Raw genomic sequence first — 165,519 nt, 5'->3', positions numbered from 1 at the left:
CGCGTGGGCGAGGGGTCGCTCATCAACCGCGGCGTGTACCTCGACAACCGCGGCGGCATCGAGATCGGCCGGCACGTGTCGATCGCGCACGATGCCAAGCTCTACACGATGGGGCACGACCCGACGTTCGCCACCAAATCGGCGCCGATCCGCCTCGATGATCACGCGGTGGTCTTTGCCGGCGCGATGCTGATGCCCGGTGTGCATGTGGGGCAGGGCGCCGTGGTGATGGCCGGCGCGGTCGTGACGAAAGATGTGCCGCCCGGCCGCATGGTCGGCGGCAACCCGGCGGTCGACCTCGGCGAGCGGGGCTGCGTCCCGGCCTACACGCTCAAGCGCCGTTTCTGGTTCGCGCATTGAGCCGGCGCATCGCCATCGTCGACCCGGGCTCCTTCGTGCTGCCCTACGACTTTCATTTGGTGAAGGGACTGGCGGCGAACGGGCGGCCGGTCGACTTCTACGGCTCGACCACCCGCTACAACGGCGAATTCCTGGTGGCGATGCGTGCACTGCCTGGCGTGCAGGTCGTGGCGCGGGCGATCTCCGGCTCGGTCGCGTCCCGCCTCGGGGGCGCGTGGGCCTATGCGCTGCAGCTTGCCAGCGTGCTGCTGCGCGCCGGCCGGTACGGCACGGTGAACCTGCAGTTCAGCGGCTTCTGGCCGCTGGAATGGCTGGTGTTCGCGCTGCTGCGCGGCAAGTTCGTGTTCACCGTGCACAACGCGGTGCCGCATGGTTTCAGCAGCCCGCAGCACGCGCCGACGCGGCGCCTCGCGGACCTGGCGCGCGAGCTGGTCTTCGTCAGCGATGCGACGCGCGACGACTTCCTGCAGCGCTATGGCGAGCGTTACCGCGCCAAGTCGACGGTGCTGCCGCACGGGTTGCTGCCGGTCACGCCGCAGGCCGAGGCCGCGCCTTACGACCGCCCACTCCATGCGGAGGCGCTGGTGTTCTGGGGGCGGGTGCAGCCCTACAAGGGCGTGGAGCTGTTCCGTGCTCTAGCGCAGTCGGCCGAGATCCAGCGCCGCGGCCTGTCGCTGGTGGTCTACGGGGCCTGGTCACCGGGGTTGCATGAACTGCAGGCCGAGTTGCGCAGCAAGGGCGTGGCCCTGCACGACGGCTACCTCGACGACGCACAGCTTCTCTCGCTGCTGGCGCAGAACGCCGTCTTCCTCCTCCCCTACCAGCGCGCCTCGCAGTCCGGCGTGCTGTACGCGCTGCTCAACCACGGCCGGGTCTTCTTCTGCACCGACACCGGCGACCTCGGTGCCTTCATGCGCCGACACGGCCTGGAAGGCCTGCTGCTGCGCGACCGCACGCCCGACGCCGTGCTCGCCTGCCTTGATTTCCTCGCAGCGCACGGGGACGAAGTGCGCCAGAAACTGGCCGCCGCCCAGGACGCCTTGCGCTGGGAGCGGCTGGTGGCCGAGGCCGGCCAGGCCTACCGCGTCTAGCGCCAGCCGGGTGCGACAATCCGCCGCTTCGATCCGCGGCCTTTGCCGCCCTGATCGACCCGCTCACACCCCATGAAAAGACTCCTCAAAGCCGCCCTGGCGCGCGCCGGTTGGGAACTGGCCCGCACCAGCGACCGTGACGCCCAGGCGCTGGCCGACCTGACGCCGGCCGACCGCCAGATCATCCAGCGCGTGTCCCCCTTCACGATGACGAGCCTGGAGCGCCGCGCCAGCCTCATCGGCGCCGTCGACCACATCGTCAAGCACCGCATCGCGGGCGACATCGTCGAGTGCGGCGTCTGGCGCGGCGGCAGCATGATGGCCATCGCGTTCGCGCTGATGGCGCGCGGTGACACCTCGCGCCACCTCTACCTCTACGACACCTTCGAGGGCATGAGCGAGCCCACCGAACACGACAAGGCCTTGAGCGGCGAGCTGGCGCAAACCCAGCTGCAGCGCACCGACCGCGAGCACCCGCTGTGGGCCGTGGCCGGGCTGGACGACGTGAAGGCCAACCTGGCTTCGACCGGCTACCCGGCCGACCGCATCCACTACGTGCAAGGCAAGGTCGAAGACACCATTCCCGCGACGCTGCCGAAGCAGATTGCCCTGCTGCGCCTCGACACCGACTGGTACGAGTCCACCCGCCACGAGCTGCAGCACCTCTACCCGCTGCTCGCCAAACACGGCCCGCTCATCATCGACGACTACGGCCACTGGCAAGGCGCGCGACAGGCGGTGGACGAGTACTTCGCCAACGCCGCCGAGCCGGTGTTCCTGCACCGCGTGGACTACACCGCGCGCCTGCACATCAAGGCATGACGGCGGCTGCAGCACCGAAGCTCTCGCGCACCTTGCCGGCGGTGTATGCCGCGGCGGCGGTGCGCCTGCTGCTGCCGGTGCTGGTGCTGCCCCTGATGGCCACGCGCATGGGGGCCGAGGAGTTCGGCCGCCTCAGCTTCGTGCTGGTGTGGAGTGCGCTGCTGGCGATGGTGGTCGAGGGTGGGTTTCTCGCCGCGGCCACGCGTCTGGCGGTAAACGCCGATGCGCCGCGCCGCTGGGAGCTGGCGCAGCAGGTGTTCAGCGCACGCTGCGTGCTGTGCGTGCCGGCGGTGGCGCTCTCCATCATCGCGGTGCAACTGGCCGGGCAGGGCGGCGAGCCCTGGGCCGACACGCTCACCATTGCCGCACTGGCCTGTGCGCTCGGCTGGCCGGCGACGTGGTACCTGCAAGCGACGCAACAGCTGGCACGCTGGGCGCAGGTGGAGCTGGTGGTCTACGCGCTGCTGATCGCGGCCAGCTGGGCGTTCGCCTACAGCGCGATCGTCTACCTGACGCTGCAACTGATCGCCTCGACGCTGCTGGCCATGCTCGGCTGGTGGTGGCTGCGGCGTGACCTGCCGGGTCAGCAGGGCCTGTGGAGTGCGCCCGCCGTGCGCCCCGGGCTGCGCCTGGGGTGGACGATGATGCCCGTCTCCATCGCCGGGGCCGCGTATTCCTACGCCTTGCCGGCCGCCGCGTCGCTGCAGATGAGCAAGCCCGACCTCGGCACCTACTTCATGGCCGATCGGCTCGTGCGCGCGGTGATCAACGCCGCCGAGCCGGTGTTCGCGGTGGTGTACCCGCGCATCGTCACGCTCTTCCAGCAGGGTGCACGCACGGCGCTGCGCTATGCCGCACGCTGGAGCCTGGGCGGCGCAGCGGTGGGCCTCGCGCTCTATGCACTCGGCGTGGCGGGTTGGCAGCTGATCGAGCCCCTGGTGCTCGACCGTGCGGGTGGCATCGACCTCGCGACCTTGCGCGCCACGATGCTGGTGCTGGGTGCGTTGCTCCCGTTGCTGCTGGGCTGGAAGTTCATCGGCTACTGGATGCTCGGCAGCGGCCGCTTCGACACCGCCTACCGCAGCTGCGTGGTGATCGGCGGCATCGCCGGCACGCTCGGCGCCGCGACCTGGGGCGGTGCGGCCGGCGCCGTCGGCCTCGCCTGGGTCGCGATCGGTGTCGAGCTGCTGGTGATGACGGTCGCGGTGGTGGGCATGTGGCTCACGGCACGCCGCTGAAAAGAAGAGACGAACGATCGTGGGCATCGACATCCACAACCTCAATTTCCTCGCGCACGCGCAAGACCTCGGGGTGCGCTACGAGCGCACGCTGGCCATCGGCCGGCAGGCGCTCTTCATCGAGCCCTTCGAGCTGGAAGACCACCGCCGCCTTCGCGGCCTGCCGCCCCTGGCCGAGCCGGCGCGCGCGGCCGGCGCGCCGCGCTACTTCGAGCCGCTGATGCAGCAGTGGCTCGGCGCACGCGACACCGAGTCGGTGGATGCATCCGCCTACGAGAACGCCACCCACCTCCACGACATGAACCTGCCGTGGCCCGAGCCGAGCGCGCAGCGCGGCGCGTACGACGCCGTGCTCGACTTCGGCTGCCTCGAACACGTCTTCAACTTCCCGGTGGCGTGGCGCAACGTCGTCGACCTGTGCAAGGTCGGCGGCCACGTCTTCCATTCGTTGCCGGCCAACAACCTGTCAGGCCACGGCTTCTACCAGTTCTCGCCCGAGCTCTTCTTCAACCTCTACCGGCGGGAGAACGGCTTCGAGCTGCTCGGCGTGTGGTTCACGGTCAGGGGCGACAGGCGCCACTGGTGGAAGGTGGCGAACCCGATGGACGTGAAGCGGCGCGTGAACCTGTGCAACAGCCATGAGGTCTACATGCTCGTGCTCGCACGCAAGCTGCAAGACATCGGGCCGCTGCCGGCGCCGCAGCAGTCGGACTACGCCCAGGACGAATGGGTCAAGGGCCCGTCGGCGGCCGGTGCCGCCGCGGCGCCGACCGCCCGGCAACGCCTGATCCGGCAATTCGCCGAATGGGGCCTGATCGACGCCCTGCGTGCCGGCCGCGAGCGCCTGCGTGCGATGCGGCGCGCCGGCCTCGACCTGCCGGCACCCGACTACCAGCGTGTGGACGTGCACGCGCTGATCCGCAAACCGAGATGAGCCGACCGCTGCGCGTGCTGCTGCTGTGCGACCGCCTGGACATTGCCGGCGGCGTGGAGCGCTTCGTCTGCACGCTGGCGAACCACCTGGCAGGCGAGGGGCTGGACGTGGCGGTGGGCAGCGTCGCGACGCCGCGCGCCGCGGTGCGTTACCCGCTGGGGTCGGCGGTGCGCGTGCTGGCCGGCAACGATGCCTTGCCTCAGCACGAGGCGCATTCGCGACTCGGGCGGGCATGGCAGCTGCTGCGCACGCAATGGCGCATTGGCCGAACCCTGTCGCGACTGATTCGCAACGACCGGCCCGACGTCGTGCTGCTCAATGGCCTGACGACGGCGTGCTCGGTGCTGCTCTTCAGCGGCCGCTTTGCGTCGCGCATCGTCTGCTGTGACCACAACCACTTCGCGGCGCGCTCGCGGCTGTGGCAGCGCCTGCGCGCATGGCTGTACCCCCGGGTCGCGGCAGTGGTGAGCCTGACCCAGGCCGATGCGCCGCGCTTCCGTGCCATCAACCCACGCACCGAGGTCATCTACAACTGCTCGGCCCTGCAGGCCGACTCGCCAGCGGCTCCGGCACAGCCGATCGTGCTGGCGGTGGGCCGGCATGTGGTGCAGAAGGGATTCGACCTTTTGCTGCGCGCCTGGGCCGAGGTCGCGCGGCAAATGCCCGAGGCACGGCTGCGCATCGTTGGGGACGGGCCTCTGCGTTCCGAACATGAAGCCTTGGCGGTGCACCTCGGCGTGGTGGGCAGCATCGAGTGGCAGGCCCCTACGCCACAGATCGAGCAGCGCTATCGCGAGGCCGCCGTGTTCGTGCTGCCCTCCCGCTACGAAGGCATGCCGCTGGCGCTGCTGGAAGCGCAGGCGCTCGGTGTGCCCGCCGTCGCCTTCGACTGCCCGACCGGCCCGTCCGAGATCCTGACGGCCGAGACCGGCCGGCTGATACCCGCAGGGGACACCTCGGCCCTCGCCGCCGGGCTGGTCGAGCTGCTGTCGTCCGTGTCGCTGCGTGCCGACATGGGCCGCGCCGCCATCGCGCGCAGCCGCGCCGTCTTCAGCCCACAGGAGCACGAGCGCCGCTGGACGGCGCTGCTGCGCGAGGTGGGTGTCAAGCAGGCCTACAGCCAGGCGGTCGCGACATGAGCGAGCGTGTGGTCTCGGTGATCGTGCCCTGCCGCAACGAGCGGCGCTACATCGAGCGCTTCTGCGCCGGGGTGCTGAACCAGCAAGTGCCGCCCGGCTGGCGCCTGCAGCTCGTGATCGCCGACGGCGACAGCGACGATGGCACCCGCGAGCTGCTGCAGCAGCTGAGCGCCCGCGACCCGCGCATCATCTGGATCGCGAACCCGGCACGCATCGTCTCACCCGGCCTCAACGCGGCGCTGAAGGTCGCCGAGGGCGAGATCATCGTGCGCATGGACGTGCACACCGACTACGCCCCGGACTACATCGCGCAGTGCCTTGCGTTGCACGCCGAGACTGGCGCCGACAACGTCGGCGGCCCCTGGCACGCCGTGCCCGACGCCGGTTCCGGCGCCATGCAGCACGCCGTGGCGGCAGCGTTTCAGTCGCGCTGGGTGGCCGGGGGCGCGTCGTCGCGCCGGCTCGATTTCGATGGCTGGGTCGACACGGTCTACCTCGGCAGCTGGCCGCGCCGAACCTTCGAGCGCTTCGGCGGTTTCGACGAGTCGCTCGTGCGCAACCAGGACGACGAGCACAACCTGCGCATCGTCAAGGGCGGCGGCAAGGTCTGGCAGTCGTCGCGCATCCGCAGCACTTACCGGCCGCGTGCGACGCTGTCGCAGGTGTTCCGGCAGTACCTGCAGTACGGTTACTGGAAGCCCTTCGTGATGAAGAAGCATGGGCAGGCGGCCTCCTTGCGCCATCTGGTGCCGAGCCTCTTCGTGGCGGCGCTCGCCGTGCTGGCGCTGCCGGCCTTGTTCGGGATCGTGTGGCCGTTGTTGGCCTTGCTTGCGCTGTATGGCGCTGCCGTGCTGGCGATGACCTTCGCCGTCTGGCAACAGCAGGCCAGCCCGGTGCCCGTGGTGCTGCGCATCCCGGCGGTGATCGCGGCGTATCACCTGGGCTATGGCATCGGCTCGCTGGCCGGTTGGTGGGATGTGTTGCGTGGCGTCACCGGCCGTGCGCGTTTTGCCACCTTGACGAGGTGAACATGGACGACACCTCCGAGGAATCGGCCGAAGCCCAGGCGGTGCGCGAACGCTACGCGCGGCGCACGGCGCAGGACCCGCGCTACAGCCTGCTCAACCCGGCCGCGCTGTGGCCGATGCAGGAGCGGCAGCGTGCGATGCTGGCGCTGTTTCGCCGGCTCGGGTGGCACGACCTGTCGGCCTTGCGCCTGCATGAAGTCGGCTGCGGCAGTGGCAGCAACCTGGTCGAGCTGATCCAGATGGGCTTTGACCCCGCGAAGCTGTCTGGCGTGGAGCTGCTGCCCGAGCGCTATGCGCAGGCGCGCGAGCGTCTGCCGCGGGCCGTGTCTTTGTCGCAAGGGGACGCGCTCGTGCTGAGCCCGGCAGCGTCGAGCGTGGACATCGTGCTGCAGTCCACCGTGTTCTCGTCGCTGCTGGACGATGCCTTCCAGCAGCGCCTGGCCGACGCCATGTGGGGCGCTGTCAAGCCGGGCGGCGGCGTGCTCTGGTACGACTTCACCGTTGACAACCCCCGCAACAAGGATGTGCGCGGCGTGCCGCTCTCACGCGTGCGGCAGCTCTTCCCGCAGGCCCGAGTGACGGCGCAGAAAGTGACGCTCGCGCCGCCCATCGCCCGCGCGGTCGTGCGGGTGCACCCCGCGCTCTACACTCTGTTCAACGCCGTGCCGCTGCTGCGCACCCACGTGCTGTGCTGGCTCGCCAAGCCCTAACCATGACATCCGAGAAGCTGCCCTTCCTGCCGTTCGCCTTGCCTGACATCGGCGAAGAAGAGATCGCCGAGGTGGTGGACACGCTGCGCTCCGGTTGGGTCACCACGGGCCCGAAGACCAAGCGCTTCGAAGAAGATTTCACCGCCTTCCTTGGCAACCCGTCGTTGCAGTCGCTGGCCGTGAACTCGGCCACCGCCGGCCTGCACCTCGCGCTCGAAGCGCTGGGCATCGGCCCGGGCGACGAGGTGATCACGACCACCCACACCTTCACGGCGACCGCGGAGGTGGTGCGCTACCTCGGCGCCGACGTGGTGCTCGTGGACATCGACCCCGCCACCCTGTGCATCGACCCGAAGGCCGTCGAGGCCGCGATCACACCGCGCACCAAGGCCATCCTGCCCGTGCACTACGGCGGCTTGTCCTGCGACATGCCGGCCTTGCTGGCGATCGCGAAGAAGCACGGTCTCAAGGTCGTGGAAGACGCCGCACACGCGCTGCCCACCACCTGTGGCGGCAAGCTCATCGGCACGCTCGAGTCGGACGTGACGGTCTTCAGCTTCTACGCCAACAAGACGATCACCACCGGCGAGGGCGGCATGGTCGTCACCCGCCACGCCGAGCTGGCGAACCGCATGAAGGTGATGCGCCTGCACGGCATGAGCCGCGATGCGTTCGACCGCTTCACCGCCAAGGTGCCGAGCTGGTACTACGAGATCGTGGCGCCGGGGTTCAAGTACAACCTGACCGACATTGCGGCGGCACTCGGCCTGCAGCAGTTGAAGCGGGCTCGCGCGTTCCAGCAGAAGCGCGAAACGCTGGCGCAGCAGTTCAACGCGGCCTTGGCCGACCTGCCGCTCATCACACCGCCGCTGCCGGCACAGGGCGACCTGCACGCCTGGCACCTGTACGTGGTGCGCTTGGCCGACGATGTGGCGCTGCACCGCGACCGGTTCATCGAGTTGCTGTACGAGGCTGGCATCGGCTGCAGCGTGCACTACATTCCGCTGCACCTGCAGCCCTACTGGCGCGACCGCTACGGCCTGACGCCAAACGCTTTCCCGCATTCGCAGAAGGCATTCGAGCGCATGGTGAGCCTGCCGCTGTACACGCGCATGACCGAAGCCGATGTGGACCGGGTCGTGCAGGCGGTGCGCCGCGCGCTGGGTTGAAGACGGGCACGATGGCCAAGCGTCTCTTCGACATCGTGCTGTCGGCCGCCGGCCTGGTGGTGTTGTCGCCGCTCCTGCTGGCCGTCGCGGTGTGGATCAAACTTGATTCGCGTGGGCCGGTGTTCTTCCGCCAGGAGCGCATCGGCCGCCACGGCGTGCCGTTCCGCATCCACAAGTTCCGGACCATGGCGCATGGCGGGCAAGGGGCGCTGATCACCGTCGGCGCCGATCGAAGGATCACGCGTGCGGGCGCCTTCCTGCGGCGGGCCAAGCTCGATGAGCTTCCGCAGCTGATCGACGTGCTGCGGGGTGACATGAGCCTCGTCGGCCCTCGCCCCGAGGTGCCGCGTTATGTGGCGATGTACCCGGCGGTCCTGCGCGACAAAGTGCTCAGCGTGCGCCCCGGCATCACCGATGTGGCCTCGCTGGAGTACCGGGATGAGAGCGAGCGACTGGCGCGGGCCGCTGACCCTGAGCAGGAGTACGTGAACGTCGTGATGCCGGCGAAGCTGCAACTGGCGGCCCAATACGTGGACCGGGCGTCGCTCGCGTTCGACCTGCAGCTGATCCTGCGCACGATGAAGCTGGTGTGGTGGCGATGAGGCAGGACCACGCTGATCCCGGCCTTACCGTATGGCACAAGCTCGACCGTGTGCTGGCGCGATTGCGCCCGCGGCGCCAGCCACTGTCGCTGGTGATCGACGGGCTCGTCATCGCGCTGTGCTGGAACATCACCTACCTCTTCCGCCTGGGCTTCGAGCGCTGGATCAGCGCGCGGCCTTCTTACGATCCGTATGTGATGGTGGGCGTGGTGGCGGTCTACCTGTTGGCCTTCCTGGTGGGCGGCATTCCGCGCGGCATGTGGCGCTTCTCCGGCTTCGACGAGGTGAAGCGGCTCACCATCGCCTGCCTCGGCGCCGGCGCCGCCTGCGCGGTGATGGTCTCGATGGCACGCTTGGCCGAAGTGCCGCGCGCGGTGCTGGCTTTGCACCCGTTCATTGCCTTGATGGGCGTGTGCGTGGTGCGCATCGCGTATCGCATGCTCTATGAACATGCGCGCTCGCGCATCACCGGCAGCGACGTCGAGGTGCGCCGGGCGATCGTGATGGGCGCCGGCGAAGCGGCCAAGCGATTGCTGGCCACCATCCACCAGCAGGGCTGGATCGTGCTCGGGCTGCTGGACGACGACAAGGCCAAGCAGGGCGGCCGCATCGGTGGTGTGCAGGTCATGGGCTCGCTCGCCGATGTGGCGCGCGAGGATGTGCGCGCTGGGGCCACGCACGTGATCGTAGCGCTTCCCGGTGCCACGGCGCCGCAGCGCCGGCGTGCGGTTGATCTTGCGGCGACCACCGGCCTGCCGGTGCTCACCGTGCCGTCGGCAAGCGAACTCCAGGATGGCCGGGCTCACATTGAGCGCGTGCGGAGCATCGAACCGGAAGACCTGCTCGGCCGAGAGCCCGTCGAGCTGGACGAGCGTGGTGTAGCCGAACTGATCTCGGGCAAGACGGTGTTGATCACCGGAGCGGGCGGCTCCATTGGCTCCGAACTGTGCCGGCAGGTGGCGCGTTACGGTCCGTCGCGGCTGGTGCTCTTCGAGCTGAGCGAGCTCGCGCTGTACCAAATCGAACAGCAGCTGTCCGAGCTGCACCCGCATCTGCCGCTGGTGCGGCTGATCGGGGATGTGAAGAGCCTCCAGCAGATCACTCATGCGTGCATGACCTACCGGCCTCAACTCGTGTTCCATGCCGCGGCGTACAAGCACGTGCCGCTGATGGAAGACGAAAACGCGTGGATGGCGCTGCACAACAACACACTCGGGACCTGGCATGCTGCGAACGCTGCGGCGCAATGCGGCGCGGAGCGTTTTGTGCTGATTAGCACCGACAAGGCCGTGAATCCCACCAACGTGATGGGTGCCAGCAAACGCGCTGCAGAAATGTTGCTGTCGCACCTGGCCACTCAGGGACATCGAACGAAGTTCGTTGCGGTGCGTTTTGGCAACGTGCTCGGTTCCAGTGGCAGCGTCATCCCGAAGTTCAAGGAGCAGATCGCCAGAGGCGGGCCGATCACTGTGACCCACCCGGAAATCACACGCTACTTCATGACCATTCCGGAGGCTGCTCGTCTGGTGGTGCAAGCCGCAGCGCTGGCTGAGTCCGGCGAGGTCTATGTCCTCGAAATGGGGGACCCTGTGAAGATCGTGGACCTTGCGCGTGACCTCATCCGCCTGTCGGGACACGGCCCCGGCGAGATCGGCATTGTCTTCAGCGGCTTGCGCCCAGGCGAGAAGTTGTATGAGGAACTGCTTGCTGATGCGGACGACACGCTCGCCTCAGCACACCCGAGACTTCGTATCGCCAAGCTCAAGGCTGATGTGGACGCCCGTTGGGCCAGTTCCCTGCTGGAGTGGCTCACCGCGCTCGACCAAGGAAGACCCGCTGACCATCATCGTGCGCGGCTGCAGGCCTTCATCCCGGAATATCGGCAGTCTCACGGCATGCCATCCTGATAACACTATGAATCGCATCCTGCTCACCGGGGCCGCCGGGTACATCGCGTCCCATACTTGGCTAGCCCTGCAGGCCGCGGGCTTCGAGGTGTTGGGGGTCGACAACTTCGCCAACAGTTCGCCGAATGTGCTTGAACGGCTGCAGCGGCTAGCAGGTCGCTCACTGGCCTTCGTGCGAGCCGATGTGTGCGACCCGGTGGCCATGCGGCGCATCTTCGATGGCGCCGGCATTGACGCGGTAGTTCATTTCGCCGCGCACAAGGCCGTGGGCGAGTCGACGCAGAAGCCGATCGAGTACTACCGCAATAACCTCGGCGGGCTGGTCAACGTGCTTGAGGCGATGCAGGCCCATGGCGTCCAACGCCTCGTCTTCAGCTCGTCGGCAACTGTTTACGGTCAGCCCGAGCGCTTGCCATTGACTGAGGATGCCAAGCTGTCTGCGACCAATCCCTACGGGACGACGAAACTGTTAGGCGAACAGCTGCTGCGAGAGTTCGAGCACTTCACGCCTGGCTGGGGGATCGCCTACCTTCGCTACTTCAATCCCGTGGGGGCGCACGAGAGTGGCGAGATAGGCGAAGACCCGAGGGGCGTCCCGAACAACCTGGTGCCCTACGTATCGCAGGTGGCGCTGGGCACGCGCCCCTTCCTGCAGGTGTATGGAAATGACTACGACACGCCGGACGGGACTGGCGTGCGCGACTACATCCACGTGATGGATCTCGCCGAGGGGCATGTGGCCGCGTTGCGCCACCTGCTAGGCCACGGCAGTTCCATGACGGTCAACCTTGGCACTGGCCGTGGACACAGTGTGATGGAAGTGATCCGCGCCTTCGAACGGGCGAGCGGCCGCTCGGTGCCCTATCGTGTGACGACGCGGCGCAGCGGCGATGTAGCTGCATGCTATGCGGATGTCAGTCTGGCTCGCTCGCTATTAGGATGGACCGCGTCCCGCGAGCTAGACCAGATGTGCGCAGATGCGTGGCGTTGGCAGAGCCGCAACCCTTTTGGCTTCGGCGACCTGCCTAGCGCCTGAAGACGAGCCACTTTGGCGTCTTGAACCTTACGATGCTCCAGTAGAGCAGCACGTAGCAGACGATGAAAAGCAGGAGGAAGCAGGCCAGTACCCCTGGCTTGTTCCACCAGAGTACGGCCGGGACCACCGAGGCCAAGCAGAGCAGCCAGAGGTAGGGAGACGTCATAGAGTTGCGGACAGCCTTCCGGCGATCTGCAGGCGCTTCTACCATGAGGCGCATAAGCCGCTTGTAGATGAGCATGTGTAGGTGGATGCCGTCAGGAACACCTGGGGAGATGCCCCGAAGCCACTTCTTACGGTAGATCGAGAACAGCGTCTCGAAAACCGGATAGGCGCACAGCAGCAGGATGAAGAGTGGTGACACCTGCGGGTTGCGGTGTAGGAGTAGTACGCCTAGTTCCGCGAGCATGAAGCCCAGGAAGTAGGCGCCGCCGTCACCGAGAAAGATGAGGCCGGCCGGAAAGTTCCAGACGAAGAAGCCTGCCACGGCGCCGATGAGGGTTAGTGCGCCCCAAAGGACCAGCATGTCGCCAACCTGGAACGCCACGTAGGCGATGGCCGTTAACATCATGAGCACGCACATGGCGGCCAGGCCGTTGAAGCCGTCGATGATGTTTACGGCGTTGGCGACGCCCGTCACCACGAAGATCGTGATGGCGATGGCAAAGGGCGCCCATGGCATTGCGAGGTCCATGCCCGGAATGTCGGTGCGCGTCAGCGCTGCATCGAGCCACCAGATCGCTAGGGCGGCCGACGTCGCCGTGAAGAAGAGGCGGCGGCGCGGCGATACGTTCTTCGTGAGGTCTTCGGCCACGCCCGACATGAAGGCGGGCAGGCCGGCTGCGAGCAGCAGCCACAGCTTTACGTGATCAGGCCGGTTGCCCAACTGGGCCACGATCGCACCAACAAGCACGCCCGCAAGGATGGCCACGCCACCGATGCGAGGCACAGGCTTGGTGTGAAACTTCTGAGGGCCCGAGAGCTGGTGATCACCCCACTTTCCGGAGTGGCGTGCTGCGGAACGCACTAGCACCGTGGCCACAAACAGAGAAGCAAGAAAGCTGAAGACAAGTAGCGACATGTCGGACGTCACGCTCGGGCGTGATCTTGACGGGAGGGCCCCCCGGGAAGGAAGCGATCTTACGCGCAGGGTATGTCAGCCGGCACATGCCTCGTCGATTCGCAGACAATGTGTGCCACCATGGAGAGCGGGTTCGCACAGCAGGTACGGGACGGGCTCGCGCACAGCGAGTCCTTGGTCGAGCGCGAGCTCGCTGGATGGCTTCGCTCCGGGGCTATCGGCGCCGGAGACGGCTGGCGATTGCTCCGCTACCAGCGCAAGATCGACGTGGCTCACGAGGTCTTCGTCTCCTACGACGAGCGCATTGAGAAGGCGGTAGACGCTCGGCCGATCACGCAGGACGGATACCTCGGCCTCGCGCTGGTCTTCCTGTCTGCGGCCACCCGTGAAGCCGGGATCGAGGAAGCCTCCCGGGCTCGACTCCTCGCCTGGGTGAATTCGGCCTGCAACGCGCTCGACCACTTGGCGCGTCCTCCGCAGGTCCTGGTGGACGAGCTGGAACGGGAGTGCCGCAGGGGACTGCCGACGTGAAGACCTTGCCGCTGACCGTGCTCTTCCATGAAGGGCCGATGGCACGCGCCTACCTCGGGATGCTTGCGGCGGAGGGCCTGCGCGTCGAACGAATCGTGCGAATGGTGGGCCGTCGCGATCCTGCCCGTCGCCGCCCGATCGCCCCGTGGCTGCCCTCGGGCTTCCGGCGAGGCCTGGCAGCGCTCGTCCAGGATCGGCAGATGAACCACTGGCCCCGTGAACTGCGTCGTCGCCACCGTGACCTGTGCGAGGGCTGGTGGCGAGAGCTCGCCGCAGCCTGGTCGTATCCGCCCGGGATCTTCGAGCACCTTGTGGGTCCTTCCGGCGATGTCGACCGGGCCGACTCGGTAGATGAACTCTTCATCGACGGCCTTGGGGACCCAGTCCTGGAGCAGCATCTCCGACGTCTGCCGGGGCGCAATGCGGTGCTCTTCACCGGTGGCGGCATGGTGCCGGCGTCCTTGCTGTCTATCCCGTCGTGCCGTTTTATTCACGTGCATCCGGGCCACCTTCCGCACGTCCGGGGAGCCGACGGGCTGCTGTGGTCGATCTTGCTGCGCGGGCGGCCCGGTGCGACCGCCTTCTACATGGACGCAGGCCTGGACACCGGTGACGTGATCCTGGCCCGTGACCTCGAGGTGCTCCCCGTTCCGCGAGCCTTCGCCGAACTCGACGTGCTCACCGGATACAGAATGCTCTATGCCTACGTCGATCCGCTGCTGCGTGCGGTCCTCCTGCGCGAGATCGTGCGTCGACATCCGACCGGCCTGGCCGACCTGCCGACGAAGGCCCAAGCCGCGGGCGAGGGCACGACCTTCCACTTCATGAACGAGCGCCTGCGCCGTGTCGCGTTCCAGCGCCTCGTCGACCTGTCCCATGAACGTGCCGATCCAGTCGTCTGACCGGGTCCCGCCTGCGATTGCACAGGCGGTAATACTCGGCGCCGGTCCTCCGGCGCGTGGGCAGCGGCCGGCCGCCCTGAACAGCCTTGGCGCGAACGGTCGTGTGCTGGACTGGCTGGTGGGGGCGTTGCGTGCGGCCGTCGATGACGTGCTGTTCGTGGGCGGATACGGCCTGCAGGAGATCTTGGGCGACTATCCCGCCTTGCCTGTCGCGCTCAACCCGGCCTGGGCTACGACCGGACCGGTGGGCTCACTCCTTCGCGCGGATGTGGGCCGCAAGGCTGGTGCCTGCCTCGTCAGCTATGCCGACATCCTGTACCGCGACACGCTCGTGCATGAGCTGCGAGTTCACCCGGCCGACACTGTGATCGCCATCGACACACGCTGGCGTGAGCGCTACGAGGGCCGTTCGGCTGCCGACATCGCCTTGGCCGAGGTTGTCGCGCTGGAAGGAGGGCGCGTCGCGGGGGCGCGTGGGCGCTTCGTGCCTGGCCGCACCTTGTCCCCCGATGCAGAGTTCGTGGGCTTGGCCAAGCTGGGCCCGGCAGCGCTTGCGTGGCTTGCCACTCGTGCCTCCGACCCAGACCTTGCCCGTTGGGACATGCCACGGTTGTTCGAGGCGCTGCTGGCCGACGGCGTGCCGATCTCGGTGGTGGACTGTCGTGGCGACTGGGCCGAGCTCAATGCCGCGCAGGATGTAGCCCACTTCGTGCTGGGCACGAAGGCCCAGACGCTGGAGCGCTTGAGGCCAATGGTCACGCGCAGCCGCATCGGTCAGCAGGTCAGCTTCACCGTCGGCGAGTGGCGCGAGCACTCTTCCCGTTGTCTGGACTGGCTGCTCGAAGCCTTTCCGTCCGGTCAGGTCGCCGTGCGCAGCAGCGCACTCGACGAAGACGGCTTCAGGGCCTCGTCCGCCGGTCGCTACGAGAGCGTGCTGTCGGTCCCGTGCGATGACGAAATCGCGCTGCGCGGAGCCGTTGAGCGGGTGATCCTGTCCTATGGCGAACCGAATCCCGCACACCAAGTGCTGGTGCAGCGAATGCTGACCGACGTCGCGCTGAGCGGGGTGGTTATGACACGTACCCTGGCGCACGGGGCGCCCTATCGGGTGGTCAATTACGACGCTACCAGCGGCACTTCGGACTCGGTCACCTCGGGGCGTAGCGGCGAGCTGCGGACGCTCTACCTGCACCGCGACACGACCGAACTCCCGCGGGAGTGCCCAGCCGGGCTGGGGGCACTGTTGCCGGCGGTCCTGGAACTCGAGCAGCTTGTCGGGCACGATTGCCTCGACATCGAGTTCATCGTGTCCTCCGACGGCACGGTGCACGTACTGCAGATCCGCCCGATCGTGGTGAACCGTGGCCACTGGCGGGGCAGTGACGAGCTGGTGCGTTCGGCGATCGACGAGGCGCGCGAGGCCTTCCTGCGTCTCCAGGCGCCGGGCGCCGGCGTGCTTGGCACGCGCACGATCTTCAGCGTGATGAGCGACTGGAACCCCGCCGAGATGATCGGCACCCGTCCTGATCGCCTCGCGTACTCGCTTTATGCCGAACTCGTGACCCGTGACGTCTGGGCCACCCAGCGGGCCGAGTACGGCTACCGAGATCTGCGCTCGACGCCGCTCATGCATAGCTTTGGCGGGCATCCGTACATCGACGTGCGAGCCTCCTTCAATAGCTTCGTGCCAGCGGTGCTCGACGACTCTCTGGCAGCCCGCCTGGTCGAGCACTACCTGGACCTGCTGTCGGCTCGGCCCGCTCTGCACGACAAGGTCGAGTTCGAGATCGTACTGAGCTGCCTCGATCTGGCTTTCGATGCACGGGCGAAGGAGCTCGCCACAGCAGGCTTCCGATCCGACGAGATCGCATCCCTGCGCGATGCGTTGCGACGGCTCACGCGCGATGCGATCGACCGTGTGGACGGCGATCTGCGAGCCGTCGACCGCCTGGTCGGCATGCAACGGGTCGTGCATGACGACGGCGCGCCTTCACTGCGGCGTGCGCTTGCGCTGGTCGACGATTGCCGCAGGTACGGCACCTTGCCCTTCGCCCATCTGGCCCGCTCGGCTTTCGTTGCCACCGCTTGGCTGCGATCGGCTGTCGAAGTCGGGGTGATCTCCGACGACGACCGCTCGGCTTACCTCCGGAGCGTCGATACTGTGGCCTCCACCTTTCGCGACGCCAGCGCACAGCTGAGGGCGGGGCGTCTGTCGCAGGCGGCGTTCCTCGAACGTTATGGCCACCTGCGCCCGGGTACCTATGACGTCACGGTGCCCAGCTATGCCGAGGCGCCGGAGCGCTACCTGCTCTCGGGTGCCGCGGGCTCCGAACCCGTTCTGACGACGAACGGGCAGGGCCTGTCGTGGTCTGCCGCAACGCGGCGCCGCTTTGCGGGCGCACTCGGTGCGCTCGGTCTGCCGGACGATTTCGAGACGCTCGACCGATTTATGCGTACTGCCATCGCGGGCCGCGAGCGGGCCAAGCACGTCTTCACCCGCAGTCTCAGCCAGGCCTTGGACCTTCTCGCGGCCGTCGGCGAGCGGGCAGGGATGTCGCGCGCGCAGATCTCCCGGCTGACCGTCGGGGACTTGCGCGCCTGGGCGGAAGGACTGTGGGTTGGACGCGCCGGCGAGCACTTACGCGTACGCTGCGAGGAAGGTGAACTGGCCGCCGAACTTGCACTCGGCATCGAATTGCCACCGCTGATCGTGTCGGTGCAGGACTTCGGCGGGTTTCTCCATCCCCAGTCGGCAGGCAACTTCATCGGCGGCCTTGCCGTGACCGCACCGGTGGTTCGCCTTGATGCGGGCGATGGCACGACGCCAGATCTGAACGGTCGTGTGGTCGTCATCCGGCAGGCCGATCCCGGGCATGACTGGCTCTTCGCGCAGGGCATCGCCGGCTTGGTGACCGCCTACGGAGGGGCGAACTCGCACATGGCGGTTCGCGCGGCTGAGTTCGGCCTGCCCGCTGCAGTGGGTGTGGGCGAGGAGTGGTTCGACCGCCTGACCACGGGCACCCGGCTGGTGCTCGACTGCCGGCAGCGCACGCTCGCCGTTCTGCCATGAAGAAAATCGCCCTGAGCCAGCGTGTCGCCGAGGAGAGCCGCTACTCGGAGCGGCGCGACGCCCTCGATCAGCGCTGGCCTGTGCTGCTCGAAAGACTGGGCCTGGTCGCGGTGCCGGTACCGAACGGCTTGCTCGATCCGGTGGCCTGGGCCCGCTCCCTGGGCATCGAGGGCCTGCTGCTCACGGGCGGCAACGACCTCGGCATGGCGCTGGCATCGCGCGGCACCGCCTCGGAACGAGATCGGACCGAGGCGCTGTTGCTGGATGAGGCAGAGGACGCTCGGTGGCCGGTCCTGGGCGTGTGCCGGGGCATGCAGATGATGAATGTCCACCTGGGCGGCGCAGTCGCCCCAGTGCAAGGCCATGTCGCCGTTCGCCACACCCTGCTGCGGAGCGCGCACACAGCGCAGATCCTCGGCCATGTCGCACCGGCGGTGCTGGAGGTAAACAGTTACCACGGGTTCGCGATCGCCCGAGAAGGCCTGGGTGCTGCCTGCCGGCCGCTCTACCACGACCAGGACGGCCACGTCGAGGCAATGGCCCATGCAAGCCTTCCTTGGCTCGGCGTGATGTGGCACCCCGAGCGCGAACCCTCCCCGACCCCGTTCGACCACATGCTTCTTTCACGACTCTTCGCAACCCCATGACCCGAGTCGTAATCCTGGCTGCCGGCGAAGGCACCCGCCTGCGGCCGCACACCGACCACCTGCCCAAGACGCTCGTGCCCTTGCTGGGGCAGTCGCTGCTCGCGCGCCAGATGTCGGTCCTGGCGCGTGCAGGTGTCAGCGACCTCAGCCTCGTCGTGGGATACCACGCCGAGTGCCTTTCCGGCCTCGGCCCGCGTGTCTTCCTGAACGAACGTTACGGACAGACCAACATGGTGGCCAGCCTGTACTGCGCCAAGGCCCTCTTCGATGGCAGCGACGACGTGTTGGTCGCCTATGGCGATATCGTCTACGAACCGCGTGTGCTCGCTGCCATGCTGGCCTCGCGCGCACCGGTGTCCGTGATGGTGGACCTGGGGTGGTGGGACCTGTGGAGCCTGCGCATGGACGACCCGCTCGCGGATGCCGAGACCCTGAAGCTCGCACCCTCCGGTGCCGTCGTCGAGCTCGGCCGCAAGCCACGCACCCTGGAGGACGTCGAGGGCCAGTACACGGGCCTGTTCAGGGTCGACCGTGCGTTCGCGGGCGACTTCCTATCGCGCTACGAATCGCTGATGCAGGCGCCTTCGTTCGAAGGACAGCCGACAGAGAAGATGTTCATGACCTCGTATCTGCAGCACCTGATCGACGATGGGGTGACGGTACAGGCGGTGCCCTTGCAACACGGCTGGCTGGAGGTCGACACGGTGTCCGACCTGGCCCGCTACGAGGCGGCCGCTGCGCAGGGCACGCTCGTGCGCCTATACGACGGGGCCGCCTGAAGATGTTCGGCCTGCAGTACCTGCGGGACCACCTTCGTTTCCAGGGAACGGCGGCCGAGCGACGCCAGCTGGTGGTGTACAGCGAGGGCGGCGCCTCGTGGCCCCACCTGGGCCCGGTGGTCGAGGGCCTGCTGGCCCGGGCAGACCTCCCGTTCGCCTACGTGTCGTCGATGCGCGACGACCCCGGCGTGACGCTGCGGCACCCATCGCTTACCAGCTACGTGATCGGCGACCGCAAGGTCCGCACTCTGTTTTTCCAGTCGCTGCAGGCGGAGGTGGTGCTCATGACGATGCCAGACCTGCAGACCTTTCACATCAAGCGCTCGCCAAGGGTGCGACGCTACGTGTACCTGCACCACTCCCTGGTGAGCAGCCACATGGCTTACCGAGACGGCGCGTTCGACCATTTCGACGCCGTGCTGTGCGCCGGCCCCCACCATGTGGCGGAGCTGCGCGCGATCGAAGCCCTGAAGGGCGTGCCCGCCAAGGAACTGGTGCCGCACGGCTACGGTCGGCTCGACACGATCCGCGCCGCAGCGGGCACCGACCTGCGCAGCCCCGAACGGCCTCTAGTGGTGGTGGCGCCATCGTGGGGTCCGCAGGGACTGCTCGAGCAGCATGCCGACAGGCTGATGGAGGTCCTGTCGATCCTGGACTGGGACGTCGTCGTCCGGCCGCATCCGCAGACGATGGCGCTTGCACCTGCGGCGATCGACTGCGTCCGTCGCTGGTGCGCTAGTCATCCACACCTGTCGCTCGAGGCCAACGTGGTAGGGAACGAGTCGCTGCGACGCGCCCACGTGATGGTCAGCGACTGGTCCGGCGCGGCCTTCGACTTCGCGCTCGGGCTGGACCGGCCGGTGCTTTTCGTGGACGTGCCCCGCAAGGTGAACAACCCGGGCTACGCGGCGGTCGGCATCGAGCCCATCGAGGTCTTCGGGCGCGCGTCACTCGGCGAGGTGCTGGCAGCCGCCAACCTGGCTGAATTGCCCCGTCGGCTTGCCGCACTCGTGGAAAAACGCGAGGCGTACGAAGAAGCAATCCGGCGTTTTCGCGAGCGATGGCTGTTCAATGTCGGGACGAGCGCCGACGCGGCGGTGCGCTACCTCGTCGCGTCCCTCGAGGCGGCCGGAAGCTGAGCCCGCGTCAGGGCAGGGCCGTCGCCCGAATGAAGGTGCGACCCGTGTCCCACGGTGATCCTCGCGATAGCACCCGACTGCCGTCGATGCGGAAGCGGCGTTCCATCACCGAGGTGGTCCCCGCTAGCGCGGCAGCATCTTCGAGGGTCGGGTGGTGCGATTCGAAGAACAGCGTGCCTCCGGGGGCAAGCAGCCCCTGCAGGCGCGCGAAGTAGGCGTCTAGCGAGAGGCTCATGTTGCCGTCCCATGTCGAGTGGTTGGCGAAGGACAGCGCCACGTCGAATCGCTCTTCCGTCTGCAGGTCCTCGAGGGAGTTTGTGCGGAACTCCACCGTGCCGTCCCCCAGCTCCTTCTGCGCGAGGCGGGCGATGTCCATCAGGAAGGGGTTGTTGTCGAATGCCAGGTAGCGGCGTGTGCCTGGCGACAGCGACAGCGAAAGAAACCCGGTGTTGCAACCGATCTCGATCACGCTGCGGCCGGCCAGGCTCGCGCCGAGGTCCATCTGCGCGACGCGTGTGTCGGTCTGCCGGAAACCGCGCAGGCCCAGCCGGGGGAAGGACTGGTAAAGGTAGCCAGAGCCATAGTCGGCCGAAGGCCACTCGCGTGCAGCCCGGTCGAGGATGCGAAGCAGCTCGCGGCGGAAGGCGCGGCGCCCCGGGTGCCACAGCCCCTGTAGTCCGTCCAGCCATCGGTAGGTCCTGGCGAAGCGCGTCGGGTCGGTCATGGTGCGGGTTGGACGGGGCCGGCCGGATCAACGTCTCCCGAACCACTCGCGACGCCGGTTCTCGGCGCTGGCGAGCCGGGCGTCGAGCAGGGCGCGCAAGCGGGAGGTGGTGGCGGGGTCGGTCGACGAGAGGTCGCGCAGCTCGCCTGGGTCGGCGACGAGGTCGTTGAGTTCGCAGCGATCCGTGGCACGGTGGCAGGTGAGTTTGAATCGATCGTCGATTACCGCGTAGTGACCACCTCGGATCTCCCGGAATCGGCCCTCGCGTGGCATGGCCATCGAAAACACCGGGGCCGGGGTAAAGACGCCGGTGGCCAGCCCGTCTGCGAGCGATCGTCCTTCGGTGAAGGGGTGAGTCTGGCCGCCGGCGAGTTCGAGAACGGTCGGGGCGATGTCGGCCTGGCTCGTCGGTACGGTGACGACCCTGCCTTCTCGTTGCCTCGGGAGCTTCACGATCAGCGGGATGCGGATGACGGGGTCGTGCAGCGCGTCCCCACCGTGGCCGAGTAGGCCACGCTCGAACGACTCGCCGTGGTCCGCGGTGACGATGACCACGGCGTCGTCGAGACGCCCGGTTCGTGCCAGCTCATCTAGAAATCGACCGAGACTCTCGTCGGCACCCATGATGGTCTCGCGGTAGCGCAGCCGCTGCTTGTCGACGGCATGTTGCCGTGATGGGGGGTAGGCGCCGACGTCGGCGAGGAAATCCTTGAACACCTCGAGTTCGCCCGGGGGCAGCAGGCGGTGGCGAGTGCTCGGGGGCGGCAGGTAGGGCGAATGCGGCGGCCAGCTGTGCAACCACATGAAGAGCGGGCGACCGTCACCACGGTCCCTTGGGAGGAAGCGTGTGGCTGGTCCGTAGACGTTCTCGGGCGGATAGGGACTCTGCGTGCCAAGCCGTGTGATATCGACGACATAGAGCAGGCTCAGCACCCCCGACAGCAGGGCCGGCAGGCCACGCGATTCCGGAAAGGCCTGCAGCGCATTGATCAGCGTCATCTGGAACGAGGGAGACGCCGCCATGTGCACCGTGTCGTAGCCCCGGAACGTGCCATGCTGTCTCGGCGAGGCTCCCTGGGCCGCGATGAAGGCATGGGTGCCGTAGCCCAGTTCCTGCAGCTTCGCGCCCATGGCGGCGTCGCGGACCGTCGCAGGTGCACGGCCGCCATGCACGACCCAGTGGGTCCAGGGCAAGGTACCCGTCTCGATGGTGGCCGTAGACGGGAAGGTGATGTTCGAGGCTGCGTAGTGGCGTGTGAAGCACGTAGACCGCGCCGCCAGTTCACGCAGCCTTGGCATCGTCGCCGCAACGTCGTCGCCACAGAGACCTGCATCGGCCGCGGCCAGCGTGTCCAGGGAGAACACGAAGATGTCCGGGCTGCCGGGCTGCGCTCTCGGCCGGGCCGTGTCCGGGCCTCGTTCCCCCAGCATCACTGCCGGACGGGTCCACGCGACGACACCGATCGACAGCGCGACCAGCGCCATCGCCGGCGCACGCAGTCGCCACAGCGGGTCGGTCATGGCGTGGATCAGGCGGACCTGACCGACGAATCGCCACAGGAGCCCGATCACGAGCACGGGGAGCAGGCTCCAAAGCTCTCGATAGGGCAGATGGGCGGTGGTCAGCCGGATGCCGAGCACCTGCGCCAACCAGAGCTTGGTCGCGAACGCGGCCTGCCATGCGCACAGGAAGACAACGGGAATGCCGACGAGGGCCCAGGCGAGTGTGGCTCCCGCGTCCGCGCTCGCGCCCAGGCGACCGGCCAGCGCACCGAGCGCCGAGCCCACGAGTGCAATGAGAGCTGAGACGACGAGCAGCATGACGGCCAGCAGGGCGGTGTCGGCGAGCACCTCCGTCGGAGTGGCGAAGTTCAGCAGTGCATCGATCTGCTGCAGCAGCGAGATGGGCAGCCACACCACGCATAGCGCTGCCAGGCTGAAACAGAAGAGGCGCCAGAGGCTGGCGGGCGGGATGTCGGAGCGGGAAAGGGGCCGTGCGGTGCCGGTCGCCACGTCCGCAAACGTCACCGGTCCGCCTTGCCCGTGATGCGCCGCCATAGGGATCGCAGCGCATTGCCGATCACCCTGCGCATGAACAGCCATCCCCCGATCAGAGCCGCGAAGATGGGTGCGAGCAGCTGGAACAGGACGCCGCCGGCGTTCGGGTCGATGTAGGCGAAGGCGAAGCGCGGGTGCAGGACGATCGTCAGGAGCAAGAGCTTGGCGAGTTGCGGGGCAATCTGGCGGGTCATCGCTGCGTCATGTGGGGCGGTGGGGGGTCGGGCCGGGGGGGTGCGTTGGACGCGCCGCAGCTTCGTGTTTGAATGGTGGCTTTGCGGCGGAACGACCGGGTCGGAATTATGGCAGTTTCTCCTACGGGAGAACGGCAAGACCATCGCCGCAGATGAGGAGTCAAGTTGTTCCGGACAGGAGCCGGCCGCAGGATGGTCGTCACATGAACCGAAAGTTGATCAGCGACTGGCTCTTTGTCGCATCTGTTGCTGCGGGACTGTTCCAGTCCCTTGCGTTGGCGGGACTGGTGCTGGCCCTTCTCGTTCGGGGCAACTTCGGCAGCATGAAGTGGCGGACCGCCCATACGTTCCTGGCCCTCGCGGCGGCGTGGGCGATGGGCGTCGTTGCGCTGCGGGGAGGTGATACCAATGGCATGCTCCCCTACTTCTCGTATCTCTGGTTCCTGCCCTTGTTGCTGGCCTGGTACAAGCCCTCCGACGACACACTTCGTGCTTTCTCGTGGCTGATCGTCGGACTGTTCTTCGCGGACCTGCTTTTCAATGTCTATTCCTCGGCGGTCGGCCGCGACCTCTTCGGCAGGATCGTTGATGCTCGTGAAGGTGTGGTTGGGGGCCGCAACGGCGGGCTTTTTGCGCACAGCTTTTACTCGGGTGCCATCAGCATCACCGCCGCGATCACGCTCCTGGCGAGCCGCACGGGACGGTGGGTCGCGGCGCTCGCGCTGGTCAATCTGATGCTGGCCGGATCATGGCGCCTGGCCGTGGCAATCCCCATCATCTTCATGTTTACCCTGCGCTGGCGGACGCGGTCCCGGCGTATGGAGTTGGCCTTGGTGCTGCTTTTGTCGGTATTGATCGTGCTGGGGGTTATCGCGACTTCGGGTTTCGTTGACAACGAGCTCGAGGTCAACGATTCCAACAAATTCCGTGTGTATGCGTGGCTCTTGGCGCTCGCCAAGGTGGCGACATCTCCGTTGATTGGCGTAGGGTTCCCCTCCATCGGCCTCATAGAAGGCATTTCCTTCTCATCAATCGACGAGAACCTGGTCACCGAGAGCTGGTACTTGGGGGCTGCTGCGACGTTTGGCATTCCTTACGTCGTGCTGTTCCTAGGAGCCTTTCTCACTGGCTTCTACGGACCAGACTACGGACAGCGCGACCTCCGGCGTGCCATCGTGTTCCCGTTCGTGATCATCGATCTCACCTACGGTGAGTTCTTCGGTGCAGTGCTGGTCTACACCTGGCTGTGGCTTCTCATTTGCGCGCCATGGCGCGTAGCGCCGCCGTTGCGACGTCCCCGCCGGCACCGTCCGATCGTGCGTGTCGAAGCGAACGGCGGTCCTGCCGGTTTCTCGCCGCCGTTCGCGCCTCCAGGATCGGTGCTCGGTGCTCGGTGCTAGGTCCGGCGCGTGTGGGCGAATGCACTCTTCCGTAGCAGCCGTTCGTAGAACGCGCCGCGCATCGTTTGCGGGAGCAGGAACACGATGGCCCGGAGCAGGCCATGCGCGGTGCCGGAGAATGCCGATTTGATGCCGAGCCGCACCAAGTGGCGCTGCAGGCTGAGCTCGCCTCGGGCATAGCGCCATCCGCCACGCCGGCGATACATGTCCCGGCCGGCGGTCGCGTGCACCAATACATCCGGCAGGTTGGCCGCGACGCAACCGTGAGCCAGGAGGCTTGCCCACAGTCCGTAGTCCTCGCGCAGGTAGATGTCGGGGTAGCCGCCGACTGCCAGGACGGGCGAAAGTCGATAGGCCACCGTCATGTGGTTGAACGGCGAGCGAAGCCGGAGGTAAGCGCGGATCTCGTCGTGCGTCGTGGGGACGGTGCGCATGCCGATCACGGCGCCCTGCTTGTCGATCTCGACTATGGCACCGCCTAGCACGTCGATGTGCGGTTCCGCCTCAATGGCCCGAGCCTGGAACGCGAAGCGCTCCGGCAGGTTGAGGTCGTCGGCATCAGCACGTACAACCCACTCCGTGCGGATGGCCGAAAGGCCGGCGTTCAGGGCCAGCGCCAGACCCATGTTCTGCGGAAGTTGCTGGACGACCAGCCCTTCGCGATGTTCGAATTCAGCGATTAGTTGGCGAGTCGTCGCGGGGATCGGGCCATCCAGCACCAGGCGCACCTCGTCGGGCCTGAGGGTATTGGCATAGACGCTGTCGAGCGCCTTGCGCAGGTAGCCGGGGTCGTCGCCACGGTAGGTGGCCATCAGTACGGTCATGCCACCCGGGAACCGAAGGGAGCTCTGTTCGCTCACAGGCGGACCCATGACGACGGGATAAGGTCCGCCGGTTGCATATCGCCCCCGTACCAGCGGCGCGGGGCGATCACAAGCTTGTCGGGTCGCGCATCCAACCAGGCGCCCCACCAGCTGAAGGTACTGTTCGCGATGACGTGGTGCCGGCACAGGCTCATCAGGCGCATGTCGTTGTGGCTGTCCTCGCCGGTGTTGTGCGACACGATCTGAACATGAGCGCCCATCGAACCAAACAGTTCGTGGGCGTAGGTGGCATCGTCTGAGAAGACGAAGAAGCTTGCCTCTGGATGCTTAGTGAGCAGGAGTGCCATTGCGGCACGGTAGTAGTCTGGGTCGCAGACTGCGAACAAGCCGGCGTTGCGTTTGTCGCTCACGTAGTCGCCGCGGCGCAGGTGCATGCTCACCGAGTTAGAAGTCACGATGCGCTCGGCGACCGCGGCGTTTCGTCCGGCAAGCGCGGTCGAGAAGGTGAAGTCACTTCTGATCTGCGTCGTGGCATCTGCGAAGTAGCGTTCGCTCTGGAAGTAGCCATGTAGATAGGCGTCGGGACCGTGGGCAGCCAAGCCCGGCCAGTAATCGAGGTGAGGCTCGAAGCAGAACGCTCGCGATGCGAGGGCCTTCCAGCGCAGCTTGGCGACGACACGGCGAACCCCGCGGCTGTGCTGCCAGCCGAGCAGCAAGCGGAGGTCGTCCCGTGAAGCCAGGGGCGGCGTCAGATTAAAAACCCGTGGCAACTCGTAGCCGTGATGCAGCGTATATCCGGCGAACATATCGATGGCGACCTTGAACTCCGTGTGCTGCCGCAGCGACATGGCGCGGCCGCAGGCGTACTGGAACATCTGATTGCCCAAGCCGCCGAGCAGATTGGAGATGATCATGTCCGGGCCTGGCCTTGCGAGGTCGCCGTTCCTCTCGTGCGCTGGATGATGACGATCATCGCGCTGCCCGCGGCTAGGCCCAGCGCTTGAATGACCGCGATCGATAGGGCACCCGGCGTGGTGAGGTGCGGTATGACCAGGAAGGCGACCAGTAAGGTGCCGAGTACCACCAGCAGCCCAGGCACCAGCTGACGGCCCGGCAGCAGCGCGCCGTGAAACCTCGCGAACGAGGCGTATGTGCAGTACGCCGTGACCAGACCGCCGAATGCCACGAACTGCGAAATTGACATGGTTCTGTGAGAGAACAGGACAAAGAAGGTGGCGAACCCAATTCCAGTGACCAGCGAGGCGACGAGCTGGAACACGAGGTAGGTCCGCAAGGGTTGCCAATGGAGGCGGTTCGCGAAACGTCCGATCGCACCCGAATTGAGCCAGTGCATACCCAGCGGAAAGAAGAGCAGCGAAGCTGAGAAGATCCTGATGACGACTGCAATGTCCAGGCCGACCTCTGCCGGAAGCCCCTTGCCAAACAGGAATGGCAGGTTCAGAACCAAGCCGTCAAAGAGCGCGACACACAGGATCGTGGCGAGGTATGCCGCGCTGCGCGATCCGGGTGCGCCGATCTGCATCCGCAGAGGGCATAGACGGCGCATCGCGACCCAGCCGTTGACGACACACACGGGCAGCCACTGCAGGAGGACCGCGATGAAGGCCGCATCGCGGGGCCAGCCGTTCTGGCTGTGCAACCACGTCACCGAGATCAGGTTGCCCGCGGCAAAGAGCGTCGAAAACAGGGGAGGTCTTGCGACGAGCGCTCGCACCAGATCCCCATCGAGGGCGCAAGTGAAGATCAGCAAGGCCGCGGCGGCGAGGACAAGCGCCGGGGGATGGCTGCGTCCCAGGACGAACATGATCACAGGCATCAGGAGCGCGGAGCCAATGGCTGTCGTCTGTGCCGAGTGCGCAACGCGCCGCAGCTTGTCGGACGTGCGCGTGTGCCGGTCGAGTGCTGCGGCCATGGCTGAGAGCGAGCGAAGGGCCGCTGCGAAGAAGCCCAGGACGAAGAGGAAGAACAGAATGTCCTTGGCGTCGCCGGCCGCGTAGTGTTTGGCGATCAGGCTGAACAGGTAGATGGACAGGAGGCCAGAGACGATCCGCACCGCGGCATGCTGCAGCATGTCCTTCAGCAGTCTGGAGCGGCTCACCATTGTTCAGCGCTTCGTGAGTGAGGCATCGTCGCCGAAAGGCACAGCGCCGATCTTCTTCGAGCCAAACGAACCCAGTAGGCTTGCTACTCCGCGCGCGACCATCCAGACGCCCTGCTCGGCGGCTCGGGCTAGTCGGCCCGTCCAGTCCGGACGGGTGATCCAGTCGCTGCGGTCGGTCGGACCAAGCTTGTTCCGCAAATAGTCCTTCTCCGCGGATCGCAGGGCTGCGATCTCTGGCCGCACTTCCGCGGTGATGGAGTCCTGGCGAATGAGTGACAGTACGAAACGGTCGTGCAGCACCACCAGCTTCGGCTGCTGTCTGAACATCCTGTAGTACAACTCGACATCGACATACCAACGCAGCCGGGCGTCGAAGCTGCCGTAGAGCGATCGATTCGCGACCACCATCGAAGGCGCGCCAATGACGTTGCGCCGCAGGAGGTAGTGGGGGTAGTCCTTGACGACGCGCCCGACCCAGGACATTGGGAAGTGAAGCTTGAATGCCTTGTGGACGTCGCGGGTTGCGCGGCACCCAAGCACGATCACGTCAGGGGGAGCTTCGCCCTCAAGTGTTCGAACGAGGTCCTCGGCCAGATGGCGGTCGCCCGGCCATTCGTCATGGTGAATCAGCCAGAGGTGGCGGCCACGTGCGTCGGCCAGCAGCCGGTTCCAGTTGCCTGGTGCGCCAAGCGGTGGCGTATTTCTCCGATAGGACGCGCGAGGAAAGGCGCGCGCTGCATGCACGCGGATCGCTTCCGCGGCCTGCGTGTTGGAGGAGTCGTCGTAGATAAGGACTTCGACATCCTTACGATCGCGCAGGGTGCTCAAAGTGGTCAGCGTCCGCGCGATACCTTCGGGGTAGTTGTATGCGGGTAGCAGAATGCTAAGAACGACGGCGTTGGGCATGGCGACTCACGCCCAGAGAGGGCGAAGCCTCACCACCATCTGGTCACCTTGTCCTTGCTCGTTCAACCAAGCCGACAAGCGTCTGTAAAAGCGTGTCGAGTAGCGCGCAGCGTATGCTTTGGCTTGCGGCGACACCAGGGAGTGGCCGTCTGCGTACAGCTGGCTGGCCCAAAACTGCATGGGTTGAGAATCGCGGCTGAAACTCACCGCCTCCAGCCCCGCGGCGTTGGCGACGATCTCAAGCGACTTCTGTGAGTGAAGGTAAAGATGGCGTGGCGCATCAATCTGGAACCAGTGCTCTCCGAAGAGGGTGAAGGCCAGGCACTCCGACGTGGGCACGCGCACCAGCACTGAACCGTCCGGCGCGAGTTTGGAGGCCGCCTGCTGCAGCACGCCTACCTGATCGGCGATGTGCTCGAGGGAATGGTGAAAGCAGACGAGATCGAACTGCCCGGGTACATCTGCGATCTCGCCGCCATGGAGTTGGACGCCGTCTGAGAGAGTGCTGCCCTGCAGGAGCGGATCGACACCCACGAGGTTCACGTAGCCCAGTCTTGCCATCGATTTAAGCAAATCGCCCGAGCCGCACCCGACGTCGAGGATGCGGCTCTTGCGGCCCTTCGCGAGAGCCACAGTGGACGCAATGGCGCTGTTTGGAAACCGTTTGGCGAGCAAGCGTCCGAGCAGGCTCTCGCCGACATACGACTTGTCGCGGGCCTCCATGGCCCAGCGCCGTAGCGCACCCCGCATGCCCCTGACCGAATAGTAGGAATCGGCCGGGTAGAACCGGGCCATGTCTGCGGGAGGAGATGCGAGGTAGAGGACGCCGCACCCAAGGCACTGGACGTAGCGGAATGACTCACTCGTGCCGTACATGTGCTCGCGCGCTTCGACGGTCCTGGACGCACCGTTGCTGCCGCAGATGCGGCACGCTTCTGAGGTGGACCTTGAGGCGTGCGGGCCGGATGGCGTGTGGATTTCGAACGGCTTCAAGTCTTTACTGCCCGGAATGAACGCGCTCATCTCTCAACTCTTGCCTGATGGCCGTAGTTTGTCGAGCATGACACGGTCGACCGGGCCTTTGAAGAAGACGAAGTTGTGGGTGCCTAGGGTGTCGACGCCGCTCTGCACGATGGCGTCGATCATCTCTGGAGTGACCGCCGTGGCCTTTCCGTCCGCTGTGTGTGCCGTGAATCCGCGCGACCAGAACATGTCGAAGGTCTGACGGAGGTGCGGGTTCGTCTTCTGCCCGGCAGGCAGGTGCTCGGATATGCAGATCTCGACCATCCAGGCAGATCCAGCCATCTGGTCGAGGTGGCGTGCGGCGCCGCGCAGCACGCCAAGTTCGGCTCCCTCTACGTCGATGACGAAGAAGTTGCGGCGTTCCAGGAGCCGGTCTCCCAGTACGCGATCGAGCGTTGAGACTGGCACGCGTGAAACGTATTGGGAAGGCACGCCTGCCCACCCCGGCAGCAGCGAAGCGCCGGTGCCTTCACCGAAGAAGTTGAGGATGCCAGGGCGTTCTGACAGCGCGAGCGGAAAGACCTCCACGCGGTCGTCCCATCCGTTCTCAACCAGGTTGCGCAATAGAGAGGAAAGGTTGCTTTGCGATGGTTCGAATGCGATGGTCGGCAGCCCGAGTTGCAGGCTGTGGCAGCAGTAGTAGCCGATATTCGCGCCGATGTTGACGAAGTTGTCATAGCCGGGCGCGAGACTACGGATGATCGACGTCTCAATCGGCTCGAAACTGCCGTCCTCCATGGCCGGGTTACCCGCGAACCTGAACCCGTGGCGGGTGACGACGGCGGGGCGTTTCCTCGCGCGTTCCTCTTTCTGCTTGCGCAGGAAGGTGGACAGAGAAGGCGAAAGATTGATCAGCGACTTGAGGTGCTGGCGCAATGACATAAGATGAAGTCCCTCAGGGACGATGTGGCGAGCGATCTTTCGCGGAATGCCGAACACCCAATGGGCCGGACTCAGGGCGTGAGCTGGGCCAGGGTAGGGGCAGCTGCGTCCTTGGTCGAGAGTGTCGGTGCGATGCCGACATCGGGCCAGCGGATTCCAATAGCTGGGTCGTCCCAACGCAAGGAACGCTCGGCCTGCGGCGCATAGAAGGCTGTCGTCTTGTAGAGAAAGTCCGCGGAGTCACTGAGTACCAGGAAGCCGTGCGCAAGGCCCGGCGGGATCCACAGCTGCCGGTGGCTCTCGCCGCTCAATTCCACCCCGACCCAGGCGCCGAATGTCAGGCTGTCGCGGCGGATGTCGACCGCAACGTCGAAGACAGTGCCCTGGGTGACGCGCACGAGCTTGCCTTGCGCATGTGGAGCCACCTGGAAGTGCAGGCCGCGCAACACGCCCTTGCCCGAACGTGAGTGGTTGTCCTGGACGAAGGACCACTTCTGGCCCGTGGCGTTGTCGAACGCTTCCTGGTTGAAGCTCTCCATGAAGAACCCGCGCGCGTCCCCGAACACCTTCGGCTCGAGGATCAACACCCCCTCGATGGCAGTCTTGGTCACCTTCATCAAAACACCTGGCTCTTCACGATCTGCATGAGGTACTGCCCGTACCCATTCTTCAGCATGGGCTGAGCCATGGCAACCACCTGCTCGGCAGTGATCCACCCCGCGCGGAAGGCGATTTCTTCGGGGCATGCCACCTTCAGTCCTTGCCGCTTCTCGAGGACGGCAATGAACTGACCTGCTTCCATCAGGCTGTCATGCGTCCCGGTATCGAGCCACGCATAACCGCGCCCCATGATCTCGACGTTGAGCTGACCCTGTTGCAAATAGCGGGCGTTGACGTCGGTGATTTCGAGTTCTCCGCGGGCTGATGGCTTGATGCTGGAGGCGATGTCGCACACCTGCTCGTCATAGAAGTACAGGCCGGTGACCGCGTAATTGCTCTTCGGCACCTTTGGCTTTTCCTCGATGCTGAGCGCTCGTTTTTGGTCGTCGAAGTCCACCACGCCGTAGCGCTCCGGGTCGTGCACGTGATAGGCAAACACAGATGCACCGCTTTCGCGCCCTGCAGCTGAGTGCAAAAGCCTCTGCAAGTCATGCCCGTAGAAGATGTTGTCTCCAAGCACCAGGGCACTCGGATGACCGCCCACGAATTGCTTGCCAAGGATGAAAGCCTGGGCCAGGCCATCAGGGCTTGGCTGCACGCAGTAGCTGATGTTGATGCCCCACTTGGCGCCATCTCCGAGCAACGCCTCGAAGCGCGGCGTATCCTGCGGTGTGCTGATGAGCAGGATGTCGCGGATGCCAGCCAGCATGAGCGTCGCCAACGGGTAATACACCATCGGCTTGTCATACACCGGCAGCAGCTGCTTGCTGATCGCCAGCGTGGCCGGGTGCAGGCGGGTCCCGGAGCCGCCCGCGAGGATGATGCCTTTGCGATTCGAAGCTGTGCTCATGTGTGCGCGTTTGAGAAGGTCAGATCAACACTTCGGTCAGCATGCGTTCCACTCCTGTGTGCCAGTGCGGCAGTGTCAGTCCGAATGCCTGCTGGAGCTTGGAGGTGTTCATGCGCGAGTTGCTGGGGCGCTTGGCCGGCGTTGGAAAGGCACTGGTCGGAACGGGCTCGATCCCCTGGGGTGCAACCCTGATCGGTTGACCATGACGGCGTGCGAACTCGATCACGTGGCGCGCATAGTGGTACCAGCTGGTTTCGCCCGACGCGACCGCGTGGTAGGTGCCCGAGAGGACCGGTTCCTGCAAGGCCGCGCGCAGGGCGAGGGCCGTGATGTCGGCCAACAGGTCGGCGCCAGTCGGAGCGCCGATCTGGTCGTCGATCACGGTGAGCTTGTCGCGCTCCTTCGCCAAGCGAAGCATGGTCTTGGCGAAGTTGCCGCCGCGCGCGCCATACACCCAGCTTGTGCGGAAGATGAGGTGCTTGGCGCCGCTCGCACGGATGGCGTCTTCGCCTTCCAGCTTCGTCTTGCCGTACACGCTCAGGGGCCCGGTGGGCGAGTCTTCGATCCACGGGGTGCTGCCGCTGCCGTCGAAGACGTAGTCGGTGCTGTAGTGCACGAGCCAGGCGCCGATGGCCGCGGCCTCGCGGGCGATCACGCCGACGGCCGACGCGTTGACGGTGCGGGCGAGGTCGGGTTCGCTTTCGGCCTTGTCGACGGCGGTGTGCGCCGCGGCGTTGACGATCAACTGCGGCGCGACCGCGCGCACGGTGGCGGCCAGCGATTCGGGCCTCGAGAAGTCGGCCGCCAGCGGGCCTGGACTGTCGAAATCGAGTGCCACCACCTCGCCCAACGGCGCCAGCGAACGTTGCAGCTCCCAACCGACCTGCCCGTTCTTGCCCAGCAGCAGGATCTTCATGCGGCCGACCGGGCGGCGTAGTTGCGCGACACCCACTCGCGGTAAGCACCGCTTTGCACCTGCGCCACCCAATCGGCGTTGTCGAGGTACCACCTCACCGTCTTTCGGATGCCGGTCTCGAAGGTCTCGGCCGGTTTCCAGCCGAGCTCGCGCTCGAGCTTGCGGGCGTCGATGGCATAGCGGCGGTCGTGGCCAGGTCGGTCGGTGACGTAGGTGATGTGGCGGGCATAGCTGCCGGCTGGGTCGGGGCGCAGCTCGTCGAGCAACGCGCAGATCGTCTTCACGATCTCGATGTTCGGCTTCTCGTTCCAGCCGCCGACGTTGTAGGTCTCGCCGACCTTGCCGCGCGCCAGCACTTCGCGAATCGCCGAGCAATGGTCTTTGACGTAGAGCCAGTCGCGGACCTGCATGCCGTCGCCGTACACCGGCAGCGGCTTGCCAGCCAGCGCGTTGACGATCATCAGTGGGATCAGCTTCTCGGGAAAGTGATAGGGCCCGTAGTTGTTGCTGCAGTTGGTGGTGATGACAGGCAGGCCGTAGGTGTGATGCCATGCGCGCACCATGTGGTCGCTGGCGGCCTTGCTTGCGGAATACGGGCTGTTGGGCTCGTAGGGGTGGGTCTCGGTGAAAGGTGGGTCGTTCGGTTTGAGCGAACCGTAGACCTCGTCTGTCGAGACGTGATGGAAGCGAAAGGCGTCTTTCGCGGCGCCCTGAAGCTGCATCCAATGGCCGCGCGCCGCCTCAAGCAGCGTGAAGGTGCCGTTGACGTTGGTCTGCACGAAGGCACCGGGGCCGTGAATGCTGCGGTCCACGTGGCTTTCGGCCGCAAAGTGCACGATGGCGCGCGGCTGGTGGTCCTTGAGCAACTTGTCGACCAGGGCCCGGTCGCCGATGTCGCCCTGGACGAAGATGTGTCGCTTGTCTTGAGCCAGCGACTTGAGGTTGGCCAGATTCCCGGCGTAGGTGAGGGCGTCGAGGTTCACGACCGGCTCGCCGGTGGCCTCGATCCAGTCGAGCACAAAGTTTGCGCCGATGAAGCCGGCGCCGCCGGTGACAAGAATCATGAGCTTCCTGTGGATCTGTGTGTGGGGTGCGAAGCAGCACCGGCTGGGACGCGGCGATTCTAGAGGGCCGCCGAGGTCCCGAAATGGGCATCGGTGGCCCGGGAGATAATCCTAGGATGACTCAGACAGACGTTGAACCCCTCGGTCTCGTGCCTTCACAAGAGGCGCCTGCCACTGCGCCGCCTGCGGAGGCCATGCAGTTCTCATCCTTGGGGCTCGCCCCTGTGCTCGAGAAGGCGGTGGCCGAATCCGGCTACACGACCATGACGCCCATCCAGGCGAAGGCAATCCCGATCGTGCTTGCCGGCCGCGACGTCATGGGCGCCGCCCAGACCGGCACGGGCAAGACAGCCGCGTTTTCGTTGCCCCTCCTGCAGAAGATGCTCAAGCACGAGAACAGCAGCGCCTCGCCCGCGCGCCACCCCGTGCGCGCCCTCGTGCTGGCACCGACGCGCGAGCTCGCCGACCAGGTGGCGAAAAACATCAAGGCCTATTCCAAGCACACGAAGCTGCGGGCGATGGTGGTCTTCGGTGGCATCGACATGAAGCCGCAGACACTGGAGCTCAAGACGGGTGTCGAGGTGCTGATCGCCACGCCCGGCCGGCTGCTGGACCACATCGAAGCCAAGAACTGCGTGCTCAACCAGGTCGAGTACGTGGTGCTCGACGAAGCCGACCGTATGCTCGACATCGGCTTCCTGCCCGACCTGCAACGCATCCTCAGCTACCTGCCCAAGCAGCGGCAGACGCTGCTGTTCTCGGCCACGTTCTCGCCCGAGATCAAACGCTTGGCAGAAAGCTATCTGCAGGACCCGATCCTCGTCGAGGTGGCGCGGCCAAACGCCACGGCCTCGACGGTGGAGCAGCGCTTCTACAGCGTGGCCGCCGATGACAAGCGGGCGGCGGTGCGAAAGCTGCTGAAGGACCGCGAAATCTCGCAGGCGATCGTCTTCGTCAACTCCAAGCTGGGCTGCGCGCGGCTGGCGCGCTCGCTGGAGCGCGATGGCCTGCGCACCAACGCGTTGCACGGCGACAAATCGCAGGACGAGCGCCTGAAGGCGCTGGACGCGTTCAAGCGCGCGGAGGTCGACGTGCTGGTCTGCACCGACGTGGCGGCTCGCGGCTTGGACATTGCCGACCTGCCGGCGGTGTTCAATTTCGACGTGCCGTTCAATGCGGAAGACTATGTGCACCGGATCGGCCGCACTGGCCGCGCTGGTGCCTCGGGCTTGGCAATGACGCTGGTCACGCGGGACGACACCCGGCTGGTGTCCGACATCGAAAAGCTCATCAAGAAGAAGATCGAACTGGAACCCCTCGAGCTGGACGAAGGCCGGCCCTTGCGCGATCGCGAGGATCGCCGGCGCGGACGCGAGGCTACGTCGGACGAAGCGCCGCCGCGTGCCACCCGCAGCTACGCTGCCCCCAAGGCCGCGCCGCGTGACCCGTTCTTCGACAAGCCCTACGAGCCGAGCACGTCCGAAGAGGCGCCGGCCTGGGAACGAAGCAAGGCGGCCCCGGTGAGCACCGGCCGCGGGCTGTCACCCAACATCAAGCCGAAAAAGAAGGTTGCCGCACTGTTCGGCGCCAAGCCGCCGGCCACGCCCAACAGCTAACCGCGGCGCTTCAGCTGGCCAGAAACAGGAACACGGCCGGCACGTCGGCGGGCATCCGGGCTGGCGACGATTTCCATGTGGCGACGGTATCGGTGCGCGTCCAGGCCTGCGCCAAGGTCAGGCCGCAGCTCACCGAGAGCCAGGTGTCGCCCTTCAAATGCGACAGCAGCGCGCCGAGCAGCGCCTCGTTGCGGTAGGGCGTCTCGATGACGAGCTGGGTTTGGGAGGCGCGCCGGGAGGCGGCTTCCAACTCGCGGATCCGCGCGCCGCGCTCGCCGGCTTCCACTGGCAAATAACCCACGAATGCAAAGCTCTGGCCGTTGAGGCCGCTGCCGGCCAGCGCCAGCATGAGTGAGCTGGGGCCGCTCAAGACGCGAACAGGAATTTTGTGCGCGTGAGCGGCCTGGACCAGTCCTGCGCCGGGGTCGGCCACGGCGGGCAGGCCCGCTTCCGAAATGAGGCCCAGGTCGTGTCCCTGTAGCGCAGGCTCCAGCAGTTGTGTCCAGTTGATCGGCGCCGCCGCCTTGGCGCCTTTGATGGGCCGGGGCAGTTCGACGATGGACACGGCCTGGAGCGGCTGAGCCAATGGAATCACCGAATTCACGCGCTTGAGAAATGCCCGCGTCGTCTTGGCGTTCTCCGCCACCCAGTGGGTCAGGCGAGCTCCTGCCTCGAGGGCTGCGAGAGGAAGAACCGCGCGCAGGTCGGTGTCGACGCTGCTTCCCAGGTCAAGTGTGTTGGGCACGAGGATCAGGTGCCCTGGCCGGCCGCTCATCGGACCAGCGGGTCGATGCCCGCTCCGCGAAGCAGCTCACAGGTCTTGATCAGCGGCAGCCCGACCAGTGCCGTTGGATCGTCGGATTGAATCGCGCTCAACAGGGCGATACCCAGAGCTTCGGACTTCGCGCTGCCGGCACAGTCGTAGGGTTGTTCGGCTTGCAGGTAGTGCTCGATCTCAGCATCGCTCAAGTCCCGGAAACGCACGGTGACCAGGACCAGGGCGCTGGCCTCGTAGCGCCCCGACAGGCAGACCACCGACACCGCTGTCTGGAACACCACGGAACGGCCGCTCATGGCCCTGAGCTGGTCGGTGGCGTGCGCGTGGTCGCCTGGTTTGCCGATCGGTTGCCCGGCAAGGTCGGCCACTTGGTCCGAACCGATCACCACTGCATGGGGATGGCGGGCCGCCACCTCTCGGGCTTTGGCCAATGCCAAGCGCAAGGCCAGCGCCGGCGGGGCCTCACCGGCAAGCGGGGTCTCGTCCACCCGGGGTGCGTCGACATCAAATGGCAGACGCAAGCGTTGCAGCATTTCGCGGCGATAGCGCGAGGTTGAACCCAGGATCAGGGGAGGGCGTTCGGTCATGGAGCGGCATTGTCGTCGCAGGCAGGCGCATAAACTGCCGGCATGAAAGCGCGCGATTGGGATCCCTTGAAGCTCGACGTTGAGGCCTTGGCCAAGGCCTCTGCCTCGGTCGCTGGAGAGTGGCCACTGACTGAACTGGAGCGACTCACGGCTTCGGCTGTCACGGGCACGGCTGTGGGGGATGTGTCGTGGCAGGCGCAAGGTGAGCACCGCCCCGTCAAGGGCGGGCCGCCGCAGGTCTGGCTGCACCTCAGGGCGAGTACCGGCGTCATGCTCGAGTGTCAACGCTGCCTGAGGCCGGTTCCGGTCGACGTGCATGCCGAGCGCTCATTCCTGTTCGTGCAGGGCGAAAACCTCGCGGCCGAGTTGGATGCCGACAGCGAAGACGACGTACTTGCGCTTACCCGGGCGCTGGACCTGAGGGAGTTGGTCGAAGATGAACTCCTGCTCGAATTGCCGCTGGTGCCCCGGCACGACGAGTGCCCGGAGCCCCTGGGAACGGCGAACGAGGGCGAACCAGAACTCGAGGAGAAGTCCAACCCGTTCGCGGTGCTGGCCTCGCTGAAGCGGGGCAGCCTGCCCAATTAGCCATCCGCCGCGCCCCATGCTAGAATTGCGGGCTTTCCGTTCGGGTGTCCACCCACGGCACCAAACCCTGGCTCCTGTGCTCTTTTCGAGCATGAGCGACAGGAGATCTAAGGAGCAATTCCATGGCTGTTCAGCAAAACAAGAAGTCGCCTTCCAAGCGCGGCATGCATCGTTCGCACAATGCCCTCACGACCCCGGGCACCGCGATCGAGCCGACCACCGGCGAGACGCATCTGCGTCACCACATCAGCCCCAACGGTTTCTACCGTGGGCGCAAGGTGCTCAAGACCAAGGCAGACGCCTGATTCTCGGCGGCTCGTGGCGCCTTGCAGCGCCTGTTCGCGACCCCTCGCGTTCACCGCTGATGCTTGAAGCCACATCCCCACCCGGCCTGCGCGACGCTGCAGTGTCGGGTGTTTGCTTTTCTGTGTGACGTTTCCATGAATCCTCCTGTGGCGCATCCTGTCAATGACACGGTTCGTCTCTCCGTCGATTGCATGGGTGGCGACCACGGTCCCTCGGTCACCTTGCCGGCTTGTCGTGCCTTCCTGAGCGCGCATCCGAAGGCGCAGCTCATCCTCGTTGGCAAGGCCGATGTCCTCGCCGAAGCTGCGAAGTGGGAGCGCTGCACGGTGGTGGCTGCGAGCGAAGTGGTGGAGATGGACGACCCGATCGAGGTGGCCTTGCGCAAGAAGAAGGACTCTTCCCTGCGCGTCGCCCTCAGCCAGCTCAAGGCCGGGCCGGAAGGCCAGCTGCCGAAGGCTCATGTGTGCGTCTCGGCCGGCAATACCGGCGCCTTGATGGCGGTCGCCCGCTACCTGCTCAAGACGATGGAGGGCATCGACCGCCCCGCGATCGCCACCGTGATGCCCAATGAACGCGATGGCTTCACCACCGTGCTCGACCTTGGCGCGAACGTCGACTGCTCGCCCGAGCACCTGCTGCAGTTCGCCGTGATGGGCAGTGCCCTGGTGTCGGCCGTCGAAGGCAAGGAAAACCCGACGGTCGGGCTGCTCAACATCGGCGAAGAAGTCATCAAGGGCAGCGAAACCATCAAGAAGGCCGGCGAGCTGCTGCGCGCGGCGGCCGAGGGCAAGCACATCAACTTCTATGGCAACGTGGAAGGCAACGACATCTTCAAGGGCACGACCGACATCGTCGTCTGCGACGGTTTCGTCGGCAACGTGGCGCTGAAGACGGCCGAAGGTCTGATCTCCACGTTGGTCGGCTTCATCAAGCAAGAGTTCAGCCGCAACATCTTCACCAAGATGGCGGCGGTCGCGGCGCTGCCTGTGCTCAACAGCCTGAAGCGGCGCATCGACCCCCGGCGCTTCAACGGCGCGGCGCTGCTGGGCTTGCGCGGGCTCGTGTTCAAGAGCCACGGGTCGGCGGATGCCTTCGCCTTCGAGGGGGCCCTCAATCGGGCTTATGATGCGGCCCGCAATTGTTTGCTTGACCGGGTGCACGACCAGATTCAAGAGACCCTCCAGGCGATGCCCCCAGGCCTCACTGCTGAGGAGTCTGCGAATTCGGGTGACGCCGCCCTCGCTGCATGACCTCACCTTCTTCTGCCGGCTATTCACGCATCGCGGGCACAGGCAGCTTCCTGCCGCCCAAGCGTGTGAGCAACGCCGATCTGGCCGCCCAACTGGCTGGCCAGGGCATTGAAACTTCTGACGACTGGATCATTGCCCGCACGGGCATCCACGCACGCCACTTCGCCGAAGCGGACGTCGCTTGCAGCGACCTCGCCGTCGAAGCGGCGCGCAAGGCGCTGGCCGCCGCGAACATCGAAGCTTCGCAGATCGACCTCATCATCCTCGCCACGTCGACGCCCGACATGGTGTTTCCCTCGACCGCCTGCATCGTGCAGCGCAAGCTCGGAATCCAGGGCTGCGCGGCCTTCGACGTGCAAGCCGTCTGCTCGGGTTTCGTCTACGCACTGACGGTGGCCGATTCGATGATCCGCACCGGCGCCGCACGCAAGGCGCTGGTCATCGGCTCCGAGGTGTTTTCTCGCCTGCTCGACTTCTCCGACCGTACAACCTGCGTGCTGTTCGGCGATGGTGCTGGCGCGGTGGTGCTCGAAGCGAGCGACACGCCAGGAGTCCTTGCGAGCGAACTGCATGCGGATGGTCGCCATGTCGACATCCTTTGCACACCCGGCTCGGTATCGAACGGCCAGGTAATGGGTGTGCCCTTCCTCAAGATGGACGGTCAGGCCGTGTTCAAGCTGGCGGTGGGCGTGCTGGAAGACGTGGCCCGTTCGGTGCTGCAGAAGGCCGGGCGCGAGGCGTCCGACATCGACTGGCTGATCCCGCACCAGGCCAACATCCGCATCATGCACGGCACCGCCAAGAAGCTGAAGCTGCCTTTGGAAAAGGTCATCGTCACCGTTGACGAACACGGCAACACGTCAGCGGCCTCGATCCCGCTGGCCCTGGATGCGGGCGTGCGCTCGGGCTCCATCAAGCGCGGCGAAACGCTGATGCTGGAAGGTGTGGGCGGCGGCTTCACCTGGGGCGCCGTGCTGCTGGATTTCTGAGCCGCGGCTCAAGGGCGAGCCGCTCGATGCGGCCGCGACAACCGACAAAGAGGCGTTGTGATGACACCGTTTGCTTTTGTATTTCCGGGGCAAGGCTCGCAGTCCGTGGGCATGCTCAATGCCTGGGGTGACCATGCCGCCGTGCGTGACACCCTGGCAGAAGCCTCCGAGGTGCTCGGAGAAGACGTCGCTGGCATCATTCAGACCGGCCCGAAGGAAACGCTGGACCTGACCACCAACACCCAGCCCTACATGCTGACGGCAGGCGTGGCCTGCTACCGGGCCTGGCTGGCTGAGACCGGCGCGCAGCCCGCCGTCGTGGCAGGGCACTCGCTGGGTGAATACAGCGCACTCGTGGCTGCCGGAAGCCTGAGCCTCGCCGAGGCGTTGCCGCTGGTTCGCTTTCGCGCCCAGGCCATGCAGCAAGCCGTGCCGGTGGGGCAGGGCGGCATGGCCGCCATCCTCGGGCTCGACGCGACGCAGGTGATCGAAGGCTGCGCTGAAGCGGCTGCCGAAGTGGGCCAGCCGGTGGAGGCCGCCAACTTCAATGACCCGAAGCAGACCGTGATCGCCGGCACCAAGGCGGCGGTCGATCGCGCTTGCGAGGTGCTGAAGGCCAAGGGCGCCAAGCGTGCCTTGCCGCTTGCCGTGTCGGCACCGTTCCACTCGAGCCTCATGAAGCCGGCTGGCGAACAGCTCAAGGGGCGCCTCGCCGATACTGCGCTGGCAGCACCTCAAATCCCGCTCATCAACAACATCGACGTCGCCGTGCAAGACGAGCCGGCCGCGATCCGTGAAGCGCTGTACCGGCAGTCGTTTGGTGCTGTGCGCTGGGTCGAGACGATCCAGGCCATCCGGGCCCGCGGCATCTCGCACATTGTCGAGTGCGGCCCCGGCAAGGTGTTGGCCGGCATGGTCAAGCGCATCGATGCCGACGCCACGGGCCTGGCGATGTACGACCCGTCCACCTTGGCCGAGGTGAAAGGAGCACTGGCATGAGCGAAGTCCAATTCGCAGGGCAGGTCGCGCTGGTCACCGGCGCATCGCGCGGCATCGGCCGTGCCATTGCACTGCAGCTGGCGTCGCAGGGCCTCAAGGTGATCGGCTCAGCCACCACCGATGCTGGCGCCCAGGCCATCACTGAAGGCCTCTCGAGCCATGCCGGCAGCCGCGGCATTTGCCTCAACGTGAACGACGGCCAGGCCCTCGAAGCTGCCATCGAAACCATCGTCAAAGAGCATGGAGCCTTGCATGTGCTGGTCAACAACGCCGGCATCACGCGCGACATGCTGTCGATGCGCATGAAAGACGAAGACTGGGACGCGGTGATCGACACCAACCTCAAGGCTGTCTTCCGCGCCAGCCGCGCCGTCACCAAGCCCATGATGAAGCAGCGCTATGGCCGCATCATCAACATCACGAGCGTCGTCGGTGCGAGCGGCAACCCGGGCCAAGCCAACTACGCCGCCGCCAAGGCCGGCGTCGCAGGCATGACCCGATCCCTCGCGCGGGAATTGGGCAGCCGCGGCATCACGGTCAACTGTGTAGCGCCGGGCTTCATCGAGACCGACATGACCAAGAAGCTCTCGGAGCAGCAGACCAGCGCGCTGATGGCCCAGATCCCGCTTGGCCGCCTGGGCCAGGCCTCGGACATCGCCAACGCCGTGACGTTTCTCGCCTCGCCGCAGGCCGGCTACATCACCGGCACCGAACTGCACGTCAATGGCGGCATGTTCATGAATTGAGCCTGCCGAACCAATCGAACACCACCGGTTTCTTGCCCGCCGGGAGTGCCTCGGGAGTGTCTTAGAGCACCCACCCTACAGGCCGTAGAATCTCGGGCTGTTTACGTAAACCCTCCTGGAGGAGTCATGAGCGATATCGAAGCACGTGTGAAGAAGATCATTGCCGAGCAACTCGGCGTGCCTGAGGCCGATGTGTCCAATGAGAAGGCTTTCGTGGCCGACCTGGGCGCGGACTCGCTTGACACGGTGGAACTGGTGATGGCGCTGGAAGACGAATTCGGCATCGAGATCCCCGACGAAGAAGCCGAGAAGATCACCACTGTCCAGCTGGCGATCGATTACGCGCTGAAGCACCAGAAGGCCTGATTCTTCCCGGAGCTGTATCCATGTCACGTCGCCGCGTCGTCATCACCGGCCTGGGGCTCATCAGCCCCGTGGGCAACACGGTGGAAGAAGGCTGGGCCAATCTCGTGGCCGGCAAGTCCGGCATTGACACGATCACGAGGTTCGATGCCTCAGGCTTCAGCTGCCAGTTCGCCGGCGAGGTGAAGGGCTTCAAGGTCGAGGACTACATCCCCGGCAAGGAAGCGCGTCACATGGACACCTTCATCCATTACGGCATTGCGGCCTCGGCCCAGGCGATCCAGGATGCAGGTCTGCCCACGGGCGATCAGCTGAGCGAGGAGCAGGCCGAGCGTATCGGCTGCCTCGTGGGGTCGGGCATCGGCGGCTTGCCGATGATCGAAGAGACACACGGCGAGTACACCTCGCGTGGGCCGCGTCGCATTTCGCCGTTTTTCGTGCCGGCCTCGATCATCAACATGATCTCGGGCCACGTGTCGATCCGCTTCGGCTTCACTGGGCCGAACCTCGCGATCGTCACCGCCTGCACGACCGGCTTGCACTCCATCGGCCAGGCGGCTCGCCTGATCGAATACGGCGATGCCGACGTGATGATCGCCGGTGGTGCCGAGTCGACGATCTCGCCGCTGGGCATCGGCGGCTTCACCGCGCCGCGTGCCTTGTCGTCGCGCAATGACGACCCGAAGACCGCCTCGCGGCCCTGGGACAAGGACCGCGACGGCTTCGTCCTCGGCGAAGGCGCCGGCGTGCTGGTGCTCGAAGAATACGAACACGCCAAGAAGCGCGGTGCCAAGATCTATGCGGAACTCGCTGGCTTCGGCATGGGTGCTGACGCGTACCACATGACCGCACCCAACGTCGATGGCCCCAAGCGTTCGATCCGCGCCGCGCTGCGCAACGCCGGCATCGATGGCAGCCAGGTGCAATACCTCAATGCGCACGGCACCTCGACACCGCTCGGCGACGTGAACGAGACCAACGCGATCAAGCTTGCGTTCGGTGATCACGCGAAGAAGCTGGTCGTGAACTCGACCAAGTCCATGACCGGCCACCTGCTGGGTGGGGCGGGGGGCATCGAGTCGGTGTTCACCACGCTGGCGGTGCAGCGCCAGGTTTCGCCGCCGACCATCAACATCTTCAACCAGGATCCGGAGTGCGACCTGGACTACTGCGCCAACACGGCGCGGGACATGAAGATCGACTACGCCGTGAAGAACAACTTCGGCTTCGGCGGCACCAACGGCACCCTGGTGTTCAAGCGCATCTGAGCACGCCGTCGCGTCTCCGCCCCGGCGGCTGCCATGCACGCGCCTCCTCCTTTCCAGATCACCGCGCGCCACTTCGGCATGTGGCGCTGGGCATGTGCCGGGCTGGTCTCGATCTCGGGGCTGGTGTTGGCAGGCTGGGCGTTGAGCGCAGGACAACTGCATCCCGCATGGTTGGCGTTGTCGCTTCTCTTGTGGGCCGTCGCGTCGATCAGCCTGCTGCTACAGGCTTGGCGCCTCGAGCCGGTGAGCCTCCGTTGGGATGGGCAGCTTTGGCATGTCGGGCCGGAGGCCACGGCGGGGCAGGAGCCGCAAGCGGGCGGTATGTCTGTCACCGTGGATCTCGGCTCCTGGGTCCTGCTGCGCTTCGTGCGCCAGGATTCCCGGCGCGGTTTGTGGCTGCCCCTGCAGCGCTCCGGGCACGAGCTGTCGTGGCACGGTTTGCGGGCTACGGTATATTGCGCGCGGCCTGTTTCCCTGCCCACTGCCGCACCGTTCTGACGCCTCCTGATGACCGCCACTGACGCCGATGCACCGCTGATCGAACGCGTCAAGCAAGGCGACGTGAAGGCGTTCGAAATGCTGGTGGTGAAGTACCAGCGGCGCATCGAGCGTCTGATCGGTCGCATGGTGCGCGACGTCGACCTCGTGCCCGACATCGCGCAAGAGACCTTCATCCGCGCCTACCGGGCGATTCCGCAGTTCCGCGGCGAGAGCGCGTTCTACACCTGGCTGTACCGGATTGCGGTCAACACGGCCAAGAAGGCCCTGGTGGACCTCAAACGCGACCCGATCGTGACGGAATCCGCACGATCCGCTCGCGACGAGGAGGACGAAACTTCCCGAGTTGAATCCGAACTAAGCCACGGCGAAACCCCCGATGCGATGCTGGCGAGCAAGGAAATTGCCGCTGCCGTCAATGCCTCCATAGAAGCCTTGTCCGAGGACTTGCGGCAGGCCATTACGCTGCGCGAAATCGAAGGGCTCAGCTATGAAGAAATTGCTGAAGTCATGAATTGCCCCATCGGCACGGTTCGGTCTCGGATCTTTCGCGCACGCGAGGCGATCGCGCAGCGTTTGCGGCCCTTGCTGGACACGCGTGAGGGCGAGCGCTGGTAGCGCCGTGGCATGACGATGGTTTTGAGAGTTGGAGGTTGTGATGTCTCAACGGTCTGAAGCCGAAAGGCGGCCCGCGGCAGAGGATCTGTCGGCGTTGATGGATGGCGAGCTGGATGCATCTGCCGTTGCCGGCGCGTGCAGGGTGTGGCGCGACGATGCGCAGATGCGCGCTCAGTGGCATGCCTATCACCTGATCGGCGATGTGATGCGGTCCGAGGATCTGACCTCGGACGCGAAGCGCGATGCCCGGTTCCTGGCCAGCCTGCGCGAACGTTTGGCCCAGGAGCCGGTGGTGCTGGCGCCTTCTGGCGCGGCTGCCACGGCCGTCGTGGCACCGGTTCGGGCTCGTCGTCGCTCCTGGATGGGATCGGCAGCCGTTGCTGCGGGGTTTGCCGTGGTGGCCGGTACCCTGGTCGTCACGCAACTGGCCGGCGGGTTGTCTACCGAGGCTGGTGGCGATCTGTCCATCGCTCAGGTGCCGTCTCCCTTGCAGACCGTTGCCTTGAGCGAGAAGCCAGCATCGGCGGCCGGCGAAGTGCCGAGCGTCGTGCTCAACGGTCAGTTGGTGCGCGATGCTCGCCTCGACGAATATCTGGCAGCCCACAAGAAATTTGGGGGCAGTTCACTGCCGGGTGGCCCTTCAGGGTTCCTGCGCAACGCTTCGGTTGAAGTGCCGGGGCGCTGATACGCCATGCTGTTGCGCCTTCCTGCTTTCGTCGTCGCCTGCGCTGCTCTTGTTTCTGCCCCGCTGACTGCCCACGCGCAAGCTGCGCTCGCCAGTGGCGACCCGCTGGTGGAAGCGCGCGAGACTCGTGCCTGGTTGACGCGCATCCAGGAGGCCGCGAACAAGAAGAACTTCGTCGGCACGGTCGTCGTGAGCGCGGGAGGGACGGTGGCCAGCACCCGCATTGCCCACTACGGCGACGGACGAGACCAGTTCGAGCGCATCGATTCACTGGACGGTCAGGTTCGCAGCGTCTTCCGGCACAACGACCTGGTGCATACCGTGTGGCCGCAGCGTCGGGTAGCGGTGGTGGAACAGCGTGATCAGATGAGTTCGTTCCCCGCATTGCTGCAGGCAGGCCATGATCGCGTGCAGGAGTTCTACGAACTGAAGCCGGTTGCAGTCGAGCGGGTGGCCGGGCACGAGGCCAACGTCCTCGTGCTGAAGCCGCGCGACAAGCTTCGTTTTGGCTACCGGCTGTGGGCTGAAAAAGGGACTGGCCTCTTGTTGCGCACGGAGGTTTTGGGCGAGCGCGGGGAGATCCTCGAGTCGTCGGCGTTTTCCGAAGTGTCGATCGGCGTGCGCGCCCAGCCTGACCATGTCGTGCAGGCGGTGAAGAAGCTTGATGGCTACAAGGTCATCAAGCAGCAGCACCTTTCGACCCGACCCGAAGGCGAAGGCTGGACGCTCAAGGTCTCGGTGCCGGGATTCAAGTTGGTCAGTTGCGTGAAGCGCCAAATGGACGATCCGGCGAAAGTCGGCGGCTCGGCGAGCACCGGGCAGACCTTGCAGACGATCTACTCCGACGGGTTGACCTACGTCTCCATCTTCATCGAGCCCTACAACGCCGAGCGCCATACGCGCCCCATGGTGACGGCCATCGGTGCCACCCAGACCATGATGCGGCGCGAAGGCGATTGGTGGATCACGGCGATGGGCGATGTGCCGGCAGGTACGTTGCGCCAGTTCGCCAACGGCATCGAGCGCAAGAAATAGCAGTTGGACGGGACAGTGCGTCGCCGATCGCTTGCAGTGGTGCTGGTGGCAGGTGCGACGCTGCTGAGCCTCTGCATGGTGCCGCAGGTGAGCCTCGCGCAGGCGCGCGAGTTCCCAGACTTTGCAGATCTCGCGGAGCGAGTCGGCCCTGCGGTTGTCAACATCCGGATCTCCGAACGCGGCTCCGACGGCGCGCGACCTGTGCCCCGTCGTCGCGCTCCGGTGTTGCAGGGGAGCGATGAGTCGTCTCGTGGAGAAGGCTCCGGCTTCATCATCAGTGGCGATGGCTATCTGCTGACCAGCGCGCATGTCGTGGAAGGTGCATCCGAGGTCTATGTGACCTTGACCGACAAGCGAGAGTTCCGGGCCAGGGTCATTGGCGCTGACGAGCGCTCCGATGTGGCCGTGCTCAAGTTTGAAGCTGTGGGTCTGCCGGCGTTGCGGATCGGGGACGCCAGCCGGCTGCGCGTAGGCGAATGGGTCATGGCCATCGGCTCCCCTTTTGGGCTGGAGAATACCGTGACGATCGGGATCGTCAGCGCCAAGCAGCGAGATACCGGCGCAGAGGTGCCGTTCATCCAGGCGGATGTCGCGGTGAATCCAGGCAATGCGGGTGGTCCGCTCATCAACATCCGTGGCGAAGCGGTGGGGATCAACTCCCAGATCCTGAGTCCCGCGGGCACTTCCGTCGGCATCTCGTTGGCAATTCCGATCGACGAGGCGATGCGCATTGCCGACCAGCTCAGGGCCAACGGGCGCGTCGTGAGAGGCTATATCGGCCTGCTGCCCGCCGATGCGCCGCGCGACGCTGCCGACGAGCATGGCAAGGGCAGGGCCAAGGGAGCCTTGGTGCGTCAGATTGTGCCGGCGGGGCCCGCCGAGAAAGTGGGCATCCAGCCTGGTGATCTCGTTCTCGCTGTGAATGGCAAGTCGATTGAGTGTGCGATGGACCTGCGCCGTTACGTGAGCACGCTCAGGCCCGGCTCGACGGCGACTGCGCAGGTGAGCCGTCGCGGCAAGCTGTTGGAGTTCAAGCCTATCCTGACTGAGTTGAATGCCCCGCAGTCTGCTTCACCTGATCGGCAAGAGTCCGAGGGCTCAGTCGCCTCCGTGGCCGCGAAGACCTGGGGATTCACGGTCGCCAACTTGGCGGATGTAGATCGGATTGCGTCCCGCGCGTCCGGTGTGAGAGTGGCGACGGTGACGGCGGGGGCCGAGGCAGCGGGCCTTCGGCAAGGCGATGTGATCCTGGCCGTGGGCTCGACGGACGTGGCGGATCTCAAGCAGTTTGAAGCCAGTATCGCGAAGCTTGATCGAACCCGTCCGCTTCCCATCACGGTGTTAAGAGGGGCGTGGGCTCAATTTGTTCGGCTTCCGGTTGTGAGGTGAACGGGACCCGAAAACCGACCATGCTCGAGGGGCATCCTTCAGAAAAAAATACTTGGAATCCGGACTATGAAATTCAGTTTGCGTGCGCACACTTCTTATCACCGAATTCCTCCATTCTCGGCATAGAATCTGGCATATTTGAGGCGATTTATCGCCACGCCTGACAAGGACTCGGGGAGGCGAAATCTATCCCCAAGCTGCCCACAACACTTTGTGGATAAATTGTGCATAGATTTTCGTGTTGGTACCCTGCAACGAGAACAAATCCAGCAACGGCGCGGTTTCCCGCGGGGTGCTTTTGGCTACAATGAAGGCCCAACAAGCAGTTGCCATACGTTTTGTTGGAAGGCGCGTCACTCATTCGACGTGCCTTTTTTTTAGCCTCTTCTCGTGCAGCACGCGACGCTTTCGCGGCACCTTCCCACTCACGATCGAGCGCTCTCCGCGGCCGGCAGGCTGTTGATCAAGAGCGGTTCGAGCACTGAGCGCTTCGCATGGATCACATCCGTAATTTCTCCATCATTGCCCACATCGACCACGGCAAGTCGACACTCGCCGACCGCCTCATCCAACGCTGCGGTGGCCTGAGCGACCGGGAGATGGAGGCCCAAGTGCTCGACTCGATGGACATCGAGCGCGAGCGCGGCATCACCATCAAGGCGCAGACGGCGGCCCTTTCGTACAAGGCGCGCGACGGCAAGACCTACCAGCTCAATTTGATCGACACCCCGGGGCACGTTGACTTCTCGTATGAAGTGAGCCGGTCACTGTCCGCCTGCGAAGGTGCGCTGCTGGTGGTGGACGCGAGCCAGGGGGTGGAGGCTCAGACGGTGGCCAATTGCTACACCGCGCTCGACCTCGGTGTCGAAGTGGTCCCCGTGCTCAACAAGATGGATCTGCCCCAGGCCGACCCGGAGCGCGCCAAGGCCGAGGTCGAAGACGTGATCGGCATCGATGCGGAGCACGCCATTCCCTGTAGCGCCAAGACAGGCGAGGGCATCGACGACATCCTGGAGGCGGTGATCGCCCGCATGCCGGCGCCGCGAGGCAAGGCCGATGCGCCGTTGCGCGCCATGATCATCGATTCGTGGTTCGACAACTACGTGGGCGTCGTGATGCTGGTTCGCGTGGTCGATGGCGAGCTCAAGAAGGGTGAACGCTTCAAGATGATGGCGACCAACGCCGCCTATGCGGCCGAGCAGCTGGGCGTGTTCACCCCGAAGTCTGTTTCGAGGGACATCCTCAAAGCCGGCGAAGTGGGCTTCGTGATCGCCGGCATCAAGGAGCTGCAGCATGCCAAGGTGGGCGACACGCTCACGCTGGAAAAGAAGCTGCCGAACAACCTCGGTCCGGCCGATGAGGCGCTGCCGGGCTTCAAGGAAATCCAGCCACAGGTCTTCGCTGGCCTGTACCCGACCGAAGCGAGCGAATACGACCAGCTGCGCGACGCACTGGAAAAGTTGAAGCTCAACGACTCCTCCCTGCGCTACGAACCCGAGGTGTCGCAGGCGCTGGGCTTCGGTTTCCGGTGTGGATTCCTAGGTCTCCTGCACATGGAGATCGTGCAGGAGCGACTGGAGCGCGAGTTCGACCAGGACCTGATCACCACCGCGCCTTCGGTCGTCTATGAGGTCGAGCTCAACAATGGCGAGGTGCTCAAGGTCGAGAACCCGTCCAAGATGCCCGACCTTGGCCGCATCCGGGAGATCCGCGAGCCCATCGTCACCGTGCACCTGTACATGCCGCAGGACTATGTCGGCCCGGTGATGACGCTTGCCAACCTCAAGCGTGGCACGCAGATCAACATGGCCTACCACGGCCGCCAGGTGATGCTCACCTATGAGATGCCGCTCGCCGAGATCGTGCTCGACTTCTTCGACAAGCTCAAGAGCGTGTCGCGCGGTTACGCCTCGATGGACTACGAGTTCAAGGAATACCGCGGCTCCGACGTCGTGAAGGTCGACATCCTGCTGAACGGCGACAAGGTCGATGCGCTGTCGATCATCGTGCACCGCGCCCAGAGCCAGTTCCGCAGCCGAGCGGTCGTGGCCAAGATGCGCGAGTTGATTTCGCGCCAGCAATACGACGTCGCGGTGCAGGCCGCCATCGGGGCCAACATCATTGCGCGTGAGACAATCAAGGCCCTGCGCAAGAACGTCATTGCCAAGTGTTATGGCGGCGACATCACCCGCAAGCGCAAGCTGCTCGAAAAACAAAAAGCCGGCAAGAAACGCATGAAGCAGATCGGCTCTGTCGAAGTGCCGCAGGAAGCGTTCCTCGCCATCCTCCAAGTGGACGATTGATGGGTTCTCTGACCGGTTTGCTGTATGCGTGCCTCGCGGTGTATCTGGGAGGCTGGTATCTGGGCAAGTGGACGGGCAATTTCTCGCTGCTGCTCTTCATCCTCACCCTGGTGACGCTGGCGTACTGGCTGGCCGAGCGCTTCCATTTCGCGCCGGCGCGCGCCAAGGCAGCGCAGAGCCTCGAGCAGCAAGACGCCGCGCGTCGTGAAGAGCTGGCAAGCAAAGGCATTGCCAAGGTCGATGGAGACATCGCACCGGCGCGCGAAGCGCTGTTGATGCAACCCTGGTGGCTCGATTGGACCGCGGGGCTCTTCCCGGTGATCCTGATCGTGTTCCTCCTGCGCTCGTTCCTTTTCGAGCCGTTCAAGATTCCGTCGGGCTCGATGGTTCCGACCTTGCTGGTCGGTGACCTCATCCTGGTCAACAAGTACCACTACGGCGTGCGGCTGCCCGTCATCAACAAGAAGATCATCGACTTGAACACCCCACAGCGCGGCGACGTGATGGTGTTCCGTTATCCCGCCAACCCGAGCATCGACTACATCAAGCGCGTGGTCGGTGTGCCGGGGGACGTGGTGTCCTACAAGAACCAGCGGCTGTACCTCAACGACCAACTGGTCGAGACGCAGGCCTTGCCAGAGTTCTACGATGACGAGAGCACCCGCTATTTCAAGCAGTACAACGAGAAGCTGGGGCCGGTGGAGCATCGCATCCTGGTCGATGTGCAACGCCCTTCTTACATCCGGCCGACCGACCCGTTCCCCTACAAGGAAAACTGCAGCTACAGTGCAGAAGGCGTCACGTGCAAGGTGCCTGCGGGCCACTATTTCATGATGGGCGACAACCGCGACAACTCCGAAGACTCGCGCTTCTGGGGCTTCGTGCCCGATGAGAACATCGTCGGCAAGGCCTTTTTTGTGTGGATGAATTTCGGTAACCTCCGCCGCATCGGCTCGTTCCATTGACCACGCCAACACGAGGAGCAAGAAGCCATGACCGTTGAACATCGCACGCTGCGTTCTGAACGCGGCATCACGTTGTTCGGTTTGCTTTTCTGGGCCATCGTGATCGGCTTTGTGGCGCTGCTGGGGCTGCGCGTGTTGCCGACCGTCAACGAATACTTCACCATCAAGCGCGCGGTGGAGCAAATTGCTGCCAGTGGCGCAACAACAGTGCCCGAGATCCGCGCGGCTTTCGACAAGCAGGTGCAGATCGAGTACTCGATCCAATCCATCACCAGCAAGGACCTTGAAATCACCAAGGTCAACGAGAAGGTGGTGATCGCCTTCGCCTACGGCAAGGAGATCGAGATCATGAGCCCGGTCTACCTGCTCATCAAATACGAAGGACGGTCGAAGTAGGCCCTTGGCCGCTTGGTCCGAAGTACCGTGGACGCCCGCCTCAACGCCCTGCAGCAACGCCTCGGCCACCGGTTCGCCCAGCCCGAACTGCTGAGCCGGGCGGTGACCCATCGCAGCTTCGGCGCCGATCACAACGAGCGGCTCGAGTTTCTCGGCGATGCCGTGCTGAGCCTGGCCGTCAGTGCACTGTTGTTCGAGCGTTTCGGTGTCTCGGACGAAGGCGACCTGACCCGCGTGCGGGCTCACCTGGTCCGCGAAGACACCCTCCATCGCGTGGCCCTCTCCCTGGGACTGCCGGAAGTGCTGCGCCTGAGCGAAGGCGAAGCGCGCGGTGGCGGCGCTCAGCGTCCTTCCATCTTGGCCGATGCGCTGGAGGCCATCATCGGCGCCACCTTCCTCGACGGCGCCTTCGAGCCCGCCCGGGCGCTCGTCCGGCGTCTCTTCGGCGATGTCATCCTCAACACCGACATCGACAGCTGGACCAAGGACGCCAAGACCGAGTTGCAGGAATGGCTGCAGGCCCGCCGCCTGCCGGTGCCGACCTATCGCATCCTGAACACCCGCGGCCAGGCGCATGCGCAGACCTTCGAAGTCGAGTGCGCCGTGCCGGCCCTGAGCCTCACCGAAACCGGTGAAGGCCGCTCGCGCCGCATGGCCGAGCAGGAAGCTGCCCGCCGTATGCTGGTGTCGCTGAAGGCCAGCGATGACAAGCCCGGCAGCGCACTCCGCTCCTGACACCATGACCGACGAAGCTGAAGACAGCCAGCAGCGCTGCGGACTGGTCGCCATCGTCGGCCGCCCCAACGTGGGCAAGTCGACCTTGCTCAATGCGCTCGTCGGCCAGAAGGTCAGCATCACCTCGGCGAAAGCGCAGACCACGCGGCACCGCATCACCGGCATCCGCACGGTGGGTGAGAGCCAGTTCGTGTTCGTCGACACGCCGGGTTTCCAGACGCGCCACAGCGCCGCGCTCAACCGCACGCTCAACCGCACCGTGCAAGGGGTGCTGTTCGACGTCGACGTCGTCCTCTTCGTCGTCGAAGCCGGGCGTTTCGGCCTCGACGATGCCAAGGTGCTCGCCCTTTTGCCGCCGGGCAAGCCCGCCATCCTCGTGGCCAACAAGCTCGACGCCGTGCACCGCCGCGCGGAGCTCGTGCCCTGGCTCAAGGGCATGCAGGACCGCCATGCCTTCGCCGAGTTCGTGCCGCTGTCGGCCAAGAAAGAGGCTGACACGCAGCGCCTGCTCGACATCGTGCAGCCCTACCTGCCCGAGCAGCCCTGGTTCTACGAGGAAGACGCGCTCACCGACCGCAGCGACCGTTTCCTCGCGAGCGAGCTGATCCGCGAAAAGCTCTTTCGCCTGACGGGCGACGAGCTGCCCTACGCCTCCACCGTCGTCATTGACAAGTTCGAGGAAGAGGGCAACCTGCGCCGCATCGCCGCCACCATCGTCGTCGAGCGTGATGCGCACAAAGGCATGGTGATTGGCCACGAGGGCGAGCGCCTGAAGCGCATCGGCTCCGAAGCGCGCCAGGAGCTCGAGCATCTGATGGGCGCCAAGGTCTTCCTCGAACTGTGGGTGAAGGTGCGCTCCGGCTGGGCCGACAACGAAGAGCACCTGCGCAGCTACGGCTACGAGTAGCCGGGATGGCCACGCGCACCACGCGCCCCCCACGTCTTGCGGCGCAGCAGGTCGCCTTCGTCCTGCACCACTACGACTGGAGCGAAACCAGTCTGATCCTCGACCTCTTCACCCGCGAGCAAGGGCGGCAGGCCGTCGTGGCCAAGGGCGCCAAGCGGCCGTACTCGCAGATGCGCGCCGTGTTGCTGCCGTTCCAGCGCCTGCAGGTGACGCTGGGCAAGCCGCCCAAGGTGGATGCAGGCGAGAGCGCTGGCGAGGTGCAGACCCTGCGTGCCGCCGAATGGGCCGGTGGACAAGCCATGCTCACGGGGGCAGCGCTCTTCAGCGGCTTCTACCTCAACGAACTGCTGATGAAGCTCCTGGCACGGGGCGACCCGGTTCCGACGCTGTTCGACCTCTATGCCCAGACCTTGACGGCGCTGGCCACCGCCGACGAGAACGACACGCAGGCCGCCTTGCGTGCCTTCGAGGTCCTGCTGCTGAAAGCCATCGGCCTTCTGCCCGACTTGGCGGTGGTGACGCTCACGCAGGAAGACATCCGCCTCGATGCGCGCTATGCCGTGCGCTCAGAAGCCGGTGTGACACTGCCGCGCACGGGCGAGGCCTCGCTCTCCGCCCAGCAACTGATCGGCCTGCAGGCTGCGCTCGAGCACGGCAGCCTGGCCGCCTTGCAGCAGGCCTGTGCCCCTGTGCTGCCAGAGCTCAAAGCAATCTTGCGAGGTCTGCTTCACTATCATCTTGGCTCGCCCGTCTTGCGCACCCGCCAGGTGATGCTCGACGTTCAAGCCCTTGATCGATAGCCCATGAACCCTCTGCTCACCAGCGGTCTCGACGCGCATCGCGGCCTCACCGCCTTGTCGGTCAACGTGAACCTGGTGGCGCAGATCCGCAACCGCCGCCCGCTCCCGTTCCCGAGCGTGACGGGGCTGTCGAGCACTGCGCTTGAAGCCGGCGCCCACGGCATCACCATCCACCCGCGGCCCGACCAGCGCCACATCCGCACGCACGACGTGTTCGACCTCGCCGAGCTGATGACGAAGTGGCCGCAGGCCGAGTTCAACATCGAAGGCAACCCGCTGCACAACCTGATGGACCTGCTGCGGCAACTCGCCGCGCAGCAGCGAGCGCCGCAGCAATGCACCTTCGTGCCCGACAGCGAGAGCCAGCCCACCTCCGACCACGGCTGGCGTTTCCCCGAAGACGCCGCGACGCTGAAGCCGCTCATCGCCGAAGCCAAGTCGCTCGGCATCCGCGTCAGCCTCTTCATGGACCCATTGCCCGAGATGATGGCCGCCGCGCGGGACGTGGGCGCCGACCGTGTCGAGCTCTACACCGAGTCCTACGCACGCGCCCATGGCACCCCCGAGCAGGCGGCGGTGCTCGCGCGCTTCACTGCCACCGCCGAAGCCGCTCTCCGTGCCGGCCTCGGCCTCAACGCGGGCCACGACCTCAACTGTGCCAACCTCACCGACTTCCTGCGCGCCGTGCCCGGCGTGCAAGAGGTGTCGATCGGCCACGCGCTGATCGCCGACACCCTCGAACTCGGCATGACCGAAACCGTGCGCGCCTACCTGCGCTGCCTCCACGCTGCTGCTGCCCCATGAACACACACGCTCCCGTCGTGCTCGACGTCGCCGGCACGACCCTCAACGGCGACGACCGCCGCCGCCTCAAGCACCCGCTGACCGGCGGCCTGATCTTCTTCGCCCGGAACTGGCAGAACCGCCAGCAGATCACCGAGCTCGCCGCCGAGATCAAGTCCATCCGGCCCGACGTGCTGATCAGCGTCGACCACGAAGGCGGGCGCGTGCAGCGCTTCCGCACCGATGGCTTCACCCACCTGCCGCCGATGCGCGCGCTCGGCGAGCTGTGGATGAGCGACGCGCTCACCGCCACCGATGCCGCCACCGCCGCCGGCTACGTGCTCGGCGCCGAGCTGCGCAGCTGCGGCATCGACCTCAGCTTCACCCCGGTGCTCGACCTCGACCATGGCGGCTCCAGCGTCATCGGCGACCGAGCCTTCCACCGCGATGCACGCGTGGCGACGATGCTGGCCAAGAGCCTGATGCACGGCCTGCTGCAATCGGGCATGGCCAACTGCGGCAAGCACTTTCCCGGGCACGGCTTCGTCAAGGGCGATAGCCACACCGAGGTGCCGGTCGACAAGCGTTCGCTCAAGGCCATCCTCGCCGACGACGCCAAGCCGTACGAATGGCTCAGCACCAGCCTCACCAGCGTGATGCCGGCGCACGTGATCTACCCCAAGGTCGATGACCAACCCGCGGGCTTCTCACCACGCTGGTTGAAAGAAATCCTGCGCCAGCAGCTCGGTTTCACCGGCGCCATCTTCAGCGACGACCTCAGCATGGAAGGCGCCAAGGTGGCCGGCTCTGCTGTCGACGGCGCGGTGGCCGCGCTGCAGGCGGGCTGCGACATGGTCCTGCTGTGCAACCAGTCCCTCAACGGCGGCCGGGCCGTCGACGAGTTGCTCGATGGCCTGCTGGCCGCCGCCGAGCAGGGCCAGTGGACACCTGACGGCGACAGCGAGATGCGTCGCCGGAGGCTCCTGCCGCAATCGGCCCCGCTGACCTGGGACGAGCTGATGCACGACCCCGTGTACCAGCGCGCGCTGGAGCGCCTGCCCTGAGTCTGTGCCGCTGACCCAAGAAAAAGGGCGCACCGCGGTGCGCCCTTTTCTTTGCAGTCAGGCCGATCAGGCCGACGGCTGAGACGGGGTCTGCGTCTCGAACGGCAGGCGGATCTGCGAGAGGTCCTTGCGCGTCTCCACCAGCACCAGCGGGCCTTCGTCGATCAGCTCCACCGGCTTGATCTCGCGTGGCACGTGCACCGGTTTCGGCTCGCGGGCCATGGCTTCCTGCACCGCGCGGATCTTGTCGGCGTCGGAGTTCACCCACTGCAGGCCGGCGGATTCGGCGACGGCTTGCAGCTGATCGGTGTTGAGCACATAGGGCTCAACCACGGCCGCGGCGGCGCTCGACGTCACCACCGGTTCCGGCTCGTTGGCGAGTGCTTCGACGACCGGCGCGATGGCTTCGGCTGCCGCGGCGGCCGTGATCGGCTGCGACTCGGCCGACGGCGCCGCCTCGGCTTCCGCGGACACCGAGGGCGGCAGTTCCGCATCGGCATCCGCGCTGATCGGCTCAGCGATACCGTCTGCCGCTGCGGCGCCTTCACCCGACTCCTCGCGGCGCTGGCGATCACGCCCACCGCGGCCGCGGCGACGGCGGCCACCTTCGCGTTCGCCACGCTCCTGGCCTTCACCTTGCGGCGCGCCTTCGGCATCGGCGCTCACGGCTTCGCCGGAGGCCTCGGCCGCCGACTCCAGCGGCAGCGCGCTCTGCGACTCGTCGCCGGCGACGGCATCCGTCACTTCGGTGTTGCGAGCCTCGTCGCGGTCACGACCACGGCCGCCACGGCGACGGCGGCGGCCCTGACGTTCCCCCTGGGCCTCGCCAGCCTGGCCTTCGGCTGCTTCACCGGGCACGGTGTCGACGAAAGCGCGCGCTTGGGCTTCCTCACTGCCCGCTGCCGCTTCCACGGGGGCCGGACGGGGCTGGCCGCCACGGCGCTGGTCGCGGCGGTTGTCGCCGCGGGCCTCGGCGCCTTCCTCACCACCACCTTCGGGGCGACGGGTGCGCTCTTCCTGGCGACCACCATCGGCCTGGGCTTCTTCCGGACGCTCGCCGCGCTCGTTGCGGCGGCCGCGGTTGCCACGGTCACCGCGCTCGTTGCGCTCGCCGCGTTGTTCGGAGCGTTCGCCACGCTCACCCCGTTGTTGTTCACCGCGTTCGGCGCTGCGTTCACCACGCTCTCCGCGCTCTCCGCGTTCACCACGACGGCCGTCACGACCGCCGCGGCCCCCACGGTTGTTGCGGTCACCACGGCCTTCACGGCGCTGCTCGGTGCTGGCTTCTGCAGAGGCGGGTGCCGAGGCTGGTGCTGCGGCCGGCGTGGCCTCGGCAGTGCCGAAGAGTTTTTTCACCCACGCAAAAAAGCCACCGCCGGAGACGGGTGCCACAGGGGGAGCTGCGACAGGTGCCGGGGCGGGCACGGGGGCCGCCACCACCGGCTCGGGCTTGGGCGGCGCGATGGGCGCGGCGGTGTCGGGCAGGATGCCCTTGATCACCGGCTCCTGCTTGGCCTTGGCCTTCTCGCGGCGGGTGATGGCCACTTCGTCGTCCGGCTCCTCGATCATCGAGTAGCTGACCTGCAGGTTCTCCAGGCGCGGGTCGTCGTGGCGCAGGCGCTCGAGCTTGTAGTTGGGCGTCTCGAGGTGCTTGTTGGGCACGAGCAGCACGGTCACGCGCTGCTTGAGTTCGATCTTGGTGATCTCGGGGCGCTTCTCGTTCAGCAGGAACGAGGTCACCTCCACCGGCACCTGCACGTGCACGGCAGCGGTGTTGTCCTTCATCGCTTCTTCCTGGACCATGCGCAGGATCTGCAGCGCCGACGATTCGGTGTCGCGGATGTGGCCGGTGCCGTTGCAGCGCGGGCAGGTGATGTGGCTGCCTTCGCTGAGCGCCGGGCGCAGGCGCTGGCGGCTCAGCTCCAGGAGGCCGAACTTGCTGATCGACGAGAACTGCACACGCGCGCGATCCTGGCGCAGCGCGTCGCGCAGGCGGCTCTCGACCTCGCGGCGGTTCTTCGACTCTTCCATGTCGATGAAGTCGACGACGATCAGGCCGCCCAGGTCGCGCAGGCGCATCTGGCGGGCGATTTCATCGGCCGCTTCGAGGTTGGTGCGGGTCGCGGTCTCTTCGATGTCGGAGCCGCGCGTGGAGCGGGCCGAGTTCACGTCGACCGACACCAGCGCTTCGGTGTGGTCGATCACGATGGCGCCGCCCGAGGGCAGGTTTACCGTGCGCGAGAACGCCGTCTCGATCTGGTGCTCGATCTGGAAGCGGCTGAACAGCGGCGCGTCGTCGCGGTAGCGCTTCACCTTCGGCGCGGCCTCCGGCATGACGTGCGTCATGAACTGGTGGGCCTGCTCGTAGATGTCGTCGGTGTCGATCAGGATCTCGCCAATGTCGGCGGTGAAGTAGTCGCGGATCGCGCGGATCACGAGCGACGACTCCTGGTAGATCAGGAAAGCGCCCTTGCCCTCTTTGGACGCAGCGTCGATCGCGGTCCAGAGCTTGAGCATGTAGTTCAGGTCCCACTGCAGCTCGGGCGCGCTGCGGCCGATGCCGGCGGTGCGGGCGATCAGGCTCATGCCCTTCGGGTACTCGAGCTGGTCGAGGTTTTCCTTCAGCTCTTCACGGTCTTCGCCCTCGATGCGGCGTGACACGCCACCACCACGCGGGTTGTTGGGCATCAGCACCAGGTAGCGGCCGGCCAGCGAGATGAAGGTGGTCAGCGCCGCGCCTTTGTTGCCGCGCTCTTCCTTCTCGACCTGCACCAGGAGCGAGTCGCCTTCCTTGATGGCGTCCTGGATGCGGGCATTGCGCACGTCGGTGCCGTCGCGGAAGTAGTTCTTCGAGATTTCCTTGAAGGGCAGGAAGCCGTGGCGCTCTTCGCCGTAGTCGACGAAACAGGCTTCGAGCGAGGGCTCGACGCGGGTCACGACTGCCTTGTAGATGTTGCCCTTGCGTTGCTCGCGGCCTTCGATCTCGGTCTCGAAGTCCATGAGCTTCTGACCATCGACGATGGCCAGGCGACGTTCTTCTTGCTGCGTCGCGTTGATCAGCATGCGTTTCATGTGCGCTCCTTCGCTGCACTGCTGCGATCTTTCGCAGTCAGGGACAGCTCATCCAACACGTCACCGCCGGCAGGACCGGCAGGCGACTCATCGATGCACGAGGAACGTGAAAGAACCGGAAGGAATCGCCCTGGACTGCGGTGACGTTGGCCGATCAGCGAAGGATCGGAGGCCCGTCAGGCAGCGTTGGCGCGTGCGTGGCAGCGGGCAAAGGGCGGGGCCGTGAGGCATGGGGCGCGCGACATCCGGCCACGGCGCTGCCGGCGCGACATTCGCGCAGGGGCAGCGTGGGGTGGGAGATGGGGCACGTCATCCGCTTTGATCACTGGACGCGGGCCAGAGCCTTGCACGTGTGGCCGGCGCACATCGCGCGTCGGCTAGTTGCTTGTCTCTGGCTTGGAAACCTTTTGGCGAGGGTTCGTTCTTGTTTCTCTGCCGCACCGGGCTGACTGCCGCTGTGTCACTTGGGGACTCGGCCTGCTGCATGCCGGGGTGCGTTGCATCACCTTTTGGCCACAACTTCTTCGCGTGGCCGGCCTCGTTGTGCTGGGTGATCGGCTGAGTAGGGCGCCGCTCGCGGCGTAAACTCAGAAAAATCAATCACTTACAGCGGAAACGTGGTGCGGCGCATTATAAGGGGCAAAGCGGAAACAACGGCAAGCCCGAGGCCTTCTGCCGCCCCTCCCGCCGTGCAGACGGTCGAGATCGACGAAGGCTCGGAGGGCCAGCGGCTCGACAACTTCCTGGTCAAGCTGCTGAAGGGCGTGCCCAAGACCCACGTGTACCGGGTCATCCGCTCCGGTGAGGTGCGCGTCAACAAGGGCCGGGCTTCGGCCGACACCCGGCTGGCACTGGGCGACATCATCCGGGTGCCGCCGGTGCGCATGGCCGACCCGGCCGCAGCACCGGCCGCCCCGGCGCGCGAATTTCCCATCGTCCATGAAGACGAGCACCTGATCGCCGTCAACAAGCCCGCCGGCGTGGCGGTGCACGGCGGCAGTGGCGTCAGCTCTGGCGTGATCGAGCAGCTGCGCCAGGCGCGGCCGACGGCGAAGTTCCTTGAGCTCGTGCACAGGCTCGACAAGGAAACCTCGGGCCTGCTGCTGATCGCCAAAAAGCGCTCGGCGCTGGTCGCCCTCCAGGACCAGTTTCGTGGGCGCGAAACGGGCAAGACCTACGCCGCGCTCGTGATCGGCGCCTGGCCGGCGAAGAAGAAGGTCATCGACGTGGCGCTGCACAAGTTCCTCACCGCCGAAGGCGAGCGGCGCGTGCGCACCGTCGACGACGACCACGACGAAGGCCGCCGTTCCATCACGCTCGTGAGCGTGGCCCAGGCCTATGCCGGCTTCACCCTGCTCGACGTGACCATCAAGACCGGCCGCACCCACCAGATCCGCGTGCACCTGGCCAGCGAAGGCCACCCGATCGCAGGCGACGAGAAATATGGCGACTTCACGCTCAACAAGGCCCTGGCCAAGGGCGAGGCGGTGAAGGGCCAGCGCTTCGAGCGCATGTTCCTGCACGCACGCCGGCTCCGCTTCCAGCACCCTGCCAGTGGCGAGGCGATCGAACTCCTCGCGCCCTTGCCCGCAGAATGCGAGGCATTCCTCCAAGCCTTGCCGCCCACCGCATGACCCGACCGCGCCGCTTCGACCTCATCGCCTTCGACTGGGACGGCACCCTGTTCGATTCGACGGCACTCATCACCCGCTGCATCCAGGCCGCCTGCGCCGACCTCGGCGTGGCCGTGCCGAGCGACAAGGACGCGAGCTATGTGATCGGCATGGGCCTGATCGACGCCTTGCAGCATGCCGCGCCCGGCCTGCCTCGCGAGCGCTACCCCGAGCTTGGCCAGCGCTACCGCCACCACTACTTCGCCAAGCAGCACGAGATCGTGCTCTTCAAGGGCACGATCGAGATGCTGAAGGCACTGAAGGCGCGCAACCACTGGCTGGCGGTGGCCACCGGCAAGTCGCGCACGGGGCTCAACGAAGCGCTGACCACGGTCGAGCTGCACGGCGTCTTCGACGGCACCCGCACCGCCGACGAAACCGCCTCCAAGCCCAACCCGCTGATGCTGCAGGAGCTGATGCGCGAATTCGGCGTCGACCCCGAGCGCACGCTGATGATCGGCGACACCACGCACGACCTGCAGCTGGCGCAGAACGCCGGGGCCGCGAGCGTGGGCGTGAGCTACGGCGCCCACACGCCGGAGAGCTTCGCGCAGTACAAGCCGCTGCACATCGCCCACTCTGTCGCCGACCTCGACGACTGGCTGGCCCGCCATGCCTGATGTCCAGCCCGAAGCGCCGGCCGTGCGCCTGTGCGCTTCGAGCGAGCTGACCGAGCGCGGCAAGGCCCACGTCTTCGAGGTGCAGCATTTCCACGAGAAGCTGCGCGCCTTCGTCCTGCGCTTCGATGGCCAGCTCGTCGCCTACCTCAACCGTTGCCTGCACGTGCCCACCGAGCTGGACTGGCAGCCCGGCGAGTTTCTCGACGCCGATCGCGAGTTCATCATCTGCTCCATCCACGGCGCCAGCTACGCGCCGAAAGACGGCCGCTGCGCCGGCGGCCCGTGCGGGCGCGGCAAGCTCACCGCGCTCAAGGTGATCGAGCGCGAGGGTGAGGTGTATTGGTATCCTTCCCGCGAGACCCGACCCGTCCCGCCTCCGCAGTTCTCCGCATGAATCCCGAAGACAACACCTCGCCGGCCGCCACGCCGGCTGAAGCCGCTGCTGCCGTTCCCCCTGCGCCGCCAGCAGCGCCCGCCACTGCCGTGCCCACGCCGCTCGAGCAGACGCTCGCCGTCTTTGCCCGCGACTACCTGGCCGACCGCCGCGCCGAGCGGCGCTGGCGGGTGTTTTTCCGCCTGTCCTGGCTCGTCTTCTTCCTGCTCGTGGTGTGGATGGCGCTGAGTTCGCGCACCAGCTCGACCGCGCCCAGCAGCCCGCACACCGCGCTGGTGGAGGTGCGCGGCGAGATCGCCGCCGACACCGAGGCCAGCGCCGAGTTGCTGGTGGCCGCGCTGAAAAACGCCTTCCAGGACGAAGGCGCGCAAGCCGTCGTGCTGCGTTTCAATTCCCCCGGCGGCAGCCCGGTGCAGGCCGGCATCATCAACGACGAGATCAAACGCCTGAAGGCGCTCTACAAGAAGAAGGTCTACGCGGTGATCGAGGAAGAGTGCGCCTCGGGTGCGTACTACATCGCCGTGGCGGCCGACGAGATCTATGCTGACAAGGCCAGCATCGTCGGCTCGATCGGCGTGCTGATGGACGGCTTCGGCTTCACCGGCACGATGGAAAAGCTCGGCGTCGAGCGCCGCCTCATCACCGCCGGCGAAAACAAAGGCATCGGCGATCCGTTCACGCCCTTGTCCGAGAAGCACCGTGCCTACACGCAGGCCATGATCGACCAGATCCACCGCCAGTTCATCCAGGTGGTGAAAGACGGCCGCGGCAAGCGCCTCAAGATGAACGGCGAGACCTTCTCGGGCCTGTTCTGGAACGGCGAAGAGGCTGTGAAGCTGGGCCTCGCTGACCACCTGGGCAACCTCGACTACGTGGCCCGCGAGGTGGTGAAGGCCGAGGAGATCATCGACTACACGCCGAAGGAAAACGTGGCCGAGCGGCTGGCCAAGCGCTTCGGCGCGTCGGTCGGCGAAGGCGCGGTGAAGGCGATGCGCGGGTTGCCCTCACTTCGATGATCAGTTCGACGGGTGCTCGCTGTTGCCCGTCGAAGTGCCCGGCGTCAGCTCGGTGAGCCCCGTGCCATCTGGCCGGATGCTGAACACGCGGAAGCGCAGGCCCTCGGCCGGCACCATCCGGTGGAAGTAGATCGTCTGGCTGTCGAGGCTCCACGCCGGCTTGCTGTTGATGTTGCCGTCGTCGATCAGGTAGGTCGCCGATTGGCCGACGATGGCGATGCGGATCGCCCAGCGGCCGATGCCGCCGTTCGCGGCCGGGTTCACGTTGACGAGCCACGCGATCTTGGTGCCGTCGGGTGAGTAGTAGGCGTCGTAGTCGGCCAGCGAGTCGTTGGTGATCTGCACCGCGGCGGCGAGGGGCGTCGCGTTCAACGCGAAGAGCTCATAGTTCGCGGGCGCGCACACGGCCGGATTGGCGCAGCCGTTGAAGAGCAGGGTGGCACCGTTTGGCGACCACGACACGTCGGTGTTCCACCCGTTGCGGTTGGTGTACTGCACCGGGTTCTGCCCGTTCGCATCGGTGACGAAGATTTCGGCGCGCGTGGTGCTGAGCGCCCCGAACATCGCGATCCTGGTGCCGTCGGGTGACCACTCGCCGTGGCCGTGCGCGGCCCAGCCGTTGCCGCCATCGGCGATGAGTTGCGTCTGACCGCTGCCGTCGGCGTTCATCACCCACAGGCTGGCGTTGAAGTAGTTTTCGGGGTCGCCTGCCGGTGATCGGTAGAAGAGGATCCTGGTGCGGTCGGGCGAGGCACGCGGCCACCAGTTCTCGTACAGCGCGTTGTTCGTGAGACGGCTGACGCAGCTGCCGTCGGTGCGCATCACGTAGATCTCATGCCGGCTGTCGTTGCGGTCAGAGTCGAACAGCAACTGGTTCATCTGCAGCGTCGGCACGGTGCCCGAACTGAAGCCCGAGCATTGCGGTGCGGCGGGCGAGCTCTCCGACTTGCCCCCACATCCCACGAGCGCTGCGATCAAGGTGAGGGCGGTGATCGACAAACGCATCGTGGGCTCCCTCTGTGATCAGCTGCCGGTGTCTTCGAGTGCCAGCAGCTCGGCCACCGTCTGTCGGCGGCGAATGAGGCGGATCTTGCCCGCATCGACCAGCACTTCGGGGATGAACGGGCGCGTGTTGTAGTTGGATGACATCGATGCCCCGTAGGCACCTGCATCGTGGAACACGAGCAGGTCGCCCACGTTTGCCTGTGGCAAGTCGCGGGTCTGCACCACGCCCCCTTCGCCTTGGGTGAACACGTCGCCCGATTCGCACAGCGGGCCGGCCACCACGGTGGGTTGCACGGCGCGCGCGGTGTCGTCGGCGGGCAGCACGTCGATGCGGTGGAAGCTGCCGTACATCGAAGGGCGCATCAGCTCGTTGAAGCCGGCATCGACCAGCACGAAATGGTTGCGCCCCATCTGCTTGGTGGCGCGCACTTCGGCCACCAGCACGCCCGCCTCGGCGACGAGGTAGCGGCCGGGTTCCAGCTCGAGGTGGATGGCGTGGCCTTGCTGCTTCGCGATCTCGCGGCGCGCGGCGTCCCACACGCTGAAGTAGTGCGCGGTGTCGATCTGCGGGTCGCCATCGCGGTAGGGGATCGAGAGGCCACCACCTGCCGAGATGGCCTCGATGGGCAGGTCGACCCTGGCCACCAGCTCGACCATCGCGTGGCACACCTGCTCCAGGTGCGAGTAGTCGACGCCCGAGCCGATGTGCATGTGCAGGCCGACGAGCTTCAGCCCATGCTGGCGGATGGCCGCGAGCGCGGCGGGCAGGTCGGTGTGCCAGATGCCGTGCTTGCTGTGCTCGCCGCCGGTGTTGGTCTTGTTGCTGTGGCCGTGGCCGAAGCCCGGGTTGATGCGCAGCCACACCCGGTGGCCGGGCGAGCGCTCGCCGAGCTGGTGGAGCATGTCGATGGAGCCGGCATTCACCGGCACCTTCAGCTCGGCGATGCGCGTGAGCGTGGCGTGGTCGAACAGGTCGGCGGTGAACACGATCTCGTCTCCGCCGGCCACGTAGCCCGCGGCCAGCGCCCGTTCGATCTCGCCCAGCGACACTGCGTCGACCTTCACGCCCTCTGCGCGCATCAGCCGCAGCAGATGGGTGTTGGAGTTGGCCTTCTGCGCGAAGCGGATGGTGTCGAACGCCTTGAGCGCGGCGATGCGCTGGCGGATGGTGGCGGCGTCATAGGCCCAGCAGGGCGTGCCGTGGGTGCGCGCGATGTCACGCAGGGTGGGGGCGGAAAACGGGTTCATGCCCCGCATCGTGCGCCGGATCGTGCATTCTGAAAAGTAATTGTTTGTCGATCATCCATTCAGAATGGATATGCTCCGCGCATGAAGCTGACGCACCGCCAGATCGAGGTCTTCCGAGCCGTGATGAACACCGGCAACGTGACCCAGGCCGCGCAGGCGTTGCACACCTCTCAGCCCACCGTCAGCCGCGAGCTGGCGCGCCTGGAGCAGGTGCTGCAGATGAACCTCTTCGACCGTGTGCGCGGCCGGCTGAGGCCCACCGCGCGCGCACTCGCCCTGCTCGAAGAGGTGCAGCGCTCCTACCTTGGCCTGGAGCGCATCGCCGCGGCTGCACGGTCTCTGCGCGAGTTCGCGCAGGGCCGTCTCAGCATCGCCTGCCTGCCCGCGCTGGCGCATGGGCTGCTGCCGTTGGCCGTGCAGCGCTTCGCCGCCGAGCACCCGCAGGTCGGCGTCTCCATCACGCCGCAGGAATCACCGCTGCTCGAAGAGTGGCTCACCGAGCAGCGCTTCGACCTCGGCCTCTGCGAACGCATCCATGCCCCCGCGGCGACGTCGACCTCGACGCTGCTGCAGGCCGACGAGGTGGGCGTGCTGCCCGATGGCCACCCCTTGCTGGCCAAGCGTGTGCTCAAGCCGAAGGACTTCGCCGGCCAGCCCTTTGTGAGCTTCGCCCCGGCCGACCCCTACCGCGAGCTGGTCGATGCGCTCTTCGAGCGCGAGGGCGTGCAGCGCCGCCTCGCCGTCGAGACGGCCAGTGCCGCATCGGTCTGTGCGCTGGTGCGGCAGGGCCTGGGCGTGGCCATCGTCAACCCGCTCACGGCGATGGAGCTGGCCGGTGCCGGGGTGCAGGTGCGGCCGCTGTCCTTCTCGATTCCGTTTGCGGTGACGCTGGTGCTGCCGCAGCTGCGGCCTGCCAGCCCCTTGCGTGAGGCCTTCGTCGCAGCCTTGCAACAGGCCGCGGGCAGCCTGCAAGCGCGCCTGCGGCAGTTGTCGAAGCGGTGAGGGCCCGCGGTTCAGCGGGCGGGGTGCCTCAGGCTTCGGCGGCCAGCACCTTCTGCACCGCCGGCAGCGACGCCATGCGGCGGCGGTGTTCGGCCACCTTGGGGAAGCGGGCCGGGTCCACACTGTCGCCTTCCATCCAGGTGGCGAGGGTGTAGAGGTACGGATCGGCAATGGTGTAGCGCTCACCCATGACCCAGGGGCCCTTGAAGAACTCGGTCTCGATCATCGCGAAGCCGTCGCCCACGGTCTGCGGCACCTTGGCCTTCATCGCCTCGATGGCTGCCGGGTCGTCGGCCCAGCGCGCGCCGCGCCGGCCGTGGGCGTGCGCCACGTGCACCGTCGAGCAGAGGTAGCTGCAGAAGGCATTGAGCTGCGCGAGCGCCCACGGGTCGTTGAACGGGACGAGCTTCGCCTCGGGGTAGCGCTGCGCGATGTAGAGCAGGATCGCCGGCGTCTCGGTCAGCACGCCGTGTTCGGTCACGAGCGCCGGCACGCGGCCGCGCGGGTTGAGCTTCAGGTATTCGGGCGAGCGCTGCTGCGAACTCTTGAAGTCGACCCGCTCCAGGCGGTAGTCGGCGCCGGCCTGCTCGAGGGCGATGTGCGCGGCGAGGGCGCAGGTGGCGGGGGCGTAGTAGAGGGTCAGCATCGGCTCAGGCCTTCAGCATGCCCTTGGTCTCGATGAAGGCGATCACGTCCTTCAAGCCGGCCTGGGTCTTGAGGTTGCTCATCACGAAAGGCCGGTTCGGCCGCATGCGTTTCGTGTCGGCTTCCATCACGTCGAGGTTGGCGCCGACGTAGGGCGCGAGGTCGGTCTTGTTGATGACGAAGAGGTCGCTCTTGGTGATGCCCGGGCCGCCCTTGCGCGGGATCTTCTCGCCAGCGGCGACATCGATCACATAGATGGTGAGGTCGGAAAGCTCCGGGCTGAAGGTGGCCGCGAGGTTGTCGCCGCCCGACTCGATGAACACGACGTCGGCGTTCGGGTACTTTTCCAGCATGCGGTCGACAGCTTCGAGGTTGATCGACGCGTCTTCGCGGATGGCGGTGTGCGGGCAGCCGCCCGTCTCCACGCCCATGATGCGGTCGGCCTCCAGCGCGCCGGCGACGGTCAGCAGGCGCTGGTCTTCCTTGGTGTAGATGTCGTTGGTGACGACGACCAGGTCGTACTGCTCGCGCATGGTCTTGCAGAGCATCTCGACCAGCGTCGTCTTGCCCGAACCCACCGGCCCGCCGACGCCCACGCGCAGCGGGGGCAGTTTCTTGGTGCGGTTGGGGATGGCGTGCAGGGTGCTCATGGTGTGTGGAAGCGGATGAGGGAGGGAAGGAGGGCGTTTACGAGCGGAAGAGCCGCGAGTACTGCGTCTCGTGCTGTGCCGACAGGATCGCCAGCATCGGCGTGTGCGCGCGGCGCTCGCTGTCGCCGAGCCGCATGGCGTGGGCCACGGCACCGGGGATCTCGTCGCCCAGCGCCGACAACACGCGCTGCCCGGCGCTTTGACCCAGCGGCACCGCCTTGAGCGCGGCCTGCATCATGTTCTCGGCCCAGCCGAACGCGAAGCTCAGCAAGGCCTCGCGCGCCGGCGCGCCGGTCTGCGCGGCGGCCAGCGCAAAGGCGACAGGCCACGTCGGTGCGGGCTTCAGCTGCGCGAGCGTGGCGACGCGTGCGTCTTCGACGCCACGGTTCTTGAGCCACTCGACCAGCGAGCGGCCCATCTGCTCGGTCTGCAAGCGCATCTCGCTCGACTCGCGGGTGGCGATCATCCAGTCGTTCAGTTCGGCGATGGTGGGCGTGTCGTCACGCTGCCAGGCGAGGAACGCGCGGTGCACCACCGACAGCTCGCTGCGCGCGAGGCCCACCCGAAGCTGGTCGAGCAGCCAGGCGCGTGTCTGCGCTTCGGTGGTAACCAGGCCGGCCTCGACAGCGGCTTCGAGGCCTTCCGAGTAGCTGAAGCCGCCCACCGGCAGCGCGGGCGACGCGAGCCACATCAGCTGCAGCAGGGCGCCCGGGGCGAGCGGCGGGGTCTGGCGCGAGAGGGGCCGTGAGCGCATGCGGCGGGTGACCCTCAGTGATCGTGGTTGCAGCCGGGGCCATGCTCGTGGTGAGCGTGGGCGTGGCCGTGGCTGTGATCGTGGTCGTGGTCGTGGTCGTGGTCGTGGTTGTGGTTGTGGTTGTGATGGTGGCCCTGATGGTCATGCCCGTGGTCGTGGCCGTGCCCGTGCGTCTCGTGGCCATGCGCGTGCCCATGACCCCCCGCCGCATATGCGCCGCCTTCCGGCTCGAAAGGCGCCAGCTCCTCGGTCACGATCAGGTGCATGTGGCGCAGCATGTCGGCCAGCACGTGGTCGGGCTCGAGGTGCAGGTGGTCGGGCTGCACTTCCAGTTGCACGTGGCGGTTGCCCAGGTGATAGGCCGCACGCAGCAGGTCGACCGGCGCGCCATGCTCGGGACACGTGCGCACCACCAGCACCGGCTGCGGCGTGGCGACCACCTTGATCAGCGAGCCGTCTTCGGCCACCAGCACGTCGCCCCCGCGCACCACGGTGCCCCGCGGCAGGAAGACACCGAGCGTGCGGCCTTGCGAGTCTTCGCTGTCGAAGCGGCTTTTCTGGCGGGTGTCCCAGTCGAGCACCACGGTGGCGGCGCGCTTGAGCAGCACGGGGGCAAGGCCGCGGCCTTGGGCGACGAGTTTGTTGACGGTCAGCATGGCGGGCAGTTTCGCAGCAAACACTGGGCCTGCGTCGGGCAGGGCAACGGAACCAAACCGCGCCGAGCCACTCATCGGAAATGCGAATCGTTCCTGATACGATTCCGCCGCGCCGGGGTCGCCCCGGTCTGCCGCCACTTGAGGACCTCCCATGAAGACCACTCTCCTTCCCCGTCTCGCGGCCGCCTTGCTGGCCACCGCCGCCGTCACCGCCCATGCCCAGGTGATCAACCTGTACACCGCGCGCCACTACCAGACCGACGAGGCGCTGTACGCCAACTTCACCAAGGAAACCGGCATCAAGATCAACCGCATCGAGGGCAAGGAAGACGAGCTGCTCGAGCGCATCAAGAACGAAGGCGCCAGCTCGCCGGCCGACGTGTTCATCACCGTTGACGCCTCGCGCCTGGAGATCGCCGACAAGGCCGGCGTCTTCGCGCCCGCCAACTCCAAGGTCCTCGACGCCCGCGTGCCCGCGCACCTGCGCACTGCCAACTGGCTGGCCTTCTCGACCCGCGCGCGCGTGATCGTCTACAACGCCAAGACGATCAACCCCGAGTGGGTGCAGACCTACGAAGACTTGGCCCACCCCCGCCTCAAGGGCCAGATCTGCGTGCGCTCCGGCTCGCACCCCTACAACCTCTCGCTGGGTGCGGCGCTCATCACCCACCACGGCGAAGCCAAGACCGAAGATTGGGCCAAGGGCGTGGTCGCCAACTTCGCCCGTGCCCCCAAGGGCGGCGACACCGATCAGCTGCGTGCCGTGGCCGCCGGCGAGTGCGGCGTGGCCATCTCCAACAGCTACTACGTTGCCCGCCTGATGCGCTCGACCAAGCCCGAGGATGTGAAGGACGTGGCGGCCCTCACCGTGGTCTGGCCCAACCAGAAGACCTGGGGCACGCACGTCAACGTGTCGGGGGGCGGCCTGATCAAGACCGCGCCCAACAAGGCCAATGCCATCAAGTTCCTGGAATACCTGGCGAGCGATTCGGCGCAGAACTACTTCGCCGACGGCAACAACGAATGGCCGGTGGTGAAGACTTCGTCGTTCAAGAACCCGGCGCTGGACAAGCTGGGCGCGTTCAAGGCGGATGAGACGCCGCTGTCGAAGTGGGCTCCTGCTACGGCTGCTGCACAGAAGGTGTTTGATCGGGCTGGGTGGCGCTGATTTCTTGAGGGGCGCGCGGCGGCGGGGTATCGCACTCCGCTCATGTCCCCCGAAAGAGATCGCTCCCGCGATCTCTTTCTCCTCCTTTACTTCGCTCCGTGCGACACCCCACCACCGCGCGCCAGCACGGCCGCGGCAGGGCGCCTCTTTCGTCGGGCAGTGTGTCTCGCAACGTGGGCACAGGGAGAGGGGCGCAGTGAAGTATTAGGCGGAATTCGCCAACCCGGGAGGGTTGGCGAAGGGGGACATGAACGGAGCCCCTCCCCCTGTGTCCACGTTGCCGCCGAAGCCGAGCCGATCACTCAGCCCCGATCCTTCGCAATCTGCCGGCACAGCACCACGAGCGGCAGTAACCCCACCACCACGATCGCGAGCGAGGCCGTCGAGGCCTCCGCCAAGCGCTCGTCCGACGCCAGCCGATAGGCCTGCGTCGCCAGCGTGTCGAAGTTGAACGGCCGCATCACCAGCGTGGCCGGCAGCTCCTTCATCACGTCGATGAACACGAGCAGCCCCGCCGTGAGCAACCCGCGCCGCAGCAGCGGCACATGCACCCGCATCAGCGTGCGCGCCGGCGTGAGGCCCAGGCTGCGCGCGGCATCGTCCATGTGCGGGGTGACGCGGTGCAGGGCCGAGTCGACGGTCTGCAGTGCCGCGGTGAGAAAGCGCACCACACACGCGAACACCAGCGCGGCAATCGTGCCGGTGAAGAGCAGCCCCACGTTCCAGCCGAAGCTCTCGCGCAGCCAGAGGGCCAGCGCGTTGTCCAGCCGCGCGACCGGGATCAGCACGCCCACGGCGATCACCGAGCCCGGCAGCGCGTAGCCCATGCCGGCAGCCCAGTGGGCGCTGCGGGCGACCGGGCCGGGGTCGAGCCGACGGGCGTAGGCGACCAGCAGGGCCAGCGCCACGGCGAGCAAGGCGGTGAGGCCCGAGACGACGAGGCTGTTGCGCGCCAGCTCGAAGAAGCGGGCACCGAACTGTGCATCCCCCTCGGTGATCGCCATGTGCAGCAGCACGCCGTTCGGCAGCAGGAAGCCCGCCGCGAGCGGCAGGCAGCAGGCCGCGAAGGCCAGCGCCGCACGCCAGCCGCGCAGGCGCGGCCCGCGGGGTGGCTGCCGGCGCAGGCCCGGCCCGTGGTAGCGGGCACGGCCGCGCGAGCTGCGCTCCAGCGCCAGCACCAGCAGCACGAAGCCCAGCAGGCACATCGACAGCTGGGCCGCCGCCGCACGGTCGCCGAGCGAGAACCACGCGCGGTAGATGCCGGTGGTGAAGGTCTGCACCGCGAAGTACGACACCGTGCCGTAGTCGGCCAGCGTCTCCATCAGCGCGAGCGCCACGCCGGCCGCGATGGCCGGCCGTGCCATCGGGACCGACAGCCGCAGGAAGCTCCGCCACGGGCTGAGCCCCAGCGAACGGCCGGCCTCCATCACGCCGCCGCCGCGCTCCAGGAACGCCGTGCGCGCCAGCATGTAGACATAGGGGTAGAGCACGCAGATGAACATTGCGATGGCGCCGCCGGTGCTGCGCACGTCGGGGAACCAGTAGTCGGCGCGGCTCCAGCCGAAGGTGTCGCGCAGCGCTCGCTGCACGGGCCCGGTGAACTGCAGCAGGTCGGTGTAGGTGTAGGCCATCACGTAGGCCGGCATCGCGAGTGGGAGGACCAGCAGCCATTCGAACTGGCGTCGGCCCGTGAAGTCGAGATGCGTCACGAGCCAGGCCGCGCCCACGCCGAGCAGCGCCACGCCGACGCCCACGCCCAAGCAGAGCACGAGGCTCGTCACGGCGTACTCGGGCAGCAGCGTGGCCACGAGGTGGGCCCAGGTGCTGCCGGTGCCGGCGCTGAAGAGGCTCGTCGCAACCGAGAGCACCGGCACCGCCACGATGGCGGCGATGACGAGGCTCCACCAGGTGAGCCAGCGGGTGGGGTGCAGTGCGGTGGAGATCGGGAGCGTCGTCATGGGGAAGCAGGCCGCGGGCAGTGTAAGGTGCGGCCTGTCCTCGATTGCCTGCGCCATGTCGTCTTTGCCCCACCCCGTCCTCGAACTGAACCAGCTCGGCCACCGCTACGGCGCACAGTCCACCTTCAGCGGCATTGATCTCACGCTTGCCGCCGGCACGGTCTGCTGCCTGCTCGGCCCCTCTGGCTGCGGGAAGACGACGGTGCTGCGCTGCATCGGCGGCTTCGAGCGTGTGGCCGAAGGCGAGGTGCGCATCGACGGCCGGGTGGTCGCCAGCCCCGGAGCCCATGTGCCGCCCGAGCACCGCCGCATCGGCATGGTGTTCCAGGACTACGCGCTCTTTCCCCACCTCACGGTGCTGCGCAACGTGGGCTTCGGCGTGGCCGACAAGCGCGCCGCCGACGACCGTGCGATGGAGCTGCTGCACACGGTGGGCCTTGCGTCCGCCGCCCAGCGCTACCCGCATGAACTCTCGGGCGGCCAGCAGCAGCGTGTGGCCTTGGCGCGGGCGCTTGCGCCCCGGCCGCGGCTCCTGCTGCTCGACGAGCCTTTCTCCAACCTCGACGTCGAGCTGCGCGAACAGCTGGCCGCCGAGGTGCGCACCATCCTCAAGGCGGCGGGCACGACGGCCGTGTTCGTCACGCACGACCAGAACGAGGCCTTCGCGATGGCCGACGAGATCGCCGTGCTGCACCAGGGCCGCATCCAGCAGCTCGCCGGCGCCTACGAGCTGTACCACCGGCCAAACAGCCGTTTCGTGGCCGACTTCATCGGCCAGGGGGTGTTCGTCGATGCGGAAGTGGTGGCGCCTCAGCGCCTGCGCCTCGAGCTCGGGGAAGTGAGCTCAGAGCATCCCATCCGCCTGGCCGACACCGGCGTGGCCTGTGCGGTGGGCGAGCGTGTGCAGGTGCTGATGCGGCCCGACGACGTGCTGCACGACGACGCGAGCCCGCTGCGGGCAACGGTGCAGCACAAGGCCTTCCGCGGCGCCGAGATCCTCTACACCTTGCAGCTCGGCAGCGGTGCGCGCGTGCTGGCGCTCGTGCCGTCGCACCACAACCACGCGCTGCAGGAAGCGATCGGCGTGCGCCTGGACATGGACCACGTGATCGCTTTCGCGCCGCAGCGCTGACGCCTCACTTCGTGGCCGGCCGGCTGGAGAAGGCGGTCAGGAGCCCGAGGCCGATGAACGATGCACCGGCCGCACGCTGGCCCCAGCGCGCATGCCGGCCCAGCTGGCCGATGCGCGGCGCGATGAGGCTTGCCGCCAGCACGTAGAAGAGGTCGGTGCAGGCCGCCACCGCCACGAAGCTGGCGCCGAGCGCCAGGCTCTGCGTCAGCGCCGGGGCGTTGGGTGTCATGAACTGCGGCAGGAAGGCCGCGAAGAAGAGCGCCGTTTTCGGGTTCAGCAGCGCGACGACGAAGCCGTCGCGAAAGATGCGCCGGCGCTTGAGTGGCTCGACCGGCGTGTCGCCCGCCGTCGTCGTGGCGCCGGCGGTGCGCAGCATTCGCACGCCCATCCAGATCAAATACACCGCGCCCGCCCACTTCACCACCGTGAAGGCTGCCGACGACACGGCGAAGAGCGCCGCCAGGCCGAGCGCTGCGCCAACCGCGTTGCCCAGGTTGCCGAGTGCCACGCCGGCCACCGACGCGAGGCCGGAGGCGCGCCCTTGCGACAGCGTGCGCGCGAGGATGTAGACGACCGCCGGGCCCGGCGTGATGGCGAGGATGAAGCTCGCGGTCAGGAACGCAAGCAGCAGGGGCAGGGGCGGCAGCAGGTCGTGCAGCATGGGAATCTCCGGGGCGGGGTTGTGGCGAGTATCGCGCGCGCTGCCGCGCTTGTTTTGCGCCGTGGAACACCCCCTGCGGGGAAGCACTCAATGCGCATTCGCGTGCGGGTGTGAAGATGGCCCGATCCACTCAGAGGAGACACTCCATGCAACGCCGAGATTTCATCCGCTTCGCGGGCGCCGCCACGGTCACGTCGAGCATCGCTGGCCCGCTCCACGCGCAGGCCAACTTCCCCAGCCAGCCGATCAAGCTGCTGCTGGCCTTCGCGGCGGGCGGCTCCACCGACGCGATGTTCCGCGTGATGGCGGAAAACGCCTCGCCCCTCTTCGGCCAGACGGTGATCGTCGAGGCCAAGCCCGGAGGCGGCGGCACCATGGCCGGCCAGCTGCTGCTGCAGGCCAAGCCCGATGGCTACACGCTGGCGCAGCTGCCGATCAGCGTCTTCCGCCTGCCCTACACGCAGAAGATCACCTGGAACCCGGTCACCGAGTTCAGCTACGTGATCGGCATCACCGGCTACTCCTTCGGCATCGCGGTGCCGAGCGATTCGCCGATCAAGACGTGGGCCGATCTCGTGGCCTGGGCGAAAGCCAACCCCGGCAAGCTGACCTACGCCACGAGCGGCATCTACACCACGCCGCACCTGACGATGGAAGACATCTCGTACCGCCTGGGCATCGAGATGAACCACATCCCCTACAAAGGCATGGCCGAGATCATCCCGGCGATCCTCGGAGGGCAGGTGATGGCGGTGGCCGACAGCATCGGCTTCGGCCCGCACGTGCTGAGCGGCAAGCTGCGGCTGCTCAACACCTGGGGCGCGACCCGCGCGAAGAAATTCCCCGACGCCCCCACACTCACCGAGCTGGGCATCCCCATCGTGCAGAACTCGCCCTACGGCCTGGTCGGCCCGAAGGGCATGGACCCGGCCATCGTGAAGAAGCTGCACGACACCTTCAAGCGCGCCATCGAGATGAACAACCACATCGAGGTGATGGGCCGCTACGACCAGGAGCTGCTGTACATGTCGCCGGAGCAATACCGCAAGTTCGCGGAGGACACGATGGCGCGCGAGAAGGTGGTGATCGAGCGGCTGAAGGCGATGGGGAAGGTGACCTGAGTCAAGGGCTGGCGGCGCGCGGCTGCGATATTCTTCTGGCCGTTGCCTGCCGATTTCGAGAGCGGGCGTTCAGGGAGAGTGAGTCATGGTTCGTCGCGTCGTCCTCGTTGCTTCGGGTGTGCTGGTGTCTTTGGGCCTGGCTGGATGTCCGTTCTTTGGCCTGGCCACTGTCGGCGGCTCGCTGACCGGGCTGAGCAGCGGGGCGAGCGTCACGCTGCAGAACAACGGTGCAGACGACCTCACGCTGTCACAGAACGGTCGATTCACGTTCTCCCGCACGCTCGATGCCGATGACGACTACAGCGTGACCGTGCTGACGCAGCCCGTGAGCCAGACCTGCACCGTTACCAACGGCAGCGGGAAGATCAACTCGCGGGCTAGCGATGTCGAGAACGTGCAGGTGAGCTGTACCACGACAGCGGGCATCAGTGGCACGGTGTCGGGGCTGACGGCTGGGGTTGCCGTGACACTGCTCAACAACGGTGGCAATGCGCTGGTGGTGGGGCTCAATGGCCCGTTTGTTTTTTCCAACTTGCCGTCAAACGGAGCGGCCTATGCTGTGACTGTGGGCACCCAGCCGCTCGGGCTTACCTGCACGGTTGCGAATGGTTCAGGCAACTACACGATCGGCACCGCAACAAACGTTGCCGTAACGTGCGCTCCCTAATGTTGTTGAGATTCGACGCGATCCGCGACGACTTGCGGCAGCGCTGAATGAGTGCGACGGCGAGGACGCTCAGAACAGAAAGTACTTCTGCGCCATCGGCAGCACGGTGGCCGGCTCGCAGGTGAGCAGCTGGCCGTCGGCCCGCACCTCGTAAGTCTGGGCATCGACCTCGATCTTCGGCGTGCCGCTGTTGTGGACCATGTCGGCCTTGCCGATCTTGCGGGTGTTCTTCACTGCGACGGCACGGCGCTGCAGGCCCAGCTTGTCGGGCACGCCGAGGTCGAGCGCGGCCTGTGAGACGAAGGTCACGCAGGTCGCGTTCATGGCCGTGCCGTAGCCCGCGAACATCGGCCGGTAGTGCACCGGCTGCGGCGTCGGGATCGAGGCATTCGGGTCGCCCATCGCGGCGGCCGCAATCGCGCCGCCCTTGAGGATCAGCGAGGGCTTCACACCGAAGAAGGCCGGCTTCCACACCACCAGATCGGCCAGCTTGCCCACTTCGACCGAGCCCACCTCGTGCGAGATGCCCTGCGTGATTGCCGGGTTGATCGTGTACTTGGCGATGTAGCGCTTGACGCGGAAGTTGTCGTGGCGCGCGTTGTCTTCGGGCAGCGTGCCGCGCTGCTGCTTCATCTTGTCGGCCGTCTGCCAGGTGCGGATGATCACCTCGCCCACGCGCCCCATGGCCTGGCTGTCGCTCGACATCATCGAGAACACGCCCACGTCGTGCAGGATGTCCTCGGCCGCGATCGTCTCGCGGCGGATGCGGCTCTCGGCAAACGCCAGGTCCTCGGCGATCGAGGCGTCGAGGTGGTGGCACACCATCAGCATGTCGAGGTGCTCGTCGATGGTGTTCACCGTGTACGGCATCGTCGGGTTGGTCGACGAGGGCAGTACGTTGCTCAAGCCCGCGCACTTGATGATGTCGGGCGCATGCCCGCCGCCCGCGCCTTCGGTGTGGAAGGTTGCAATCGTGCGGCCCTTGAAGGCGGCGATGGTGTCTTCGACGAAGCCCGATTCGTTGAGCGTGTCGGTGTGGATGGTGATCTGCACATCGTGCCGCTCGGCGACCGACAGGCAGTTGTCGATGGCGGCGGGCGTGGTGCCCCAGTCCTCGTGCAGCTTCAGGCCATAGGCGCCGGCTTCGATCTGCTCGTCCAGCGCCCCGGGCAGGCTCGCATTGCCCTTGCCCTGGAAGCCAAGGTTCATCGGGAAGCTCTCGGCTGCCTTGAGCATCTGGTGGATGTGCCACGGCCCCGGCGTGCAGGTCGTGGCAAAGGTGCCGGTCGCCGGCCCGGTGCCGCCGCCGAGCATGGTGGTCACGCCGCTCATCAGCGCTTCCTCGATCTGCTGCGGGCAGATGAAGTGGATGTGCGTGTCGATGCCGCCGGCGGTGATGATGTTGCCCTCGCCCGCGATGATCTCGGTGCCCGGGCCGATGATGATGTCGACGCCCGGTTGCACGTCGGGGTTGCCGGCCTTGCCGATGCCGCTGATGCGGCCGTGCTTGAGGCCGATGTCGGCTTTCACGATGCCCCAGTGGTCGATGATCAGGGCGTTGGTGATCACCGTGTCGGCCACCTCCTTGGCGAGCCGCTGGCTCTGGCCCATGCCGTCGCGGATGGTCTTGCCGCCGCCGAACTTCACCTCTTCGCCGTAGGTACCGGCCGCGAGGGTGTAGTCCTTTTCCACCTCGACGATGAGGCCGGTGTCGGCCAGCCGCACGCGGTCACCGGTGGTGGGGCCGAACATCTCGGCATAGGCGCGTCTTGTGATGGTTGCCATGCTGGGGTCTGGTTCTTGAATGAAGAAGGATCAGAGCGCGCCTTGCACCAGGCCACGGAAGCCATACACCTTGCGCTCGCCGGAGAAGTCGACCAGCTCGACGGTGCGCTGCTGGCCCGGCTCGAAGCGCACTGCGGTGCCCGAGGCGATGTTCAGCCGCATGCCGTGCGCGGCCTTGCGGTCGAACTTCAGCGCGGCGTTGGTCTCGGCGAAGTGGTAGTGCGAGCCGACCTGGATCGGCCGGTCGCCGGTGTTCTCGATCACGAGCGTGGCGGTGCGGCGGCCGGCGTTGAGCACATGGTCGGGCCCGTCGGTGAAGAGCTCGCCGGGCGTCATCACTTCCTCCGGCTGAACCAGACGGCCGCACCGGCCAAGGCCAGCACGACGACGAAGCCGAGGGTGTCGGTGGCGTGCCAGTGCGAGCCGGTGGGGCCGTGCCCGTCATGGGCGAAGGCAGGGGCCGCGAGGGCCAGCGAAATCAGGGCAGCAAGACGCGTCATGTCGGAGGCTCCGGCAGTTATGCAATAGGTTGGTGCACGGTCACCAATTTGGTGCCATCGGGGAAGGTCGCTTCGACCTGGATCTCGGGGATCAGCTCCGGGATGCCGTCCATCACGTCGTCGCGCGTGAGGATGGTCTTGCCCTCGCTCATCAGCGCGGCGACGGTCTTGCCGTCTCGGGCGCCCTCCATGATCGCGGCGCTGATCATCGCCACGGCTTCCGGATAGTTGAGCTTGAGCCCGCGGGCTTTGCGGCGCTCGGCGAGCAGCGACGCGGTGAAGATCAGGAGCTTGTCTTTTTCGCGTGGGGTCAGTTCCATGATGGTGCGCAGGGCGAGCTGGGACGAGAAAAGTGCCGCATCTTAGGGCGCACACACGCCCGGTGGCATGGTGCTTGCGCCTAGTCAACGCATGAAGCTTGCCACCCCGTCGGACCCGCCATCGCCCTCGCTCGGCCCGGCCATGTTGCCCTCCGGCGGCACCGATGTGGTGCAGAACGACAGCGCCGTGCAGCGGGTGGTCAAGGTCCGCCGTGACTACAACAGCTGGGTCGCCCGCGAGACCATGGAGGACTACGCGCTGCGCTTCACGCCGCGCGCCTTTCGCAAGTGGTCGGAGATGCGAGTCGCCAACACCGCCTTCGGGGCGGCCTCGTTCCTCATCCTCGAAGCGGTGGGCGCGACGCTGCTCGTGCAGTACGGCTTCCTCAACGCCTTCTGGGCCATCGTGGCGACGGGCCTGATCATCTTCCTCGCCGGCCTGCCCATCAGCACCTATGCCGCGAAGCACGGTCTCGACATGGACCTGCTGACCCGCGGCGCCGGCTTCGGCTACATCGGCTCGACCATCACCTCGCTGATCTACGCGAGCTTCACCTTCATCTTCTTCGCGCTCGAAGCGGCGGTGATGGCCTATGCGCTCGAGCTGGCCTTCGACATCCCGCCCGCCTGGGGCTACCTGATCTGCGCGGTGGTGGTGATCCCGCTCGTCACGCACGGCGTCACCGCCATCAGCCGCCTGCAGGTCTGGACGCAGCCGCTGTGGCTGGTGATGCTGGTCGTGCCTTACGTCTTCGTCTTTTGGCACAACCCCAACGTGCTCGACGACATCGCCCACTACGGTGGTGCGCCGGCGGGTGGGGCCGACGGTACGCAGTTCAACCTCTACCTCTTCGGCACCGCGATGACGGTGGGCATCGCGCTCATGACGCAGATGGGCGAGCAGGTCGACTACCTGCGTTTCATGCCCGAGAAGACGGCTCAGAACCGCAAGCGCTGGTGGGCTGGGGTGCTGATCGGCGGACCGGGCTGGGTGATCCTCGGCGTGATCAAGATGCTGGGCGGCATGGTGCTCGCCTACCTGGCGATCAGCCACTCGGTGCCCACCGACCGCGCGGTCGACCCGAACCAGATGTACCTCGCGGCCTACGAGTACGTGTTCTCGCGCCCGGGCTGGGCGGTGGCCGCGGTGATGGTGTTCGTCGTCATCTCGCAGCTGAAGATCAACGTGACGAACGCGTATGCCGGCTCGCTCGCGTGGAGCAACTTCTTCGCGCGCCTCACGCACAGCCACCCGGGGCGTGTGGTGTGGGTGGTGTTCAACACGCTGATCGCGCTGATGCTGATGGAGCTCGACGTGTTCCGCGCGCTGGGCGGCGTGCTGGGCCTGTACTCCAACATCGCCATCAGCTGGATCATGGCCGTGGTGGCCGATCTCGTGATCAACAAGCCGCTCGGCCTGTCGCCCCCGGGGATCGAGTTCAAGCGCGCACATCTGTACGACGTCAACCCGGTCGGCGTGGGCGCGATGGGCGCGGCCTCGGTGCTGTCGATCGCGGCCTACCTCGGCATGTTCGGGCCCCTGGCCGAAGCCTTCTCGGCGCTGATCGCGCTGGTCACCGCGATGGTGGTGTCACCGCTCATCGCTTGGTACACGCGCGGCCGCTACTACATCGCCCGCCAATCGAAAGGCCTCTTCACCGGCCTGCAGCACTGCGTGATCTGCGAGCGCGAATACGAGTCCGACGACCTGGCCCATTGCCCCGCCTACCTCGGCAACATCTGCTCGCTGTGCTGCTCGCTCGACGCACGTTGCAACGACCTCTGCAAGCCTGAAGCGCGCCTGTCTGCGCAGTGGTCGCGCGCCTTGCGCAAACTGCTGCCGCAGCGTGTGTGGCCCTACATCGACACCGGGCTCGGCCACTACCTGCTGGTGATGGCGATCGTGGTGCCCTTGCTGGCCGGGGTGTTCGCCTTGCTCTACCAGCAGGAGCTGCGCAACCTCGGCGAGATGGTCGACACGCTCGGGCCTGCCTTGAAGCTCGGGTTCATCAAGGCCTTCGCTGCCTTGCTGCTCGTGAGCGGCATCGTCGCCTGGTGGCTGGTGTTGACGCACAAGAGCCGCCAGGTGGCGCAGGAAGAGTCCAACCGCCAGACGCAGGCCGTGCACGAGCAGACGCTCGCGCTGCGCCGCGAGATCGACTCGCACCGCCAGACCGACCTGGCGCTGCAGGAAGCCAAGCTCGCCGCCGACATGGCCAACCAGGCCAAGAGCCGCTACATCACGACCGTGAGCCATGAGCTGCGCACGCCGCTCAACAGCATCCTCGGCTATGCGCAGCTGCTGGAGGAAGACCCGGCGATCCCCGGCCACCGCAAGCAGGCGGTGAGCGTGATCCGCCGCGGCGGCGACCACCTGCTCTCGCTGATCGAGCACACGCTCGACATCGCCCGCATCGAAGGCGGCAAGTTCCGCCTGGAGCCGCGCCCGCTGCGCTTCCGCGAGGCGGTGCAGCAGATCGTGCACATGTTCGAGCTGCAGGCGGCCGGCAAGGGCATCGAGTTCCGCGCCGACCTGGGCGACGTGATGCCCGAGGTCGTGCGCGCCGATGAGAAGCGCCTGCGCCAGATCCTCATCAACGTGCTGGGCAACGCGGTCAAGTTCACGCAGGACGGGCGCGTCGTCTTCCGCCTGCGCTATGCGCGCGAGATGGCGGTCTTCGAGATCGAGGACACCGGCCCCGGCATCGCACCCGACGAGCTGACGCACATCTTCGAGCCCTTCGCGCGCGGCAGCGAAACGACCAGCGGCGGCACGGGCCTCGGCCTCACCATCGCCAAGATGCTCACCGACCTGATGGGCGGGGAACTCACGGTCGCGAGCACCCTCGGCCAGGGCACGGTCTTCCGCATCAAGCTCTTCCTGCCTGAAGCACGCGGCGCCGTCGCGGCACTCGAAGTGCCGCGCGCCGCCCGCACCGGCTACCGCGGCGAGCGCCGCCGCATCCTCATCGTCGACAACGAGGAGGTCGACCGCTCCCTGCTCGTCACCGTGCTGCAGCCGCTCGGCTTCGAGCTGATGCAGGCCGCCTCGGGCCACGAGGCGCTGGCGGTGGTGGCCGGCTATGACCCGCACGCCATCCTGATGGACCTGGCCATGCCCGGCATCGACGGCTGGGCCACCATCCGCGCGATCCGCTCGCAGAAGCTGAGCGAGGCGCCCATCGCCATCGTCTCCGGCAATGCCTTCGACAAGGACCTGGAAAACGACGTCGGCATCACCCCGCAGGACTTCGTGCTCAAGCCCGTGCGCGTGCACGAGCTGCTCGACTGGCTGGGCTCGCGCCTGAAACTCGAGTGGCTGGAAGCCGCCGCTGCCGTCGAGCCCGGGGCCGCGCCGGTGCCCGCCCCCTGGGTGCTGCCCGACGAAGCGCAGTTGAAGGCGCTCGACGAGCTCATCCACCTCGGCTACTTCCGCGGCATCGTGAAGAAGCTCGACGAGATCGAGCGCGACAATCCCGCCTGCGCCAGCTTCGTCGCCCACCTGCGCGGCTTGGCGCGCAACTTCCAACTCGATGCGATGAGCACCGTGGTGCGTCGTGTCCTCGCCGAGCCCTGAATGACCCCGCGACCCTCTGAACGTCTGCCCGACCGCACCGCGAGCGACGTGGTGCTGATCGTCGACGACGTGCCCGACAACCTCTCTCTGCTGCACGACGCGCTCGACGAGGCCGGCTACACCGTGCTCGTGGCCACCAGCGGCGAGACGGCGCTGCAGCGTGCCGCGCAGGCCGTGCCCGACGTGGTGCTGCTCGACGCCGTGATGCCCGGCATGGACGGCTTCGAGGTCGCCCGCCGCCTAAAGTCCGGGCCCGACACCGCCCACATTCCCATCATCTTCATGACCGGCCTCACCGACACCGAGCACGTGGTGGCGGCCTTTGGCGCCGGGGGCGTCGACTACGTCACCAAGCCCATCCGTCCGCAGGAAGTGCTGGCGCGCATGGCCGCGCACATGCAGGCCGCCCGACAGGCGCGCCAGGCACGCAATGCGCTCGATGCCTTCGGCCACGCCACGATGGCGGTGCACGTGAGCAACGACAAGCAGAGCGGCAAGGCCGTGTGGCAGACGCCGCTTGCGCGCCAGCTGATGCACACCTACTTTGCCGTCGACCCCGGCCAGGTCCCCGCAGAGCTGCTGCAGTGGCTGCGCGAGCAGTCCGATCTCGCCGACGAAGGCCGCGAGGGCACGCCCCTGACGGTGACCCGTGAGTCTCGCCAACTCGTCTTCTCGCTGCAGGAGCGCACGAGCGACGACGACTGGCTGATGGTGATGCGAGAGGTCTCCGACGCCGCGGTCGTCGAGGCCCTGCTGCAGGCCTTCAAGCTCACCATGAAGGAAGCCGAGGTGCTGTACTGGGTCGTCAAGGGCAAGACCAACCGCGACATCGGCGACATCCTCGGCAGCAGCCCGGCCACGGTGAAGAAGCACCTCGAGCATGTGTTCGAGAAGCTCGGCGTCGAGACGCGCAACGCAGCGGCATCGCTGGCGATGAAGAAGGTGCGGCTGCTGGCAGGCTGAGGCGCTGCAACGGCTGCACCACGAGCCGCATGCGAACATGCCGTGCATGGAACTGCGGCAACTTCGCTACTTCATCCGCGTCGTCGAACTGGGCAGCATGGGCCGTGCCGCGGCCGAGCTCGGTGTGGTCACCTCGGCGCTGAGCCAGCAGATCAGCCGGCTGGAGGGCGAGCTGTCCACGCGGCTGCTGCAACGCAGCCCCACCGGCGTGACGCCCACTGATGCAGGCGTCGCGTTCTGGCGGCAGGCGCAGCTCGCCGTGCGCCATGCCGACGAAGCCGTGCAGGCCGCGCAGCAGCAGCGGCTTGCCGGGCAGGTGAGCGTGGGTCTTGCGCCGTCGACGGCCTCGGTGCTTGCGCTGCCGCTCATGGGCGCGATGCGAGAGCGCTACCCCGCGATCCGCCTGCACCTGGTCGAGAGCCTGTCGGGCAACCTGTCGGCGATGCTCGATGCGCGCCAGCTCGACCTGGCGGTGCTCTTCGAGACCGATGCGCAGCAGCGCTTCAGCGTGGCACCGCTGCTCGACGAAGGCCTGTACCTGATCGGCGCGGCAGGCCTCGCCGGCATGCCGCGCGGCCGGCAGGTGCGGCTGAAAGACATCGCCGGCCTGCCCTTGGTGATGCCCAGCGGCACGCACGGCCTGCGCGCGGTGGTGGAGCAGGCCTTCGCGCGCGCGAAGTGCAAGCCGCGCGTCGTCGCCGACATCGACGGCCTTGCGATCCTGATGGACGCGGTGCGCGCCGGCTGGGCCGCCACCGTGCAGCCCGGCGCTGCGACGGCACGCCTGCCCCACGACGCCTTGCGGGTGGTGAGGGTGGCCGACGCCGGTGCGCGGCGGCGCAACCTGCTCGCTGGCCTGCCGGACGAGGAGCTCTCGCCGGCCGCACTCGCCGCACGCGTGGTGGTCGGCGACGTGGTGCGCTCGCTGGTCGAAGCCGGCCAGTGGGCCGGCGCGAGGCTGTGCACGGCCTAGCGAGACCTACGCCCGGGCAGGAGTTCGCGCAGCACGGCCTGTGCGCCGCCGCTCAAGTAGCCGCCCCGGCGCGTGACCAGCACCACCGGCACGCTCACGTCGAGGTCGTCGACGCGCAGCACGGCGAGCGAGCCGGCGGTGCGCTCTTCCTCGATGGCGCTCGCCTGCAGCAGGGCGAGACCGAAGCCGGCTTCGACCATGCGCTTCTGCGCGGTGAGGCTGTCGATGGCGATCCAGTCGGGCCGGTCGATGCCGCGGCTGGTGAACTGCGCGAGCACCGTGGTGGCAAAGGCTTCCGAGCGCCGCTCCGGTGCCGGAAAGGCGAGCCAGCGCTCGCCGGCCAGCTGCGACAGCGACTTCACCCTTTTGCCGGCGAGCGGGTGCGAAGCTGAACTGACGACCACCAGCCGCTCGGTCTGCACGACACGGCATTCGAGATCGGCGCCCGCGTCGTCGAAGTAGCGCAGGCCGATCGAAGCGGCGCCCGAGCGCACCTGCGAGCTCACCTCGGCGCTGGTGGCGGTCTGAAGCCGCAGGTCCAGGCCCGGCTGCCGGGCCTGGGCGCGCTTCAGTGCGGTGGCGAGCGAAGCGTTGGCGAGCGTACCCACCGTCACCACCTGCACCGTGCCGCCCGCGCCGGTGCGCGCCGATTCCGCTGCGGCCTTCGCATCGCCGATCGCCGCGGCCACCCGTTCGGCATAGGGCAGCAATGCCGCGCCCACCTCGCTCAACACCAGCCCGCGGCCGATGCGCTCGAAGAGCGGGGCACCGACCTCCTGCTCCAGCAGGGCGAGACGGCGGCTGATCGCCGACTGCGTGCGCGCCAGTTCATCGGCCGCGGCCGAGACACCGCCGCGCCGGTGTACCGCGAGAAAAGTGGCCAGGGCGTCGGAGTCCATGCATGCAGAGATTCGATTGATTCAAGAAATATTATGCGTTTGACGCAAGCATGGCGTCGGCGGACGATGGCCCGATTCCATCCCCGAGGAGACCGTCTTGACCTTTCTCGACCTGCACCGCGCCGAGCGCGGTTTCGTGATGCCCAATGCCTGGGACGCCGGCACCGCGGTGCTGCTCGCCGAGGCCGGCTTCGCGGCCATTGGCACCACCAGCGCCGGCATCGCCTTCTCGCTCGGCAAGCCCGACTTCCATGTGCGCCACGCCCACCTCGCCGTCACGCGAGACGAGACCCTCGATGCCGTGAAGCGCATCGCGTCTGCCGTGCCGCTGCCGGTCAATGCCGACCTCGAAGCGGGCTATGGCGACACGCCCGAGCAGGTGGCCGAGTCGGTGCGCCTGGCCATCGCCGCCGGCGCGGCCGGCTGCAACATCGAAGACACCCACCGCGCCACCGGCCGGCTCTTCGACGAGGCAGAAGCGGTCGAGCGCATCGCCGCCGCAAGCGAGGCGGTGCGGGCCAGCGGCCGCGCATTCGTGCTGAACGCGCGCACCGATGTCTTCCAGCATGGCGGCGATCAGGGCCTCGCACGCGCCATCGAGCGTGGCAACCGCTTCATCGCGGCCGGCGCCGATTGCGTGTTCACCCCCGGCGTCGCCGATGCCGAGCGTGCCCGCACGCTGGTGCGCGAGATCGGCGGCCCGCTCAACCTGGTGGTGGGCCTCAACGAAGCCGCCTCCAGCGCCACGGCCCTTCTCGACGTCGGCGTGAAGCGCATCAGCGTCGGCGGCTCCATCGCGCGTGCAGCGCTCGGCCTCGTGCGGCAGGCCGCCCTCGAGCTGCGCGAGCGCGGCACCGTCGCCTATGCCAGCGGGCAGATCCCGCAAGGCGAGCTGAATGCCCTCTTCGAGCGGGCCTGGGCGCGGCGGCCCTAGACTCGTTGCATGAGACAAGACGTCCACCTCGGCCACGCCTCCCGCCTGATCAACCACGGCCCCACCGTGCTCGTCGGCAGCGCCCATGGCGGGCGGCGCAACCTGATGGCGGCGGCGTGGTCGATGCCGGTGGAGTTCACGCCGCCGCGCATCGCGATCGTCATCGACAAGAAGACCTTCACCAAGGAACTCGTCACCGCGAGCGGCGGCTTGGCGGTGAGCATTCCGGGACGGGCCCTGCTGGACGCTACCTACGCGGTGGGCAGCGTCTCGGGTCGCGAGGTCGGCGACAAGTTCACCCGCTTCGGCATCGAGAGTTTCGACGGCCCGGTGCTCGGCCTGCCGTTCGCGGCCGACGCGGTGGCCTGGATGGAGTGCCGCCTGATCCACGAGCCGCACACCGAAGAGGCCTACGACACCTGCTTCGCCGAAGTGGTGTGGGCCGCGGCCGACGCGCGGGTGTTCGACCACGGCCGCTGGTCGTTCCGCGATGACAACACCGACCTGCACACGCTGCACCACCTGGGCGGCGGCAATTTCGCGTGGCCGCAGCGCACCGAGCAGGCCCGCCCGCTGAAGCCTTCCACCTGACCCGACGGGATCGCCACATGGCCCTCACGCTGCACTACCACCCGTTGTCCTCGTACTGCCACAAGGCGCTCATCGCGCTCGACGAGCTGGGCATCCAGGTCGAGAAGAAGCTGCTCAACCTCGGCGACCCCACCGAGCGCGACGCGCACCTCGCGCTCTGGCCGACTGGCAAGATGCCGCTGCTGGTCGACGACGGCCGCGTGGTGCCCGAGACGTCGATCATCATCGAGTACCTGCAGCGCCACCACGCGCGCGAAGGCCGCCGCCTCATCCCCGACGACGCCGGCGCCGCCCTCGATGTGCGCCTGTGGGACCGACTGTTCGACCTGTATGTGATGACACCCATGCAGGCCCACACCAGCGACCTGCTGCGCCCCGAGGCCGACCGTGACCCGATCAGCGTGGCCGAAGCGAGGGCCAGGCTGCTGATGGCCTACGAGCTCGTCGATCGCCAACTCGCCGGGCGCACCTGGATCACCGGTGAGGCGTTCACCTTGGCCGACTGCGCCGCGGCGCCTTCGCTCTTCTACGCCGTGACCTACGTGCCGCTGCCGGCCGAGCGCCGGCAGCTGGCCGCCTACTTCGAGCGCCTGATGGCCAGGCCGTCGGTGGCCCGCACCGTCGAGCAGGCCCGCCCGTTCTTCAAGTGGTACCCGGGCCGCGCCGGCCTGGCCAAACGCTTCTTCGACCCCGCGGCCTGACATGCGCCGTGGCACCCGCCACGTCAGGCGCTGGCGGGCGCGCTAGCGTCGCAGGCGGCTCGGCGTCTCGCCGGCCATCTGCCGGATCAGCGCCACCACCTCGCCGCCCTTGGCCTGGCCGCGCGCATCGACCACGAGCACGTCGTCCACCTCGCCTTCCGGGAGCTCCAGCTCGAAGAACGCCGTGCTCCGTCCCTTGATGGTCACGGGCTCATGCCGCCGCTCGGCCACGCCGCCGTCGCGCGGGTCGCCTTTCCAGCGGTGGGTGCGCAAGCGGCCCTCGTCGGTCCATTCGACGAACTCATGCCACACAGGCGGTGGCGGCTCGCCCTCGCGCAGCCGCGTCAGCAGGATCTCGGTGCGGCGTGCAAAGAACACGCGGGTGCCTGCAGCACGCAGCGTGTCGAGCCGGTCGCGCAGCTCGCGGGCCCGCACACGCGCCTGTGCGATCGCGCGCAGCAGTGCTTGCTCCTGGCCTTCGGCGAGGTCGGGATGGCGAGGTTTCATCAGCGCCCCGAAGAACAGCATCTGCCGCTCGTACTCGTGCGCACCGGGAGGGCCCTCGATCTCCAGGCGCAGCACGGGGCCCGGCTGCAGCGCGCTTCTCACAAGGCGCAGCTGCGCCGTGCCGCCGTGGCGGGCGGCGCTGCGCAATTCGGCGACGAGCTCCCGCGCATCCGTGCGCAGCGTCATCACCGTGCCCGCGGTCGGTGGCACCTTGCCCGCGATCAGCAGGTTGCCGGCCGCGCCGATCAACCACTCAGGGGCCAGGCCGGGCGTCGTGCGTTCGAGCAGGAGGTCGGGCAGGCAAAGCTTGCGCAGGCCGTGGGTGCGCAGGCCATCGTCCGGCAGCGCCTCGAATTCGGTGATGCCGCCGAGCGTGGTGAGGCGTGGCGGGTTGCTGGGCGAGAGCGGCCAGCGGCCGCCGCGCAGGCCTTCGTGGAGGCGCGCTTCGAGGTTGTCGAGGCGACGCAGGTCGCCGGTCTCGATGTCGGCAAAGGCCGGCGAGCGCAGCGCCTTGCCGACCGCCACGCTCGACGCGAGCGCCTCGATGTAGGCCGGCACGTCGAGCTGTGCCGGCACGCCGACCATCACCACCAGCATCTCCACCGTCTCCCACGGTTGCACGCGCAGCAGCTGGGCCAGCGGCTCGCCGGTGTCGCCGAGCCGGTTCAGCCTCACCTCGGCCAGCGGCATGCTGCGCCGCTCCAGGGCCAGCGGTGGCAGGCCCTTGCCGTCCCAGCGCAGCAGCACGGCAGGCTCGACCAGCCGATGGCGCGACAGCACCGGCAGCGCCGCCTTGCCTCGAGCGGCCAGGTCCTGCGTCGACGAGCCGGGCACGAAGAACGCGTACTCGTAGTAGTGGGCAAACTCGGCCGCCTGCGCCGTGGCCCACACCAGGCCTGCGGCGAGCACCAGGAAGAGTCGCAGGAAGAACGGCATCGGCCGCATCGTAGATCAGCGGTGGCGGCCCTTCGCCGAACCCGCTATGGTGGCAGCCGCGCGCCTACAGGAGACATCACATGATGAAGAAGACTGTTCTTGCCGCCGCGGTGCTGCTCGCCAGCGGCCTCACCCATGCGCAGTCGTCGGGGCCCTCCGTCTCGGTCGGCCTGCGCGCCTGGCAGGCCCAGTGGGACACCTTCAGCTACACGCTCGACCAGAACGGCGACTCCGTCGTCATCCAGGTGCCGGCGAAGGACAAGCTGGTGCTGCTGCCGGTGCTGAGCGTGCGCTGGGGAGATTTCACCGGGTCGTTGAGCCTCTACCCGTCGACCGAGCACGAGATGCTGGGCGGCCGGCGAGACAAGCGCGAGGAGTTCGACATCAACCTCGGCTATTCGGTCACGCCTGGCGTGGCGCTCACGCTCGGCTACAAGAAAGTCGAGCAGCGCGGCAGCCTGCTCTATGCGCTCGACGGCCCGGTGGCCGGCATCAGCGGTACCGCGCCGCTCGGGCAGGGATGGTCGCTCTATGGCTCGCTCGGCATGGGCTGGATGAAGAGCACCGGCAGCAGCGACGTGAAGTTCGACGCCGACTACCGCCTCAGCGAGGTGGGGGCGGCCTACACCATTCCCGCCGGCACCTTCATCAAGGCGGTGACGCTGACCGCCGGCTACCGCACGCAGGTGCTCACCTCGAAGGACGCGCTGCCCAGCCAGGACGGCCGCGACCTCACGCAAGGCTTCACCTTCGGCGCCATCGCGACGTTCTGACGCGCGAGCCTCTGATCAGAACGCCGGCGGCACCGGCACGTCGTTGTCGCCCGGGCAGCCGGCGAAGCAGAACTTGCCGCTGAACGAGCCGTAGATGAACGGCGTCTGGCGCTTGCGGTACTTGCGGAAGGTCTCCTGCTCCACGCCGAGCGTCACGCGCTTGATGAACTCCTCGACGTAGAGGCCGCGGGTCTCGATGTGCGCGAGGATGTGCTTGGTGAGCGGGCCGTTGCGGCCGTCGCCGTCGAAGGCGAGGTCTTTCGAGGCGGTGGCATAGAGCACGATGGTGCCGGGCGGGGCGTCCTTGATCGGCGCGAGCCCGTTGCTCGCGCGGGCCACGGTCTCGAGTGCGCGCACGAGGTCGGAGCGGGGCGCGGCGGCCACGCGCGAGCCGGGCTTGTGCTCGGCCTGTTCGAAGAGGTCGGCCCGGCACGCATCGAGCACCACCAGCTGGAAACGCGCGCGGCGCTGGCGCAGGCGGTCGAAGAGATCGTCGACCGCGTAGAGCACCTTGGTCGGGTCTTCGGTGGCCGACTTGAGCTTCACCTGCGTGGGGATCAGGTAGTTGCCGTGTCCGGCCTGCACGCCATGGCCCGAGTAGTAGAAGACCCCCACGGCGCCGGCATCGAGCGCGGCCACGTAGGCCTTCACCAGCGTGTCGAACTCGGCGCGGTCGCGCACGTCGGTGGCGCAGGTGGTCTTGAAGCCGAGCTTGCGCAGCGACGCGCACATGTCGGCGGCATCGTTCGTCGGGTTCACGAGCCTCACCACGTTGTCGTACGCGGCATTGCCGATCACGAGCGCCACCTTGTCGGCCTTGGCCGGTGCGCTGGCACAGCCGGCGAGCAGGGCGAGACAGAGGCCAAGCGGGAGCAGCAGCAAGCGGATGGCGTTCATGGGGTGAAGCGGGCAGGGTGCCGAGACAGGCGAGATGATGCGCCGCGCCGCACGGATTCGCCAGGCTTGCGCCCATACTGGCAGGCATGAACAGCACCTTCCCCTCCCTCCGGCGCCGCCACGCCGTTGCACTGCTGGGCGCCGCCGCACTGCCCGGCCTCGCGCGGGCGCAGGCAAAGTTCCCTGACAAGCCGATCACCCTCATCGTGCCCTTCGCCCCCGGCGGCATTGCCGACATCACCGCGCGTGCCGTGTCGGAGGTGATGGCGCAGAAGCTCGGGCAGGCGGTGATCGTCGACAACCGGCCGAGCGCCGGCAGCATCGTCGCGAGCCAGGCGGTGGCGACGGCCAAGCCCGATGGCCACACGCTGCTGCTGATGAGCAACGGCAATGCGGTGAGCGTGGGCCTCTTCAAGAAGCTGCCCTACGACACGAAGAAAGACTTCGTGGGCATCAGCACGCTCGGCTACTTCGACCTCGGCCTCTTCGTGGCCAGCGGGTCGAAGTTCGCCTCATTGAAGGACCTGGTGGCCTATGCCCGCGCCCACCCGGGCAAGCTCAACGTCGGCACGATCGCGGCCGGCAGCACGCAGCACCTCGCAGCCAAGCTCTTCGAGACGGTGGCCGGTCTCGAGGTGGCGCTCATCCCCTACAAGGGCAGCCCGGCGGTGCTGACCGCCTTGCGCGGCGGCGAGATCGATGTGGCATTCGAGATCCTCGGGCCGATGCTGCCGCAGGTGCAGGCGGGTGTGGTCAAGGCGCTCGCGGTGTCGGGCGACAAGCGCAACCCCGCGCTGCCCGAGGTGCCGACCGCCATGGAAGCCGGCGTGGCGGGCTACAACGTGGCGTCGTGGAATGCGCTCGCGGCGCCGGCCGGCACGCCGGCCGCGGTGGTGGAGGTGCTCAACCGCGCAGCGCGCGAGGCAGTGGCCTCGCCGGCGGTGCGCGACAAGCTCGCCAGGCTGGGCATGCGCGTGGCGGCCAGCTCGCCCGCCGAGCTGGAGAAGCTGCTCGCGAGCGAGATCGACCGCTGGAGCGCCGTGATCCGCGCGGCCAGGATCGAGCCGGAGTGACCGGCCTGTCTTCACGGTCCGTGAAGAGGGCTTGCCCGGGCGCCGTCTAGCGCCGCCGGGGCCGCGCGCCTAGAGTGCGACCATGGTCGATGTGCTCGTGGTCGGCGGCGGCAACGCTGCCTTGTGTGCCGCGCTGATGGCGCGCGAGGCGGGCGCCTCGGTGCTGATGCTCGAAGCCGCCCCGCGTGAGTGGCGCGGCGGCAACTCCCCGCATGTGCGCAACCTGCGCTGCATGCACGATGCGCCGCAGGACGTGCTGGTCGAGGCCTATCCCGAAGAGGAGTTCTGGCAAGACCTGCTGAAGGTCACCGGGGGCAAGACCGACGAGCACCTGGCGCGCCTGGCGATCCGTGCGTCGTCGAGCTGCCGCGACTGGATGCGATCGCATGGCGTGCGTTTCCAGCCCTCGCTCTCGGGGGCGCTGCACACCGCGCGCACCAACGCCTTCTTCATGGGCGGCGGCAAGGCCCTCGTCAATGCCTACTACCGCAGCGCCGAGCGGCTCGGGGTGACGGTGCGCTACGAGACGCCCATCGACCGCCTCGAGCTGCAGGACGGCCGCTTCGTCGCTGCTTGTGCAGGCGAGCGGCGCTTCGCTGCGAAAGCCTGCGTGCTCGCGGCCGGAGGTTTCGAGTCCAACCGCGAGTGGCTGCGCGAGGCCTGGGGGCAGAACGCACGCGGCGAATGGCCCGCCGACAACTTCCTGATCCGCGGTTCGCGCTTCAACCGCGGCGTGTTGCTCAAGCACCTGATCGACTGCGGCGCCGACGCGATCGGCGACCCGACGCAGGCCCACATGGTGGCGATCGATGCGCGCGCGCCGCTCTACGACGGCGGCATCTGCACCCGCATCGATTGCGTCTCGCTCGGCGTGGTGGTCAACCGCGAGGCGAAGCGCTTCTACGACGAGGGCGAAGACTTCTGGCCCAAGCGCTACGCGATCTGGGGCCGGCTCGTGGCGCAGCAGCCGGGGCAGATCGCGTGGTCGATCATCGACGCCAAGGCGGTGGGGCGTTTCATGCCACCGGTGTTCCCAGGCGTACGGGCCGACTCGCTGCCCGAGCTTGCACGCCAACTCGGCCTGGACGAAGCCACGTTCATGCGGACGCTCGAGGCCTACAACGCCGCCTGCCGCGCCGGAACCTTCGACCACACCGTGCTCGACGACTGCCACACGGAAGGCCTGACACCTGCCAAGACCCACTGGGCGCTGCCGCTCGACACCCCTCCGTTTCACGGCTACGCCCTCAAGCCCGGCGTGACCTTCACCTACCTCGGCCTCAAGACCAACGAGCACGCGGCGGTGCACTTCGACGGCACGCCGAGCGGCAACCTCTTCGTGGCCGGCGAGATGATGGCCGGCAATGTGCTTGGCCAGGGCTACACCGCCGGCGTGGGCATGAGCATCGGCACGGCCTTCGGTCGCATCGCCGGCACCAGCGCCGCGCGGGCCGCGCTGAGGGAGCGCGTGCATGGCTGAGGGCCGGGTCATCCCCATCGTGCCGCTGAGTGCCGCACAGGCCGAGGTCGACCGCGTGCTGACCATCTGCAACGCCTGCCGCTACTGCGAAGGCTTCTGCGCCGTCTTCCCCGCGATGACACGCCGCCTCTCGTTCCCCGCGGCCGACGTCGACTACCTCGCGAACCTCTGTCACAACTGCGGTGCCTGCCTGCACGCCTGCCAGTACGCGCCGCCGCACGAGTTCGCGGTCAACGTGCCGCAGGCGATGGCGCGCGTGCGCGGCGAGACCTATGCCGGCCATGCGTGGCCGCGGGCGCTCGGTGTGCTCTACCAGCGCAACGGGCTCGTGCTGTCGCTCGCACTCGCCTCGGGGCTGGCGCTCTTCCTCGTGCTCGCGGTGATGCGCGAAGGCGGCTTCTGGCAGCGGGTGGACGGCGGCAACTTCTACGCGGTGTTTCCGCACGGGCTGATGGTGAGTCTCTTCGCGCCGGTGTTCGCCTTCGTCGTGCTGGCCCTTGCGATGGCGGTGCGGCACTTCTGGCGCGGCATCTCGCCGGGCGAGGCGTCGGGCCCGGCAGTGGGCGAAGCCGCGCGCGATGCGCTGCGCCTCAGGTATCTCGATGGTGGGCACGGCGAGGGCTGCAACGAAGCCGACGACCGCTACACGCTCGCGCGGCGCCGCTTCCACCATTTCACCTTCTACGGATTCCTGCTGTGCTTCGCCGCGACCTGCGTGGCCACGCTCTACCACTACCTCTTCGGCTGGCCCGCGCCGTATGGCGTCACGAGTCTTCCGAAGCTGCTGGGCATCACCGGCGGGGTCTCGCTCGTGATCGGCACCGCCGGTCTGGGGTGGCTCAACCTGAAGCGGCACCCGACACACGGCGACGTGGCGCAGCGCCCCATGGACCGCGGCTTCATCGCGCTGCTTTTCCTCACCGCGTCGAGCGGCCTCGTGCTGATGCTCGTGCGCAGCACCGCGGCCTTGCCCTTGGCGCTGTGCGTGCACCTGGGGGCGGTGATGGCGCTCTTCCTCACCTTGCCCTACGGCAAGTTCGCGCACGGGGTGTTCCGCGTCGCCGCCTTGCTGAAGTGGGCGATCGAGAAGCGGCAGCCCAATACGGTGGGGGTGGGCGAGTAGCGCTGGCGTGCAGGCACCGCGATTGCCGCGCGGCAGGGCCCACTTCCGGAACACACCGCTTGCCCCCTGCCCGACACCGCCGCGCTGCACCGCGCCGCCTGCAGCCTTCGCGCTTCGATGCCGTCACCTTGCAGGAGGTGACCGAGACCGACTGGGTGGCCGACCTGCCCGGCGCGCATGGCGTTGCATCGGCAGCGCTCGAGCGCGTGTTTGCCGATGGCGCGCATGTGCCGGGGCTCAGGAGCCTCGTCGTCGTGCGCGAGGGCCTGCTGATCGGCGAGCGCTACTTCCATGGCGCATTGCCCTCGCACCTGCTGCCCATCAACTCGGTCACCAAGAGCGTGAGCTCGATGCTGGTGGGCCTGGCGCTTTCGCGTGGCACGCTCCCGGGCCTGGACGAGCCGGTGCACCGCCTGCTGCCGGAAGCGGCCGAATGGCCCGGTGCGCCCCTGGCCGGGGTGACGCTGCGGCAGATCCTGCAAGGGCGCACCGGCATGGCCTTCGACGTGGAGCGCTCGCCCGAGTTGCTCAACGCCCGCGATCCGGTGCAGCGCGCGCTTGCCTCCCCGCGAACGCCGCCGCCCCGCTCGGGATGGACGTACAACGATGCTGCGGTCAGCCTGCTGTCGCCCATCCTCCAGCGCGCCGAGGGCATGAGCCTGTCTGCGCTCGCTGCGCGCGACCTCTTCGCGCCGCTCGGCATCCGCCGCTTCGCCTGGCAGCGCGACCGGTTTGACCGTGTGCTCGCCTACGCCGGCCTTGCGCTGCGCCCGCGCGACCTTGCCAAGCTTGCGTGGATGGTCCTGCAGCAGGGCCGCTGGCAGGATCGGCAGGTGCTGCCCGCCGACTGGGTGGCCGAGAGCACGCGTTCCCACGGGCCGGCCGACTGGCGGCAGGCCCCGATGCAAGGCATCGGCTATGGCCACCTGTGGTTCACCGGTGTGCTGCAGGGCGTGCCGCTGGTCTGGGGCCTCGGCTATGGCGGCCAGTGGGCGCTGCTCGCGCCTTCGCTGAAGCTGGTGGTCGCCACCGCGGCCACCTCGCCGCCGGGCGAGAAGGCGATGGCACAGATGCAGGCGGTGCGCTTGCTGGTGGCGCGGGTGGTGATGGCCGCGCGGTGAGCGGCGTCAATCCGGGTTGTCAGGACGCAAGGGAGAGAAGCGCTCTTCCTTGCCCGTCAGAAAGGGCAGTGTGCGGCTGGCCGTCAGCCACGAGACGCCGAAGGCCACCAGGCCGAGCGCCTCGCCGTAGAACACGAAGCGGCTGTGCACGTGCTGCGTCATGCCGCCTTGCGTGAAGGTCTCGATCGCGAGCGAGCCGATGGACAGCAGCATCGCGATGCCGCAGCCCGCATAGATCCACGAGCGCACGTTGGCGCGCCTGTTGTGCTTGGCCCGTGCACGGTGAAAGAAGCCCCAGCACAGGTACGCGAGGATGAGGAACAGCACGATCGCCGCGCCGCCGTGCACGCCCTCGATGATTTCGTCGCGGTTGACACAGCGGCAGGGAAACATCGCGATGATGACGCCGCACAGCGCCGCCACCTTGCACAGCACCATCTCCACCTTGGTGTAGCCGTTGTAGGCCAGCATGAGCGCCGAGATGGCGAACAGGAAGCCGATGAAGATCACCTGCGACCAGCCGTTCTCGAAGTAGGCGGCGCTGATGGAGGTGAGCGTGTTGTTGGCAAACGCACTCGTCAGCCACGACAGCGTGATCGCGATCACGCCGACGAGCAGCTTGATGGTGCGGTGGTCGATCTCGTGGTGCTGGGGGCGTGCAGGCATGGTGCTATTTCCTGTTGGCCATGTAGGCTCTCAACGTGACGCTTGCCCACTTCTTGCCGACCTCGCATTCGATGTCGGTGGGGGCGGGCGTGAGCTGCCCGTTGTGATAGCTGCGGATGCGGACGAGCGAATCGAAGTCTTCCTTGCGCGCTTCCTTGACCATGGCCCCGAGTGCCTTGAGCGTGGCCTGCCGGCAGGCTTCCTCGGGGGCGCGGCCGGCGGTCTCGGCGTACTCGGTGTACTCGTAGGGGCTGTTGGTCCGCTCGTCGTACGTGGGCGCGTCGGTGCCCCAATAGGCTCTGACGTGGCGGCCGAGGATCTTCTTGAGCTCCGGGCTGGCCTGCACCGGTGCGAGCGGCATGAAAATGGCGTCCTTCGCGGGCGCGCGTGCTGGCAGCGTGGCCAATTGCTTCTGGGCGTCCGCGAAGCGTTGCGCGGCGGCCTCGGTCATGCCGAACGAGCTCCAGATGCGGATGTCCGTCGCCCGGTAGGCAGGAGTGCACGAGAAGGTCTGCGATTCGGTGGGAACCCCCTTGCCTTGGCCGACGCGGATGTTGAACACCACGTCGTAGCCCAGGTTGCGGGCATGGCGGATCATCGAATCGAGTGCGTTCTCGAAGGCCGCCACGCAGTGCTCCCGCGTGCCGGCGGAGAACACCTTGCCGCTCAGGCTGATGCCCGTGTTGACGTCTTCGCGCGAGATCTCCAGCAGGGGCGGCGTGGCCTCGTCGCCCCAGTAGAGCTTGACGTCGGGGTCGAGAAACTGCCTGGCCCGTTCGGATTGCAGCAGTTCGCTGACCCGCATGGGGATCGGGTCTGCCGCGCTGGCGGTGAAGGCGAGGGAGGCCAGGACGAGGGCGAGAAGGGGTCGGTTGAGCATGGAAAGTCGGTGCGGGCTGTCGATCTGTGGCGCAAACTGTACTCAGCCGGTGCTCAGGCGCGCCGGGTGTACCAGGCGTGGATCAGGCCCGCCTGGAAGAACTGCACGGGCGGCTCGAAGCCGGCCGACGCGATGATCTCTTCGACGCGTGGCACCGGCAGGATGGCCACGTCCCGGTCGTACGCCGCTCGCATCTGCTGGGCGCGCTCTGGCGTGAGGTCGGATGCGGCCAGCGTGCGCAGCCAGACGTCGAGCAGGCTGGCGTAGTGCGGAGCCTCCCGGTCGGAGGCCAGGTCCGACGAGGCGAGCACACCACCGGGCTTGAGCCGGGTGGCGATGGCGCGGAAGAACTCGGTCCGCTCGCCGGCGTCGAGCAGGAACTGCGACACCAGCAAGGAGGTGGCGCCATCGAACGGCGCCGCGTCGGGCAGCGATTCGAGATAGCCGTTGTGGAACGTGCAGCGCTCGAGGTAGCCATGGCGCTGCGCCCTCGACCTGGCCGCCTCGACCATGCCGGCCGAGGGCTCGACGGCCACGAAGGTCCACCCGGGGAACCGCTCGGCGAAGAAGTGGATCTCGGCCCCGGTTCCGGCGCCCACGCACAGCAGGCGGGCGTCTGGCGGCAGGCCGGAGAAGATGGACGCCATCAGCAGGTGGATGCCGTCGCGAAACGCGGCGAGCTTGGCCCACTGCTGGTCGTAGGCGCCTGCCTGTTGATCGAAGATCGCTTCGAGCTGGGTGCGGTCCATGGTGAGACGCTCAAGGCAGCGTGAGAAGGGCCGCTGCGATCACCCCGAGCCCCGCGACGCCCATCGCCCAGACCAGCGTGCGCACCCCCGGGATGCCGAGGTAGTAGATCGGCAGGTAGACCACCCGGGCCCAGAAGAAGATCTGCGCACCCAGCAGCACCTGCGTGCTGGCGGGCGCCACGGCGAGGGCCGCGACAGCCAGTGCCGAAAAGAGGATGAAGTTCTCCAGCGTGTTCTTCGCGGCCCGGTCGGCGCGGGCCGCCAGCGGCGTGGGCTCGGGCAGGTTGTCGCGGTTGCCGATGGCGAGCTTCACGTCGCCTTTCGAGCGCAGCGTGCTCGCCACGATGATGGACAGCCAGGTCAGCACGGTCATGGCGACGACGAGGGTGAGCAAGCGGGTCACAGGCATCTCTCCAGGTTGGACGAAGCCCGTATTCTGCTGCGCCATGGCGCGCAGCCAGCGTCGAGTTCAGCGCGACGGCGGCCGGTGCAGGAGCGCCGTGCCGACGGCATCGCCTTCCACGCGCGGGTAGCGCACCAGCACCTCGGGGTCGTGACCGGGCACGAGCAGGGTGGAGGCGCCGGCGATCTGCTTCAGGCGGCGGTGCCCGGCCAGCATGTCGGCCACGTTGAAGACGATGGGGAAGGCGCGCTCGCCCTCGATGTTCTCGTAGTAGTGGCTGGCATCGGAGGCCAGCACCACCCACCCGCGCTCGGTGTGCACCCGCACGGCCTGCAGGCCCCGGGTGTGGCCGCCGATCAGCAGCAGCTCGACGCCGGGGGCGACGGTGCTGTCCCCCGCATGGAAGCTCACTCGCTCGGCGTAGACCTGGCGCACGAGCTCCACCACGTCGTCGACCGCGTAGGCATGGCGCATCGCCGGCTGGCACATGCAGCGGCCGGTGGCGTAGTCGAGCTCGCTGTCCTGCACATGAAAGCGCGCCTGGGGCAGCAGCGGCAGGTTGCCCGCGTGGTCGTAGTGCAGGTGGGTGAGGATCACGTCGCCGATGCGGGCCGGGTCCACGCCCAGCGTGCGGCAGGCCTCGATGGGGCAGCGCAGCCATTGGCGGTGGCGCGCCGCGCCAGTGGCCTGGCTGAAGCCGGTGTCGACGAGGATGTTTCTCGTCTCGCCCTTGAGCAGCCAGACGAAGAAGTCCATCGGCATCGGGCCGTCGTGGTCGTCGGCGGGGAGGAAGTTGTCGCGGCGCCGGCGCGGCATGCTGGCGTACTTGATCGCGTAGACCTCGTATCGAGGCAGTGTCATGGTGAAGGGCCGATCAGCTGGCTGATGACCGGATGGTATTGGTCGCCAAGGCCCGCGTCGATCGCCGCCTGGTACCACGCATCGACGGTGCGTGCGCCCTTCGCGTCGACGCCGGTCTCCTGCGCGAGCTTGAGCGCGTAGGCGAGGTCCTTGCGGGCGTAGCGCACGGAGAACGCGCGTTCGGGAAAGTCACCCGGCAGCATCGCCTTCATGCCATGGCTGCGCAACGCGAAGCTGTCGGCGCTGCCTTTGCTCAGCGTCTCGAAGAGCAGCGTGGGGTCGACACCCGCACGCTCGGCGATGGCCTTGGCTTCGGCGAGCGCAACCACGGTCTCGAAGAGCACCATGTTGTTGAGGATCTTCACGACCTGGCCGCAGCCGACCGGGCCGCACAGCGCGATGTCGGAGGCGAAGGTGGCGATGAGCGGCTTCACGCGCTCGAAGGTCGCGGCATCGGCGCCGACCATCACCGAGAGCGTGCCGGCCTCGGCCGCAGCGCGGGTGCGCGCGACGGGGGCGTCGATGAAGGCCACGCCCTTGTCGGCGAAAGCCCGGGCCAGTGCGCGGGTGGTGTCGACCGGCGAGGTGCCGAGGTCGACCACGATCTGGCCCGCATAGGCGTGGGCGAGCAGGCCGTCGGGCTGGTGCGCGAGCTGGTGGACGATCTCGCCGGAGGGCAGGGAAAGCAAGACGATGCTGGCGCGCTCCATCACCGCGGCGGCCGAGTCGGTGCTCTGCACGCCGACGGCTGCGAGGCGTTGCAGCACCGTGGCGTCGAGGTCGTGGGCGTACACGACGCGGCCCGACTTGCGCGCGAGGTTGCGGCACATGGGCTCGCCCATCACGCCCAGGCCGATGAAGCCGATGGAGTCTGGGGTCATCACTCAGAGGCCGAGGTAGAGGCCCTTCGCCTGCTGGTACAGGCGCAGGCCGGAGAGGCCTTTTTCGCGGCCGAGGCCGCTGTCCTTGAAGCCGCCGAAGGGGGTGGCGATGGAGAGCTGCTTGTAGGTGTTGATCCACACCGTGCCGGCTTCGAGCGCGCGTGCGACGCGCAGCGCGCGCCTGTAGTCTGCCGTCCAGATGCCGGAGGCAAGGCCGTAGGCGCTGTCGTTGGCCTGCGCGATCAGGTCGTCTTCGTCGTCGAAGGGCATCGCGCACAGCACCGGGCCGAAGATCTCCTGCTGGGCGATGGTGGCCCGGTTGTCGATGCCGGCGATGACGGTGGGCAGGTAGAAGGCGCCGGCGGCGAGGCGAGCATCGTGCGGCCGCGCGCCACCGGCCACGATCCCGGCGCCACTCGCGCGGGCCGCCTCGACCATGGCCTCGACGCGCTCGCGCTGCGCGAACGAGGCAAGGGGGCCCATCTCGGCGCCGCTCGCATCGGGCAAGTCCACGCGCAGACGATTCGCCTTGTCGCTGACCATCTGCAGCACCTGGTCGAACACGCTGCGCTGCACGAAGAGCCGCGAGCCGGCCACGCACGACTGGCCGCTGCCTTCGAAGATGCCGCCGGCCACGGCGTCGACGGCGGCCTCGAGGTCTGCATCGGCAAAGACGATGTGAGGCGACTTGCCGCCGAGTTCCAGCGCAACGGGCATCAGCTTGCGCGCCGCCGCTTCGGCGATGCGCCGGCCGCTGGCGGTGCCGCCGGTGAACGACACCATCTTCACACCGGGATGCTCGACGAGTGCTGCGCCCGCGGTCGTGCCGGTGCCGGGCAGCACGTTGAGCAGCCCGGGGGGCAGGCCCGCTTCAAGCGCGATGCGACCGAGTTCGAGCGCAGTGGAGGGGGTGATCTCCGAGGGCTTCAGGATGACGGCGTTGCCCGCGGCGAGTGCCGGCGCGATCTTCTGCGCCTCCATCGTCAGCGGTGAGTTCCACGGCGTGATGGCGGCGACCACGCCATAGGGTTCGTGCACCGTCATCGAGAGGTAGTGGCCGCGCGAGGGCGTGAGCTCGGAGCCGAGCGTCTCGCACACCGAGGCGTAGTAGCGGAAGGTGGCCGCCGCACTCTTGACCTGCGCGGCGCACTCGGCCCAGACCTTGCCGTTCTCGAGCATCTGCAGGCGGGCGAAGCGGTCGCTGTCGCGCAGCATCAGCTCGCCGATGCGGTGGAGGATGGCGGCGCGCTGCGGCGACAGCATGTGCCGCCAGGCCTTGGCGCGTGCGGCCTCGGTGGCGGTGGCCACGGCGTCGTCCACGTCGTCGGGGCCGGCCGCGGCGACGCGGTGATTGAGCTGGCCCGTCGCGGGGTTGATGGACTCGAGCGGCGGCAACTGGCTGCGGCCGGGCAGGAACTCGCCGCCGATGAGCAGGGGGCGTGGCGTCTCGTCGTGCGTGCCAGGCGAGGGCATTGCTTGTCTCTTCGTTGTGTTCTGTTAAACAGAATACATGTTCTGTCGTTGGACAAGTGTCGCGCCGACCGGAGCCGAGCGTCAAGGCATGGCAGTGCGGGTGTTACCCCTGGGCGTGGTCGCGTTCGGATATGCGGGCCGCGTGCAGCAGCCCGGAACGTCCTGGCGCAGGACCCGAGGATCGTCTCAGCGCGAAGACGAGCGCGCGGCGCTGCGCCGTGCCGGCCGCTCGGCGGGCCACACGCCACCCAGCTTGCGCGTGGCGGTCTCGCAGGCGTCGAGCAGGGGCCTCACCATTTTCTTCACCGCGGTTTCGGTGAAACGATCGAGCGGCCCCGAGAGCGACAGCGCACCGAGCAACGCACCACCGGGGCCGAACACCGGCCCGGCCACGGCGCCGCACAGCGGGTCGCGCTCGCCGAAGGAGTATTCGGCCAGCTCGCCTTGCAAGGCCTCGGGATCGCCGTGGCCAAAGCGCAGCAGCACCTTGCCGGCCGCGCCGCGCTTGAGCGGCAGCAAGTCGCCGGCACGCACGCGGTCCAGCGTGGAGTGGCGCGAGTCGAAGCGCAGCAGGCACAGGCGCGTCTCGTCGTCCTGCCGCACATGGAACGAAGGGCTTTCGGTGCCGCGCTCCACCAGCGCCTGCATCAGCGGCGCGAGCTGCTCTTCCACGCGGTTGTTGCGCTCGTAGGCGCGGCCGAGGCGAAACGCGAGCGGCCCCAGCACGTATCGCTGGTCCTGCTGGCGCAGCACGAGCCCGCGCCGCTCCAGCGTGACCATCATGCGCAGCACCGCGCTCTTGTAGAGGCCCGTGGCTTCGGCGATGCCGGTGAGCGTGAGCGGCTGCTCGGCGCGCTCGATCGCCTCGACGATCGCCAGCGCCCGCTCCACGGCGGCCACGCCTTCCATGTTGGCGGCGTAGCCAGGAGACCGTTTGGCAGCGGAGGCAGAACGAGAGGGCATCGACGAAGGGATCTGTGAGCGTGCGCGCGTGGTGCCGCAGTATGGCGCAGCGTCGCGCGCACACCCCCACCGATGGGGGAACAGCCTGTTGCGAGATCGCGAGTGGCCCGTGATGCAATACGCGGATGAACGAGGAAGTCCAGTCGCTGCGCAAACGCCTGCAGGATCTGCACGAGCAGCACGTCACCGGTTTCGTGAACGACGCGCAGTACGCCGAGGCCCGCGCACTGCTCGAGCGCAAGCTGGTCGACGCCGTGATGCGCAGCCCCGACCCCGACGAGGAGTGGCCCGAGACCGTGATGATGGGCGACATGCGGCCCGATGCGGCGCTGCTGCCGCCGGTGCCCATGCCGTCGACAGGCGCGAAGTCGAGCGCGCTGCGCTGGCTCATCGGCACGGGCTTGCTGGCGGTGGCGGCTGCGGCGCTCACCTATGGATGGGCGGTGTCGTCGAGCCGCAGCGCGGCAACGCCGTCGCGCCCGACCGCGTCGGTCGACAGGGCGTCGGCACCGACGGCTGCGGTCATCGTCGATGCGGCAACGTCGTCAGGCCAACCGGCGGCTCCAGCGGGCTCGTCGATCAGCGGCACGGTGGACCTGTCGCCCACCCTCGCCCCACAGGCGAAGCCGAACGACACGGTCTTCATCTTCGCCCGCGCGGTGGAAGGCCCGCCGGTGCCGCTCGCGGTGATCCGCAAGCAGGTGAAGGACCTGCCGCTTCAGTTCACGCTCGACGACAGCATGGCCATGTGGCCTGATGCGAAGGTGTCGGCCTTCTCGCGCGTGGTGGTGACGGCGCGGGTGAGCAAGAGCGGCGAAGGCCAGGCCCGCCCGGGTGACCTGGAGGGCCACTCTGCGCCCGTGGCCGTGGGGGCCGCGGGGCTGCAGATCGCCATTGCCAACGTGGTCGGACCGTAACGGCCGATCAGATCGGCGCCAGCACGAAGTCACCCGCCTCGTGGCCCGCAAAGCCGATGGGCGCGTATTGCGGCTGCTGCTGGATCTTGAGGCGCCGCGCCAGGTGAGCGAAACGCGCAGCCACTGCACCATGCAGCTCCTGCGCCGCCATCGGTGAGCGCACCTGCCCCAGCACGTCGAGCAGGCTGCGTGCGAAGAGCGAGTGGTTGATGCTGCCGCCGTCGACCACCGGCTCCATGCCGCCCGAGGTCATGGCCACCCGCGCGCGCTGCTGGCTGAGCTGGCGCAGCGGGCCCAGGCGTTGCTCGAGCGTCAGGGCCTGGTCGACCGTGGGCACGAGCGAGCGCGTGAGCGTGCCGGAGTAGCACGAGTCGGCGATCACGAGCACATGGCGTGCGGCCATGGCCGAGAGCTGGTCGGTGACGTCGATCACCGACACCCATTGCGCGATGTCCTTCTCGTCGCCGTCGACGGGGATCCAGTAGCCGCGCGCGGTGACGGTGTCCATCTGCCCGTGGCCCGCGTAGTAGACGACCACCTGGTCCTGCGGGCCGACCTGCTGACGCAACTTGCCCAGGGCGGACAGCAGCTGCTGGCGCGTCACGTCCTGCAGCAGTGTCACCTCGAAGCCGAAGCGTTGCTTGAGCACCGAGGCCACCGCCTGCGCATCGGCGCGTGGTGTGTCGAGGGGCGTCCAGCGCTTGTACTGCTGGTTGGCGATGACAAGGGCGTGGCGCTTGCCGCCGATCAACGGCGTGAGCGGCTGCGGCGCCGCGGGGGTGGTCCGGCTTGGCACGGCGCTGGCCGGGGATGCTGCGGCAAGCGCGGCGGTGGCGACGGTCAAGGGCGCCGAGCGTTGCACCAGCTTCAGCTCGGCCTGCGCTTGCGCGCCCACTTCGTCTTCCGCCTGCACGAGCACGGTGGACGGGGTGTCACCCACCGTGAGCGGGATGCTCAAGAGGCCCTGGGCGTCGGGTGTGTGGGCCTGACCGTTCACCCGCACGGACTTCACACCGCTGGCACTGGCCACGCGCACCACGACTTCAAGCGGCCCGGGTGCGCTCTCCAGCGTGATCGGTGCGCCGGCCACGCGGGGCAGGGGCACCGCGCCAAGGGGCGAGACCACGTCGACGCGCAGGCGCTCGGCCCGCTGGATCGACAGGCCGGTCATCAGGCCACCGGTGGCCTTCTGGATGAGGTCGCCGATGCGGCGGTAGGCGTCGAGCGAGCTCAGGCCCTGGGCTGCCGCGAGCATGGCGCTCTTCTCCAGGAAACCGGCCAGGCCGATCAACGCGCGTGCCGAGCCTTGCGCAGCGGCCTTCTCGTACCACGATTGAGCGCCGGCGCGGTCGCCTTGCTGGTCGAGCAACTCAGCCATCGAGGCTTGTGCCGCGGGCACACCTTGTATGGCCAGCGGCAGCAAGGCCGTTGCGGCAGCAGTTCGGTCAAGCGGCGCCACCGCAGGGGCGGTGCCGGCGTTCGCTGCGGGTGCGGTGGCCGGCGCCGCTGCACCACTCGCGGTGCCCGTGGCTTGCGGCTCGGTGTACTCGCCCCCGGCTGCCTGGCACTGCGCAGGCAAGAGGCGGGTGGCGCGGCGCGGCATCACGGTGGTGCTCAAGCCCAGGCGACGCACCTGGCCCGGCAACAGGCAGTGCACGAGCCCATCGGCCGGCGCCGCCTGCGTGCCTGCAGGGTCGGCACCCTTGGCGTTCGATCCCCAGAGGAAGCTCAGCACCAGCGCCGCCGCGGCAAGCGCCAGCTGCCGCGGGCGCGGCGTGGACATCAGCCTCATGGAACCCTCAGCCCGCGCGGAACTGCACGCGGCGGTTGCTGCCGTTGTACGGGTCGCTCTTGTCGAGCAACTTGTGCGGGCCCTTGCCTTCCACGCCGAGCTGCGTCACGGGAATCTTCTTCACGTTGACGAGGTAGTTGCGCACGGCCGAGGCGCGGCGCAGTGACAGGCTTTCGTTGTAGTGCACGCTGCCCTTGGCGTCGGTGTGGCCCTCGACGACCACCTTCACCGTGCCTTCGGTCAGGCGGATGCCTTCGGCGATCACGTCGAGCTGCTGGCGCGCCTTGGGGTTGAGCGTGGCCGAGTCGAAATCGAAGGGCACCGGCACCGACACGGCGCTCGCTTCGGTCGGGTTTTTGGTGGGGGTCTGCTCCAGCAGCGCGAACGGCGAGCGGCCGTTGATGGGCGCCTGGCCGCGCAGCTTGGTGGCTTCACTCGCCCCGCGGAAAAGGATGTCGGCGACTTCCTGCGCGGTGGGCTGCTGCCCTTCGCCGTAGACCATCACGGTCTGCGCTTGCGCGAGCCACGGCGTGGCGAGCAGCACGAGTGCTGCGAGCGTGATCCTGGTGTTCATTGTTTTCTCCCTGTGAACGCAACCCGGAATTTTTCCATGTGGGTTGCGCGTCGGTGCCCCCACATCGGAGGGGGCGCGACACACGCAAATGCAACCAACGGAAACGGTGTGGCGCACAGGGGCGCATCCACCCGCAAAGGGGATGGGCGCGTCGGAGTGATGTCTGGATGATCGCGGCTTTTTTGTCCGGACGGGCGGCATCGGAGAGGGGCCGCACGCGTGATCCCACAGAACTACACCATGAAGAAATCCAACATCACATCGCTGTCATCGCTGGCCGTGTTGCCATGTCTCCTGTCTGTCGCGGCCGATGCGTCGGCGGCCATCGAATGCTCGCCCAATGCCATGGTGTCGGGCAGCACACTGGCCCTGGTGGGCAACTGCATCGACACCGACACCAACCTGGCCATCACCTCGGGCGCCGAGGTCTGGCACATCGGCCCGCCCGGGAGTTCGTCTCCACTCGGCACACGCAACGTCTCGGGCGGTGCGCTCACCGTGCCGGCCTTGCCGGGAGAGCACACCTACTACATCTCGGCCATCGACAACGGCTATGGCGGCCTCGTGAGCGTGGCGGGCGAGGGCGGCTACCCGAGCACGGTGGTGAACCTGCCGTGCCCGGGTGACGTGCAGGCAGGTGCCGCAACCCGCGCACGCGCGACGCGTGTGCGCCGCCAAGACCATGACTGCGCGGCCCCCGCCCCCCATGCGGCCGAGCTGGCAACACCGCTCATGGCCGTGCAGGGCCAGCGCCTGCAGAGCAACCTCGACCATGCCCAGTCGCGCATGCGCATCCTGCGACGCAATCGCAACGTGCCAGCCTTCGACGTGCAGGGCGTGCCGCTGCCGGTGAAGAAGAACGACGACCCTGCAGCCTCCGCGCGAGAGACGCAGCGTCTGGGCGTGTACCTGCTCGGGCTCGGCGACTACCTGCGCCAGAACCGCAGCGACACGCAGTCCGAGTTCAGGCTGCGCAGCACCGCGCTGTCGATCGGTGCCGACTACCGACTGAACGACGAATGGGTGTTCGGCGCCAATGCCGGCGGCTCGAACGCACGCATCGATTTCGCCGAGTCGCTGAGCCGGCAGAAGAGCAAGGGCGGGCAGGCCACGGCCTATGCGAACTGGAACGTCACGGCGTCCGGCTACGTCAGTGCCACCGTCAGCTATGAAGCCACCCGCTATGCCCTGCAGCGCGACGACGGCATCGGCGGCGTGGCCGAGGCAAGGCCGGGTGGACGCGGCCTGGGCCTCAGCCTCTCGGCCGGTCGCGACCTGAACTTTGGTGCGTGGAGCGTCGGGCCCTACCTGCGCATCGACAGCGTGACCTCCCGCGTCGAGGCCTTCGAGGAAAGCGGCAGCACCGAAGCCTTGAGCGTCAGCCGGCAGACCGTGCGCTCCACGAGCTACAACCTCGGCGCGCAGGTGCAGACGAGCCTGCCGGTGTCGTGGGGCCTGGTGCTGCCGTACGTGCGTGTCGAAGCCACGCGCCGCACGCAACACACGCGAGATGCCGCCAGCGCGACCCTCGTCAACGGCAACACCACCGTGCTCATCCCCACCACGGCCGACACCAGCGCCGGCTACGGCAACGTGGCACTCGGCCTCTCGAGCGTGCATCAAGGTGGCATGAGCTGGTACGTGGACTATGAGACCGGCGTCGCGCAGAAGGGCTACCGCAGCCAGCGCCTCGGGCTCGGGCTGCGATTCGAACTCTGACCACAAGAGGCACGGCGGCATGGCCAGGGTGCTGATGGCGTGGGAGTTGGGGGCCAACCTCGGCCACCTCACGCGCCTGCGCCCTGTCGCCACCGCGCTGCAAAGGCGTGGCCACACGCTCAGCTTCGCGCTGCGCGACGTGATGGGCAGCCGCGCCGTGCTGCCGCCAGGGCTCGGGCGTGTGTTCCAGGCGCCGCTGGCGATCCACACCACGCCCACGCCCGCATGGACGATGGCCGATGTGCTGGTGGCCTGTGGCCACGGCCATGCAGCGGGGCTGGCCGGGCTGGCGGCGGCCTGGCAGTCGCTCATCGAGGTGAGTGGCTGCGAGGTGCTGATCGCTGACCATGCGCCCACCGCACTGCTGGCCGCGCGCGTGATGGGCGTCCCGGCGGTGCACATTGGCCATGGCTTTTCGGTGCCGCCGCGGCTGTCGCCCTTGCCGGTGTTTCGCGACTGGGCGCCGCCGCCGGCCCACCATGCGGCCGACGTCGATGCGCAGGTGTTGAGCTGCGTGAACACGGTGCTGCGCGATGCTGGCGCGGCCCCGCTCGATCGCCTGTGCGATCTTTTCTACCCCGAGCGCACGTTGCTGTGCACCTGGCCCGAGCTCGACCACTACGGCGGCCTCGGCCGCAGTGCCGCCGACTACGTCGGACCCGATGGCGAATACGCGCCGGGCGCCGAGCCCGATTGGCCAGGCGGCAACGGCCCGCATGTGCTCGCCTACCTTCGCCGCTCGCATCCCGGTCATGTGGAAGTGCTGCGGGCGCTCGCAGACTGTCGCCTGCCCACGTTGTGCTACTTGCCGGGTGAAGGGGCCGAGCCGGTGAGCGCACCCACCTTGCGCTACAGCCGGCAGCCGATCGACTTCCGGCGCGCGTTGCCACGCTGCTCGCTGCTCGTCTGCCACGCCGGCCAGGCCACCGTGGCGCAGGCACTCAGGCTCGGCATCCCGGTGCTGATGCTGCCCGAGCACGCCGAGCAGCACCTGATCGCTCGCCAGGTCGAGCGCAGCGGCGCGGGTGTCAATGCCGCGCTGCAGGCCCCACCGGTGGCGTACGCATCGCTGATCGAGATCATGGTGCGCGCCGACGGCTCGCATGCCAAGGCCGCACGCGCGGTGGCCAAGCGCCACTCGGCCTTCGACCCGGCGGCGCTCACCGCCCGGATCGTCGAAGCCGCGGAGTCCGTGCTCACCTGATCGACGCGGCGGCCGTCGCGACAGGGCCCTACGCCATCTGTCGTATATGCCGCATCCACCCCGCTCCGTAACCTGCGTTCTGTCCACCCCACAGGAGGGGACCGTGAGACACAACCCAAGGAGCTTCTCTACATGACTTCCACCCGCCGCACATTCGCCAAGGCCCTCAGCGCCGTGTCGCTGGGCGTGGCCGCGCTCGGCCTGCCCGCCTTTGCCCAAGCCCAGACCATCAAGGTCGGCGTGCTGCACTCGCTGTCGGGCACGATGGCCATTTCGGAAACCGTGCTGAAGGACGTGGCCCTGATGGCCATCGACGAGATCAACGCCAAGGGCGGCGTGCTCGGCAAGAAGCTCGAGCCCGTGGTCGTCGACCCGGCGTCGAACTGGCCGCTGTTCGCCGAAAAGGCCAAGCAGCTGATCTCGCAGGACAAGGTCGCCGTCGTCTTCGGCTGCTGGACCAGCGTGAGCCGCAAGTCGGTGCTGCCGGTGTTCGAGCAGAACAACTCGCTGCTCTTCTACCCCGTGCAGTACGAAGGTGAAGAGCTGTCGAAGAACGTGTTCTACACGGGTGCCGCGCCCAACCAGCAGGCCATCCCCGCGGTCGAGTACCTGATGAGCAAGGACGGCGGCTCGGCCAAGCGCTGGGTGCTGCTGGGCACCGACTACGTGTACCCGCGTACCACCAACAAGATCCTGCGCGCCTTCCTGAAGAGCAAGGGCGTCGCCGAGGCCGACATCATGGAGGAGTACACCCCCTTCGGCCACTCCGACTACCAGAGCATCATCGCCAAGATCAAGAAGTTCTCCTCCGAAGGCAAGAAGACCGCCGTGGTCTCGACCATCAACGGCGACTCCAACGTGCCCTTCTACAAGGAACTGGGCAACCAGGGCCTGAAGGCGACCGACGTGCCGGTGGTGGCCTTCTCGGTGGGTGAAGAAGAGCTGCGCGGTGTCGACACCAAGCCGCTGGTGGGCCACCTGGCCGCCTGGAACTACTTCATGTCCATCAAGAACCCGACCAACGACGCCTTCATCAAGTCGTGGTCGGCCTACGCCAAGGCCAAGAACATCCCCGGCCACAAGGACAAGCCGCTGACCAACGACCCGATGGAAGCCACCTACATCGGCATCCACATGTGGGCACAGGCGGTCGAGAAGGCCAAGTCGACCGACACCGACAAGGTGATCGCCGCCATGGCCGGCCAGACCTTCAAGGCGCCGGGTGGTTTCACCTCCACGATGGACAAGGAAAACCACCACCTGCACAAGCCGGTGTTCATCGGCGAAGTGAAGGCCGACGGCCAGTTCAACGTGGTGTGGAAGACCAAGGGCCCGGTGGTCGCCGACCCGTGGAGCGACTACATCCCCGAGAACAAGGGCAAGAAGAACGTCCCGGAAAAGAAGTGAGCTTGAGAAGAGCTTTCTCCTGATCTGAGAACGGAGGTCCTGCCTGCCATGGGCAGGGCCTCTTTGTGTTTGGTCCCCGCGGAGGGCGGGGCAACCCACAAGAGCCATGTCTCTGACCACCCGACTATTTGCCTGCGCCCTGTTCGCGCTGATGTTGCTGGCCTTCGGCCAAGCTCAGGCGCTGACACCGCAGCAGGCCAAGGCGATTGCCGAAGGCGACAGCGACGAGCGCATCGCCGCACTCACCAAGGCGGTCGCCGAAGGCGCGAGCGACCTCGCCCCCTTCGTGCAGGCGCTGCTCGACGACGCCGTGAAGATCGCCGGCGACAAGGTCTTCATCGTGCGCGATGACAAGGCCACCGATGCCGCCACCGGCGCTGCGGCCACGCTGCCCGAGAACGCCGAAGACGTGGTCAGCAACAACCGCATGAAGGGCGCGCTGCAGGCCGCCCAGGCCGCGTTGCAGCTCGTCTCGCCCGACGTGGAAACCCGCCGCACGGCCATCACCGAGATGGCCAAGCAGACCATCGACGAGTCGCAACTCGTGCTGCTCGACAAGGCCGTGGCCGCCGAGACCGACGCGGGCCTGAAGCAGTCGCTCGAGCGCATGCGCGCGGCCATCCTCGTCTCCTCGACCGACAAGACCAAGCGCCTCGCCGCGGTGAAGTCGCTCGCCGAAAGCAGCGAGCCCACGGTGGCGAGCCTGCTGCAGGAGCGCCTGGCGCCCGATGCCGAGACCGATGCCGAGGTGCGCGGCGCGCTGATCCAGGCGCTCGATGGCATCCGCGCCAAGCTGGCGTGGGGCGAACGCGCCGGCGTGGTGTTCACCGGCATCAGCCTCGGCTCCATCCTGCTGCTGGCGGCCCTGGGCCTCGCCATCACCTACGGCCTGATGGGCGTCATCAACATGGCGCACGGCGAGCTGATCATGATCGGCGCGTATGCGGCCTACGTGACGCAGAACCTCTTCCGCAGCTACCTGCCGGGCCTCTTCGACTACTACATCCTCGCGGCCATTCCCATCTCGTTCTTCGCCTCGGCCCTCGTCGGCGCGGCGATGGAGCGCAGCGTGATCCGCTGGCTCTACGGCCGGCCGCTGGAGACGCTGCTCGCCACCTGGGGCATCAGCCTCGTGCTGATGCAGGGCGTGCGCACCATCTTCGGCGCGCAGAACGTGCCGGTCGAGAACCCGGCCTGGCTGTCGGGCGGTGTGTCGGTGCTGAGCAACCTCACGCTGCCCTTCAATCGCATCGCGATCATCGTCTTCGCGATGCTGGTGCTGGCTGGCCTCGCCTACCTCGTGGCCCGCACGCGCCTCGGCCTCTTCGTGCGCGGCGTCACGCAGAACCGCCGCATGGCCTCGTGCGTGGGCGTCAACACCGCCAAGGTCGACACCTACGCCTTCGCCCTCGGCTCCGGCATCGCCGGCCTCGCGGGCTGCGCGCTCTCGCAGGTGGGCAACGTCGGCCCCGACCTCGGCCAGAGCTACATCGTCGACAGCTTCCTCGTCGTCGTGCTCGGCGGGGTGGGCCAGCTCGCCGGCACCGTCTATGCGGCGCTGGGCCTGGGTGTCATCAACAAGATCCTCGAAGGCTGGGCCGGTGCGGTGCTGGCCAAGATCATGGTGCTGGTTTTCATTGTTGTCTTCATCCAGAAGCGGCCGCAGGGCATCTTCGCGATGAAAGGCCGGAGTGCTGAAGCATGAGCGCGGTCCTTCCCAACGTTCCCACGATCCCGACCGTGTCGTCGCCCACGCGGCTGATGTCGCTCAAGAGCTGGTTCGGCGTGCTGGCCTCGCTGCTCGCCGTGCTGGTGGTCGCGCCCGTGCTCAACCTCGTGGTGCCGCCCGACAGCGTCTTCCACATGAGCGACTTCGCCGTGCTGCTCATCGGCAAGATCATGTGCTACGCCATCTGCGCGCTGGCGATGGACCTGATCTGGGGCTACACCGGCATCCTCTCGCTGGGCCATGGCCTCTTCTTCGCCCTCGGCGGCTATGCGATGGGCATGTACCTCATGCGCCAGATCGGTCGCGACGGCCAGTACCAGAGCGACATGCCCGACTTCATGGTGTTCCTCAACTGGAAGGAATTCCCGTGGCACTGGGCGGGCAGCGACAGCTTCCTGTTCCAGATGGCGATGGTGGTGCTCGTGCCGGGCTTGCTCGCCTTCATCTTCGGCTACTTCGCCTTCCGCTCGCGCATCAAGGGCGTGTACTTCTCGATCATCACGCAGGCGATGACCTTTGCCGCGATGCTGCTCTTCTTCCGCAACGAGACGGGCTTCGGCGGCAACAACGGCTTCACCGACTTCAAGCGCATCCTCGGCATCACGATCACCACGCCGCAGATGAAGATGTTCCTCTTCGTGCTGACGGGGCTCACGCTGATCGGCTTTTTCGTCTTCGCGCGCTGGCTGATCGCGAGCAAGTTCGGCCGCGTGCTGCAGGCCATCCGCGATGCCGAAGGCCGCGTCATGTTCACCGGCTACGACCCGCTGCGCTACAAGCTCACGATCTGGGTGATCTCGGCGGTGATGTGCGGCATTGCCGGCGCGCTCTACGTGCCCCAGGTGGGCATCATCAACCCGAGCGAGATGTCGCCGGCGGCCAGCATCGAGATGGCGATCTGGGCCGCAGTGGGCGGGCGAGCCACGCTCATCGGCCCGATCGTGGGCGCCTTCTTCGTCAACGGCGCCAAGAGCTGGTTCACGCAAGCCTTCCCCGAGTTCTGGCTCTACTTCCTCGGTGCGCTCTTCATCGCGGTGACGCTCTTCCTGCCGCAAGGGATCATCGGCCTCGTGCGCAGGTTCACCGGCCAGAAAGAGGGAGAAAAGGCATGACCCCCGAGCTGATGCAAGCCGGCGCGCGCACGCGCCAGGCGATGGAAGCGAAGCAGCCGGCCAACGCCGGTGAATCGGGCGGCCGCAAGCACAGCTACAGCCGGGTGGTGACGCCGGGCGAGCTCGACGTGGCGCACGGCGCCATCCTCTACCTCGACGACATCACCGTCAGCTTCGACGGCTTCAAGGCCCTCAACGCGCTCTCGTTGAGCATCAGCGCGGGCGAGCTGCGCTGCATCATCGGCCCCAACGGTGCGGGCAAGACCACGATGATGGACGTGATCACCGGCAAGACCCGGCCCGACGTGGGCAAGGCCTTCTTCGGCTCGACGATCGACCTCCTGCGCATGCGCGAGAACGACATCGCCTCGGCCGGCATCGGGCGCAAGTTCCAGAAGCCCACGGTCTTCGAGCAGCTCTCGGTGTTCGAGAACCTGGAGCTGGCGCTGAAGGGCGACCGGGGTGTCAAGCAGTCGATGTTCTTCCGCCTGAACAGCGAGCAGGCCGACCGCATCGGCGACATGCTCAAGCTCATCCACCTGAAAGACAGTGCGCAGCGCATCGCAGGCCTGCTGAGCCACGGCCAGAAGCAGTGGCTCGAGATCGGCATGCTGCTGATGCAGGACCCCAAGCTGCTGCTGCTCGACGAGCCCGTGGCCGGCATGACGGACGAAGAGACCGAGCGCACCGCCGAGCTCTTCCTGTCCCTCGAAGGCAATCATTCGCTGGTGGTGGTCGAGCACGACATGAAGTTCATCGACGAGCTCACTCGGGGCAACCCAGCGAAGAAGGTGACGGTGCTGCACGAAGGCAGCGTGCTGGCGGAGGGGTCGCTCGCCGATGTGCAGGCGAACGAGAAGGTCGTCGAAGTCTATTTGGGACGCTGAGCAGCCATGCTGAAAGTCGAAGGCATCAACCAGTTCTACGGCGGCTCGCACATCCTGCGCAACCTGTCGTTCGAAGCCCGCCTGGGCGAGGTGACCGTGATCCTCGGGCGCAACGGCGTGGGCAAGACCACGCTCTTGAAGAGCCTGATGGGCGTGGTGCCGGTGAAGACCGGCACCATCCAGCTCGACGGCGTGGACATCACCCGCGACACCTCGTACGACCGCGTGCGCCGGGGCGTGGGCTACGTGCCGCAGGGCCGCGAGATCTTCAGCCGCCTCACGGTGGAAGAAAACCTGCGCATGGGCCTGGCCTACAAGAAGGGCAGCACGCCGATCCCGAACGAGATGTTCGAGCTCTTCCCCGTGCTCAAGCAGATGATCAACCGCCGCGGCGGTGATCTCTCAGGCGGCCAGCAGCAGCAGCTCGCGATTGCGCGCGCACTGGCTGCCGGCCCCAAGCTCTTGATCCTCGACGAGCCGACCGAAGGCATCCAGCCCAGCATCATCAAGGACATCGGCCGTGTGATCCGCATGCTGGCCGACCGCCGCACGATGGCGATCGTGCTGGTGGAGCAGTACTACGACTTCGCCGCCGAGCTCGCCGACCAGTACCTGGTCATGGAGCGCGGCGAGATCGTGCAGCGCGGCCACGGCGACCACATGGAAGCCGAGGGCGTGCGCGAAAGAATGTCCATCTAGGGATGTTCGCCCCTCGGCCGGCGGGTACGCTGGCCGATCCCCCGAGGGGAACGTAGGCCGCGGCTCCATGCCCGCCTGCGCGGGCATGGACGGCCGGAGTGCGAGCCGTGTCTCGCGGCTCGCGCGGGCCGGCTTGGGAGCGGCCCGGCGCACGGCCCGCTCAAGGCGTCGTGAGGATTTCGGGCGCCGTCGTGCCGGAGTCCGCCGTCACCGCCAGGACCTTGATCTGCCCCGGCAGCAAGCCGCTCGGCACCGTCACCAGCAGCAGGTCGGCGTTCTGCGACAGGTTGAGAGGCGCATTGAAGATCACGGTCTTCGTGCCCGCGGCGGTGATGCGCAGCTGGTAGTTGTTGGCGTTGAACTCATGCGAGTCGGCACCGGTGCCTGGCACGGCGTTGCCCAAGGTGACGTTGCTGTAGTTCGGCGAGACGGTGGCGATGTCGACCGAGGGTGCGGTGAGGTACACGTCGACCGCGGTCGCGTTGTTGGAGCCGTTGACCACGCGCACGCGGGCTTCGTTGCTCGTCAGCGACTTGTTGTACGGGTCTTCGATGAAGAGGGTGTTGGGCACGCCCAAGAGGCCGGCGTAGGCGACGAAGGTGTACTTGTCGCCCTGGTGCGGGTCGAAGTTGAAGTTGTTGCCGATCGGCAGGCCGCCGACGGTGGTGCGCACCTGGTAGTCGGCGGCGGTGCTGCTCACGTCGAAGTAGTTCGAGGCGTAGCGGTAGTTCACGTTGTTGACGCCGCCGATGGTGCCGCCGTTGCGGTACAGGCCCACCGACGGGCCGCCCTCGATGGCGTGCACGAAACGCACCTTCGGGTCGGCCACGCTCAGCCGGTCGTCGACGCTGTCGTCTCCGCCGCCACAGGCGGCAACCAGCATCAAGGGGGCACAGGCGAGCAGGATCTTGTGGAGTGTCTTCATGTCAACCTCGTTGTAGTCAGTGGCTGGCTGAATCTACGGTCGAGGCTGCGCGTGCCGTGTGGGACAGGGCTGAGTTACGTGTCAGACAACGCCGATGGCTGCAGGGCAGGGCGCTTCTGGCCACAATGCGGCCTTCCTTCGCATCGGGGCCTCCATGATCATCGTCCACCACCTGAACAACTCCCGCTCGCAGCGCGTGCTCTGGCTGCTGGAAGAGCTGGGCCTGCCCTACGAGATCAAGCACTACCAGCGCGACCCCAAGACCATGCTGGCGCCGGAGTCCTTGCGCCAGGTGCATCCGCTGGGCAAGTCGCCCGTCATCACCGATGGCGACGTGACGGTGGCCGAGTCGGGCGCGATCATCGAATACCTCGTCGAGCGTTATGGCAACGGCCGCCTGGTGCCGCCCGCCGGCTCACCCGAGAAGCTGCGCTGGCGCTACTGGATGCATTTCGCCGAAGGCTCGGCCATGCCGCCGCTCCTGCTCAAGCTCGTCTTCACGACGATCGAGCGCACGAAGATGCCCTTCTTCGTGAAGCCCATCGCCAAGGGCATCTCGCAGAAGGTGCAGGGCACGCTGGTCGACCCGAACCTCACGCGCCAGCTCGACTTCATGGAGGGCGAGCTCGGCAAGAGCGAGTGGTTCGCCGGAAACGAGTTCAGTGCGGCCGACATCCAGATGAGCTTTCCGCTCGAGGCCGCGGCGCAGCGCGCGGGGCTCGATGCGTCACGGCCGAAGCTGATGGCGTTCCTGAAGCGCATCCATGCGCGTCCGGCGTACCGGCAGGCGCTGGAGCGCGGCGGCCCCTACAGCTTCGCGAACGACTGATCGATCAGCCGAGCTGCTTCAGCCGCGAATCGACATAGCCAGCCGCGCCTTCGGGCAGGCCGATCGACTTGGCGCGCTGGAAGGCAGCGCGGGCCGTGTCGGCCTGGCCGATCTCTTCGAGCGAGATCGCGAGGCCCATCCACCACACGCCGCGGGTCGGCACGAGGCGCAGGGCCACGCTGTACTTCTCGACGGCATCGCCATGACGGCCTGCGCGCTGCAGGATGGCGGCGTGGAAGCCATGGAACTCGGCGCCCTCACCGGCGTTGAGGCCCGCGTGCGAACTTGCGGCCTGAAGCGTCTCGGCCGCCGTCGCCCACTCCTGGCGCTCGGCCTGCAGGCGCGCGAGCATCAGGGCGAGCTGCGGCTGGGCGGGTGCGAGGGCGAGGCCTTCCTTGAGCAAGGCCATGGCCTCGTCGGGGCGCGACAAGGCGATCAGCATGCCGGCCTGGGCCACGCGGGCCGCCGCATGGCGCGGGTCTTCGCGCAGCGCAGCGGTGAAGGCTGCGGCCGAGTCGTTGATCTGGCCCGCTTGATGGGCGGTCACACCCCGCTGGTACTGCGCCTCGGCGCGCTCCTGTGCGGAGCGGGCGGCGCTGCGCAGCTCGATGCGCGACTCGGGCTTGGAAGCGGTGGCCACGGTGTTGTCCGAAACCGGCTGTGCGGCGGCGACGGGCTTGCTGCGCGGGGCAGGCGCTGCGATCGCCACCTGCACGGGTGCAGTCTCGCGGGCCACGACGGGCGCCGGGGCGGGGGGTGTCTCGGCAGGTGTTGCGACGGGCGCAGGCGCCGGTGTCGGTGCAGCAGGTGTCACGGGCATGGGTGCGGTCACCGCCGGCAACGTGGCCGGCGCGAGCGGCAAGGGCGCGGCGGCCACCGGCGTGTCGGCGGCTTGCGCCGGCCAGCGGATGCTGCCCTGCGCCCAGCCGCCCACCACCACGGCGGCGAGCGTGACGAAGAGGCCCAGGCCCCATCGGGTGGCGCGTTGGGCCGCGCTCGGCGCCAGCGTGCGCGGCGACGCGGCCTTCACCGCGGGCGGCGTGCCGGTCACCTGGCGTTGATCGAGGTCGCGCAGGACCTGGTTCAGCAGGCTCATCGTGCGCTCCAGTTCAGCGCATGCCACCAGCCCAGGCCGAAGGGCGAGCAGGGCAGTGCGCCGTCGGTGTCGCGAGCGGCGGCGCGCACGTGCGCGGCTTCGACGGTGTCGACGCCCGAGCCGTAGACGGCCATCAGCGCCTTGTGCGCGAGGATGTTGACGAGACGAGGCGTGCCGCCGGTCGCGCGCTGCAGCGCGGCGATGGCGCCGGCGCTGAAGAGTTCGACGCCGCTGCGGCCGGCCACGTGCAGGCGGTGGTGCAGGTAGTGGCGCAGCTCCTGCCGGTCCATGCCGGTCAGGCGGTAGTGGAAGGCGATGCGCTGGCGCAGCTGGCGCATCGAGCTCAGGGCCAGGCGCGCGTCGAGCTCGGGCTGGCCGAGCAGCACCACCTGCAGCAGCTTGCGCTTCTCGGTCTCGAGGTTGGACAGGAGGCGCAGCGTCTCCAGGCTCTTGAGCGGCAGGGCCTGTGCCTCGTCCACGCAGACGATCACGCGGCGGCCTTCGGCGGCGAGGGCCAGCAGCTCTTCGTTGAGGGACTTGAGCAGCTCGTATTCGCTCGCCTGCGGCGAGAGCTTCAACTCCAGCTCGTCGGCCAGTGCCAGCAGCAGCGTGGCCGGCGTCAGCAGCGGGTTGGGCAGGTAGCAGGTCACGCAGTCGTCGCCCTGGGACGCGAGGAAGCGGCGGCACAGCAGCGTCTTGCCGGTGCCGACTTCGCCCGTGATCTTGATGAAGCCTTCGCCGTGGGTCGATGCGATCAGGAGCGTGTTGAGCGCCTCCTGGTGTGCGCGGGTCGCAAAGGCGTACGCGGTGTCGGGCGTCAGCCCGAAGGGCAGTTCACGCAGGCCGAAGTGGGCGAGGTACATGGCGGTGCCTAGCGGGTGCGCATTTGGAACTGGTTCAGCCGGTCCTGCGTGTCGGCGGCGTCGGCTTGCCAGCTGCGTTCGTTGCGGATGATGGTCGGCTTGAGCAGGATCACGAGCTCGCTCTTCATGCTGCTCTTGGCGCGCATGCCCACCGCGGTGCCGAGCACCGAGTCGGTGGTGCCGGGCAGGCCCGAGGCGGCGTTGGACTGCGCCTGCTTCATCAGGCCGCCGATGGCGACGATGTTGCCGTCCTGCACGCGCACGACCGAGTCGCTCTCGCTCACGGTGCTCGAGGCGAGCGGCAGCTGGAAGGTGCCGATCTGCGAGCCGAGGTTGAGGTTCTTCTGCTTCTCTGCGACCACGCTCACCGACGGGTGCAGGTGCAGGATGACCTGGTCGTTCTCGTCGATCTGCGGGGTGATGTCGAGTGCGATGCCCGAGAAGAAGGGCTGCACGGTGACCGTCGGCGTGACGATCGGGTTGCCGGTGCCGGTGGTCGTGACGGTGGTGGTGATGCCGGTGACGAAGAACTCGTCGGTGCCGACCTTGAGCACGGCCTTCTGGTTGTTGACGCTCGCGATGCGCGGGCTCGAGAGCACCTGCACGTTGCCCTGCGTTTCCAGGAACTGCAGCATGGCGGCGAAGTTCGGGCTCTGGAAGGCGAGGCCGAAGAGGCTGCTGGTGTTGGTGCCGTCGGTGACGAGCGAGGCGCCGGGCAGCGAGCCGAACGCGGCGCCGACCAGTGCGTTGGTCACGAGCGAGGTGACGGCGCCGGTGGTCGAGTTGGGCGTCTGCAGCGTCGTGCCAGGGCCGATGGTGCCGGCCGAGAGGTGGCTGCTGGCATTGCGGAAGGCCGACCAGTTCACGCCGGTGCTGGAGCTGTCGGACAGCTGCACCTCGATGATCTTGGCTTCGATCATCACCTGGCGCTCGACGATCAGCTGCGTCATGCGCAGGTAGTTCTCGGTGGTGCGCAGGTCCTGCGGGAAGCCGCGCACGGCGATCACGCCCGACAGTGGGTTGACGATCACGCGGCGGCCGTTGTCGGCGCCGATCAGGCCGGTGAGCGTGGTGCGCAGCTCGGCCCAGAAGTCGTTGTCGGAGTCGGTGGTGATGTGGCTGCCGTTGACCTTGGTCGCGGTGCCGTTGTTGCCCGAGCCCGGCGTCGAGTTGTTGTTCGACGGCGTGTTGCTGTTGTTGCCGCCGCCGTTGTTGTTGCCGGTGTTGTTGACGTTGCTCGACGAGATGGAGCCCGAGGTCACGCGCGTGTCGCTCGTGCCGTTGCGCTTGGCGGCGAGGTAGTTGACCTGGTAGATGCGCGTCTGCAGCGTGTTGGGCTGGATGTGGATGCGGTTGCCCTGCATCGTGTACTCGTAGCCGTACAGGTCGCGCATCGCGTCGAGCGCTTCGCGCACGGTCACGTTCTTGAGGTTCAGCGCGACCACCCCCGTCACCTCGGGCGCCACGAGCATGCTGTAGCGCGTGCCGGTCACGATCTGCAGGAAGACCTGCTGGGCGGGGGCGTTGGAGACGGCCAGGTCGAAGCGCGGCTCGCTCGGCGGCGGCAGCTTCACCGGCTCGGCGGCCAGCGGGGGCAGCAGCGCGCGGTTGACCGCGTCGGGCGGCGGCGTGGTGGGCTTGGTCGCTTCACGTGCGGAGGCACGGGCCATCTCTTCCTTGATGCGGTCGAGCGTGGCCTGCTGCGGGATCTTGTCGGTGGTGCAGCCGGCGAGCGCCATCAAGGCGAGCGCCGCAAGTGCGTGGCGGGGGGTGTTCATTTGAGCGACTCCGTGCGCGGGGCGCGCGTGGTTTTCTGCCCCTCGGGCACCAGGGTGAGCGTGGTCGTGCCTTGCGCGCTGTCGAGCCGCACGCTGTGCGGCGTGATGCGGGCCAGCCGTGCGTCGCCCACGCTGCCGCCGAGCGCGACCAGCTTGCCGCTGATCACCGCGGCGGGCGTGCGGCCGGGGCCGAGCAGCACCGACTGCAGCACCAGCGTCTCGGGCGTCACGGGATCGGCGGGGCCTGCGGCCTGCAGGCCGGCGGGCGGGCGTGTGGGATCGGGCAGCACCTGGGCACCGGCCGAGACGGTGGCGATCAGGCAGAGAAATGCGAAGGCGCGTTGGCTCATATGACCCACCAGGTCTTTTCCACGCTGAGGGTGTAGACGACGAGCGTCATCACCACCGCGGGGCTTTGTTGTGCATCGAGCTTCAGCTCGCCCCAGTAGACGCGGCGCGGCATGCGCTCCAGCGTCTGCAGGTAGGCGACGAGTTCGGGATAGTGGCCACGCACGGTGATCTCGACGCCGTGGCGGTACAGCCAGCCGTCGGGCGTGGCCGTGTCGGCCGCCGGTGAAGAGGCGGCAGTCGCCGCAGGTAGCGCGGCGGCGGGCTTCTTGCCATCGGCGAGCTCCGTCACCGAGGTGACCGGCAGCGTGCGCAGGCCCACGAGCTGCAGGCCGCGCTGCGCTTGCAGCAGGCCCGAGAGCCAGTCGCTCATGTCCTGCGCCGGCACGAGCGAGCTCTGCAGCTTCTTGAACTGGTCGTCGGCCTGGCGCGCCTGCAGGCGCAGGGCTTCCAGCTGCGTGCGCAGCTCGGCATCGGGGTTCTTCAGCCTGGCCTGCAGCACGGTGAGCTGGGCCTGGGCGACGGTGAGGTCGTTGGTCTCCTGCTCGAGGCGCTGCTGCAGCGTGCGGCGCTCCTTGTAGGCGGGCTCGATGACGAGCAGGTGGCCGAGCATGAGGATGGCGAAGCACAGCGCACCGGGCAGCAGGGCACGGTCGCGGGGCGAGAGCGCGGTGTAGCGCGCGCTCAGTTGTTTCCAGCGTTCCTTCATCGCTTGCCCTCCTGCGAGGGTGACGACTTGGCCACTTCGGTGCCCTGCGCGCTGACGAGCGAGAACTCGACGAAGGGTGCGCTGCGGGCCGGCGCCGACGCTGCGGCCTCCTGCTCGGGGCGGTCGATGTTGAGTGCGCGGAACGAGCGGCCTTGCATGGCCGCTTCCTTGTTCAAGCGGTTCACGTAGCTCGGGATCAGGTCGGGCGTCACCGCGCGGCCGCGCAGCGCGACCTGCTGGTGGTCGAGCACCACGCCGGTCAGCCACAGGCCGTTGATCGACTGCCGGGCAAAGGCGCTGAGCGCGGTGGCGTGGCCGGTCTCGTTGCCGAGGCCCCCCGCCTGCAGCAGGCCGAAGGCTGACTGGCGCTGCGTCACCGCCGACTGGATCGCGCGCAGCTCGGCCTGGAGCCGTGCGTCGGGCTTGGCCTGGGCGACACGCTGGGTGAGATCGATGAGTTCCTTCTGCGCGACTTCGAGCGCAGCGCGCGTGCTGTCGGCCGGCTGGCGCAGCTTGCGCACGTCGTGCATCGCCCAGCCGCCGGCCAGTGCGACCGTGAGCAGGCACACGCCCACCGCGGTGGCGGCATTGGCCGCGGTCAGCCACTCGCGCTTGGCGCGCAAGGAGGCGTCGTACAGGTTGATGTTCTGCGTCATGCAGCCGCGCTTTCATCGCGCAGGGCCATGCCGATCGGCACGTACCAGGCGTGTTGTTGCGTCACGTCCTGCAAGGCGTCGGCGTGGCGGCCGAGGTCGAGCACGGTCGAGAGGTCGGCCACTTCCACCGGCAGGTAGAGGTTGTCCTTCAGGAAATTCGAGAAGCTCTCGGCGGCGGGGTGGCCGGCGATGAGCAGGCGCGACAACGGCACCTGGCTGAACTGGCGGTCGAAGCCATCGAGCGAGCGCTGCAGCTCCAGGCCCACGCGCTCGAAGACGGTGGCGCGCTGCTCGGCGTCGGCGAGTGCATCGAGCTTGATGTCGATGTGGCGGAGGCCATAGAGCTCGCCGCCGCGGCTGAAGGTGAGCAGGGCGCCGTTCTCGTGCAGGCCCAGCATGGCGATGCCGCGACCCTGGGTTTCGAAGAGGGTGGCGAGGTTGCGCTGCGCGGTTTCGATCACGTCGATGACCGAGAGCTTGAGGTTGGCGGCCTGGAAGGCCTGCACACGCTCCTGCAGCTTGTCGCGCTTGGCGGCGACCACGAGCGCCAGCGCGTCGCGCCCGGCGGGCATGCCGTCGGTCGGGATGGGCAGCACGTCGACCATCGCCTGCTCGACCGGGAAGTCGAGCGAATCCTTGATGCTCCAGCGCAGGGCGGCGCGCAGCTCGGCTGCGTCGACCTTGGGCTGCGTGACCTGCACCATCTGGTAGGCGCTCGGGTCGATCCAGGTGGTGCAGCGGTAGCGCTGCAGGTGGTGGACGCGGCGGGCGTGCTGCAGGGCCTGCGCTTCGGTGCCGCTGCGCGGATTGCTGTCGAGCCAGCGGACACGCGGGCGCTCGCCGCCACGCACGACGTGGACGAAGTCCACGCTCTGCTTGCGCGGCACCACTGCCATCCAGCCAGGTTGTTCTCGTCGGTTGAACATCACACACGCACCATGAATGGCCGCCGACATGGCGGTCCGAGGGTCAGGCTGATGCTAGGGACGCGGGGTTTTTGCAGTGCCTTGATAAGGCAGGCTTTTCCGGGCGACTTGGGATGGAAGTGAGTCCTTTGTCACGGACTCGCTTGAGGGGCTGTCCGGCGCCGGGCCGCCCCAGGCCGGACGGCGCCCCTTGGGGGCAGGAGCGCAGCGACTGGGGGGCTCTACTTGATCGCGGCTTTGCCCAGGTCCCAGATGGGGAGGAACACGCCCAAGGCGAGGATCAGCACGAGCACGCCCAGGAAGACGATCAGGATCGGCTCGATCTGCGCCGAGAGCGACTTCAGCTCGTACTCCACTTCCTGCTGGTAGAAGTCGGCCACCTCGCCGAGCATCTCGTCGAGCGTGCCCGACTCCTCGCCCACCGCGATCATCTGCAGCACGACCGGCGTGAAGATGCCGCTCGCGGCCGCGGTGCGCAGCAGGCTGTCGCCGCGCTCCACGCCCTCTCGCATCTTCTCGATGGCGCGGGCGAAGAAATGGTTGTCCACCGTGTTGGCCACGACCATCATGGCCTGCACCACTGGCACGCCGCTCTTGAGCGCGAGCGCGAAGCTGCGCGAGAAGCGGGCGAGCGTGGCCTTGCGGATGATCTTGCCGGCGATGGGGAACTTGAGCTTCAGCTTGTCCCACGCGTAGCCGCCGTCTTCGCTCGCTGTCCAGCGCCGGAAGGCGAAGATGGCGCCCACGGCGCCGACCAGGATGTAGGGCCAGGCCGCGAGGGTGAACTTGGAGAAGCCGACGAGGATGCGCGTCATCAGCGGCAGCTGAGCGCCGAAGCCGTCGAACACCTTCTGGAACGACGGGATCACGAACACGTTGATGACGCCGATGGCGATCAGCATCACCACGATCACGAAGGTGGGGTAGCGCAGCGCCGACTTCACCTGGTCGCGCATCAGCTTCTCGAACTCGAGGTGGTGGAAGAGGCGCAGGAACACTTCGTCCAGCCGGCCCGTCATTTCGCCCACGCGCACCATCGAGACGTAGAAGGCACTGAAGATGCCGGTCTGCTTCGCAAGCGAGGTCGACATCTCGTTGCCCGACTCCAGGCTCTCGCGGATCTGGCGGATCACGTCCTTCATCGCCGCCGAGGCCGACTCCTGTAGCCCGCCGAGCGCCCGCGTGAGCGCGATGCCGGCTTTTAGCAGCGTGTGCAGCTGGCGGCTGAACATCAGCAGGTCTTCGTGCTTGACCTTCTCTGATCTGCCGAAGCCGATCTGCTTCGACGCCATCGAAGCCCCCACCGCCGTGGCGAGCACGATCTCGAGCGGCGTGCTGCCGGCGCGCTGCAGCTCGGCCGCCACGGCGCCGGCGCTGTCGCCTTCGAGCACGCCTTGCATCAGGCCGCCGCCGGCGTCACGTGCGGTGTAGGTGAACTGGGGCATCTGGCAGGGCCGGGTCAGCCGTCACCGCTGGCGGCGAGCGCCATGGCTTCGGAGATCGTCGAACGACCGGCGTGGGCAAGCGCGAGTGCGTTGCGCAGCAGCGTCCTGGTGCCGATCTGCGCGCGCGCGATGCGCACGAACTCGATCGGCGAGCCGTGGTTGGCGGTCTGCACCAGCTCCGGCGTCATCTCCAGCATCTCGTAGACGGCGGTGCGGCCGATGAAGCCGGTGCCGTTGCAGCGCGAGCAGCCCATGCCGCGCATGTACTTGCCGTCCTTGCCCTCGGGGCCGATGTAGTGGTCGAGCCAGCCGAGCTCCTGTGGCGTGGGCGTGTGCGGGGCGATGCAGTTGTCGCAGAGCAGGCGCACCAGGCGCTGGGCGATCACGAGGTTGAGCGACATCGCCACCATGTAGGGCGGCACGCCCATGTCGAGCAGGCGCACGGGCGTTGTGGCCGCGTCGTTGGTGTGCAGCGTCGAGAGCACCATGTGGCCGGTCATCGCGGCGCGCAGGCCGATCTCGGCGGTGGTCTTGTCGCGCATTTCGCCGACGAGGATCACGTCCGGGTCCTGCCGCAAGGCGGCGCGCAGCACGCGCTCGAAGGAGAGGTCGATCTTGTCGTGCACCTGCACCTGGTTGATGCCGGGCAGGCGGTACTCGACCGGGTCTTCCACCGTGATGATCTTGCGGTCGGGCGAGTTGATCTCGTTGAGCGAGGCGTAGAGCGCGGTGGTCTTGCCGCTGCCGGTGGGGCCGGTCACGAGGATCATGCCGCTCGTGCGCTGCAGCGCGCCGCGCACCTTGGCCAGCATCTCGTCGCCCATGCCGAGCCGTTCGAGGCGCAGCAGGCCGCCGCTCTGGTTCAGGAGACGCATCACGACGGATTCGCCGTACTGCGTGGGCATGGTGGAGATGCGCACGTCGAGCGGGTTGCCGCGGATGTCGACGTGGAAGCGGCCGTCCTGCGGCAGGCGCTTCTCGGAAATGTCGAGGCCCGACATCAGCTTCAGGCGCAGCACGAGGGCCGGGGCGATCTTGAGGTCGGACTCGGTCTGCAGGTGCAACACGCCGTCGATGCGGAAGCGCACGTGCAGCTTGTGCTGCTGCGGCTCGATGTGGATGTCGGAGGCGCGCACCTGGGCGGCGTCTTCGAACAGGGTCTGGAGCAGCTTGACGACCGGCGCGTCTTTCACCGCGGCTTCGGTGCCGAGCAGGTTGCCGAAATCGGCCTCGGTCTGCGCGAGCTCGGCGGTCAGTTCCTGCGAGAGCGCGGTGATCTCGCCGGTGCGGCGGTACACGCGGTCGATGGTGGCGAGCAACTGCGTCTCGGTGACGGCGGCGAGCTCGATCTCGCGCTTCAGGATGCGGGTGAGCTCGTCGTAGGCGAAGAGGTCGCTCGGGTCGGCCATGCCGACACGCAGGATGCCGTTGTTGTCTTCCAGCACCAGTGCGCGGAAACGGCGGGCCTGGGCCTCGGTCAGCAGGTTGACCAGCGCGGGCGCCGGGTTGGTCTGCTTGAGGTTGATGTAGGGGATCTTGAGCTGGCCGGCGAGCGCACCGGAGATCTGCTCTTCGGTGACGACGCCGCTGTCGACCAGGATGCGGCCGAGCTTGCGGCCGCTCGAGCGCTGCTGCTCGAGCGTGGCGGTGAGCTGCTCCTGGGTGATGAGGTTCTGCTGAACCAGCAGGTCACCCAGGCGGATTTTCTGGGGAGGCGGCATGCGCGGTCCTGACGACAAAGGCCATGGGTCGGACCATTGTCGAAGTCAGTGCCGGCTCGCAATGCGTGGAAGTGGCTGGTTTTCGGGCCTCTGTTCGCAAGGCCGGGCGAGCGCCGGGCCGCTCCCAAGCCGCCCGGCGTCCCCTCGGGGGATCGGCCGTGTATTCACGGACGAGGGCCGTCAGTTCGGCACGCCGATGTCGCCGAGGGCCTTGCGGATGACGGGTGCATGCTCGCCCTTGGCTTTGCCTTCCTCGATTTCACCTGCACGCTCGAAGAGCGGCACGAAGAGGCCGAGCTTGTCGACCGGGCCCTTGAGCGTGAGCGTGCCGTGCTTCACGAACGCGGCATCCCAGGCGGCCAGCACTTCGTGCCAGAAGGTCCGCGTGGCGGCGTAGTAGCGGTCGGCGGCGGCGAAGTCGGGTTCCTTCAGTCGCTCGTAGCGCGCCATGCCGAGCTCGCGGCCGACGTAGGGGAAGCCGGCGTCGGGCTGGCGCTCCGCATCGAGCCGGGCCTTGAGGTTGTTTTCCTCCTGCGTCCAGCCGGTCGGGTGCACGGTGTGGCGGTTGGTGCCGATGAGGGTGTCGTAGTCCTTGCGCACGCTCCACTCGCGACGTGGCAGCGGGCGCCGGGTATCGCCGCTGATCCAGGTCGAGAAGCTCGCGTTGTGCTGCCAGCGGCCCAGGCTCGCGTAGCGCGGCGACTCGTCCACCTGGTAGACCGTCTGCACCCAGGCGCCGCGGCGCGCGGCCGCGGGCACCGGGCGGCGCTGCCAGCGGTCGCGGCCGAGGTATTCGACGATCGCCAGGGGCTCGTAGCGCCAGTCCTGCCGCCAGTGCTTGGTGACGAAGGGCTCGCTGACCTTGCCGTCTTTCTCGACCATGCGCATCTCGAGGATGTGCACCAGGCTCACGAGGCCCGGCTCGTTGCGGTCGACGTAGACCTTCTCGGTCCCCCACGACTGGTAGGGGCCGAGTTTCACCGGGTCGTCGGCTGCGGTGTAGGACGCGACTTCCAGGAAGTCGAAGGTGACGCGGTAGCTGCCGGCCATCGCGAGGATGGCGCGGCGGTCGCGCTCCTGCGGGCTCAGGCCCGCGGCCTGCAGCGCTTGCCAGGCTGGCGAGGGCGTGGTGTCGATCGCCACGGCCGCGCCGCGCGTGGTGCCGCCGCGGGGCTTGAGGCCGTCGCGGTCGAGCGGCCACGAGAAGGTGTAGCGCAGCGGGCTCGCGGCCGAGGCGGCACTGGCCGCTGGGGCCGCAGAGGCCGCAGGTGGGGCGGCTTGGCCTGCGGTGGGCAGCATCGCGGCCAGGCAGAGGAGGAGGGTGGTCGTCGTCTTCATGCGCGCCGCAGTTTAGGAGCGGCGCCCGCCCTGTCCACCGGCTTGGCCCAGCGGCGAAGGGTTACTGCGACTCAGGTGCGCCAGACGCGCGGCGGCGTGCCGGCCAGCGACCAGCCCAGCTTGCGCCAGCGCTGCCACACCTGCGTGAGCAGGTGCATGGCCGGCTCGACCCGGTGCGCCAGTGCGCGCAGCACCACCACCTCGGCGTGCGGCGAGCTGCAGCCGGCGGTCGCGCGCAGCGGGTCGGACGAGATCGCCTCGCGGGCCGCGTCCAGGAGTTCTTCGCGCCGGGTGTTCGTGAGGGCGGTGCCCGACGCGAACCACATGGTGGCCAGCACGCTGTGGCCGGCCCAGCCGAGGGGCGAGCGCAGCAGGTGGGTGTCCTGCCCGTCGATCTGCGCGCGCTCCAGCCACACGCCGGGCAGCTCGATGCTCTGCGTGTAGCGGCCGCGGTCGTAGGGCTGGTCGCTCGCGGGCAGGCCGAGGGCGAGCACGTCCCAGCCCATCATCTCGGCGCCGGGCGCCAGCTCGAAACGCATGCGGTTCTCGGCCAGCGTGTCGGGGTAGAGGATGGTCTCGAGCGGCAGCCACTCGAAGCGGCCGCCTTCGGCCACGCGGGTGGTGAGCGTCTGCAGGCCCGGGGCGCCGAGGCTGCGGTAGAAGCGTGTGGCGCCCGGCGTGGTGATGAGCGCGTGGCTGCCGGCCTGCACGTTGACATCGATTGCCAGCACGTCGCCGCTCACAATGCCGCCCGGGGGGTGCACCAGCACGTTGTGGCAGACCGCATCGCCCTCGGGGTAGAGGCTTTGCAGCACGCGCAGTGGGCCGTTGTGCGAGTCGAGGACGGTGGTGCGTGGGCCGCCGCCATTCGACGAAGAGCTGCGGTAGTCGAGCTTCAGGTGGCCGTGCCAGCCCATGGGCGAAAGGCGGAGTGGAAACAGGCGCGCAGTGTAGTCAGCTCGCGTTCGACCCCCGGTGCGCCCAGGCCGTGGTGCGCTTCTCGACCACCGCGAAGAGCTCGTACATCGCCATCGCCATCACGCCGATCACCACCAGGCCGGCGAAGGCCAGGCCCATCTGCATCGACGAGCCGGCCGAGATGAGCAGGTAGCCGATGCCTTCGTTGGCCGCCGTCATCTCCGACACGGTGGTGCCCACGAAGGCGAGCGTGATCGCGACCTTCAGCGAGCCGTAGAAGTAGGGCAGCGAGCGCGGCAGGCCCACCTTGATGAGCACGTCCCAGCGCTTGGCGCCGAGCACGCGCAGCACGTCTTCGAGCTCCGGCTCCAGCGTGGCGAGGCCGGTCGCGATGTTGACGGTGATCGGAAAGAAGGAGATGAGGAAGGCGGTGAGCACCGCCGGCCCGACGCCGATGCCGAACCACACCACGAGGATGGGTACGAAGGCGGCCTTGGGCAGCGCGTTGAAGGCGGTCATCAGCGGGTACATCGCCGAATAGGCCATGCGCGAGCTGCCGATGAGGAAGCCGAGCAGCGTGCCGACCACGATCGACAGGCCGAAGCCGGCCATCGTGACCCAGAAGGTGCGCCAGGCGTGGCCGGCGATCACACCGCGGAATTCGACCAGCTGCGACGCGATGCGCGAGGGCGAGGGGAAGATGAACTCGGAGACGTTGAAGCCGCGGCACAGCAGCTCCCACAAGAGCAGCACGCCCACGAGCAGCGCCCAGGGCGCCAGCGCCTCTTTCTGCTTCTTGTTCATTGCGGCACCTCCACCTGGCCCACCGGTTTGCGGATGGCGCCGATGTGCTCGCGCATCTCGAGCACGATGTCGGTGAAGCCCTTGGTGTAGGTGAGTTCCAGCTCGCGCGGCCGCGGGATCTCGATCTCGCGCCGCACCAGCATGCGGCCCGGGCTGCGGCTCATCACGTAGACCGTGTCGGCAAGGAACACCGCCTCGCGCAGATCGTGCGTGACGAGGATGACGTTGAATTTCTGCGCCGCGTGCAGGTCACGCAGGATGCACCACAGCTCTTCGCGGGTGAACGCATCGAGCGCACCGAAGGGCTCGTCGAGCAGCAGCATCTTGGGCTCGTGGATCAGGGCGCGGCAGATCGAGGCGCGCTGCTGCATGCCGCCCGAAAGCTGCCAAGGGAACTTGTCTTCGTAGCCGCCGAGGCCCACGCTGGCCAGGAGTTTCCTCGCCTTGTCGGCGTACTCGGCGCGCTTGGCGCGGAAGTTGGAGCGATAGGGCTCCACGATCTCCAGTGGCAGCAGCACGTTGTCCAAGGTGGTGCGCCACGGGAGCAGAGATGGTGCCTGGAAGGCCATGCCGGTGATCTTGAGCGGGCCGCTGACCTCGCGCCCGTCGATCAGGATGCTGCCTTCCGAAGGCATCTTGAGCCCGGTGGCGAGCTTCATGAAGGTTGACTTGCCGCAGCCCGAGGGCCCGACGATCGCGATGAATTCGCCCTCGCCGACCTGCAGCGAGATGTCTTCGACCGCGTATTGTTTTTTGGCGAGCAGCTCGTCGTTGTAGGCGAGCCAGACGTTCCTGAAATCGACGAACGGGGCGGTCATTTGGGCAAGTAGGTCAGGATGGATTTCACGGCTTCACGGTAGATGCCGGGCGCCTCGCGGTGCAGGTAGCTGTGCGAGCCGCCCGAGATCTCGACCCAGCGCACGCTGCCGGGCCGGGCGGCATCACGCAATTTCCGGCCCAGCTCGACCGGCACAGTCCTGTCGCGGTCGCCGTGCATCATCAGGATGGGGGCGTCGACCTTGGCAATCTTCTGGTCGGAGTAGAAGCGCTGGCGGGTGATCCACGAGGCGACCACGCCGTAGGTGCCGACGGCGGCCGCCACGTCGGGCAGGCTGGTGAAGGTCGACTCGACGATCAGCGCGCCGTAGTCGGTGCGCCAGCGCTTGCGCATGGCGAGGTCGATGGCCACGCCGCCCCCCATCGAGTGCCCGAAGATCACGCGCTTCTTCGGGTCGGGCTGTCGTTTGATGAGTTCGACCCAGGCCACGTCGGCGTCGGCCAGGATCGATTCCTCGGACGGAATGATGGGCTCGCTGTCGCCCCAGCCGCGGTAGTCGACTGCCAGCACCGACACACCGGCGTCACGCAGCGCCTCCATCTTCGGGTGGTTCCTGTAGAGGCTGCGGAAGGTGCCGTGCAGGTAGAGCAGCGTGGGCGCCTGCGGGTCGGCCGCGGGCATCCACCAGAAGGCGAGCGTCTCGGGCCGGTCGGGCTTGTCTCCGCGGACCTTGAGCGTGTACATCTCGTCGCCCGCCTTCAGGCCGGCGAAGTCGGCCGGGCGACCGGGCGCAGGGCGGTAGACGAGCTCGCGCTCCTTGGCGTCCCACCAGGCACAGCCGCCAGTCAGCGCCGACATGCAAAGCGTCACACAGAGCGTTACCCACCGCCACCGGTGGCGGGCGTGAGTGCTCAAAAACATGGCGACAATTGAACCCATGAAAGTCCTTGTTCCCGCGCTGGCGCTGGCCGCGGCCTGCACAGCGCTGCCGGCATCCGCCCAGTCGACCGATTCAGCGCCACCTGCCTCCACTCCAGCCCCTTCAGCTGCGGCACCTGCCAAGGCTGCCACGCCCTCCGGCGAAGGCGGCACCTGGCGGCTGATGGCATCGCCCTACACGATCCATTATTCACACGACCCCAATCACCGGCCGGTGTGGATGGTCGGCTTCGAGCGCGAGCGGCGCGACGGGCTGCTCTGGGGTGCCTGCTATTTCAGCAACTCCTTCGGGCAGCCGAGCGGCATGGTCTACGGCGGCCAGCGGCTCTACGACTTCAGCCCCTATCCGCAGCTCTACGCGCAGTGGACGGCCGGCGTGATGTACGGCTACAAGGGTGAGTACAAGGACAAGGTGCCTTTCAACTACGGCGGCTTCTCGCCCGGCGTGGTGCTCGCGCTGGGCTGGCAGTTCACGCCCCGCTATTCGGTGCAGGCGAACATCCTCGGCAACTCGGCCATGATGTTCCAGTTCTCGGTGGACCTGCCCTGAGCGTGCCGGCAGGCCGCGCGTGAGGCGGGCGCCTCACGCCGCGGGCATGGCTCACTTCTTGGGGGCGGCCTTGGCGAACACGTCACGGTCGGCGGCGGTGGGCAGGTAGCTGCCGTTCCAGATCACCGCGGCGTTCACCCGGTCCTTCGTCGCGAAGGCGTCGGACACCTGGCTCGCCATCAGCGCCAGCCGGCCGGGCTTGGCGTCGCCGAAGCCCTCGGCCTTGGCGTCGGCGGTCAGCACCGAGGCGTCGAGCGCGAGCTTCAGGCGGCGCAGCTCCAGCTCCTCGTTGATGATGCCGTCGCGCGCCTTGACGGTGGCAATGGCGCCCTTGGGGTCGGCGATCACGTCCTTCACGCCCTTGGTGAAGGCCCGCAGGAAGGCTTTCACCGCCTCGGGGTTCTTCTTGAGGAAGTCCTCGCCGACGATGACGGCGTTGCCGTAGAGCTTCACGCCGTATTGCGGGTAGGGAAGGATCACCACCTCGTCGGTCTTCACGCCACGCGCCTCGAGGTTGAGCAGCGAGGTGAACGAGAAGCCGGTGATGGCGTCGATGTCGCCGCGAACGAGCATGGTCTCGCGCAGCGGCGGGTCCATCGCAGTCCAGGCGACATTCGTGATGTTGTTGGCCTTGGCAAAGATCGGCCAGGCCTTGCGGCCGGCGTCGAAGACCGGGGCGCCGAGCTTCTTGCCGTTGAGGTCGGCCGGCGTCTTGATGCCGCTCTTCTTGAGCGCGAGCACCGCGGCCGGCGTGTTGTTGTAGACCATCATCACCGCCACCGGCTTGTTGGGGGCGGTCGGGTTGTTGGCGTGGAACTCCATCAGCGCCGCAAGGTCGGCGAAGCCCATGTCATAGGTGCCCGAGGCCACGCGGGTGACGGTGCCGCCCGACCCGTTGCCGGCGTCGATGGTGACGTTGAGCTTCTCGGCCTTGAAGTGGCCTTTCGCGGCCGGCACGAGGAAGAGCGCGGCCGGGCCTTCGAAGCGCCAGTCGAGCTGGAACTTGAGCGAGGTTTCCTGGGCGTGCACGGCCGATGAGAAGAGGCTGGCAGCGAGGGCGAGGGAGGCGGTGAGTTTCTTCATGGGTGAGTGAAAAGAGGACGGAAGAGGTTTGCAAGAAGCATGCTCGTCTGAATGCGGCGGACAAAGACCGGCGGACACATCACACGGGCATCCGAAGGCCGGCCACGTAGGTGGCGGCGAGGTTGCGTTCATCGCCCAATGTCATCCAGGCGAACACTTTTTCATGCAGATCGCGCGCCACGGCCAGCCGGCGCTGTGCGACCGGGCCCGAGGCCCAGTCCCACACGCACAGGTCGGCCATGCGACCGGGCGAAAGTGAGCCGATCTCGTCGGCCAGCAGCAGCGACTCGGCCGCGCCCAGCGTGGCCGCGTGCAGCGCCTTCCAGGCGGTGAGCCGCTCGCCGCGCATCGCCTGGATCTTGTAGGCATCCTGCAGGCTGCGCAGCTGGCACAGGCTCGTGCCGCCGCCAACGTCGGTGGCCACGCTGACCGCGGCGCCGGCGGCCTCGGCCGCGCGCCAGTCGAAGAGGCCGCTGCCGAGGAAGAGGTTGGAGCTCGGGCTGTGTGCCACCTGGGCCCCGCAGCGGCACACCAGCGCGCGGTCTTCGTCGTCGAACCAAATGCCGTGGGCGAGCACGCTGCGGCGGTGCAGCAGGCCGGCGCGGTGGTAGACGTCGAGGTAGCTGCGCGCCTCGGGGAAGAGCTCCTTCACCCACGCGACTTCGGCACGGTTCTCGGCCACGTGGGTCTGCATGTAGAGGCTCGGGTCGCTGCGGCACAGGGCGCCGGCCATCGCCAGCTGCTTGGGCGTGCTGGTCGGCGCAAAGCGCACCGTCACCGCGTACGACAGCCGGCCCGTGCCGTGCCAGCGCTGGATGAGGTCGACGCAGTCGCGCTCGGCCTGGGCCACGTCGTCACGCAGGCCCTCGGGGGCATGGCGGTCCATCAGCACCTTTCCGGTGATGAGCCGCATGCAGCGCGCCTGCGCCGCGGCGAAGAGCGCGTCGGTGCTGGCCTTGTGCACCGTCGGGAAGACGACGGCGCTGGTGGTGCCGTGCGCAAGCAGCGCATCGAGGAAGCGCGCCGCGCCGGCCTCGGCCTCGGCCGGGTCGGCGTAGCGCTGCTCGGCGGGGAAGGTGTAGGTGTTCAGCCAGTCCAGCAGCTCGGTGCCGTAGCTCGCGATCACGTCGAGCTGCGGGCTGTGCACGTGGGTGTCGATGAAGCCGGGCAGGATGAGCTGGCCTCTGTGGTCGTGGCGGGGCCAGCTGCTGTCGGGTGCTTCGGCCTGGGCGCCGACGATGCGGCCGCCTTCGATCAGCAGCCAGTGGTCGGGCCGGAAGCGCACCACCGGCGACTCGGTCGCGCCCCATTCGGGCGCGCCGGTGAAGTCGAGCAGGTCGCCGCGCAGCGCGACACGCAGGGCGAGCCCGGGGGCGGAGGAAGAGACGGTCATGGCACTACCGCTGCAAGGCCCGTACCGGCGGACGGTCTGGCGGCATGGCGCATGCTAAGCATGTTCGACGCTGAAAAACTGCCTGCACTGGAATAAGCTGTTCCCATGAACCCGCAACCCATCCGTTTCTACCACCGCGGTGCCGTCGTCGAGGTGAATGGCCCGCACCCCACCCGCTCGGTGCTGGAATGGCTGCGCGAAGACGCCCACTGCACCGGCACCAAGGAAGGTTGCAACGAGGGCGACTGCGGCGCCTGCACGGTGGTGGTGGGCGAGCTGGCGGATTCGGGCGAGGGCCTCTCGCTGAAGACCGTGAATGCGTGCCTTCAGTTCCTGCCCACGCTCGATGGCAAGGCCTTGTTCACCGTCGAGGACTTGAAAAGCCCCGGAGGCCTGCACCCCACCCAGCAGGCGATGGTCGAGTGCCACGGCTCGCAATGCGGCTTCTGCACCCCGGGCTTCGTGATGAGCTTGTGGTCGTGCTACGAGCGGCACCAGGCCGCGGCGACGAAGCCGACGCGGCAGGCGCTCGCCGACGAACTCTCGGGCAACCTGTGCCGTTGCACGGGCTACCGGCCGATCCTGGATGCGGGGCAGCGCATGTTCGAGTTGCCCCCGCGCAAGCTCGACGCGGCACCCGTCGTGAAGGTGCTGCAAAGGCTGCAGCGCGCAGATGGTCTGCACTACACCGCGTTCAACCGCCAGCTCGGCGGCGGCGAGCGCGTCGACCACTTCCGCGCGCCGCGCACGCTCGATGCCTTGGCGGGCCTGCGCGAATACCACCCCGATGCGACGTTGCTCGCAGGCGCCACCGACATCGGCCTCTGGGTCAACAAGCAGTTCCGCCCGCTGGGCGACATCCTCTACCTCGGCGAAGTGAAGGAGCTGCAGCGCATCGAGGAGCTCAACGGCGAACTCGTGATCGGCGCCGGCGTGCCGCTCGAAGCCGCCTGGCAGGCGCTCGCGCAGCGCGTGCCGTCGCTCACCGAGATGTGGCTGCGCTTCGCCTCGCCGCCGATCCGCCATGCCGGCACGATGGGCGGCAACGTGGCCAACGGCTCGCCCATCGGCGACTCGGCGCCGGTGCTGATGGCGCTCGATGCGCAGCTCGTGCTCCGCAAGGGCACCCGGGTGCGGCGCGTGGCCCTGGCCGAGTTCTACCTCGACTACATGAAGAACCAGCTGCATGCCGGCGAGCTGGTGCAGGCCATTGCCGTGCCGCTGCCGGCCTTGCAGCGTGTGGTGCGCGCCTACAAGGTCAGCAAGCGTTTCGACAGCGACATCTCGGCGCTGTGTGCCGGCCTCGCGATCGGGTTGTCGGGTGACACGGTGACGTCGGTGCGCATCGCGCTCGGCGGCATGGCCGCGACCGTCAAGCGCGCCGCCGCCGCCGAAGCAGCGCTCACCGGCCAGCCCTGGACGCAGGCGAGCGTGAAGCTCGCGCAGGCTGCGCTCACGCAAGACTTCAAGCCCCTCACCGACCTGCGCGCGAGTGCGGCCTACCGGCTGCAGGTGGCGCAGAACCTGTTGCAGCGCTTCTGGCTCGAGACGCGGGTGAACGATCCCTTGCCACCTGCGGCCACCACCGTGTGGGCCCGCGTGGAGGCCGTCCGATGAACAAGCCGCTAGACAGCTTCCTGCAGCCGCCCTCCGAGGCCCAGGCCTTGCGCGAGGGCCATCGTGTGGGCATCAGCCGGCCGCACGAATCAGCCCACCTGCACGTGGCTGGTGAAGCGGCCTACATCGACGACCTGCCCGAACTCGCCGGCACGCTGCACGCAGCGCTCGGGCTCTCGCCCATCGCCCACGGCCGGCTGCTTGGCCTTGACTTCGAGGCGCTGCGGGCGATGCCCGGCGTGGTGGACGTGCTCACCGCGGCCGACATGCCCGGGGCCAACGACTGCGGCCCGATCGTGCACGACGACCCGATCCTGGCCGACGGCGAGCTGCGCTACCTCGGTCAGCCGGTGTTTGCCGTGATCGCGACCAGCCGCGATGCCGCCCGGCGCGCCGCCGGCCAGGCGAAGCGTGTGCTGACGGTGGAGGCGCTGCCGCCGGTGCTGTCGCATCGACACGCGCATCAGCTCGGCCAGTACGTGCTGCCGCCGATGCACTTGGCCCGCGGGGATGCGCAGGCCGCTCTCGCGGCCGCGCCGCATCGTCTCAAGGGCACGCTCGACGTGGGCGGGCAGGAACAGTTCTACCTCGAAGGCCAGATCAGCTACGCCGTCCCGAAAGAGAACGACGGCATGCTGGTGCACTGCTCCACGCAGCACCCGAGCGAGATGCAGCACGTGGTGGCCCATGTGCTCAAGCTGCAGGCGCACCATGTGCAGGTGGAGTGCCGGCGCATGGGCGGCGGTTTCGGCGGCAAGGAATCGCAATCGGCGCTCTTCGCCTGCGTGGCCGCGGTGGCCGCACGTCGCCTCAAGCGGCCGGTGAAGCTGCGCCCCGACCGCGACGACGACTTCCTCATCACCGGCCGTCGCCACTGCTTCTGGTACGAGTACGACGTGGGCTACGACGACGAGGGCCGCGTGCTCGGCGCCGAGATCACGATGGTCTCGCGCGCCGGCCACTCGGCCGATCTCTCCGGCCCGGTGATGACGCGGGCGCTCTGCCACTTCGACAACGCCTACTGGCTGCCCGACGTGGCGATGCACGGCTACTCGGCGAAGACCAATACGCAATCGAACACGGCCTTCCGCGGCTTCGGCGGGCCGCAGGGAGCCATCGCGATCGAGAACATCCTCGACACCATCGCGCGCGCACTCGGCAAGGACCCGCTGGACGTGCGCACGCTCAACTACTACGGTCCGAGCGAGGGTGACGAGCGGGTGATGACGCCCTACGGCCAGAAGGTAGAAGACAACATCCTGCAGCCGCTGACGGCGCAGCTCGAAGTGACGAGCGACTACCGGGCGCGGCGCAAGGCGGTGGCCGAGTTCAACGCCGCGAGCCCGGTGCTCAAGCGCGGCATCGCGTTCACGCCGGTGAAGTTCGGCATCTCGTTCAACGTGGCGCACTTCAACCAGGCCGGGGCACTGGTGCACGTGTACAACGATGGCTCCATCCTCGTGAACCACGGCGGCACCGAGATGGGCCAAGGCCTCAACACCAAGGTGGCCCAGGTGGTGGCGCATGAGCTCGGCGTGGACTTCGAGCGGGTGCGCGTGACGGCGACCGACACCCAGAAGGTGGTCAACACCTCGGCCACGGCCGCCTCCACCGGCAGCGACCTCAACGGCAAGGCGGCGCAGGACGCCGCGCGCCAGATCCGCGAGCGGCTCGCCGCGTTCGCCGCCGAAGAGGCCGGGGTGAAGTCGAGCGAGGTGCGTTTCGCCAACGACAAGGTCTTCATCGGCAAGAAGGCGCCGCACGAGGTGCCGTTCTGTGAACTCGTGACGCAGGCCTATCTGGCACGTGTGCAGCTGTGGTCCGACGGCCACTACGCCACGCCCGGCCTGCACTGGAACCGCGAGACCATGCAGGGCAAGCCCTTCTTCTATTTCGCCTACGGCGCTGCCGTGAGCGAGGTCTTGGTGGACACGCTCACGGGTGAGTGGCGGCTGCTGCGCGCCGACCTGCTGCACGACGTGGGCCGCTCGCTCAACCCGGCGGTCGACATCGGCCAGGTCGAAGGCGCGTTCATCCAGGGCATGGGCTGGCTCACCACCGAAGAGCTGGTGTGGCACCCGCAGACCGGCCTGCTGGCCACGCATGCGCCCAGCACCTACAAGATCCCGACCGCCAACGATTGCCCGCCGGTGCTCAACGTGAAGCTCTACGAAGGCGACAACCCGGCCGACACCATCCACCGCAGCAAAGCGGTGGGCGAGCCGCCGCTGCTGTTGCCGTTCTCGGTGTTCTTCGCGATCCGCGATGCGGTGTCGGCGGTCGGGGGCCACCAGATCGACCCGCCGCTGACGGCGCCGGCGACGAGCGAGTCCATCCTGCGCGCGATCCAGGCGGTGCAGGCCGGCTGAGATGGAGCTGCTGCGCGACAACGCCCTCGCCTGGCTCGCCTCCGGCCGCGCTGCGGTGCTGGTGCGGGTGAGCGACACGAAAGGCTCGGTGCCGCGCGAGGCGGGCACGCGCATGCTGGTGGCCGGTGATTGCGTGGCCGGCACCATCGGCGGCGGCCACCTCGAGTGGCAGGCCATCGCGCGCGCGAGGGAGATGCTGGCGGCGGACCAGGCGCCGGCGCAATCGGTGCACTACGCGCTCGGCCCGTCGCTCGGCCAGTGCTGTGGCGGGGCCGTCACACTGTCGTTCGAGCGGCTGCATGCCGAGCATCTGGCCGCGTGGCCGCAGGAGGCGCCGCGCTTTCATCTGCAGCTCTACGGCGCGGGCCATGTGGGCCGCGCGATCGCCCGGCTGCTGGCCACCTTGCCGGTGCAAGTCGACTGGATCGACGAGCGTGAGGACGCCTTCCCACCCGCGCTGGCCGACGGGCCATGGCCGCGGCACATCCGCCGGGTCGCCGTCGACGCGGTCGAAGCGGAAGTGCGGCACGCGCCACCCGGCGCCTTCTACCTCGTGCTCACCCACCAGCACGACCTCGACCTGCGCATCACCGAGGCCATCCTGCGCCGCAACGACTTCACCTTCTTCGGCCTCATCGGCTCCCGGACGAAGAGGCAGCGCTTCATCCACCGCCTGGAAGAGCGCGGCCTGCCGCATGCGGCCATCGATCGCATGGTGTGCCCGATCGGCCTGCCGGGCATCGTGGGCAAGGAGCCCGAGGTGATCGCGGTGGCCGTGGTCGGGCAGCTGCTGCGCGAAAGTGCGAAGCCTCGTAGCTAGGCCGCTTCCTGCAAGGCCGCGTTGACGGCCTGTGTCGGCTGGATCGCGAAGCGCCGCTCGTTGAGGAAGTGCGACGGTGGCCCACCGAAGGCCTTGGTCCACACGCGCGAGAGGTGGGCCGAATCGGTGAACCCCGCTTCGTGCGCGGTGGCGGTCAGGCTCAGGCCGGCCCCGATGCAGCGTGCCGCTGCGTGGATCTTGAGCGACAGCACGTATTGCCGCAGCGACAGCCCCATCTCGTGCGAGAACAGGTGCGACATGCGGTAGTACGACAGGCAGGCCTGGTCGGCGAGGGTGTCCAGCGCCTGGCGGTGGTCTCGCGCCAGCAGCGCGGTCACGCGCTCGATGCGCGGGTCCAGCGGGCGGAGCGGCGGCAAGAGGCGCGTGATCGCCTCGACGCACTGCTCGAAGACATGCCGTGCCTGGGGCATGTCGAGCACGCCGTTGCGCAGGGCGTGCAGGCGCGGCGCCAGCTGCGGAAAGAGGCTTCTGGGCATGGCGGCAAAGCCCGGCGCGGCCATGCGGGTGAAGGCGCGGTAGCCGGGGTGCATGGGGTTGATGCCGATGCTCACGAAGGCCTGGTGCGGCGAATGCAGCGACTTGGGCACGAAGGGCTTGAGCACGGCGATCTCGGCCCGCTCGCGCTGGCCGCCGACTTCGATCTCGATCGGCTCATCGGAAGTGGCAAAGAGCATCGTCGCGGTGTAGCGCTCGGTGCGCGGCGCCACCATGCCGTCGCACGAGAACATGAAGCCGTCGGCGTAGACGTACACCTGCGACCGGCGCGGTGCGGTCTCGGCACGCTGCGAGGGGGCGTCAGGGCGCGGGGAGGGCATCGCCGTTCTCCACGTGGGCCAGGTTGGTGTGCAGGCGCGTCAGCGTGCCGTTGCGGTAGACCTCGAGCGACAGCTCGGACTGCTGCATCAGCGCGACCATCGAGTTCTCGTCGATGGCGGGCGTGCCGGGGGTGTCGAGCGTGTAGATCACGTCGCCGCGCTTCAGGCCCATGCGTTCGTAGCGGCTGTCGGGCTGCACGTCGGTCACGACGAAGCCCGACTGCGGGCCGGGCGTGACGAGCACTTCGCTCAGGAAGCTGCGCGCCGTCTGGTGGCGCTGCAGCGTGAGGCGCCGCACGTCGACGCCGGCATTCCGGGTGGCGTAGTCGTCCTCGTGCTCGTCCTGCCCGAGCCGGGCGGCGGCTGCGGCCAGGCGCGCGTCGGCGTGTGCGCGGTCGGCGTCGGCCTGATCGGTGCCCGTCGCCACGGGCGGCGGTGCGGGGAGCGGCGTGGCCTTGACGAAGGGCGCGGCGTTGGCCGCGTCCGTGGGGCCCATGGGCAGCCCTTCATCGCTGAGCACGTACCAGACGAAGCCCCCGATCACGATGCCCAGCCCGCAGGCCATGCGCAGCGCCTTCTGCCACGCGGGCGTCTTGTGGGTGATGTGGATGAATCCGCTCATGCAACTGCCTCGTCTCCAACCGGTCTGGCCGGCGCATCTCTAAAGTGGACGCGCGTGCATAATTCCTTGGATTCTGAGGCTTTCACTTGAACGGAAGAGCTGATTTTTCTCGGTGAAACCTCGGGGATTTCCACGGGTGGCACGGGCTTTTGTGATTTTGTATGCGCCCGTCCAGAATTGGCCTCAGGGACGTGTTCAGCCGGTGTTGCGCAGGCCGGCGGCGACCCCGTTGATGGAGATGTGGATGCCGCGCTTCACACGTTCGATGGCCGGGTCGTCGTCTCGCTGCTGACGGTAGCGGCGCATCAGCTCGACCTGCAGATGGTTCAGCGGGTCGAGGTAGGGGAAGCGGTGCTCGATCGAGCGCGCGAGCGAGGGGTTGGTCGCCAGCCGCTTCTTCTCGCCGGTGATGAGGCCGAGGGCGTCTGACGTGGCGCGCCATTCGGCTTCGATCGCCGCGAAGATCTTCTTGCCCAGGCGCTTGTCTTCCACCAGCTCGACGTAGCGCGCGGCGATGCCGAGGTCGGTCTTCGCGAGCACCATGTCGAGGTTGGACAAGAGCGTGCGGAAGAAGGGCCACTGCTTGTGCATGCGCTGCAGCAACAGCAGGCGCTCCTTGCGTTCCTTCGCGTTGGAGCCGAGGAAGGCGTTGATCGCCGAGCCGAAGCCGCACCAGCCCGGCAGCGCCACACGGCACTGGCCCCAGCTGAAGCTCCAGGGAATGGCGCGCAGGTCTTCGATCGCGCGCGTGGCCTTGCGTGACGCGGGGCGCGAGCCGATGTTGAGCTCGGCGATCTCGCGGATGGGCGTGGCGGCGAAGAAGTAGTCGGTGAAGCCCGGGGTCTCGTACACGAGCTTGCGGTAGGCGGCCATGCTGGCGGTGCTGATCGCGTCGGCCGCGTCGAGGAAGGCCTTGGGCGCCGTCTTCGTCGGGTGCAGCAGCGTGGCCTCGAGCGTGGCGGCGACGAGCGTCTCGAGGTTGCGCAGGCCGATCTCGGGGTTGGCGTACTTGGAGTTGATGACCTCGCCCTGCTCGGTGAGGCGGATCTGCCCGTTCACCGTGCCCGGGGGCTGGGCCAGGATGGCCTGGAAGCTCGGGCCGCCGCCGCGGCCCACCGTGCCGCCGCGGCCGTGGAAGAGGCGCAGCACGATGCCGTGTTCCTGCTTGAGCTCGTCGAAGAGCTTCACCAGTGTGGTCTCGGCGCGGTAGAGCTCCCAGTTGCTGGTGAAGGAGCCGCCGTCCTTGTTGCTGTCGCTGTAGCCGAGCATCACGTCCTGCTCGCGGCCCGAGCGCACCATCATCTGCGCGATGCCGGGCAGCGCGTAATAGTCGCGCATGATCGGGCCGGCGCGGCGCAGGTCGCCGATGGTCTCGAAGAGCGGCGAGACGATGAGATCGCAGCTGGCCGAGTCATCGAGCGTGCCGCGCATCAGGCCGGCTTCCTTCTGGAGGAGCAGCACCTCCAGCAGGTCGCTCACGTCTTCGGTGTGCGAAATGATGTAGTGGCGCAGCGCTTCGCGGCCATAGGCGCGGCGCATCTTGAGCGCGGTCTCGAAGATGGCCACCTCGCCTCGGGCCAGCTCGGAGTACTCGGCGCCGTGCACGCGCAGCGGGCGCGCGTCGTTGAGCAGGCGCAGCAGCAGCTCGCGGCGCGCGGGTTCCTCGAGCGCGGCGTAGTCGGCCTCGATGCGCGCGATGCTCAGCAGCTCGGTGACCACGGCCTCGTGCTTGTCGGAGCTTTGCCGCAGGTCGACGGTCGCCAGATGGAAGCCGAACACCTGCACCGCACGCATCAGCGGCTTCAGGCGCGGCGCAATGAGCGCCTGCGCGTGGTGCGACTTGAGCGAGGTCGCGATCACCTGCAGGTCGCGCAGGAACTCGCTGCTTTGCGCATACGGCGACTGCGGCGCGACGGCATGGCGCAGCGCTTCGGTGCCGGTCAGCTCGTGCAGCGTGGCCGCGAGGCGGGCGTACATGCCGATCAGGGCGCGGCGATACGGCTCGTCTTCGCGGTGCGCGCCCTGGTCGGGCGAAGCGGCCGCCAGCGCCTGCATCTCGGGCGTGACGGGTGAAAGCATGGCCGAGATCGACAGCTCGGCGCCCAACTCGTGCACCTCGGTCAGGTAGTAGCGCAGCGCGGTCTCGGCCTGGCGGCGCAGCGCCATCTGCAGCGTCTCGGCGCTCACGTTGGGGTTGCCGTCGCGGTCGCCGCCGATCCAGTTGCCCATGCGGAAGAAGGGCGCGATCGGGTGGCCGGGCAGGGCGTCCTCCAGCTCGCGGTACAGGCGCGGGATCTGGCGCAGGAAGGTGCTCTGGTAGTAGCTGAGCGCGTTCTCGATCTCGTCGGCCACGGTGAGCTTGGTGTAGCGCAGCATGCGCGTCTGCCACAGCTGCGTCACGCGGGCCCGGATCAGCGCTTCGTTCTGGTCAAGCTCGCGCGTGGTGCCGAGCTTGTCGCGCTGGCTCACGAGCTCGGCGATGGCGCGTTCGGCATCGAGGATGCTCTTGCGCTGCACTTCGGTCGGGTGGGCGGTGAGCACCGGCGAGATGTAGGCATGCTCGAGCGTCTTGGCGATCTCGGTGGCGCGGATGTCGGCATCGGCCAGGCGGTTGAGGCTCATGGCGAGCGAGCCTTCCTGCAGGTGGCCTTCGCGCTCGTGGTGCTCGCGGCGGCGCACGTGGTGGCGGTCTTCGGCGATGTTGGCGAGGTGGCTGAAGTAGCTGAAGGCGCGGATCACGCTCACGGTCTGGTCGGCCGAGAGGTTCTTCAGCAGGCGGTCGAGCGCCTTGCCGGCCTGCGCATCGTGCTTCAGGCGGTAGGCCACCGAGAGGCGCCGCACGTGTTCGATCAACTCGAAGGCCGGTTTGCCCTCCTGCTCGCGAATCACGTCGCCGAGGATGCGCCCGAGCAGGCGGATGTCGGCAACCAGGGGCAGGTTCTTGTCGTCGTCGGGACGGGCGCGGGGCATGGGAGCTCTCTGCAAGAGGAGTGGAGGAGTGCGCGCAATGTAAGGGCTGTCGGGTTACTGCGGGTTACCAAGGTGCGCTTTCGGGGGGCGGCAAGAGGGCCCCTGCTAGCATCGCCCGATGTCGCACGCCGCCCCTGCTCCACTCCTGATCGCCACCCGTGAAAGCCGTCTCGCCCTCTGGCAGGCCGAGCATGTGCAGGCGCTGCTGAAGTCGCGTTTCGGGCTCGACGTGGGCCTGCTCGGCATGACCACGCGCGGCGACCAGATCCTCGACCGCACGCTCTCCAAGGTGGGCGGCAAGGGGCTCTTCGTCAAGGAGCTGGAAACGGCGCTCGAGGAAGGCCGCGCCCATCTGGCCGTGCATTCGCTGAAGGACGTGCCGATGGAGTTGCCCGACGGCTTCGTGCTGGCCGCGGTGCTCGAGCGCGAGGATCCGCGCGATGCGCTGGTGTCGAACACGTTCGCCTCCCTGGCGGAGCTGCCGCAGGGCGCCAAGGTGGGCACCTCCAGCTTGCGCCGGGTGGTGCTGCTCAGGGCGCTGCGCCCCGACCTGCAGATCGAGCCCCTGCGCGGCAACCTCGACACCCGCCTGCGCAAGCTCGACGAGGGCCAGTACGACGCGATCGTGCTGGCCGCGGCCGGCCTGAAGCGTCTGGGCCTGGCCAATCGCATCCGCGCCACCTTCGAGACGACCGAGATGCTGCCGGCCGCGGGGCAGGGCGCGCTCGGCATCGAGGTGCTCGCCGACGCCGGCCCGCTGCGGGCGCAACTCGCCGACCTGATCCATCGTCCCACCTGGCTCGCGGTCCATGCGGAGCGCGCGGTGTCGCGCAGCCTGGGGGGCAGCTGCAGCATGCCGCTGGCGGCGCATGCGGTGTGGCATGGCGACCAGCTCCAGCTGAGCGCGGCCCTTGGCGACGGGCAGACGACGACCCGTCCGCTGCTGCGGGTGTCGGTGCAGGCGTCGGTGGTCGACGCCGACGCGGCCAGTGCGCTGGGCGAAGAGGCTGCGGCCCTCCTGCGGGCGGCCGGCGCCGACGTCTATCTCGCAGCGACCTGAGCCCGATGCGCGTGCTCGTCACCCGGCCCAGGGCGCAAGCCGGTGAATGGGTGCGTTTGCTGCGTGATGCAGGCTTGCAGGCCGAGGCGCTGCCCTTGATCAAGATCGCGCCCGCCACGGATGGCGCGGCGTTGGCTGGCGCGTGGCAAGGCCTGCACGAGCTGGCGCTGGTGGTGTTCGTGAGCCCGAATGCCGTGAGCTGCTTCTTCGATGGCAGGCCCGACGGGCTGGCTTGGCCGGAGGTGGTGGTGGCCGCCTCGCCGGGGCCGGGCACGACGCGCGTGCTGCGTGCGCTCGGCGTGCAACAGATCGTGGAGCCGGCGGCCGACGCGCCCCAGTTCGATTCCGAAGCGCTGTGGGAGCAGCTCTCAGCGCGCGACTGGCAGGGCCGCAAGGTGCTGATCGTGCGAGGCGAGAGCGGCCGGGACTGGCTGGCCGAGCGGCTGCGCGAGCGGGGCGCGGTGCTGGAGTTCGTGGCCGCGTATGGCCGCACGCTGCCCGCCTTGTCTTCCAGGGAGCGTGGTCTGCTCGACGATGCACGCGCGACACCGTCCGGCCACCTGTGGCTCTTCAGCAGCTCCGAGGCCATCACCAACCTGCAGTCTCTGGCGCCCGACGCCGATTGGGCGCCGTCGCTGGCGCTCGCCACCCACCCGCGCATCACTCAGACCGCGCGCACGCTCGGCTTCGGGCGTGTGCTCGAAGCCCGCCCCAGCGCTGAGGCCGTGGTGGCCTGCATACAATCGATTTCATCGTGAGCGATGTCACACAAGCCCCCCTGCCCACCGCCGCCAGCGAGCCTGTCGCGCCGCCGCCCGTGGCGCGCCGCAGCCGCTGGGTACCGGCGCTGCTGCTCCTGTTGATCCTCGTCGTGGCGGTGAGCCTCGGGCTCGCGTGGTCGGCGCAGCAGCGTGTGCGCAAGCTCGAGCAGGAGCTGGTGCGTCGCCAGCAGGACAGCCAGACGCAGTCAGGCGAGGCCCGTCTTCTCGCCAAGCGTGCCGACGAGACCGCGCGTGAGAGTGCCGCCAAGGTCACGCTGCTCGAAGCGCGCCTGGCCGAAGTGGCGATCCAGCGCACGCAGCTTGAAGACCTGATCCAGTCGCTGTCGCGCTCGCGCGATGAGAACGTGCTCGTCGACATCGATTCCGCGCTGCGCGTCGCGCAACAGCAAGCCACCATCACTGGCAGCGCCGAGCCGCTGGTGGCGGCACTCAAGCAGGCCGACGATCGCCTTGCGCGTTATGCCCAGCCGCGGCTCGAAGGCGTGCGCCGCGCGATTGCGCGCGACATCGACCGTGTGAAGGCCGTGGGCGTACCCGACATCGCGGCACTCTCGATCAAGCTCGACGAGGCGATCCGGCTGGTCGACGAGCTGCCGTTGCTGTCGCAGGCCGAGCCACGCAAGGACACCAAGGCTGCTGCAAGTTCGCCCAAGGCCGCGGCACGCGGCGCGTCGGCCCCCGCATCTGCGCCGGCCGGATGGGCGGCCACCGTGTCCGACAAATGGGGCGGCCTCATGCAGACGCTCTGGGGAGAGACCCGCACGCTGGTGCGCGTGACCCGCATCGATCACCCCGAGGCCATGCTCGTCGCGCCGGAACAGGCCTTCTTCCTGCGCGAGAACCTCAAGCTGCGCCTGCTCAACGCGCGGCTGGCGGTGCTCAGCCGCCAGTTCGACACCGTGCAGACCGATGTGCAAGGTGCGCAGCAGTCGCTCGAGCGCTATTTCGACCGCAGCTCGCGCCGCACCGGCGTGGCCTCCGATCTGCTCAAGCAGGTGGCCGCAGGCGCCCGCCAGGTGGGGCTGCCCCGCCCTGACGACACGCTCGCGGCGCTCGCCGCGGCCAACGCGGGACGTTGACCGCTTCCATGCGCGCAGTCGTCTGGTTCGTCCTGCTCTTCGTGGTGGCCGTGGTGGCCGCGACGACCTTCGGCGCCAACGATGGGCTGGTGTCGCTCTACTGGGGCGGCTGGCGCATGGACGTGTCGATGAATCTCTTCCTGCTCGTGCTGCTGGCTGCCTGCCTTGCGCTCGTGACTATCTTCCAGGCGGTGAACGCGCTCGTCGGGCTGCCGCGGAGGGCTCATGAGTGGCGCGTGGCGCGGCGAGACCGCACGGCCCAGGCGGCACTGCGCGACGCACTGGCCCAGTTCTTCGGCGGGCGCTACAGCCGCGCGCAAAAGGCGGCGCAGCGGGCGCTGCTGATCCAGGCCGAAACCGCCGACCTGGCCCAAGACAACGAGTTCACCGTGCTCGGCCATTTGCTCGCCGCGGGAAGTGCCCACAAGCTGCAGGACCGCGCACGCCGCGACGAAGAGCTCGAGCGTGCGCTCGAGCTGAGCAGCCGCAGCAGCGCTGCGCGCTCCGCGGAAGAGGGCGCGCGCCTGCTGGCCGCCGAATGGGCGCTCGATGATCGCGATGCCGCACGTGCGCTGAGCTTGCTGGCGGTGCTACCCCCAGGCGTGGCCCGCCGCACGCATGCCCTGCGCCTCAAGCTGCAAGCGTGCCGCCTCGCGCAGCAGCCCCATGAAGCTTTGAAGACGGCGCGCTTGCTGGCCAAGCACCAGGCGTTTTCCAAGGCGGCCGCACAGGGCCTGCTGCGTTCCCTCGCATTCGAGTCGCTTGATGGCGCCCGTGACGCCGACCAGGTGCGCCGCACATGGTTCGCGCTCGACGTGGCCGACCGCCGTGACCCGCTGGTGGCAGGGCGGGCCGCTGAACGCCTGGCGGCATTTGGCGCACAGACCGAGGGTCGCGCGTGGCTGCGGCCCTTCTGGGACCGCCTGGCCGATTTCACCGAAGACGAGCGTGTGGCGCTCGCCGATGGTCTGGTGGCCTGCATGGACGGACTCACACCGGATTGGCTGGCGCGCCTGGAGGCCTCGGCCCAAGCCCACCCGCGAGAGGCGGCCGTCGCCTATGCCGTGGGCTGCGCTCTCGCCGAGCGTGGTCTGTGGGGCAAGGCTCGGCTTCTGCTCGAGCAGGCGGCCACTGCACCTGCGCTTCAAACGGCGTCCCGCCGCCGTGCGTGGCTATTGCTGGCCAAGCTCGCGGAGCAGCAGTCCGATGTGGAACGTGCAGCCTCCTGCTACCGCGAAGCTGCGGGTTTGTAGACGGGCCCCGAGTTGGTGTTATAGTTCAAGGCTTCGCGGCTGTAGCTCAGTTGGATAGAGTACTTGGCTACGAACCAAGGGGTCGTGGGTTCGAATCCTGCCAGCCGCGCCAGAACACACCGTTCTAGAACAACGCCTTAGAGGTCTGACCTCTAGGGCGTTTTTCTTTGTGCGTCCCCCGCGAGACACTTGTTTCCGTGGTTTCCACTTTGGGCGGTCTCTGCGAACATTCGCACACCGGTTCTACATCCCGTGTCGCGCCATGCACTCCTTCATTCGCTTCCTCGCCATTGCGCTGCCTTGGATCTTCTTCCTGGTCGGAGTGGAAGCGCTTCTTGAAACGCGCAGCACGGGCGAGTTCGTGTTCGTGCCGAACCGGCTCTTTTACCTGCTGTTGCCCGTGTATGCCGGCATCGTGGTCATCGTCTTCCGGTTGACCCGCAAGAGAGACTGATCCTCTTTGTAGAAGGCTGACGGGGGTCTGGACGTCCATCAGCACCGCGTCGAAAGAGGGGGATCCGTCAAGGCGTCGATCGCTTCGTACCCGTTGTTGGCGATCTCGACGACCGCGCCGCGGGGGCTTGGTGGAGCGGCAGAATCCTGTCTCATGAGTCCGGAAAGACCCGCCAGCTGCAGCACATGAACAAGGCCTTCACCAAGGAGCCGGAAGGCGACGACGACGATGACGACAGCCCCGGCCTGCCGCCGCTGCCGGCCGGCACGAAGAACTACGTCACGCCCGAGGGGTACAGGCGCCTGCGGGAGGAGCTGATGACGCTGCTCGACGTGGAGCGGCCAAAGGTCGTGGAGGTGGTGTCGTGGGCGGCGAAAAACGGCGACCGTTCCGAGAACGGAGACTACCTCTACGGCAAGAAGCGGCTGCGCGAGATCGACCGGCGCATCCGCTTCCTCACCAAGCGGCTCGACGTTGCCGAGGTGGCCGACCCGTCAGCACATTTCGGCAACGACCAGATCTTCTTCGGCGCCACGGTGACCTATGCCAACGAAGCCGGCGACGAACGCACGATCACCATCAAGGGCATCGACGAGGCCGACAACCTCAAGGGAGAGGTGAGCTGGGTCGCGCCTATCGCACGGGCCTTGCTGAAGGCAAGGGTGGGCGACGAGGTGTCGCTCGTCACACCGGGTGGACTGGAGAAGCTGGAAGTGGTGGAGGTCGCGTACCCGAAGCCTGAGCTGAAGGGCTGATCAGGGCTTCAGACGCAGCACCTTCAGCACGGCGGGTGCCCGGCGCAGCGTGCGCATCACGTCGGCCAGGTGCTGCCGGTCGCGCACGCTGATGAGCAGACGCAACTCGGTGGTCTCGGCGGCGGCCTCGTCATCCATGTCGATGTGCGAGATGTCGGCTTCGACCGAACTCACCGCCTGCGCCACCTGGGCCAGCACGCCCTTGCCGTTCTTCAGCAGGATGGTGATGCTGGTTTCGAAGGAACGAACCGGCTCTTCGGCCCAATCGACGGTGATCCAGCGTTCGCTGTCGCGCTCGAAAAGGCGCTTGCCGACACTGCATTCGGCGGTGTGCACGAGCAGGCCCTCGCCGCGGCCCAGGTAGCCCACGATGTCGTCGCCGGGGATGGGGCGGCAACAGGTGGCCATCTGCACCGACGCGCCTTCGGAGCCGTCGATCACCACCAGGCCTTGGCTGGGCGTGGCGTCGTCCTGCACCGCGTAGCGGCCCATCGTGAGCGTGAGCGCGTCGGGCTTGGCGCCGCGTTCCAGCATCAGCTGCGACAGGCGCTTGGCCACGATGATCGCGATCTTGCGCCCCAGGCCGATGTCGGTGAGCAGGTCCGCCCGGGTGCGGTTGCCGCTCCAGCGCGTCAGGGCCTGCCACAAGGCTGTGGCGTTGGCGTCGTTCGGATCGATCTCGGGCAGCGTCATGCCCTCGGCGCGCAGGGCCTGCGCCAGCAGCTTCTCGCCAAGCTGCTGCGACTCTTCCTGCTCCATGTTTTTCAGGTAGTGGCGGATCTTCGAGCGCGCGCGGCCGGTGCGCACGAAGTTGAGCCAGCCCGGGTTGGGCCGGGCGCCAGGGGCGGTGACGATCTCGACCACGTCGCCGCTGCGCAGCTCGGTGCGCAAGGCCACCGGGTCGCCGTTGACCTTGGCGGCGACGCAATGGTCGCCCACGTCGGAGTGGATGGCGTAGGCGAAGTCGACGGGCGTCGCGCCGCGGGGCAGCGCCATGATCTTGGACTTGGGCGTGAACACGTAGACCGCATCCGGGAAGAGATCGATCTTCACGTGCTCGAGGAACTCGCTCGCGTCGCGGGTCTCGTCCTGGATGTCGACCAGCGACTGCAGCCACAGCGCGCCCAGGCGCTGCGCGTCCTGCGCCTGGCCGGCGCTGCCGATCTTGTACATCCAGTGCGCGGCGATGCCTTTTTCGGCCACAGCGTGCATGGGCTCAGTCCGGATCTGGAACTCGACCGCCGTGCCAAGCGGGCTCACCAGCGTGGTGTGCAGCGACTGGTAGCCGTTGGCCTTGGGGATGGCGATGTAGTCCTTGAAGCGGCCCGGCAGCGGCTTGTAGAGCTGGTGCAGCACGCCCAAGGCGAGATAGCACTCTGGCAGCGTGTTGACGACGATGCGGAAGCCGAAGATGTCGTTCACCTGCGCGAAGGTCAGGTGCTTGTCGCGCATCTTCGCGTAGATGGAATAGAGCGTCTTCTCGCGGCCGTGCACCTGCACCTTCTGCTTGGTGTCGGTGAAGGCCTTTTCGACTTCCTTCTGGATGCGCTCGACGATGTCGCGGCGGTAGCCCCGGGCGCGATTGATCGCCTTCGAGAGCGCCGCGTGCCGCCACGGCTTCAGGTACTGAAACGACAGCTCCTGCAGCTCGCGGTAGGTCTGGTTCAGGCCCAGGCGGTGGGCGATGGGGGCGAATATGTCGAGCGTCTCGCGCGCAATGCGCACACGCTTGTTGGCCGCCATCGCCTCCATCGTGCGCATGTTGTGCAGCCGGTCGGCGAGCTTGATGAGGATGACACGCACGTCGCGCGCCATCGCCAGCAGCATCTTGCGGAAGGATTCGGCCTGCGACTCTTCCTTGGTCGAGAACTGGATCTTGTCCAGTTTCGTGAGGCCGTCGACCAGGTCGGCGGTGGCACCGCCGAATCGCTCGATCAGTTCGACCTTGGTGACGCCGCAGTCCTCCATCGCGTCGTGCATCAGCGCCGCCATGATGGCCTGTGCGTCGAGCTTCCAGTCGGCGCAGAGGCCGGCGACCGCGATGGGGTGGGTGATGTAGGGCTCGCCGCTCGCGCGGAACTGGCCCAGGTGGGCCTCGTCGGCGAACCGGTAGGCTTCGCGCACACGCTTGATGTCGGCGGCGTCGAGGTAGTCGAGTTTCTTGACCAGCGTGGCAAACGAGGCGGCGGCTGCATCGCTCACCGTCGGCGGCGGTGCTTCGCGCGCGCGGCGCGACACGCCGGTGGCGGCGTCGCGTATCCAGGTGATGGGGCTGGCCATGCCCCGAATTTATCGCGGATCGTCGGGTATCGCCGCCGACGCCACAAATGGAAACGGCCCCGAAGGGCCGTTGTCTTCAATCCTGCCGAATGTGCCTCAGACCGGCACCTTGCGCAGCATCTCGACACCCACTTCGCCGGCGGCGATTTCGCGCAGGGCGGTCACGCCGGGCTTGTTCTTGGTCTCGATCTTGGGGGCATGGCCCTGGCTCAGCATGCGGGCGCGGTAGGTTGCGGCGAGCACCAGCTGGAAGCGGTTGGGGATCTTGGTCAGGCAGTCTTCGACGGTGATGCGGGCCATGCGGTACTCCGTGGGTCTAGCTGAGGGGTCAATCGAGGTTCAGGGCGGCGAAGACAGATGGTTTGCTTCGACGCAGGGCAGCGTATTTGAGGCGCTGCGAGTGGACGATGGCTTTCAATTCGAAAAGCGCCGTCTCAAAAAGAGCGTTGATTATAACGAAGTCGAAGTGTTTGGCCTGCGCCACCTCATTGCGGGCATTCGCCAGACGCTCGGCAATGGAGTCGGGTTGGTCCTCGCCGCGCCGCGTCAGGCGCTGGGCCAGCTCGTCCCAACTGGGCGGCAGGATGAAGATCAGCACCGCGTTCGGGAAGATCTGCTTGATCTGCAGGGCGCCTTGGTAGTCGATCTCCAGGATCACGTCTTCGCCGCCGGCGATGCGCTTTTCCACCTCCGCCCGCGAGGTGCCATAGCGGTTCCCGTGCACCAGGGCGTGCTCGAGGAATTCACCGCGTTTGATCTTTTCGACGAACGTCGCTTCGTCGATGAAGTAGTACTCACGGCCTTCCTGTTCCTGCCCGCGGGGTGGGCGGGTCGTGTGGGAGATGGACACGACGAGGTGCGAATCCAGTTCCAGGAGCGCCTTGACCAGGCTCGACTTGCCGGCGCCGCTGGGCGCCGCCACCACGAAGAGGTTGCCGGGGTATTCCATCGCTTGAGCCATCACTCGAGATTCTGGACCTGCTCGCGCAGCTGTTCGATCAGGACTTTCATTTCAACCGAGATATTCGTGAGTTCCAGCGTGGAAGATTTGGATCCGAGCGTGTTGGCTTCGCGCAGCAACTCCTGTATCAAGAAGTCCAGGCGCTTGCCGACCTCGCCCCCGGCCTTGAGCAAGCGGGCAATCTCGTCCAGGTGCGCACGCAGTCGGGCCAGCTCTTCGGCCACGTCGATGCGGATGGCGTAGGCGGCAGCCTCGTTGAGGGCGCGCTCCTGCAGGGCTTCCTGCGAGACGCCCTGGCCGCCGCCGGTGGCGGCCAGCGCTTCCTGCCAACGCTCGACGAAACGCTGCTGCAGGCGCTGCACGACGGCAGGGATCAGCGGCTCCGCCTTGGCCGCCAGCTCGCGCAGGCTGGTCACGCGCTCCATCAGCACGGCGACCAGCTTGTCGCCTTCGCGCTTGCGGGCATCGCGCAGGCCGGCGATGCACTGGCGGGCGGCTTCGAGGGCCACATCGTCGAGCTTCTCGGTCGCCGTGCCACCCTTGCACCATTGCATGACCTCGTGCACCGACAGGTTTTGCGCCTTTGGCAGCCAGCCCTGGATGGTGCTTTCCAGCCGCGAGAGGCGGTTGAGCTGTTCCGGCTGGGGCGACGGCCAAGCCGTGTCGGCCTCGGTCTTCGTGTTCAGACGAAGCTCGATCTTCCCGCGGCGGAAGGCGCCGGTGATCAGGTCGCGCAGGGCCGGTTCCAACGAGCGGAACTCATCTGGAAGTCGAAAGCCCAGGTCGAGAAATCGACCATTGACGGAGCGGATCTCGACCGTCACGCTTGCTGCCGAAGAGGGCCCGGATCGGGCGCTGGAAGCCTCGGTGGCCCCTGTGGCTTCTGTCGCAGATTGCGCCCCGGCGGTGGCGCTTGCGTACCCGGTCATGCTGTAGACTGGCATTCGACTTATCGCATTGCAAAAAGAGATTATGTCAAAGCCGAAACCTGCGCCATTGCCCTCGGGCACCGTGGTCGGCGGGTACCAGATCATCAAGAAACTGGCAGCCGGCGGCTTCGGCGTCGTGTACCTTGCAGAGGATTCCGATCGTCACCTCGTGGCCGTCAAGGAATACCTGCCGTCTTCTCTTGCGGAGCGTGCGCCCGGCGAACTGATGCCGCGGGTCAAACCCGAGAAGCAGCCCCTCTACCGCCTGGGCCTGAAGAGCTTCTTCGAAGAAGGCCGCAACCTCGCGCAGATCTCGCACCCGAGCGTCGTCTCGGTGCTCAACTTCTTCCGCGAGAACGACACCGTCTACATGGTGATGAACTACCTGCAGGGTGACACCCTGCAGGACTTCATCGTCACCGCCCGCGACCTGAAGCGCGACAAGGTCTTCCGCGAGTCCACCATCCGCAGCCTCTTCGACGAGATCCTGCGTGGCCTGCGCATCGTGCACCAGCACAAGATGCTGCACCTGGACATCAAGCCGGCCAACATCTTCATCACCAATGAAAACAAGGCCGTGCTGCTCGACTTCGGCGCTGCGCGCGAGGTGCTGAGCAAGGAAGGCAACTTCATCCGTCCGATGTACACGCCGGGTTTTGCGGCCCCCGAGATGTACCGCCGCGATGGCACGCTCGGCCCTTGGACCGACATCTACGCGGTCGGCGCCTGCATCTACGCCTGCATGCAGGGCTACCCACCCAACGACGCGCCCCAGCGCATCGAGAAGGACCGCCTGGCGCTCAGCCTCTCGCGCCTGCGCAACGTCTACTCCGACAACCTGATCGAAGTCACCGAGTGGTGCATGTCGCTCGATCCGCTCTCTCGCCCCCAGAGCGTGTTCTCGTTGCAGAAGGAACTGGCGCGCGAGACCGAGCGCCGCTATACCAAGCTCAGCTTCAGCGAACGCCTGAAGCTGCAACTCGAAAACCTCACCACCGGCGCGAAGGCCTAAACCCCGATGCGATTCAGCGTCTACCAGGTCAGCCGCAAAGGCGGCCGCGAGAAGAACGAAGACCGCATGGGCTACTGCTACACGCGCGATTCCGGGCTCTTCGCGCTGGCAGACGGCATGGGCGGGCACCCGGAAGGCGAAGTCGCTTCTCAGCTCGCACTGCAGACCCTGGCCGCGATGTTCCAGCGGGACGCGAAGCCGACGCTGAAGGAGCCGATGCGCTTTCTGCACGAAGCCATCATTGCCGGCCACCACCAGCTGCTGCGCTACGCCACCCAGAAGGCGCTGATCGACACCCCGCGCACCACCGTCGTCGCCTGCGTCCTGCAGGGCAACATGGCTTACTGGGCGCACTGCGGCGATTCGCGGCTCTATCTTGTGCGCGGCGAGAAGCTCGTGGCGCGCACCCGGGATCACTCGTATTCCGAGCTGCAGGAGACCATGAGCCACGTCGTGCCCATGGGCGAGCGCTTCAACCGCAACGTGCTCTTCACCTGCCTGGGCAGCCCCGGCAAGCCGGTGGTCGACACCGTCGGCCCGCTCATGCTGCAGGCCGGTGACCGCCTGCTGCTGTGCTCCGACGGCCTCTGGGGCACCGTGAGCGACGCCGAGATCACCGACCAGCTCGCGCGCAACACCATCTCCGACGCCGTGCCCGAGCTCGTCGAGCAGGCCCTGCGCAACGGCGGCCCGAAGAGCGACAACGTCTCGGTGCTGGCGGTCGAGTGGGAATCGGCCGAAGACGGCGACAGCAACTCCGGCATCTCGACGCAGACCCTGGGCGAAGAGGTGTTTGCCTCGACCATCCAGGCCAGCGTGCTGGGCCAGGAGCCGCCCGACGAGCTCGACGAAGCGGAGATCGAGCGCTCGATCCGCGAAATCAACGAAGCCATTCGGCGTTCGTCGCAGAAGAAGTCCTGAAGGCGAGCCCAAGTCGGCCATCGCCGACAATACGGGCCATGACATTCCAACGCACTCAGAACCGGGCCGCAGACTCTCTGCGCCCCGTCACCATCACCCGCGGCTACACCAAGCACGCCGAGGGCTCCGTGCTGATCGCCTTCGGCGACACCAAAGTGCTCTGCACCGCCTCGGTCGAAGAGAAGGTCCCGCCGCACAAGCGCGGCAGTGGCGAAGGCTGGGTGACCGCCGAGTACGGCATGCTGCCACGCGCGACGCACACCCGCGGTGACCGCGAAGCAGCGCGTGGCAAGCAGAGCGGTCGCACGCAGGAGATCCAGCGCCTCATCGGCCGTTCGCTGCGCTGTGTGTTCGACCTGAAGAAGCTCGGCGAGCGCACCATCCACCTCGACTGCGACGTGCTGCAGGCCGATGGCGGTACGCGCACCGCGGCGATCACCGGCGCCTACGTGGCGGCGGCCGATGCGGTGAAGTGGCTTCAGAAGCAGGGCCTGCTGGTCGAGTCGCCGATCCGCGAAGCGGTGGCAGCCATCTCGGTGGGCATCGTCGAAGGCACGCCGCTGCTCGATCTGGAATACATCGAAGACTCGGCCTGCGACACCGACATGAACGTGGTGATGACCGCTGCCGGCAGCTTCGTCGAAGTGCAGGGCACGGCCGAAGGCGCGGCCTTCACGCGTTCCGACATGGACAAGCTGCTGGCCCTCGCCGACAAGGGCATCCGCGAACTCGTGGCTGCGCAGCGCGCCGCGCTCGAAAGCTGAGCCATGCGCCTGGTGCTGGCGTCGAACAACGCCAAGAAGCTGGTTGAGCTGCAAACGCTGTTTGCGCCGCTCGGCCTCGAACTCGTGACGCAAGGCAGCCTCGGCATTCCCGAAGCGGAGGAGCCGCACGTCACCTTCGTCGAGAACGCGCTGGAGAAGGCACGCCACGCGGCGGCCCACGCCAGGTCGGCTGCGATTGCGGACGACTCGGGTTTGTGTGTCGACGCGCTGGGCGGATCGCCCGGTGTGCTGTCGGCGCGGTACGCCACGCTCTTCGGTCGACCCAAGCATGACGACGAGAACAACCGCGTCTTGCTGGAGCAGATGGCGTCGCACGACGACCGCCGGGCTCGCTTCGTCAGCGCGCTCGTCGCGGTGCGTTCGGCCGACGACCCCGAGCCGCTGATCGCCTTTGGCCGCTGGGATGGCGAAGTGCTGCACGAGCTGCGCGGCGAAAGCGGCTTCGGCTACGACCCGTTGATGTTCATCCCCGCGTTGGGCAAGAGCGTCGCCGAGCTCGATGCGGTGACCAAGAACGCGCACAGCCACCGCGCGATCGCGTCGCAGCAAATGCTCGCACTGATGCGCGAGGTCTGGCACCTTGGCTGACATCCCGATCGCGCCGGCCGGCGCGGGCCGCACCGACGACTTGGTCGCGCGCTACATGCGCCCCGGCGTGATGAACCTCGGCGCGCTCCCGCCCTTGTCGCTCTACGTGCACCTGCCGTGGTGCCTCAAGAAGTGCCCGTATTGCGACTTCAACTCGCATGAGCAGAAAGGCGGTTTGCAGGAAGCGGCGTATCTCGCCGCGCTGCGCACCGATCTCGAAGCCGCGCTGCCCTTCATCTGGGGCCGCCGCATCCACAGCGTCTTCATCGGCGGTGGCACGCCGAGCCTGTTTTCACCTGACGCCATCGGCGAGCTGATCGCCGACGTGCGCGCCCGCCTGCCGCTGGAGCCGGGCTGCGAAATCACGCTCGAAGCCAACCCGGGCACCTTCGAACGCGACCGCTTCCGCGGTTATCGACAAGCCGGTGTCACCCGCCTGTCGATCGGCGTGCAAAGCTTCAACGACGAGAAGCTCCAGGCCATCGGGCGTGTGCACGATGCAGCCCAGGCGAAGGCCGCGGTGGAAGAAGCCAAGGACACCTTCGACACCTTCAACCTCGACCTGATGTACGCGCTGCCCGGCCAGACGCTGGCCGAGCTGCGCGACGACCTGTCGCAGGCGCTGGCATTCGGTCCACCGCACCTGTCGATCTACCACCTGACGATCGAGGCCAACACCTGGTTCGCCAAGCACCCGCCCTCGGGTGCGTCATCCTTGCCTGACGACGACACCGCCTTCGACATGCTCGACCTCATCGCCGAGCAGACTGGCGCCGCCGGGCTCTCGCGTTACGAAGTCTCGGCCTTCGCGCAGCGTGGCCACCACTGCCAGCACAACCTCAACTACTGGCAGTTCGGCGACTACCTGGGCATCGGCGCCGGCGCCCACAGCAAGCTGAGCTTCCCCCACCGCGTGGTGCGCCAGGTGCGTTGGCGCGAGCCGCAGACCTACATGGAAAAAGCGGCACAGGGCCTCGCCGTGTCGAACGACGAAGAGGTGAAGCGCGACGCACTAGCCTTCGAGTTCATGCTCAACGCGCTGCGCCTGCGCGATGGCTTCGAGCTCACGCGCTTCACCGAACGCACCGGCCTGCCGCTGTCCAGCATCGCGAAGCAGTTGGACGACGCCCAGCAGCGCGGCTTCATCGAGCGCGACTTCACCCGTGTGTGGCCCACGGCCCGAGGCTTCGATTTCCTCTCGGACCTGCAGGCCCTCTTTCTCGCCGACTGACCCCCGTCAGACGCGGTTGGTCGACATGCCGGCGGTGCTGCGCAGGCGCTCGATGAGCTTGCCGGCGATCTGGTTCAGCGGCAGCACTTCGTGCGCTGCACCGGCATTGATCGCTTCGCGCGGCATGCCGAACACCACGCACGAGGCTTCGTCCTGCACGTAGTTGTAGCTGCCCGCGTCACGCATTTCCTTCATGGCGCGTGCGCCGTCGCCGCCCATGCCGGTGAGCATGATGCCCAGCGCGTTGGGGCCGACCACGCGCGCGGCCGAGCGGAACAGCACCTCGACCGAGGGCTTGTGGCGGTTGACCGGGTCGCCGTCCTGCACCCGGGCGATGTAGTTGGCGCCGCTGCGCTCCACGCTCAGGTGGAAGCCGCCGGGCGCGATGTAGGCATGGCCGGGCAGGATGCGCTCGCCATCGCGCGCTTCGGCGACGCGGATCTTGCACAGGCCGTCGAGGCGCGCCGCGTAGCTCCTGGTGAAGCCGGGCGGCATGTGCTGCGTGATCACGACGGCGGGACAGTCGGGCGGCAGGTTGATCAGGACTTCCTTGGTGGCTTCGGTGCCGCCGGTGGAGGCCCCGATGAAGATGATCTTCTCGGTCGACAGGCGGCCGAGCGGGCTCGTGTTCACCGCGGGGCGGGCCGGGGCGGGCGCGCCGGGCACGGCCGGCGCCGGCACCGGCGCCTTGCGGATGTGGGCCTTGCTGGCGATGCGCACCTTGTCGGTGATGTCTTCGGCGAGCAGCCGCAGGCCGTCGGCCACACCGATCTTGGGCTTGGCGACGAAGTCGATCGCGCCGAGCTCCAGGGCCTTCAGCGTGACGTCGGCGCCGCGCTCGGTCAGCGTGGAGACCATCACCACCGGCATCGGCCGCAGGCGCATCAGCTTGGAGAGGAAGTCGATGCCGTCCATGCGCGGCATCTCGACGTCGAGCGTGATGACGTCGGGGTTGAGGTTGCGGATCATCTCGCGGGCGACCAGAGGGTCGGCGGCCGCACCGATGCATTCCATGTCGGACTGGCGGTTGATGATCTCGGCAAGCAGGCTGCGCACCAGAGCCGAGTCGTCCACCACGATCACACGCGTCTTCGGCATGTTGTTGTTCTCCCTTGTCCCCGTCAGAACAGATCGACCGAGCCGCCGCCGGTGGAGGCCGGCACGGCCTTCTGCGCCGCGGCGCGGTCCTGCGCGATCAGCGCGTCGGTGTTGGTGGGTGCCAGGCGCTTGACCATCGCCTTGCCGCTGCCCGGCAGGAAGCAGACCTTGCGCGGGTAGACGTCGAGCACGTCCTTCGAGACGATGGGGATGCGCTCGGTCTTCAGGTAGTCCATCACGAAGTTGGTGTTGCGCTCGCCGACGTTCATCGTCGTCATGCCGCTCACCACCTGGCCACCACCGAAGATCTTGGCTTCCATGGTCATGCGGTTGGCGCCGCGCTTCATCATCTCGTTGATGAGCAGTTCCATCGCATACGAGCCGTAGCGGCCCGAGTCGCCGGCACCGTCGGGCAGCATGAAGTGGTTCATGCCACCGACCTTGGCGTTGCGGTCGTAGATGCACGCGGCGATGCACGAGCCGAGCGTGGTCATGATCAGCATGTCTTCGTTGTGCACGAAGTACTCGCCGGGCAGGATCTTGACCGCGTCGTTCTTGAAGTGCGCGTCGTAGAAGAAGAACGAAGCCTCGCCGGGCTTGCGGGGCTGCGACTTCAGCCGCTCCAGGCGTGAGCCCGGCGCGGGGTGGGTGGAAGAGATCAAGGCCATGATGTCCCGATATCGGTGTGCGTCTGAGTGGGCTTGAGTGAGGGCGTCACACGCGCTCGTAGACGGTCTTGCCGCGCAGGCGGAAGAGGTCCTTCGATTCGGTGAAGTTCTCGGAATGGCCCACGAACAGCAGGCTCTTGGGTTTCATCACGCCGTGGATGCGCTCGAGCACCTTGCGCTGCGTGGGCGCATCGAAATAGATCATCACGTTGCGGCAGAAGACGATGTCGAAGGGCTCGCCGAGCTGCCAGCGCGCTTCCATCAGGTTGTGCGTGCGGAACTCGATCAGGCGGGCCAGCTCCGGCTTCACGCGGATCGAGCCGCTGTTGGCGCCCTTGCCGCGCAGGAAGTGGGCGCGCAGGCGCTCGGGCGAGAGGCCGCGCGCATCGGCGTTGTAGACACCGCGGCCGGCGGTGGCGAGCACCTTGGTGTCGATGTCGCTGGCCAGGATCTTCACCGAGCCGGCCGGCATGTTCTCCAGGCAGGTCATCGCGAGCGAGTAGGGCTCTTCACCGGTGGAGGCCGCGTTGCACCAGATGCGCACGCTCTGGCCGGCACGGGCCTTGAGTTCGGTCGCGAGCATCTGGAAGTGATGCTCCTCGCGGAAGAAGGAGGTGAGGTTGGTCGTGAGGCAGTTCACGAACTCCTGCCACTCGGGGTGAGAGGGCGCCAGGCCTTCGAGCGACTGCAGGTACTGGCTGAAGGAGCGCTGGCTCGTCTCGCGCAGGCGGCGCGACAGGCGGCTGTAGACCATGGCCTGCTTGCCGGCATGAAGGCTGATGCCGGCGTGCTGGTAGATCAGCTGCCGCACGCGGTCGAAGTCGGCGCTGCTGAAGGTGAACTCCTGGTCGGCGCGGTCGGCCAAGCCGACGGGAACGGCGTTGCGCAGGGCGGCGAGTTCGGCAGGGGAGGCGGCGGCGCTCATATCGGTGAAGCTTGTCCTGGTCGTGTGCATGCGCCGGAGGGTCGGCGAGCCCGGTTCTGCGGGTCTTATCGGCCTGAAGTCTGGGCGGCTTGAGCGCCTGGAAAGGTCCAAGTTGGCACGGCTTCACCCCGTATCTCCCCCTTGGCCGCCCGTGAGGGCGCAGTAGACTGCCCGACAACCCTTAGTACAACGTGGCTTCCACCCCTGCAACCCCGGAGCACTCCCAGCTGAAGCTGGGAGCGGCGTTGCAGTTGCTGTCTCAATCGGGGCATGTGCTGCCCGAGCGGGATGAAGTGGGCCAGGCCGCCTGGCTTCAGGCGGTGATCGATGCGCTGTGCAACCTGTCGAGCCGCGACCCGCTGACGGGCCTGGCGAATCGCCGGCAGTTCGAGCTGGCACTCGCCCGCGAGATCGACCGCGTGGCGCGAGCCGGCGAGCCGGCACTGGTGCTGATTGCCGACATCGACCGCTTCAAGGCGGTGAACGACACCCACGGCCACGCCGCCGGCGACCTGGTCATCCAGTCGGTCGCCCAGTCGCTCAACGAATGTGTGCGCCCGATGGACACGGTGGCGCGCCTGGGCGGCGAAGAGTTCGCGATCATCCTGCCCAACTGCCCGCCGGCCTTCGGCCAGACGGTGGCCGAGCGCATCCGCGGCAAGGTGGAGCGCAAGCCGGTGGCCATCGGGCTGACCGAGTCGATCAACATCACCATCAGCCTGGGCGGTGCCTTTGCGCCGCAGTGGGTGCGCTCCTCGGCACCGCTGTGGATCGAGCGTGCCGACCAGCAGCTCTACCGCGCCAAGACCGAGGGTCGCAACCGGGCCTGCCTCGAAATGCCTCCAGTCTCGCTGGTCACGGCCGAAGAAAAGGGGCTGCTGTTCGGTGTGTCTCAGTTCCAGGACATCGAATAACAACACCACCCCATGAACACCCCCGCATCGCAACCCACCGCTGCCCCGGCCTCCGGGCGTGGGGCACGCATCCTGGCCGTGACGAGCGGCAAGGGCGGCGTGGGCAAGACCTTCGTGTCGGCCAACCTGGCCGCTGCGCTGGCCCGCCGCGGCGAGCGGGTGCTGGTGCTCGACGCCGACCTGGGCCTGGCCAACCTCGACGTGGTGCTCAACCTGTTCCCGAAGATCACGCTGCACGACGTGTTCACCGGCAAGGCCAAGCTGGAAGACGCGATCCTGCCCGCGCCGGGCGGCTTCTCCGTGCTGCTGGCCGGCTCGGGCCTGGTCGAATATTCGCGGCTCACGACCGAGGTGCGTGACCAGCTGCTCAAGATCATCGAGACCGTGACGCCGCGCTACGACCGGGTGCTGCTCGACACCGGCGCCGGCATCTCCGACGTGGTGCTCTTTGCGGTGTCGCTCGCGACCGACGTGCTCGTGGTCGCCACCCCCGAGCCGACCTCGCTCACCGATGCCTACGCCACGGTGAAGGTGCTCGCCACGCAGCAGCAGCGCACCCACATCTCGCTCATCGTCAACCAGGTGGGCAAGGCGGGGGAAGGCCGTGTGATCCGCGGCCAGCTGCAGCAGGTGGTCGACCGCTTCGTGTCGCCCAGCCTGCCTGAAGGCAAGGGCCCGGTGAAGCTCGACCTGCTGGGGGAGATTCCCACCGACAAGTCGGTGCGCGAGGCGGTGCAGAAGCGCCAGCTGCTGCTCGAGATCCTGCCGGGGTGCGACGCCGCCAAGGGCATCGCCGCCATCGCAGGCAAACTCTGCGATTCCTGATCTCCTGTCCCCGATTCCCGTGACCGAACACACCCAGACCGCCTACGAGCGGGTGGGCGGCGAAGCCGCCGTGCGAGCGCTCGTCGACCGCTTCTACGACCTGATGGACCTGGAGCCGGCCTACGCCGAGCTGCGCGCCCTGCACCCGACCACGACCGAAGGCTCGCGCGACAAGCTGTTCTGGTTCCTCTGCGGCTGGCTGGGCGGCCCGTCGCACTACACCGACCGCTTCGGCCACCCGATGCTGCGCGCACGGCACCTGCCGTTCGCCATCGGCATCAAGGTGCGCGACCAGTGGATGGCGTGCATGGTGCAGGCGATGCACGAACAGGGTTTCGACGACGCGCTGATTGCTCGCCTCAAGGAAGCCTTCTTCAAGACCGCCGACTGGATGCGAAATATCTAGCCCCCAGTCGCTGCGCTCCTGCCCCCAAGGGGCGTCGCCGGCTTGGGGCGGCCCGGCGCGTGAGCGTCGTCAGGCCGCCTTCAGCAGCACCACCAGCGCCCCGCTCCCACCCTCGGCCGGCCGCGCCTGCACGAAGGCCAGCACCTCGTTCTTCTGCACCAGCCAGCTGCGCACGCGTGCCTTCAGCACCGGCTCGCGGCCCGGCGAGCCCAGGCCCTTGCCGTGCACCACGCGCACGCAGCGCAGGCCCTGCTCGGCCGCGTCGCGGATGAAGGCATTGAGCTTCACCCGCGCCGGGTCGCGCCGCAGGCCGTGCAGGTCGATCTGCCCCTGGATGGCCCAGCCGCCGCGGCGCAGCTTGCGCACCACGTCGAGGCCGATCTCGGGGCGGCGGAAGGAGAGCGTCTCGTCCGTTTCGAGCAGCGTGTCGACGTTGAACTCATCCGACAGCGATTCGCGCAGCGCTTCGCGCTCGTCACGTTGCCGCTGGCGGGGCTCGGGCGAGGGCAGGGCGCGCGCCTGGCGGGCCCGGCCGGTGGGGCGCAGCGGCTGCACGGGGCCGACGGTGATGGCGAAAAGCTCGCGCTCGCGCTTTTCGCGGGCGGCGATCTCGCGTTCGAGGGCTTGTTGTCGCTCGGCCTCGCGGCGGGCCTCGTCGAGGGCTGTCTTGAGCTCCGACAGCGAGTGCAGGCCGCGCGGGGCGAGAGAGGTGCGGCGGGTGCTCATGCGGGCCACTTTAGCGCCCGCGGGCGGGGCTATCGGCGGCCCGGGTATGTGGCGAGCAAAGCGCCTGCGTCGTGCGGGTACTGCAGCGACGGCAGGGTGTCGGCGAAGCCATCGAAGGGCTCGCCACGCTTGGCGGCCACACCGGCGTCCTGGCGTGCCTGCGCTGCATTCGCTGCAGGGCTGGTCGGCGCGGCGACCAGGCTATGGCGGGCGACATGGCGGGCCAGCTGCGAGCGTGCAGTGCCGAGGTCGAGTTGCAACTGCGCGATTTGGCGCTTGGCCTGCTCGATGTGCTGGCCGGCTGTCTGCATCTGCTGCGCATGTCGGGCGCGCTGCTTGGTGAGGCCGTCGAGGTAACGCGAGCGAAGCAAGACCCACTGGGCGAAGGTGATCAGCACGAGCACCACGCCCGAGGCCCAGAGAACGGTATTCGTGTTCATGTCCCACTCCGTCGAACAACGTGTCTTCACTGTAGAAGTCGCGTTAGCCAGGGGAAAGGACGCATGTCACGGTTACACGGACTCGCTGCAGGCCGTCCCATGAACGGGGGACGCGGCCCTGAATCGGTCAGATCAGGCCACGCTCGGCGAACGAGACCACCTCCGCCTGGCTGACCACCAGGTGGTCGAGCACGCGCACGTCGATGATCGCCAGGGCCTTGCCCAGCGTCTGCGTGAGAAATTCATCGGCGCGGGAGGGTTCGGCCGCACCCGAGGGGTGGTTGTGGGCCAGCAGCACGGCGGCGGCGCCGAGGTCGAGCGCTCGCTTCAGCACTTCACGTGGGTACACGCTCGTCTGCGTGAGCGTGCCGCGGAACATCTCTTCCGCGCGGATGAGCCGGTTCTGCGCGTCGAGGAAGAGCACCACGAAGACCTCGTGCGGCTTGCCGCCGATCTGCAGCCGCAAGTAGTCCTTCACCTTCGTGGGCGAGTCGAAGACCGGGCGCTGCATCAGCTCTTGCGACAAGGAACGTCGCGCGAGCTCCAGCACGGCGCTCATCTCGGCGCGCTTGGCGGGGCCCAGGCCCTTGATGCGCTTGAGGTCCGCCGGTTCGGCCTGCAGCAGGCCGGAGAGGCCGCCGAATTCGGTGAGCATCTGCTGCGCCAGTTGCAGCACCGAAAGGCCCTTGACGCCGGTGCGCAGCAGCAGGGCGATGAGTTCGGCGTCGGCCAGGGCGTCGGGGCCGCGGGCCAGCAGCTTTTCGCGCGGCCGGGCGTCCGGCGGAAGGTCTTTCAGAGCCATGTGGGGGTGCCAACTAAAATTCGCGGCAGTCTATTCGTACTCCCCCACACATTCCCTCGCCATTCCGGGGGGCCGTCACCGTGAACCCAGCATCCCAAACTGTTCAGCAGGGCTCCTTCCTGACCCTGCACTACCGCCTCAGCGGGCCCGACGGCGCCGACGTCATCAACACCTTCAACGACAAGCCGGCGACGCTGTCGCTCGGCTCGGGCCAGCTCGCGCCGGCGATGGAAGCGAAGCTGCTGGGCCTGCCCGAGGGCACGCGCACCTCGTTCCAGCTGGCCCCGGGAGAAGCCTTCGGCGAGCGCAACCCCGAGATGCTGCAGCGGGTGAAGCTTTCGCTGATGCACGAGCTGGGCGACCCTGACGAGCGCTACAGCGTGGGCGACGTGGTGCAGTTCCCCACGCCCGATGGGCAGGGGAGCTATGCCGGCGTGGTGCGCGACGTGGGGCCCGACTGGCTGCTCTTCGACTTCAACCACCCGCTCGCCGGCCAGCCGGTCACCTTCGAAGTCCAACTGATCGGGGTGCTGTGATGCTGGACGAAGTGCTGCTGGCCGAGCCGCGTGGCTTCTGTGCGGGGGTGGACCGGGCGATCGAGATCGTCGAGCGCGCCATCGCCAAGTTCGGCGCGCCGATCTACGTCCGCCACGAGATCGTGCACAACACCTACGTCGTCAACGACCTGAAGGCCAAGGGCGCGATCTTCATCGAGGACCTGGCCGAAGTGCCCAAGGGGGCCACCCTCGTCTTCAGCGCGCACGGCGTGTCGCAGGCGGTTCGGCGCGAGGCGCAGGAGCGCGGCTTCTCGATCTTCGATGCGACCTGCCCGCTCGTCACCAAGGTGCACGTGGAGGTTGCCAAGCTCCACAAGGAGGGCTACGACTTCATCATGATCGGCCACAAGGGCCACCCCGAGGTCGAAGGCACGATGGGGCAGCTCACCGAAGGCATCTACCTCGTCGAGGATGTGGATGACGTCGATCGTGTGCAGGTCGCGCAGAGCGACAAGCTGGCCGTGGTGACGCAGACCACGCTGTCGGTCGACGACGCGGCCGAGATCCTGGCCGCCGTGAAGCGCCGATTCCCCAGCGTGCGCGAGCCCAAGCAGCAGGACATCTGCTACGCCACGCAGAACCGGCAAGACGCGGTGAAGGTGCTGGCCCCGCAGGTCGACGTGCTGATCGTCGTGGGCAGCCCCACCAGCAGCAACAGCAACCGCCTTCGCGAGCTCGGCGAGCGCCTGGGTGCCGATGCCTACATGGTCGACCAGCCGGAAGACCTGAAGCCCGAGTGGTTCGACGGCAAGCGCCGCGTCGGCCTCACCGCGGGCGCCTCGGCGCCCGACATCCTCGTGCAGCAGGTGATCACCCGCCTGAAGGCGCTGGGGGCGGTGTCGGTGCGCAAGATGGACGGGGTCGAAGAGACTGTGCAGTTCCCGCTGCCGAAAGGTCTGAAGTAAGCCACTCCTAGAATCGCCCGACCATGCTTGACATCACCCTGCTCCGCAAAGACCTCGACCTCGTCGTCAGGACGCTCGAGAAGCGCAAGACGCCTCAGCCCTTCCTCGATGTCGAGCGCTTCCAGTCGCTGGAGACTGAGCGCAAGGCCATCCAGACGCGCACCGAAGACCTGCAGGCCAAGCGCAACAGCCTGTCGAAGCAGATCGGCATGCTCAAGGCGCAGAAGCAGGACACCAGCGCCCTGATGGCCGAAGTGGGTGGCCTGGCTGATGAACTCAAGGCCAGCGCCGACCGGCTGGAGGTGATCCAGGCCGAGCTGTCTCAGATGCTGATGAGCGTGCCCAACCTGCCGCACGAGAGCGTGCCGGTGGGCAACGACGAGCATGCGAACGTGGAGCTGCACCGCTGGGGCACGCCGAGGGCCTTCGACTTCCCGGTGAAGGACCACGTCGACCTCGGCGCCCCGCTGGGGCTCGATTTCGACACCGGCGCCAAGCTCTCGGGCTCGCGCTTCAGCTTCCTGCGCGGCCCGGTGGCGAGGCTGCACCGTGCGCTCGCGCAGTTCATGCTGGATGTTCAGACCAGCGAGCATGGCTACACCGAGTGCTACTCGCCCTACATCGTCAACCGCGAGGTGCTCGAAGGCACGGGCCAGCTGCCCAAGTTCCGCGAAGACATGTTCTGGGTCATGCGCGGTGGCGACGAAGACCAGCCGGAGCAGTACCTGATCTCCACCTCGGAGATCTCGCTCACCAACACCGTACGCGAGAGCGTGCTCGCCGAGAGCCAGCTGCCGATCAAGCTGACCGCGCACAGCCCGTGCTTCCGCTCGGAAGCCGGCAGCGCCGGGCGCGACACGCGCGGCATGATCCGCCAGCACCAGTTCGACAAGGTCGAGATGGTGCAGGTCGTGCACCCCGAGAAGAGCTACCAGACGCTGGAAGAGATGCGCGGCCATGCCGAGGCGATCCTGCAGAAGCTCGGCCTGCCGTACCGCGTTGTGACCCTGTGCACTGGCGACATGGGTTTCGGCTCGACCAAGACCTACGACCTCGAGGTGTGGCTGCCCGCGCAGAACACCTACCGCGAGATCAGCTCGGTGTCGAACTGCGAAGCCTTCCAGGCGCGCCGCATGCAGGCCCGCTTCAAGAACGCGCAGGGCAAGAACGAACTCGTGCACACGCTCAACGGCTCGGGCCTCGCGGTGGGGCGCACGCTCGTGGCCGTGCTCGAGAACAACCAGAACGCCGACGGTTCGATCACCGTGCCGGAAGTGCTGCGCCCGTACATGGGCGGGACCGCGGTCCTCAAGCCTTGAGCTAGAATCCTGGGCTTTCCGGCGAACGACCTGCCGGCACCAGTTCAGGAGAGGTGGCAGAGTGGTCGAATGTACCTGACTCGAAATCAGGCGTACCGCAAGGTACCGTGGGTTCGAATCCCACCCTCTCCGCCAGCTAGACACAAAACGGGCCTCACGGCCCGTTTTGCTTTTGCGCGTCGGCCCGGAGGGCTTCGATCGATTGGCCCGAGATCGATTGGCCTGAGAGATAGCTCGCCAGCCCCTTGATCTCGGCATCGGTGAGATGGCGCGTCACCTGGTTCATGAGGCCGGGTGTGGATTCGGTGCGCCAGCTGCTGCGCCAGTCGTGCAATTGCAGTTCGAGGTAGCGCGGGTCCTGTCCGGCGAGCAAGGGAACCTGCGGCTGCACGGGTGCCGTGCCGGCGCCGCCAGGGCCGTGGCAGGTCGCGCACGCCGTGATGCCCCGGGTGGCATCACCCTCCGAGAAGAGCCTGCGGGCAGGCGCAGGGTCGCCCGCCGTTTGCTCGGCGCGCATCGGCGCC

163 protein-coding genes, 2 tRNA genes and 1 pseudogene (1 of these 166 cut by a window edge) are annotated in these 165,519 nt (G+C 67.5%); 93 read left to right on the top strand and 73 right to left on the bottom strand.

Annotated features, from left to right (window positions below):
- From JI745_RS09575 to galE, 12 genes and pseudogenes are all read left to right on the top strand, one after another.
- Window positions 1–360: pseudogene (locus tag JI745_RS09575) on the top strand (acyltransferase); the annotation flags it as partial.
- Complete coding sequence (locus JI745_RS09570) at window positions 357–1,451, top strand: glycosyltransferase family 4 protein (RefSeq protein ID WP_201805697.1); 1,095 nt, start codon at window positions 357–359, stop codon at window positions 1,449–1,451. The pseudogene JI745_RS09575 and the gene JI745_RS09570, both read left to right, overlap by 4 nt.
- 72 nt (window positions 1,452–1,523) lie before the next feature.
- Window positions 1,524–2,273: a TylF/MycF/NovP-related O-methyltransferase gene (locus JI745_RS09565; protein WP_201805695.1), complete on the top strand. Its 750-nt coding sequence runs from the start codon at window positions 1,524–1,526 to the stop codon at window positions 2,271–2,273.
- On the top strand, window positions 2,270–3,511 hold the full coding sequence (locus JI745_RS09560) for an oligosaccharide flippase family protein (RefSeq protein ID WP_201805693.1): 1,242 nt from the start codon (window positions 2,270–2,272) through the stop codon (window positions 3,509–3,511). Before JI745_RS09565 ends, JI745_RS09560 begins: the two co-directional genes overlap by 4 nt.
- Before the next feature lie 19 nt (window positions 3,512–3,530).
- Window positions 3,531–4,445: a hypothetical protein gene (locus JI745_RS09555; RefSeq protein WP_201805691.1), complete on the top strand. Its 915-nt coding sequence runs from the start codon at window positions 3,531–3,533 to the stop codon at window positions 4,443–4,445.
- On the top strand, window positions 4,442–5,584 hold the full coding sequence (locus JI745_RS09550) for a glycosyltransferase family 4 protein (RefSeq protein WP_201805689.1): 1,143 nt from the start codon (window positions 4,442–4,444) through the stop codon (window positions 5,582–5,584). The genes JI745_RS09555 and JI745_RS09550 overlap by 4 nt, the downstream gene beginning before the upstream one ends.
- On the top strand, window positions 5,581–6,612 hold the full coding sequence (locus tag JI745_RS09545; protein ID WP_201805687.1) for a glycosyltransferase family 2 protein: 1,032 nt from the start codon (window positions 5,581–5,583) through the stop codon (window positions 6,610–6,612). The genes JI745_RS09550 and JI745_RS09545 overlap by 4 nt, the downstream gene beginning before the upstream one ends.
- Window positions 6,613–6,614: 2 nt before the next feature.
- Complete coding sequence (locus JI745_RS09540; protein WP_201805686.1) at window positions 6,615–7,322, top strand: class I SAM-dependent methyltransferase; 708 nt, start codon at window positions 6,615–6,617, stop codon at window positions 7,320–7,322.
- A gap of 2 nt (window positions 7,323–7,324) precedes the next feature.
- Window positions 7,325–8,491, top strand: a complete 1,167-nt coding sequence (locus JI745_RS09535; RefSeq protein ID WP_201805685.1) for a DegT/DnrJ/EryC1/StrS aminotransferase family protein — start codon at window positions 7,325–7,327, stop codon at window positions 8,489–8,491.
- Between the two features lie 11 nt (window positions 8,492–8,502).
- On the top strand, window positions 8,503–9,093 hold the full coding sequence (locus tag JI745_RS09530) for a sugar transferase (RefSeq protein WP_201805684.1): 591 nt from the start codon (window positions 8,503–8,505) through the stop codon (window positions 9,091–9,093).
- Window positions 9,090–11,000, top strand: coding sequence for a nucleoside-diphosphate sugar epimerase/dehydratase (locus JI745_RS09525; RefSeq protein WP_201805683.1), 1,911 nt, complete (start codon window positions 9,090–9,092; stop codon window positions 10,998–11,000). Before JI745_RS09530 ends, JI745_RS09525 begins: the two co-directional genes overlap by 4 nt.
- A gap of 7 nt (window positions 11,001–11,007) precedes the next feature.
- Window positions 11,008–12,036, top strand: a complete 1,029-nt coding sequence (galE, locus tag JI745_RS09520; protein WP_201805682.1) for a UDP-glucose 4-epimerase GalE — start codon at window positions 11,008–11,010, stop codon at window positions 12,034–12,036.
- On the opposite strand, the gene JI745_RS09515 is transcribed toward galE, so the two are convergent.
- A complete protein-coding gene (locus JI745_RS09515; protein WP_310738555.1) occupies window positions 12,026–13,129 on the bottom strand; it encodes a glycosyltransferase in 1,104 nt (367 codons plus the stop codon). The genes galE and JI745_RS09515 overlap by 11 nt on opposite strands.
- Window positions 13,130–13,237: 108 nt before the next feature.
- Here JI745_RS09515 and JI745_RS09510 point away from each other — a divergent pair, with 108 nt between their 5' ends.
- The 6 genes from JI745_RS09510 to JI745_RS09485 are packed head-to-tail and all read left to right on the top strand — an operon-like array spanning window position 13,238 to window position 20,185.
- Window positions 13,238–13,648 carry a hypothetical protein gene (locus tag JI745_RS09510; RefSeq protein WP_201805681.1) on the top strand — a complete coding sequence of 137 codons (411 nt, stop codon included), beginning with the start codon at window positions 13,238–13,240 and terminating at the stop codon, window positions 13,646–13,648.
- Window positions 13,645–14,550, top strand: a complete 906-nt coding sequence (locus tag JI745_RS09505; protein WP_201805680.1) for a formyltransferase family protein — start codon at window positions 13,645–13,647, stop codon at window positions 14,548–14,550. The genes JI745_RS09510 and JI745_RS09505 overlap by 4 nt, the downstream gene beginning before the upstream one ends.
- On the top strand, window positions 14,525–17,620 hold the full coding sequence (locus JI745_RS09500) for a PEP-utilizing enzyme (RefSeq protein WP_201805679.1): 3,096 nt from the start codon (window positions 14,525–14,527) through the stop codon (window positions 17,618–17,620). The genes JI745_RS09505 and JI745_RS09500 overlap by 26 nt, the downstream gene beginning before the upstream one ends.
- On the top strand, window positions 17,617–18,267 hold the full coding sequence (locus tag JI745_RS09495; RefSeq protein WP_201805677.1) for a gamma-glutamyl-gamma-aminobutyrate hydrolase family protein: 651 nt from the start codon (window positions 17,617–17,619) through the stop codon (window positions 18,265–18,267). Before JI745_RS09500 ends, JI745_RS09495 begins: the two co-directional genes overlap by 4 nt.
- Window positions 18,264–19,046 (top strand): NTP transferase domain-containing protein, encoded by a 783-nt coding sequence (locus tag JI745_RS09490; protein ID WP_201805675.1) that lies wholly within the window; start codon window positions 18,264–18,266, stop codon window positions 19,044–19,046. Before JI745_RS09495 ends, JI745_RS09490 begins: the two co-directional genes overlap by 4 nt.
- A gap of 2 nt (window positions 19,047–19,048) precedes the next feature.
- Window positions 19,049–20,185 (top strand): hypothetical protein, encoded by a 1,137-nt coding sequence (locus JI745_RS09485; RefSeq protein WP_201805673.1) that lies wholly within the window; start codon window positions 19,049–19,051, stop codon window positions 20,183–20,185.
- Between the two features lie 7 nt (window positions 20,186–20,192).
- Here JI745_RS09485 and JI745_RS09480 read toward each other — a convergent pair whose 3' ends face one another.
- From JI745_RS09480 to JI745_RS09470, 3 genes are read right to left on the bottom strand one after another with little or no spacing between them, the layout of a single operon-like run.
- A complete protein-coding gene (locus JI745_RS09480; RefSeq protein ID WP_201805672.1) occupies window positions 20,193–20,909 on the bottom strand; it encodes a bifunctional 2-polyprenyl-6-hydroxyphenol methylase/3-demethylubiquinol 3-O-methyltransferase UbiG in 717 nt (238 codons plus the stop codon).
- A 27-nt stretch (window positions 20,910–20,936) separates the two neighbouring features.
- Window positions 20,937–22,937 (bottom strand): sulfatase-like hydrolase/transferase, encoded by a 2,001-nt coding sequence (locus JI745_RS09475; RefSeq protein ID WP_201805671.1) that lies wholly within the window; start codon window positions 22,935–22,937, stop codon window positions 20,937–20,939.
- On the bottom strand, window positions 22,934–23,161 hold the full coding sequence (locus tag JI745_RS09470) for a hypothetical protein (protein ID WP_201805670.1): 228 nt from the start codon (window positions 23,159–23,161) through the stop codon (window positions 22,934–22,936). Before JI745_RS09470 ends, JI745_RS09475 begins: the two co-directional genes overlap by 4 nt.
- 203 nt (window positions 23,162–23,364) lie before the next feature.
- On the opposite strand from JI745_RS09470, the gene JI745_RS09465 reads away from it, so the two are divergent.
- A complete protein-coding gene (locus tag JI745_RS09465; RefSeq protein ID WP_201805669.1) occupies window positions 23,365–24,561 on the top strand; it encodes an O-antigen ligase family protein in 1,197 nt (398 codons plus the stop codon).
- Here JI745_RS09465 and JI745_RS09460 read toward each other — a convergent pair.
- The 10 genes from JI745_RS09460 to rfbB form a co-directional block, all read right to left on the bottom strand.
- Window positions 24,558–25,385, bottom strand: a complete 828-nt coding sequence (locus JI745_RS09460) for a glycosyltransferase (protein ID WP_404932807.1) — start codon at window positions 25,383–25,385, stop codon at window positions 24,558–24,560. The genes JI745_RS09465 and JI745_RS09460 overlap by 4 nt on opposite strands.
- Before the next feature lie 32 nt (window positions 25,386–25,417).
- Complete coding sequence (locus JI745_RS09455; RefSeq protein ID WP_201805667.1) at window positions 25,418–26,299, bottom strand: alpha-1,2-fucosyltransferase; 882 nt, start codon at window positions 26,297–26,299, stop codon at window positions 25,418–25,420.
- On the bottom strand, window positions 26,296–27,477 hold the full coding sequence (locus JI745_RS09450) for a hypothetical protein (RefSeq protein WP_236674948.1): 1,182 nt from the start codon (window positions 27,475–27,477) through the stop codon (window positions 26,296–26,298). Before JI745_RS09450 ends, JI745_RS09455 begins: the two co-directional genes overlap by 4 nt.
- 33 nt (window positions 27,478–27,510) lie before the next feature.
- On the bottom strand, window positions 27,511–28,413 hold the full coding sequence (locus tag JI745_RS09445) for a glycosyltransferase (RefSeq protein WP_201805663.1): 903 nt from the start codon (window positions 28,411–28,413) through the stop codon (window positions 27,511–27,513).
- A gap of 6 nt (window positions 28,414–28,419) precedes the next feature.
- Entirely contained in the window at window positions 28,420–29,436 is a 1,017-nt protein-coding gene (locus tag JI745_RS09440; RefSeq protein ID WP_201805661.1) for a class I SAM-dependent methyltransferase, read from the bottom strand.
- A gap of 3 nt (window positions 29,437–29,439) precedes the next feature.
- Window positions 29,440–30,318 carry an FkbM family methyltransferase gene (locus JI745_RS09435; protein WP_201805660.1) on the bottom strand — a complete coding sequence of 293 codons (879 nt, stop codon included), beginning with the start codon at window positions 30,316–30,318 and terminating at the stop codon, window positions 29,440–29,442.
- Between the two features lie 71 nt (window positions 30,319–30,389).
- On the bottom strand, window positions 30,390–30,935 hold the full coding sequence (gene rfbC / locus JI745_RS09430) for a dTDP-4-dehydrorhamnose 3,5-epimerase (RefSeq protein WP_201805659.1): 546 nt from the start codon (window positions 30,933–30,935) through the stop codon (window positions 30,390–30,392).
- The gene (rfbA, locus tag JI745_RS09425; protein ID WP_201805658.1) at window positions 30,935–31,828 is read right to left on the bottom strand and encodes a glucose-1-phosphate thymidylyltransferase RfbA; all 894 of its coding nucleotides are present in this window, start codon (window positions 31,826–31,828) and stop codon (window positions 30,935–30,937) included. Before rfbA ends, rfbC begins: the two co-directional genes overlap by 1 nt.
- Before the next feature lie 19 nt (window positions 31,829–31,847).
- Window positions 31,848–32,744 carry a dTDP-4-dehydrorhamnose reductase gene (gene rfbD, locus JI745_RS09420; protein ID WP_201805657.1) on the bottom strand — a complete coding sequence of 299 codons (897 nt, stop codon included), beginning with the start codon at window positions 32,742–32,744 and terminating at the stop codon, window positions 31,848–31,850.
- Window positions 32,741–33,808 (bottom strand): dTDP-glucose 4,6-dehydratase, encoded by a 1,068-nt coding sequence (gene rfbB / locus JI745_RS09415; RefSeq protein ID WP_201805656.1) that lies wholly within the window; start codon window positions 33,806–33,808, stop codon window positions 32,741–32,743. The genes rfbD and rfbB overlap by 4 nt, the downstream gene beginning before the upstream one ends.
- Before the next feature lie 194 nt (window positions 33,809–34,002).
- Here rfbB and JI745_RS09410 point away from each other — a divergent pair, with 194 nt between their 5' ends.
- Window positions 34,003–35,424, top strand: coding sequence for a DEAD/DEAH box helicase (locus JI745_RS09410; RefSeq protein WP_201805655.1), 1,422 nt, complete (start codon window positions 34,003–34,005; stop codon window positions 35,422–35,424).
- Window positions 35,425–35,434: 10 nt separating this feature from the next.
- On the opposite strand, the gene JI745_RS09405 is transcribed toward JI745_RS09410, so the two are convergent.
- Both JI745_RS09405 and JI745_RS09400 read right to left on the bottom strand, forming a co-directional pair.
- The gene (locus tag JI745_RS09405; protein ID WP_201805653.1) at window positions 35,435–36,199 is read right to left on the bottom strand and encodes an SAM-dependent methyltransferase; all 765 of its coding nucleotides are present in this window, start codon (window positions 36,197–36,199) and stop codon (window positions 35,435–35,437) included.
- Window positions 36,196–36,789 (bottom strand): Maf family nucleotide pyrophosphatase, encoded by a 594-nt coding sequence (locus tag JI745_RS09400; RefSeq protein ID WP_201805651.1) that lies wholly within the window; start codon window positions 36,787–36,789, stop codon window positions 36,196–36,198. Before JI745_RS09400 ends, JI745_RS09405 begins: the two co-directional genes overlap by 4 nt.
- 42 nt (window positions 36,790–36,831) lie before the next feature.
- Here JI745_RS09400 and JI745_RS09395 point away from each other — a divergent pair, with 42 nt between their 5' ends.
- The 21 genes from JI745_RS09395 (at window position 36,832) to nagZ (ending at window position 55,476) form a co-directional block, all read left to right on the top strand.
- Window positions 36,832–37,377, top strand: coding sequence for a DUF177 domain-containing protein (locus JI745_RS09395; RefSeq protein WP_201805649.1), 546 nt, complete (start codon window positions 36,832–36,834; stop codon window positions 37,375–37,377).
- Window positions 37,378–37,499: 122 nt separating this feature from the next.
- Complete coding sequence (gene rpmF, locus JI745_RS09390; protein ID WP_201805647.1) at window positions 37,500–37,682, top strand: 50S ribosomal protein L32; 183 nt, start codon at window positions 37,500–37,502, stop codon at window positions 37,680–37,682.
- Window positions 37,683–37,817: 135 nt separating this feature from the next.
- Complete coding sequence (gene plsX, locus JI745_RS09385) at window positions 37,818–38,933, top strand: phosphate acyltransferase PlsX (protein ID WP_201805644.1); 1,116 nt, start codon at window positions 37,818–37,820, stop codon at window positions 38,931–38,933.
- Window positions 38,930–39,922 carry a beta-ketoacyl-ACP synthase III gene (locus JI745_RS09380; RefSeq protein ID WP_201805642.1) on the top strand — a complete coding sequence of 331 codons (993 nt, stop codon included), beginning with the start codon at window positions 38,930–38,932 and terminating at the stop codon, window positions 39,920–39,922. The genes plsX and JI745_RS09380 overlap by 4 nt, the downstream gene beginning before the upstream one ends.
- A 60-nt stretch (window positions 39,923–39,982) precedes the next feature.
- Window positions 39,983–40,921: an ACP S-malonyltransferase gene (fabD, locus tag JI745_RS09375; RefSeq protein ID WP_201805640.1), complete on the top strand. Its 939-nt coding sequence runs from the start codon at window positions 39,983–39,985 to the stop codon at window positions 40,919–40,921.
- Entirely contained in the window at window positions 40,918–41,667 is a 750-nt protein-coding gene (gene fabG, locus JI745_RS09370) for a 3-oxoacyl-ACP reductase FabG (protein WP_201805638.1), read from the top strand. The genes fabD and fabG overlap by 4 nt, the downstream gene beginning before the upstream one ends.
- A 126-nt stretch (window positions 41,668–41,793) precedes the next feature.
- On the top strand, window positions 41,794–42,033 hold the full coding sequence (acpP, locus tag JI745_RS09365; RefSeq protein WP_201805636.1) for an acyl carrier protein: 240 nt from the start codon (window positions 41,794–41,796) through the stop codon (window positions 42,031–42,033).
- A 20-nt stretch (window positions 42,034–42,053) separates the two neighbouring features.
- On the top strand, window positions 42,054–43,298 hold the full coding sequence (gene fabF, locus JI745_RS09360) for a beta-ketoacyl-ACP synthase II (RefSeq protein WP_201805634.1): 1,245 nt from the start codon (window positions 42,054–42,056) through the stop codon (window positions 43,296–43,298).
- A 33-nt stretch (window positions 43,299–43,331) separates the two neighbouring features.
- Window positions 43,332–43,796, top strand: coding sequence for a hypothetical protein (locus JI745_RS09355; protein ID WP_201805632.1), 465 nt, complete (start codon window positions 43,332–43,334; stop codon window positions 43,794–43,796).
- A gap of 9 nt (window positions 43,797–43,805) precedes the next feature.
- Entirely contained in the window at window positions 43,806–44,414 is a 609-nt protein-coding gene (rpoE, locus tag JI745_RS09350) for an RNA polymerase sigma factor RpoE (RefSeq protein WP_201805631.1), read from the top strand.
- Window positions 44,415–44,454: 40 nt separating this feature from the next.
- Window positions 44,455–45,099, top strand: a complete 645-nt coding sequence (locus JI745_RS09345) for a sigma-E factor negative regulatory protein (protein WP_201805630.1) — start codon at window positions 44,455–44,457, stop codon at window positions 45,097–45,099.
- 6 nt (window positions 45,100–45,105) lie between these two features.
- Window positions 45,106–46,134 carry a MucB/RseB C-terminal domain-containing protein gene (locus tag JI745_RS09340; RefSeq protein WP_201805629.1) on the top strand — a complete coding sequence of 343 codons (1,029 nt, stop codon included), beginning with the start codon at window positions 45,106–45,108 and terminating at the stop codon, window positions 46,132–46,134.
- A gap of 36 nt (window positions 46,135–46,170) precedes the next feature.
- Entirely contained in the window at window positions 46,171–47,523 is a 1,353-nt protein-coding gene (locus JI745_RS09335; protein ID WP_310738550.1) for a trypsin-like peptidase domain-containing protein, read from the top strand.
- A 494-nt stretch (window positions 47,524–48,017) separates the two neighbouring features.
- The gene (gene lepA / locus JI745_RS09330; RefSeq protein ID WP_201805627.1) at window positions 48,018–49,826 is read left to right on the top strand and encodes a translation elongation factor 4; all 1,809 of its coding nucleotides are present in this window, start codon (window positions 48,018–48,020) and stop codon (window positions 49,824–49,826) included.
- Window positions 49,826–50,791: a signal peptidase I gene (lepB, locus tag JI745_RS09325; RefSeq protein ID WP_201805626.1), complete on the top strand. Its 966-nt coding sequence runs from the start codon at window positions 49,826–49,828 to the stop codon at window positions 50,789–50,791. Before lepA ends, lepB begins: the two co-directional genes overlap by 1 nt.
- A gap of 27 nt (window positions 50,792–50,818) precedes the next feature.
- Window positions 50,819–51,187: a DUF4845 domain-containing protein gene (locus JI745_RS09320; protein ID WP_201805625.1), complete on the top strand. Its 369-nt coding sequence runs from the start codon at window positions 50,819–50,821 to the stop codon at window positions 51,185–51,187.
- Window positions 51,188–51,214: 27 nt separating this feature from the next.
- Window positions 51,215–51,922 carry a ribonuclease III gene (gene rnc / locus JI745_RS09315; RefSeq protein ID WP_201805624.1) on the top strand — a complete coding sequence of 236 codons (708 nt, stop codon included), beginning with the start codon at window positions 51,215–51,217 and terminating at the stop codon, window positions 51,920–51,922.
- A 4-nt stretch (window positions 51,923–51,926) separates the two neighbouring features.
- Window positions 51,927–52,829, top strand: coding sequence for a GTPase Era (gene era / locus JI745_RS09310; protein ID WP_236674947.1), 903 nt, complete (start codon window positions 51,927–51,929; stop codon window positions 52,827–52,829).
- Between the two features lie 5 nt (window positions 52,830–52,834).
- Entirely contained in the window at window positions 52,835–53,629 is a 795-nt protein-coding gene (gene recO / locus JI745_RS09305) for a DNA repair protein RecO (RefSeq protein WP_201805620.1), read from the top strand.
- 3 nt (window positions 53,630–53,632) lie between these two features.
- A complete protein-coding gene (locus JI745_RS09300; RefSeq protein WP_201805618.1) occupies window positions 53,633–54,433 on the top strand; it encodes a pyridoxine 5'-phosphate synthase in 801 nt (266 codons plus the stop codon).
- Entirely contained in the window at window positions 54,430–55,476 is a 1,047-nt protein-coding gene (nagZ, locus tag JI745_RS09295; protein ID WP_201805616.1) for a beta-N-acetylhexosaminidase, read from the top strand. The genes JI745_RS09300 and nagZ overlap by 4 nt, the downstream gene beginning before the upstream one ends.
- A gap of 66 nt (window positions 55,477–55,542) precedes the next feature.
- On the opposite strand, the gene JI745_RS09290 is transcribed toward nagZ, so the two are convergent.
- Window positions 55,543–58,548, bottom strand: a complete 3,006-nt coding sequence (locus tag JI745_RS09290) for an Rne/Rng family ribonuclease (RefSeq protein ID WP_201805614.1) — start codon at window positions 58,546–58,548, stop codon at window positions 55,543–55,545.
- Between the two features lie 620 nt (window positions 58,549–59,168).
- On the opposite strand from JI745_RS09290, the gene JI745_RS09285 reads away from it, so the two are divergent.
- From JI745_RS09285 to JI745_RS09270, 4 genes are read left to right on the top strand one after another with little or no spacing between them, the layout of a single operon-like run.
- Window positions 59,169–60,182: an RluA family pseudouridine synthase gene (locus JI745_RS09285; RefSeq protein ID WP_404932806.1), complete on the top strand. Its 1,014-nt coding sequence runs from the start codon at window positions 59,169–59,171 to the stop codon at window positions 60,180–60,182.
- Window positions 60,179–60,841 carry an HAD family hydrolase gene (locus JI745_RS09280; protein ID WP_201805611.1) on the top strand — a complete coding sequence of 221 codons (663 nt, stop codon included), beginning with the start codon at window positions 60,179–60,181 and terminating at the stop codon, window positions 60,839–60,841. The genes JI745_RS09285 and JI745_RS09280 overlap by 4 nt, the downstream gene beginning before the upstream one ends.
- A complete protein-coding gene (locus JI745_RS09275; RefSeq protein WP_201805610.1) occupies window positions 60,834–61,235 on the top strand; it encodes a Rieske 2Fe-2S domain-containing protein in 402 nt (133 codons plus the stop codon). The genes JI745_RS09280 and JI745_RS09275 overlap by 8 nt, the downstream gene beginning before the upstream one ends.
- Entirely contained in the window at window positions 61,232–62,251 is a 1,020-nt protein-coding gene (locus JI745_RS09270) for a S49 family peptidase (protein WP_201805609.1), read from the top strand. The genes JI745_RS09275 and JI745_RS09270 overlap by 4 nt, the downstream gene beginning before the upstream one ends.
- On the opposite strand, the gene JI745_RS09265 is transcribed toward JI745_RS09270, so the two are convergent.
- Together JI745_RS09265 and lysA are read right to left on the bottom strand one after the other, a co-directional pair.
- Window positions 62,252–63,256, bottom strand: coding sequence for a PD40 domain-containing protein (locus JI745_RS09265; RefSeq protein ID WP_201805608.1), 1,005 nt, complete (start codon window positions 63,254–63,256; stop codon window positions 62,252–62,254). It abuts the gene before it with no gap.
- A gap of 18 nt (window positions 63,257–63,274) precedes the next feature.
- Complete coding sequence (lysA, locus tag JI745_RS09260; RefSeq protein ID WP_201805607.1) at window positions 63,275–64,504, bottom strand: diaminopimelate decarboxylase; 1,230 nt, start codon at window positions 64,502–64,504, stop codon at window positions 63,275–63,277.
- Window positions 64,505–64,585: 81 nt separating this feature from the next.
- Here lysA and JI745_RS09255 point away from each other — a divergent pair, with 81 nt between their 5' ends.
- Window positions 64,586–65,506 carry a LysR family transcriptional regulator gene (locus JI745_RS09255; RefSeq protein ID WP_201805606.1) on the top strand — a complete coding sequence of 307 codons (921 nt, stop codon included), beginning with the start codon at window positions 64,586–64,588 and terminating at the stop codon, window positions 65,504–65,506.
- 28 nt (window positions 65,507–65,534) lie between these two features.
- Here the strand turns inward: JI745_RS09255 and JI745_RS09250 are convergent, their stop codons facing one another.
- From JI745_RS09250 to ureE, 4 genes are read right to left on the bottom strand one after another with little or no spacing between them, the layout of a single operon-like run.
- Entirely contained in the window at window positions 65,535–66,152 is a 618-nt protein-coding gene (locus tag JI745_RS09250) for a glutathione S-transferase family protein (RefSeq protein ID WP_201805605.1), read from the bottom strand.
- A gap of 4 nt (window positions 66,153–66,156) precedes the next feature.
- The gene (gene ureG, locus JI745_RS09245; RefSeq protein ID WP_201805603.1) at window positions 66,157–66,801 is read right to left on the bottom strand and encodes an urease accessory protein UreG; all 645 of its coding nucleotides are present in this window, start codon (window positions 66,799–66,801) and stop codon (window positions 66,157–66,159) included.
- A 37-nt stretch (window positions 66,802–66,838) separates the two neighbouring features.
- On the bottom strand, window positions 66,839–67,555 hold the full coding sequence (locus tag JI745_RS09240; RefSeq protein ID WP_201805601.1) for an urease accessory protein UreF: 717 nt from the start codon (window positions 67,553–67,555) through the stop codon (window positions 66,839–66,841).
- A 14-nt stretch (window positions 67,556–67,569) separates the two neighbouring features.
- Window positions 67,570–68,211 carry an urease accessory protein UreE gene (gene ureE, locus JI745_RS09235; RefSeq protein WP_201805599.1) on the bottom strand — a complete coding sequence of 214 codons (642 nt, stop codon included), beginning with the start codon at window positions 68,209–68,211 and terminating at the stop codon, window positions 67,570–67,572.
- A gap of 151 nt (window positions 68,212–68,362) precedes the next feature.
- On the opposite strand from ureE, the gene JI745_RS09230 reads away from it, so the two are divergent.
- Window positions 68,363–69,379 (top strand): extracellular solute-binding protein, encoded by a 1,017-nt coding sequence (locus tag JI745_RS09230; RefSeq protein WP_201805597.1) that lies wholly within the window; start codon window positions 68,363–68,365, stop codon window positions 69,377–69,379.
- A 302-nt stretch (window positions 69,380–69,681) separates the two neighbouring features.
- Here JI745_RS09230 and JI745_RS09225 read toward each other — a convergent pair whose 3' ends face one another.
- Window positions 69,682–71,337 carry an iron ABC transporter permease gene (locus tag JI745_RS09225; protein WP_201805596.1) on the bottom strand — a complete coding sequence of 552 codons (1,656 nt, stop codon included), beginning with the start codon at window positions 71,335–71,337 and terminating at the stop codon, window positions 69,682–69,684.
- A gap of 55 nt (window positions 71,338–71,392) precedes the next feature.
- Between JI745_RS09225 and JI745_RS09220 the strand changes: the two genes are divergently transcribed.
- Window positions 71,393–72,469: an ABC transporter ATP-binding protein gene (locus JI745_RS09220; protein ID WP_201805595.1), complete on the top strand. Its 1,077-nt coding sequence runs from the start codon at window positions 71,393–71,395 to the stop codon at window positions 72,467–72,469.
- Window positions 72,470–72,473: 4 nt separating this feature from the next.
- Here JI745_RS09220 and JI745_RS09215 read toward each other — a convergent pair whose 3' ends face one another.
- Window positions 72,474–73,127, bottom strand: a complete 654-nt coding sequence (locus tag JI745_RS09215; RefSeq protein ID WP_201812447.1) for a LysE family translocator — start codon at window positions 73,125–73,127, stop codon at window positions 72,474–72,476.
- Window positions 73,128–73,276: 149 nt separating this feature from the next.
- Here JI745_RS09215 and JI745_RS09210 point away from each other — a divergent pair, with 149 nt between their 5' ends.
- Window positions 73,277–74,251, top strand: coding sequence for a tripartite tricarboxylate transporter substrate binding protein (locus JI745_RS09210; protein WP_201805594.1), 975 nt, complete (start codon window positions 73,277–73,279; stop codon window positions 74,249–74,251).
- Window positions 74,252–74,336: 85 nt separating this feature from the next.
- Complete coding sequence (locus JI745_RS09205; RefSeq protein ID WP_201805593.1) at window positions 74,337–74,918, top strand: hypothetical protein; 582 nt, start codon at window positions 74,337–74,339, stop codon at window positions 74,916–74,918.
- A 69-nt stretch (window positions 74,919–74,987) separates the two neighbouring features.
- Here JI745_RS09205 and ureC read toward each other — a convergent pair whose 3' ends face one another.
- The 4 genes from ureC to ureA are packed head-to-tail and all read right to left on the bottom strand — an operon-like array spanning window position 74,988 to window position 77,523.
- Window positions 74,988–76,703: an urease subunit alpha gene (gene ureC, locus JI745_RS09200; RefSeq protein ID WP_201805592.1), complete on the bottom strand. Its 1,716-nt coding sequence runs from the start codon at window positions 76,701–76,703 to the stop codon at window positions 74,988–74,990.
- A 30-nt stretch (window positions 76,704–76,733) separates the two neighbouring features.
- Complete coding sequence (locus JI745_RS09195; protein ID WP_201805591.1) at window positions 76,734–77,039, bottom strand: urease subunit beta; 306 nt, start codon at window positions 77,037–77,039, stop codon at window positions 76,734–76,736.
- On the bottom strand, window positions 77,039–77,203 hold the full coding sequence (locus JI745_RS09190; protein ID WP_201805590.1) for a hypothetical protein: 165 nt from the start codon (window positions 77,201–77,203) through the stop codon (window positions 77,039–77,041). The genes JI745_RS09195 and JI745_RS09190 overlap by 1 nt, the downstream gene beginning before the upstream one ends.
- A gap of 17 nt (window positions 77,204–77,220) precedes the next feature.
- Window positions 77,221–77,523, bottom strand: a complete 303-nt coding sequence (gene ureA / locus JI745_RS09185; RefSeq protein ID WP_201805588.1) for an urease subunit gamma — start codon at window positions 77,521–77,523, stop codon at window positions 77,221–77,223.
- A 91-nt stretch (window positions 77,524–77,614) separates the two neighbouring features.
- Here ureA and JI745_RS09180 point away from each other — a divergent pair, with 91 nt between their 5' ends.
- The 3 genes from JI745_RS09180 to JI745_RS09170 are packed head-to-tail and all read left to right on the top strand — an operon-like array spanning window position 77,615 to window position 83,036.
- The gene (locus JI745_RS09180) at window positions 77,615–81,100 is read left to right on the top strand and encodes an ATP-binding protein (RefSeq protein WP_201805587.1); all 3,486 of its coding nucleotides are present in this window, start codon (window positions 77,615–77,617) and stop codon (window positions 81,098–81,100) included.
- A complete protein-coding gene (locus tag JI745_RS09175) occupies window positions 81,101–82,063 on the top strand; it encodes a response regulator (RefSeq protein ID WP_201805585.1) in 963 nt (320 codons plus the stop codon). It abuts the gene before it with no gap.
- A 46-nt stretch (window positions 82,064–82,109) separates the two neighbouring features.
- Window positions 82,110–83,036: a LysR substrate-binding domain-containing protein gene (locus JI745_RS09170; protein WP_201805583.1), complete on the top strand. Its 927-nt coding sequence runs from the start codon at window positions 82,110–82,112 to the stop codon at window positions 83,034–83,036.
- On the opposite strand, the gene JI745_RS09165 is transcribed toward JI745_RS09170, so the two are convergent.
- Window positions 83,033–83,935, bottom strand: a complete 903-nt coding sequence (locus tag JI745_RS09165; RefSeq protein ID WP_201805581.1) for a LysR family transcriptional regulator — start codon at window positions 83,933–83,935, stop codon at window positions 83,033–83,035. The two genes, JI745_RS09170 and JI745_RS09165, sit on opposite strands and share 4 nt — an antisense overlap.
- Window positions 83,936–84,032: 97 nt before the next feature.
- Between JI745_RS09165 and JI745_RS09160 the strand changes: the two genes are divergently transcribed.
- From JI745_RS09160 to JI745_RS09150, 3 genes are read left to right on the top strand one after another with little or no spacing between them, the layout of a single operon-like run.
- Window positions 84,033–84,869 (top strand): isocitrate lyase/phosphoenolpyruvate mutase family protein, encoded by an 837-nt coding sequence (locus tag JI745_RS09160; protein WP_201805579.1) that lies wholly within the window; start codon window positions 84,033–84,035, stop codon window positions 84,867–84,869.
- Between the two features lie 9 nt (window positions 84,870–84,878).
- Entirely contained in the window at window positions 84,879–85,460 is a 582-nt protein-coding gene (locus tag JI745_RS09155; RefSeq protein ID WP_201805578.1) for a flavin reductase family protein, read from the top strand.
- Window positions 85,461–85,477: 17 nt separating this feature from the next.
- The gene (locus JI745_RS09150) at window positions 85,478–86,161 is read left to right on the top strand and encodes a glutathione S-transferase family protein (RefSeq protein WP_201805577.1); all 684 of its coding nucleotides are present in this window, start codon (window positions 85,478–85,480) and stop codon (window positions 86,159–86,161) included.
- 42 nt (window positions 86,162–86,203) lie between these two features.
- On the opposite strand, the gene JI745_RS09145 is transcribed toward JI745_RS09150, so the two are convergent.
- Window positions 86,204–87,604, bottom strand: coding sequence for a hypothetical protein (locus tag JI745_RS09145; RefSeq protein WP_201805576.1), 1,401 nt, complete (start codon window positions 87,602–87,604; stop codon window positions 86,204–86,206).
- A gap of 80 nt (window positions 87,605–87,684) precedes the next feature.
- Between JI745_RS09145 and JI745_RS09140 the strand changes: the two genes are divergently transcribed.
- Entirely contained in the window at window positions 87,685–88,377 is a 693-nt protein-coding gene (locus JI745_RS09140) for a porin (protein ID WP_201805575.1), read from the top strand.
- Between the two features lie 15 nt (window positions 88,378–88,392).
- Here the strand turns inward: JI745_RS09140 and JI745_RS09135 are convergent, their stop codons facing one another.
- Window positions 88,393–89,274: a caspase family protein gene (locus JI745_RS09135; RefSeq protein ID WP_201805574.1), complete on the bottom strand. Its 882-nt coding sequence runs from the start codon at window positions 89,272–89,274 to the stop codon at window positions 88,393–88,395.
- An 86-nt stretch (window positions 89,275–89,360) separates the two neighbouring features.
- Here JI745_RS09135 and JI745_RS09130 point away from each other — a divergent pair, with 86 nt between their 5' ends.
- The 4 genes from JI745_RS09130 (at window position 89,361) to JI745_RS09115 (ending at window position 94,071) form a co-directional block, all read left to right on the top strand.
- Window positions 89,361–90,347 (top strand): tripartite tricarboxylate transporter substrate binding protein, encoded by a 987-nt coding sequence (locus tag JI745_RS09130; RefSeq protein ID WP_201805573.1) that lies wholly within the window; start codon window positions 89,361–89,363, stop codon window positions 90,345–90,347.
- Between the two features lie 82 nt (window positions 90,348–90,429).
- On the top strand, window positions 90,430–91,827 hold the full coding sequence (tcuA, locus tag JI745_RS09125) for an FAD-dependent tricarballylate dehydrogenase TcuA (protein ID WP_201805572.1): 1,398 nt from the start codon (window positions 90,430–90,432) through the stop codon (window positions 91,825–91,827).
- On the top strand, window positions 91,820–92,950 hold the full coding sequence (gene tcuB, locus JI745_RS09120) for a tricarballylate utilization 4Fe-4S protein TcuB (RefSeq protein WP_201805571.1): 1,131 nt from the start codon (window positions 91,820–91,822) through the stop codon (window positions 92,948–92,950). Before tcuA ends, tcuB begins: the two co-directional genes overlap by 8 nt.
- A 59-nt stretch (window positions 92,951–93,009) precedes the next feature.
- Complete coding sequence (locus JI745_RS09115) at window positions 93,010–94,071, top strand: serine hydrolase (RefSeq protein WP_201805569.1); 1,062 nt, start codon at window positions 93,010–93,012, stop codon at window positions 94,069–94,071.
- Window positions 94,072–94,077: 6 nt separating this feature from the next.
- On the opposite strand, the gene JI745_RS09110 is transcribed toward JI745_RS09115, so the two are convergent.
- From JI745_RS09110 to JI745_RS09075, 8 genes are all read right to left on the bottom strand, one after another.
- Window positions 94,078–94,737 carry a hypothetical protein gene (locus tag JI745_RS09110; RefSeq protein WP_201805567.1) on the bottom strand — a complete coding sequence of 220 codons (660 nt, stop codon included), beginning with the start codon at window positions 94,735–94,737 and terminating at the stop codon, window positions 94,078–94,080.
- A gap of 4 nt (window positions 94,738–94,741) precedes the next feature.
- On the bottom strand, window positions 94,742–95,617 hold the full coding sequence (locus JI745_RS09105; protein ID WP_201805566.1) for a hypothetical protein: 876 nt from the start codon (window positions 95,615–95,617) through the stop codon (window positions 94,742–94,744).
- 53 nt (window positions 95,618–95,670) lie between these two features.
- Window positions 95,671–96,366 carry a class I SAM-dependent methyltransferase gene (locus JI745_RS09100; protein WP_201805565.1) on the bottom strand — a complete coding sequence of 232 codons (696 nt, stop codon included), beginning with the start codon at window positions 96,364–96,366 and terminating at the stop codon, window positions 95,671–95,673.
- 10 nt (window positions 96,367–96,376) lie between these two features.
- Window positions 96,377–96,769, bottom strand: a complete 393-nt coding sequence (locus JI745_RS09095; protein ID WP_201805564.1) for an MAPEG family protein — start codon at window positions 96,767–96,769, stop codon at window positions 96,377–96,379.
- 66 nt (window positions 96,770–96,835) lie between these two features.
- Window positions 96,836–97,630 carry an N-acyl homoserine lactonase family protein gene (locus tag JI745_RS09090; protein WP_201805563.1) on the bottom strand — a complete coding sequence of 265 codons (795 nt, stop codon included), beginning with the start codon at window positions 97,628–97,630 and terminating at the stop codon, window positions 96,836–96,838.
- Window positions 97,627–98,511 carry an NAD(P)-dependent oxidoreductase gene (locus JI745_RS09085; RefSeq protein WP_201805562.1) on the bottom strand — a complete coding sequence of 295 codons (885 nt, stop codon included), beginning with the start codon at window positions 98,509–98,511 and terminating at the stop codon, window positions 97,627–97,629. Before JI745_RS09085 ends, JI745_RS09090 begins: the two co-directional genes overlap by 4 nt.
- 3 nt (window positions 98,512–98,514) lie before the next feature.
- Entirely contained in the window at window positions 98,515–99,984 is a 1,470-nt protein-coding gene (locus tag JI745_RS09080; protein WP_201805561.1) for an aldehyde dehydrogenase, read from the bottom strand.
- A 186-nt stretch (window positions 99,985–100,170) separates the two neighbouring features.
- Window positions 100,171–100,947 carry an IclR family transcriptional regulator gene (locus JI745_RS09075; protein ID WP_201805559.1) on the bottom strand — a complete coding sequence of 259 codons (777 nt, stop codon included), beginning with the start codon at window positions 100,945–100,947 and terminating at the stop codon, window positions 100,171–100,173.
- A 125-nt stretch (window positions 100,948–101,072) separates the two neighbouring features.
- On the opposite strand from JI745_RS09075, the gene JI745_RS09070 reads away from it, so the two are divergent.
- Window positions 101,073–101,864, top strand: a complete 792-nt coding sequence (locus JI745_RS09070) for a hypothetical protein (protein ID WP_201805558.1) — start codon at window positions 101,073–101,075, stop codon at window positions 101,862–101,864.
- A 7-nt stretch (window positions 101,865–101,871) separates the two neighbouring features.
- Here JI745_RS09070 and JI745_RS09065 read toward each other — a convergent pair whose 3' ends face one another.
- Together JI745_RS09065 and JI745_RS09060 are read right to left on the bottom strand one after the other, a co-directional pair.
- A complete protein-coding gene (locus JI745_RS09065) occupies window positions 101,872–103,656 on the bottom strand; it encodes a caspase family protein (protein ID WP_201805556.1) in 1,785 nt (594 codons plus the stop codon).
- 7 nt (window positions 103,657–103,663) lie between these two features.
- Window positions 103,664–104,230, bottom strand: a complete 567-nt coding sequence (locus JI745_RS09060) for an OmpA family protein (protein ID WP_201805554.1) — start codon at window positions 104,228–104,230, stop codon at window positions 103,664–103,666.
- A gap of 240 nt (window positions 104,231–104,470) precedes the next feature.
- Between JI745_RS09060 and JI745_RS09055 the strand changes: the two genes are divergently transcribed.
- From JI745_RS09055 to urtE, 7 genes are all read left to right on the top strand, one after another.
- Entirely contained in the window at window positions 104,471–105,949 is a 1,479-nt protein-coding gene (locus JI745_RS09055) for an autotransporter outer membrane beta-barrel domain-containing protein (protein WP_201805552.1), read from the top strand.
- Window positions 105,950–105,968: 19 nt separating this feature from the next.
- Window positions 105,969–107,153: a glycosyltransferase gene (locus JI745_RS09050; protein WP_201805551.1), complete on the top strand. Its 1,185-nt coding sequence runs from the start codon at window positions 105,969–105,971 to the stop codon at window positions 107,151–107,153.
- A gap of 132 nt (window positions 107,154–107,285) precedes the next feature.
- A complete protein-coding gene (gene urtA / locus JI745_RS09045) occupies window positions 107,286–108,560 on the top strand; it encodes an urea ABC transporter substrate-binding protein (RefSeq protein WP_201805550.1) in 1,275 nt (424 codons plus the stop codon).
- Window positions 108,561–108,666: 106 nt separating this feature from the next.
- Window positions 108,667–110,265, top strand: a complete 1,599-nt coding sequence (gene urtB, locus JI745_RS09040; protein WP_201805549.1) for an urea ABC transporter permease subunit UrtB — start codon at window positions 108,667–108,669, stop codon at window positions 110,263–110,265.
- Window positions 110,262–111,401 (top strand): urea ABC transporter permease subunit UrtC, encoded by a 1,140-nt coding sequence (gene urtC, locus JI745_RS09035; RefSeq protein ID WP_201805548.1) that lies wholly within the window; start codon window positions 110,262–110,264, stop codon window positions 111,399–111,401. The genes urtB and urtC overlap by 4 nt, the downstream gene beginning before the upstream one ends.
- Window positions 111,398–112,288, top strand: coding sequence for an urea ABC transporter ATP-binding protein UrtD (gene urtD / locus JI745_RS09030; RefSeq protein WP_201805547.1), 891 nt, complete (start codon window positions 111,398–111,400; stop codon window positions 112,286–112,288). Before urtC ends, urtD begins: the two co-directional genes overlap by 4 nt.
- A gap of 6 nt (window positions 112,289–112,294) precedes the next feature.
- Window positions 112,295–112,987: an urea ABC transporter ATP-binding subunit UrtE gene (gene urtE / locus JI745_RS09025; RefSeq protein ID WP_201805546.1), complete on the top strand. Its 693-nt coding sequence runs from the start codon at window positions 112,295–112,297 to the stop codon at window positions 112,985–112,987.
- A 160-nt stretch (window positions 112,988–113,147) separates the two neighbouring features.
- Here the strand turns inward: urtE and JI745_RS09020 are convergent, their stop codons facing one another.
- Window positions 113,148–113,912: a DUF4397 domain-containing protein gene (locus JI745_RS09020; protein WP_201805544.1), complete on the bottom strand. Its 765-nt coding sequence runs from the start codon at window positions 113,910–113,912 to the stop codon at window positions 113,148–113,150.
- Between the two features lie 154 nt (window positions 113,913–114,066).
- Between JI745_RS09020 and JI745_RS09015 the strand changes: the two genes are divergently transcribed.
- Window positions 114,067–114,741, top strand: a complete 675-nt coding sequence (locus tag JI745_RS09015; RefSeq protein ID WP_201805542.1) for a glutathione S-transferase family protein — start codon at window positions 114,067–114,069, stop codon at window positions 114,739–114,741.
- Between the two features lie 4 nt (window positions 114,742–114,745).
- On the opposite strand, the gene JI745_RS09010 is transcribed toward JI745_RS09015, so the two are convergent.
- The 14 genes from JI745_RS09010 to JI745_RS08945 form a co-directional block, all read right to left on the bottom strand.
- Window positions 114,746–115,837, bottom strand: coding sequence for a tetratricopeptide repeat protein (locus tag JI745_RS09010; RefSeq protein ID WP_201805540.1), 1,092 nt, complete (start codon window positions 115,835–115,837; stop codon window positions 114,746–114,748).
- The gene (locus JI745_RS09005) at window positions 115,834–116,700 is read right to left on the bottom strand and encodes an ExeA family protein (protein ID WP_201805538.1); all 867 of its coding nucleotides are present in this window, start codon (window positions 116,698–116,700) and stop codon (window positions 115,834–115,836) included. The genes JI745_RS09010 and JI745_RS09005 overlap by 4 nt, the downstream gene beginning before the upstream one ends.
- 8 nt (window positions 116,701–116,708) lie before the next feature.
- A complete protein-coding gene (locus JI745_RS09000) occupies window positions 116,709–118,478 on the bottom strand; it encodes a secretin N-terminal domain-containing protein (protein WP_201805537.1) in 1,770 nt (589 codons plus the stop codon).
- Window positions 118,475–118,828, bottom strand: a complete 354-nt coding sequence (locus tag JI745_RS08995; protein WP_201805536.1) for an MSHA biogenesis protein MshK — start codon at window positions 118,826–118,828, stop codon at window positions 118,475–118,477. The genes JI745_RS09000 and JI745_RS08995 overlap by 4 nt, the downstream gene beginning before the upstream one ends.
- Window positions 118,825–119,535: a type II secretion system protein GspM gene (gene gspM / locus JI745_RS08990; protein ID WP_201805535.1), complete on the bottom strand. Its 711-nt coding sequence runs from the start codon at window positions 119,533–119,535 to the stop codon at window positions 118,825–118,827. Before gspM ends, JI745_RS08995 begins: the two co-directional genes overlap by 4 nt.
- A complete protein-coding gene (locus JI745_RS08985) occupies window positions 119,532–120,191 on the bottom strand; it encodes a hypothetical protein (RefSeq protein WP_201805534.1) in 660 nt (219 codons plus the stop codon). The genes gspM and JI745_RS08985 overlap by 4 nt, the downstream gene beginning before the upstream one ends.
- The gene (gene pilM / locus JI745_RS08980) at window positions 120,188–121,117 is read right to left on the bottom strand and encodes a type IV pilus biogenesis protein PilM (RefSeq protein WP_201805533.1); all 930 of its coding nucleotides are present in this window, start codon (window positions 121,115–121,117) and stop codon (window positions 120,188–120,190) included. The genes JI745_RS08985 and pilM overlap by 4 nt, the downstream gene beginning before the upstream one ends.
- A gap of 221 nt (window positions 121,118–121,338) precedes the next feature.
- On the bottom strand, window positions 121,339–122,562 hold the full coding sequence (locus JI745_RS08975; protein WP_201805532.1) for a type II secretion system F family protein: 1,224 nt from the start codon (window positions 122,560–122,562) through the stop codon (window positions 121,339–121,341).
- 14 nt (window positions 122,563–122,576) lie between these two features.
- On the bottom strand, window positions 122,577–124,283 hold the full coding sequence (locus JI745_RS08970; protein WP_201805531.1) for a GspE/PulE family protein: 1,707 nt from the start codon (window positions 124,281–124,283) through the stop codon (window positions 122,577–122,579).
- Window positions 124,284–124,463: 180 nt separating this feature from the next.
- The gene (locus JI745_RS08965; protein WP_201805530.1) at window positions 124,464–125,621 is read right to left on the bottom strand and encodes a DUF6607 family protein; all 1,158 of its coding nucleotides are present in this window, start codon (window positions 125,619–125,621) and stop codon (window positions 124,464–124,466) included.
- 71 nt (window positions 125,622–125,692) lie between these two features.
- The gene (locus JI745_RS08960; RefSeq protein ID WP_201805528.1) at window positions 125,693–126,538 is read right to left on the bottom strand and encodes an urease accessory protein UreD; all 846 of its coding nucleotides are present in this window, start codon (window positions 126,536–126,538) and stop codon (window positions 125,693–125,695) included.
- A gap of 37 nt (window positions 126,539–126,575) precedes the next feature.
- Window positions 126,576–127,343, bottom strand: coding sequence for an ABC transporter permease (locus JI745_RS08955; RefSeq protein ID WP_201805526.1), 768 nt, complete (start codon window positions 127,341–127,343; stop codon window positions 126,576–126,578).
- Entirely contained in the window at window positions 127,340–128,161 is an 822-nt protein-coding gene (locus JI745_RS08950; RefSeq protein WP_201805524.1) for an ABC transporter ATP-binding protein, read from the bottom strand. Before JI745_RS08950 ends, JI745_RS08955 begins: the two co-directional genes overlap by 4 nt.
- Complete coding sequence (locus tag JI745_RS08945) at window positions 128,158–128,979, bottom strand: alpha/beta hydrolase (protein WP_201805522.1); 822 nt, start codon at window positions 128,977–128,979, stop codon at window positions 128,158–128,160. Before JI745_RS08945 ends, JI745_RS08950 begins: the two co-directional genes overlap by 4 nt.
- A 79-nt stretch (window positions 128,980–129,058) precedes the next feature.
- On the opposite strand from JI745_RS08945, the gene JI745_RS08940 reads away from it, so the two are divergent.
- Window positions 129,059–129,610: an ABC transporter ATP-binding protein gene (locus JI745_RS08940; protein WP_201805520.1), complete on the top strand. Its 552-nt coding sequence runs from the start codon at window positions 129,059–129,061 to the stop codon at window positions 129,608–129,610.
- 51 nt (window positions 129,611–129,661) lie between these two features.
- Here the strand turns inward: JI745_RS08940 and JI745_RS08935 are convergent, their stop codons facing one another.
- Both JI745_RS08935 and guaD read right to left on the bottom strand, forming a co-directional pair.
- Window positions 129,662–130,693: an ABC transporter substrate-binding protein gene (locus JI745_RS08935; protein WP_201805518.1), complete on the bottom strand. Its 1,032-nt coding sequence runs from the start codon at window positions 130,691–130,693 to the stop codon at window positions 129,662–129,664.
- A gap of 79 nt (window positions 130,694–130,772) precedes the next feature.
- Window positions 130,773–132,086: a guanine deaminase gene (gene guaD, locus JI745_RS08930; RefSeq protein WP_201805516.1), complete on the bottom strand. Its 1,314-nt coding sequence runs from the start codon at window positions 132,084–132,086 to the stop codon at window positions 130,773–130,775.
- A gap of 105 nt (window positions 132,087–132,191) precedes the next feature.
- Between guaD and xdhA the strand changes: the two genes are divergently transcribed.
- The 3 genes from xdhA to xdhC are packed head-to-tail and all read left to right on the top strand — an operon-like array spanning window position 132,192 to window position 136,892.
- Window positions 132,192–133,703 carry a xanthine dehydrogenase small subunit gene (xdhA, locus tag JI745_RS08925; protein WP_201805515.1) on the top strand — a complete coding sequence of 504 codons (1,512 nt, stop codon included), beginning with the start codon at window positions 132,192–132,194 and terminating at the stop codon, window positions 133,701–133,703.
- Window positions 133,700–136,072, top strand: coding sequence for a xanthine dehydrogenase molybdopterin binding subunit (xdhB, locus tag JI745_RS08920; RefSeq protein WP_201805514.1), 2,373 nt, complete (start codon window positions 133,700–133,702; stop codon window positions 136,070–136,072). Before xdhA ends, xdhB begins: the two co-directional genes overlap by 4 nt.
- 1 nt (window position 136,073) lies before the next feature.
- Window positions 136,074–136,892: a xanthine dehydrogenase accessory protein XdhC gene (gene xdhC / locus JI745_RS08915; RefSeq protein ID WP_201805513.1), complete on the top strand. Its 819-nt coding sequence runs from the start codon at window positions 136,074–136,076 to the stop codon at window positions 136,890–136,892.
- Here the strand turns inward: xdhC and JI745_RS08910 are convergent.
- The 3 genes from JI745_RS08910 to ppc all read right to left on the bottom strand — a co-directional run bounded on the left by JI745_RS08910 (window position 136,889) and on the right by ppc (window position 141,320).
- The gene (locus tag JI745_RS08910; protein WP_201805512.1) at window positions 136,889–137,728 is read right to left on the bottom strand and encodes an AraC family transcriptional regulator; all 840 of its coding nucleotides are present in this window, start codon (window positions 137,726–137,728) and stop codon (window positions 136,889–136,891) included. The two genes, xdhC and JI745_RS08910, sit on opposite strands and share 4 nt — an antisense overlap.
- Window positions 137,709–138,350 carry a hypothetical protein gene (locus JI745_RS08905; protein ID WP_201805511.1) on the bottom strand — a complete coding sequence of 214 codons (642 nt, stop codon included), beginning with the start codon at window positions 138,348–138,350 and terminating at the stop codon, window positions 137,709–137,711. Before JI745_RS08905 ends, JI745_RS08910 begins: the two co-directional genes overlap by 20 nt.
- A gap of 195 nt (window positions 138,351–138,545) precedes the next feature.
- Window positions 138,546–141,320: a phosphoenolpyruvate carboxylase gene (gene ppc, locus JI745_RS08900; protein ID WP_201805510.1), complete on the bottom strand. Its 2,775-nt coding sequence runs from the start codon at window positions 141,318–141,320 to the stop codon at window positions 138,546–138,548.
- 118 nt (window positions 141,321–141,438) lie between these two features.
- Here ppc and hemC point away from each other — a divergent pair, with 118 nt between their 5' ends.
- The 7 genes from hemC (at window position 141,439) to greB (ending at window position 146,703) form a co-directional block, all read left to right on the top strand.
- Complete coding sequence (gene hemC, locus JI745_RS08895; protein WP_201805508.1) at window positions 141,439–142,380, top strand: hydroxymethylbilane synthase; 942 nt, start codon at window positions 141,439–141,441, stop codon at window positions 142,378–142,380.
- 5 nt (window positions 142,381–142,385) lie between these two features.
- The gene (locus JI745_RS08890; protein WP_201805507.1) at window positions 142,386–143,138 is read left to right on the top strand and encodes a uroporphyrinogen-III synthase; all 753 of its coding nucleotides are present in this window, start codon (window positions 142,386–142,388) and stop codon (window positions 143,136–143,138) included.
- Complete coding sequence (locus tag JI745_RS08885) at window positions 143,135–144,241, top strand: uroporphyrinogen-III C-methyltransferase (protein ID WP_310738548.1); 1,107 nt, start codon at window positions 143,135–143,137, stop codon at window positions 144,239–144,241. Before JI745_RS08890 ends, JI745_RS08885 begins: the two co-directional genes overlap by 4 nt.
- 8 nt (window positions 144,242–144,249) lie before the next feature.
- Complete coding sequence (locus JI745_RS08880; RefSeq protein WP_201805505.1) at window positions 144,250–145,494, top strand: heme biosynthesis HemY N-terminal domain-containing protein; 1,245 nt, start codon at window positions 144,250–144,252, stop codon at window positions 145,492–145,494.
- Window positions 145,495–145,529: 35 nt separating this feature from the next.
- Window positions 145,530–145,606, top strand: a tRNA-Arg gene (locus tag JI745_RS08875).
- Window positions 145,607–145,756: 150 nt separating this feature from the next.
- Window positions 145,757–145,948, top strand: coding sequence for a hypothetical protein (locus JI745_RS08870; protein ID WP_201805503.1), 192 nt, complete (start codon window positions 145,757–145,759; stop codon window positions 145,946–145,948).
- A 185-nt stretch (window positions 145,949–146,133) separates the two neighbouring features.
- The gene (gene greB, locus JI745_RS08865) at window positions 146,134–146,703 is read left to right on the top strand and encodes a transcription elongation factor GreB (RefSeq protein WP_201805501.1); all 570 of its coding nucleotides are present in this window, start codon (window positions 146,134–146,136) and stop codon (window positions 146,701–146,703) included.
- Here greB and JI745_RS08860 read toward each other — a convergent pair whose 3' ends face one another.
- From JI745_RS08860 to JI745_RS08845, 4 genes are all read right to left on the bottom strand, one after another.
- A complete protein-coding gene (locus JI745_RS08860; RefSeq protein WP_201805500.1) occupies window positions 146,704–148,983 on the bottom strand; it encodes a bifunctional (p)ppGpp synthetase/guanosine-3',5'-bis(diphosphate) 3'-pyrophosphohydrolase in 2,280 nt (759 codons plus the stop codon).
- Between the two features lie 96 nt (window positions 148,984–149,079).
- On the bottom strand, window positions 149,080–149,283 hold the full coding sequence (rpoZ, locus tag JI745_RS08855; protein ID WP_201805499.1) for a DNA-directed RNA polymerase subunit omega: 204 nt from the start codon (window positions 149,281–149,283) through the stop codon (window positions 149,080–149,082).
- Window positions 149,284–149,311: 28 nt separating this feature from the next.
- The gene (gene gmk, locus JI745_RS08850) at window positions 149,312–149,932 is read right to left on the bottom strand and encodes a guanylate kinase (RefSeq protein ID WP_201812442.1); all 621 of its coding nucleotides are present in this window, start codon (window positions 149,930–149,932) and stop codon (window positions 149,312–149,314) included.
- 11 nt (window positions 149,933–149,943) lie between these two features.
- Window positions 149,944–150,888: a YicC/YloC family endoribonuclease gene (locus tag JI745_RS08845; protein WP_201812441.1), complete on the bottom strand. Its 945-nt coding sequence runs from the start codon at window positions 150,886–150,888 to the stop codon at window positions 149,944–149,946.
- A gap of 28 nt (window positions 150,889–150,916) precedes the next feature.
- Here JI745_RS08845 and JI745_RS08840 point away from each other — a divergent pair, with 28 nt between their 5' ends.
- From JI745_RS08840 to hemW, 5 genes are read left to right on the top strand one after another with little or no spacing between them, the layout of a single operon-like run.
- Window positions 150,917–151,885 (top strand): serine/threonine-protein kinase, encoded by a 969-nt coding sequence (locus tag JI745_RS08840; RefSeq protein ID WP_047498909.1) that lies wholly within the window; start codon window positions 150,917–150,919, stop codon window positions 151,883–151,885.
- A gap of 6 nt (window positions 151,886–151,891) precedes the next feature.
- On the top strand, window positions 151,892–152,806 hold the full coding sequence (locus JI745_RS08835; RefSeq protein ID WP_201805498.1) for a PP2C family serine/threonine-protein phosphatase: 915 nt from the start codon (window positions 151,892–151,894) through the stop codon (window positions 152,804–152,806).
- Window positions 152,807–152,844: 38 nt separating this feature from the next.
- Complete coding sequence (rph, locus tag JI745_RS08830; protein WP_201805497.1) at window positions 152,845–153,570, top strand: ribonuclease PH; 726 nt, start codon at window positions 152,845–152,847, stop codon at window positions 153,568–153,570.
- A 3-nt stretch (window positions 153,571–153,573) separates the two neighbouring features.
- On the top strand, window positions 153,574–154,179 hold the full coding sequence (gene rdgB, locus JI745_RS08825; protein ID WP_201805496.1) for an RdgB/HAM1 family non-canonical purine NTP pyrophosphatase: 606 nt from the start codon (window positions 153,574–153,576) through the stop codon (window positions 154,177–154,179).
- 55 nt (window positions 154,180–154,234) lie between these two features.
- Window positions 154,235–155,410: a radical SAM family heme chaperone HemW gene (hemW, locus tag JI745_RS08820; protein WP_236675220.1), complete on the top strand. Its 1,176-nt coding sequence runs from the start codon at window positions 154,235–154,237 to the stop codon at window positions 155,408–155,410.
- A gap of 6 nt (window positions 155,411–155,416) precedes the next feature.
- Here the strand turns inward: hemW and JI745_RS08815 are convergent, their stop codons facing one another.
- Genes JI745_RS08815 through JI745_RS08805 form a run of 3 tightly spaced genes read right to left on the bottom strand, consistent with a single transcriptional unit; the run spans window position 155,417 to window position 158,101 of the window.
- Window positions 155,417–156,508 (bottom strand): chemotaxis response regulator protein-glutamate methylesterase, encoded by a 1,092-nt coding sequence (locus JI745_RS08815; protein ID WP_201805493.1) that lies wholly within the window; start codon window positions 156,506–156,508, stop codon window positions 155,417–155,419.
- 23 nt (window positions 156,509–156,531) lie between these two features.
- Window positions 156,532–157,176, bottom strand: coding sequence for a chemoreceptor glutamine deamidase CheD (gene cheD, locus JI745_RS08810; RefSeq protein WP_201805492.1), 645 nt, complete (start codon window positions 157,174–157,176; stop codon window positions 156,532–156,534).
- Window positions 157,177–157,222: 46 nt separating this feature from the next.
- Window positions 157,223–158,101 (bottom strand): CheR family methyltransferase, encoded by an 879-nt coding sequence (locus tag JI745_RS08805; RefSeq protein ID WP_201805491.1) that lies wholly within the window; start codon window positions 158,099–158,101, stop codon window positions 157,223–157,225.
- A 191-nt stretch (window positions 158,102–158,292) separates the two neighbouring features.
- On the opposite strand from JI745_RS08805, the gene JI745_RS08800 reads away from it, so the two are divergent.
- From JI745_RS08800 to JI745_RS08790, 3 genes are read left to right on the top strand one after another with little or no spacing between them, the layout of a single operon-like run.
- Window positions 158,293–159,015, top strand: a complete 723-nt coding sequence (locus tag JI745_RS08800; protein ID WP_310738547.1) for a GGDEF domain-containing protein — start codon at window positions 158,293–158,295, stop codon at window positions 159,013–159,015.
- A 12-nt stretch (window positions 159,016–159,027) separates the two neighbouring features.
- Window positions 159,028–159,840: a MinD/ParA family protein gene (locus JI745_RS08795; RefSeq protein ID WP_201805490.1), complete on the top strand. Its 813-nt coding sequence runs from the start codon at window positions 159,028–159,030 to the stop codon at window positions 159,838–159,840.
- Window positions 159,841–159,859: 19 nt separating this feature from the next.
- Window positions 159,860–160,246 carry a group II truncated hemoglobin gene (locus tag JI745_RS08790; RefSeq protein WP_201805489.1) on the top strand — a complete coding sequence of 129 codons (387 nt, stop codon included), beginning with the start codon at window positions 159,860–159,862 and terminating at the stop codon, window positions 160,244–160,246.
- A gap of 69 nt (window positions 160,247–160,315) precedes the next feature.
- On the opposite strand, the gene JI745_RS08785 is transcribed toward JI745_RS08790, so the two are convergent.
- From JI745_RS08785 to radC, 3 genes are all read right to left on the bottom strand, one after another.
- Complete coding sequence (locus tag JI745_RS08785; protein ID WP_201805488.1) at window positions 160,316–160,972, bottom strand: Smr/MutS family protein; 657 nt, start codon at window positions 160,970–160,972, stop codon at window positions 160,316–160,318.
- Between the two features lie 29 nt (window positions 160,973–161,001).
- Window positions 161,002–161,412, bottom strand: coding sequence for a hypothetical protein (locus JI745_RS08780; protein WP_201805487.1), 411 nt, complete (start codon window positions 161,410–161,412; stop codon window positions 161,002–161,004).
- 127 nt (window positions 161,413–161,539) lie between these two features.
- Entirely contained in the window at window positions 161,540–162,214 is a 675-nt protein-coding gene (gene radC / locus JI745_RS08775) for a DNA repair protein RadC (protein WP_201805486.1), read from the bottom strand.
- 80 nt (window positions 162,215–162,294) lie between these two features.
- On the opposite strand from radC, the gene JI745_RS08770 reads away from it, so the two are divergent.
- The 4 genes from JI745_RS08770 (at window position 162,295) to JI745_RS08755 (ending at window position 165,130) form a co-directional block, all read left to right on the top strand.
- A complete protein-coding gene (locus JI745_RS08770; RefSeq protein ID WP_201805485.1) occupies window positions 162,295–162,750 on the top strand; it encodes an FKBP-type peptidyl-prolyl cis-trans isomerase in 456 nt (151 codons plus the stop codon).
- Window positions 162,750–163,676 carry a 4-hydroxy-3-methylbut-2-enyl diphosphate reductase gene (gene ispH / locus JI745_RS08765; RefSeq protein WP_201805484.1) on the top strand — a complete coding sequence of 309 codons (927 nt, stop codon included), beginning with the start codon at window positions 162,750–162,752 and terminating at the stop codon, window positions 163,674–163,676. The genes JI745_RS08770 and ispH overlap by 1 nt, the downstream gene beginning before the upstream one ends.
- A gap of 23 nt (window positions 163,677–163,699) precedes the next feature.
- Window positions 163,700–164,995, top strand: coding sequence for a serine--tRNA ligase (gene serS, locus JI745_RS08760; protein ID WP_201805483.1), 1,296 nt, complete (start codon window positions 163,700–163,702; stop codon window positions 164,993–164,995).
- 47 nt (window positions 164,996–165,042) lie between these two features.
- Window positions 165,043–165,130: transfer RNA gene (locus JI745_RS08755), tRNA-Ser, on the top strand.
- A 19-nt stretch (window positions 165,131–165,149) separates the two neighbouring features.
- Here the strand turns inward: JI745_RS08755 and JI745_RS08750 are convergent.
- On the bottom strand, window positions 165,150–165,519 hold the 3' portion of the coding sequence (locus JI745_RS08750) for a c-type cytochrome (protein ID WP_201805482.1). It continues 341 nt past the right edge of the window; only the last 370 of its 711 coding nucleotides appear in the window; its start codon lies off the right edge, out of view — the gene reads right to left on this strand; its stop codon occupies window positions 165,150–165,152.

This window comes from Piscinibacter sp. HJYY11, from assembly GCF_016735515.1.
GTDB lineage: Bacteria > Pseudomonadota > Gammaproteobacteria > Burkholderiales > Burkholderiaceae_C > Rhizobacter.
Note: the sequence above shows the minus strand (reverse complement) of the source record. Positions and strands in the feature narration are given on the sequence as shown.

Coding starts and splice junctions, on each gene's coding strand:
- JI745_RS09450 (WP_236674948.1), bottom strand. CDS start 27,477: ATGCTGCAGCATGCCGCGGTGCGGATCGTCTCTGGCCTCCTGTCCATC.
- radC (WP_201805486.1), bottom strand. CDS start 162,214: ATGGCTCTGAAAGACCTTCCGCCGGACGCCCGGCCGCGCGAAAAGCTG.
- xdhB (WP_201805514.1), top strand. CDS start 133,700: ATGAACAAGCCGCTAGACAGCTTCCTGCAGCCGCCCTCCGAGGCCCAG.
- JI745_RS08840 (WP_047498909.1), top strand. CDS start 150,917: ATGTCAAAGCCGAAACCTGCGCCATTGCCCTCGGGCACCGTGGTCGGC.
- JI745_RS09545 (WP_201805687.1), top strand. CDS start 5,581: ATGAGCGAGCGTGTGGTCTCGGTGATCGTGCCCTGCCGCAACGAGCGG.
- urtB (WP_201805549.1), top strand. CDS start 108,667: ATGTCTCTGACCACCCGACTATTTGCCTGCGCCCTGTTCGCGCTGATG.
- JI745_RS08795 (WP_201805490.1), top strand. CDS start 159,028: ATGAACACCCCCGCATCGCAACCCACCGCTGCCCCGGCCTCCGGGCGT.
- JI745_RS09510 (WP_201805681.1), top strand. CDS start 13,238: ATGGAGAGCGGGTTCGCACAGCAGGTACGGGACGGGCTCGCGCACAGC.
- JI745_RS09265 (WP_201805608.1), bottom strand. CDS start 63,256: ATGCGTTTGTCGATCACCGCCCTCACCTTGATCGCAGCGCTCGTGGGA.
- JI745_RS09170 (WP_201805583.1), top strand. CDS start 82,110: ATGGAACTGCGGCAACTTCGCTACTTCATCCGCGTCGTCGAACTGGGC.
- xdhC (WP_201805513.1), top strand. CDS start 136,074: ATGGAGCTGCTGCGCGACAACGCCCTCGCCTGGCTCGCCTCCGGCCGC.
- urtA (WP_201805550.1), top strand. CDS start 107,286: ATGACTTCCACCCGCCGCACATTCGCCAAGGCCCTCAGCGCCGTGTCG.
- ureC (WP_201805592.1), bottom strand. CDS start 76,703: ATGGCAACCATCACAAGACGCGCCTATGCCGAGATGTTCGGCCCCACC.
- JI745_RS09345 (WP_201805630.1), top strand. CDS start 44,455: ATGTCTCAACGGTCTGAAGCCGAAAGGCGGCCCGCGGCAGAGGATCTG.
- urtC (WP_201805548.1), top strand. CDS start 110,262: ATGAGCGCGGTCCTTCCCAACGTTCCCACGATCCCGACCGTGTCGTCG.
- JI745_RS08905 (WP_201805511.1), bottom strand. CDS start 138,350: ATGAGCGGATTCATCCACATCACCCACAAGACGCCCGCGTGGCAGAAG.
- JI745_RS09010 (WP_201805540.1), bottom strand. CDS start 115,837: ATGAGCCTGCTGAACCAGGTCCTGCGCGACCTCGATCAACGCCAGGTG.
- nagZ (WP_201805616.1), top strand. CDS start 54,430: ATGAACACACACGCTCCCGTCGTGCTCGACGTCGCCGGCACGACCCTC.
- JI745_RS08995 (WP_201805536.1), bottom strand. CDS start 118,828: ATGAGCCAACGCGCCTTCGCATTTCTCTGCCTGATCGCCACCGTCTCG.
- fabG (WP_201805638.1), top strand. CDS start 40,918: ATGAGCGAAGTCCAATTCGCAGGGCAGGTCGCGCTGGTCACCGGCGCA.
- rdgB (WP_201805496.1), top strand. CDS start 153,574: ATGCGCCTGGTGCTGGCGTCGAACAACGCCAAGAAGCTGGTTGAGCTG.
- JI745_RS09165 (WP_201805581.1), bottom strand. CDS start 83,935: ATGGACTCCGACGCCCTGGCCACTTTTCTCGCGGTACACCGGCGCGGC.
- JI745_RS09540 (WP_201805686.1), top strand. CDS start 6,615: ATGGACGACACCTCCGAGGAATCGGCCGAAGCCCAGGCGGTGCGCGAA.
- JI745_RS09205 (WP_201805593.1), top strand. CDS start 74,337: ATGGTTCGTCGCGTCGTCCTCGTTGCTTCGGGTGTGCTGGTGTCTTTG.
- JI745_RS09000 (WP_201805537.1), bottom strand. CDS start 118,478: ATGAACACCCCCCGCCACGCACTTGCGGCGCTCGCCTTGATGGCGCTC.
- JI745_RS09020 (WP_201805544.1), bottom strand. CDS start 113,912: ATGAAGACACTCCACAAGATCCTGCTCGCCTGTGCCCCCTTGATGCTG.
- urtE (WP_201805546.1), top strand. CDS start 112,295: ATGCTGAAAGTCGAAGGCATCAACCAGTTCTACGGCGGCTCGCACATC.
- JI745_RS09355 (WP_201805632.1), top strand. CDS start 43,332: ATGCACGCGCCTCCTCCTTTCCAGATCACCGCGCGCCACTTCGGCATG.
- JI745_RS08870 (WP_201805503.1), top strand. CDS start 145,757: ATGCACTCCTTCATTCGCTTCCTCGCCATTGCGCTGCCTTGGATCTTC.
- JI745_RS09500 (WP_201805679.1), top strand. CDS start 14,525: ATGAACGTGCCGATCCAGTCGTCTGACCGGGTCCCGCCTGCGATTGCA.
- JI745_RS09480 (WP_201805672.1), bottom strand. CDS start 20,909: ATGACCGACCCGACGCGCTTCGCCAGGACCTACCGATGGCTGGACGGA.
- JI745_RS09270 (WP_201805609.1), top strand. CDS start 61,232: ATGAATCCCGAAGACAACACCTCGCCGGCCGCCACGCCGGCTGAAGCC.
- JI745_RS09070 (WP_201805558.1), top strand. CDS start 101,073: ATGAACGAGGAAGTCCAGTCGCTGCGCAAACGCCTGCAGGATCTGCAC.
- hemW (WP_236675220.1), top strand. CDS start 154,235: ATGCGCCCCGGCGTGATGAACCTCGGCGCGCTCCCGCCCTTGTCGCTC.
- JI745_RS08780 (WP_201805487.1), bottom strand. CDS start 161,412: ATGAACACGAATACCGTTCTCTGGGCCTCGGGCGTGGTGCTCGTGCTG.
- JI745_RS09180 (WP_201805587.1), top strand. CDS start 77,615: ATGAAGCTTGCCACCCCGTCGGACCCGCCATCGCCCTCGCTCGGCCCG.
- fabF (WP_201805634.1), top strand. CDS start 42,054: ATGTCACGTCGCCGCGTCGTCATCACCGGCCTGGGGCTCATCAGCCCC.
- JI745_RS08935 (WP_201805518.1), bottom strand. CDS start 130,693: ATGAAGAAACTCACCGCCTCCCTCGCCCTCGCTGCCAGCCTCTTCTCA.
- JI745_RS09145 (WP_201805576.1), bottom strand. CDS start 87,604: ATGCCGTTCTTCCTGCGACTCTTCCTGGTGCTCGCCGCAGGCCTGGTG.
- JI745_RS09490 (WP_201805675.1), top strand. CDS start 18,264: ATGACCCGAGTCGTAATCCTGGCTGCCGGCGAAGGCACCCGCCTGCGG.
- JI745_RS08835 (WP_201805498.1), top strand. CDS start 151,892: ATGCGATTCAGCGTCTACCAGGTCAGCCGCAAAGGCGGCCGCGAGAAG.
- JI745_RS09085 (WP_201805562.1), bottom strand. CDS start 98,511: ATGACCCCAGACTCCATCGGCTTCATCGGCCTGGGCGTGATGGGCGAG.
- JI745_RS09395 (WP_201805649.1), top strand. CDS start 36,832: ATGAAAGCGCGCGATTGGGATCCCTTGAAGCTCGACGTTGAGGCCTTG.
- JI745_RS09230 (WP_201805597.1), top strand. CDS start 68,363: ATGAAGACCACTCTCCTTCCCCGTCTCGCGGCCGCCTTGCTGGCCACC.
- lepA (WP_201805627.1), top strand. CDS start 48,018: ATGGATCACATCCGTAATTTCTCCATCATTGCCCACATCGACCACGGC.
- hemC (WP_201805508.1), top strand. CDS start 141,439: ATGTCGCACGCCGCCCCTGCTCCACTCCTGATCGCCACCCGTGAAAGC.
- JI745_RS08805 (WP_201805491.1), bottom strand. CDS start 158,101: ATGAGCGCCGCCGCCTCCCCTGCCGAACTCGCCGCCCTGCGCAACGCC.
- JI745_RS09075 (WP_201805559.1), bottom strand. CDS start 100,947: ATGCCCTCTCGTTCTGCCTCCGCTGCCAAACGGTCTCCTGGCTACGCC.
- JI745_RS08845 (WP_201812441.1), bottom strand. CDS start 150,888: ATGCCAGTCTACAGCATGACCGGGTACGCAAGCGCCACCGCCGGGGCG.
- JI745_RS09410 (WP_201805655.1), top strand. CDS start 34,003: ATGCAGTTCTCATCCTTGGGGCTCGCCCCTGTGCTCGAGAAGGCGGTG.
- JI745_RS09530 (WP_201805684.1), top strand. CDS start 8,503: ATGGCCAAGCGTCTCTTCGACATCGTGCTGTCGGCCGCCGGCCTGGTG.
- JI745_RS09080 (WP_201805561.1), bottom strand. CDS start 99,984: ATGCCCTCGCCTGGCACGCACGACGAGACGCCACGCCCCCTGCTCATC.
- tcuB (WP_201805571.1), top strand. CDS start 91,820: ATGGCTGAGGGCCGGGTCATCCCCATCGTGCCGCTGAGTGCCGCACAG.
- JI745_RS09065 (WP_201805556.1), bottom strand. CDS start 103,656: ATGAGGCTGATGTCCACGCCGCGCCCGCGGCAGCTGGCGCTTGCCGCG.
- JI745_RS09015 (WP_201805542.1), top strand. CDS start 114,067: ATGATCATCGTCCACCACCTGAACAACTCCCGCTCGCAGCGCGTGCTC.
- JI745_RS09135 (WP_201805574.1), bottom strand. CDS start 89,274: ATGAACGCCATCCGCTTGCTGCTGCTCCCGCTTGGCCTCTGTCTCGCC.
- JI745_RS09300 (WP_201805618.1), top strand. CDS start 53,633: ATGAACCCTCTGCTCACCAGCGGTCTCGACGCGCATCGCGGCCTCACC.
- JI745_RS09240 (WP_201805601.1), bottom strand. CDS start 67,555: ATGCGCTCACGGCCCCTCTCGCGCCAGACCCCGCCGCTCGCCCCGGGC.
- JI745_RS09280 (WP_201805611.1), top strand. CDS start 60,179: ATGACCCGACCGCGCCGCTTCGACCTCATCGCCTTCGACTGGGACGGC.
- rfbB (WP_201805656.1), bottom strand. CDS start 33,808: ATGATTCTTGTCACCGGCGGCGCCGGCTTCATCGGCGCAAACTTTGTG.
- JI745_RS09290 (WP_201805614.1), bottom strand. CDS start 58,548: ATGAAACGCATGCTGATCAACGCGACGCAGCAAGAAGAACGTCGCCTG.
- JI745_RS09140 (WP_201805575.1), top strand. CDS start 87,685: ATGATGAAGAAGACTGTTCTTGCCGCCGCGGTGCTGCTCGCCAGCGGC.
- rph (WP_201805497.1), top strand. CDS start 152,845: ATGACATTCCAACGCACTCAGAACCGGGCCGCAGACTCTCTGCGCCCC.
- JI745_RS09485 (WP_201805673.1), top strand. CDS start 19,049: ATGTTCGGCCTGCAGTACCTGCGGGACCACCTTCGTTTCCAGGGAACG.
- JI745_RS09175 (WP_201805585.1), top strand. CDS start 81,101: ATGACCCCGCGACCCTCTGAACGTCTGCCCGACCGCACCGCGAGCGAC.
- plsX (WP_201805644.1), top strand. CDS start 37,818: ATGAATCCTCCTGTGGCGCATCCTGTCAATGACACGGTTCGTCTCTCC.
- serS (WP_201805483.1), top strand. CDS start 163,700: ATGCTTGACATCACCCTGCTCCGCAAAGACCTCGACCTCGTCGTCAGG.
- JI745_RS09210 (WP_201805594.1), top strand. CDS start 73,277: ATGCAACGCCGAGATTTCATCCGCTTCGCGGGCGCCGCCACGGTCACG.
- JI745_RS09155 (WP_201805578.1), top strand. CDS start 84,879: ATGAGACAAGACGTCCACCTCGGCCACGCCTCCCGCCTGATCAACCAC.
- JI745_RS09435 (WP_201805660.1), bottom strand. CDS start 30,318: ATGTCATTGCGCCAGCACCTCAAGTCGCTGATCAATCTTTCGCCTTCT.
- JI745_RS09100 (WP_201805565.1), bottom strand. CDS start 96,366: ATGGACCGCACCCAGCTCGAAGCGATCTTCGATCAACAGGCAGGCGCC.
- galE (WP_201805682.1), top strand. CDS start 11,008: ATGAATCGCATCCTGCTCACCGGGGCCGCCGGGTACATCGCGTCCCAT.
- ureA (WP_201805588.1), bottom strand. CDS start 77,523: ATGGAACTGACCCCACGCGAAAAAGACAAGCTCCTGATCTTCACCGCG.
- gspM (WP_201805535.1), bottom strand. CDS start 119,535: ATGAAGGAACGCTGGAAACAACTGAGCGCGCGCTACACCGCGCTCTCG.
- JI745_RS09150 (WP_201805577.1), top strand. CDS start 85,478: ATGGCCCTCACGCTGCACTACCACCCGTTGTCCTCGTACTGCCACAAG.
- fabD (WP_201805640.1), top strand. CDS start 39,983: ATGACACCGTTTGCTTTTGTATTTCCGGGGCAAGGCTCGCAGTCCGTG.
- JI745_RS09060 (WP_201805554.1), bottom strand. CDS start 104,230: ATGAACACCAGGATCACGCTCGCAGCACTCGTGCTGCTCGCCACGCCG.
- lysA (WP_201805607.1), bottom strand. CDS start 64,504: ATGAACCCGTTTTCCGCCCCCACCCTGCGTGACATCGCGCGCACCCAC.
- JI745_RS08880 (WP_201805505.1), top strand. CDS start 144,250: ATGCGCGCAGTCGTCTGGTTCGTCCTGCTCTTCGTGGTGGCCGTGGTG.
- JI745_RS09495 (WP_201805677.1), top strand. CDS start 17,617: ATGAAGAAAATCGCCCTGAGCCAGCGTGTCGCCGAGGAGAGCCGCTAC.
- rfbC (WP_201805659.1), bottom strand. CDS start 30,935: ATGAAGGTGACCAAGACTGCCATCGAGGGGGTGTTGATCCTCGAGCCG.
- JI745_RS09465 (WP_201805669.1), top strand. CDS start 23,365: ATGAACCGAAAGTTGATCAGCGACTGGCTCTTTGTCGCATCTGTTGCT.
- JI745_RS09550 (WP_201805689.1), top strand. CDS start 4,442: ATGAGCCGACCGCTGCGCGTGCTGCTGCTGTGCGACCGCCTGGACATT.
- JI745_RS08985 (WP_201805534.1), bottom strand. CDS start 120,191: ATGACGCAGAACATCAACCTGTACGACGCCTCCTTGCGCGCCAAGCGC.
- JI745_RS09380 (WP_201805642.1), top strand. CDS start 38,930: ATGACCTCACCTTCTTCTGCCGGCTATTCACGCATCGCGGGCACAGGC.
- JI745_RS09400 (WP_201805651.1), bottom strand. CDS start 36,789: ATGACCGAACGCCCTCCCCTGATCCTGGGTTCAACCTCGCGCTATCGC.
- ispH (WP_201805484.1), top strand. CDS start 162,750: ATGCTGGACGAAGTGCTGCTGGCCGAGCCGCGTGGCTTCTGTGCGGGG.
- JI745_RS09105 (WP_201805566.1), bottom strand. CDS start 95,617: ATGCTCAACCGACCCCTTCTCGCCCTCGTCCTGGCCTCCCTCGCCTTC.
- pilM (WP_201805533.1), bottom strand. CDS start 121,117: ATGTTCAACCGACGAGAACAACCTGGCTGGATGGCAGTGGTGCCGCGC.
- JI745_RS09195 (WP_201805591.1), bottom strand. CDS start 77,039: ATGACGCCCGGCGAGCTCTTCACCGACGGGCCCGACCATGTGCTCAAC.
- JI745_RS09470 (WP_201805670.1), bottom strand. CDS start 23,161: ATGACCCGCCAGATTGCCCCGCAACTCGCCAAGCTCTTGCTCCTGACG.
- rpoE (WP_201805631.1), top strand. CDS start 43,806: ATGACCGCCACTGACGCCGATGCACCGCTGATCGAACGCGTCAAGCAA.
- JI745_RS08785 (WP_201805488.1), bottom strand. CDS start 160,972: ATGAGCACCCGCCGCACCTCTCTCGCCCCGCGCGGCCTGCACTCGCTG.
- JI745_RS08965 (WP_201805530.1), bottom strand. CDS start 125,621: ATGAAGACGACGACCACCCTCCTCCTCTGCCTGGCCGCGATGCTGCCC.
- JI745_RS08940 (WP_201805520.1), top strand. CDS start 129,059: ATGAAAGTCCTTGTTCCCGCGCTGGCGCTGGCCGCGGCCTGCACAGCG.
- rfbD (WP_201805657.1), bottom strand. CDS start 32,744: ATGAAGATCCTGCTGCTGGGCAAGAACGGGCAGGTCGGTTGGGAGCTG.
- JI745_RS08815 (WP_201805493.1), bottom strand. CDS start 156,508: ATGCCGAAGACGCGTGTGATCGTGGTGGACGACTCGGCTCTGGTGCGC.
- JI745_RS08945 (WP_201805522.1), bottom strand. CDS start 128,979: ATGTCGGCGCTGACTGGCGGCTGTGCCTGGTGGGACGCCAAGGAGCGC.
- JI745_RS08960 (WP_201805528.1), bottom strand. CDS start 126,538: ATGGGCTGGCACGGCCACCTGAAGCTCGACTACCGCAGCTCTTCGTCG.
- JI745_RS09250 (WP_201805605.1), bottom strand. CDS start 66,152: ATGCTGACCCTCTACTACGCCCCCGCCACCTGCGCCCTCGCCGCGCAC.
- cheD (WP_201805492.1), bottom strand. CDS start 157,176: ATGGCCTTGATCTCTTCCACCCACCCCGCGCCGGGCTCACGCCTGGAG.
- JI745_RS09190 (WP_201805590.1), bottom strand. CDS start 77,203: ATGACGCGTCTTGCTGCCCTGATTTCGCTGGCCCTCGCGGCCCCTGCC.
- JI745_RS09130 (WP_201805573.1), top strand. CDS start 89,361: ATGAACAGCACCTTCCCCTCCCTCCGGCGCCGCCACGCCGTTGCACTG.
- JI745_RS09110 (WP_201805567.1), bottom strand. CDS start 94,737: ATGCCTGCACGCCCCCAGCACCACGAGATCGACCACCGCACCATCAAG.
- ppc (WP_201805510.1), bottom strand. CDS start 141,320: ATGCCCCGCGCCCGTCCCGACGACGACAAGAACCTGCCCCTGGTTGCC.
- JI745_RS08910 (WP_201805512.1), bottom strand. CDS start 137,728: ATGCCCTCCCCGCGCCCTGACGCCCCCTCGCAGCGTGCCGAGACCGCA.
- acpP (WP_201805636.1), top strand. CDS start 41,794: ATGAGCGATATCGAAGCACGTGTGAAGAAGATCATTGCCGAGCAACTC.
- rpoZ (WP_201805499.1), bottom strand. CDS start 149,283: ATGGCCCGCATCACCGTCGAAGACTGCCTGACCAAGATCCCCAACCGC.
- JI745_RS08860 (WP_201805500.1), bottom strand. CDS start 148,983: ATGGCCAGCCCCATCACCTGGATACGCGACGCCGCCACCGGCGTGTCG.
- JI745_RS09255 (WP_201805606.1), top strand. CDS start 64,586: ATGAAGCTGACGCACCGCCAGATCGAGGTCTTCCGAGCCGTGATGAAC.
- JI745_RS09445 (WP_201805663.1), bottom strand. CDS start 28,413: ATGCCCAACGCCGTCGTTCTTAGCATTCTGCTACCCGCATACAACTAC.
- JI745_RS09005 (WP_201805538.1), bottom strand. CDS start 116,700: ATGTACCTCGCCCACTTCGGCCTGCGTGAACTGCCCTTCGGGCTGACG.
- recO (WP_201805620.1), top strand. CDS start 52,835: ATGGCCACGCGCACCACGCGCCCCCCACGTCTTGCGGCGCAGCAGGTC.
- JI745_RS08950 (WP_201805524.1), bottom strand. CDS start 128,161: ATGACCGCCCCGTTCGTCGATTTCAGGAACGTCTGGCTCGCCTACAAC.
- tcuA (WP_201805572.1), top strand. CDS start 90,430: ATGGTCGATGTGCTCGTGGTCGGCGGCGGCAACGCTGCCTTGTGTGCC.
- JI745_RS08955 (WP_201805526.1), bottom strand. CDS start 127,343: ATGAACAAGAAGCAGAAAGAGGCGCTGGCGCCCTGGGCGCTGCTCGTG.
- urtD (WP_201805547.1), top strand. CDS start 111,398: ATGACCCCCGAGCTGATGCAAGCCGGCGCGCGCACGCGCCAGGCGATG.
- ureE (WP_201805599.1), bottom strand. CDS start 68,211: ATGCTGACCGTCAACAAACTCGTCGCCCAAGGCCGCGGCCTTGCCCCC.
- JI745_RS09320 (WP_201805625.1), top strand. CDS start 50,819: ATGACCGTTGAACATCGCACGCTGCGTTCTGAACGCGGCATCACGTTG.
- JI745_RS08970 (WP_201805531.1), bottom strand. CDS start 124,283: ATGCCGCCTCCCCAGAAAATCCGCCTGGGTGACCTGCTGGTTCAGCAG.
- JI745_RS09455 (WP_201805667.1), bottom strand. CDS start 26,299: ATGATCATCTCCAATCTGCTCGGCGGCTTGGGCAATCAGATGTTCCAG.
- JI745_RS09050 (WP_201805551.1), top strand. CDS start 105,969: ATGGCCAGGGTGCTGATGGCGTGGGAGTTGGGGGCCAACCTCGGCCAC.
- JI745_RS09565 (WP_201805695.1), top strand. CDS start 1,524: ATGAAAAGACTCCTCAAAGCCGCCCTGGCGCGCGCCGGTTGGGAACTG.
- JI745_RS09090 (WP_201805563.1), bottom strand. CDS start 97,630: ATGACACTGCCTCGATACGAGGTCTACGCGATCAAGTACGCCAGCATG.
- JI745_RS08890 (WP_201805507.1), top strand. CDS start 142,386: ATGCGCGTGCTCGTCACCCGGCCCAGGGCGCAAGCCGGTGAATGGGTG.
- JI745_RS09460 (WP_404932807.1), bottom strand. CDS start 25,385: ATGACCGTACTGATGGCCACCTACCGTGGCGACGACCCCGGCTACCTG.
- gmk (WP_201812442.1), bottom strand. CDS start 149,932: ATGGAATACCCCGGCAACCTCTTCGTGGTGGCGGCGCCCAGCGGCGCC.
- guaD (WP_201805516.1), bottom strand. CDS start 132,086: ATGACCGTCTCTTCCTCCGCCCCCGGGCTCGCCCTGCGTGTCGCGCTG.
- rpmF (WP_201805647.1), top strand. CDS start 37,500: ATGGCTGTTCAGCAAAACAAGAAGTCGCCTTCCAAGCGCGGCATGCAT.
- JI745_RS09525 (WP_201805683.1), top strand. CDS start 9,090: ATGAGGCAGGACCACGCTGATCCCGGCCTTACCGTATGGCACAAGCTC.
- era (WP_236674947.1), top strand. CDS start 51,927: ATGACCGACGAAGCTGAAGACAGCCAGCAGCGCTGCGGACTGGTCGCC.
- JI745_RS09405 (WP_201805653.1), bottom strand. CDS start 36,199: ATGAGCGGCCGGCCAGGGCACCTGATCCTCGTGCCCAACACACTTGAC.
- JI745_RS09225 (WP_201805596.1), bottom strand. CDS start 71,337: ATGACGACGCTCCCGATCTCCACCGCACTGCACCCCACCCGCTGGCTC.
- rfbA (WP_201805658.1), bottom strand. CDS start 31,828: ATGAGCACAGCTTCGAATCGCAAAGGCATCATCCTCGCGGGCGGCTCC.
- greB (WP_201805501.1), top strand. CDS start 146,134: ATGAACAAGGCCTTCACCAAGGAGCCGGAAGGCGACGACGACGATGAC.
- ureG (WP_201805603.1), bottom strand. CDS start 66,801: ATGAGCACCCTGCACGCCATCCCCAACCGCACCAAGAAACTGCCCCCG.
- lepB (WP_201805626.1), top strand. CDS start 49,826: ATGGGTTCTCTGACCGGTTTGCTGTATGCGTGCCTCGCGGTGTATCTG.
- xdhA (WP_201805515.1), top strand. CDS start 132,192: ATGAACCCGCAACCCATCCGTTTCTACCACCGCGGTGCCGTCGTCGAG.
- JI745_RS09275 (WP_201805610.1), top strand. CDS start 60,834: ATGCCTGATGTCCAGCCCGAAGCGCCGGCCGTGCGCCTGTGCGCTTCG.
- JI745_RS09560 (WP_201805693.1), top strand. CDS start 2,270: ATGACGGCGGCTGCAGCACCGAAGCTCTCGCGCACCTTGCCGGCGGTG.
- JI745_RS09340 (WP_201805629.1), top strand. CDS start 45,106: ATGCTGTTGCGCCTTCCTGCTTTCGTCGTCGCCTGCGCTGCTCTTGTT.
- JI745_RS09535 (WP_201805685.1), top strand. CDS start 7,325: ATGACATCCGAGAAGCTGCCCTTCCTGCCGTTCGCCTTGCCTGACATC.
- JI745_RS09440 (WP_201805661.1), bottom strand. CDS start 29,436: ATGAGCGCGTTCATTCCGGGCAGTAAAGACTTGAAGCCGTTCGAAATC.
- JI745_RS09055 (WP_201805552.1), top strand. CDS start 104,471: ATGAAGAAATCCAACATCACATCGCTGTCATCGCTGGCCGTGTTGCCA.
- JI745_RS08975 (WP_201805532.1), bottom strand. CDS start 122,562: ATGCCCCAGTTCACCTACACCGCACGTGACGCCGGCGGCGGCCTGATG.
- JI745_RS09220 (WP_201805595.1), top strand. CDS start 71,393: ATGTCGTCTTTGCCCCACCCCGTCCTCGAACTGAACCAGCTCGGCCAC.